The organism is Pseudomonas sp. Sample_22 (assembly GCF_004307635.1).
Lineage (GTDB): Bacteria > Pseudomonadota > Gammaproteobacteria > Pseudomonadales > Pseudomonadaceae > Aquipseudomonas.
In genome coordinates this window covers 115,344-318,137 of sequence record NZ_RCNY01000086.1, presented here as the reverse complement: position 1 = coordinate 318,137, position 202,794 = coordinate 115,344, and the positions used below count along the sequence as shown (strand labels likewise).

The following is a 202,794-nucleotide window of genomic DNA, read 5'->3' as shown; positions in this document are numbered from 1 at the left end:
GCGTCCCGGGCTGCATTCCCACGCAGAGCGTAGGAACGATCATGTGCGGTCAGGCAATCCAAGGGGATTTGCGGATGACTTCGACGAAGTTCATCGGCTTGAACCCTGGCTCCTGATCCACCAGCACATCGGTCTTCACGTTGCCGAACGTCGTCTGCGGGCGATGGCGCAAACCGTCGGCAAAGGCGCAGATGATGCACTCCTTGAATCCCTCGCCCCGCGGATGAGCATGCACCACCGCTTCGCGCTGCTCAGTGGAAAACGCCGCGTAGTCCATCCCCAGCACGTCCATCTCGACGCCGGCAGTCACCAGCGCCACGGTCGGCCGCAAGTGCTGCGGTACGCCCGGCGTGGTGTGCAGGGCAATCGACAACCAGACTTGCTCGATATCGTCTTCGCTCAGCCCGTATGGCTTGAGAAACGCCGCCGCCGCGTTGGCGCCATCGACTTCGAAGCGTTCGTTGTCACTGCGGTAACCTTCCACCAGCCCCAGGTCATGGAACATCGCGCCGACATACAGAAGCTCCGGGTTGTAGGCCAGTTGCTTGCGCTCACCGCTCAGCGCGCCGAACAGAAACACCCGGCGCGAGTGGTGGTAGAGCAGGTCGGATTCGATGTCGCGGATGTATTCGGTGGTTGCTTTGACCAGTGCGCTGTCGGGGATTTTGATCCCGGCGATGGTGGTGCTCATGGACGATTCCTCACAGTGAGCGCCGTGGCGGCGCTGAGGATTCAAGTCTGTCCGCGGCCCCTCAAGCGAACAATCGAAGCGTGGCTGCGATCCTTGCCAATGAGCATGCATATCGCGCCAGCCTCGCTTGTTGGACCCGGATTGGCTAGGGTTGGTCGCGGTAGCCGTGCTTTTGTGGCGAGGGAGCTTGCTCCCGCTGGGCTGCGAAGCAGCCCCCAAATCTGCGACCGAGATTCAGGTGTATCGTATCCGGCGATTTTGCGATTGCTGCGCAGTCGAGCGCGAGCAAGCTCTCTTGCCACAGTAAGCGTGATCCATACAGGCGTTTCGAACCATGAGTAAAACCGTCGCCATCGTGGTGTTCGCCGGCGTTCAGTCGCTGGATGTCACCGGTCCTATGGATGTGTTCTGCGAGGCCAATCGCTTTCTGGCGCCCGAAGATCACTATCGACTGGAAGTGATCGGCGTGGAGCACGGGGTGATGGCGTGTTCGAATGGCCTGGCGCTGAACGCCCATCGGCATTTCAGCAAAGCGTCACAGGCTTACGATTTGCTGCTGGTGGCCGGAGGTCCGCAGTTGCCATTGATGGATTTTGGCGCCGCGTTCAATGCCTGGTTGCGAGATGCCTGCGCGTTGGCGCAACGCTTTGGGTCGATCTGCAACGGTGCGTTCATGCTGGCCCGGGCCGGTTTGCTGGAAGGGCGGACGGTGACGACACATTGGGGCGATGCGGCGGCGCTGGCGGCATTGTGTCCGTCGACCCGGGTCGAAGCCGATCGTTTGTACGTACAGGACGCCGAACTCTACACCTCGGCCGGCGTGACGGCGGGCATCGACCTGTCGCTATATTTACTGGCACGCGATCACGGACCGGAAGTGGCACTGAACGTGGCAAAGCGATTGGTAGTGTTCACCCAGCGCTCCGGGGGGCAATCACAATTCAGTCCGTTCCTGACCCCTCACGCCGAACCGACGTCGGCGGTGGCGATGGTCCAGCATTATGTGCTGGCCAATCTGACGGGCGACCTGACCATCGCCGATCTGGCCAATGCCGCCAACATGAGCGCGCGCAACTTTTCCCGGGTGTTCGCCAAGGAAGCGAAAATCACCCCCGCCGAGTTCGTTGAGCGGGCGAGAGTGGATGCCGCGCGGGTGATGCTCGAGAGCACACGGGCACCGCTCAAGACCGTGGCCTGGCAGTGCGGCTTTCGCGATGCCCAGCACATGCGCAGCGTGTTCAATCGCAGGTTGGGGGTGACACCGCAGCAGTTCAGGCTGAACTTTGCGGCGATGGTGTAAGCAAGGGCCTCTTCGCGGGCAAGCCTCGCTCCTACGGGATTTACATCATTCAGTATCCCGTAGGAGCGAGGCTTGCCCGCGAAGGCGTCCGCTCAATCAATTAACCGCTATTGCTTTGAGCGCGCCGGCAACAGCTTCAAGGTGCTGCGGGTATTGGCCGTCACCTCTTCATCAGTGAGGTGCGCCTGGTAGTAAACCCCTTCGACATACGCATCGGCCTGATCATCGAAATGACTGTCGAACGGCACGCCACTCTGGCCAACCGGATTGATTGTCAGGCTGTGGGTCGGGTCGGCGAAGTCGATCAGGCGGCGGGTCGACGGGCCATAGGTGACCGGCCAGGGTGCCGGGCCGATCTTGGCCGACAGGTTGTTCGGCACTTCATGGCTGCCGGGTGCCGCGAACGGGCCGACGTTGAAGATCCGGTCCAGCGGTTTCTGCTGCCCCAGCGGATGGCCATGGGTCAGCGTGTGCGCCTTGCCCCACTGCCATTGCGCGAAGTCCGCTCCAAGGGTGGCCTTGAGGTGGGCGATGCTCGCTTGCCAGGCAACCTTGACCGTGTCGGCCCGGGTTTCCTTGCCGAGTGTGTTGCGGTTATCCCACCACGGCGAATCCGGATTGGCCGCCAGGCGCGGGAGTGCAGCGTCGATCACTCGGGTCGACAGCAGCGTCTCGAAAAAATCATTGCCCAGCTCATCGTGCATCGCCGCATCGGCAAGGTTGAACAGGAACTGGTTGAACACGGTGGCGCTGGTGGACTCCAGCGGATAATCGCCCTTCCATTGCGCCAGTTGCTCCACCAGTTTCAGTTCGGCAGGATCCGTCACTACCGAGCGCAGCACCGGTAGCAGCGGTGCCAACAGACGCTGGCCGTAGCCGGTGGTGGTGCCCAGTTGCAGTTTCTGGCTGGCATCGAGATCCCACTTGATGGCCTTGTCGCCGAGCTGTTGATTGAGCTGCTGACCACGGTCGGCCAGGTTGTAGTAACCGGGAATCTCCATGCCTGTCGCCGACACTGGCTGGAAGTTGGCGGAGACGATATAGCCCCGTGCCGGGTTTTCTTCCTGCGGGTTGGCGCTGAACGGGTAGAAACCGTCCTTGTCCGCCTCGGCACTGCTGCCGTCGAGAATGAACCACGGCTTTACGCCGGCAGGCCGCTTGGGCAGCTGCGCCGCCGCCCACCAGCCGATATCACCCTTGGCGTTGGCCCAGACGATGTTCAGGCCGGGCGCCTGAACCTTGGCGGCCGCGCTGCGCGCCTTGGCCAGGGTGTCGGCGCGATTGAGCTGATAGAAACCTTCGAGAATCGGGTTCTGGCTTTCCAGGAACCCCCACCACATGGCGATCGGCGTTTTGCCGACGCTGTTGCCCAGCGCATCATTGATGATCGGGCCGTGGGGCGACTGGCGCAATACCAGGGAGACCGGTGCCTGGCCCTTCACCGCGATCTGCTGTTCGCTGCTCACCAGATCAACCCACTTGCCGCGATACCAGACCTGATTGGGGTTGTCCGGGTTGACCTTCTCGGCGATCAAGTCCAGGTCGTCGTTCTGGAACATGGTGATGCTCCAGCCGAAATCACGGTTCATGCCCAGCGAGGCGAAAGGCATCAGGGCCTGATAGTGGCCGTACAGGTCAAAACCCGGTGCCGAGAGGTGCGCCTCGTACCACACCGACGGCGCGGAGAAACGGATATGCGGATCGCCGGCCAGCAGCGGCTTGCCACTTTTGGTGTGATTGCCGGCGACCACCCAGGCATTGCTGCCCTCGAATTGCGGCAGGCCGTTGTCGGCCAAGGCTTGCTCACTGAGGCGGGCGAGGGCGTTGAGGTCTTTCCAGTCCGCGTTGGCGAGGGTTGGTGCGGCGGCGTTGTGTTGCTTGGCCAGCACGCCTTTGGGCTGCCAGTCGAGGTCGAAAACGTTCAGGTATTGCGAGCCGAGTTGATCGCGTACGTAGGTCAGCAGCGGTTCGGTACGGAACGCTGCGGCAAAACTGTAGGCCATGTAGCCGGCGATGCTGATGGTGTCCTGGGCGGTAAACGGGCGCTTCTGGATACCCAGAACATCGAACTCCACGGGTTTTGCATGGCTGTCCTGATACTGGTTGATACCGTCCAGATAGGCTTGCATGGCGATGAAGGCCGGTGATTGCTGGTCCAGATTGGCCAGGTAGGTTTCGGCACGTTCGCGAATGCGCAGGCTGCGCATCAATTTGTCGGTGTCGAGCAGCTTCGGCCCCAGCACCTCCGCCAGCTCCCCCCGGGCGAGGCGCCGCAGGACTTCCATCTGGAACAGTCGATCCTGGGCGTGGACGTAGCCAAGCGCGCGGTACAGATCGGTTTCGTTTTCGCCGCGGATGTGCGGGATGCCGCGCTCGTCGTAACGTACGGTGACCGAGCCTTGCAGGTGTTGCAGCTCCACCATGCCCTGACGTGTCGGCTGCTTGCTGTAGACGTACCAGCCGCCAGCGGCAGCGATTGCGACGACCAACAAACCGAGTGCGGTCAGGCTACGTTTCATGGTGACTCCTTGTTGTTATGGTGGTAGCAAATCCCTGGTGCCACTGTTTAACACGGCTCACCGTAAACAGGCATCGCCCGTAGGAGGGATTCGCATTGCGGCGTTTGTCGCTACTGAGTCGTAGTGGCAGGCCACGGGCAGTAACACCCTACGGCCAGTGTGTGCGTGGCACTCACTGCACGACCTTCGTTTAACGCTTGCAGGATCGGCTCGATAAAACTGTTGCTCGAGTTGCAAGTCAGGCCTTCGCTGTAAGGGCCGAAGTACGCCAGTTTGCCGGTGCGGTCCCAAATCGCCACGGCAGGGCTGGCGGGGACTTGTTCGGAGCCGGGCAGGATGGTCAGTGTTTTCAGGCTGCTCAGGTTGCTCGGCAGTTGTCCGTGGCTGCCGGTTTTTTGCACCGCATAGAATTCAACGCCTTTTGGTACGTACTGTTCAACCAGTTCGCTGAGGTGTTGTTGATTGCCGACGTTGCACGGGCAGGCCGGGTCCCAGAAATGCACCAGACGGATGGCGCCCGGTCCGGCAAGGGTGTCGGGTAAACGCAGCGGGTCGCCGGAGAACACAGCGGTGTGTTCGCTGAATGCGCGCAGGTAGCGCCCCTGGAACCAGTCGTAAGCCGCCCACAGCACTGCGGCGCAGAGCAGGGTCAGCAGGCTGACAAACAGGGTGGCACGAACGGGCGAGCGCATCGGTTCAATCCTCGAAGGTCGGCTAGCTTGCCATGCTTGCTGCGACAGATGAATATCGCAGGTCCATAAAGTCCGTTTCAGGTAATGGAATCGTTCATGCCCGCCACTTTCGACCCCAACGATCTGCGCGCCAGCCTGCGGCCACTGGCTGAAGGTCAGCCGTTGTCAGCGCAGGCGCAGGCCTATCAGCGATTTTACGGACTGGATTTTTCGTCGCGCGACGTGCGCCGCGGCCTGGGGCGTTTTCAAGTCGACGGCTATGAGGTGGTCAGCCAGGTCTGGTGGCCGCAGCAGGCGAAAGCGACCCTGTTTGTCTTTCATGGTTTTTACGATCACACCGGGCTCTATCGTCATGTGATCGAGTGGGCGCTCGATCAGCAATTTGCGGTGATCGCCTGCGACCTGCCCGGACATGGTCTGTCCAGTGGCGAGCGGGCGAGCATCAAGGATTTCGCCGAGTACCAGGACACCTTGCAAGGGCTGTTTGCCGAAGCGCAATCCCTCGACCTGCCGCAACCGTGGCACCTGTGCGGGCAGAGCACCGGTGGGGCGATCGTGATCGACCATGTGTTGAATGCCGGGGCGAACAGCCCGGCGCAAGGGCAGGTGATTCTATTGGCGCCGCTGGTGCGGCCGCGAGCGTGGGGCTGGTCGCACTTCAGCTATTACTTGCTCCGGCCATTCGTCAAAGCGATTGCGCGGCGCTTCAGTGAGAACTCCAACGATCCGGATTTTCTACCGTTCCTGCAGGCCGATCCCTTGCAACCGCTACGTCTGCCAACCGCCTGGGTCGGGGCGCTGGCGCAGTGGATCAAACGCATCGAAGCGGCGCCGGGCAGCAACCGTCGACCATTGATTGTGCAGGGGCAGGCGGACATGACCGTGGATTGGCAGCACAACCTTGAGGTATTACGGGCAAAGTTCGACCGGCCACAGGTATTGATGTTACCCGAGGCGCGGCATCATCTGGCGAATGAGGCACTGGTGTTGCGCGGGGAGTATTTCGGGTTCTTGAGCAAGCGGATAAAGGGCAGGAATTTGTAGCGATAGTTCGGGCCCCATCGCCAGCAGGCTGGCTCCCACAATGGTCCGGTGTCTACAAATCCAATGTGGGAGCCAGCCTGCTGGCGATGGCGATCTATATGGCGCCGAAGATCACTGGCCGAGGTTTGAAGAACTCTGCCCCACCGCCAACCCGGCCTTGATCGCCGCCAGTGCTGCCTGGTAATACGCCTTGCCTTCTGCCGATTCGGCAAACGTGGCGAACTCTTCCAGCTCTTCATCCGACAGGTCGCGATAGACGTAGAGCAGCGTGTTGTTCAGATCGCTGCCGATCTGCTCCATCAAGCGCTGGCGCTGACCGTTCAACATGCCCTGCGCCTGCCCGGCGCCGAGCAGGCCGGGGATCATCGAGCTCAGGCTGTCGGCGGCGACACCGGCAATCGCCAGGCTGACCTCGGCGCCAGCTTCACGGGCGGGCAGGGCCTGGGCCAGATGGCCGATAATCAGCAGGCGGCTGTCGCTGGCCTGCATTTTCGGCAAACCCTTGGCGTTTTTTGCCAATTGGTCGCGACGGGTGGCGAGTAATTCGGCAGCGACGATTTTCTTGCCCAGCGGTGACTGGAAGAACGCCAAAGCCGGTTTTGGATCGACGAGGTTCTTGCGCAGCTGCGCTTGCGCGCGCTGGTCCACGGCGTTGGGGGAAAACCGCTGATTACTGTTATTGACCAGTGCCTGGAACACCGCCGGTGGCAGGCTGCTTTCGTATCGTTTTTGCGCGGCGGCAAGGGCATCGTTGAAATGCGCGCGTTGTTCCGGCCAGCCGGCGACCTTGTACAACTGGTCGTGGCCGTCTGCCCAGGCGGGCAATACACAGAACATCAGCAGTGAGAAAAGCAAACGGCGCATAGGGACTCCTGTCGGCAGGCGACTATTCTCCGTGTGGCATCAGGACTTGTCGAGAATTCGTATCAACCCGCTGCGCGGCTCTGTCGGATTTTCAGGCGCAGGAATACTATGCGCGCCATGCAAATACCTTCTGATCACCCGCTGCTGTTACGTATCGTCGACGACCTGGCTGCCAACGGCTGGTCTCAGCAGAATATTTTCCTGCCTCTGGATCTGACCCGGGCACTGGCGGCCGAGTGCCGTAAACGTGCTGCCGAGGGTGAACTGGCCCCGGCGGCGGTAGGGCGTGGGCCGTTATCGGAGGTCCGCGAGGGCATTCGCGGCGATCACATTCAGTGGATCGAGCCGGGCCAGGCCGACGCGTGCGACAGTTATCTGGGGTTGATGGACAGTCTGCGCGAGGCAATGAATCGCGGTTTGTTCCTGGGGTTGGAGGATTTCGAAAGTCATTTCGCCATGTACCCGCCTGGGGCGTTTTACCTTCGGCATCTCGACCGGTTTCGCGACGACGATCGGCGCATGGTGTCGGCGGTGGTCTATCTCAATGACGCGTGGCTGCCCGAGCATGGTGGCCAGTTGCGCATGTACCTGGACGAAAGCGCGGAATACGATGTAGTACCGGTCGGGGGATGCCTGGTGGTGTTCCTGTCAGGTGAAGTCCCCCATGAAGTCCTGCCGGCGACCCGGGAGCGCCTGTCGTTGACCGGCTGGTTCCGGCGCCGGGGCAACGAGCCATTCTGATCATGCAGAAGATTTTGGTAAGCCGCTGTCTGCTGGGGCATCGCGTTCGCTACGACGGCGGCGCCAGCGGGCCATTCGATCAGCTTCAGCGTTGGCTCGACGAGGGGCGCGTCGTGCCACTATGCCCGGAAGTTGCCGGAGGATTGCCAACACCACGGGCGGCTGCGGAAATCCCGGGCGGGCAGGGCAGTGACGTACTTGAAGGCCTTGCAGCGGTGATCACTACCGAGGGTGAGGACGTCAGCGCGCAGTTTCTGTCCGGGGCGAAGCAGGCGCTGGAGCTGGTACAAAAACATGGCATCCGCATTGCCGTGCTCAAGGCCAACAGCCCGTCATGCGGCAATCTGCTCACCTATGACGGCACGTTCAGTGGTGTGAAAGTCAGTGGCGAAGGCGTGACGGCGGCGTTGCTCAAGCGTCATGGAGTGTTGGTGTTCAGTGAGCTGGAGTTGCCGCAAGCTGCCCAGGCGCTGGCAAACCAAAACCGATAGTCACCATAAACCCCCTGTGGGAGCGGGCAAGCCCGCCCACATTGGATACCGATCGTCTTCAGGGTTTTGGCGCTGCGCCCGATTCCGCCCCAAACCATTTCTCCACCAGTTTTTCCATTCGGCCATCGGTCTTGATCCGTTGCAACGCACCTTCCAGGCTGGCATGGAACGCCGGATTGCCCTTTTGAAATGGAATCGCCAGGTCAACCACCGGGTTCGCCTTGGGCTTCTCTTCCGTCAGCGACTGCACCAGCAAGATTGATTGCGGCTCTTCTTTCTTGGCGACCAATTGCGCATTGGTCTTGAGATAAGGCTCGCTGAAGTCGAAACGATCCTTCAGCCCCGGGGTCTGTGTAATGTGATTGATGGCAACGTCGTATTTGCCGCTTTCCACGCCATTGAGCAGATCACTGGCATCGGTGACGACAAAATCGGCCCGAACATCCAGTTCCTGGGCGAGCATTTGGCCCAGTTCGACTTCGAAACCCGCGAGTTTGTCGTCTTCCTTGAAGTTGAATGGAGGTGTATTCGCCTCAATGGCGATGCGTAGTTCGCCGCGGTCATTTACGTCGTCAATCAATTCGGCATGAGCCAACGGGCTCAAAAGGGGTAGCAGGCAGATCAGGCCAGGCAGAAAGCGCATGGTCACTCCTTTGAATTTTTTATAGCGACCCTCTGATTCAGGTTCGCTTTGCTATGGTTGTCGAATGCCTTCGACAACGATTGACCATGAAGTTGTCATGGTCACGCGGATTTTACGGAAAAACTGGAGAAGAGAATGAAAACCTTTATGTCACGTGCTGCTTTGGCTGGCTTGCTGATGGGCGTTTCGGTACTGGCCAGTGCTGCCACGCCTGCACCGAAAGGCGCCGAAGTGTCCATCGTGTCTCCCAAGGACGGTGCGACAGTTCCGCAGACTGTTGTGGTCAAGTTCGCAGTCGAGAACATTGCGCTGGCGCCAGCAGGCGACGTCACCAAGAATACCGGTCACCACCACCTGCTGATCGATGTCGATGAGTTGCCGGCGGCGGGTCAGCCGATCCCGAACGATGCCAATCATCTGCACTTCGGCAAGGCACAGACTCAGGCCGAAATAAAACTGACACCGGGCAAGCACACTTTGCAGCTCGAACTGGGCGACAGCGGTCACATGCCGTTCGATCCGCCAATCGTGTCCGAAAAAATCACCGTCAACGTCAAATAAAAAAAGGGAGCCCCGAAGGGCTCCCTTTTTTCGCTCGCGTCGCGATCAGAACAAAACGCGGCTACGGATGGTGCCGTTGACGTGTTGCAGCTTCTCTTGCGCCAGGTCCGAGTACTCGGCGTCGACGTCGATCACCACGTATCCAACCTTCTCGTTGGTCTGCAGGAACTGACCGGAGATGTTGATGCCGTTTTCGGCAAAGACCTTGTTGATCTCGCTCATCACACCCGGGATGTTCTCGTGGATGTGCAACAGACGGTGTTTGCCAGGGTGAGCCGGCAGGGCCACTTCCGGGAAGTTCACCGACGATACCGACGTACCGTTGTCGCTGTACTTGACCAGTTTCTCTGCCACTTCCAGACCGATATTGGCCTGGGCTTCAGCAGTGGAACCACCGATGTGCGGGGTCAGGATCACGTTGTCCAGGCCGCGCAACGGGCTTTCGAACTCTTCGTCGTTGGAGCGTGGCTCCACCGGGAATACGTCGATGGCCGCGCCGATCAGGTGCTTGTCCTTGATGGCCGCCGCCAGATGGTCCAGCTCGACAACGGTGCCGCGAGCTGCGTTGATCAGGATGCCGCCCTTCTTGATGGCGCGGATTTCCTTCTCGCCCATCATCCACTGGGTGGCAGCGGTTTCCGGAACGTGCAGCGAAACGATGTCGGACATCGCCAGCAGTTCGTGCAGGTTGCCGACCTGAGTAGCGTTACCCAAAGGCAGTTTGGTGATGGTGTCGTAGAAGTACACCTGCATGCCCAGGCCTTCGGCCAGGACCGACAATTGCGTACCGATCGAGCCATAGCCGACGATGCCCAGCTTCTTGCCGCGGATCTCGAAAGAGTTGGCCGCGCTCTTGATCCAGCCGCCACGGTGGCAGGAAGCGTTCTTCTCCGGGATGCCGCGCAGCAACAGGATTGCCTCGGCCAGCACCAGCTCGGCTACGGAACGGGTGTTGGAGTACGGGGCGTTGAACACGGCGATGCCGCGCTCGCGAGCCGCGTCCAGGTCGACCTGGTTGGTGCCGATGCAGAAACACCCTACCGCCACGAGCTTCTTCGCGTGATCGAAGATCTCTTCGGTCAGTTGCGTACGGGAGCGAATGCCGATGAAGTGAGCATCAGCGATCTTTTCCTTGAGCTGGGCTTCCGGCAGAGAACCTGTGAGGTACTCGATGCTGGTGTAGCCCGCCGCCTTGAGGACGTCGACAGCCGATTGGTGGACGCCTTCGAGAAGAAGGAACTTGATCTTGCTCTTATCGAGAGAAGTCTTGCTCATCTGCGTAAACCTGTATCCCGGAGAAAAATGGCAGGAGATAGCCAGCAGACGCTGACCCGGACGGCACGACAGCCGTCGCCGCAGAATAGCCGTTGGGCACTATGCTGCGGGGTCGGTATGCTAGCATATGCGCCCCGCTAAACACTCATTCCTGCGACGTGAAGCGTTCTCAGGATGACCATGAATTGTTCGAGAGTTCTGTCGATGACCAATCCTGCCCTGATTGATGAGCTGAAGACCCTGGTTGAGCCTGGCAAGGTGCTGACCGATGCCGACTCCCTGAATGCTTACGGTAAGGATTGGACCAAGCATTTCGCCCCGGCCCCCACCGCCATTGTGTTCCCGAAGACCACCGAGCAGGTCCAGGCCATCGTCCTGTGGGCCAACAAGCATAAGGTCGCCCTGGTGCCGTCCGGTGGTCGTACCGGTTTGTCGGCCGCGGCCGTGGCGGCCAATGGCGAGGTGGTCGTGTCGTTCGACTATATGAACCAGATCCTCGACGTGAACCTCACCGACCGCACTGCCGTTTGTCAGCCGGGCGTGGTCACTAAACAACTGCAGAATGTCGCCGAAGAGAATGGCTTGTACTACCCGGTGGACTTCGCCTCCTCCGGTTCCAGCCAGATTGGCGGCAATATCGGCACCAATGCCGGCGGAATCAAGGTGATTCGCTACGGCATGACCCGTAACTGGGTGGCTGGCATGAAAGTCGTCACCGGCAAGGGCGACGTGCTGGAGCTGAACCGTGACCTGATCAAGAACGCCACCGGCTACGACATGCGTCAGTTGTTCATCGGCGCAGAAGGCACGCTCGGTTTTGTCGTGGAAGCGACCATGCGCCTGGATCGTGCGCCGAAAAACCTCACCGCGATGGTCCTCGGCACCGCCGATTTCGACTCGATCATGCCGGTACTGCACGCCTTCCAGAACAAACTCGACCTGACGGCGTTCGAGTTTTTCTCCGACAAGGCCCTGGCCAAAGTCATGGCTCGCGGTGATGTACCCGCTCCGTTCGAATCCGACTGCCCGTTCTACGCGCTGCTGGAATTCGAAGCGACCACTGAAGAAGTGGCCAACCACGCCCTGGAAACCTTCGAGCACTGCGTCGAGCAGGGCTGGGTGCTGGACGGCGTGATGAGCCAGAGCGAAACCCAGCTGCAGAACCTGTGGAAGCTGCGTGAATACATCTCCGAAACCATTTCCCACTGGACGCCGTACAAGAACGACATTTCGGTCACCGTGTCGAAAGTCCCGGCCTTCCTGAAGGAAATCGATGCCATCGTCGGCGAGCACTACCCGGATTTCGAGATCGTCTGGTTCGGTCACATCGGCGACGGCAACCTGCACTTGAACATCCTCAAGCCGGAAAACCTGAGCAAGGACGAGTTCTTCGCCAAGTGCGCCACCGTCAACAAGTGGGTGTTCGAAACCGTCGAGAAGTACAACGGTTCGATTTCTGCCGAGCACGGTGTGGGCATGACCAAGCGTGATTACTTGACCTACAGCCGTTCGCCGGTTGAGATCGAGTACATGAAAGCGGTCAAAGCGGTGTTCGATCCGAACGGCATCATGAACCCGGGCAAGATTTTCGCTGTTTGATTTTTCGAACTTTAAGAGCCAACGAAGCAGGAGTCGGTAATGAGCTATCAGCACCAGTATGTCGACGGTACGCGCATTCACTTCCCGCTGGGAAAAGTGGTGTGCATCGGCCGTAACTACGCCGAACACGCCAAGGAGCTGGATAATCCGGTACCGACCGAGCCGCTGCTGTTCATCAAGCCGGGCAGTTGCGTGGTGCCGCTGGAAGGTGGTTTCAGCATTCCGACCGAGCGTGGTTCGGTGCATTACGAAGCGGAAATCGCGGTGTTGATCGGCAAGCCCTTGTCGACCAAGCCGAGTGTGGAAGAAGTGCTCGACGCCATCTCCGGGTTTGCCCCGGCGCTGGATCTGACCCTGCGCGACAAGCAGGCCGAGCTGAAATCCAAGGGGCTGCCCTGGGAAATCGCCAAGTCCTTCGATGGCGCGGCGGTGATCGCTCCGTTCGTTTCCGGCAGCACGTTCGCTGATTTGACTGACATCGGCATCCGCCTGACCATCAACGGTGAAGTACGCCAGGACGGCAATAGCAGCGCGATGCTCAACCCGATCGTGCCGATGATCCAGCACATGGCCGGCTGCTTCTCCCTGCAAGCGGGCGATGTGATCCTGACCGGCACGCCGGTGGGCGTTGGTCCGTTGAATGTCGGCGACGAAATCGTTCTGGAACTGCCGGGCGCCAGCAGCTTCACCAGCAGCGTCCGTTAAGTCGGCACCAAGCCCTGTAGGAGCGTGGCTTGCCCGCGATGGCGGTATACCTGACACACCGGGTTATCGTTCATCGCGAGCAAGCTTTGCTCCTACTGGTCGGAAGGCGTTGCTGCCATTTCCCGGTTTTTTCACATTCGGTCTGGATAATTCCCGGAATTTCGGCGTCTGAGCCGATCCCAATTGTGCTATTACCCCTAGCCTGAATTTCTGGAACGCATCCCTGATGGCCACTCCACCGCTCACCACGCTCAAACCTGTCCGTCGCTCACGCTTTGCCTTGCGTTGGTATTCCTGGCTTTTGCTAGTGGCCGCCATTGCATACGGCCTGGCGTTTGCCATGCATTGGGATGATCGCGGGGTGCTCTGGCTCCAGGAACGCTTCGAAAGCGCCGACGAGCGTCAGGAGAGTGTCTGGCTGCCGGACTATCACGCGGTGATCGACGCCAAGCCGCTGCCGGGCATGGAAAAGGATGAAGCTTCGGACATTGCCTACGATCCCCAGACCAAGACCCTGTTTTCAGTCATGGGCAAAAACCCGTTCCTGGTCGAGCTGTCGTTGCAGGGCGATGTGTTGCGCAAGATGCCTCTGGTGGGCTGGAGCAACCCCGAAGGCGTCACTGTGATGGGCAATGGTTTGCTGGCCATCGTCGATGAGCGTGACCACTTGGTGAGCATCGTCAAGGTCGATGCCGACACCCGCGAGCTGAACATCGCCAACTTCCCCAAGTATGACCTGGGCCTCTCGAAAGACCAGAACAAGGCGTTCGAAGCCGTTACCTGGGATCCGCGTAACCAGCAGTTGCTGCTTGGCGAAGAACGGCCACCGGCGCTGTTCACCTGGAAGGGCGATGGCCAGAAGCTGATCGGTGACAAGCAGGCATTGGCCAGTGACGAACTGGATATTCGCAATCTGTCAGCGTTGGCCATCGATCCGCGGACCGGCCACACCTTGGTATTGTCCGCTGACTCGCACCTGTTGCTGGAGCTCGACGAAAAAGGCGAGCAGGTCAGTTTCATGACGCTGCTGCGCGGTTTCAACGGCCTGAAAAACACCATCCCTCGCGCCGAAGGCGTGACCATGGACGAGGCCGGTAACCTGTATTTCGTCAGCGAGCCGAACCTGTTTTACCGTTTTGAAAAACAGCGTTGAAACAATTTTGTAGGAATTTACAGCGTCGGTTGTAGGAGCGGGCAAGTGGCCATTAAGCTTCAATTCAGACAGGCGTGATATTTCATCCGCCTGATCTAATTCCGAGCCTGCCTCCAATGCGTCGATTTGCCCGCCCCAAACCCCTGATTCTCATGCTGTCGGTGATTGCGTTGATCGTGTTGATCGCGGTCGGCCAGTATCTGCGCCTGTTTGAGCGAACCTGGTTCAATCTGCACACGCTCTGGCAGCCGTTAAGTACGCAGTCTATTGCCCTTGACCAGTATCAAGTGGTTTTGGAGGCGCAAGTCATTGAGGGGCTCGATGATGACGTCTCGGCACTGACCTTCGACCCGGTGCGCAAAAGCCTGTTCACCGTCACCAATAAAAACTCGGAACTGATCGAACTGTCCCTGGACGGCAGGATCCTTCGCCGCATTGCCTTGATCGGATTTGGTGATCCGGAAGCCGTTGAGTTCATCAGTGCCGACACCTATGTCATCACCGATGAACGTGAGCAGCGACTGATCAAGATCCGTCTGGAGGACGACACCACCTTCCTCGACTCGGCGGACGCGGAGCAAATGACCCTTGGTGTGCACATGAGCGGCAACAAGGGTTTTGAGGGCTTGGCTTACGATTCGGTGGGCAAGCGTCTGTTTGTCGCCAAGGAGCGCGACCCGATGCTGATCTATGAAGTGCACGGGTTTCCGCATTTCAATCCGGAAAAATCTTACGCGGTGCACGTGATCAACAACCCCAAGCGCGATGCCGGGATGTTCGTGCGTGATCTGTCGAGCCTGCAATACGACGAGCGCAGCGGCCACTTGATGGCGCTGTCTGACGAGTCGCGGTTGATTCTGGAGCTGGATGTCGACGGCCGACCGCTGAGCACCATGTCACTGAGCAAGGGGCGCCAGGGGCTGAAAAAGACCGTGCCGCAAGCGGAAGGGATCGCCATGGATGACGACGGTACGATGTACCTGGTGAGCGAGCCGAATTTGTTCTACGTGTTCAAGAAGCCAGCACAACCCTAATCAACGCCACGCAACACTGTGGGAGCGGGCTTGCCCGCGATGGCGGCCTGTCAGTCAACATCAATGTTGAATGTGACGGCCCTATCGCGGGCAAGCCCGCTCCCACAGGGAATATGCGTTTGCCTTACTCGGCGCGCAGGGTCTTCACGCCTTCGCTGGTCCCCAGCAACAACAGGTCCGCAGGTCGCGCCGCGAACAGGCCATTGGTCACAACGCCGACGATTGCATTGATCTGCGTTTCCAGCTCCACCGGGTTGGTGATCTGCAGGTTGTGCACGTCGAGGATGATATTGCCGTTGTCGGTCAGCACACCTTCGCGGTAGACCGGGTCGCCGCCCAGTTTCACCAGTTGGCGTGCCACGTGGCTGCGAGCCATCGGGATCACTTCCACCGGCAGCGGGAATGCGCCGAGGACCGGCACCAGCTTGCTGGCATCGGCGATGCAAATGAAAGTCTTGGCCACCGCCGCGACGATCTTCTCACGGGTCAGGGCTGCGCCGCCGCCCTTGATCAGGTTCAGATGTTCGTCGCTCTCATCGGCACCGTCGACGTAGAACTCCAGGTCGCTGACAGTGTTCAGTTCGTACACCGGAATCCCGTGGCCCTTCAGGCGCGCGGCGGTGGCTTCGGAACTGGCGACAGCGCCGTCGAATGCACCTTTGTGTTGGGCCAGCGCGTCAATGAAACAGTTGGCGGTGGAGCCGGTGCCGACACCGACGATGCTCTTGTCGTCGAGTTTCGGAAGGATGAAGTCGACGGCGGCCTGAGCCACTGCCTGTTTGAGTTGATCCTGGTTCATGCGGGCTCCGGAGTGCCGAGGAGGGAACGAAAGGCCGGCATTATAGGCTTCGGGGCGGGGAAGGTCATTGTCCGATTGGCAGAGAGCAGGAGCCGGGGTGTCGGATTGCTTTTGTGGCGAGGGCGCTTGCTCCCGCTCGGCTGCGAAGCAGTCGCAAAACCTGGTAAGCGATACATCCGGATGAATGCGGGGGAGCGCTTCGCACTCCAGCGGGAGCAAGCTCCCTCGCCACAATGGTCCAACGGTGCCTTAAACCACCGGTTTAGTGTGGTCGTGCGGACAAAAGCCGGGTTAGACTCCGTGGTCCTGCCCAACTCGCTCAGTGATGCTTTCCGATGCTTGAACAGTACGTCAAAAAGATCCTCACCTCGCGCGTTTACGACGTCGCCGTAGAAACCCCATTGCAGTCTGCCCGCCAGCTTTCCGAGCGGCTGGGCAACGATATCTGGCTCAAGCGCGAAGACTTGCAGCCGGTGTTCTCGTTCAAGATTCGCGGCGCTTATAACAAGCTGACCCAACTGAGCGATGAAGAGCGTGCTCGCGGCGTGGTCACGGCGTCGGCGGGCAATCATGCACAGGGCCTGGCCTTGGCGGCCAAGGTGTTGGGGGTGAAAGCGACCATCGTCATGCCCAAGACCACGCCCGAGATCAAGGTCGAAGGCGTTCGCTCGCGCGGTGGCAAAGTGGTGCTGCATGGGGATTCGTTCCCTGAAGCCCTGGCCTACTCGCTGAAACTGGTCGATGAAAAAGGCTACGTCTACATTCATCCCTACGACGATCCCCACACCATTGCCGGGCAGGGCACGGTGGCCATGGAGATTTTGCGCCAGCACCCGCAGCCATTGGATGCGATTTTCGTCCCGGTCGGCGGTGGCGGCCTGATCGCCGGCATCGCGGCGTACGTGAAGTATCTGCGGCCGGACATCAGGATCATCGGCGTCGAGCCGGACGACTCCAACTGTCTGCAAACGGCGATGGCGGCGGGCGAGCGTGTGGTGCTGCCGACCGTGGGCATCTTCGCCGACGGCGTGGCGGTGGCGCAGATTGGCCAGCACACCTTCGAGATCTGCAAGGATTACGTGGATGAAGTCATCACCGTCAGCACCGACGAAATCTGCGCGGCGATCAAGGATATCTACGACGATACCCGCTCGATCACCGAACCTGCCGGCGCCTTGGGTGTGGCCGGGATCAAGAAGTACGTCGAGCAGCGTGGGGTGACCGGGCAGACTTTCGTGGCCATCGACTCCGGCGCCAACGTCAACTTCGACCGCCTGCGCCATGTGGCCGAGCGCGCGGAATTGGGCGAAGGCCGCGAAGCGATCATCGCGGTGACCATTCCCGAGAAGCCGGGCAGTTTCAAGGCATTCTGCGAGGCCATCGGCAAGCGTCAGATTACCGAATTCAACTACCGCTACAACACCGGTAGCGAAGCGCACATCTTTGTCGGCGTGCAAACGCACCCGGACACCGACCCGCGCAGCGCGCTGATCGCCAGCCTGAGCGAGCAAGGCTTCCCGGTCATCGATCTGACCGACAACGAACTGGCCAAGTTGCACATCCGGCACATGGTCGGTGGCCGCGCGGCGCATGTGGTTGACGAAGTGATCCTGCGCTTCGAATTCCCGGAGCGTCCGGGTGCCTTGTTCAACTTCCTCAACAAACTCGGCGGGCGCTGGAATATCTCGATGTTCCATTACCGCAACCATGGCGCGGCGGATGGCCGTGTGGTCGCGGGCCTGCAAGTGCCTCACGATGAGCGTCACCTGGTGCCGGCGGCGCTGGAAGAAATCGGTTACCCCTACTGGGATGAAAGCGACAACCCGGCCTATCAGCTGTTTCTTGGCTGAACGGCTACGCTGATGGGCACTGCATAAGGACATCGAACCATGGAAACATTAACGGCGCTGAAAATGGCGCACACGGTGGCAACGCTCGTGCTGCTGCTGAGTGCGTTGGGCCTGGGGATCTGGGTCTGGCGTACTCGACGTAATGGCGATGCGACGGCGGGCAGCCGCACTCTGCAAAGGCCGCGAGTGTTTATCTGGCTGCTGATGGGGCTGGCATTGCTGAGCATGCCGTTTACCGGCTGGTGGATGGTGCACCTGGTGGGCTGGCCGCTGGGGCAGACCTGGCTGCTGGTGTCGAGTGTGCTGTACACCGTGGCGGCGCTGGCGTGGTTCTGGCTCTTGGTGCGGTTGAACAGGCTGCGCAAGGCGCCGGGTGGAGTGGGCAGATTCACCTTTGCCCTGGCGTTGTTCAGCTTTGTCTGCTTTATCGCCATTGCCGGATTGATGGGCGCCAAGCCGGTTTAATCAATGAAACTGCGTTGGCCCAATCGCTGGCAAGCCAGCTCCCACAAGGATTTTCAGTGAGCACCAATTGTGTGAACACCCGAAAAACCTGTGGGAGCTGGCTTGCCAGCGATGGCGATATCAGTCGCGCAGCGTAATCACCGGCCAGCCACGCTTCTCGGCTTCAGCGCGCAAATTCGGGTCCGGATCGACAGCGATCGGGTTGGCCACTTGCTCCAGCAGCGCCAAATCATTCATCGAGTCGCTGTAGAAATAGCTGTCCTCCAACGAATGCCCGGTCTCTTCCAGCCAACGATTCAACCGCGTCACCTTGCCTTCGCGAAAGCACGGCACATCGGTGCTGCGCCCGGTGTAGCGACCATCAAGCATTTCGCATTCGGTGGCGATCAGGGTTTCGACGCCAAGACGCTCGGCGATAGGCCCTGTGACGAAGCGGTTGGTGGCGGTGATGATCACCAGCTTGTCGCCGGCGGCGCGGTGTTTTGCAAGCAGCTCGATAGCCTTGGGCAGCATCAGCGGCTCGATGCAGTCGCGCATGTAGTCGCTGTGCCAAAGGGCAAGCACGTCCATTTCCGTGCGGCCGAGAATCTCCAGGCAAAAGTTCAGGTACGCATCGTTGTCCAGCTTGCCGGCCAGGTAATCCTGATAGAACTCGTCGTTTCGAGCCTTGTAGGCGATGGGGTCGAGGAAGCCTCGCTCACACAGGTAATCGCCCCAGGCGTGGTCGCTGTCGCCGCCCAGAAGCGTGTTGTCCAAGTCGAATAAAGCCAGCCGCATTGCAGTTACTCGCTGAAAAGTCTGTAGAAAGGTCACCAGAATACGTACTTTTCACAAGAGTGCACATAAGGTAGGCCGGCGCGTTGCTGCCTTCACAACCTTTGTGGAACAATGCGGCGACATGCGTTTGCGAGGTTGTTGCCGTGATCGACCCCGATGGTTTCCGTCCTAATGTCGGGATCATTCTGACGAATGATGCCGGCCAGGTGCTATGGGCTCGCCGAATCAATCAAGATGCCTGGCAGTTTCCTCAAGGCGGGATCAACCCCCAGGAGACGCCGGAAGACGCCTTGTACCGCGAGCTGAACGAAGAAGTGGGGCTGGAGCGCGAAGATGTTGAAATACTCGCCTGCACCCGGGGCTGGTTGCGCTATCGTTTGCCGCAACGTCTGGTCAGGACGCACAGCCAGCCGCTGTGCATCGGCCAGAAACAGAAGTGGTTTCTCCTGCGCCTGATCTCCAACGAGCAGCGGGTGCGGATGGATTTGACCGGTAAACCGGAGTTCGATGGCTGGCGTTGGGTCAGCTATTGGTATCCGTTGGGCCAGGTGGTGACATTCAAGCGCGAGGTGTACCGACGCGCTCTCAAAGAGCTTGCCCCGCGCCTTTTATCGCGCGACTGACGACGGAGTTCGACCCCGAGCCATGCTCAATACGCTGCGCAAGATCGTCCAGGAAGTTAACTCCGCCAAGGATCTCAAGGCGGCGTTGGGGATTATTGTGTTGCGCGTCAAAGAGGCCATGGGCAGCCAGGTCTGCTCGGTCTACCTGCTTGATCCAGAGACCAACCGTTTCGTGCTGATGGCCACCGAGGGCTTGAACAAGCGCTCGATCGGCAAAGTCAGCATGGCGCCCAATGAAGGTCTGGTCGGCCTGGTCGGCACGCGTGAAGAACCCCTGAACCTCGAAAATGCCGCGGATCACCCGCGCTACCGCTACTTCGCCGAGACCGGTGAAGAGCGCTACGCCTCGTTCCTCGGGGCGCCGATCATTCACCACCGCCGTGTCGTCGGCGTGTTGGTCATCCAGCAAAAAGAACGTCGCCAGTTCGACGAAGGTGAAGAAGCCTTCCTCGTGACCATGAGCGCGCAGCTTGCCGGCGTTATCGCTCACGCCGAGGCGACCGGTTCGATCCGGGGCCTGGGCCGTCAGGGCAAGGGCATCCAGGAAGCCAAGTTCGTCGGCGTCCCGGGTTCGCCGGGGGCGGCGGTCGGTACGGCGGTGGTCATGTTGCCACCGGCCGACCTGGACGTGGTGCCCGACAAGACCATCACCGATATCGAAGCTGAACTCGGGCTGTTCAAGACCGCCATCGAAGGCGTGCGCGCCGACATGCGCGCCTTGTCGGCCAAGCTGGCCACGCAGTTGCGCCCGGAAGAGCGAGCGTTGTTCGACGTCTACCTGATGATGCTCGACGATGCCGCGCTGGGCAGCGAAGTCACCACGGTGATCAAGACCGGTCAGTGGGCCCAGGGCGCCTTGCGTCAGGTGGTCACCGATCACGTCAACCGCTTCGAACTGATGGACGATGCCTACCTGCGTGAGCGCGCATCGGACGTCAAGGACCTTGGTCGCCGCCTGCTCGCCTATTTGCAGGAAGAGCGCCAGCAAACCCTGGTCTACCCCGACAACACCATTCTGGTCAGCGAGGAACTGACGCCGGCAATGCTCGGCGAGGTGCCTGAAGACAAATTGGTGGGTCTGGTATCGGTACTTGGTTCGGGTAACTCCCACGTCGCGATTCTTGCTCGGGCCATGGGCATTCCGACGGTGATGGGCCTGGTCGACCTGCCGTATTCCAAGGTCGACGGCATCGGCATGATCGTCGACGGTCACCGCGGCGAGGTCTACACCAACCCCAGCGACGTGCTGCGCAAGCAGTTCGCCGAAGTGGTGGAGGAAGAGAAACAGCTGGCCCTGGGCCTCGATGCATTGCGTGATTTGCCGTGTGTCACGGTCGATGGTCATCGCATGCCGTTGTGGGTCAACACCGGCCTGTTGGCGGACGTGGCGCGCGCGCAGAAACGCGGTGCCGAAGGCGTTGGTTTGTACCGCACCGAAGTGCCGTTCATGATCAACCAGCGCTTCCCCAGCGAAAAGGAACAACTGGCGATCTATCGCGAGCAACTCGCCGCGTTCCATCCGCAACCGGTGACCATGCGCAGCCTGGACATTGGCGGTGACAAGGCGCTGTCGTACTTCCCGATCAAGGAAGACAACCCGTTCCTCGGCTGGCGCGGAATTCGCGTCACCCTCGATCACCCGGAAATTTTCCTGGTGCAGACCCGCGCCATGCTCAAGGCCAGTGAAGGCTTGAACAACCTGCGCATTCTGCTGCCGATGATCTCCGGTACCCACGAACTCGAAGAAGCCCTGCACCTGATCCACCGGGCCTGGGGTGAAGTGCGCGACGAAGGCACCGACGTGCCGATGCCGCCGGTCGGGGTGATGATCGAAATTCCGGCGGCGGTGTACCAGACCCGGGAATTGGCGCGGCAGGTGGACTTCCTGTCGGTCGGTTCCAACGACCTGACTCAGTACCTGTTGGCCGTGGACCGCAACAACCCGCGGGTCGCCGATCTCTACGACTACTTGCACCCGGCCGTGCTGCAAGCCCTGCAAAACGTGGTGCGTGACGCCCATGCCGAAGGCAAACCGGTGAGTATCTGCGGCGAGATGGCCGGTGATCCTGCGGCGGCGGTGCTGTTGATGGCGATGGGTTTCGACAGCCTGTCGATGAACGCCACCAACCTGCCGAAGGTGAAGTGGATGCTGCGTCAGATCAACCTGAGCAAGGCCAAGGAATTGCTCGCCGAATTGATGACCATCGATAACCCGCAAGTTATCCACAGCTCATTGCAACTGGCGCTGAAGAACCTCGGGTTGGCGCGGATGATCAATCCGGCGGCGGTCAAAGCCCTCTAAAAGGCTGATGGCCTGTGGCGAGGGAGCTTGCTCCCGTTCGGCTGCGAAGCAGTCGTAATCCGGCCGATGCGATTTTTCTGAAAGAACGCATTGGCCGGATCGGGAGCGCTTCGCACTCCAGCGGGAGCAAGCTCCCTCGCTACAATTAATCGCCCGAGCTTCAAATCCTGACCTCTACCTCCCCCAGATGCCCGCCAAACGGTCCGAAACTCCTTTCGACCATATGCCGCGACCCATCCGCCTGCACGATCAGCGCCGTACTCGCCCGTGTTCCATAACTCTGGCTGGCAATAAACACGCTCGACAACAACGTCTCGGTCGCCAATCCGACCCCGGTATCCGGCAATTCGTTAAACGGCGCGGTCTGAGCATCGTTCAATAGCGCCAGCAGTGCCTCCGGTTGTGGCTCGTCCAGCACTTGACTCAGCGCTGCCTTGGCCCGAAGCAATTTCGGCCACGGTGTATCCAGCCCGGCATTCGACAGACCATAAACCCCAGGCGGCAGCATCACGGCTTCCGTTGCCCGGGCATTGAAGTGCCACAGTTCATTTTTGTTGCCGACCAGCAGGTTGAACCCGCCATATTCCGGCGAACGTGCGACAACGTCGGTCAAATAGTCATCAATCGAAACGTCGCCGCTGAGAAATCCCGCCACCAGCTCACCCCGGGATTTGCGCCCCGGTGGCCGATGCGGATCACGAATATTGGTCAGCGCCGCAAAGCGGCCGTTGGCGCCAACACCGAGCCACGTGCCGCCAGCCTCCAGGTCGCGGCCGGCGTAGACATGAGGCGCTTCAGGCCATTGCGCCAGCGGCAGGCTGGGACGGGCGTAGAATTCGTCGCGGTTGGCCGCCACGATCAGCGGCTGGGCATGGTCCGGCCGCCAGGCAAAAACAATCAGGCACATAAGGTGATCCTTGTGTGTTTTTTGCCCACTCTACGCAGTCAACGTGCGGGTATCCATCGCCATCCAGTGGAGCCCGATGCCATGCATCCGTTACCATGCCGCTCCGGTTTTGGGGTTGGGTGGGGAAGCGACATGGAATTTCTGCTCTATCTGGCGCTTGGCGCCTGTGCCGGGGTGTTGGCCGGATTGTTCGGCGTGGGCGGCGGCATCATCATTGTCCCGGTGCTGGTGTTCAGTTTTACCTTGCAGGGATTCGACGCATCGATTCTGACCCACCTCGCCGTGGGGACTTCGCTGGCGACGATCATCTTCACCTCGGTGAATGCGGTGCGTGAGCATCACCGCCGCGGGGCCGTGCGCTGGCCAATTTTCGTCTGGATGACCGTCGGCATCCTGATCGGCGCCGGTTTCGGCGCGCTGACCGCCGAAGCGATCTCCGGACCCAACCTGCAAAAAATCATCGGTGTTTTTGCCCTGGTGATTGCCGCGCAACTGGCGCTGGACGTCAAACCCAAGGCCAGCCGAACGGTGCCGGGTAAACTCGGTCTGACCGTGGCCGGTAGCGTGATCGGTTGGGCCTCGGCGATTTTCGGCATTGGCGGCGGCTCATTGACCGTGCCGTTTTTGACCTGGCGCAGCGTGCCGATGCAGCAAGCCGTTGCCACGTCGTCGGCCTGTGGCCTGCCAATCGCTTTGGCAAGTGCATTAAGTTTCATGATTCTGGGCTGGCACGATCCGCTGTTACCGGCTCATAGTCTGGGTTTTATTTATTTACCGGCGCTGCTGGGTATTGCCCTGACCAGCATGGTCTTCGCCCGTCTCGGCGCGCGACTGGCCCACAGGCTGTCGCCGAAGTTGCTGAAAAGACTGTTTGCCGCTTTGCTGTTCTGCGTTGGTTTGAGTTTCCTGCTCTGACGCCCGGCACAATCCTGGCTTAATCCTGAGGTGGCAGCGTCGCCCGGGAATTGATTTGAACTCATGAGGAGTCGCAATGCTGCCTTACCCGCAGATCGACCCGGTGGCCCTGGCCATCGGTCCGCTGAAAATTCATTGGTACGGTCTGATGTACCTGATCGGCATCGGTGGCGCCTGGTGGCTGGCGTCGCGCCGGTTGAACCGCTTCGACCCGACCTGGACCAAGGAAAAACTCTCCGACATGGTGTTCTGGATGTCGATGGGGGTGATTGTCGGCGGGCGCCTGGGTTATGTGCTGTTCTACGATCTGGGCGCCTATCTGGCCAACCCGACGCTGATCTTCGAAGTGTGGAAGGGCGGCATGTCGTTCCACGGTGGTTTCATCGGCGTGATGCTGGCGGCGTTGTGGTTCGGTAAAAAGAACAACAAGTCGTTCTTCCAGTTGATGGACTTCGTTGCGCCGATGGTGCCGATTGGCCTGGGTGCCGGACGCATCGGCAACTTCATCAACGCCGAGTTGTGGGGCAAGGCGACCGACGTTCCGTGGGCCATGGTCTTCCCGACCGACCCGGCGCAACTGGCGCGCCACCCGTCGCAGCTGTACCAGTTCGCACTCGAAGGCGTGGCACTGTTCCTGATCCTGTGGCTGTTCTCGCGCAAGCCGCGGCCGACCATGGCGGTATCGGGCATGTTCGCGCTGTTCTACGGGATCTTCCGTTTCATCGTCGAATTCGTCCGCGTGCCGGACGCGCAACTGGGCTATCTGGCATGGAACTGGCTGACCATGGGGCAGGTGCTGTGCGTGCCGATGATCCTCGGCGGGCTGTTCCTGATCTGGCTGGCGTATCACCGCGCCCCGGCGACACCAGCAGCAGCGGTATAAATTCGAATGCCGGGGCTTCGGCCCCGGCTTCAAGGACACAGGTAATTCATGAAGCAATATCTCGAACTGGTCGCCCACGTCATCAAGAACGGCACCAAACAGGCCAACCGTACCGGCGTGAACACCATCAGTTTTCCGGGTGCCATGCTGCGTTATGACTTGCAGGAAGGCTTCCCGGCGATCACCACGCGCAAGATGGCATTCAAGTCCGCCATTGGCGAGATGTGCGGTTTTCTGCGCGGGGTGAACAACGCCGCTGAATTCCGTGCCCTGGGCTGCAAGGTCTGGGATCAGAATGCCAACGAAAACGCCCAGTGGCTGGCCAACCCGTTCCGCCAGGGTGAAGACGATCTTGGTGAAATTTATGGCGTGCAATGGCGTAAATGGCCGGCGTACAAGCAGATCCCGCTCAGCAATCCTGCCGCGATCGAGCAGACCCTGAGCCAGGGTTACCGCCAGATCGCCGAAGGTGAAGAGAATGGCCAGGCCTACGTGGTGCTGTACAAAGCCATCGATCAGGTTCGTCAGTGCATCGACACCATCATCAAGGACCCGGGCAGCCGCCGGATTCTGTTCCACGGCTGGAATTGCGCCCAGCTGGATGAAATGGCGTTGCCGCCGTGCCACCTGCTTTACCAGTTCCACCCGAATGTCGAGACCAAAGAGATTTCTCTGACCCTCTACATCCGCTCCAACGACCTGGGCCTGGGCACACCGTTCAACCTCACCGAAGGTGCCGCGCTGCTGAGCCTGATCGGCCGCCTGACCGGCTATACGCCGCGTTGGTTCACCTATTTCATCGGTGATGCCCACGTCTACGAAAATCACCTGGACATGCTCAACGAACAGCTCAAGCGCGAGCCGTTCCCGATGCCGAAACTGGTGATCAGTGATCGTGTGCCGGAATTTGCCAAGACCGGTGTGTATCAGCCGGAGTGGCTGGAGCTGGTGGAACCGAGCGATTTTTCGCTGGAAGGCTACGAGCACCACGCGCCAATGACCGCGCCGATGGCGGTCTGATTCAGGCACGGCTTGATCGTCGTTGATTGTTCCCACGCTCTGCGTGGGAACGCATCCCGTGACGCTCTGCGTCACAGTGGACGCGGAGCGTCCATGGCGGCATTCCCACGCAGAGCGTGGGAACGATCAGCGGGGCTCAATGGCCGTGACTGCGGCCCACGTGGGAGTGTTCCACTTCCGTCGCCACGACCCCGCCACTGACTTCCAATCGCTGCAAGATCCCGCATTGATCGACCTCCGGCCCTTCGCCACAACGTTGACGCAGGTCGAGCAGTTGCGCCTGCAACGCCAGCAAACCGTCGATCCGTGCCTTCACGTGGTGGATATGCTCGTCGATCAGCGCGTTGACGCTTTCGCACTGGTCCTGCGGACTGTCACGAAAGGCCAGCAGGCTGCGGATCTCTTCGAGGGTCATGTCGAGGGTGCGGCAATTGCGGATGAAGGTCAGGCGTTCGGCGTGGGCCTGAGTGTAGACGCGGTAGTTGCCGTCGCTGCGGGCCGGTTCCGGCAGCAGGTTTTCGCGCTCGTAATAGCGGATCGTTTCCACGGCGCAATCCGTGAGTTTCGCCAACTCTCCGATCTTCATGACGAGGATCTCCAAAAAGGGTGCTTGACCCTATAGTGGCTACAGGGTCTTTACTTGGCAACAGGTACTTTTATGGACACGACCCATGAGCGATTCCCTGCACAGCCACAAACCCGAAGACACTTGCTGCAGCAGCAAGCTTAAGCCCGTGGCCAAACATTTACATGGCGGCCATGGTGAATCTTGTTGCGCACCGAAAGCAAGCGAGCCCACGCTGATTCAGTTGACCGAAGCGCCAAGTGCCGATGCGCGGCTTAGTAGTTTCCGTATTGAGGCCATGGATTGCCCGACCGAGCAATCGCTGATTCAAAATAAGCTGGGAAAACTGACCGGCGTGCAGCAGCTGGAGTTCAATTTGATCAACCGGGTGCTGGGCGTCACCCATAATCTGGCCAGCACTGCGCCGATTGTCGACGCCATCAAAGCCCTCGGCATGCACGCCGAGCCCCTGGAGCAAGGCGCCGAAGCGCCGGCGTCGGTACCCGAGAAAAAGTCCTGGTGGCCGCTGGCATTGTCCGGCGTTGGCGCATTGGTGGCGGAAGTCATCCACTTCACCGCCGCCGCTCCGAACTGGGTGGTGGCGGTCATTGCCCTGATCTCGATCCTCAGCGGCGGCCTGGGCACCTATAAAAAGGGCTGGATCGCCCTGAAGAACTTCAACCTGAACATCAACGCGTTGATGAGCATCGCGGTGACGGGTGCAATCCTTATCGGGCAATGGCCGGAAGCGGCCATGGTGATGTTCCTGTTCACCGTGGCGGAGTTGATCGAAGCCAAATCCCTCGACCGCGCGCGCAATGCCATCAGTGGCTTGATGCAGATGACGCCGGAACAAGCGACGGTGTTGCAGGCTGACGGCACTTGGGTCACGCAGGATGTGAAGGCTATCGAGCTCGGTGCCCGGGTACGGGTGCGTCCCGGTGAGCGCATCGCGCTGGATGGCGAAGTGCTCGCGGGTAACTCGAGCATTGATCAGGCGCCGATTACCGGTGAAAGCCTGCCCGTGGAAAAAACCATTGGCGACAAAGTGTTCGCCGGCACCATCAACCAGGCCGGTTCCCTGGAATACGCCGTGACGGCGGCAGCAAACAACTCGACCCTGGCGCGAATCATCCACGCTGTCGAGCAGGCCCAGGGCGCACGGGCGCCGACCCAGCGCTTCGTCGATACGTTCTCGAAAATCTATACGCCGGCGGTGTTCATCCTGGCGTTGGCGGTCGCAGTCATTCCTCCACTGTTCATGAATGCGCTGTGGTTCGACTGGATCTACCGCGCCCTGGTGTTGTTGGTCGTCGCTTGCCCTTGTGCCCTGGTAATCTCCACACCGGTGACCATCGTCAGCGGTCTCGCTGCCGCGGCCCGCAAAGGCATTCTGGTGAAAGGCGGGGTTTACCTGGAGGGCGGCTACAAGCTCGACTACCTTGCTTTGGACAAGACCGGCACCATCACCCATGGCAAACCGGTACAAACCGATTACCTGTCGCTGGACCCCACCGCCGATGCATCGGCGCCGGCGATTGCCGCGGCGCTGGCCGGTCGTTCGGATCACCCGGTATCGCTGGCGATCGCCAACGCGGCTGTGGATAAACAATTGGCCCCACTTGTTGTGGATAACTTCGAGGCGCTGGGCGGGCGCGGGGTGCGCGGCGAAATTAATGGCCAGCTGTACCATTTGGGCAACCATCGTCTGGTTGAAGACCTCGGCCTGTGTTCTCCTGCGCTGGAAGAGAAACTGTCCGCCCTCGAGAAACAGGGCAAGTCGGTGGTGCTGCTGCTCGATCAGTCCGGCCCATTGGCGCTGTTCGCCGTGGCTGACACGGTGAAGGAATCCAGCCGCGAAGCGATCCGCCAGTTGCATGAGTTGGGCATCAAGACCTTGATGCTCACCGGCGATAACGTGCACACCGCGCAGGCGATCGCAGCGCAAGTCGGTATCGACGAGGCCAGGGGCGATCTGTTGCCCACCGACAAGTTACAGGCGATTGAAGCGCTGTATGCGAAGGGGCATCACGTCGGGATGGTGGGTGATGGCATCAACGATGCGCCGGCCCTGGCCCGTTCCGAAATCGGTTTCGCCATGGCCGCCGCAGGCACCGATACCGCTATCGAGACCGCTGATGTCGCCCTGATGGACGACGATCTGCGCAAAATCCCGGCATTCATTCAGCTGTCGCGCCAGACGTCGAGCATTCTCAAGCAGAATATTGCCCTGGCATTGTTAATCAAGGCGATCTTTCTTGGGGTAACCTTCGCCGGGCTCGCTACCATGTGGATGGCGGTTTTCGCCGACATGGGCGTCAGTTTGCTGGTGGTGTTCAACGGGTTGCGCCTGCTGCGCAAATAAAGGATGAGGACGGGTTGTGCTGAGTGCCGAGCTGAAGGCGTTTTACATGGTGGCCCGACTGGGCAGTATCACCCAGGCCGCGAAAAAGCTCGGTTTGAGTCAGCCCACGGTGACGACGCAGATTCGCAATCTCGAAAGTCAGTATTCGGTCGAGTTGTTCTACCGTGGCGGCCGGCGCCTGAGCGTCAGCGAGGAGGGCGCGCGGTTGTTGCCGATGGTCAAGGCGCTGATGCAGCAGGAAGCCGACATCGAGTTCTTCCTGCGCAATTGCGGTCAGGTGCAGGGCACGCTGCGCATTGCCGCGACGGCGCCGTATTACATCCTCGATCTGGTGAAGACTTTCCGCGAGCGTCTGCCACAGGTGGAGGTGTCGGTGGAAATCGGCAATTCCCAGCAGGTGCTCGAAGCGCTGGAGGACTACCGCGTCGATGTCGCGGCGTCCTCGCAGTTGCTCGACGATGCACGGCTGATTCGCCGGGTGCTCGGCAGCGATCCGCTGGTTCTGGCGGTGCATCGAAATCACCCGCTGGCGGCACATGATCACGTACCGCTCAGTGCACTGGCGGGGCATACATTGTTGATGCGCGAAACGGGTTCGACCACCCGCCGTATGACCGAAGAATTGCTGGCTGGCGCCGGGGTGAGTGTCGGGCCGTTGCTGGAGATTGGCAGTCGCGAGTCGATTCGCGAAGCGGTGCTGCGCAACATCGGCATCAGCCTGATTGCCCGGCAGGAAGTGCCGCACGATCCGCAGCTGCGGGTGCTGACCATAGAGAATGCACCGTTGTTGCCGGAGTATCTGTACTGCCTCAAGGAGCGGAAAAACGCACGGCTGCCGGCGGCGTTCCTGGGGTTGGCGCAGGAAATGGCCCCGGCCTGAGAGCTCGATTGCCTGTGATGATCGTTCCCACGCTCCGCGTGGGAATGCAGCCCGGGACGCTCCGCGTCCCAAAAGCCGAACGCGGAGCGTCCGTTGAGGCATTCCCACGCAGAGCGTGGGAACGATCGGCACAAGTTAGTCCTTGTCCAATAACCCCAAATTCCCGAATACCACTATCGGCAGTTTTTGCCTGGCTGCCATATGACGGACTCATTGCAACCCTAGGATGGCTTTCATCTGCCAGATGAGGTCCGTCCATGAACAATTTGATCGCCACTGCCCTGACCAACCCCGGCGTACCGATGAAGGTGCGCGGCGTACAGAAACGCTTTGGTGCGTTCACCGCGCTGGACAACGTGTCTCTCGACGTGGCGGCAGGCGAGCTGGTGTGCCTGCTCGGTCCTTCGGGTTGCGGCAAAACCACCCTGTTGCGTTGCATTGCCGGTCTGGAAAAGCAGGACAGCGGCGAGTTGTATCTCGGCGAGCGTGACGTTTCCCACCTGGCACCTCAAGCGCGGGACTACGGCATTCTGTTCCAGTCCTACGCACTGTTCCCCAATCTCACCGTTGAAGCGAACATTGCCTACGGCCTGACCGGCAGCGGCCGCGATCAAGTGCGGCAGCGCGTCGGGCAGATGCTGGAGCTGGTCGGCCTGAGCGGCAGCGAGAAAAAATATCCGGGGCAATTGTCCGGCGGCCAGCAGCAACGCGTCGCCCTGGCCCGCGCCCTGGCCCCGGCACCTTCGCTGTTGCTGCTCGACGAACCGATGTCGGCCCTCGACGCCCGGGTCCGTGAGCACCTGTGCACTGAGCTGCGCCAACTGCAACGCAGCCTCGGCATCACCACCCTGATGGTGACCCACAATCAGGACGAGGCCATGCTGATGGCCGACCGTATCGCCGTGATGAACAACGGCAAGGTCGAGCAGTACTCCACGCCGCAGGAAATCTACAACCGCCCGGCCACGCCGTTCGTGGCGGAGTTCGTCGGTCAGGGCAACTGGCTGCCGTTTCAGCGCAGCAGTGACAGCCACGCTCGGGTTGGCGCCATGAACCTGCGTCTGGCCGATGACAGCGCCAAGACTACGTCGGGGCGTTTGTTCTGCCGCCCGGAAGCGATCAACGTCAACCCGCTGGTACACGAGGAAAACCTGTTCCCGGCCAAGGTTCGCGAAATCACCTTCCTTGGCAACCGCTGCCGCATGAGCTTCGAACTCGATCACCTGCCGGGCCACGCTTTGTTGGCTGAGCTGGCACCGGAAGCCATGCCACGTCTTGGCGCGCAGCAGATCATGGTTGCCTTGCCGCCGCGCAGCCTGCAGGTGTTTGCCTGATGAGCGTGAACATCGCGCTGCCGCTGCCCCACAAGCAGGTTCGGCAGATTTCCCGTGCCGAGCTGGGCGACCGCGTCTTCGTGGTTGGCGGCAAGGTCCTCTTGTTGGGGTTGCTCGGCGTTGCGGTGTTGATGCCGTTGCTGGCGATCTTCTGGCGTGGTTTCAGCGCGGAGGCCGGGCAGGGCGGTGGCTGGCTCGCTGCGCAAGAACTGGTGACCAGCGACAACTTCCACTGGTTGCTCGGTAACAGCCTGAAGGTTTCCCTCAGCGTCGCCTCCATCGTCGTACCGCTGGCCTACCTCTTTGCCTACGCGCTGCAACGCACATTGATTCCCGGTAAAGGCCTCTGGCGCGGCATCTCGTTGCTGCCATTGATGGCGCCTTCGATGTTGCCCGGCATCGCCCTGGTTTATCTGTTCGGCAATCAGGGTATGTTGCGCGGCCTGCTCTCGGACAACATCTATGGCTTCTGGGGCATCGTTCTGGGTGAGGTGATCTACACCTTCCCGCACGCATTGATGATCCTGCTGTCGGCCTTGTCCCTGGCGGATGCGCGACTGTTCGATGCGGCTTCCAGCATGGGCGCCAGTCCCGCAAAGGCGTTTCGCAGCATCACCTGGCCGGCGACCCGTCAGGCGGTTTTCGCCGCGTTCTGCCTGGTGTTCACCCTGACCATCACCGACTTCGGTGTGCCCGTGGTGGTCGGTGGCGACTATCAGGTACTGGCGCTGGAAGCCTACAAAGCCGTGGTTGGCCAACAGCAATTCGGTCGCGGTGCGCTGATCGGCATGGTCCTGTTGCTGCCGGCGCTGTTCAGCTTCGCGGTCGATGCCTGGTTGCGTCGGCGTCATGGCGATTCAATGAGCGGTCGCGCCCAAGTATTCAAGCCTTTGCCGTCGACGCTGCGCGACAGCTGCTATCTGGCTGTCGTGCTGCTGATCTGCGCCACATTGCTGCTGGTGTTCGGCATGGCGGTGTTCTCTTCGCTGGTGAAATTCTGGCCTTACAACCTGTCGCTGTCGCTCAACCATTACCAGTTCAATGACACCGCGGGCGGTGGCTGGCTGGCGTACGGCAACAGCGTGAAGATGGCTTTGTGTACCGCGCTGATCGGTAGCGCCCTGATCTTCACCGGCGCCTATCTGATGGAAAAAACCAAAGGCCAGCGCGGCTTGAATATGACACTGCGCATGCTCAGTTTCGTACCGATGGCGGTGCCGGGTCTGGTACTCGGATTGGGTTACGTCTTCTTCTTCAACCTCACCGGCAACCCGCTGCATGTGCTCTACGGGACCATGACCTTGCTGGTGGTTTGCACCATTGCTCACTATTTGACCACTGCGCAAATGACCGCCACCACCGCGCTGCGCCAACTCGATGGCGAGTTCGAAGCCGCCGCGCTGTCGCTCAAGGCACCGCTGTACCGCCACTACTGGCGCGTGACCGTGCCGATTTGTCTGCCGGCGCTGCTGGACATCGTGCGCTACCTGTTCGTCTCGGCCATGACCACCGTCTCGGCGGCGATCTTCCTCTACAGCCCCGACACCATTCTCGCGGCAGTGGCGGTACTGAACATGGACGACGCCGGCAACGTCGGCGGCGCGGCGGCGATGTCGACCCTGATTCTGTTCACTTCGGCGGGCGTTTCCCTGCTGCTGGCCTGGGCTTCGCGCGGTTTGCTGCGCCGCTCACAGGCCTGGCGGCAGACCGCGCCCGGCCATTGAAACCGTACAACCCCTCAACTCAAAAACAGGAAAAGATCATGTTCAAGCCTATGGCCCTGGCCGCTGCTGTCCTCACCGCTTTCAGCCTGAACGCCTTTGCGGCGAAAACCGAGTTGACGGTGTACACCGCCCTCGAAGCCGAACAACTGAAGACTTATAAGCAAGCCTTCGAAAAAGCCAACCCGGACGTCGAGATCAAGTGGGTGCGTGACTCCACCGGGATCATCACCGCCAAGCTGCTGGCAGAAAAAGACCGCCCGCAGGCCGACGCCGTCTGGGGCCTGGCCGCTTCAAGCCTGGCGATCCTCGATCAGCAAGGCATGCTGCAAAGCTACGCGCCGAAAGACCTGGGCAAGATCGGCGCCAACTACCGCGACGCCGCCAACCCGCCAGCCTGGGTCGGCATGGACGTGTGGGCGGCGACCATTTGCTTCAACACCGTCGAAGCCGAGAAGCAGGGCCTGACCAAGCCTGTGAGCTGGCAGGACCTGACCAAGCCTGAGTACAAAGGCAAGATCGTCATGCCAAACCCGGCGTCGTCCGGCACCGGTTTCCTCGACGTCAGCGCGTGGCTGCAAACCTTCGGCGAGAAGCAGGGCTGGGCGTACATGGACGGCCTGCACCAGAACATCGGCCAGTACGTTCACTCCGGTTCCAAGCCTTGCAAACTGGCGGCGGCGGGTGAGTTTCCGATTGGTATTTCCTTCGAATACCCGGCTGTTCAGTTGAAGCGCCAGGGCGCACCGCTGGACATCATCCTGCCGAAAGAAGGCCTGGGCTGGGAGATCGAAGCGACGGCGGTAATCAAAGGCACTGCCCACGAAGAAGCGGCGAAAAAACTCGCTGACTTCTCGGCAAGCCCTGAGGCAATGGAGCTCTACAAGGAGAACTTCGCGGTGCTTGCGCAGCCGGGCATTGCCAAGCCGCAGACCGAATTGCCAGCCGACTACGAACAGCGCTTGATCAAGAACGACTTTGCCTGGGCTTCGAAGAACCGCGACCAGATCCTGAGTGAATGGCGCAAGCGCTATGACGGCAAGTCGGAGAAAGTGGCGGCCAAGTAAGATCTTCATCGGCTGACAGGGCCTCATCGCTGGCAAGCCAGCTCCCACAGTGGTTCCCGGTGTGATCGGGATTTCCAACCACTGAAGATCCCCTGTAGGAGTGAGCTTGCTCGCGATAGCGGTAGAACAGTCAACACACCTGTTGAAGTGAAGCCGCCATCGCGAGCAGGCTCGCTCCTACCATTGGATTGGGTACATCCAAAAGAGATGGGTCGGTTGTCAGGCTGCCATCGCTGGCAAGCCCCACCGTGAACCCTGTGGGAGCTGGCTTGTCGGGTCGCCGCATCGCAGCGATAGCGGTCTACCCTTTACCACAAACTTCACTGATGGGGGAATTTCCGATGGGCCGCAACGAGCAGGTGATTACTGAGGTATTCGGGCTGTACGAACGCTTCGGCACCGACGATTACATCGGCGAGCCGGTGTCGCAGATCGAGCACATGTCCCAGGCCGCCGAGCTGGCGATGGCCGAAGGTTTCGATGATGAAGTGGTGCTCGCCGCGTTCTTCCATGACATCGGGCATATTTGCGGCGAAAGCACCGAGAACATGGACGGCTTCGGTGTGGTCAGCCATGAGCGGCTGGGCGCTGACTATTTGCGTCGGGCGGGCTTCAGTGAGCGCATGGCACGGCTGGTGGAGTATCACGTCCAGGCCAAGCGTTATCTGACATTGAGGGAGCCCGGGTACTACGAGCGTTTGAGCGAAGCCAGTCGCCGGACCCTGGGATATCAGGGTGGGGTGATGACTGAAACCGAAGCCGATGCATTCGAGCAGGACCCGTTGTGCGCCGTGAGCTTGCGCATGCGCCATTGGGATGAAATGGCGAAACAGATGCATGTGCCGGTGATGGACCTGGGCGTGTTGAAGCGCAAGGCGGTCGCGGTTTTGTCCCGCGAGATTTGCTGAGCAATCTGACGACTGATTGAGAAGAACATGCATGGTTCACCTTGTTGGCAGCGCTCAAGCTGAGCCTTTCACAAGGAAGAACATGTATGCGTTATTTGAAAGTGATTGCACAGGATCGAAGTGGAAACGGGGACGCAGATACGCTGCGGTTGCTGTTTTTTGAAGATGAACAATGGCTGCGTGAAGCCTCGGACAATGAAGTTCTGCGGCTGAAAAACTTTGGCTCTCATTACTTCAAGTGCAGATGGTTCAACACCGGTGAGGGTGAGGAACGGCATCTGCGCATGTTTTCGCTGAGCCCGACCGGCAATGCAACGCCGGAATCGGTGCGGCTGCATTTCCATGAAGGCCCCAACATCGTCTACAAGGCTGCTGTTCATGACCTCGACAACGATGGAGCTTTCGAGATTGTGCTGTGCACTGATGTGGACAACGACGGCCGTGCCAATCGTACGGATCGGACTCGGGTCAATGCGTTGGTGCGGGAATACCTGAAGCTGGGTTGGCAGTGATCAATGTTAAAAACGCGTCACTCCAGACACCATAATTGTCCCGGCCGCTAAAGCTGTCGTGCCAACACCTCAACTTGCTCCTGCCGTTCCGCCTGATTCAACTTCGCATGCGCATTGAGTGACGACCATTGCGGATGCGCCCGTGCCTTGTTCAGGGCCTCGGGCAGTTTGCCCTCGCGCCAGGTCTTGTCCTGAGGCGTTGCCACCTGGATGCTGTCCATCGCCGCATGTCCGCGGGCATTGAGTGCTTGCAGCAGTTGTCGTTGCCGCAGGGCCAACAGTCGCAACACGTTGTCATCGACCGTCAGTTCACGCTGGCCCTTGAGCTTGCCCAGCAAGCGGCTGCCATAGCTGCGCGCGGTTTGCAGGGCGCCGCCGGCGATGGCGCCGGCCAGCGCGGCGGCGCCGAGGGTGATGCCGCCGACCAGCAGGTCGACGCCCGCTCCGGCGGCGGCACCTGCGGCGATGCCGCCACCGACCCGCACACCCAATTGCTTGAGGGTTTCGGGGTTGAACAGGTCATCGCCCCAACGACCATCGAGCAGCGGCAAATCGCTGGCAGCGGCGTCCTGCGGGCGGAAGGCATAAAGCTTGAGCAGGGACTCGACGCAGCGTTGCTCGCGCTGGCGCACCGCTTTACGCAGTTCGCCGATGGCTTGCTGTTCCTGTTCGGCATCACTGACCACGCTGCGCCGGCATGCCGCGCAATCGATCAATAATTCGGCAATCAGCCGCGTCGCACTTTGCTCGCGCGCCCGGCGTTGGGCTTGCTGGTCGGCGATCAAGCGTTCCAGTTGCGGCCGCGCGGCTTCCAGCAGCAGGGCGAGGCTTTCATAGAGCCGGCGCTCGCCATCCTCTGGCGGTGCGACGCTGTCGAAGCGCACCAATGCGTGCAATCCCAACCGCGCCAGCGCTTCACGCCACGCCGGTTCGCGATGGTTGGCGCTGCTGACGAAATTCAACACCGGCAGCAACGGTTTGCCGCAACCGGCCAGCACTTCCAGCTCATCGCGATACTTGGCCAGCACCGGTTCCCGGGCATCGATCACATAGAGACCGGCATCGGAGGCCAATAACTGGCGCAAGACCTTGGCCTCCTGTTCGAAACGCTGCCGGGCTTCGCTGCCATCGAGGAAACGGGCCAGGCGGGCCGGACCGTCCAACCGTTCACCAGGTCGCTCGAGACGTTCAAGGTAGTCGAGCAGGGCGATGGCATCTTCCAGGCCGGGTGTGTCGTAGAGATCGAGCAGCGGTTCGCCGTCCACCGACAATCGCGCGCCTTCGACATGCCGTGTGGTGCTGGGACGGTGGGACACTTCACCGAAACCGACATCGCGGGTGAGGGTGCGCAACAGCGAGGTTTTGCCGACGTTGGTGTGGCCGACGACTGCGAGTTTCAGGGGCTGCTTGCGTGCTTCAGTCATGACCCGTCTCCAGCCAGTTCAACGGTGCACAATCGGCGAACGGCAGCTCCAGCTGTTGCAGCGCCGTATGCCAGTCGCCAAGGCGTTCGGCATCCAGCGCTTCTCCGTGCGGCGCTTGCAGCAACCAGACGCGGGTGGCGCTGGCGTTGCGAGCCAGTTCGGCGATCAGCGCCAGGCTGCCGCGATCCGGCGAACGCCGTGGATCGCAGGCGATGGCCAGGCGCGCCGGAGGGAAGCGACTGAGTTGTTCGAGCAGTTTGTGCCGGGATTCGCGGCTGTCGAGAATCCCTGCGTTGCTCACGTTGTTCGGCAGTTGCGGCGGCCAGGGACGCTCGTTGTCCAGTTCGATGGCGACCAACAGCGCACCGTCGCTTTGCTGTTCACTGACGCCGCTCTCGACCCGATGCAGTTGCTCAGGCGCCGCATCGCTGATGCCCAGACGTTCGCTGGTGGGCATCAGTCGCTCGCGCAGCTGCGCGTAGCCGGGCAGGTTCAAATCCAGGCGCAACATCGCTTGACCGGTTTTCCAGCGCCACAGGCAAAACAGCGCCAGCAACATTCGCGGTATCACGCCGTACACCAGCAATACGCCTACCAGCCACGCGGCCCAGGCTTGTCGGGCACTTTCGATGTTGAGTGCGGCGTCGCCACTGGCGCGGATCATTTCCTCGGTGGGCACGCTGAAGCCGAGCAGGGCCGGCAGCGCGCCGAGAGCCTGGGTCACGGCAATAAACGTGTCGGCGCTGAGGATGGTGGTTTCCCAGACGAAACCGTAGCGTCGGGTCGCCATCAACGTCAGCAGGATCACCAGCGCGCTTAGCATCGCCAGCAACCACAAGCCATTGACCAGCACACCAACGGCCCAGCGGTTGAGCTTCTGGCGTTGCAGCAACAACAGCAGGGCTGGTGCCAGCTGCGCGGCTTTGGCATCCCGGGCGAGTTTTTCGCTCAGCCACAGCCACAATCGCCCGAGGCTGGCGCCGTGTTCGCCGGCAAATGCCAGGCCCAAGGCCCAGCTCAGCAGCAGAATCAGATTGAGCCCGAGCAGGCTGCCCAAGGCCCAGAACACATTCACCGGGTGCAGGCCGTCGCCCATCGCGGCGAAGGCCAGGCTTGCGCCGGTGACCACGGCCAGCAGCGCCAGGACGATCAACGCCAGTCGCGCACCTTGCAGCCAGTGCTTGAGCGCAGCACTCAAGCCATCGCGGTCCGCCAGCCACAGGGCGCGGCGTTGAATACGCGACGGCAAATCGCCCCCGGCGCTGCGGGCCAGTCGGTTGGCTTCCAGGTCTTCCAGGGGGCCGGCGTGTTCTTCACGCAGGCGGATGGTTTCTGTCAGCCAGAGGTTATTCAGTTCAGTCACGCGGCATCCCGTCGCTCAAATGAGCTGTGAGCATAACCGTTGTGGCGCTTATCGGCGAAAGCGAGGCTCTGGTATCCTCGCCGACATGACTAAATCACTTCCCCTCAGCCTGATCGCAGCCCTCGGTGAAAACCGTGTGATCGGCGTCGACAACAGCATGCCCTGGCACTTGCCGGGGGACTTCAAATACTTCAAGGCCACGACCCTCGGCAAACCGATCATCATGGGGCGAAAGACCTGGGATTCTCTGGGTCGCCCGTTGCCGGGCCGCTTGAACATCGTGGTCAGCCGTCAGGCGGACCTGGTGCTCGAAGGCGCCGAGGTGTATCCATCGCTGGAGTCCGCGGTGGTTCGCGCCGAGGAATGGGCGAAGGAGCAGGGCGTCGATGAGTTGATGCTGATCGGCGGTGCGCAGTTGTATGCCCAAGGGTTGGCGCAGGCCGATCGGTTGTACCTGACGCGCGTGGCGCTGAGCCCGGAAGGGGATGCGTGGTTTCCGGAGTTTGATGTGAAGGAATGGACACTGGTTTCCAACGTTGAAAACCCGGCAGTAGAGGGTAAGCCAGCGTACAACTTCGAAGTCTGGGAAAAGGTTTGAAAGCATCGCTGGCAAGCCAGCTCCCACAGTGTCCAAGGTGAATCACTTGTTGCGTGAACACCATAGATCCCTGTGGGAGCTGGCTTGCCAGCGATGGGGCCAGATCAGGCGCTGAAAAATTTAAGCGTGCGCCAGCTCCGAATGCTCATCCGCATCCAGCACTCGTTTATCGGTCTGCTGCATCATCTGGCTGGTTATCGCACCGGCCGTCATCGAACCACTGACGTTCAACGCCGTGCGCCCCATATCAATCAGCGGCTCGACCGAAATCAGCAACGCCACCAGTGACACCGGCAAGCCCATCGCCGGCAACACGATCAGCGCGGCGAACGTCGCACCGCCACCCACGCCCGCCACACCGGCCGAACTCAGCGTCACAATCGCCACCAGTGTTGCGATCCACAGCGGATCGAGCGGGTTGATGCCTACGGTCGGCGCCACCATCACCGCCAACATCGCCGGGTACAGACCGGCGCAACCGTTCTGGCCGATGGTCGCGCCGAACGAAGCGGCGAAACTGGCGATCGATTGTGGAATGCCCAGGCGGCTGGTCTGCGCTTCGATACTCAACGGGATTGTGGCGGCGCTGGAACGGCTGGTGAAGGCAAACGTCAGCACCGGCCAGATCTTGCGGAAGAAGCGCAGCGGATTGATCCCGGCAGCCGACACCAGCACGCCGTGAACCACAAACATCAGACCAAGGCCAATGTAGGAAACCACGACAAAACTGCCGAGCTTGATGATGTCCTGCAAGTTGGAACCGGCCACCACTTTGGTCATCAGTGCCAGCACGCCGTAGGGCGTCAGTTTCATCACCAGGCGCACCAGACGCATCACCCAGGCTTGCAGGGTGTCGATGGCGTTGATCACTTTCTGACCTTTTTCGACATCATCCTTGAGCAGTTGCAGCGCTGCGACTCCAAGGAACGCAGCGAAAATCACTACGCTGATGATTGAGGTCGGCTTGGCGCGCGCCAGGTCGGCGAACGGGTTTTGCGGAATGAACGACAGCAACAGCTGCGGCACATTCAGGTCGGCAACCTTGCCCGCGTAGTCGGTCTGAATGGTTTGCAGGCGGGCCATTTCCTGGGTGCCGGCCACCAGACCTTCGGCGGTCAGACCGAACAGGTTGGTCAGGCCGATACCGATCAGTGCCGCGATGGCGGTGGTGAACAGCAGCGTGCCGATGGTCATGAAGCTGATCTTGCCCAGCGATGAAGCGTTGTGCAGACGAGCCACGGCGCTGAGGATCGAGGCGAACACCAACGGGATCACGATCATCTGCAGCAATTGCACGTAACCGTTACCCACCAGATCGAACCAGCCGATCGAGGCTTTCAGCACCGGGTTGCCGGCGCCATAAACGGTATGCAGCGCGACACCGAACACCACACCCAGAACCAGCGCGAGCAGGACTTTTTTTGCCAGGCTCCACGGCGTGTGGCGGGTTTGTGCCAGGCCAAAGAGCAGGGCGAGGAACACCAGCAGGTTGAGAATCAGCGGCAGATTCATTGGAACTCCCATTAGACATGTGCCAACTGCCTTCCGGGGCAGCTGCGAACCGGGAAGCCTAACAGCTTGAATTCTAAAGAATTAATACGAAAAACGTCTTGAAACTGTCGTTTTTGGAATAAGCGTGTGTCGTTCTCGGAGATGCAGCTGACGCGATGGGTACGCTAGCGGTCGCTGGTAGACGAGGACCGTCACACTTATTTGTTAGCGTCGATGTCTTTCATTCAGGGAGTGACGCCAATGAAGTTTGCATCGAAATTTCTGGCAGCCGCACTGTGTGCAGGTCTTGCCGGCCAGGTATTTGCGACGGATCTGAAGCACTGGCCCGCCGATCAGGCCAAGGCACTGGACGCCATGATTGCGGCCAACGCCAACAAGGGTAACTACGCGGTGTTCGACATGGACAACACCAGTTACCGCTACGACCTCGAAGAGTCGTTGCTGCCGTTCATGGAGAACAAGGGCCTGATCACCCGCGACAAACTCGATCCCTCCCTGAAGCTGATGCCGTTCAAGGACACCGCCGACCACCAGGAAAGCCTGTTCAGCTACTACTACCGCCTCTGCGAACTCGACGACATGGTTTGTTATCCATGGGTCGCCCAGGTGTTCTCGGGTTTCACGCTTGAGGAGCTCAAGGGCTACGTCGACGAAATGATGGCGTCCGGCAAACCGGTACCGGCGACTTATTACGAAGGCGATGTGGTCAAGAAGCTCGACGTCAATCCGCCGAAAATTTTCACTGGCCAGCAAGAGCTGTACAACAAGCTGATGGAGAACGGCATCGAGGTCTACGTGATGACCGCCGCCTCCGAAGAATTGGTGCGCATGGTCGCGGCCGATCCGAAATATGGCTACAACGTCAAACCGCAAAACGTGATCGGTGTGTCGCTGCTGCTCAAGGATCCCAAGACCGGCGAACTGACCACTGCTCGCAAACAGATCACCGCCGGCAAATATGATGAAAAGGCGAATCTTGGTCTCGAACTGACTCCGTACCTGTGGACCCCGGCGACCTGGATGGCGGGTAAGCAGGCGGCAATCCTGACCTATATCGATGAATGGAAAAAACCGGTGCTGGTGGGCGGCGATACACCGACCAGCGATGGTTTCATGCTGTTCCACAGCGTCGATGTGGCCAAGGGCGGGATACATTTGTGGGTCAACCGCAAAGACAAATACATGACCCAGATCCAGGGCATGATGGCCAAAAACGCTGCGGCCCAAGCCAAGGAAGGGTTGCCGGTGACGGCGGACAAGAACTGGGTGATCGTCACCCCGCAAGAGATTCAGTAAGACCGTTTGGCTTACCTGTGATGAGAGAACGTTAGCATCCTGTGGCGAGGGAGCTTGCTCCCGCTGGGGCGCGAAGCGGCCCTAAAAAGGGCTGCTGCGCAGCCCAGCAGGACGGTGCGGCGATCCGACGAGCTCCCTCGCCACGGGTACAGTGTTGATCGTTCCCACGCTCTGCGTGGGAATGCAGCCAGTGACGCTCCGCGTCGGGACGCGGAGCGTCCTTTTAGACAGTCCCACGCGGGAGCGTGGGAACGATCAATTGTGGTCAAAAAAATGCCCCGCACTGTGGCGGGGCATTTTCATGTTCGACGGTTAAGCCTTACAGCCCATCAAGCATTGCCTTGTTGCGCACAGCACCCTTGTCGGCGCTGGTGGCCAGCAGGGCGTAGGCTTTCAGTGCGGTGGTCACCTTGCGTGGACGTTTTTCCACTGGTTTCCAGCCTTTCTTGTCCTGCTCGACCCGGCGCGCAGCCAGTTCTTCGTCGCTGACCAACAGGTTGATCGAGCGGTTTGGAATGTCGATCAGCACCTTGTCGCCATCCTGCACCAGGCCGATGGCGCCGCCGGCAGCCGCTTCAGGCGAAGCGTGGCCGATGGACAGGCCGGACGTACCGCCGGAGAAACGGCCGTCGGTGAGCAGGGCGCAGGCTTTGCCCAGGCCTTTGGATTTCAGGTACGACGTCGGGTAGAGCATTTCCTGCATGCCCGGGCCGCCTTTCGGGCCTTCGTAGCGAATGATGACGATGTCGCCTTCCTTCACTTCGTCGGCGAGGATGCCGCGCACGGCGCTGTCCTGGCTTTCAAAGATCTTGGCGTTGCCTTCGAACACGTGGATCGACTCGTCGACGCCAGCGGTTTTCACCACGCAGCCATCCAGCGCGATGTTGCCGTACAGCACGGCCAGGCCGCCTTCTTTCGAATACGCGTGCTCGACACTGCGGATGCAGCCGTTTTCACGGTCGTCGTCCAGGGTTTCCCAACGGGTCGACTGGCTGAACGCGGTTTGCGTCGGGATGCCCGCCGGACCGGCCTTGAAGAAGTGGTGCACGGCTTCGTCGTTGGTCTGGGTGATGTCCCACTTGGCGATGGCCTCTTCCATGCTGCGGCTGTGCACTGTCGGCAGCTGAGTGTGCAGCAAGCCGCCACGGGCCAGCGAACCGAGGATGCTGAAGATCCCGCCGGCACGGTGCACATCTTCCATGTGGTACTTCTGGATGTTCGGCGCAACCTTGCACAGCTGCGGCACGTGACGGGAAAGGCGGTCGATGTCGCGCAGGTCGAAATCGATCTCGGCCTCCTGCGCCGCGGCCAGCAAGTGCAGGATGGTGTTGGTGGAACCGCCCATGGCGATGTCCAGGGTCATGGCGTTCTCGAACGCCTGGAAGTTGGCGATGTTGCGCGGCAGCACAGACTCGTCGTTCTCGCCGTAATAACGCTTGCACAGCTCGACGATGGTGCGGCCAGCTTGCAGGAACAACTGCTCGCGGTCGCTGTGGGTGGCCAGGGTCGAACCGTTGCCCGGCAATGCCAGGCCCAGGGCTTCGACCAGGCAGTTCATCGAGTTGGCGGTGAACATGCCGGAGCACGAACCGCAGGTCGGGCAGGCGCTGCGCTCGTACTCGGCGACTTTCTCGTCAGAAGCGCTGGAGTCGGCGGCGATCACCATGGCATCGACCAGGTCGAGGCCATGGGAGGCGAGTTTGGTCTTGCCGGCTTCCATCGGGCCGCCGGAAACGAAGATCACCGGAATGTTCAGGCGCAGGGACGCCATCAGCATGCCAGGGGTGATCTTGTCGCAGTTCGAGATGCAAACGATGGCGTCGGCACAGTGGGCGTTCACCATGTACTCGACGGAGTCGGCGATGATCTCGCGGCTCGGCAGCGAATACAGCATGCCGTCGTGGCCCATGGCGATGCCGTCGTCGACTGCGATGGTGTTGAATTCCTTGGCCACGCCGCCAGCGCGTTCGATTTCGCGGGCGACCAGTTGGCCCAGGTCCTTGAGGTGGACGTGACCCGGTACGAACTGGGTGAAGGAGTTGGCAATGGCGATGATCGGCTTCTTGAAGTCGTCATCTTTCATCCCCGTGGCGCGCCACAGAGCGCGGGCACCGGCCATGTTGCGGCCGTGGGTGGATGTTTTCGAGCGGTAATCAGGCATGAAGCACTCCGGGCGGCTAATCAGGTATCAAAAGGGAAGTGAGCTTCTAGTGACGTCTGGAACACTCAGAAATGGCCGTGTGTCCGGAAGTTGCCGATAACTTTGCGGGATCGCCGCGCGCTTCAGCTTGAGCTCATAAACCCGCCGGGGATGACTGGCGATGAATGTCGCGATTCTACACGGCTGGCGGCTGGAGGGAATGCCGGGAAGCGTTGATCCCGTGTTGACCCGGCGTGTGGAATGACGACTGGCAGGTGTCAGCCGACATTGAGCGTCTGTTTATCACGTTGAAAGATCAACGCATTGAGTCCAAGGCCTGCGAGGCTTAATGCCAAAAAGCAAAGGGCCAGGGTGCTGATCAGACCCTCGGGTACCACGCTGATCAATGCGCTGGCCACGCCGCCGCTGAGGAACATCAGCACACCACCGACCGAGGTAGAAGTGCCGGCGTATTGCGGGTGAATGTTCATTGCCATGGAGTTGACGACAGGTCTGGTTATGGTTGTGCCAATCGTACAAATAAGCATGGATAACAGCACTGTGGTGGCAGAGAGACCAAATTGCCGAGTCAGCCACAGCATCAGCAGGCCTGAAGTTGTGATCAGCCCCAGGCCAATATTGATCTGGGTGTTAGCGTGCAGGTATCGATGCAGGACGCTGGCGACCACGCCGCCGAAAACATAAGCGACACCATACAACAGCAACGTCCAGGCAAATTCATAGGGTGAGAGTGCCAGTTGCTCCATGAAAATGTTGGGTGAATTGACGATGAACGAAAAATGGCAGGCGAAGGCCAGGGCCGAAATCAGCCAGTAACCCATGAACCTTGCATCCGAACAGACTCGCCAATAAGCACTGAGAACTCCGCCATGCGCTGGCGTACGTATCGGTGGTGCTTTCTTGAGCAGCCGGCAAGCGCTTAACCAGACAAGCGTTGCCAGTGTAATAAACACCCAAAAGCTGCCCTGCCAGCCAAACTCCAATTGCAGCCAGGTCCCCAGCAGCGGCGATATGGAAATGAAAACACCGCCCGCAGTCACCATCCATATCCGGAGTCGCTCCCGTTCACGGCCTACAAACAAGTCCTGTACCAGCGACTGGGCCAGCGAAAAGGATCCGCAACCGATCGCCTGGATCACCCGGAAACCCAGAAACCACTGGTACTCGCTGGAAACTGCGCACCCAGCCGCTCCAATTGTTGCCAGAGCAATACCGGCCAACAACAGCTTCTTGCGGCCCCACATGTCCGAGAGTGGACCAACCAGCAGGATGGAGAGTGCCAGGCTGACGGCGAACACGCTGACGGACAGGGCCGCGTCAGGTGGTGAAATCCGGAAGTATGCCGAGAGATCTGGAAAGGAGGGGAGGACCACGTCCAATGGGAACACGCTCAACAGCATCATGGTCATCAGCAACAAGATGATCAGCGGTTTTTCACGGGTGTTTGTGGCGAGGTTCATCAATCAGTGCGCTCGTTCCGTGAGGGGTAGACGAGGATTGATTTGATGAAGAAGCAAGTCAATGCAGGGGAACGTGGGCGATTTCTGAATCATCTGTAGGAGCGAACTTGCTCGCGATAAATCCGGGAACGTCGCGGGGTATCAGGCTCCCCGCGTTATCGTTGACGACCATCGCGAGCAGGCTCGCTCCTACAGGGGATTACTCAGCTATTCGGCAGCAACCGGCAGGTAATGCTCTTGATGTAGCGGGTTTCAGCGATGGCTGGGTGAACCGGATGATCCGGGCCCTGGCCGCCGCGTTCGAGCATTTGGATGTTGCGGTCCAGGTGACGGGCGCTGGTCAAGAGAATGTTCTGCAGGTCGTCTTCCGGCAGGTGCATCGAGCAGGATGCGCTGACCAGGATGCCGTCCTTGCTGAGCAGGCGCATGGCTTGCTCGTTCAGGCGGCGGTAGGCGCCTTCGCCGTTTTTCATGTCTTTCTTGCGTTTGATGAACGCCGGCGGGTCGGCAACGATCACGTCGAAGCGTTCCTCGCTGGCTTTCAGCTCTTTGAGCGCTTCAAACACGTCGCCTTCGATGCAGGTCATTTTCTCGGCGAAACCGTTCAATGCGGCGTTGCGCTCGACGCCATCGAGGGCGAAGGCCGAGGCGTCGACGCAGAACACTTCACTGGCACCGAATGCCGCGGCTTGCACGCCCCAACCGCCGATATAGCTGTAGAGGTCAAGCACGCGTTTGCCTTTGGCGTATGGCGCCAGGCGCGCGCGGTTCATGCGGTGGTCGTAGAACCAGCCGGTTTTCTGACCCTGGATGACCGGAGCTTCGAATTTCACGCCATTCTCTTCCAGCGCGACCCACTCCGGCACCAGGCCGAAGACAGTTTCGACGTAGCGGTTGAGGCCTTCGGCGTCACGGGCAGCGGAGTCGTTCTTGAACAGAATGCCGCTTGGCTTGAGCACTTGGGTCAGCGCCGCGATCACGTCGTCTTTGTGGGCTTCCATGGTCGCCGAAGCGATCTGCACCACCAGGATGTCACCGAAACGGTCAACCACCAGGCCCGGCAGCAGATCGGAATCACCGTAGACCAGGCGATAGAATGGCTTGTCGAACAAGCGGTCACGCAGCGACAAGGCCACGTTCAGGCGATGCACCAGCAGCGATTTGTCGAGCGGCAACTTGATGTCGCGCGACAGCAGGCGGGCGCAGATCAGGTTGTTCGGGCTCATGGCAACAATGCCCAACGGCTTGCCGCCGGCGGCTTCGAGGATCGCCTGGTCGCCGGCCTTGAAACCGTGCAAAGGCGTGGCGGCTACATCGATTTCGTTGCTGTAGACCCACAAATGACCGTTGCGCAGACGACGGTCGGCATTGGCTTTGAGGCGCAGGCTAGGCAGGGACATGTCGTCGCTCCGGAAAAAAGAGCGGGAGTATAGCGTGTTGCGCAGGGCCACGGCGCGACGGATGGACATGCGGTGATCCGCCAGTGATTGGATGAAACTTCAGTGATCGGGCCGTCCAAGGTGTCGGATCCAACTTTTAGAAGCTAGAATCGGCGCCTGACCCAGAGTGTGTACTTATGTCCCAAGAGCTGACTCCCGAACAAATCCAGCAGTCCCTGCAAGGCATCAGTGTGCCGGCTCAACCGCAGATCATGGTTGATCTGCAGATGGAGCAGTACATGCCCGACCCGGATCTGGAGGTGATCGCGAAGCTGATCTCCCAGGACCCTGGCCTCTCTGGATCGCTGTTGAAGATCGTCAATTCACCGTATTACGGTCTGAGCAACAAGATTGCCTCGATCCAGCGGGCGGTGAATTTGCTGGGCAGCCGCTCGATCATCAACCTGATCAACGCGCAGTCGATCAAGGGCGAGATGAACGACGATACCATCGTCACCTTGAACCGCTTCTGGGACACCGCCCAGGACGTGGCGATGACCTGCCTGACCCTGGCCAAGCGCATCGGTATCCAGAACGGCGATGAAGCCTACGCCCTGGGCTTGTTCCATGACTGTGGCGTGCCGCTGATGCTCCAGCGTTTCCCCGACTACATGGGCGTTCTGGAGCAGGCCTATGCCAGTGCCGGGGCCGAGTGCCGCGTCGTGGACACCGAGAACCGGGAATTCAACACCAACCATGCCGTGGTGGGTTATTACACGGCCAAGTCCTGGCGCCTGCCGGAACACGTGAGCACGGCCATCGCCAATCATCACAATGCCTTGGCGATCTTCAGCGATGAATCGTCGCGCAACAGTTCGCTGAAGAACCTGCTGGCGATCCTGAAGATGGCCGAGCATATTTGCGCTTCCTATCGCGTGCTGGGCAACCAGACCGAAGATCACGAGTGGGACAGCATCGCGGCGTTGGTGCTCGATTATGTCGGTCTCTCGGACTACGACTTCGAGACCCTCAAGCAGACGATTCGCGACCTCGGCGCGCACCGCTGATTGTCGGGTTTTCTTCCTCCAAGAGAGCACCATGCCTGAACTGCCAGAAGTCGAAACCACCCGCCGTGGCATTGCGCCGCACCTGGAAGGCCAGCGCGTCAGCCGGGTGATCGTGCGTGACCGGCGCCTGCGCTGGCCGATTCCCGAGGACCTCGACGTGCGCTTGTCCGGCCAGCGGATCGTGCTGGTGGAGCGACGCGCCAAGTACCTGCTGATCAACGCCGAGGTCGGAACCTTGATCAGCCACTTGGGCATGTCGGGGAATTTGCGTCTGGTAGAGGTCGGCCTGCCGGCGGCCAAGCATGAGCACGTGGATATCGAACTGGAGTCGGGCCTGGCCCTGCGCTACACCGACCCGCGTCGGTTTGGCGCGATGCTCTGGAGCCTCGACCCGCTCAACCATGAACTGTTGATTCGCCTGGGACCGGAGCCGTTGACTGACCTGTTCGACGGTGAGCGGTTGTTCCAGTTGTCCCGTGGCCGTTCGATGGCGGTCAAGCCGTTCATCATGGACAACGCGGTGGTGGTCGGTGTCGGCAACATCTATGCGACCGAAGCCTTGTTCGCCGCCGGGATCGACCCACGTCGCGAGGCCAAAGGCATTTCCCGGGCGCGTTATCTGAAGCTGGCCATCGAGATCAAGCGCATTCTCGCTGCGGCCATCGAGCGCGGCGGCACTACACTGCGTGATTTTATTGGCGGTGATGGCCAGCCGGGGTATTTCCAGCAGGAATTGTTTGTCTACGGCCGTGGCACCGAGCCTTGCAAAGTCTGTGGCACGCCGTTGCGAGAAGTGAAACTCGGGCAGCGCGCCAGCGTCTTTTGCCCACGCTGCCAGAGCTGAATGCCTTACGGTCTATAGTCAGTGTTCCGACTGTCTAGCCGAAGGACCGAGCCATGAACCTGTTTCGAACCCTTGCCGTCGCGTCGATGCTGAGCTTCGTTGCATCAGCCGGTGCCAGCAGCGGCAGCGGGGATCCGCTCTACACCATCCAGAACCCACCGGCATACGCGATGATTGGCGACCTGTTGATTGCCCGGCCTTTACTGGTCGCCGCCACAGTGATCGGCGCCGGCGTGTTTGTGGTGTCGCTACCATTTACCGCATTGGGCGGCGGAGTGGGCGATGCGGGGCAGGCGTTGGTGGTGGACCCGGCGAAAGCGGCGTTCGTGCGGTGCCTGGGGTGTATCGGGGAAGGGTTTGAGCGGCAGGAGTGAGGCCCTGAAAAGTTTCGCGGGCAAGCCTCGCTCCTACAACGATCACACGACTGTAGGAGCGAGGCTTGCCCGCGAAGGCGTCCTGAAAGACGCCAAATGTCTCAAGCCTTGCCGGTAATCTTGCGGTACTTCTCCATCAACTGCTCTTCAGTCTCCGGATGCGCTTCGTCCAGCGGGATGCAATCCACCGGGCAAACCTGCTGGCACTGTGGTTCGTCGTAGTGGCCGACACACTGGGTGCACAGGTTCGGGTCGATCACGTAGATCTCTTCGCCCTGGGAAATGGCGGCGTTCGGACACTCGGGTTCGCAGACGTCGCAATTGATGCAATCGTCGGTGATGATCAGGGACATGCTAACTCCAGCCGGGGCGGCAAGCCCGGGCGCAATAAATCAATGCGCGTAATTGTGCCGCATTGGCGTGCGCAGTGCACGCAAGCGCGATCAAGTGCAAAAGATCGCAGCCCGCGGCAGCTCCTACTTCTTGAAGCGCTCGGTCAGTGCATCCGCCACAGCCGGGTGGACGAACTTGGTGATATCGCCGCCCAAGGCAGCAATTTCACGGACCAGTGTCGAGGAAATGAACGAATAGCGCTCGGACGGGGTAAGAAACAGGCTTTCCACATCCGGGGCCAACTGGCGGTTCATGTTGGCCAGCTGGAACTCGTATTCGAAGTCCGACACCGCGCGCAAACCACGCAGGAACACATTGGCGTTCTGCTCTTTGGCGAAATGCGCCAACAGGGTCGAGAAGCCGACGACTTCAACGTTCGGCAAATGCTTGGTGACCTCGCGGGCCAGCTCCACGCGTTGTTCCAGGGGAAACAGCGGGTTTTTCTTCGGGCTGGCGGCGACAGCAATGATCACGTGATCGAACAGGCGCGAGGCGCGTTCGACCAGATCGCCATGGCCCTTGGTAATAGGGTCGAAGGTACCTGGGTACAACACTCGGTTCATCGCGTCGTCCTGGCGGGAGTGCGTTGGGGAGTCGGATGGTATCGCAGCCTTCCCGGTCGGCCAAGTCGCCTGTTGGGTAAGAAAGCACTATAGACGATGCGAATAATCGCTTTTTTCACGGATTTTTTAAACGTTCGGCCAGAGAAGTCGCCAGTTGCGCCGTCAGGCCGTAGACCGACAACTGCGGGTTTGCGCCAATGCTGGTAGGGAATAGCGAGCCGTCATGAATCGATAGATTGGCCAATTGATGGTGCCGGCCGAGGCTGTCGGTCACGGCATTTTTCGGATCTTCGCCCATCGCGCAACCCCCCATCACATGCGCGCTGCCCAAACGAGTGCGGTACAACTCCAGGCTTAGACCGTCAATCAGCGTGCGTGCCTCGGCGAGGGTTTTGACGTAGCGCGCGTCGGCGTGCATCGGCATCACCGCCCGGGCGCCGCCGGCGAACTGGATCTCGGCCATCGTGTGGAATGCCCGGCGCAACCCGTCCCAGGTATAAGGCGAGATTTGGTAATCGAGTACTGGCGTGTCGTCGCTGCGTAATTCGACGTTGCCACCCTGGCTGTCCGGGTGAAAACCGTCGCGCAGCAGTGCCAGCATGGCGTGCGTGTGCGGCAGGTTGGTCATGTGCCCGGCGTTTTCTTCGCCAAAGCCCCCGAGTAATGTCGCGGCCAGCGCCGGGTGTAGCGGTGGAACTTCCAGTTTGTAGGCCATGGGGCCGGTAGTGCCGTTCTGCCATTGGAAATGATCGGAATAAATGGACTGCGGCGCGCCATAGAACGGGTTGACGACCTCGTCGAACAACGCAGCGGACATGTTCACCGGATGCAGGAACGTGCGTTTGCCCAAGCGTTCGTGCGGATCAGGTGCTCTGGAACGCATCAACAAGCCTGGTGAGTTGATGCCACCGCCGGCCAGCACGTAATGCCGCGCCGTGACCATGATCTTGCGACCGGTGGGTTCGACGCAGCGCTCGTCCATCGCCACGCAATGCAGGCCGGTGACTTTGTCGCCGCTGATGACGAGTTTTTCGGCGCGGGCCAGGTAAAGCAACTCGCCGCCCTTTTCCAGGGTCGCTGGAATGGTCGTGACCATCATCGATTGCTTGGCGTTGGTCGGGCAGCCCATGCCGCAATAGCCGAGGTTCCAGCAGCCGCGCACGTTGCGCGGGATGACATGCCAGCTGTAGCCGAGTTTTTCGCAGCCTTTGCGGATCACGTCGTTGTTGGCATTGGGCGGGACCATCCACGGCGCGACGCCCAGACGCTGCTCCATTTTTTCGAACCACGGCGCCATGTCGGCCGGGCTGTGACCCTTGACGTTGTGCTCTTTGGCCCAATGCTCCAGGGTCGGTTGCGGAGTGCGAAAACTGGAAGTCCAGTTGATCAGCGTGGTGCCGCCCACCGCCCGGCCCTGAAGGATGGTGATCGCGCCATCCTTGCTCATGCGCCCGATGCCTTCCTGATAGAGACTGGCGTAGGCCTGGTCTTCGAGCAGTTTGAAGTCGCTGCTGGTCTTGAGCGGACCTTCCTCGATCAGCAGCACTTTGTAGCCGGCTGCGCTGAGGATTTCGGCGGTGGTGCCGCCACCGGCACCGCTGCCGATGATCGCCACATCCGCTTCGAGGGTCAGGTCCTGGTTCAGTTGCGAACCGTTATGGGTTTTCCAGCCACGGGCCATGCCTTCGCGGAACGGATCGGGTACGGGCATCTTCGGGTTCTCTTATTGTTCTGGATATTTTGGTGAGGCAGATGACGCCTTCGCTGCAGCAGGAGCGAGGCTTGCCCGCGAAAGGCTCGATACGGTTTTCAAACCGTCGGCGGTCCGGGATAGCCGCAATGCGCCCACGATTCCTGGCGGCCGTACCAGGCCATCATCACCAGTTGCAGCAAAGAGCTGTGTCCCATGCGCAGCAAGTTCAGCGAGCTGTTTTCCCAGCGATCGAGGAAGTGCCGGATATCGTCGGCGCTGGCGTTTTCCCAGCTGCCCCAGATCCCGGTCAACGGACCGCGTGTGACAGCCATGCCCAGCACATCGAACAGTTGCCGGGTCAGCTTGAGCATTTCCGGCGACAGGTGATCGAGGTTGTAGTCCAGACTTTTCAACGTGCCATCGACCGCAGCCGGCATGCGTTCGGCGGTCACCGCACCGTCAAGCATTACCGGAAGCAAGGCCCGCAAAAACAGCAGATCGCCGCTGCGCAACGCCGCGAAACCACTTTGCGGTGCTCCCGAAGAGCAACCCGTGAGGCTGGCACCCAATCCGGCGGTGGCGAGAAAGGCGCTGGCGCCGAGGCTGAACTTGAGCAGGCCGCGCCGTGACAACGCGGGAGTATCGGACAGGCTTGGGTTCATTATTGTTATTACCCGAGGGTGACGATCGTTAGCGAATAAACAGCTTCTGGATCAGTTTCTGAATGGATTTACCGTACGGCGGATAGATCAGTTTCGCCGCGTTGAAGCGCTGTTTGATCAGCACACCCTTGGCCTTGCTGAAGGTGAGGAAGCCTTCGTGCCCGTGGTAGTGACCCATGCCCGAAGCACCGATGCCGCCGAAAGGCATGTCATCCTGAGCCACATGCAGCAGCGTGTCGTTGAGGCACACGCCACCGGAGTGGGTCTCGTGCAGCACGCGTTTTTGCTCGCGCTTGTCGTAACCGAAGTAATACAGCGCCAGCGGGCGAGGGCGTTGGTTGATGTAGGCAAACGCCTGATCGAGATCCCGATACGGGACGATCGGCAGCAGCGGGCCGAAGATTTCGTCCTGCATCACGGTCATGTCATCGCTGACGTTGAGCAACAGGCTATGGCCCATGCGACGGCCCTGGCTTTGCTCGAACAGAGGAATCAGCAACGCACCCTTGCTGGTGGCATCGCTGACGTAGCCATTGAGCCGAGCCAGTTGTCGATCATTGATGATTGCCGTGTAGTCCGGGTTGTCAGTCAGCGTCGGATAAAACCCGCGCACAGCCGAGCGATAGGCTTCAACGAAGCCACCGACACGATCCTCCGGCACCAGCACGTAGTCCGGAGCCACGCAGGTCTGTCCGGCATTGAGGGTCTTGCCGAACGCGATGCGTTCGGCGGCGTCCTTGAGCGGCACATCGTGGGACACAATGGCCGGAGACTTGCCACCCAGTTCCAGTGTCACCGGTGTCAGGTTTTCCGCCGCCGCGCGCATCACGTGCTTACCGATGCTGGTGGCGCCAGTGAACAACAGGTGATCGAAACGCAGGCGGGAAAATGCCACGCCGATATCGGCCTCGCCCAGCACGACGCAGACCAGGTCTTCGGGGAAGATCCGCGCCAACAACTGCTTCATCAGCAAACCGGTGGCCGGGGTGGATTCGCTGAGCTTGAGCATCACCCGGTTACCCGCCGACAGCGCACCCACCATCGGGCCGATCGCCAGGTACAACGGGTAATTCCACGGCACGATCACCCCGACCACGCCCAGCGGCTGATAAACCACTTTGGCCGAGGCTGGTTGAAAGGCAACGCCGACCTTGCGCCGCGACGCACGCATCCAGCCTTTGAGGTGCTGGCTGGCGTAATGGATGCCGTGCAGGCTGGGCATCAATTCAGCGAGCAGGGTCTCATCGGCGCTGCGATGGCTGAAGTCCTGGCTGATCGCGTCAATCAAGGCCTGGCGCTCGCTGTTCAGCAAGTCGCGCAGTGCCTTGAGCCACTGTTGGCGCTGGGCGGCAGGGGGCATCGGGTTGGCGGCATACGCTGCACGTTGTGCTTCGAACAGCGCCTGAAGCTCGTCCAGAGGCTGCTGTAGGTTTTGCAGGTAGGAAATTTCAGCAGTCATGGTCAGCTCCGGATTTATTCTAATGAGGCACTTTTTAGAGTCTATGCTCTAAAAAGTCAAATGCCTTCGTCGCGCAGTGATGTTCCATCCGCTTGCGGATAGGTCGTAAGATGCCCATCAACGCACTCTGAATTAAAGCTCAAGCCATGGCCCCACGGATCAAAACCAGCGAGCGCATCGTGCAGAACAGCCTGGAGCTGTTCAATCAACAGGGCGAGCGCAGCATCAGCACCAACCACATTGCTGCCCACATGGAGATTTCCCCGGGCAACCTGTACTACCACTTCCCGAACAAGCAGGCGATCATCGCCGTGCTGTTCAGCGAGTACGAAACCCTGGTGGACAGCTTTCTGCGCCCGCCACAGGGCCGCGCCGCGACGGTGGAAGACAAGCGCTTCTATCTCAAGGAGTTGCTCTCGGCGATGTGGGGTTACCGGTTTTTGCATCGCGACCTCGAGCATTTGCTCGACAGCGATCCGGAACTGGCCGCCCGTTACCGGCGCTTTTCCCAGCGCTGCGTGATTCAGGGCATGGCGATCTACGAAGGTTTCGTTGCCGCTGGCATCTTGAAGATGGATCGTGTGCAGATCGAGTCCCTGACCCTCAATGCCTGGATCATCCTCACTTCCTGGGTGCGCTTTCTGTGCACCACGCGGGAAAATTCCAGTCATCTGAGCGAGCAGGCGATCAAGCGCGGCGTGTATCAGGTACTGGTACTGGAAGCCGGATTCGTCACGGATGAGGCGCGCGAAGCGGTCAACGCCTTGTTTGAAGAGTTTTACGTGCCGTTGGCTCAGGCGCTGGAAGAGGTTTGAGCCAGCGCGTGCAGCAGGATTGAATTGCGTTTAATCACAGGAGCCCGCTATGCCCATCGCGCAACTGATCAGCCCACAAGCGCTGGACTTGAAAAAGGACCAGCCGGGGTTGGTGATTCTCGATTGTCGCTTTGCCCTTGAAGACCCGGATTACGGGCAGCGCAGCTATGCCGAGGGCCACATCAACGGGTCGAGCTTTGCCGATCTCGAACGTGATCTGAGCGGCAAAGTGGTGAAGGGCGTGACCGGGCGTCATCCGCTGCCTGAACCGGCCGAATTGATCGAGCGTCTGCAAGCCTGGGGCATCAACAATGACAGTGAAGTGATTTTGTACGATGACGGCCCAGGCGCCTTCGCGGCTCGCGCCTGGTGGTTGCTGGCCTGGCTGGGCAAACGTGACGGCGTGTTCATTCTTGATGGCGGGCTAAAGGCCTGGCACGCGGCGGGTTTGCCGCTGAGCCTGGATGCGCCCTCGATCACTCGCGGCACGTTCAGTGGCGCCCCGGATGCTTCGTTGCTGCTCAGTGCCGAACAACTGCAAAAGCGTCTCGCGCAACCAGAACTGACCCTGCTCGATGCCCGCGCACTGCCGCGCTTCAAGGGTGAAATGGAACCGATCGATCCGGTCGCCGGGCACATTCCCGGTGCACAATGTGCGGCGTTTACCGACAACCTCGGCGCAGATGGGCGGTTTCTGCCGGCTGATCAGCTCAAGCAGCGCTTCGCCGCAAAACTTGCCGACCGTTCGCCGAACGATCTGGTGGCGTACTGCGGTTCCGGTGTGACGGCTTGCCATAACCTGTTCGCATTGTGCCTGGCGGGGTATCCGCTGGGTGCGTTGTACGCCGGTTCTTGGAGCGAGTGGATCAATGATCCTGCGCGGGGCATCGCAGTAGGCGAGTGAAGAACAAAGGATCGATACGCTCGCAGCTCCCTTCGTATGCCTACGCCCGGCCTGCGTTGTCCAGCCACTGGGGGATGCGTCGTTCCAGGTAGTAACCCGGTTGCCTGACCGAGCCGTCGACGAACCCGACGTGTCCGCCCTTGGCCTGCAGTTCAAATTGCGTACAGGCCGATAACTCATCGGTTTGCGGCAGGCTGTGGGGGAAGACGAAGGGATCGTCGGCCGCCTGAATGATCAGGGTCGGTGTGCGAATCTCCCCGAGAAAGTAGCGACTCGATGCGCGGCGGTAGTAATCCTCGGCATCCACGAAACCGTTCAGTGGCGCGGTCACCCGGCCATCGAAATCCCAGAACGTGCGCATGTTTTCCAATGAACCGAGCGCGGCCAGTGCCGCCAGGCCGTCTTCCCGGCCGTCATGCTGGAACTGGCGCTGCTTGTTCTTGATGTAGGCCAGCATTTCGCGCATGAAGTGCGCCTGGTAGACCTTGGAAAAACCCTGGCCGATCCGGTCGGCGCACTGGTCCAGTCGGAACGGCACTGACACGGCCACCGCGCCAAGTACGCCGCTGTCACTGCCGGTTTCACCCAGGTGTTTGAGCAGGACATTGCCACCCAGGGAATAACCGACCGCATAGAGCGGCGCGAGTGGCCGCTTGGCCCGCAGATGTTTGATGGTTTCGGCCAGATCTTCGCTGGCGCCGGAATGGTAGCTGCGCGGCAACAGATTGGGTTCGCCCGAGCAGCCGCGCCAGTTCAGCGCGACGCTGGCCCAGCCCCGATCAGCCAAGGCTTTTTGCATGCCGGCCACGTAGGGCGAATTCGATGAACCGGTCAGCCCGTGCAGCACCAGCACCAACGGCGCTTCGGCGCTGTGCGGGCCGTACCAGTCGAGATCGAGAAAATCACCGTCTTCGAGCCACAGGCGTTCGCGGTCGCGGTCGATGTGCACGGTTTTACGCCACAGCGGCCCCCACAAGGTTTGCAGGTGCGGGTTGCCGATGCCGAAGGCGGGGGTGAAGGAGGGCGGTGCGGGGTGCGGTTGCACAGTCATTCTCGGTGGATGTGTTCATGAGTCTGCCGGAAGACGCGGCGGGACAGCGCCGCGACCGCGTCACCCTGGCAGTCTAACTTGCCACAATCTCACCGGGCACGCGACACATCGCATTGGTTGCGCTTTCGCTCGGCTCGGGCAGCGGTTGTTGATCTGCCCTGGGTCCCAGGATGACCGCCTGCCATTGTCCAGAGTGGTAATGCCGGTTGAGTGCGCTCTTGATTGATGTGAGGTTCAGCTTCGAGGCCGCTTGCGCGTCAAAATCCAGGTCCAGCGGCAGATTGTGTGTGCTGATGGCGTACAACTGTCTCAAGATCTGCGCATTGGTTGCGCTGTTCAACGGCGCGCTACCAATCAGTTGCTGTTGGCTGTCTTCAAGTTCCCGTTGGGTCGGCCCGTGGTTGAGAAATTCGCTGAACATTGTCTCGATGTGGGCCAGCACGGCATCGGCCTGCTCGGGTCTGGTCTGTATTTCGATGGAGAGAAGCCCTTGTGCCTGAAGGGCTGAGAGTTCGGCCTCAACGTGATAGGTCAAGCCTCGGCGTTCTCGCAGTTCATTGGTCAGTCGTTTGCTGAAAACCAGCATGGCTGTCTGCAGCGCGACGTAATCCGGATTGCTTCGCAGGACACTTGGCTGGGCCAGGCGCAAGTAAGCCTGAGTCGATGTCCGCTCAACGCGCAGCAGACCTGAAGCGGTCGGGCTGGTCGCGGGTCGAATCGCAGCAATGGCCGGCCCCTTGGGCAAGGCCGCGGCTATCTGCGCACCAATGTGCTGGGCTTCCTCTTCGGTGAGGTCGCCGACCAGTGTGATTTGGGCATTGCCCACGGCATAGGCCTCGCGATGAAAGTCCTCCACCTGGGTGCGAGTGATGGAGGCAAGGCTGGCCCGGGTTCCGAAGAACGACTGAGCATAACCGTGGTCGGGAAACAGCTGGCCGAGGTTCGCGTGGCGGGCTTGAATGGCGTGGGACTGGTCTTCGCGATCCAGAACGTACTGCAATTGTGATTTGACTGCGGCCATGGAGGCCTCCGGCAGCATCGGCTTGCCGAGGATTTGGGCAAACAAATCCAGGGCTGGTGTGCGTCGTGATTCGTCACTCAAGCTACGCAGGGAAAACCACGTCCGATCCTGGCTGATCCCCATATCCATCTTTGCGCCCAAGTTATCGAAGGTCGCCTGTATGGCATTGACGTCCTTGCCCGCCACACCTTCATTCAACAGACTGAAGGTCAACGCTGCCAGGCCCGGTTGATGTGCTGTGTGGGCGCTGCCGGCGGCAAAGCTTACGAGGGTGTCGAACATCGGCAAGCCAGGGGTACGGATGAACAGGATCTTGGTGCCGCTGAAAGTCTTGTAACCCTTGATCGATAGCGTGCGTTGGAACGCAGGCGCTTGTGCTTCGCTGAGCGATTGCAGCACCGGTTTTGGGGGCGCCGTGATTGCAGCGGCATTGGCCTGAACGCTGAGCAGCATGCTTGCCAGTATCAATCCATTGATCAAGCCTTTGAACTTATCCATTGTTCTTCTCCGGCAGGATTTTCGCGGTACTCAGGCGCTCACGCGTCAGATAAGTCTGTGCCACCTGTTGAATATCCAGCGGTGTGACCTTGTTCAGCTCTTGCGTATCCAGATCGGCAAGCCGCCAGTCCAGGCCAATGGTCTGCAAAAGACCCAGGTTGTGGGCTTGTCTCTGCAGGTCGTCCTGCGCATAAACCAGGTTGGCGATCAGCAGGTTTTTCGCGCGTTCCAGTTCTGCCGGTTCCGGTGCCTTGCTTTTGAGTGATTCGATCACCTGCCACACACGGGTGAGGGCTGCGTCAGCATCATTGAGCTTGTCCGCATTGAGCTGCATGCTGATCGTCAGTAACGAGTCGCCGCGATTGAAGGCGTCGTATTCCGAGAGGACCTCGGTGAATATTGACTCGCTCAGTTGCAGTCGCTGTTTGATGCGTGCGCTATTGGAACCGGCCAGTAACATATCGAGCAGGCGCAGGGCATGGGCGGTCCGACGATCCAGAGCCGTGGCCAGGCTTGGCGCGTTGAAACTCATGATCAAGCGCGGGGACGCCACGGGTGCATGCAGGGTCAGCGATCGTTCGCCGGCAGAAGTGAGTTCGACGGGGGCAGGGGCCGCCGGTGTCGTGCCTCGCTCAAGGTGGCCGAAATACTGCCGTGCAAGGGCCTTGATCTGCTCGGGCTGGACATCGCCAACGACCACCAGGGTTGCATTGCCCGGCGAATACCAGGCCTTGTACCACTGCTGCAATTGCGCGGTATTCATTCGTTGCAGGTCATGCATCCAGCCAATCGTCGGGGTGCGATAGCCGCTGGCCGGGTGGGCGATGCTGTTCAGTCTTTCTTGAGCCAGCACGGTGATTTCATCATCGACGTACATCCGCCGCTCTTCCTGAATGACCTTGAGCTCCGGTGTGAAGTCCTGCGGATCCAGCTCGGCCGTACTCATCAGATCGGCGAGAATTTCGAACGCGACGCCGACGCGGCCGGAAGCGAGTGTCTGGTAAAAAACCGTGAAATCAGGGCCTGTATAGGCGTTTTGGCTGGCGCCCAGACTTTCCAGTATCGCCTCGAATTCTCCAGCGCAGGCCTTGCTGCTGCCTTTGTAGACCATGTGTTCGAGGGCATGGGACAGGCCCGACTGGCCGGGCGGCTCGTAGCTTGAACCGGCCTTGATCCACAGCTGAGCGGTGACGATTGGGGAGCGATGGTCCTCGCGCACGACGACCTTGAGGCCGTTATCCAGCACGAAGTCTTGCGTCGCAGGGGGTGTGGCAGCGCTGGCCATGAGCGGCAGCCAGGCGATAAATGGCAGTACAAAAATGCAGCAGGAGATGTTCATCCGTGTTCATCCTCAGTGGTTTGCAGGGTTATGCGCAAACCACTGTGGATGATCCGTAAGGACGTCAGGCGGTAACTATGTAGTGCTCCTCACAATCGCAACGTCAGGCGCCGCGCTGCCACAACGAGTAATACACTCGCCCGGATTTCTGCTCCCGGTGCAGGCGCCAGTTCTGCGGCAGGCCCAGGGTTGACGGCGCTGACTCGCTTTCGGTGTATATCCAGGCATCGTCGGCCAGCCATTGGCGCTCTTCGAGCAGGGCGCAAACGGCGGGCAACAGGTTCTGGTTGAACGGCGGGTCGAGGAACACCAGGTCGTAGGGCGTGGCGGTCTGGGTTTCCAGGTAGCGCAGGGCGTCAGCGGTCTGAACCTGGCCGGTGGTGCAGCGCAATGTGCCCAGATGTTCCTTGAGGCTCGACACCGCGAGGCTGCTGGCGTCCAGCGCCTGACCCATGGCCGCGCCACGGGACAGGGCTTCGAGGAACAGCGCGCCGCTGCCGGTGAACGGGTCCAGCACTTTGGCGCCTGGAACGTAAGGTGCGAGCCAGTTGAACAGGGTTTCACGCACCCGGTCCGGCGTCGGACGCAGACCCGGCGCATCGGGGAAGCTCAGTTTACGGCTGCGCCATTCGCCGCCGATGATGCGCAGCTGGTTCACGCCGTTGTGCACGTTATGGACGGGTTTTTTGGGACGGGAAGTAGCCATTAATGCTCCGGAACCCCGAGCGGTTGCTCGGCAGGTTTATCAGTAGGGGCCGGCAGCGGCTTTTGCGGCACGGTCGGGCCAGCGCTGACGATGACCATTTTGTCCGTGCTCAAGTGTTTGTTCATAGCCGCTTTGACTTGCTCGACGGTCAGGTTCTGCGACTGTTGCATGAAGTCTTCCAGGTGGCTCAGCGGCAAGTCATAGAAGCCAATGGCACCCAGTTGACCGACGATGTCGGCGTTGCTGGCGGTGGACAGCGGGAAGCTGCCGGCCAGTTCACGCTTGGCGTCGTCGAGTTCTTTCTCGGTCGGACCGGTTGCAAGGTAGTCCGCGAGGACGTCCTGCACCAGTTTCAGAGTGCCTTCGCTCATTTCGGCGCGGGTCTGCACGTTGATCATGAACGGGCCACGCGCCTGCATCGGGCTGAAGCCCGAATATATGCCATAGGCCAGGCCGCGCTTCTCGCGCACTTCGCTCATCAGTCGAGTACCGAAACCGCCACCACCGAGGATCTGGTTGCCCATGGACAGTGCGGCGTAGTCCGGATCATCACGATCGATGCCCAGTTGCGCAAGCATCAGGTTGGTCTGTTTGGACGGGAACTCGATGTGGCCGATGCTGGCCTTGGGTTCGGTCGGTTGGGCGATTTTCGGCAGGGCCGGACCTTTGGGCAGGGCGCTGGACACCTGCGCGGCCATGGCCTCGGCTTCGGCGCGGGACAGATCGCCAACCAGTGCGATGACTACGTTGCCCGCGGCATAGGCTTTTTCGTGGAAAGCGCGCAGTTGCGCGAGGGTCACCTCGGGAATGGACTTTGCCGTGCCATCACTGGCGTGCGCATAGGGGTGATCGCCGTACAAGCGGTTCATCAACTCCAGGCTGGCCAGTTTGCCGGGGTTCTGTTTCTGGTATTCGAAGCCGGCGAGCAACTGGTTCTTGATACGGGTAAATGAGTCGGCCGGAAAGGTTGGCTTGCCGACGACTTGCGCAAACAGCTGCAAGGCCGGTTCACGTTTGTCCGTTGCACTGAGGCTGCGCAGCGATGCAACCGCCATGTCTTTGTAAGCGCCATTGCCGAAATCGGCTCCCAGACCCTCGAAACCCTGGGCGATGGCGCTGACGTCTTTGCCGGCCACACCCTCGTTGAGCATGGCGTTGGTCAGCACGGCCAGGCCGGGCGCGCTGCCATCCTGGCTGCTGCCGGCGGCGAAGATCAGGCGCATATCGAACATCGGCAGTTCACGGGCTTCGACGAACAACACTTTGGCACCTTCGGCGGTGTTCCAGGTCTGCACGTCGAGTTTGCGGCGGCTCGGTGCCTTGCCGTTGAGTTCGGTCAGCGATTGCAGCTTCTGGCTGGCCTTGGCCTTGTCCAGGGCTTCGCTGGCATTGGATTCGTCGGTTTTCGAAAAATAGAACGCGGCAGAGCCGATCAGCGCAACGGCGATCAGGCCGAACAGGGCCAGGCGCGGTTTTTTACGCTCACTCATGAGTCGTCTCCTCTGGCAGAACATGGGCGACGCTGAGACGTTCGCGGGTGAAATACAGCTTGGCGGCATTCTGGATATCTTGCGGGGTCACGCTTTCCAGATCGGCGAGCTCGGTATCCATCAGTTTCCAGGACAGCCCGACCGTTTCCAGTTGGCCAATGGCCGTGGCCTGGCTGGTGATCGAGTCGCGCTCGTAAACCAGGCCGGCGATGACCTGTGCCCGCACACGCTCCAGTTCTTCAGTGGTCGGCGCAGTGGTTTTCAGCTGTTCAAGCAGCTTCCACAAACCGGCTTCGGCCTGGGCAATGGTCTTGTTTTTCTGGCTGTTGGGCGTTGCCGACAGCGTGAACAGGCTATCGCCGCGGGTGTAGGCGTCGTAGCTCGACGAGCCGCCGGACACCAATTCTTCGCCGCGCTCCAGTTGGGTCGGGATACGTGCGCTGTAGCCGCCATCGAGCAGCGCGGAAATCAGGCGCAAGGCGTTCACCGAGCGTTTGTCTTCGGCGGTGGCGATACTCGGCACATTGAATGCCAGCATCAGGCTGGGCAATTGGGTCTTCACGTGCAAGGTGATCTGGCGCTCGCCGGGTTCGGCCAGTTCCAGCGGTTTTTTCGCGGCAGGCACGTCACGCTTGGCGATTGGGCCGAAATAGCGTTGGGCCAGGGTTTTGACTTCTTCGGGTGTCACGTCGCCAACCACCACCAGCGTGGCGTTGTTCGGCACGTACCAGGATTCATACCAGTGGCGCAGCTCTTCGACTTTCATGCGCTCCAGGTCTGCCATCCAGCCGATGGTCGGCGTGTGATAGCCGCTGGCCGGGTAGGCCATGGCCTTGAAACGTTCGTAAGCCTTGGACATCGGTTTGTCGTCGGTACGCAGGCGGCGTTCTTCCTTGATGACTTCGATCTCGCGGGCGAACTCGTCCGGTGGCAGGCGCAAGCTGGCCATCCGGTCGGCTTCCAGTTCGAAAGCCACGCCCAGGCGGTCGCGGGCCAGCACCTGGTAGTAGGCGGTGAAATCGTCGCTGGTGAAGGCGTTCTCTTCGGCGCCGAGGTCGCGCAGGATCAACGACGCTTCGCCAGGGCCGACTTTCTCGCTACCCTTGAACATCATGTGTTCCAGGGCATGGGACAGGCCGGTCTGACCCGGTGTCTCGTAGCTGGAGCCGACCTTGTACCAGACTTGGGAAACCACCACCGGCGCACGATGGTCTTCGCGCACGACGACCTTCAAGCCGTTGTCGAGGGTGAACTCGTGGGTGGGTTGCGGGTCGGCAGCCAGGGCCGAGAGGGGCAGACAAACTGTGCTGAGCAGCAGGCCTGCGGCGCGGCGGGCTAGAGCATTCATTCGTGTTTAAACCTGTTGGGCTGCCCGCTAGGTCTTAGCGTCGGCGGGCGAGAGGGTGCTAGGATACTGATCCGTTTTACTGGCGGCCACGCCTATCAGACCTTTGTGTGTGATCAGGTTGTTTGGGTTTGCGGCAGAAAGCTATGGTTTATCAACTAAACTCTGCGTTTTCGCCGATTATTACGCTTCAGTCCTTCGTGAAGTCGTTTTTTGCAAGGTGCCCGATTGCACCTCGACAAAATGTTGCGCGTGAACAAGCTGTAGCAATCGCAGTCTGTTCTGCATCGAATATTTATTTGCCGGGGCGCCCGTTGGCGCGTCGCTACCGTGAGATAGCCGTCCTCCATGTTTGGTTCCAACGACGACAAGAAGACCCCAGCTACGGCTGGCGAAAAGAAAAGCCTGTTCGGATGGCTGCGCAAAAAACCGCAGGAATCCGTCGTCGAACAGCCACAACCACTCCCTGAACCCACACCTGCGCCGGTAATAGAAGAAGCATCAGCGCCGGTCGTCCTGCCAATCGCCGAGCCGGTGCTGCAACCGACCGTCGAACCTGAACCGCAAATCGTTGCCGAACTGCCGCTGACCCCGGCCGCAGAACCCTGGCTGACCTTGCCCGTGGCGGAAGAGCCGGTGGCGTTGGTCGAAGACGAGCTGGCGCCCCATGTAACGCCGCCGATTCCTGCTCCGAGTGCCTTTGCCCCTGAGCCAGTGCCGGTTGTCGCACCGGTCGTTGAAGCGGTCCCGGAACCGGTGGCACCGGTTGTCCAGATGCCTGAGCCCGAACCTGCACCTGCACCTGTCATCGAGCCGGTGGCCGTTGCCCCGGTTGAAGTTCCGGTCGAGCCTGTACGCAGCGAAGAAACCAAAGCCGGTTTTTTTGCCCGACTCAAGCAAGGCTTGTCCAAGACCAGTGCCAGCATCGGCGAAGGCATGGCCAGCCTGTTCCTGGGCAAGAAAGCCATCGATGACGAACTGCTCGATGACCTGGAAACCCGTCTGCTGACCGCCGACGTTGGGGTAGAGGCCACTTCGGTGATCATCCAGCGCCTGACGCAGAAGGTCGCGCGCAAAGAGTTGGCCGATGCCGACGCCCTCTACAAGTCCCTGCAAGCCGAATTGGCGGCGATGCTCAAGCCGGTCGAACAACCGCTGAAAATCGCCTCGCAGAACAAGCCGTTCGTGATCCTGGTGGTGGGCGTCAACGGTGCCGGCAAAACCACGACCATCGGCAAACTGGCGAAGAAACTGCAACTGGAAGGCAAGAAAGTCATGCTCGCCGCCGGTGACACCTTCCGTGCTGCGGCGGTGGAGCAATTGCAGGTCTGGGGTGAGCGCAACAAAATCCCGGTCATTGCCCAGCACACCGGCGCGGATTCGGCTTCGGTCATCTTCGATGCCGTGCAAGCCGCCAAGGCCCGTGGCATCGATGTTCTGATCGCCGACACCGCCGGTCGCCTGCACACCAAAGACAACCTGATGGAAGAGCTGAAAAAGGTCCGCCGGGTGATCGGCAAGCTCGACGCCGACGCGCCACATGAGGTGCTGCTGGTACTCGATGCCGGCACCGGCCAGAACGCTATCAATCAGGCCAAGCAATTCAACCAGACCGTCGAACTGACCGGCCTGGCGCTGACCAAGCTTGATGGTACCGCCAAGGGCGGGGTGATTTTTGCCCTGGCCAAGCAGTTCGGCCTGCCGATCCGCTACATCGGCGTCGGTGAAGGCATCGACGATTTGCGCACTTTTGAAGCTGAACCCTTTGTCCAGGCACTCTTTGCCGAACGGGAGCGTTCATGATTCGTTTCGAACAGGTCGGTAAACGCTACCCGAATGGTCACGTCGGCTTGCATGAGCTGAGCTTTCGAGTCCGTCGTGGCGAGTTTCTGTTTGTCACCGGCCATTCCGGTGCCGGTAAAAGTACGCTGTTGCGGCTGTTGCTGGCGATGGAGCGTCCCACCAGCGGCAAACTGCTGCTCGCCGGTCAGGACCTGAGCACCATCAGCAACGCACAGATCCCATTCCTGCGCCGGCAGATCGGCGTGGTGTTCCAGAACCATCAGTTGCTGTTCGATCGCACGGTGTTCAACAACGTCGCATTGCCGTTGCAGATCCTGGGTTTGTCCAAGGCGGAAATCGCCAAGCGCGTGGACTCGGCGCTGGAACGTGTGGCGCTGTCGGACAAGACCGATTTGTATCCCGGCGACCTGTCCACCGGTCAGCAACAGCGCGTCGGCATCGCCCGCGCCATCGTCCATCGCCCGGCCTTGCTGCTGGCGGACGAACCGACCGGTAACCTCGACCCGCGTCTGGCGGCAGAAATCATGGGGGTGTTCGAAGACATCAACCGCCTGGGCACCAGCGTGCTGATCGCCAGTCACGACCTGGCCCTGATCGCGCGCATGCGCCACCGTATGCTGACGTTGCAACGCGGCCGATTGATTGGCGACGGGGAGGCCGGCGTATGAGTGCGACACGCAGTCCGAAGGTTTCCGAGCGCGTGGCCCCGAAGGCCGCCGATCCGCAGCCGCAGAAGAAAAAGCGCGATGACGATGATGGCCCGGACTTCGCCACACTGTTTCGCGCCTGGATTGAAAGCCATCGTGCCAGCTTGCTGGACAGCTTGCGCCGCCTGGGCAAGCAGCCGATCGGCAGCTTTTTCACCTGCATGGTGATGGCCGTTGCCCTGAGCTTACCCATGGGGCTGTCACTTTTGCTAAGTAACGTCGAGCGTCTGGGCGGTTCCTGGCAGCGTGCGGCGCAGATCTCCCTGTACCTGCAACTCGAAGCCAGCCCGGCTGAAGGTGAATCCCTGCGTGAGCAGATCAAGGCCATGCCCGGTGTGGCGGATGCCGAGTACGTGGGGCGTGATCAGGCTCTGGAAGAGTTCCAGCAGCAGTCCGGCCTGGGCGATGCGCTCAAGGAGTTACCGGAGAACCCGTTGCCCGGCGTGGTCCTGGTGACGCCGAACGAAGTCGACAAGCCTGCACTTGAAGCATTAAGACAAAAACTTTCCGAACTGCCCAGGGTACAACAGGCGCAACTTGATCTAGTCTGGGTCGAGCGTCTGGCAGCCATCCTCAAGCTCGGTGACCGCTTTGTCTTTGGTCTGACCGTGCTTCTGGTTTCTGCATTACTTTTGGTGATAGGCAATACCATTCGTCTTCATATTGAAAACCGCCGCACCGAGATAGAAGTGATTAAACTCGTGGGCGGCACTGACAGCTATGTGCGCAGGCCCTTTCTCTATATGGGTGCGTTGTATGGTTTCGGTGCAGGGCTGCTTTCCTGGGGGCTATTGGCGTTTGGTCTGGACTGGCTGAACGATGCGGTCGTCGGGCTGGCCGGTTTGTATGGCAGCGATTTCGCGCTGGCCGGCGTACCGGTGGCCGATGGTCTGTCTCTCTTGCTTGGCGCGGTGCTGTTGGGTTATATCGGTGCATGGATTGCAGTCGCACGTCATCTCAGGGAGTTGGCGCCGAAGTAGAATCTTTTTTGCGCGTGATTGACCTTGCAGTTTTTAGGGGAACTTGTCTTTTGGTTTCCGGTCAATTTTCGCAGTGCCACTGGCACGAGTATGTAAGTCGGAGGTTTTTTCGTATGACCAATTCTTTGCAGCCTGCATATGCTCTGGTCCCGGGTGCGAACCTGGAGGCCTATGTGCACACCGTCAACAGCATTCCATTGCTGACGCCGGAGCAGGAGCGTGAACTGGCCGAGAGTCTCTATTATGAGCAGGATCTTGAGGCGGCTCGGCAGATGGTGCTCGCCCACCTGCGTTTTGTCGTACATATCGCCCGTAGCTATTCCGGCTACGGCCTGGCTCAGGCTGACCTGATCCAGGAAGGCAACGTCGGCCTGATGAAGGCCGTGAAGCGCTTCAACCCGGAAATGGGCGTGCGCCTGGTGTCCTTTGCCGTTCACTGGATCAAGGCGGAAATCCACGAATTCATCCTGCGCAACTGGCGCATCGTGAAAGTCGCGACCACCAAGGCCCAGCGCAAGCTGTTCTTCAATCTGCGCAGCCAGAAAAAGCGTCTGGCCTGGTTGAACAACGAGGAAGTCCATCGTGTGGCGGAAAGCCTCGGTGTAGAGCCTCGGGAAGTGCGTGAGATGGAAAGTCGCCTGACTGGCCACGACATGGCCTTCGACCCGGCTGCCGAAGCCGACGACGACAGTGCGTTCCAGTCGCCGGCCAATTATCTGGAAGACCACCGGTACGACCCGGCGCGTCAGCTGGAAGACGCCGACTGGAGCGACAACTCCAACCACAACCTGCACGAAGCGCTGGAAGTGTTGGACGACCGCAGCCGTGACATCCTCTACCAGCGCTGGCTGGCGGAAGAAAAAGCCACGCTGCACGACCTGGCGCAGAAGTACAACGTATCGGCCGAGCGTATTCGTCAGCTTGAGAAGAGCGCGATGAACAAGCTCAAGGTGTCGATCGCCGCGTAACCCGGGCACCAGTAATAAAAAACGCCCCGATCATTGATCGGGGCGTTTTTGTGTGTGCCCATTATTGGCTATTGAGCCCAAGGCGCCCGGCGCGAATCGTTGAGGCCAACCAGATAACTCTCACCACCCAACTGACTCATCTGCCGCCGAATCCAGCCTGCGCGCCGCGCCACGTATCCCGTCGGATGACTGGCACTCCACACCCGCGGATTGGGCAGGACCGCCGCCAGCAAGCTCGATTGCTGGCGGCTGAGGCCTTTGGCGCTGACGCCAAAATGGTGCCTGGCCGCAGCCTCGGCACCGAACACGCCGTCATCCCACTCGACACTGTTGAGGTACACCTCGAGAATCCGCTGTTTGGGCCAGAACACTTCGATCAGCCCGGTGAACCAGGCTTCCAGGCCTTTGCGCAGCCAGCTGCGACCGGACCACAGGAACAGGTTTTTCGAGACTTGCTGGCTCAGGGTGCTGGCGCCGCGGATCGAGCCGCCGAGTTCGTTATGGGCCAGTGCCGCCTTGATCGCATTCACGTCAAAGCCCCAGTGTTCGGGGAATTTCTGATCTTCGCCGGCAATCACTGCGACTTTCAGGTCATCGGAAATTTCATCCCACGGCTTCCACGAGCGTTGCAGGTCGATGGGCTCGCCATCGATCCAGGATTCGATCTTGCGCTCGACCATCAGCGCCGTCCCCGGTGGCGGCACCACGCGAAAGATCAGCACCAACAGGACGCTGCCGCCCATGAACCAGAGCACGGCCTTGGTGAAATGACGGAAATAGATACGCAGCATAGAGATGGCTTGGCCGAACCCGTGGAGCGGGCCATTATACAGACCCTGTAGATTGAGTCTGACTGGAGTTCTTCATGCTGCGTGGCTTTCTGATGCTGGCCGCTTTTTTCGGCTTCACCGGTGTCGGCCTTGGGGCGTTTGCGGCCCATGGCCTGAAAAACCGTCTGAGCGCCGAGTACCTGGCGATTTTTCATACCGGCGTCACCTATCAACTGGTGCACACTCTGGCACTGCTGGGTGTCGCGTTGCTGGCCACGCAAATCCCCGGGCGCCTTGTGACGTGGGCTGGTGCATCGTTTGCCATCGGCATCCTGCTGTTTTCCGGCAGCCTGTATGTGCTGACGCTGACCGGAGTCAGCAAGCTTGGCATCATCACGCCATTTGGCGGGCTGGCGTTTCTGGTGGGCTGGTTTTGCCTGGGCCTCGCCGCCTGGCGGTTGAGCTGACCTCTGTAGGAGCGAGGCTTGCCCGCGATGGAGGTGAACGATAACGCGTGCTTGCTGATTACACGCGTTGTTCTGGCATCCATCGCGAGCAGGCTCGCTCCTGCAAGGTGTGTGACTGACGAATGGCTTGGGTCGGCCTGACTGATCGGGCTAGAATGCCAGCCCCTAAAAATGATGGCGGCATCCGGCATGCGCATTCAGTTGAACGGCGAATCCTTTGAACTGCCCGACGGTGAAACCGTTGCGGCCCTGCTGACCCGCCTGGACTTGACCGGACGCCGGGTGGCGGTCGAACTCAATCTGGATATCGTCCCGCGCAGTCAGCATGCAGATACCACCCTGAACGACGGCGACAACGTCGAAGTCGTGCACGCCATCGGCGGCGGCTAGTCGCCTCGGCCGAAAGGCCGCAGCATTCAGCAAGTACCTCACTCCTACAGAGGATTTCCCATGAGCATCGTTCGTAGCGACAAGCCTTTCGTCCTGGCCGGTCGTACTTACCAGTCGCGTTTGCTGGTCGGTACCGGCAAGTACCGTGACATGGAAGAAACCCGCCAGGCCATCGAAGCCTCGGGTGCCGAGATCGTCACCTTCGCCGTGCGTCGCACTAACCTCGGGCAGATCGAGGGCGAACCGAACCTGCTTGAAGTGCTGTCGCCGGATCGCTACACCTTCCTGCCGAACACCGCCGGTTGCTACGACGCGATCGAGGCCGTGCGCACTTGCCGCCTGGCCCGTGAGCTGCTCGATGGTCACAACCTGGTAAAGCTGGAAGTGCTGGCCGACCAGAAAACCCTGTTTCCCAACGTGATCGAAACCCTCAAGGCCGCAGAAACACTGGTCAAGGAAGGTTTCGACGTGATGGTCTACACCAGTGATGACCCGATTATCGCCCGTCAATTGGCGGAAATCGGCTGCATCGCCGTCATGCCGCTGGCCGGTCTGATCGGTTCGGGGCTGGGGATCTGCAACCCGTACAACCTGCAGATCATCCTCGAGGAAGCGAAAATTCCGGTGTTGGTGGATGCCGGTGTCGGTACCGCTTCCGACGCCGCCATCGCCATGGAATTGGGCTGTGACGCGGTGCTGATGAATTCGGCGATCGCCCACGCGGGGCAGCCGGTCATGATGGCCGAAGCCATGAAACACGCGATCGTCGCGGGCCGCCTGGCCTACCTCGCCGGCCGCATGCCGAAAAAACTCTATGCCAGCGCCTCTTCGCCGCTGGATGGTCTGATCAAGTAAGAGCCATTGATGACTGAATCGAACGACACGCCTATCCAGACGGAAGAAGGCGACGAGCGCCAACACCGCCGCATCAAGAGTTTCGTGATGCGCGCCGGGCGCATGACCGAAGGCCAGCAGCGCGGCCTGGACCAGGGCGCAGCGAAATTCGTGTTGCCGCTGGCCGACGCACCGGTGGATTTCGACCAGGTGTTCGGTCGCTCGGCACCACGCTCGCTGGAAATCGGTTTTGGCATGGGCCATTCATTGCTGGAGATGGCAGCAGCCTCGCCGGAACAGGATTTCATTGGCGTCGAGGTTCACCGTCCGGGTGTCGGCGCGCTGCTCAATGGCGTGTTGACCCAGGGTTTGACCAACCTGCGGGTCTACGATTGCGACGCCATCGAAGTGCTCAACCGCTGCATCGCTGACAACAGCCTTGATCGTCTGATGCTGTTCTTCCCGGACCCGTGGCACAAGAGCCGTCACCACAAGCGTCGCATCGTTCAGGCTTCGTTCGCTGAGCTGGTACGCAGCAAGCTGAAGGTGGGCGGCATTCTGCACATGGCCACCGACTGGGAACCGTATGCCGAGTACATGCTGGAAGTGATGAGCGTCGCGCCGGGTTATCGCAATCTCGCCGAAGACGGCAAGTGCGTACCCCGTCCGGCCGAACGCCCGATCACCAAGTTCGAACGCCGTGGCGAACGTCTTGGGCATGGCGTGTGGGATCTGAAGTTCGAAAAGCAGTCCTAAATCGCGCCATAGCTGATCATTCCCACGCTCCGCGTGGGAATGCCTCAACGGACGCTCCGCGTTCGGTTTTAAAAGGGACGAAGAGCGTCCTGGGCTGCGTTCCCACGCAGAGCGTGGGAACGATCAATGGCCAGGGAATCAGCGGCGGTCCGCGACTACGCCGATGAGTACCAGCACCACCAACAACACCGGCGCCAGGCTGTAGTTGTTGAACTGGCTCAAACCCCGAACGATCCATGGCGTGGCGTAGATCAACGCTGCGCCGCTACCCACCATGCACAACAGGGCCATCAGCGGCACGCGCAGGGCGCCGGCGATGCTGCCCAGGCGTTGCTCGACCCAGCCTTTGAAATCCGCACCGAACAGCACCAGCAGGCAACCCACCAGGGCCAGGGCGATTTCCGAGAGGTTGCTGCGGCTCCAGCGAGACACGGTGGCAAGCAGGTCGAGTACCAAATCCATTCGATTTCCTTATGTCAGAAATTTCTGCAGCAAGTCGTTGAGGAAGAGTTGTCCGCGCTCGGTGGCTACCAGACGTGACGGTTCGACCTGCAACAGGCCGCTTTGTTCGGCTGCCCGGCGGCCTTCGGCAAGGCTTTCCAGGGGCATGCCGGTACGTTCTGGATACAGCCGCGATTCGACGCCTTCCGTCAGGCGCAGCGCGTTCATCAGGAACTCGAACGGCATCTCATCGTTGTTCAGGGCTTTCTCGCCGGCCTGGAAGCTTTTCGCCGGATTCAAATAGTCCTTCGGCAAGCGAGTCTTCCATGTGCGGATGATGCGGCCGTCCGGATGGCTGAGTTTGCCGTGGGCACCGGCACCGATGCCGATGAAATCGCCGAAACTCCAGTAATTGAGGTTATGCCGCGCCGGTCGACCTGGCAGGGCATAGGCCGAGACTTCGTATTGCGCGTAACCGTGCTCGGCGAGTAGCGCCTGGCCTGCCTCCTGGATTTCCCACAACGTATCGTCTTCCGGCAGCGTCGGCGGCTGGTTCCAGAATACGGTGTTGGGTTCCAGGGTCAGTTGGTACCACGACAGGTGCGTGGGTTTCAGGGCAATGGCCGTGCGCAGGTCCGCCAGAGCGTCTTCCAGGGACTGATCCGGCAAGCCGTGCATCAAGTCCAGGTTGAAGTTATCGAACCCGGCCTGACGTGCCATGCCAGCGGCGCGTACCGCTTCGTCACCATTGTGAATGCGGCCCAATGCCTGGAGTTTTTCCTGCTGGAAGCTCTGGATGCCGATCGACAGGCGATTGATCCCCAGTTTCCGGTAGGCCACGAACTTGTCCTGTTCGAAGGTGCCGGGGTTGGCTTCCAGGGTGATTTCGATATCGTCGGCAAACGCGATGCGCTGTTCCACGCCTTTGAGCAAACGCCCCAGGGCTTGGGCGCTGAACAGGCTCGGCGTGCCGCCACCGAAGAAAATCGAGCTCAGCTCACGCCCGTGAACGGCATGCAGGTCCTGATCGAGATCGGCCAGCAACGCGTCGACATACTCTTCTTCCGGCAGCACAGGACTGGCAGTGTGGGAGTTGAAGTCGCAATAAGGGCATTTGCGTACACACCACGGAATGTGGATGTACAGCGCCAGGGGCGGCAGCACTGACAGCGCCGCCCGAGGCGTTTGCGCATCGCCGCCGAAGATCAGTGGCGATGCTGTGGATTCACCGGTCATTTCAAGCCCAGGCGCTGGCGCAGCAGATCCATTGCACGGGCGCGGTGGCTGATCCGGTTCTTTTCGGCAGGGCTCAACTCAGCGCTGGAGCACTCGCGTTCCGGCACCCAGAACAGCGGGTCATAGCCAAAACCGTGTTCGCCGCTGGCCTGGGTCAGGATGCGCCCGTGCCACAGGCCTTCGCAGAGGATCGGCAGCGGATCGTCGGCGTGACGCACCAGTGCCAGCACGCAGACAAACTGCGCACCGCGTTCGGTTTCAGGCACGTCCTTCAAGACGTCGAGCAGCTTGGCGTTGTTCGCCGCATCGCCTTTGCCGTCGGCATACCGCGCCGAGTAGATGCCCGGCGCACCGCCGAGGAAGTCCACCGCCAGCCCGGAATCGTCGGCCAGCGCCGGCAGGCCGGAAATGCGCGCGGCATTGCGGGCCTTGAGGATGGCGTTCTCGACGAACGACAGGCCGGTTTCTTCAGGCTCGATGCTGCTGAACTCGCCGATCGAGCGCAGTTGCACCGAGTCGCCGAGCATGGCCTGGAGTTCCTTGAGTTTGCCGGCGTTATGGCTGGCCAATACGAGTTGCGTGAAGTTGATCATTGGCCGGGGAATAGCTCTTGGTTGAAATTGATGGTGTGGATTTTGTCACCGGTCTGCACCTTGATGTCGAAGGTGCGGTTTTCCTGTTGCTCCACCGGGAATTGGGCGATGTAGTAGATCGCGCCCTGTTCAGTGATCTGGCGGAAGTTCAGGTTCACGCTCTGGCTGGTGAGGTCTTTGACCGTACCGCTGACCTGAGCCATTTGTGGCTTGCCGTCCTTGAGCACGGAAATATTGATGACGCCCTGGTTCTTGCTGCGGGTAAGCTCTGCGGCTTTGGCGATGTCGGGCGTCAGATACGTGGAGTTGAAGGTGTTGTAGTGCACCGTCACGTCGCCAAACTTTTCCTGGCGGTCACCCTTGATGGTGTCAGCAGCCATGGCGGTGACGCTCAGGCAGGCAGTAAGTAAAAACAGCGCTAGACGACCCATGATCGTTCTCCTCGAATGTGGTGGATCAGACCGCGACCTTGTGGTCTGCAAGCCCCGGGCTGCTGACGCGGTAAATACCGATCTCACCTAACAGATTAGGCCATAGCTTACTGGCCCACCCGTGCCGATGCTGTTGATCCACGGCAAGCCGATCAATGACCTTGGCTTCACGTTCGCGACACAAGGCTTCAAAGTCGGCGAAGGTGCAGAAGTGGATGTTCGGCGTGTTGTACCAGGTATAAGGCAGGAACTCGGAAACCGGCATACGGCCCTTGCTCGCCAGGTACCAGCGGCAGCGCCAATGGCCGAAATTCGGGAACGTGATGATGCACTGGCGACCGACCCGCAGCATTTCGTCGAGGATCCTGTCCGGATAGTGCACCGCTTGCAGCGCCTGGGTCATGACCACGACGTCGAAGCTGTTGCTGGCGAAGTTGCCCAGGCCCTTGTCCAGGTCCTGCTCGATGACGTTGATGCCTTTGGCCACGCATGCGGCGATGTTGTCCGCATCGTTTTCCAGGCCGTAGCCGGTGACTTGCTTGTTGTCGCGCAGCCAGGTCAGCAGTTCACCGTCGCCGCAACCAAGGTCGAGCACGCGGCTACCGGCGGGGATCCATTCCTGGATGATTTCCAGATCAGCTCTCATGGCTATCTCACAACGTAATGCGGTTCATGTAGTTGCCGAACGCCTGCAAGTAACGCGGGATCGGGATCAGGAAGGCGTCATGACCTTGCGGCGCATCGATTTCCAGATAACAGACGTCCTTGCGTGCAGCCATCAGTGCGTCCACCAGTTCCCGCGAGCGGGCAGGCGAGAAGCGCCAGTCGGTGGTGAACGACATCACGCAGAATTTTGCCGTGGCGTTTTCGAAGGTTTTTGCCAGGTTATCGTCGAAGTTGGCTGCCGGATCAAAGTAATCCAGGGCCTTGGTCATCAACAGATAGGTGTTGGCATCGAAGCGCCCGGAGAACTCTTCGCCCTGATAACGCAGATAGCTTTCAACCTGGAACTCGACACTGTGGAAGTCGTAGTTGAGCTTTTCGCTTTTCAGGCCGCGGCCGAATTTCTCGCCCATGGAATCATCGGACAGATAGGTAATGTGCCCGACCATTCGCGCCAGCATCAGGCCGCGCTTGGGAATCACGCCGTGTTCCTGGAAGGAGCCGCCATGGAACTCCGGGTCTGTGAGAATCGCCTGGCGCGCCACTTCGTTGAAGGCGATGTTCTGCGCCGACAGTTTGGGGGCCGAGGCGATGGCCAGGCAGTGGCGCACGCGATCCGGATAAGTGATGGTCCACTGCAACGCTTGCATGCCACCCAGGCTGCCACCGATGACAGCGGCCCATTGGCCGATGCCCAGCAGATCCGCCAGGCGCGCCTGGCTGTGCACCCAGTCTTCCACGGTGAGCACCGGGAAGTCGGCGCCGAACGGCTTGCCGGTTTCCGGGTTGACGCTGCTCGGGCCGGTAGAACCGTTGCAACCGCCGAGGTTGTTCAGGCTGACCACGAAGAACTTGCTGGTGTCGATCGGCTTGCCGGGGCCGATGCAGCTGTCCCACCAACCGGGTTTGCGGTCGTCGACGCTGTGATAGCCGGCAGCGTGGTGGTGACCGGACAAGGCGTGGCAGATCAGCACGGCGTTGCTCGCTGAAGCATTCAGCGTGCCGTAGGTTTCGTAAATCAGGTCATAGGCTGGAAGCGAACGGCCGCAGGCCAACGCCAGGGGTTCGCTGAAGTGCGCCATTTGCGGCGTCACCAGACCAACAGAATCGGGGGGAAAGGCAGCTGGCATCGACCCTGCTCTCGTTGAAATGAGGCGTAAGTCTAAAGACCGCTGCCCCTAGCAGCAAGCAACTACCCGCGATGATCGTTCCCATGCTCTGCGTGGGAACGCAGCCAGGGACGCTCCGCGTCGCAAAGAGCCGAACGCGGAGCGTCCGCAGAGGCGTTCCCACGCAGAGCGTGGGAACGATCATGAAGGCCGGGCCTGTTTTTCCTGTTACACCGGGGCGCTGCCTTCGCGGGCAAGCCTCGCTCCTACAGAAGTCATATACGTCCTGTAGGAGCGAGGCTTGCCCGCGATGAACGATGACGCGGTCCAGCTGCGAACGAGTCAGATCAGGCCAAACAATTCCTTCGGCATCAGCGCGTAGTAAGCCAGGCGCGGGATCAGCCAGCTTTGCAGCAACTGCAACGCGATGAAGGCGAAGATCGGCGAAATATCGAGGCCGCCCAGGTTCGGGATGATCCGGCGGAACGGCGCAAGTACCGGCTCGGTGATCTGCTGCACCAGTTCCGCCCCCGGGTTATGACTGCCCGGAGCGACCCAGGACAGGATCACACTGATGATCATCGCCCAGAACAGGATCTTCAAGAACAGCGCGAAGATACCGATCAGCGCCCAAGGCGCCAGGAGCAGGGCGTCGACCGAGTAGCCACTGAGCAGCAGGATGACCGCGAACAGCGCCATTTGCACCAGCAGGGCCAGGACCAGCGACGACATGTCCAGACCGAACATGCTCGGGATCACCCGGCGCAGTGGCTTGAGCAGCGGTTGAGTGGCTTTCACGGCGAACTGGCAGAGTGGGTTGTAGAAGTTGGCACGCACCAGTTGCAGGATGAAGCGCAACAGCACGATCAGCAGATACAGGCTGCCCAGGGTTTGAATCACAAAAATGGCAGCGTCATTGAGTCCGAGCATTATTGATTCCTTATTGAGAGCTGATTAGCGGCCAAGTTGCTCAGCCATCTCGGCGGAGCGGTGCGCGGCGGCGCCCAGTGCTTTTTCGACCAGGGCTTCGAAACCGTTGGCCTGGAACGACTTGATAGCGGCTTCCGTGGTGCCCGCAGGCGAGGTCACGCGGCGACGTAATTCCGCGGCGTCGACGTCACTGGATACCGCCATGTGTGCAGCGCCCAGGGCGGTTTGCAAGGTCAACTGCGCGGCGATGTCCGCTGGCAGGCCGAGTTTCACGCCTGCGGCGGTCATGGCTTCGATCAACAGGAAAAAGTACGCCGGGCCGGAGCCAGAAACGGCGGTAACCGCATCCAGTTGCTGCTCTTGGTCCAGCCACAGGGCAATGCCGACTGCGGACAACAGCTCCTGGGCTTGCTGACGCTGCTCGGCTGTCACTTCGGCGGTGGCGAACAAGCCGCTGACACCCTGGCGTAACAGGGCCGGCGTGTTGGGCATGCAACGCACGATGGGCTGGGCACCGAGCCAGTTGTTCATGCTGGCGCAAGTGATGCCGGCGGCAATCGACACCACCAGCTGGTTGGACTTGAGGCTTGGGCGGATGGCCTCGCAAACGGCTTTCATCGCCTGGGGTTTGACCGCCAGTACGACCACATCGGCGCCATCGACGGCCTGGGCGTTGTCGGCGAATACTTCGATGCCATGCTCGGCGCTCACGCGGGCGCGGGTTTCTTCACCCGGATCACTGGCGCGGATCTGCGCCGCATCCAGACCTTTGGCCCGCAGGCCACCGATCAGGCTGGCGGCCATGTTGCCGGCACCGATAAAGGCAATACGCGTCTTGCTCATGTCAGGTCCTTATTCAGAAGTGTCTCAGCCATGTTACGGCTGACTGTAGTCGCGAGCGCCGAACAGTGCCGTACCGATACGGACCCAGGTGGCGCCCTGGGCAATGGCCGATTCAAGATCGTGGCTCATGCCCATGGAAAGTGTGTCGAGCGGCAGGTTGAGGCTGGCTTGCAGGCTTTGCACGGCCGCGAAGGCGGCATCCTGGGCGGCGCGATCGTCGGTCGGCTCAGGGATAGCCATCAGCCCGCGCAACTTCAGGCGCGGCAGGGCGCTGATGGCATTAGCCAGGGCCGGCAGATCGTCGGGGGTGCAGCCGGATTTACTGGCCTCGCCACTGACATTGACCTGGATGCAGATGTTCAGTGGCGGCAAATCGGCAGGGCGTTGTTCGGACAAGCGTTGTGCGATTTTCAAGCGATCCACGGAGTGTACCCAATCGAAATGCTCGGCAATGGCACGAGTCTTGTTCGATTGAATGGGGCCGATGAAGTGCCAGATCAAGGGCAGGTCGGCCAGTTCGAGCTGCTTGCCCAAGGCCTCCTGCAGATAGTTCTCGCCAAAGTCCCGCAGGCCGGCGGCATAGGCTTCGCGCAAGGCTTGTGCGGGTTTGGTTTTGCTCACGGCCAGCAGCTGGACGCTGTTTTCGACGCGATTGGCGGCGAGTGTTGCGGCATGTATGCGCGAACTAACCTGAAGAATGTTGTCTGCTATCGTGGACATCAAGAGGCGCCAGCGGTCTGAAGGTTCGCGGCATTCTACTGGAATTGAGAGACGCTATGGATATCACTGAACTGCTCGCCTTCAGCGCCAAACAGGGCGCATCCGACCTGCACCTGTCAGCGGGCCTGCCGCCGATGATTCGGGTCGATGGCGATGTACGACGGATCAATCTGCCGGCACTGGATCACAAGCAAGTGCAGGCGTTGATCTACGACATCATGAACGATACCCAGCGGGTGGATTTCGAAAAGCACCTGGAAACCGACTTTTCCTTTGAAGTGCCCGGCGTCGCCCGCTTTCGGGTCAACGCGTTCAACCACAGTCGCGGTGCCGGCGCAGTGTTCCGCACGATTCCGTCCCGGGTCCTGAGCATGGACGAGCTGGGCATGGGCGACGTGTTTCGCAAAATGACCGACGCGCCTCGCGGCCTGGTACTGGTGACCGGCCCGACCGGCTCCGGCAAGTCCACCACGCTGGCGGCGATGATCGATTACCTGAACAACCATCGCCACCATCACATCCTTACCATCGAAGACCCGATCGAGTTTGTCCACGAATCGCGCAAATGCCTGATCAATCAACGTGAAGTCCACCGCGATACCCGCAGTTTCGCCACGGCGCTGCGTTCGGCCCTGCGCGAGGACCCGGACGTGATCCTGGTGGGCGAGATGCGCGACCTGGAAACCATTCGCCTGGCGCTGACCGCTGCGGAAACGGGTCACCTGGTGTTCGGCACGCTGCATACCACGTCGGCGGCAAAAACCATCGACCGGATTGTCGATGTGTTTCCGGGTGATGAAAAATCCATGGTGCGCTCAATGCTCTCCGAATCATTGCTGGCGGTGGTGTCGCAGACACTGGTGAAGAAAATCGGCGGTGGGCGCATGGCGGCCCATGAGATCATGCTGGGGACGTCGGCGATCCGTAACCTGATCCGCGAAGACAAGGTGGCGCAGATGTACTCATCGATTCAGTCGGGCGGGTCGCTGGGGATGCAGACGCTGGATATGGGCTTGAAGGATTTGGTGAGCAAGGGGTTGGTCAGTCGCGAGCATGCGCGGGAGAAGGCGCGGTCGCCGGATGGTTTTTGAGAATTGAAATGCAACCGTGGGGAGGGAGCTTGGATGATCGTTCCCACGCTCTGCGTGGGAACGCCTCAACGGACGCTCCGCGTTCGGCTCTTGGGACGCAGAGCGTCCTGGGCTGCATTCCCACGCAGAGCGTGGGAACGATCCTAATGCAACCGTGGCGAGGGAGCTTGCTTCCGCTGGGTTGCGAAGCAGTCCCAAAAAGCGGGAGCGCTGCGCTCTCCAGCGGGAGCAAGCTCCCTCGCCACAAGTGCTCGCCGTCCAATCAGCGTTGAACAACCCGCAACTGATTCTGTTCTTTCGGCAGAACCCGCTTGGCAACCACGTAGTGGCTTTCCCAGTACGGTTTCTTCAAGGTGTCGATGGTCACCGACTTGCCACGGCGCGGCGCGTGGATGAAGCGGTCGTTGCCCAGGTAGATGGCAACGTGATTGACTCGACGGCTCTTGATGTTGAAGAAAATCAGATCGCCCGGCTTGAGGTCCTTGCGATCGACTTTCTCGCCATGACCGCTGGCCATGGCATTGGAAGTACGTGGCAGGTCAAACGTGGCGTCGTTGAACGCGTACTTTACCAGGCCGCTGCAGTCGAAGCCTTTGCTCGGGCTGCTGCCGCCCCAACGGTACGGCGTACCGAGGACGTTGACCGCACGGCTGAGCACGTTGCTGCTTTCCTTGGTTGCCATCGGTGGCACCAGGCTGCTTTTGCTGGTCAGCTCTGGAGCCGTTCTGAGCGCTTTCTTGCTTTTGCTCGAAGGAGCAGAAGCGTGGGATTTTGGGGTGTAACCATTAACGTTTGGAAGACGTTGCTCACGATTGGTGGCGTGGGCGGCCAGTGGCATCAAAAGGCAAATGGTTAGCCATGTCTTGAAAAATGAACGCATTAGGCAAGGCTCGAATAGGTGAACGCGCAACTTTATAACAGCTTTTTTTGCCCTTCCGAGGCCGTTGGTCGATTCAATTCGCGTCCAACGGAACTAAAAAAGCGGCAATTGGACGCAATTGTCCGACAGAAGTCCGGTGTTATAAGGCTTTGACGGGAGCGAAGGTACCATTTGCCGTATGTCGGGTGCCCGTAAAAAAGTCACAAAGAATTCAAGAATATTTATCTATCGTGTGAATCGAGGCCATCCATGAACACCTATCAACCGCCTGTTCCGCATCAAGACACCCACAGCAAAGTGATTGGTTATCTGCTGTGGATTTTCGGTTTCACCGGCGCCCACCGGTTTTATTACGGCAAGCCGGTGACCGGGACGATCTGGTTCTTCACCTTGGGTTTGCTGGGCATTGGCTGGTTGATCGACCTGTTCCTGATCCCGGCCATGGATCGTGAGGCAGACCTGCGTTTTACCGCTGGGCCAATCGAATACAACGTCGCGTGGATTCTGTTGACGTTTCTGGGGGTGTTCGGTGTGCACCGGATGTATCAGGGGAAGTGGATCAGCGGATTGCTGTACCTGCTGACCGGCGGGTTGTTTTTCCTGGGAGTGTTGTATGACTTCTGGACGCTGAATGATCAGGTTTCGGTGCGTAACGCGCAGAAGCGCAGCGCCTTCCAATAAGCCATCGCGGGCAAGCCCGCTCCCACAGGTTCTGAGGAGTTCACAAATTCTGTGAACTCCTCGGACTGTGTGGGAGCGGGCTTGCCAGCGAATGCAGGCGACTAGGTCTCAAGCCTGGTGACTGATTCGCCCGTCCACCAGGGTGTAACGCACAACACCCGGCAGGCTGTGCCCAATGAACGGGCAGTTTTCGCCTTTGGACAGCCATGTCTCACCGGCCACGGTCGAGGCCGCCGGGTCGAACAGCACGATGTCCGCCGGGCCACCTACCGCCAGTTTGCCCGCCGGCAGGCGCAGCGCCTCGGCAGGTCCGGTGCTCAATCGCGCCAACAACGTCGACAGGTCCAGCAAACCGTCTTCCACCAGCGTCATTGCCAATGGCAATAGCAGTTCAACACTGCTGATGCCCGGCTCGGTCGCGCCGAACGGCGCCAGTTTGGCGTCCCGTTCGTGGGGTTGGTGATGGCTGGAAATGGCTGAGATCACTCCGGATTTCACTGCCTCACGCAGACCATCGCGGTCGGCGCGGGTGCGTAGCGGAGGCTGGACGTGATACAGGCTGCTGAAATCGATCAGCGCTTCATCGGTCAGGATCAGTTGATACAACGCGACATCGGCGGTGACCTTCAAGCCCCGGGCCTGGGCCTGGGCGATCAGGGCCACGCCGCGAGCGCTGGTCAACTGGCTGAAGTGCGCGCGCACGCCGCTTTGTTCGACCAGCAACAGGTCGCGGGCCAGGGCCACGGTCTCAGCGGTTTCCGGAATGCCCGGCAGGCCGAGGAAACTGGCCGTCGGGCCTTCATGGGCCAGGCCGCCTTCGGCCAGGTCGTGATCCTGGGAGTTGAAAATCACTGTCAGGTCGAAGGTTGCTGCATATTCCAGCGCCCGGCACAGGGTGCGGGTATTGCGGAAACTCTCCAGACCGTTGCCGAAGGCCACGCAACCGGCATCGCGCAAGGCGACCAGTTCGGCCAGCTGTTCGCCGTCCAGACCTTTGCTCAGGGCGCCGATCGGGAAGACTTTGGTGTTGCCGGCTTCGCGGGCGCGGTCGAGGATCAGTTCGGCCACGGCCGAGGTGTCCAGCACCGGTTTGGTTTTCGGTGGGCAGCACAGGCTGGTGACACCCCCGGCCGCTGCGGCACGGGTTTCGCTGACAATCGAGCCTTTGCGGCTGTAGCCCGGCTCACGCAGGGCGACGTTGAGGTCGACCAGACCCGGGGCGGCCACCAGACCTTTGGCATCGATGGTGTCGACCGCGACAAAACCGGCCGGTGCGGCGCCAAGGGCAACGATCTTGCAGGCTTCAATGTGAATATCGGTAACTTGATCCAGGCCGCTGGCGGGATCGATGATGCGTGCGCCGAGAATGCTGAGCTTCACTGAACGTTCTCCTGCTCGAATTGGCGCTGCGCTGTTTGTCCGCTCATGGCCATGGACAGCACAGCCATACGAATCGCGATGCCGTAGGTCACTTGATTGAGGATCACCGAGTGCGGACCGTCGGCCACCGCCGACTCAATCTCCACACCACGGTTGATCGGCCCCGGGTGCATGACGATGGCATCGGGTTTGGCGCCGGCCAGGCGCGCTGTGGTCAGGCCGAACAGGCGGTAGAACTCGCCTTCGCTCGGCAGCAGGCCTCCGGTCATGCGCTCGCGCTGCAGGCGCAGCATGATCACCACGTCGACATCCTTCAGGCCTTCGGTCATGTCGGTGTAAACCTTCACGCCGTATTGCTCGATACCGATCGGCAGCAGGGTTTTCGGTGCAATCACGCGGATGTCCGGGCAGCCGAGGGTTTTCAGCGCGAGCATGTTCGAGCGCGCGACCCGCGAGTGCAGGATGTCGCCGACGATGGCCACCGAAAGGTTTTCGAAGCCGCCCTTGTGCCGGCGGATGGTCAGCATGTCGAGCATACCCTGGGTCGGGTGCGCGTGACGGCCGTCGCCGCCGTTGATGATCGCCACTTGTGGGCAGACATGTTCGGCGATGAAGTGCGCGGCGCCGGAGTCACCGTGACGCACGACGAACATGTCGGCAGCCATGGCTTCGAGGTTGCGCAGGGTGTCGAGCAGGGTTTCGCCCTTGCTCGCCGACGATGTCGATACGTTGAGGGTGATCACGTCAGCCGACAACCGCTGGGCCGCCAGTTCGAAGGTGGTGCGGGTGCGGGTCGAATTCTCGAAGAACACGTTGCACACGGTCTTGCCGCGCAGTAGCGGGACTTTCTTTACAGCCCGGGCACCGACTTCGAGGAAGGAATCGGCAGTGTCGAGGATCTCCGTCAGCAGCTCGCGGCGCAAGCCGTCGAGCGAGAGGAAGTGGCGCAGCTGGCCCTGATCATTGAGCTGCAGCGGGCGCTTGGTGTCTAGAGGCGTCATCGCGAGGGGGACTCTCAATAGGGCGAATTAAAGGGCGAGGTCTTGCAGTTCGAGCGCAAGCTCCGGGCCGGACAGCTTGACGCGCTCGTGGGCGGCCAGCGACAGCGTCGCGCCGACCACGTTCGGGCGAATCGGCAACTCGCCGGCGTCCAGGTCCAGCAGGCACACCAGCGTCACGCTGGCCGGGCGACCGTAGTCGAACAGTTCGTTCATCGCGGCGCGGATGGTGCGCCCGCTCATCAGAACATCATCGATCAACACCAGGTGCTGGCCTTCGATTTCGAACGGCAGGGCTGAGGGGCGTACTTGCGGGTGCAGGCCGTTCTGGCTGAAATCGTCGCGGTAGAAGGAAACGTCCAGGGTGCCGAGTGGCTCCTCGCTGCCCAGCTCCTTGAGCAGGGCCTGGGCGACCCAGACACCGCCGGTACGAATGCCGATGTAACGCGGTTCGCTGATACCACGGTGTTCCAGGTGGGCCTTCAGGCGCGTGGCCATCTGGCTGATCAGTTCGGCAGGATTGGGCAGGCTCATGGTTGCTCCTTCTTGGACCCGAGCCGGTGCTGCTTGTACGGCAGGCTCGGGTTGTAGCTAAGAGAGGCGGGTTAGCGACTCGTCAGGATTCGAACAGTGCAGTGTTTTCGTCGAGCCAGCCTTGCAGCAGCAAGGCCGCGGCGATGGCGTCGACCGGGTTGTCGCGGTAGCTGCCCTTTTGTCCGCCGCGATCACGTCGTTCACCTTTGGCTTCGAAGGTAGTCAGGCGCTCATCGTGGGTATAGAAGGGCAGGTTGAAGCGGCCGTTGAGGCGGCGGGCGAACTTCTCGGCTCGCAGGCACATCTCGCTTGGTGTGCCGTCCATGTTCAGCGGCAGGCCGACCACCACGGCGTCCGGCTTCCACTCTTTGATGAGCGCTTCAACCTGGTCCCAGTCGGGGATGCCGTTTTGTGCTTTTAAGGTGCACAGCTCGCGGGCCTGGCCGGTAATCACCTGGCCGACCGCGACGCCGATCTGTTTGGTGCCGTAGTCAAAACCGAGAATCAGCCGCAGGGCCATCAGGCGTGCCCCGCCTGGCTGGTCAGCAGGCTGAGGTTGACGCCCAAATGCTTGGCCGCTGCCTCCAGACGCAGTTCGCTGCTGGTGTTGAAGAGGATGTCGGCGTCGAACGGGCAGGTCAGCCAGGCGTTTTGTGCCAGTTCGGCCTCCAATTGCCCGGCTTCCCAGCCGGCATAACCGAGGGCGATCAGGCTTTTTGCCGGGCCGACGCCATCGGCAATGGCAAACAGCACATCCTGGGAGGTCGACAGGGACAGCTCGCCTTCCAGATCAACGGTCGCCTGAAAGGCTTTGCCCGAAGGATGCAGGACAAAGCCGCGATCGGTCTGCACCGGCCCGCCAATGAAGATCGGCACATGCTGGCAGAGGACCGGCGGTTCTATATCGGGACGCAATTGCTCGAGAATATCGGCCAGGTTCAGGTCTTGCGGACGGTTGACCACCAGCCCCATGGCACCATTGGCCGTGTGCTCGACGATGTAGGTCAAGGTGTGCGCAAAGTTCGGGTCGGCCATGTGCGGCATGGCGATCAGGAATTGATGCTTGAGGTAGCTGGGGCTGACGTTTTTCATGAGCGCTAGTGTGGCGTTGGAGGGGCGAACTGACAAGCTGAGGATGCGTAGGAAATGCCGCAAATTCCCGCTGACGACTCACATTTCTGTGGGAGTGAGCTTGCTCGCGATGTTCGTCAACGATAACGCTGGGCCCATGACACCCCGTGGTGCTCTCAGGTTCATCGCGAGCAGACTCGCTCCTACAGGGGGTGGGGCGTACATCAATTGCTGGAGAGCCGATCGCCGCGCGCAAACTTCCAGGTGCGGATGATTTCCAGTCGGTCGACGTCCGAAAGATCCCCGGTAAACGGTGCAAACGGCGCGGCCAGCCGCACAATGCGCTGGGCTGCCTGGTCGAGCAGCGGCTGGCCGGAAGATTCGAGCACCAGTACCTCATACAGCGAACCATCGCGGTTGATCGACACCATCAGCCGCAAATTGCCATAAATCTGCTTGCGCCGGGCTTCGTCGGGATAGTTGAGGTTGCCGATGCGCTCGACCTTCTTGCGCCATTCATCTTTGTACCAGGCGCCCTTGTCGCGCATGGTCGAAGCGGCACTCAGGCGGTGGATGCGCGGGCGTTTGGCGTAAAGCTGTTGCTCGTTGGCCAGTTCGGCTTCGAGGCTGGCGATATCGCTGGACAGCTGTTCGGTGTCGAATGTTGGCGCGGCCACCGCAGGTTTGGTGACGGGCTTGGGTTCTTCGGTTTTGCTGGCGGCTTTCTTCGGCTTCGGCGCGACCGTGGTCACGGCAGCCTTGGGCGGTGCTTCCTGCTGTTCAGGCTTGGCCGCTGGCGGTGGCGTGACTTTCTGCACCTTGTTGTCCTGGAACGGTGCGATTTCAGTGGTCTTCGGGACCGCTTTTTTATCCAGGGTGCCGCTGCCCTGCTGATTCTCCTGAGCAAGAAAATCGGCCTTTTCAGGTTTCTTTTCGCTTTTGAAGGTAGCGAGGGTGATTTCCAGGGTTTTGCTGATCTGCTTGGGTTCGACCACGGCGAACCCGACGCCGAGCAGCAAGGCCAGGTGAATCAATGCCGCCAGGAACAGGGTAAAACCGAGGCGATCGGCCGGGCGCACGCCACGGTGGGCGAGTTCAGCTGGCAGATCGGACGGGAGGGTCATGACAAGGAAACCAACATCGCGTTTTCACAGGCCGCGCATGATAACGCAATGTTGGTTTGGCTAATCAACGTGCCTTGAGCTTCTGATCGATGGCATCCATCAGCATGCCGCCAATGTCGGTCCCGAAGGCATTGTCGATCTCGCGAATGCAGGTCGGGCTGGTGACGTTGATTTCCGTCAGATGCTCACCGATCACGTCGAGGCCGACGAACAGCAGGCCTTTTTCGCGCAGGGTCGGGCCGACTTGCGCAGCAATCCAGCGATCCTTCTCGGTCAGCGGACGCGCTTCGCCGCGGCCACCGGCAGCGAGGTTGCCACGGGTTTCGCCAGCGGCGGGAATGCGCGCCAGGCAGTAATCCACCGGCTCGCCGTCGATCATCAGGATGCGCTTGTCGCCATCGACGATGGCCGGCAGGTAACCCTGGATCATGATCTGTTGCTGGCCGTGCAGGGTCAGGGTCTCGAGGATCACCGACAGGTTCGGGTGGCCCGCAGTGTGGCGGAAGATCGAGGAGCCGCCCATGCCATCCAGCGGCTTGAGGATCACGTCACCGTGATGGTCGGCGAACTCGCGCAGCACGTCCGGGCGACGGCTGACGATGGTCGGCGGCGTGCACTGCGGGAACAGCGTGGCGAACAGTTTCTCGTTGCAGTCGCGCAGGCTCTGCGGCTTGTTGACCACCAGCACGCCGGCGCTTTCGGCCTGCTCCAGCAGATACGTGGAGTAAACAAACTCCATGTCGAATGGCGGATCCTTGCGCATCAGGATCACATCCAGGTCGCTGAGCAGCGCATCGCTTTCAGCGCCCAGCTCGAACCATTTTTCCGGGTTGGCGAACACTTGCAACGGACGCATCCGCGCCCGTGCCTGGCCTTCGGCCTGGTACAGGTCACGCTGTTCCATATAGAACAGTTCCCAGCCACGCTTCTGCGCGGCCAGCAGCATGGCCAGCGAGCTGTCCTTTTTATAGGAGATGCTGGCAATTGGGTCCATGACAATCCCGACGCGAACGCTCATGGGTTTTTCCTCGAAATTTGGGGGCCGGTGCCGATCCCCTGTAGGAGCGAGCCTGCTCGCGATAAACCTGAGAGCGCCTCGGGGTGTCGGCAGCCAGTGTTATCGTTGACGACCATCGCGAGGGCTTGCTCCTACAGAAAACCAGCCAATAAAAGTGGCGTCAGAGTGGCGCTGAGTAGGTTCCCGGTCAAGGAAAAACCACCGCACCGGTCGGCCGATAGATTGGTGCTGGAGACTGTGCTAAAAAGACTGCCTAGTGATGCTGGCCCTTGAGTATCAAGGGTTTCGGGCCGCCGTTAACCGGCAAACGGACAAATTGATTCACAAAGGCGACGGTAGAGCATTTATGGAACAGCACCCCAGCGCCTTGAAGGTCATGGTGATCGACGATTCGAAGACGATTCGCCGCACCGCCGAAACGCTGCTCAAGAACGTGGGTTGTGAGGTCATCACGGCCATCGACGGTTTCGATGCCCTGGCCAAGATCGCCGACAATCATCCCGGCATCATCTTTGTCGACATCATGATGCCGCGTCTGGATGGTTATCAGACCTGCGCTTTAATCAAGAACAACAGTGCATTCAAGTCCACGCCAGTGATTATGCTGTCGTCCAAGGACGGGCTGTTCGACAAGGCCAAGGGCCGCATCGTCGGCTCCGACCAGTTTTTGACCAAGCCTTTCAGCAAGGAAGAACTGCTGAACGCGATCCAGGCCCATGTTCCGGGCTTCGCCGCCGTTTTGCCGCAGTAAGACACCTACAGTGACGCTCGGCCAACGGGCCTTGCGTCGACAAGAATGGGGAAGACCATGGCACGTATTCTGATCGTCGATGATTCGCCGACTGAAATGTACAAATTGACCGGCATGCTGGAAAAGCACGGCCATGAGGTATTAAAAGCCGAGAATGGCGCCGACGGTGTGGCCCTGGCCCGCCAGGAAAAACCCGACGCAGTGCTGATGGACATCGTCATGCCCGGCCTCAACGGTTTTCAGGCTACCCGACAGTTGACCAAGGATCCGGAAACCGGGCACATCCCGGTGATCATCATCACCACCAAGGATCAGGAAACCGACAAGGTCTGGGGCACGCGCCAAGGGGCCAAGGATTACCTGACCAAACCGGTTGATGAGGAAACCCTGCTCAAAACCCTGAACAACGTGCTGGCCGGTTGATCGTCCGGCCATGACCGAGTCGCTGACGGCTTTTGAACTGCTGCTGCAGATCGACCAGCGCTGTCGCTTGCTGGCGGCGGATTTGCCGTCCCAGCCGACCCACCAGAACAGCTGGAGCGGCATCGGTTTTCGCCTCGGTGAATGCTGGTACGTCGCGCCGATGGGCGAGGTCAGTGAAGTATTGCACGAGCCGCGTTTCACTCAGGTGCCGGGGGTCAAGCCTTGGGTCAAGGGCGTTGCCAACCTGCGTGGACGCCTGCTGCCGATCATGGATCTGTGTGCCTTTTTTGGACACGAGCTCTCGGTGGCGCGCCGGCAGCGGCGGGTGCTGGTGGTGGAGCATGAAGACGTGTTCGCCGGGCTGATGGTCGACGAAGTGTTCGGCCTTCAGCACTTCGCCCACGGCAGTCTTGAGGCTGTCGCGGGCGATGCGGTTTCCGGCCCGATGGCGGCGTTTGTCCAAGGCTGCTTTGAGGGCGAGCAGACCTGGCGGGTGTTCAGCCCGTTTGCGCTGGCGCGCTCGCAGGGTTTCATGAACATCGCGGTGTGAACGCGGCCCTTTGTGGGAGCGGGCTTGCCCGCGATGCAGGCAACTCGGTCTCATCTTGAACCGAGGTGATGCCATCGCTGGCAAGCCAGCTCCCACAGGGACGGTGTCGGGTTTGAAGTGAATTGGGCAGTACAGGCGAAGACCGATGACAAAAGCAAAAACAGGCAAGCCAATGGAAGGGTCGCGCAGTCGGTCGCAGATCATCGTGCTGTTCATCGCGCTGATCATCTTCATCATGCTGTTGTTCGCCAACTTCGCGTACCTCAACACCCAGGCCACGTACGACAAGCAGTACATCGGCCATGCCGGCGAGCTGCGCGTGTTATCCCAGCGCATTGCCAAGAACGCCACCGAAGCCGCCGCCGGCAAGGCTGCAGCGTTCAAGTTGCTCAGCGATGCGCGCAACGATTTTGCCCAGCGCTGGAGCTATCTGAAAAAAGGCGACCCGTCCACCGGCCTGCCTCCCGCACCGGCCGCCGTGCGCCCGGAAATGCGCGCCGTGCAACTGGACTGGGAACGCCTGCTGAAAAACACCGACGCCATTCTTTCCAGCGAACAGACCGTGCTATCGCTGCATCAAGTTGCCGCGACCCTGGCTGAAACCGTCCCGCAGTTGCAGGTCGAGTACGAAAAAGTGGTGGAAACCCTCCTGCAACGCGGAGCGCCCGCCGCACAGGTGGCGATGGCTCAACGCCAATCGTTGCTGGCCGAGCGCATCCTGGGCGCCGTCAACACGGTGCTGTCGGGGGATGAAAATTCGCAGCAGGCGGCCGACGCCTTCGGTCGCGATGCCGCACGTTTCGGCCAGGTGCTCAATGGCATGCTCCAAGGCAATCCGGCGCTGAAAGTCAGCCAGGTCGAGGACCGAGATGCGCGTGCGCGGCTGATCGAGATTGCCGAGCTGTTCGAGTTCGTTTCCGGCTCCGTCGATGAAATCCTCGAAACCTCGCCTGAACTGTTCAAGGTTCGCGAATCGGCCACCAACATTTTCAGCCTGTCGCAAACCCTGCTCGATGAAGCCTCGCACCTGGCCAGCGGGTTCGAAAACCTCGCCGGCGGGCGCGATACCGACACCATCGGCGGCTATGTGCTGGGCCTGGCGGCGCTGATGTCGATCATCCTCATCGGCCTGGTGATGGTGCGCGAAACCAATCGCCAACTGCGGGAAACCGCCGAGAAAAACGAACGCAACCAGAACGCGATCATGCGATTGCTCGACGAGATCGAGGACCTGGCCGACGGCGATCTGACCGTGACCGCGTCGGTGACCGAAGACTTCACCGGCACCATCGCCGACTCGATCAACTACTCCGTGGACCAGCTGCGTGATCTGGTGGCAACCATCAACCTGACCGCCGGGCAAGTCGCCGCCGCCGTGCAGGAAACCCAGGCCACCGCCATGCACCTGGCACAGGCTTCCGAGCATCAGGCTCAGCAGATTTCCGAAGCCTCCACCGCGATCAATGACATGGCCCAGTCCATCGATCAGGTGTCGGCCAACGCCGCTGAATCCTCGGCGGTGGCCGAGCGTTCGGTGGAAATCGCCAACAAGGGCAACGAAGTGGTGCACAACACCATCCACGGCATGGACAATATCCGTGAACAGATCCAGGACACCGCCAAGCGGATCAAGCGCCTGGGTGAGTCGTCCCAGGAAATCGGCGATATCGTCAGCCTGATCGACGATATTGCCGACCAGACCAACATCCTCGCCCTCAACGCGGCGATCCAGGCGTCCATGGCCGGCGATGCCGGACGCGGTTTCGCGGTGGTCGCGGACGAGGTGCAACGCCTGGCCGAACGCTCATCGGCGGCCACGCGACAGATTGAAACCCTGGTACGGGCGATTCAGACCGACACCAACGAAGCGGTGATTTCCATGGAACAGACCACCACCGAAGTGGTGCGTGGTGCCCGCCTGGCGCAGGATGCCGGTGTGGCCCTGGAAGAGATCGAAGGGGTGTCGAAAACCCTGGCGGCACTGATCCAGAGCATTTCCAACGCGGCACAACAACAGACGTCGTCTGCCGGTCAGATTTCCCTGACGATGAACGTGATCCAGCAGATCACCACGCAGACCTCGTCCGGTTCTACCGCAACGGCCGAGAGCATCGGCAACCTGGCGAAAATGGCCAGCCAGTTGCGGCGTTCGGTGTCTGGTTTCACCTTGCCCGCCACCAAGGCGCCGGTGGCGGACAAAGCTTGAACCGGACCACGGGTGCAGGCATCTTGAACGAAGTGGGGACTGGAGTGGTTATGGGTGATCGGCACGACTATGTGGCCCTCGAATGGGTCAAAGGCGAAATTGCCGAAACGCTGAAGCAGGCTCATCACGCGATCGAAACCCGGCTTGACGATCCGCAGGCGACGCACGCCCTGAGCGAATGCCTGGCGTATATCCATCAGGTTCACGGCAGCCTGCAGATGGTCGAATTCTACGGCGCGGCACTGCTCGCCGAAGAAATGGAGCAACTGGTCATCGCGTTGCAAGAGGGGCGCGTCAGTCACCGTGACGAAGCATTGCACCTGATGCTGCAGGCCTTGGGGCAACTGCCGATCTACCTTGACCGCGTGCAAGGTGCCCGCCGTGATCTACCCTTGGTCGTACTGCCGTTGATCAACGATTTGCGCAGTGCCCGTGGCGAAAGCCTGTTGTCGGAAACCAGCCTGTTCAGCCCGCAACTGCCGCACCTGCCGCCGTTGAGTGAACAATCCCTGGCGCTGCTGGAACCGGCCGAACTGCCGAACGTGCTGCGCAAGCTGCGGCAGATGTTGCAGATGGCACTGGTCGGTCTGTTGCGCGAGCAGGATGACGACACCCATCTCGGTTTTCTGGCGAAAGTCTTTGCCCGTCTCGAAAGCTTGTGTGCCAACGCGCCTCTGGCCCCGCTGTGGCAGGTCGCTTCGGCATTGGTCGAAGGCATGCGCGCTGGCGCCATCGCCAACAGTCCGGCGTTGCGCAGCCTGTTCAAGGATGCCGACAAAGAGCTCAAGCGCCTGCTGGAGCAGGGCATGCACGGCGTCAATCAGCCTCCGCCACCGGAGTTGCTCAAGAGTTTGCTGTTCTACATTGCCAAGGCCGAACATCCCACCGGGCAGATGCTGACCATGAAAGATCGCTACGGACTGGACGACGCGCTGCCCGACAGCGCAATGGTCGACGAAGAACGCGCACGGCTGGCCGGTCCTGACCGCGACGCCATGCGTTCGGTATTGGCCGCCTTGTGCGAAGAGCTGGTACGGGTCAAGGAGCGCCTTGACCTGTTCGTGCGTAGCGACCGGCAACACACTTCCGATCTGGACAGCCTGCTGGCACCCCTGCGGCAAATCGCTGACACCCTGGCGGTATTGGGCTTTGGTCAGCCACGCAAGGTCATCATTGATCAACTGGCGGTGGTGCTGAGCCTCGTCCAGGGCCAGCGCGCGCCCGACGATGCGATCCTCATGGACGTTGCCGGGGCGTTGCTTTATGTCGAAGCCACGCTGGCCGGCATGGTCGGCACGGTGGAGCCCGAAAGCCAGGAAGACAGCCGCCTGCCGACTACCGACCTGACACAGATCCACCAGATCGTGATCAAGGAAACGCGTATCTGCCTGCAACAGGCCAAGGACATGATCGTCGACTACATCGACGCCGACTGGGACCGCCAGCATTTGCAGGCACTGCCAGCGTTGCTGACCCAAGTGCGCGGTGCGTTGGCGATGATTCCGTTGAACCGCGCGGCGAGCCTGATCGAAACCTGCAACCATTTCATCCGCGAACACTTGCTGCTGGATCCGGGGCAGCCCGGCTGGCAGGAGCTCGACAGCCTGGCCGACGTCATCACCAGTCTTGAATATTATCTGGAACGCTTGAGCGATGACCCTGAAGCACCCGGCGAACAACTGCTCGACGTCGCCGAAAAAAGCCTGGCGTCGCTCGGCTTCTTCCCTGATGAAAAGTCCAGCGAACAGCATGTGCCGGTGCTTGATGATGTGCTGAGCCCCAGCGAAGCGCAGGTCATGCAGCAACGCCAGGAGCTTGATGGGCCAGCCATCGTCCAGACCCTCGCCGATGTGCTGGCCAGTCCGGTGTCCGCCCTGAATCCGCCCGCTGTCACTACCCCCGGCAGCCTGCTGCCGCCTCCGCCCGGCGAAGAGCCGGTGGACGATGAGTTGCGCGAGGTTTTCCTCGAAGAAACCGATGAAGTCCTGCAAGTCCTGCGCGAATACCTGCCGCGCTGGTCGGTCAATCCCGATAACCATTCGGCCTTGATTGAATTGCGCCGCGCCTTCCATACCCTCAAGGGCAGCGGCCGCATGGTTCGCGCATTGGTGCTGGGTGAGCTGGCCTGGGCCGTGGAAAACCTGCTCAACCGCGTACTGGAAAACAGCGTGGAACCAGGCGCCACGGTGCAGCAACTGCTCGGTGATGTGCTCAACCTGTTGCCTGAACTGGTGGCCGAATACACCGCCAATGCTCAGCGTCAGCGCAACGATGTCGACCAGTTGGCTGCCCGCGCCCATGCCTTGGCCAAGGGCGAGGAACCGGCCTGTGAGGAAGACACTCAAGACGTTTCGGCCCTTGATCCGCTGTTGCTGGAGATCTTTCGCAAGGAGGCCGAAAGCCATTTGAGCAGCCTCAATCGCTTTCTCGAACAGGCGGCCGAGCATCTGCCGCTGCAGGCCAGTGACGAGTTGCAGCGAGCCTTGCATACGCTCAAGGGCAGTGCGTCGATGGCGGGTGTGTTGCCGATTGCCGAACTGGCCGCGCCGCTGGACCAACTGTTGCGCGAGTACAAGGCGCATCAGGTGGCACTGGAGCTGGATGAAGTCGAATTGTTGCTGGAAGCCGAAGGCTTGTTCCGGCTTGGCTTGCGCCAGCTCAGGCGCGAGCCGTTGGCCGAAATACCCCGTGCCAAAGCGTTGATCGAGCGGGCCCAGGCCATGCTCGGCGAGCGTTTGCAAAACCTCTTGAACGCGCCGAGCAGCGGGTTGCGGGTCAAGCGCGATCCGCAGTTGATCAACAACTTCCTGGCCCAGGGCATGGACATCCTGCTGGATGCCGAAAGCCTGCTGCAGCGCTGGCAGCAGCACCCCGGCGAGCGCCAGGAACTCAGTGCGCTGCTGGACGAGCTGACCACCCTCGGCGAGGGCGCGCACCTGGCCGATCTGCATCCGGTGGATGAACTATGCGAAGCCTTGCTCGACCTCTACGGTGCCGTGGAAGAAAGCAGCCTGGCCGTCAGCGAGGCGTTTTTCCACGAGGCGCAAAGTGCCCATGAAGCGTTGATCAACATGCTCGACGAATTGGCCGCTGGCCAGGAAGTCAGCCCGCGTCCGGAACGGATTCGTGCCTTGCATGGCTTGCTTGATCAGAGCCTCGACCCATCGGCCATGGGCCTGATCCGCAGTGACGGCAGCCGCACCCTGAGCATTCGCGAGTTGGGTGATGTCACCGCTGAACTTGAAAACACACTCCACCCTGTGGGAGCTGGCTTGCCAGCGATGGACGTCAACGATGACGCGCATTCACTGGATAACCAAGTCGCCTGCGAGATCATCGCTGGCAAGCCAGCTCCCACAGGGGACCGCGCTAACGATATGGAAGACGAGATCGTTTCAATCTTCCTCGAAGAAGCGGTGGACATCCTCGACAGCGCCAACCAGGCCTTGCAGCGCTGGTTGAACGATCCGCAAAGTGCTGCGCCGCTGTCGTCGCTGCAACGCGATTTGCATACGCTCAAGGGCGGCGCACGGATGGCCGAGGTCGAGCCGGTCGGTGATCTGGCCCATGAGCTGGAAAGCCTTTACGAGGGGTTGGTGGACCGTCGCTACAGCTACAGCGACGTCCTGGCGCAGTTGCTGCAACACAGTCATGAGCGCATGGCACAGTTGCTGAAGCAATTGCAGCAGCATCAACTGTTGGGCGATCCGAGTGAGCTGATCGAGGCGATACGCGCGTTCCGCCTGGGTCATGCCGGTAACGCCGACATGGTCGAACCGGCAGCCAGCAATGACTCGGCGCATCACGATGGCGAACTGCTGGACATCTTCCTCGAAGAAGGTTTCGACATCATCGAAAGCTCCGGCGCGGCGCTGTTGCGCTGGCAGGCTGAGCCTTCGAGCCGTCAGGAAGTGGAAACCCTGCTGCGCGACCTGCACACCCTCAAGGGCGGGGCGCGCATGGTCGAAATCGGTCCGATTGGCGACCTGGCCCATGAGCTGGAATTTCTCTACGAAGGCTTGTCGAGCGGTGAACTGAAATCTACGGGGGCGTTGTTCGAGCTGCTGCAACGCAGTCATGACCGGCTGGCACAAATGCTCGACGCCACTCGCGCCGGCGAACCGCTGCCACCGGCGGACCGATTGATCGATGCGATCAAAAACTTCAGCCACCCGGCGGAACCTGAAGCTGCGCCAACGACCGCGTTGCCCGCGGCGGCAAAACCCGAGACGCCGTTGCTGCAAGCGGATGCCGGTGCAGACATGGTCAAGGTCTCGGCGGAGCTGCTCGATGACCTGGTCAACCTGGCTGGCGAAACCTCGATCTTCCGCGGCCGCATCGAACAGCAGGTCAGCGACGCCCAAGTGGCGCTGAACGAAATGGAAACCACCATCGAGCGGATGCGTGACCAGTTGCGCCGCCTCGACACCGAAACCCAGGGCCGGATTCTCAGCCGCCAGCAAGTCGACGCCGAGCGCCTGGGTTACGAAGAGTTCGATCCGCTGGAGATGGACCGTCACTCGCAGTTGCAGCAACTGTCGCGGGCACTGTTCGAATCCGCCTCTGACTTGCTCGACCTCAAGGAAACCCTCGACCGGCGCAATCAGGATGCGGAGAACCTGCTGCAACAGCAGGGGCGCATCAACACCGAGTTGCAGGAAGGCCTGATGCGCACGCGCATGGTGCCGTTCGAACGGATGCTGCCACGCTTGAAGCGCATTGTCCGTCAGGTGGCCGGCGAGCTGGGCAAGGACGTCGAGTTCATCGTCGGCAACGCCGAAGGCGAGATGGATCGCAACGTGCTCGAACGCATGGCGGCGCCCCTCGAGCACATGCTGCGCAATGCCGTGGACCATGGCCTTGAGCCTGCCGAAGTGCGGATCGCGGCGGGGAAACCGGCGCAAGGGCGAATCACCCTCGACTTGTTGCGCGAGGGCGGCGACATCATTTTCGATATCCGCGACGACGGTGCCGGCGTGCCTTTGGACGCTGTGCGGCGCAAGGCGATCAAGCGCGGCTTGCTCGATCAGGACAGCGACATCAGCGACCGTGACGTTCTGCAATTCATCCTGCAACCGGGGTTTTCCACGGCCGAGAAAATCACCCAGATCTCCGGGCGGGGTGTCGGCATGGACGTGGTGCACGAAGAAGTGCGGCAACTGGGCGGCACCATGAGCATCGATTCCGTGCCGGGGCAGGGCGTGCATTTCCGCATTCGCCTGCCGTTCACCGTGTCGGTCAATCGGGCGCTGATGGTGCAATGTCTTGATGATCAGTATGCGATCCCGCTGAACACCATCGACGGCATTGTCCGCGTATTGCCCAACGAGCTTGAAGGGCATTTCCGCCTCGATCCGCCCACCTACGAATACGCCGGGCAACGCTACGAGCTGTGCTATCTGGGCGAGCTGCTGAAAACCAGTGCCCGGCCAAAACTATTGGGCCAGAGCCTGCCGTTGCCGGTGCTGCTGGTGCAATGCAACGAGCGCCGCATTGCCGTGCTGGTCGACGCCATGGCCGGCACCCGCGAGATCGTGGTGAAAAGCCTTGGTCCGCAGTTCGCCGCAGTGCAGGGCGTTTCCGGCGCGACGATTCTGGGGGATGGCCGGGTCGTGCTGATTCTGGACTTGCTGGCGCCGATCCGTGCGATGCAGGCCCATGTGCCGCAGCGCCCGGCGAGCCACGAAGGCGAAGCCGAGCCGCAACGGCCATTGCTGGTGATGGTGGTCGACGATTCCGTCACGGTACGCAAGGTCACCAGCCGCTTGCTCGAACGTCACGGCATGAACGTGCTGACCGCCAAGGACGGAGTCGACGCCATGCTGTTGCTCGAAGAGCACATGCCCGACCTGATGCTGCTGGACATCGAAATGCCGCGCATGGACGGCTTCGAAGTGGCGACCCAGGTCCGCAACGATGAGCGCTTGCAGCACCTGCCGATCATCATGATCACCTCACGCACCGGCCAGAAACACCGCGACCGGGCAATGGCCATCGGCGTCAACGACTATCTTGGCAAGCCGTACCAGGAATCGGTATTGCTTGAAAGCATTGCCCTGTGGAGCAAAACCCATGCTTGAGCGGCTGATCAGCCAGCGCACCAGCAACCTCACCGGCCTGTTGCTACCGCTGGCCGACCGTCACCTGATCTTGCCCAACGTTGCGGTGGCCGAGCTGATCGATTACCAGCCTGCGGCGTTCGACCTGGATACGCCACCTTGGTACCTGGGGCGGGTAACGTGGCGCAATCGGCAGATTCCGCTGCTCAGCTTCGAGTCGGCCTGCGGACAGAAAATCGTCATTGGCGAGCGGGCGCGAATCGTCATTCTCAATGCCCTGGGAGGGCGGCCCGAGCTGAAATTCATTGCCATGCTGGTGCAGGGGATTCCGCGTTCGTACAAGCTCGACAGTCAGCTGAGCTATGTGGATGTGCCGTTGTGTTCGCTGGAGAAAGCGGCGGTGCAGGTGGCTGATCAAGTGGCCAAGGTCCCGGACTTGCTGGCGCTTGAAGAGTTGCTTGTAACTGCCGGGTTGACCTGACCGGGCTCATCGCGAGCAAGCTTTGCTCCTACAGTTTTTTGATTGATTGCGGTTGCATATGACACAAAACCTGTAGGAGCAAAGCTTGCTCGCGATGGCGTCAGTTCAGACAACCAAATCATTACCCTGACCGTAACAATCCACCACGCTGCTTGATTGATCCTCCCCACCCCACGCTCCTAATGTGACCCCCACGAAAGCGAACCCGTGGAGTGGTCATGACTACAACAATATCCCCCGACTCGCGATGGACGCGGCGGCGCAGCGAAAAGCAGCGGCGTCTGGAGTTGGTTAAATCCCTGGCTGATGGGGTGGTGCTGCCCACCGACAAGATCGTCGCGGCGCTTGAGGCATTGATCTTGCCGGGCGATCGCGTGGTACTGGAGGGCAACAACCAGAAGCAGGCGGATTTTCTTTCGCGCTCCCTGGCCAAGGTCGATCCGGGCAAGCTCCACGACCTGCACATGATCATGCCCAGCGTCGGCCGCTCCGAGCATCTGGACCTGTTCGAACGTGGTATCGCCCGCAAGCTCGATTTCTCTTTCGCCGGCACCCAGAGCCTGCGCATCAGCCAGTTGCTCGAAGACGGCCTGCTGGAAATCGGCGCGATCCATACTTACATCGAACTCTATGCGCGACTGGTGGTGGACCTGATTCCCAACGTCGTGCTCTCGGCCGGCTTCATGGCCGACCGTGCCGGCAACATCTATACCGGCCCAAGTACCGAAGACACTCCAGCGCTGATCGAACCGGCGGCCTTCAGCGATGGCATCGTCATCGTCCAGGTCAACCAGTTGGTGGACGACGTCAGCGACTTGCCGCGTGTGGACATTCCTGCGTCGTGGGTCGATTTCGTGGTGGTGGCCGACAAGCCGTTCTACATCGAGCCGCTGTTCACCCGCGACCCACGGCACATCAAGCCTGTGCACGTGTTGATGGCGATGATGGCGATCCGTGGCATCTACGAAAAACACAACGTGCAGTCGCTCAATCACGGCATCGGGTTCAACACGGCCGCTATCGAGCTGATCCTGCCGACCTACGGCGAGTCCCTCGGCCTCAAAGGCAAGATCTGCCGCAACTGGACGCTCAATCCGCACCCGACGCTGATCCCGGCGATTGAAAGCGGCTGGGTTGAAAGTGTGCATTGCTTCGGCACCGAGCTGGGCATGGAAAACTACATCGCCGCCCGGCCCGATGTGTTCTTCACCGGACGCGACGGCTCGCTGCGTTCCAACCGGATGTTCAGCCAATTGGCCGGACAGTACGCCGTGGACCTGTTCATCGGTGCCACGCTGCAGGTCGATGGCGATGGCCATTCTTCCACCGTGACCCGTGGACGGCTGGCCGGTTTCGGCGGCGCACCGAACATGGGTCACGACCCGCGGGGTCGCCGCCACGGTACGCCAGCCTGGCTGGACATGCGCCACGCCGATGCCGCCGAGCCGATGCTCGAACGTGGCAAGAAACTGGTGGTGCAAATGGTCGAGACCTTCCAGGAGGGCGGAAAACCAACCTTCGTCGAAACCCTCGACGCCATTGAAGTGGCGAAGAAAAGCGGCATGCCACTGGCGCCGATCATGATCTACGGCGACGACGTAACCCATCTGTTGACCGAAGAAGGCATCGCCTATTTGTACAAGGCGCGCTCGCTCGAAGAACGTCAGGCCATGATTGCTGCGGTCGCTGGCGTCACTGCCATCGGCCTGCGCCACAACCCGAAAGACACCGCACGCATGCGCCGCGAAGGCTTGATCGCCTTGCCCGAAGACCTCGGCATCCGCCGCACCGACGCCACCCGCGAACTGCTCGCCGCCAAGAGCGTGGCCGATCTGGTCGAGTGGTCCGGCGGCCTTTACAACCCACCCGCCAAGTTCAGGAGCTGGTAATGCACGCACTCAACCTGCAAGCGAAAACCCTGAGCCTGGCCGAGCGGCTGGCGGACCTGGCCGTGGACGCGCTGATCGACGAAGCGGACCTGTCGCCGAAACCGGCGCTGGTCGACCGTCGCGGCAATGGCGCCCATACCGATTTGCACCTCGGGCTTATGCACGCTTCGGCGCTGGCCTTGTGGCCAGCGTTCAAGGAAATGGCTGAAGCCGCTGTCGAGATCGGCGAGATCGGTTTGCCGCTGCGCGAAGCGATCGGTCTGATCGGTCGCCAAGGCGAGCAATCGATGCTCACCACCACCAACGGTGTGAACACTCATCGCGGGGCGATCTGGGCGCTGGGCTTGTTGGTCGCCGCTGCCGCGCTGGAGCCTGAATCCACCGCCGCCGGTTCCATCGCGTTGCGCGCGGCAAGGCTGGCCTTGCTCGATGACCGCTTCGCGCCACGTCCCCTCAGCCACGGCGCGCAAGTCGCGCAACGCTACGGTGCGCGCGGTGCCCGGGAAGAAGCCCAACTGGGATTTCCGGCAGTTATCCAACGGGCGCTGCCGCAACTCAAGCGCAGCCGCGCCAACGGGCATGGCGAACCGAACGCTCGGCTCGATGCGCTGCTGGCGATCATGACCGATCTGGCCGACACCTGCGTGCTGTACCGCGCCGGCGAACAGGGCCTGCGCACCATGCAAATCGGCGCCCAGGCGGTACTCGATGCCGGTGGCAGTGCCAGCCTCGCCGGACGGCGCCGGCTGCACCAGCTGGACCAACAACTTATCGCGTTGAATGCCTCGCCCGGCGGTGCTGCCGACCTGCTCGCAGCCTGCCTGTTGATCGACGGTATCGAGTCGGGCGACAGCCTGCAAAAGGGAGTTTTTTGATGGAAACCTTATCTTTCGAATTCCCCGCCGGACAGCCGCCACGCGGTCGCACGCTGGTGGGCTGTGTCGGTTCCGGCGATCTCGAAGTACTGATCGAACCGGGTCAGTCCGGCAAGTTGACCATCACCGTGCAGACCTCGGTCAACGGCAGTGAACAACGCTGGCAGCATCTGTTTGCACGGATGTTCGAGGGCCAGATGCCAGCCGCCATGGACATTGATATCCACGATTTCGGCGCAACCCCCGGTGTGGTACGCCTGCGTCTGGAACAAGGCTTCGAGGAGATCGGCCATGACTGACAGCGCCTCGTTGCTCAACAAGCACAGCTTCGTCGAACTGGGTGCCCGGCAACGGGCGAAAGCCTTGCTCGATGCCGGTACTTTCCGTGAATTGCTCGACCCGTTCCAGCGCGTCATGTCGCCCTGGCTGGCGCGTCAGGGCGTGGTGCCGCAAGCCGATGACGGCGTAGTCATCGCCAAAGGCAGCCTCGATGGCTTGCCGGTGGTGATCGCCGCCATCGAAGGCGCTTTCCAGGGTGGCAGCCTTGGCGAAGTCGGCGGGGCAAAGATTGCCGGCGCACTGGAACTGGCCGCCGAAGATAACCGCAAAGGCATCCCGACCCGTGCCGTGCTGCTGCTGGAAACCGGTGGCGTGCGGTTGCAGGAAGCCAACCTCGGCCTGGCGGCGATTGCCGATATTCATGCGGCGATAGTCGATCTTCGCCAATACCAACCGGTCGTGGGCGTGGTGGCGGGCAGCGTGGGTTGCTTTGGCGGCATGTCGATCGCTGCCGGGTTGTGCAGCTATTTGCTGGTGACGCAGGAAGCACGACTTGGCTTGAACGGTCCACAGGTGATCGAGCAAGAAGCCGGGCTGGAGGAATACGATTCGCGGGACCGTCCGTTCATCTGGAGCCTGACCGGTGGCGAGCAACGCTTCGCCAGCGGCCTGGTGGATCGTTATGTCGCTGACGATGCGGCGCAGATCCGCCAGCAAATCGGTGATTTGTTCAAATTGGGTCTGCCGACACGGCAACGCAGTCAACAAGCCGATCTGTACCTGCAACGCCTGGCGCGTCTGAATGCCGAGCCGCAAATCGAGCCCTGCGTGGTTCGCGACCTGTATCAAGGAGAGCGTTCATGAGTGCGTATTCCCTCAGAGGCTTGAACTGGTTCGAGGCCTTGAGCGCCGATGCGAAACCCGTCGACGGATTGCCGGCCTCGCTGAAAGTCGCCGATGGTTTTTTCGCCGGGCAACCGGTGCGATTTATCGCCGTGGTGGCCGACCCGGCAAACCGTTTTGTCCGCGCCCGTCATGGCGAGGTCGGATTGCTCGAAGGCTGGGGCCTGGCCAAGGCTGTGGATGAAGTGATTACGGCGGATCAGGACAAAGCGCAGAAACGTGCCTTGATCGCCATCGTCGATGTGCCGAGCCAGGCTTATGGTCGACGCGAAGAAGCGCTGGGCATTCATCAGGCGCTGGCAGCTGCAGCGGACAGTTATGCTCGTGCACGCCTCGCCGGTCATGCCGTGATCGGTTTGCTGGTGGGCAAGGCGATGTCCGGGGCGTTCCTGGCCCACGGGTATCAGGCCAATCGACTGATCGCCCTGCGTGATCCGGGGGTGATGGTGCATGCCATGGGCAAGGCGTCGGCGGCGCGGGTGACCATGCGCAGTGTCGAAGAGCTGGAAGCCCTGGCCGCCAGCGTGCCGCCGATGGCCTATGACATCGACAGCTATGCCAGCCTTGGCCTGCTGTGGGAAACCTTGGCGGTGGAACAGATCGAACAGCCGACGGCGGCGGATCTGGCGCGGGTGACTGAATGCCTGACGCAAGCGATTGACGATGTTGCGCACAAGGGCGCCGACCTCAGCGGTCGTCTCGGCGCGACCAATCGTGCCGCTTCGAGCAAGGTCCGCCAATTGCTGAGTGAGCAGTGGTGAACGCGCCCCTGGCCCACGACCTGCTCTGGGGCATGACCCCGGCGCAGTTGCCTGCGAATGCGCCTGCGTGGGCAGTCGAGTCGCTCAACTCGGGGCAACCGGTGGTGGTGCGCCGCGCGCTGTCGGCAGCGCAGCGGATTGCGGTCGGCGTGCGCGGGCGTTTGCGTGAGCAGCGTTATGCGACGTCGATGGCGATGGCTTCTATTACCCGTCGCGTAGCGCCCGAGGAACTCTGCCGTGTCGATATCGCCCGTGACTTGCCGGCACTTGAAGCCTTGGCGCAATTGCGCCCTGCGCTTGATGCGTGCGGCTGGGTCTGGGGCGTCAGCGGCAGTGCCGGCTTCGAATTGGCCAGCGGCTTTGCAGCGCTGCATCAGGGCAGTGATCTGGATCTGATTTTGCGTACGCCACAACCTCTGGCGCGTGAGCAGGCTCGGGAGTTGCTGGCGTTGCTCGATACGGCGCCATGTGTCGTGGACATGCAATTGCAGACGCCGTCGGGTGGTGTTGCCTTGCGCGAATGGGCCGGCACTTCGAATCGTGTGCTACTGAAAAACACCCGCGAAGCCTGCTTGGTGATTGACCCATGGAACCCGCAGGAGCAAGCAGCATGAGCAGCTTGCTGGTGTTCCCGGGACAAGGCGCGCAACAGCCGGGCATGCTCCAGCGGTTGCCTCGGCAAACCTTGAGCGAGGCGAGCGACATTCTTGGTGAAGATGTTTTGCTGCTGGATTCTGCGCAAGCATTGCAGTCGACAAGGGCCGTGCAGCTTTGCCTGCTGATCGCCGGTGTGGCAGCTTCACGGCAGTTGGCGATGGACCCGGATCATGTCGCGGGGCTTTCCATCGGTGCCTATCCGGCAGCGGTGGTGGCCGGAGCCCTGGCGTTCAGCGATGCGTTGCATCTGGTCAGCCTGCGCGGTGAGCTGATGCAACGGGCGTATCCACAGGGCTATGGCATGACCGCGATCATCGGTCTGGACCTGGCCACCGTGGAAGGTTTGCTGGCGCAGGTGCACAACGTCGACACGCCGGTTTACCTGGCCAACATCAACGCCGATAACCAGGTGGTAATCGCCGGCAGTGACGCTGCGATGAAGGCAGTGGCTGAGCTGGCAAGAAGTCGCGGGGCAGGGCTGGCCAAGCGTCTGGCGGTGAGCGTGCCTTCGCATTGCCCGCTGTTGGACATGCCTGCAAAAACCCTCGCCGAAGCCTTCGCCAAGGTGCAACTGCAAACCCCGAAGATCGGTTACCTGAGCGGCAGTCGCGCGCGGCCGGTGTTCAAGGTTGATGCGCTGCGCGACGACCTCGCTTTCAACATGTGCCGCGTGGTGGATTGGCGCGGCACTGTGCAAAGCGCCTACGAGCGTGGCGTGCGTCTACAGATCGAACTGCCGCCCGGTGCGGTGTTGACCGGGCTGGCGCGCCGGGTATTCGAGCAAGGCACCGTGATTGCATTCGACGGTGCACGGCTCGATACCTTGCAGGCGCTGATGCGAGAGGAGGGAAGCCGCCACCCTTAGATCCGCGAGTCAGGCTTCGAACAACAAAAACAACATCCGACGATGCACTTTGAGGACAACAACAATGATTATTTACGGTGTGGCGCTGCTCGCGATCTGTACGCTGGCAGGAGTGATCATGGGTGACATGCTCGGCGTATTGCTGGGCGTCAAATCCAACGTCGGCGGGGTCGGGATCGCGATGATCCTGCTGATCTGCGCGCGGTTGTGGATGCAAAAACGTGGCGGCATGACCAAGGACTGCGAGATGGGCGTCGGCTTCTGGGGCGCGATGTACATTCCGGTGGTGGTGGCGATGGCCGCGCAACAGAACGTGGTCACGGCATTGCATGGCGGCCCGGTGGCGGTGCTGGCGGCGATCGGTTCGGTGCTGGTCTGCGGTTGCACCATTGCCTTGATCAGCCGGACCCACAAAGGCGAACCGTTGCCCGATGAACCGGCGGATGTAACCTCGGTCGGCGCACCGGCAGGAGGTCGCTGACATGTGGGATCTCATCGAGAAAGGTCTGGAACACAACGGTCTGGTCACTGCCTTCGCCTTCGTCGGCGTGATCATGTGGGTATCGGTGATTCTCTCCAAACGCCTGACTTTCGGGCGCATTCATGGCTCGGCGATTGCCATCGTCATCGGCCTGGTGCTGGCCTGGGTCGGTGGCACCATGACCGGCGGGCAAAAAGGCCTGGCGGACCTGACGCTGTTCTCCGGCATCGGCTTGATGGGCGGCGCCATGCTGCGCGATTTCGCCATCGTTGCCACGGCGTTCGAAGTGCAGGCGACCGAAGCGAAGAAGGCCGGGTTGATCGGGGTGATCGCGCTGCTGCTCGGCACGGTGCTGCCGTTCATTGTCGGTGCGTGCATGGCCTGGGTGTTCGGCTATCGCGATGCGGTGAGCATGACCACCATTGGCGCCGGCGCGGTGACTTACATCGTCGGTCCGGTGACCGGTGCAGCCATCGGCGCGACCTCGGATGTGATGGCGCTGTCGATTGCCACGGGGTTGATCAAGGCGATTCTGGTGATGGTCGGCACGCCGGTGGCGGCGCGCTGGATGGGCCTGGATAACCCGCGTTCGGCGATGGTGTTTGGCGGGTTGGCCGGCACTGTGAGCGGGGTGACGGCGGGGCTGGCGGCGACGGATCGGCGGTTGGTGCCTTATGGGGCGTTGACGGCGACCTTTCACACTGGGCTGGGCTGCCTGTTGGGGCCTTCGCTGTTGTACTTCATTGTTCGCGGGATTGTGGGCTAACTGATCGTTCCCGCGCTCTGCGTGGGAATGCAGCCCGGGACGCTCCGCGTCCCATTCGAAAGCTGGAACGCGGAGCGTCCCTTGAAGCATTCCCACGCAGAGCGTGGGAACGATCATCAAGCTCCCTCGCCACACTCAAGCCTGGCGATTGGCATACATCCGACACTCCGCCAGCAACGCCAGCAGATTCGGATCGCGCTCCTTGGCCTTGAGGAACACCACGCCGATGTGCTGCTGCAAGCGATATTGTTCCTGCAACGGAATCAGCTTCACCCGGTTCTCGTACACCGCGGCAATCCTCCCCGGAAGCAACGCATAACCCACGCCTGAGCTGACCATGCTCAGCAGCGTGAAGATGTCGTTGACCTGCATCGCCACCTTTGGCTCGAACCCCGCCTGCTCGAATACCCGCTTGCCATCCTGATGGGTGGCGAAGCCTTGGGTCAGTGTGATGAAAGTTTCGTCGCGGACCTCGGCCAGGTCGACTTCGGTCCGTTGGGCGAACTTCGAGTCGGCCGGCGTGGCCAGGAAGATGTCGTCAGAGAACAGTGGGATATGTTCCAGGTCCGGGTCGATGATGCTGTCGTCCAGTGATACCAGGATCGCGTCGACTTCCATGTTCTTGAGCTTGTACAACAGGTCGAAATTCGAGCCGAGAATCAGATCGATATTCAGCTCGCTGCGGCGGATCTTAAGGCCCATGATCAGTTGCGGCACGGTCTTCACCGTCAACGAATACAGCGAACCCAACTTGAAGCGCTCGGCAGAAAATCCGGCGGCCTCACGGGTCAGGCGCACGCTCTCGACGACGTCCTGAATCAGCTTTTGCGCGCGCTCTTCCAGCACATAGGCGCTCTCCAGCGGTGTCAGGTTGCGGCCTTCGTGTTTGAACAACGGGCAGCGCAGGGCGCTTTCCAGAGAGTGGATCGCGCGGTGAACGCTGACGTTGCTGGTCTGCAACTCGGCGGCGGCCCGGGCGAGGTTGCCGGTGCGCATGAAGGCCAGGAACACCTCGAGTTTTTTCAGGGTCAACTCTTCATCGATCAGCATGGGGCGGACTCTTTTTGGAATCGCTTGATTGTGCCTAATTACGTTCGGGCACGCAGACCTTTGTGGGAGCTGGCTTGCCAGCGATGAGGCCCTGAAGATCAACGTGAAACTTGAGATCCTATCGCCAGCAAGCCGGCTCCTACAGGGGGGTGTTATGTTCTGAAATATTGCGCTTTCAGACTGCAGGCCTGAGCCTTGTGTGTTGCGGCAATGATTGATGAGGTGGGTAAACGATGTATCACGGGGAAAGATTGAACGCCTGGACGCATTTGGTCGGGGCAGTGGCGGCAACGGTTGGTGTGGTGTGGATGCTGGTGATCGCCAGCATGGACGGCAGCCCATGGAAAATCGTCAGCGTGGCGATCTACGGTTTTACCTTGATGTCGCTCTACAGCGCATCGACCGTGTACCACAGCGTGCGCGGGCGCAAGAAAGCGATCATGCAGAAAGTCGATCACTTCTCGATCTACCTGTTGATCGCCGGCAGCTATACACCGTTCTGTCTGGTGACGCTGCGTGGACCGTGGGGCTGGACGCTGTTCGGGATTGTCTGGGGGTTGGCGCTGATCGGCATCCTGCAAGAGATCAAGCCGCGTTCCGAAGCGCGGATCCTGTCGATCGTGATTTACGCGGTGATGGGCTGGATCGTGCTGGTGGCGGTCAAGCCATTGCTGGCTGCACTGGGTAGCGCAGGGTTTGCCTGGCTGGCGTCGGGCGGCGTGTTGTACACCGTCGGGATTATCTTTTTCGCCCTCGATCACCGATTGCGACATGCCCACGGGATCTGGCATCTGTTCGTGATCGCCGGAAGTCTGCTGCACTTTGTGGCGATTTTGTTCTACGTCCTGTAACGCGCCAAGGGGGCTTGATCAGACTTCAGGGTTGCCCAGGCATCAGGTTGTCCAATTGCTCCCGGGCACGGTGACTGAAGATCTGCAGCAGTTCATCAAGTGTGTGCGGCGGTGGTTCGCTGGCGCGAGTCACGGCATACAGGGTAATCGGCAATGGCGGGGCCAGCGGGCGGAGGGTCGTGGTGCCCGGTGAGGCGCCGAGGGCGGTGAAGGGGTCGATCACCGCCAGACCGGCACCTGATTCCACCATGGCCCGAGCCAGTGAATAGGTCTGCACGGCGATGCGTATCCGCGGCGGTGGATCAACCGCTTCCAGGTAACTATCGAGCCGGGCAGCCAATGGGTCGGCGCTGGACAGGCCGATCAAGGGTGCATCGGCAAGCGCCATCAGCGGCAGCGGCGTTCCTGCCTCCGTCGCCGGCCAGTAACTTGCCGGTGCCAGCGCCACCAACACTCCCGAAGCCAGCGCCTGTGCCTTGAGCCCTGGGTGATCCGGGCGTTGCAGGGTCAGGGCGACATCCACTTCGCGCATCAACAGGTTCTGCACCAGTTCGCGACTGTGGGCGCTGGACAGTTCGCAGGCAATGTCCGGGTAGCGTCTGGTCCACTCGTGAATGGCCGGCGGTAACAATGAAAGGGCCAGCGCCGGCGTGGCGCCGATCCGCAGACTGTGACCAGGCTCGCGGCGCAGGCTCTGGGCCAGACGTCGCACGCCTTGCAGGCTTTCGCTGACCTTGTCGACCTCGCGCTCCAACTCCAATGCTTCCGGCGTCGGCTGCAGTTTGCCGCGTACGCGCAGGAACAGCGCGAAGCCCAGTTGTTGCTCGGCATGCTGCAACACTTTGCTCACCGCCGGCTGCGAAACGTGCAGCAATTGCGCGGCAGCGCTGATCGAGCCGGTTTGTCGAATTGCCTGGAAAATCTCGATGTGGCGCAGGCGCATGGCAAGTCCATAACCTTTGTTTATGGGGTTGCCATCTTTATGCATTGTTCAACGTCTGTCACCTGGCTCTAACCTTGGCATCGTCTTCTCAACGGCTTTAAGGACGGACATGGCTCAGCGTGTGTGCATCATCGGAGGCGGCGTGATCGGCCTGGCAACGGCCTATGCGCTGGTGCGCGACGGCGTCGAGGTGACAGTGATCGAAGCCCGGGATTCGCTGGGCAGTGAAACCAGCTTCGCCAATGGCGGCCAGCTCTCCTATCGCTATGTCGCGCCGCTGGCCGACGCGGGTGTGCCTTTGCAGGCCATCGGCTGGATGTTGCGCGGCGATTCACCGCTGAAGTTGCGCCCGCGCTTCGACCCGGCCCAGTGGCGTTGGATGGCGTCTTTCCTCGGCGCCTGCCGTCGCTCGGTCAACCGTGAGAACGCCGCACACTTGCTGCGCCTGGCGCTGCTCAGCCAGGACACTTTGAAGTCCTGGCGCGAGGACGATGGACTGACGGGATTTCAGTGGCGGCGCAACGGCAAACTGGTGACCTTCCGCCAGAACAGCAGCTTCGAGCATGCGTGCCGAGGTCTGGCCGACCCGCTGCAACAGCAGGTGTTGTCGCCTGCCGAATGTACGCGGCTGGAGCCGGCATTGGCCGATGCCCCCTTCGTCGGCGCGATTTACACCCCGGACGAAGAGGTCGGCGATTGCCATGGTTTCTGCCAGCAACTGGCTGCCCGGTTGCAGGCCTCCGGCCGTTGCGAGTTCCGTCTCGGGCAAACAGTGACCGGCATTCGCCACAACAACGGCAGCGTCAACGCCATCGAACTCGGCGAGCAAGTGCTGCCGGTCGAGCACCTGGTTATCGCCGCCGGCCACCGCAGCCCATTGTTGGCTCTGCCCGGGCTGCAACTGCCGTTGTATCCACTTAAGGGCTACAGCCTGACCGTGCCAATTGGCGTCGGTCATCGGGCGCCGGACGTGAGCATCACTGACTACGACCGCAAGATCGTCTACGCGCGTATCGGCGAGCAATTGCGGGTGGCGGCGATGGTCGACATCGTCGGTTTCGACCCTGCGCTCGACCCCAAGCGACTGGCGCTGATCAAGCGTCAGGCCCGTGAGACCTTTCCCGATGCCGGTGCCTACGACGCGGCTGTCGAATGGGCCGGCATGCGCCCGGCTACACCTAACGGAGTGCCGCTGCTGGGTGCGACCGCGTATCGCAACCTGTGGCTCAACCTTGGCCACGGCGCGCTGGGTTTCACCCTGGCATGCGGCAGCGGGCGCCTGCTCAGTGAACTGATTGGCGAGCGTCGGACTTCCATCGACCTGCAGGGTTTCAACCACCGCGCCGCCTGAATACTGACTTCTGAAGAGGACACTGTTATGAGCATTACCCGACTGCACAGCAACCCGCGCCTGTCCGGCGCCGTGACCTTTGGCGATCTGGTGTTTCTTTCCGGGCAGGTGCCCGGCGACGCCACGGATGCAGCCAGCCAGACCCGCGAGGTGCTGGCGAAAATCGACTCGCTGCTGGCCGAGGCGGGGAGCGGCAAGGACCATCTGCTCAGCGCGACCATTTACCTGAAGAACATCAACGAAGATTTCGCCGCGATGAACGAGGTCTGGTCGGCCTGGCTGTCACCGGGTCAAGCGCCGAGTCGCACCACCGTGCAGGCCGAACTGGCCCGACCGCAGGTGCTGGTGGAAATCACCGTCATCGCGGCACGCGTCCGATAAACCAATACCCACAACGGAGAATAACAATGCAAAAAATCACGTTGCTCACTTGTACGCTTGGCCTGTTGCTCGGCAGTCAGGTTCTGGCCAATGAAATGCCTTTGACCGGCACCCTGAGCAAGGTCGCCAGCGCGAACAGCATCACTCTGGGCTATCGCGATGCTTCGGTGCCTTTCTCTTATGTGGGTGATCATAGCGGCAAGCCGATGGGGTACTCGGTGGATCTGGCAGGCAAGATCGTCGAGCGCATCCAGCAGCAACTGGCCCTGCCGGAGTTGAAGGTGAAGTACAACCTGGTGACCTCGCAAACCCGCATTCCATTGGTGCAGAACGGCACGGTTGATCTGGAGTGCGGTTCCACCGGCGTGACCGCCGAGCGGCAGAAACAAGTGGCGTTCTCCTACGGCTTCATCTACGTCAAAGGCCAGTTGCTGACGGCCAGGGACAGCGGAATCAAGAGCTTCGCCGACCTGCGCGGCAAGAACGTGGTGACGACCGCCGGCACTACCAATGAGCGCTTCTTGAAAAGCTACAACGTCGATCACAAGATCGACATGTTTGTGATCAGCGCCAAGGACCACGGCGAAGCCTTCCAGATGCTGCAATCGGGACGGGCGGCGGCCTTCTACATGGACGACGCGCTGCTCTACGGGGAACGCGCGAAGGCCCATGACCCACACAAGTGGGTGGTCGTCGGGGAAGAGCAGTCACGGGAGATCTACAGCTGCATGGTGCGCAAGGACGATCCGCAGTTCCTGGCGCTGGTCAACGGTGTGTTGGCGGATCTGTACAGTTCAGGCGAGATCAATGGCATCTATAAACGCTGGTTTGAGCAGCCGATCCCGCCGAAGGGGTTGAACCTTGAATTCCCGATGACCAGCGAACTCAAGGCGATCATTGCCAAACCGGTGAGTGATCCGGTGCAATAGCTTAGAAATCACCCCACAGTTGCTGGGCTACTGCCAGCGCAACTACCGGCGCGGTTTCAGTACGCAGCACCCGTGGGCCGAGGCGGGCGGCATGGAAGCCGCCGGCCTTGGCCTGATCGACTTCGGCATCGGACAACCCACCCTCCGGGCCGATCAGGAATGCCAGGCTTGAAGGTTTGGCATGACTCACCAGCGGCTCGGCCACCGGATGCAGTACCAGCTTCAATTCAGCGTCCGTGTGCTTCAACCAATCGGCCAGTAACAGCGGTGGATGAATCACCGGTACCCTTGAACGACCGCATTGCTCGCAAGCGCTGATCGCCACCTGGCGCCAGTGCTGCAAGCGCTTGTCGGCGCGCTCGTCCTTGAGCCGGACTTCGCAGCGATCGCTGAAAATCGGCGTGATTTCGCTGACGCCCAATTCTGTGGCTTTCTGAATCGCCCAGTCCATGCGCTCGCCCCGGGACAAGCCCTGGCCGAGGTGAATCTGCAATGGCGATTCGACCTGGCCGGTGAAGCTCTCATCGATGCTCACCACGACACGCTTCTTGCCAACTTCCGTCAGCGTGCCGCGAAACTCATGGCCCGAGCCGTCGAACAATTGCACCGCATCACCCTCGGCCATGCGCAGCACACGGCTGATGTAATGGGCCTGGGCCTCGGGCAGTTCGTGCTCGCCGATGCTCAGGGGGGCGTCGATAAAGAAGCGGGACAGTCTCATGCGGATTCTCTTTAATTTGATCGTTCCCACGCTCTGCGTGGGAATGCCTCACCGGACGCTCTGCGTCCGCTTTTGGGACGCGGAGCGTCCCGGGCTGCATTCCCACGCAGAGCGTGGGAACGAGCGTTGCCAATCAACCCGGATCACGGAAGCCAGGGTGGAAGTTCTCCGGCACCGCCACACTGACGTTGTCGCGAGTGGCGATGTCGATGCCTTCGCTCGCCACTTCGGCCAGGAAGTCGATCTGATCCGGAGTAATCACGTACGGCGGCAGGAAATACACCACGCTGCCCAACGGCCGCAGCAAAGCCCCGCGCTCCAGCGCATGCTGGAACACTTTCAAGCCCCGGCGTTCCTGCCACGGATAGGCTTCCTTGTTCGCCTTGTCCTTGACCATCTCGATCGCCAGCACCATGCCGGTCTGGCGCACTTCCGAGACGTTCGGGTGATCGGCCAGATGCGCGGTGGAGGAGGCCATGCGCTGGGCCAGGGCCTGGTTGTTCTCGATGACGTTGTCTTCTTCGAAGATATCCAGCGTCGCCAACGCCGCCGCGCAGGCCAGTGGATTACCCGTGTAACTGTGCGAGTGCAGGAAGGCCCGCAGGGTCGGGTAATCGTCGTAAAAGGCGCTGTACACCTCGTCGGTGGTGATGCATGCCGCCAGCGGCAGGTAGCCGCCGGTCAGGGCTTTGGACAGGCAGAGGAAATCGGGGCGGATGCCGGCCTGTTCGCAGGCGAACATGGTTCCGGTGCGGCCGAAGCCCACCGCGATCTCATCATGGATCAGGTGCACGCCATAACGGTCGCAGGCTTCTCGCAGCAGCTTGAGGTACACCGGGTGGTACATGCGCATGCCGCCGGCACCCTGGATCAGCGGCTCGACAATCACGGCTGCGACGCTGTCATGGTTCTCGGCCAGGGTCTGCTCCATCGCGGCGAACATGTTGCGCGAATGTTCCTCCCAGCTCATGCCGTCGGGACGCAGGTAGCAATCCGGGCTCGGCACCTTGATGGTGTCCAGCAGCAAGGCCTTGTAGGTTTCAGTGAACAGTGGCACGTCGCCGACCGACATCGCCGCCATGGTTTCGCCGTGGTAGCTGTTAGTCAGCGTGACAAAGCGTTTCTTGTTCGACTGACCACGGTTGAGCCAGTAGTGAAAGCTCATTTTCAGCGCGACTTCGATACAGGATGACCCGTTATCGGCGTAGAAGCACCGGGTCAGGCCTTGCGGCGTCATCCTTACCAGGCGTTCGGACAGTTCGATCACCGGCTGATGGCTGAAACCGGCGAGGATCACGTGCTCCAGCTGATCCACCTGATCCTTGATCCGCTGGTTGATTCGCGGATTGGCGTGGCCGAACACGTTGACCCACCAGGAACTGACCGCATCGAGGTAGCGCTTGCCTTCGAAATCTTCCAGCCAGACGCCTTCACCGCGCTTGATCGGGATCAGCGGCAGTTGTTCGTGATCTTTCATCTGGGTGCAGGGATGCCACAACACCGCGAGGTCGCGTTGCATCCACTGATTATTCAGGCCCATTTTCTCTCTCCTCGAGGCGGTCCGCGGCAGGCGCGAACAAACAATCGCGCAAGCCTATGCAATGCACGCCACCGGGACAACCCATTGTGTCGATTGAGCTACTTTGCACAGGCCGATAGACGTTGCTGGCGGGCTTCTGAAGCCTGACGTATCCTTCTCGGCTCTTGAGTCGTCTGGCTCGCAAAACCGCTATTTTTCGTGTATTTCCGGAGTTCGCTGAATGTCTGTCGGTTGGCTGCGCGCCTGTGCGCTGGTGATGTTGGGGCTGTTCAGCGTGTCTGCGCTGGCCAAGGATAAAACCGCGATCGTGATCGGCGGCGGGGTCTCGGGCCTTACGGCGGCTTATGAGCTGCAGAACAAAGGCTGGCAGGTCACGCTGCTGGAAGCCAAATCCAGTCTGGGCGGTCGTTCCGGCATGGCCACCAGCGAATGGATCGGCAACGACAAGACTCAGCCGGTCCTGAACAAATACGTGTCGACCTTCAAACTGAGCACCACGCCGGCCCCCGAGTTCGTGCGCACGCCGGGCTACCTGATCGATGGCGAGTATGTCTCCGCCGCCGACCTGACGACCAAGCAACCGGCCACCGCTGAAGCGCTCAAGCGCTACGAGAAAACCCTGGATGACTTGGCGCGTTCGATCGACGACCCGCAAAATCCGGCGGCCAACAGCACGCTGCACGCCCTGGACCAGATCAACGTGTCAAATTGGCTCGATCGCCTGAACCTGCCAGCCACGGCCCGCCAACTGGTGAACCAGCAGATTCGTACCCGTTATGACGAACCTTCGCGTATCTCGCTGCTTTACTTTGCTCAGCAGAGCCGCGTCTACCGTGGTGTTTCCGACCGCGACCTGCGTGCGTCGCGCCTGGTAGGCGGCAGCCCGGTGCTGGCCCAGGCCTTTGTCAAACAGCTGAAAACCATCAAGACCAGCTCCCCGGTCTCGGCGATCATCCAGGACAAGGACGGTGTGACTGTCAAAGTCGGCAGCGTTGGCTATCAGGCGGACTACGTAGTCCTGGCTGTACCGTTGCGCGCCCTGAACAAGATTCAGATGACCCCAGCGCTGGACACCCAGCACCTGGCGGCGATCAAGGGCACCAACTACGGTTGGCGCGACCAGATCATGCTGAAGTTCAAGACCCCGGTTTGGGAATCCAAATCGCGCATGTCCGGCGAAATCTACAGCAACGCCGGTCTGGGCATGTTGTGGATCGAGCCAGCGCTGAAGGGCGGTGCCAACGTGGTAATCAACCTGTCCGGCGACAATGCCCGGGTGATGCAAGCGTTTGGCGACAAGCAGATGGTCGACCAGGTACTGATTCGCCTGCACGCGTTTTATCCACAGGCGCGTGGCTCGTTCACCGGTTATGAAATCCGTCGCTACAGCACCGACCCTTCAATGGGTGGCGCCTACCTGGCCTTCGGCCCGGGCCAGATCAGCAAGTTCTGGCGCTTGTGGGAGCGTCCGATTCAGCGCGTAGCCTTCGCTGGCGAACACACTGACACCTTGTATCCGGGCACGCTGGAAGGCGCATTGCGCACCGGTCAACGTGCGGCCAGCCAGGTCGAAGATCTGGCGGCAGGCAAGTCGTTCGAGCCGGCGAAAGTGGTTCCGGCCGTTGCGGCGGCGGCAGGTGCCGGCGCGGTAGCCGCGAAGAAGGGCAACTTCTTCACGAACCTGTTCGGCGGCTCGGATGACGAGAAAAAACCGGAACCGGTCAAGGCACCAGAGCCCGCGGTAGCTCCAGCGCCGGCACCTGCTCCAGCACCGGTCGCTGCTCCGGCGCCGGTTGAAGCACCCAAGCCTGCGGCGCCGGTGAAAGCTGAACCTGCGAAGAAGGCACCGGCAAAAACTCCAGCCAAGCCAGCAGCCAAGACCGAAGCGAAAAAAGCCCCGGCCAAGGCCCCGGTGAAAAAGGCCGAACCGGCGAAGAAGCCAGCGGCCAAACCTGTGGCGACCACTGAGGCCAAGACTCAGTAATCTTCAGGTGAAAAAAAGCGCGGCCCAGAGGGTCGCGCTTTTTTTTGCCCGGAGAAAATCGCAGCTAGCCATTGAATAAACCTTTTGATACAGGTGTTCTCTGGTTTGTATTCACTTGTTTTAACAATTTGGACTTTAATCTTTTCTTAATTTGGCTGCTCCAGGCTCTTGATCGCATTTCTCGATATTTCATAGCGAAATTTTCGGCTTTAATTCGATAGATAAATCGATAGTCTTGGGCCAGCACTTACAGGATCTAGGCAATGCAGCTACGTAACTCTTCTTCCCGCTACGGCTGGGTCAGCATCTTTATGCACTGGGGCGTGGCGCTGGCGGTCTTCGCGCTGTTCGCGCTCGGGCTGTGGATGGTCGGGCTCGATTACTACAGCACCTGGCGCAAAGACGCGCCGGACCTGCACAAAAGCATCGGCCTGGTGTTGCTGGGTGTGATGGTGTTGCGGGTGCTGTGGCGTTTCATAAGTCCGCCACCGCCAACCTTGTCCAGCTACAGCCGCATGACGCGTCTCGGCGCTAAGTTCGGCCATGGCTTTCTGTATCTCAGTCTGTTCGCTGTGATGATTGCCGGTTACCTGATTTCCACCGCAGACGGTGTCGGTATCCCGGTGTTTGGCTTGTTTGAAGTGCCTGCATTGGTATCCGGACTGCCGGACCAGGCAGATACCGCTGGCGTGATTCATCTCTACCTGGCGTGGGTGCTGGTAATTTTTTCCGGCCTCCATGCGTTGGCAGCATTGAAGCACCACTTTATCGACCGTGATGTGACCCTCAAGCGAATGCTGGGTCGCAAAGCCTGAAGTTCAACCTCGACTCCAAAGGAAAACAAAGCATGTTGAAAAAGACTCTGGCCGCTCTGGCAATTGGTTCGGCCCTGTTGTCCGCCGGTAACGTAATGGCCGCTGACTACGTGGTCGACAAAGAAGGCCAGCACGCCTTCGTCGACTTCAAGATCAGCCACCTGGGCTACAGCTTCATCACCGGTACTTTCAAGGACATCGACGGCAAGTTCAGCTTCGACGCTGCCAAGCCTGAAGCCAGCAAGATCGAGTTCAACGTCAACACCGCCAGCGTGTTCACCAACCACGCTGAGCGTGACAAGCACATCGCCAGCAAAGATTTCCTGAACGGCAGCAAAGCCACGTTTGTTTCGACCAGCGTCAAACCGACCGGCAAAAACGCCGCAGGCAAGGATACTGCTGACGTGGCGGGCGACCTGACCATCCTCGGCGTAACCAAGCCAATCGTGGTCAAGGCCACTTTCCTGGGTGAAGGCAAGGATCCATGGGGCGGCTACCGTGCTGGCTTCGAGGGTACTTTCAGCATCAAGCGTTCCGATTTCGGCAAGCAGAAAGACCTGGGGCCAGGCTCCGATGCAGTTGATATGTACGTGAGCTTTGAAGGCGTCAAAGCGAAGTAATCTTTTCGCCTGACAAAAAAACGCCTCGCAGATCATTGGTCGGCGGGGCGTTTTTTTTGTCCGTGAAAAGGGTAAGAGCCGTCTCGACGGGGTGTGCTTTTTACGTGCTGTCGTACTCGGAATAGGCATTATTCCTACGCTGCGTCCTACAGACCGCATTAATTCCTGCTTAATACGTGGTTCTCAGTCTTTACCTCCATGTCGAGGAGCATTCGCTCTCGTTTTGTCGGGTAAGGAAGCAACTATGCTGAGAAAATCGATTTGTGGGTTGGCGGTCGGTGCCCTCATGTCTTTTATGGGGCAAGCGACGGCCGCTGACTATGTGATCGACAAGGAAGGGCAGCATGCCTTTATTGATTTCAAGGTCAGTCATCTGGGGTACAGCTTCATCACTGGCACTTTCAGGGACCTGGACGGCACATTCAGTTTCGACGCGCAAAACATTGAAGACAGCAAGCTTGAAGTGAATGTGCGTACGGCCAGTCTGTTCAGCAATCATGCCGAGCGTGACAAGCATTTGCTCGACAAGGAATACCTCAATGCCCGTCAGTATCCGGCAGCGAAGTTTGTGTCGACCGCTATCAAGGCAACCGGAAAGAACGCCGAGGGCAAGACAACGGCTGACGTGACAGGCGATCTGACCCTGAGCGGCGTCACCAGGCCGGTCGTGGTCAAAGGTGTGTTTTTAGGCGAGGGCGCTGATCCATGGGGTGGGTACCGGGCAGGCTTCGAGGGTCGCACGACCATCAAGCGTGAAGATTTTGGCCAGACAGGCAAGCTCGCGCCGGGTTCGAGCCTCGTAGATCTGTACATCACCTTTGAAGGGATTCGGAACAAATCGTAAGCAAAAAAAAGAGCCCCGACTCTGGTGAGTCGGGGCTCTTTTTTTAGCTGGACATTGCTTGAGCAACGCTTGCTCTCGCAGTGTCCTCGGCCACAATCATTAACCCGGGTGAGCTTGTTGCTTACCTGTTACGGGTCAACAGCGCCGGCTTTTCACCGCGAGGACGGCTTGGCAGTTGATCCAGCTGCTCAGGTGTCGGGAAGCGGTCAGCCTTTGACTCCTTGTGCATGATCTTCGGCGCAGGACCGCGCGGGTTCTGTACGGCAGGTTCCGAACGCGGCTGGTCATCACGGGCCGGACGGCGGTTGCGCGAGTCTTCGCGACGGGCCTGGCCGTCACGCGGCGCACCGTTGCGTGGACCATTGCGCTTGGCTGGTGGTGTGCCGGTGCTGGCGCCATCGCTGTTGCGTGGACCGTTCTGGCGACCTTGTGGCTTGCCGCCACGGGGTGCGCCCGAGCCAGCAGCCGTGCCTTGTGCCGGAGCCCCCGGACGACGGCCACGACCCTGAGCTGGTTTTTGCTGAGGCACGTAGTCGACGCGGTTACCGAAGTTATCGATATCGTCGTCCAGAAACTCATCCGGAGCCCGGTCGGCTGCCGGGCGTGGCGGCTGGCTTGGCTGACGCTGCTCGCGAGCCGGGGTGCCTTCGCGTGGCTTTTGCTGGCGCGCTGGACGCTCGCCACGTTCACCTGACGCCGGTTTTTCCTTGCCCTTGTCCTTGCCCTTGTCTTTACGACCGCCACCGCCACCACCGCCGTTCGGACCGTCGCCACGCGGGCCACGCGGATTGCGCGGGTTGCGCATGTCCGGACGCTCGCGTGCTTCAGGCTTCTCGGCTTCCACGGCGCTGGCGTCGAAGCCCATCAGGTCGCCGTCGGCGATTTTCTGCTTGGTCATGCGTTCGATGCTTTTCAGCAGTTTTTCTTCGTCCGGGGCGACCAGCGAAATCGCCTCGCCCGAGCGACCGGCACGGCCGGTTCGGCCGATGCGGTGTACGTAGTCTTCATCGACGTTCGGCAGTTCGAAGTTGACCACGTGTGGCAACTGGTCGATATCCAGGCCGCGAGCGGCGATGTCTGTTGCAACCAGGATGCGCACGGTGCCGGCCTTGAAGTCGGCCAAGGCTTTGGTGCGGGCGTTCTGGCTCTTGTTACCGTGGATCGCGACGGCGCTCAGGCCGTGTTTGTCCAGGTACTCGGCCAGACGGTTGGCGCCGTGCTTGGTGCGCGTGAAGACCAGTACCTGTTCCCAGGCTCCGGCGGTGATCAGGTGCGCCAGCAACGAACGCTTGTGGCTGGCCGGCAGACGGAATACGCGCTGCTCGATACGCTCGACCGTGGTGTTCGGCGGCGTGACTTCGATGCGTTCCGGGTTGTGCAGCAGCTTGCCGGCGAGGTCGGTGATGTCCTTGGAGAACGTCGCCGAGAACAACAGGTTCTGGCGTTTGGCTGGCAGACGGGCAAGGACTTTCTTCACGTCATGGACAAAGCCCATGTCGAGCATGCGGTCGGCTTCGTCCAGCACGAGGATTTCCACGTGGGACAGGTCGACGCTGCCTTGGCCGGCCAGGTCGAGCAAACGGCCAGGGCAGGCGACCAGTACGTCGACGCCGCGGGACATGGCCTGAACCTGTGGGTTCATGCCGACGCCGCCGAAGATGCAGGCGCTGACGAATTTCAGGTCACGGGCATAGACCTTGAAACTTTCATGCACTTGCGCCGCGAGTTCGCGGGTCGGGGTCAGGACCAGCACGCGTGGTTGGCGCGGGCCGTGACGCTGGGATTTGTCCGGGTGACCGTTGGGGAACAACCGCTCCAGGATCGGAAGGGCGAAACCGCCGGTTTTACCGGTACCTGTCTGTGCCGCAACCATCAGGTCGCGACCTTGCAACACGGCGGGAATGGCCCGCTGTTGCACCGGAGTAGGCTCGGTATAGCCCGCTGCCTCGATGGCGCGGACTAAAGCCTCGGAGAGACCGAGGGAAGCAAAGGACATGAGTAATCCTGTTCTAAGTTAGGGCTTGGCCCAATGGGAGTCTTGCCTGGCGCGAATAGCGTTTAGAGGAACGCAATCCCGTCCGGTCCTGCTTCGGTCACGAAGGTTCGTCTGGAGCGCTCGCGCGGGCTGAAAAGCTGCGCCGTAGCGGGGTCGAGATACCTTTACGATTCCGAGCGTCCGGGCGTGAGCCTGGCGGGAACGCCGGAGTATAACAGAGCAATCACTGCGCGCCGCTTTCCTGCTGCTCAACGGTTTTTGCGGTGGTGGCCGTGGCCCGTGCGGAATTCAAGGCGCTGGGCGGTGCCGCGCCATACCGGGCGCTCAATTCCGCGTAGGCGGGCTCACGCTTGAAGCGCTTGAGCTCGGCGCCAAAACGCTGCACCAAAAGGTCCATGCCGGCATTGCGTCGCACCGCCAGAAACTGGCTTTGCTGGCTGATAATGGTCGGATTTTCGGTGATCTTGTCGCGGATGTTCAGTTCGTCGAGCAGATGCTGGCCGACGCGGCGGTCGGTGATCAACAGGTCGATCCGCCCGCGAACCAACTTGCCGAAATTCGCTTCATGACTGGGGGCCGGTTCGCGAGTGAACAGCGTCGACTCGCGGAAATCCGGGCTGTACAGGTAACCGGGTGAGGTGCCGATGGTCAGGCCGCGCAGCTCATCGAGGGTGCGGAAGGGGTGAGGTCGCTCGTTGGCGTAGAACATCACGAACTGCACTTGCGACAGCGGTTCGCTGGGATAGAGCAAGGTAGCATCGCGTTCATCGCTGTGGAAAATATCCAGCGCACCATCTGCCTGGCCCGTCTCGAGCATCGACAGGCAGCGCTTCCATGGCAGGAATTGCCATTCCACTTCGATGCCCAGACGCTTGAAGACAATGGCGGTGGTTTCGTAGTCCAGCCCAAGGGCCTCGCCATTTTCTTCGTAGACGTAAGGCGCCCATGGTTCGGTGACAATGCGCAGTTTCTCGCCCCGGGCGGCGAAGCTCAGGCAAGTGAAAAGCACAACGGTGAGCAACTGGGCAATGGCGGGCATGGTCTGAGGTTAGTACGCCTGCCGCCTAATGAGAAGCTCTGGCGTGCATGTTTAACGCCGTGTTGGATAGATTGGGCGCAACGTCACTATTTACTCGGCGAATTGAGCAGATGCTCGTGGATTGCAGCGCGCCGCTGCCCAAGAATCAGCTTGACCAGGCGATTGGTGAACCAATCTTCGAGCAAATGTCGACAAACCGGAGTGCCGAGTCGTTCCTGTTGGTTTTGCAGCGCCTTCTCCCACCAGACCGGCCCGCAGGCCTTGTCGAATTCGTTAGGGTGTTCATAGCAGCCATAGAGGATTTCACGAATGAACTGCCGCAAATGTGCGGGCAGTGCCAGTGTGATGACTTTGTAAATCATCCGCTGCGATCGTGGAGGTCTTGGAAGCTGAGCCGATACGCGGCGGGTATCGTCGAGAGCGGCCTGGCTGGTTGGCTGTGCGGCATGTTTGGCAACCCAGGCCTGAACCTTGGCCCTGAACAATTGCTTGCGGCTCCAGTAGTGATGAATCAGGTCGGGACACTTTTTGATGTCCAGTGTCCGATAGGCCGCCACTGAAAGGCAGAATTCCTCGAGGGTGTATGCGCCTTGTGCGAATGGAAACAGTTCGTCGATCAGCGCGATCGAGCGATCCAGCACCTGAGCATCCTGACGGTGCAAGCCGATGACGCCGGAGTTGAGCAGCATCATCTGGTCGTCCGCCAGGCCTTTCTCCATGAGTCTGGATGACAGAGCGCTGTAGAGGACGTTTTCCTTGTTGTTGCCGTAGTGCGTGTAGTAGTCGTTACATAGCAGGGTGCCGGGTTGCACGCGCTCGAACAACTTGAGCGGCGAGCAGTGGAAGAACGTGTCGGTGTCGATCAGCAGCGCAGTTTCGGCCTCTTCGAGCACCGTACGCAACACCACATGCTTGACGCGGAAGTGATAGCCGTGTGGCTCGCTCCAGCGTTTGCGTGTCTCTGCGTCGAGGTGACGAACGCGCACCGGCAGGTGTTCGTAAGGTTGCGGGTTGTCACTGAAGACCTGGATGTCGAGCGCCACTTCCGGTGTTTCACGCAACCAGCTCAGGGCACTGGAGATACTGAACACGGCTTCCTGGTGGTAAGTCTCGGAACCGAAAACCAGATAGACGAGTTGTGGGCGTGAAGTCGAGGGCGCGGTCATCATTGAACTGCAGGTTTCCGTGGTTCTTTTGAAAGTAGAAGGCCCTCCGTAGAGGGCCTGTGTACGCGCATGGGACCTGTCAGCGAGGCAGCTTCAGGTTGTTCCACACAGCCAGGCTGGCTTCTGCCTGGTTCAGGGTATAGAAATGCAGGCCCGGTGCGCCACCTTGTAACAGGCGCTCACACATTTCGGTAATGACCTGCTCGCCGAAGCGCTGAATGCTTGGCGTGTCGTCACCGTAGGCTTCCAGTTGCTTGCGGATCCAGCGCGGGATTTCCGCCCCGCAGGCATCGGAGAAACGCGCCAGTTTGCTGTAGTTGGTGATCGGCATGATTCCCGGGACGATCGGGATGTTCACGCCCAACGCCCGCACACGCTCGACAAAATAGAAGTAGCTGTCGGCGTTGAAGAAGTATTGGGTGATCGCACTGTTGGCGCCAGCGTTGGCCTTGCGCACGAAGTTAGCGATATCGTCCTCGAAATTGCGCGCTTGCGGATGCATTTCCGGGTAAGCCGCGACTTCGATGTGGAAATGGTCGCCGGTCTCTTCACGAATGAAATCAACCAGGTCGTTGGCGTGACGCATTTCGCCGCTGGCCATACCCATGCCGGAAGGCAGGTCACCGCGCAGGGCAACGATACGCTTGATGCCGGCCGCCTTGTACTGGCTCAGCAGGCCGCGCAGGTCGGCCTTGCTGTCGCCGACGCAAGACAGGTGCGGAGCGGCAGGTACCTTGACTTCGCTTTCCAGCTGCAAAACGGTGTTCAGCGTGCGATCACGGGTCGAACCACCGGCGCCGTAGGTGCAGGAGAAAAAGTCGGGATTGTAAGTGGCCAGCTGGCGAGCAGTGGCGAGCAGCTTTTCATGCCCAGCATCGGTCTTCGTCGGGAAGAATTCGAAGCTGTAGCGACGGTCTTGGGACATGGTCATATCCTTGGAAGCGTATAAGCCTTGCAGGACGCTACGTTCTCTGTAGGAGCGAAGCTTGCTCGCGAAGCAGGCGCCGCGGCGTTTCAGAAACCCCGGGGTGAAGCGTTCGCGAGCAAGCTTCGCTCCTACAGAGCGCGCGTGTTTCCTGCATGAGTCCGCTCCCCTTGAGGAAGCGGACAGCAGGAACCAATCAGTAGCGGTAAGCGTGCGGCTTGAACGGACCTTCAACGGTCACGCCGATGTAGTCGGCCTGGGTCTTGGTCAGTTGAGTCACGACGCCGCCGAAGCCACGGACCATTTCCAGGGCCACTTCTTCGTCGAGTTTCTTCGGCAGTACTTCAACGGTCAGACGCTCGGCTTTCTGGGCTGGCGACAGGTCGGCGTACTTCTGGTCGAACAGGAAAATCTGCGCCAGAACCTGGTTGGCGAACGAACCGTCCATGATGCGGCTTGGGTGACCGGTAGCGTTGCCCAGGTTAACCAGACGGCCTTCAGCCAGCAGGATCAGGTAGTCATCGTTCTGCGGGTCGAAATCGCCGGCGCCGGTACGGTGAATTTTGTGAACCTGTGGCTTCACTTCTTCCCATGCCCAGTTCTTGCGCATGAAAGCGGTGTCGATTTCATTGTCGAAGTGGCCGATGTTGCAGACGACAGCGCGCTTCTTCAGGGCTTTGAGCATGTTCGAATCGCAAACATTGACGTTGCCGGTGGTGGTCACGATCAGGTCGATCTTGCCCAACAGCGCTTTGTCGATGCTGGCTTCGGTGCCGTTGTTGATACCGTCGATGAACGGCGATACCACCTCGAAACCGTCCATGCAGGCTTGCATGGCGCAGATCGGGTCGACTTCGGAGACCTTGACGATCATGCCTTCCTGGCGCAGGGACTGAGCGGAGCCTTTGCCCACGTCACCGTAGCCGATGACCAGCGCTTGCTTGCCGGACAGCAGGTGGTCGGTGCCACGCTTGATCGCATCGTTCAGGCTGTGACGGCAGCCGTACTTGTTGTCGTTCTTGCTCTTGGTGACCGAGTCGTTGACGTTGATGGCCGGGATCTTCAGCTCGCCCTTGGCCAGCATGTCCAGCAGACGGTGCACGCCGGTGGTGGTTTCTTCGGTCACGCCGTGGACGCGATCCAGCACCTGCGGGTATTTCTTGTGCAGCAGTTCGGTCAGGTCGCCGCCGTCGTCGAGGATCATGTTGGCATCCCATGGCGCGCCATCTTTGAGGATGGTTTGCTCCAGGCACCACTCGTACTCTTCTTCAGTTTCACCCTTCCAGGCGAAGACCGGGATGCCGGCAGCGGCGATGGCGGCGGCAGCCTGGTCCTGGGTGGAGAAAATGTTGCAGGACGACCAGCGTACTTCGGCACCCAGGGCAACCAGGGTTTCGATCAGCACGGCAGTCTGGATGGTCATGTGGATGCAGCCGAGGATCTTCGCGCCCTTGAGCGGTTGCTCGGCAGAATACTTGTTGCGCAGACCCATCAGTGCCGGCATTTCCGATTCGGCGATGATGGTTTCACGACGGCCCCAGGCAGCCAGGGACATGTCGGCGACTTTGTAATCGTTAAAATCTGCAGGCGTGATAACAGCGCTCATGAAGAGCCTCCATTCGTAATGTATGCGAATGGGCGCCGTTGTGCGTTTAGTGTCCAGCCATTGAAGGCCAGGCAACGCCCCATCCGAGCCTGACAGGTCGAACCTGCTGCAGCGCCCCTCGGACAGGTGGCGGGAAAACGGTAGCAAGTGAAGATTACCGTTTTGAAACGGGGGCGATTATAGCGGGCTATGCTGATCTTCCAAAGCGTTTCTGTTGGTCAATGTCCGAACGGTAATCGACGCCATAGGCGATGCCTGATAGAGCTCCAGGTCGGGCTCTGCCATGATGATGGGCATCATTCGGCAAGACGCTCGGGAGTGAATATGAATTTCCACACACGCAAATGGGTTAAACCCGAAGACCTCAACCCCAACGGCACGTTGTTCGGGGGCAGTCTTCTGCGCTGGATCGACGAAGAGGCGGCCATTTACGCCATCGTCCAGTTGGGCAACCAGCGCGTGGTCACCAAATATATTTCAGAAATCAACTTCGTCAGTGCCTCGCGCCAGGGCGACATTATCGAGCTGGGCATCACGGCGACCGAATTCGGCCGCACCTCGATCACCCTGACCTGCGAAGTGCGCAACAAGATCACCCGCAAAAGCATTCTGACGGTCGAGAAGATGGTCTTCGTCAACCTGGGTGAGGACGGCTTGCCCGCGCCCCATGGGCGGACCGAGATCAAGTACGTCAAGGATCAGTTCAAGGATGACGCCAGCGTCGAATAACGGCGGGCCAGCAGAACGGAACCTGAACCACGCGGGTCGTAACAACATCGCACCCCTGCGGTTCAGGAGCCCCATGGACACTAAAAAAGACGGCAAGACCCCCGACCTCTCGCCAAAAGAGCAGCATGAGGTCGAAAAAAACCAGCCGCCACGTGCGGCGGTACTTCACGAAATCATCCGCACCCAGGGCGATCAGGAACTCGAACGCAGCGTGGCCGCGCTATGGTGGTCGGCGCTGGCCGCAGGCCTGACCATGGGCCTGTCGCTCATGGCCATGGGCTTGCTCAATTCACGCCTGCCAGATGGCGAAGGGTTCAAGGTGATCGCCAGTTTCGGCTACTGTGCCGGGTTCCTGGCGGTCATTCTCGCCCGTCAGCAACTGTTCACCGAAAACACCCTGACCGCCGTGCTACCGATCATGAGCAAGCCCACGCTGGGCAACTTCGGTCGATTGCTGCGGTTATGGGGGGTGGTGCTGGTGGGCAATCTCTGCGGCACCTTGCTGGTGGCGTACGTCATGCTGGAACTGCCGATCTTCGACAGCAAAACCGATGTGGCCTTCCTCGACATCGGCCGCAAGATCATGGAAAACGACCCCAGCAAGATGTTCGCCAAAGGCATTGTTTCCGGATGGATGATCGCCACCATGGTCTGGATGATTCCGTCCATGGAGAGCGCCAAGATGTGGATCATCATCCTCATCACCTATCTCATGGCCTTGGGAGATTTCACTCACATCGTGGTGGGTTCGCTGGAGGTTTCTTACCTGGTATTTGCCGGCGAATTGCCGTGGAGTGATTTCTGGCTGGTGTTTGCCGGACCGACACTGGCGGGGAACATCGTCGGTGGCAGTTTTATCTTCGCCTTGATCAGCCATGCGCAAATTCGCAGTGAAAGCGGAGCGCCCAAGGAGCCTGCGGATCGAAAACAGACCTCGGATCCGCAGGACGTCAAGAAGTGATCAGCCGGGAACGTTGACTGTGGCGGTATGGCGTCGTTGCAGGTAGATGAAAAACAGCGCGGTCAGCACGGTCAAGCCGCTCACCAGTGCGCCGGTCCAGGGCAGGTCTGCCAGATCGGCTCCGCTGGCGACGACCAGTCCGCCAATCCAGGCACCCGCCGCATTGCCGAGATTGAACGCACTTTGGTTTAGCGTCGAGCCAAGGTTGGGCGCTTCATGGGCTTGATCGATGATCAGCAGTTGCAGGATCGGGCACAGGGCAAAGGCAAAGATTCCCCACAGCACCAGCGTGATCGCTGCCGGGACGACCGAATGGCTGGTCTGGCTGAAGGCGGCCAGTACCAGCACCACAGCCAATGCCATGCCGACCAGCGAAGGCAGCAAGCGACTGTCGGCCAAGCGTCCGCCGAGCATGCTGCCCACAGTCAGACCCACACCGAACAGCAGCAACATGATCGTCACGCCATGGGGGCTGACGCCAGTGATGTCTTGCAGGATCGGCGCGATGTAGGTGAACACGCTGAACAGGCTGGTCGAGGCCAAGACGCTCATGCCCAGGGCCAACAGCACGTTGGGCTTGCCCAGCACCTTGAACTCACTGGCAAGGTTGGCTTTGTCCATTGCGATGTTTTTCGGCAGCCACAACCATTGGGCAAGGGCGGCAATGACACCGATGACCGACACCGCCCAGAACGTCGAGCGCCATCCGGCATATTGTCCGAGTGCGGTGCCTAACGGCACGCCCAGCACGTTGGCCAGGGTCAGGCCGGTGAACATCATGGCAATCGCCTGGGCGCGCTTGTTCGGTGCGACCAGTCCGGCGGCTACAACCGAGCCGATGCCGAAGAACGCTCCGTGGCACAGCGCCGTTACCACCCGAGCGGCCATCAGCGTGGCGTAATTCGGTGCCAGGGCGCACAGCATGTTGCCGAGGATGAACATCAGTGTCATGCCCAGCAGCGTGGCCTTGCGGGGCATGTTGGCGGTGCCGATTGCGAGGATTGGCGCACCGAACACCACGCCCAAGGCATAACCGGTGATCAGCAATCCGGCGTGGGGAATGCTCACGGCAAGGTCGCGGGCGACATCGGGCAGCAGGCCCATGATGACGAATTCGGTGGTGCCGATGCCGAATGCGGCAACAGCGAGGGCAAGCAAAGCGAGTGGCATGCGCAAGGTCTCTGTCGGTAGTCTTGACGCTCTGATCAGGCATACGCATGCCAGGGTCCGTTCTCGATGAGAGCGGCCAGGGCAGATTTTATTGGAATTAGTCTGTGCGCAACTGAGTGCGGCGTGGTCGCCTGCAGTATAAACAGCCACTGACATATCGCGAATCAATTCTCTACCTGCTCTTCGTAGGAACGAGGCTTGCCCGCGAAGAACGATAACGCGGTTTATGATTTGCACCGAGGCGACTGGTTCGCGGGCAAGCCTCGCTCCTACGGGAGCTTTCGGTGAAAACAAGAAGGAGTGGGCCGTGCTTGCAACAGCACTGGTGTTGGTGGCGGCGCTGTTGCACGCGGCGTGGAATACCCTGATCAAATTCAGCGCCGAACGGCTATTGGTCGTGGCCTGCATGGACAGCGTGGCTTTGCTGTTCGTTGTGGTGATGCTGCCGTTCGTGGCGTTGCCGCCGCTGGAGATCTGGCCGTGGATTCTGGCTTCCGCGGCATTCGAGTTGCTCTACCGTTACTTGCTCATCCAGGCGTATCGGGTTGGCGATCTCGGGTTGGTCTATCCGCTGATGCGCGGATTGTCACCCCTGGTGGTGCTGGCACTGACGCTGATATTTGCCGGGGAGGTACTGACCCACCAGCAAATCTTCGGAATCCTGCTGATCCCACTCGGCATGCTGTGCCTGCTCTGGCAGGGCGGAGGTGGTGCGCGTCTGCCGTGGTCGATGCTCCCGGTGGTGGGGTTGATCGGTCTGTGCATTGGTTGCTACACCTTCATTGACGGTCAGGCGCTGCGGCGTTGGTCACACCCCTTGGATTACTTGGTCTGGGTGACGCTGCTCAGCGCCTGGCCGTTTCCTCTGTTGGCCTGGGTAAGCAAGCGACCAGCGTTCAGGTTGTTCTGGCGTGAACAGTGGCGGCTGGGATTGGCCGTCGGGTTTTGTGTGCTGTTCAGCTACGCTCTGGTGCTGTGGGCCATGCAGTTGGGGTCGATTGCCGAGGCGGCGGCGTTGCGCGAGATCAGCGTGATACTGGTGGTGCTGTTCGGCATGCGGTACCTGAAAGAACCTTTTGGCAGGCCGCGCCTCTTAGCCTGTGGGCTGGTGCTGATCGGCATATTGGTCATGAAATTCTGACTGTTCTGAAAACGTGAAAAAGGGACTGCTTTATGACGGTTGCTCTATGGTGCATTTTGATCGCGATTTTCCTGCCTTACGTGTGTACGGCTGTGGCGAAAGTCAGCGGCGGGTACGGTTTGAGACACAATCGTGATCCACGCGGGTTTCTCGATTCTCTGGAAGGCTTGGGCAGGCGGGCGAACGCGGCGCAGTTGAACAGTTTCGAAGTGACGCCGGCATTTGCCGCGGCAGTGATCGTGGCGCACCTGGCCGGCAATGCCGAATTGGTGACGATCAACGTGCTGTCGGTGTTGTTCATCACCAGCCGTCTGCTTTACATCATTTTCTATCTGACGGATCTGGCGATGCTGCGGTCGTTGATGTGGTTTGTCGGGATGGGGTTGATTGTGAGTTTCTTTGTGGTGTCGGCTTAAATAACAAGATCAAAAGATCGCAGGCTGCGCCAGCTCGTGCATCGTCCGGGCGAAGCCTGCGACTCTTTGCTTTTAGAGCTTGTCGGCCACCTGTGGCACTTGCGGCAGCGCCGCACCTTTGGGCCAGAGCATCCAGATTTGTCCCTGTTGCTTCATGTCCCCCGCCAGTTGTCCGGCCGCCTCGCCGGTGCCCCAGAACAGGTCCGCTCGCACTTCACCGGTAATCGCGCCGCCAGTGTCTTGTGCTGCGACCGGTCGAACCAGAGCGGTACCGTCCGGTTTGGTGGTGGATAACCATAACAGGCTGCCTAACGGAATCACTTTGCGATCCACCGCAGCGCTGTAGCCAGCGGTCAACGGAACATTGAGCGAGCCGCGCGGCCCTTCATTGCTGTCCGGGTTTCGGGTGAAGAACACGTAACTGGGGTTACTGCCGAGCAGTTCGGGGATGCGCGACGGATTGGCCTTGGCCCAATCGCTGATCGCGCCCATGGTCACCTCTTCTTTTTTCAGCTCGCCTTGCTCCACCAGCCAGCGGCCGATGGGCCGATACGGATGCCCGTTCTGGTCGGCATAGGCAATGCGTAGCTGGCGGCCGTTGTCGAGCTGGATACGACCGGAACCCTGGATTTGCAGGAATTGAAGGTTCATCGGATCGGTCAGCCAGGCGACTACGGGGGCCTTGACGCCTTTGGTTTCGATGGTCGCTGCATCGTCGTAAGGCTTGAGCACTCGCCCTTCGAGGCGACCACGCAGGCGCTTGCCTTTGAGTTCAGGGTAGAGGCTGTCCAGCGCGACGATGATCATGTCATCGGGTACGCCATATACCGGCACATTGGCAACACTGGTCTGGGTCAGACTGCCGGGATAGACCGGTTCGTAGTAACCGGTGATCAAACCGTTGGGATTGTCATTGGCAGCGCGCAGGCCGTAGACGTCTAGGTTCTGTTTGAGAAAGCCGCGAATTTCATTCGCGGTTTGCGGTACGTTGGCCGCCGCCGCGCAGGTGCTTCCCCAAACCGGATCAGCTTTGAGCCGGGTGCAGGCGCTGCGCCAGGAACCGAAACCGGCCACCAGGTCGCTGTCGGTTACCGCAGGCAGAGCTTCCCATGTGGCACTGGAGTAAGTGGCCAGCGCATGGGTTTTCGGTTGTTGCTTGTCGCCACCGGTGCAACCTGCAAGCAGGGCCACCATCGGCAACGTCCAGGTCAGGCTGTGACGCCATGCCTTGAAACGGCTGTTCATGGAGTGATTCCTTTACCGATTGCCAGAGTGCTCCATGCGCTCATGCAACCCGTATTGATATTAGGGCTATTGGTGTTTGCCGATGACGCGGGGATACTGGCCGCCGTTTCCCGTGACCTGAAGCCACCATGACTTTTAAAAGACTTTCCATTGTATTGCTGGCCTGCCTGACGTTGTCCGCTTGTGGCGGCGTCGACCCCAATTCGCCACTTGGCCAGCGCAAGGCCATTTTCAAGCAAATGCTCAAGACCGGCGAAGACCTGGGTGGCATGTTGCGTGGCCGTATTCCCTTCGATGGGGAAAAATTCGCTGACGGCGCGGTGAAACTCGACGCGCTGTCCCACGAACCGTGGAAACACTTTCCACAGGTGCGAGAGCAAGACCATACCAGCGCCACGAACGATGTCTGGGAGAAACAGGCTCGCTTTCAGGAACTGGCTCGCACCCTTGAAGCCGCCACCGGTGAGTTGGTGATTGCCAGCAAGGTTCAGCCCTACAAGGCCAGTCTTCTGGGGCCGGCGATGCAGAGGGTCGAAGACACCTGTAGTGCGTGCCATAAAGAGTTTCGGGATCATTGAATGCTCAAAAGATCGCAGCGTTGGAGCTGCCGAAGCCTGCGATCTTTTGATCTTGAAAATCTTTATTTATCCAGCTCATCCACGGCTTCCTGCAGTTCCTTGCGGGATTCAGCGAGTTTGTCTTTGCGCTTGTTGATCCTCTCGGGGTCGCCTTTTTTCATGGCCTTGTCGAGGTCGGCCTGACGCTGGCTGACTTCGTGCTTGGCCTCCAGTACCTTGTTTTCCCGTTCCTTTTTCAGCGAAGCGTCGGTGCAGTTGGCGGTGACTTCGCTGAGCGCCTTTTCCAGGCCGGCCTGCTGCTCGGCATTGCCGTGGGATTTTGCCAGCTCGATCTGGTTGATGATGCCTTGCTTCTTGGCTGCGCAACCGGTCAGGCCTGGTGCGTCTTCGGCAGCGATCAATGGAGCGGCCATTACGCTGCACAGGGTCAACAGGGCCAGCGGTGGAAGAAATTTCATAAAAACTCCAGGAGAAAAGGCAGTCTTGTCGATGCGGCGATGGCTTGTTTGAGCCCATCGGTACTATTGGGTTCCCGGATCGGCTGACGTCGGCATTGGCTTGAATCCGTCAATGCCTGCCTCACTCAGGATTTCGCTCAGAGCCAGGACCTGCGGGTCGCGGAAAAATGCCCTTAACTGCGCCGCCCGCCCCGGACCAATGCCGGGTTCGGCCTGCCATTGTTCAATGTCTCGTTGTGCCAGTGCCTGCCATGAATCGCCCAAATGCGCCTGCCCTGTGGGGGGTAGGCCCAAGGCTTTCAGCCAGCGGGCGAAAGGACGTTGCCGCGCAGCGTGAAAACTGTTCAACAGACGAGCAGCGCTGCGCTCGCCGAAACCATCAATGTTAGCAAGCTCTTGTACATCGAGGGTCAACCAATCCAGAAGACTGTTCAGGCGCCCCGTGGCGAGAAGTTTTTCCCAGGTGCCAGGACCGATGTGGGGCAAGCCCAGCCCCTGTTTGCTGCTGAGCCAGGTCAGGCGGGCAAGAAATTGTTGAGTACAGCCTGGTGTTGGCTGCCAGCAACTCAATGAATGGAAATCCTGCGCCCGCGGCACGTTGATTTCCGCCCGTTCGCTGCTGCGTAACACCACGCTGTCGAGCCTGGGGATGGTCAAGCCGGCAAGGCTGATGGCGACTTGATCTCCGGGGCGAATGTCCATTGCCTGCCAACGCTGCACAGAGCTCACGCTGACTCGCTTGATCTGTCGGTCATCGAGCATCACCGGCGAAAGCTCCAGCACGGGCGTGATCCGCCCGGTCCGGCCAATGTTGAAGTTCACCTTGCGTACCTCGGCCAAAGCCTGGGCGAAAGGGTATTTCCAGGCGACGCTCCAATAGGGCGGTTTGGCCTGCCAACGCTCGGCGGAGGGGCGTTTGCCCTGGCGCAAAACGATCCCGTCGCTGGCAAACGGCAGGGGCGAGCGGTACCAGTGCTCGCGCCAGCGTTCGGCGTCGGTGAGCGAGCTGATCGGCTGGCTATAAAGGATGGTTTGCGCAAAGCCCAGGCCGGCGAGCTTGGTGATGCGATCCGCCAGGTTTTCCGGGCCTTCTGGCCATTCCCAGATAAACAGGCCAACTGCGCTCGCCTCTGCGACGCTCACTGATTTGCGGGCCATCAAACCGGCGACCATGGCGCGTGCGTTGAGGCTGCCGTTGCGTGACTGTACGTGATCGGTCAGGTGCCAATAGAGCTCGCCTTGCACCAGCAGATCCACCGACTCGGACAATTGTTGGGGAATCGCAGCGATCTGGCGTGCCGAAGCCGTCCAGTCCTGGCCTTGTGTCCCATCGCCGCGACTGATGGCTTGAGCGAGCAAGCCCTGGCGATAAATCAGGGTTACGGCCACACCGTCAACTTTGGGCTGAGCCCAGACGTCCGTACGACCGCGCAGCCAGTGGTCGACTGCCTGCGCATCGCGCAATTTCTCCAGGCCGGTATGGGCGACGGGATGCACCCGAGTGCCGCGCGCAGTGCGCAGTGGATCTGTGGTGATGCTCACGTTGAAGCACTGGCGCCATACATTCAGTCGCGCGAGTGACTGATCATAGAGTTCGTCGGCGACCAGCGATTGTCCGCCGCGATGATAGCTGTCATCCCAGGTGTCGATCTGCTTTTGCAGTGCGCTGATTTCGTTCGTTGCGCGTTCGGCTGGCCAGTCGGGGCATTGGGACGCATGGACGTTAACGCAGCAGGCCAGCAAGCCGGGAAGAAACAGGCGAAGGTTGAGGAGCATCGAGAGCGTCCTTGCTCATTGGGATGCTTGAAGGCTAGGTCAGTATCGACTGGCACAAAGGGCAGGTGTTTTGCCGGGTATTTCTGTTGGCTTGCCCGCGAAAGCAGCGCAAGCGCAAGGCAATAAAAAGCCCCGCACGGCGAACCGTGCGGGGCTTTTGGTGCAGCCAGGGAAGTCTTACAGGCCGGCAGCGGAACGCAAGTCGTCGGCGCGGTCGGTTTTTTCCCAGGTGAATGTGGTGAAGGTGTCTTCGCCAACAGTCTTGGTGGTCGGGGTGCGACCGAAGTGGCCGTACGCAGCGGTCTCCTGGTACATCGGGTGCAGCAGGTCGAGCATTTTGGTGATGGCGTACGGACGCAGGTCGAACACTTCGCGGACCAGTTTGACGATCTTGTCGTCGCTGATCTTGCCGGTGCCGAAGGTGTTCAGCGAGATCGAAGTCGGTTGGGCGACACCGATCGCGTAGGAAACCTGGATCTCGCAGCGCTCGGCCAGGCCGGCGGCGACGATGTTCTTGGCCACGTAGCGACCGGCGTAGGCCGCCGAGCGGTCAACCTTCGATGGATCCTTGCCGGAGAACGCACCACCGCCGTGACGAGCCATGCCGCCGTAGCTGTCGACGATGATCTTGCGACCGGTCAGACCGCAGTCGCCTACCGGACCGCCAATGATGAACTGGCCGGTCGGGTTGATGTGGAACTGGGTGTCCTTGCTCAGCAATTCGGCAGGCAGCACGTGCTTGACGATCAGCTCCATCACGCCTTCGCGCAAGTCTTTGTACGAGACTTCCGGGTTGTGCTGGGTCGACAGAACAACGGCGTCGATACCCACGACCTTGCCGTTTTCGTAGCGGCAAGTCACTTGCGACTTGGCGTCCGGACGCAGCCATGGCAGCAGGCCGGATTTGCGGGCTTCAGCCTGACGCTGCACCAGTTGGTGCGAGTAGGTGATCGGCGCCGGCATCAATACGTCGGTTTCGTTGCTGGCATAACCGAACATCAGACCCTGGTCGCCGGCGCCCTGATCTTCAGGCTTGGCACGGTCGACACCCTGGTTGATGTCGGGGGACTGCTTGCCGATGATGTTCATCACGCCGCAAGTCGCGCCATCGAAGCCAACGTCGGAGCTGGTGTAGCCAATGTCGGTGATCACATCACGAACGATTTGCTCCAGGTCTACCCACGCGGTGGTGGTGACTTCGCCGGCGATGATGGCCACGCCCGTTTTCACCAGAGTCTCGCAAGCCACGCGGGCGAGTTTGTCTTCAGCAATGATGGCGTCCAGCACCGCATCAGAAATCTGGTCGGCGATTTTGTCCGGATGCCCTTCAGACACGGACTCGGAGGTGAAAAGGGAGTATTCGCTCATCTCGATGTTTTCCTGAGTTTACCGATGGTGAGTGTCGCCAGGCGGCCGTTGAAAGTGTCGGACCTGAATCTGGAAACCATTACGTAAGCCTATGTACAGGCTTTCCCCGGGAACGAGTCCCGCAGCGGTGGCCCAACGGGCCAGATCATCCTGTTCAAACCCCAGCCAGAGATCACCGCAGGCCTCCTTGGCCCAACTCTGGTTGTGGCTACATAACTCGGTCACTAACAGGCTGCCGCCTGGTTGCAGCAGATTGGCCATGTGCTTGAGCGCATCGGCCGGTGCGGCGAAATGGTGCAGCACCATGTTCAATACAACGCAATCAGCCTTGAGGCTGACGCCGTTCAAGGCATCGGCCAGTTGCAGGCTGACGTTGGTCAGCGTTTCGCGCTCACAGACCTGGCGCGCCAGCTCAAGCATCGCCGGGCTGTTATCCACAGCGGTGACCTGAGAGAAGCGCCCCGCCAGTTCCGGTAGAAATGAACCGTCGCCCGGGCCGACTTCGATGGCTGTACTGCCTTCACTGAAACCCAGCTTGTCGAGCAGCGCCACCACGCTATCGCGGTATTGCGGCAGGCCGGCGATCAAGTCTTGCTGGGCGCGAAATTTCTCCGCGACCCGCGAGAAAAAATCCTGGCTGGCCGCGGCACGTTGCCCGTGGACCTGGGCGATCCGTGCCTGCACTTCGACCGGCAAGCTCAAGTCATCCACTTCTTCGAGCAAGGCTGCGTGCAATTTGCCGCCCAGCAAGTCGCTGTGGGGCAGGGCGCGACGGTAGAAGATCGCGTTGCCTTCGCGGCGGGTTGCCACCAGGTCGGCCTGGGCCAATACCTTGAGGTGGTGACTCATGCCCGACTGGCCAATGCCGAAGATTTGCGCCAGTTCCAGCACGCCAAAAGAATCGTTGGCCAATGCACGTAAAACATTCAGCCGCAGAGGATCGCCGCCGGCCTTGCACAGGGCCGCCAGTTCATCGCAATCGTCGTGGCGAATGGAAGGCATGCGTAGATTCATAAGGCCGGCAGTCTAGTCACGCACAGGAAGCACCGCAAGGGCAATATCAAAAAGTTTTGATATTGCACGATAGATGGCACTTCTTAACGTTAGCGTCAGTCAACAAACGAATGGCGGAAAGGTTTCACCCACCGAATCCGTCGATATCGATTGGAAAAACGCCCCCAGATGACTATCTGTCATTGCCCCGAGGCGTCCGGGTGAGGGAAAATGCTCGCCTTTTTTCCGTTTCATTTTTATCACTCTCGTTTCAGAACCCGCAGGAGAACAGCGATGCCTAGCCGTCGTGAGCGTGCCAACGCCATTCGTGCCCTCAGCATGGATGCCGTGCAAAAAGCCAACAGCGGCCATCCCGGTGCCCCGATGGGTATGGCAGATATCGCCGAAGTGCTTTGGCGCGACTACCTCAAGCACAACCCAGGCAACCCATCGTTCGCTGACCGTGACCGCTTCGTGCTGTCCAACGGCCATGGCTCGATGCTGATCTATTCCTTGCTGCACCTGACCGGCTACGACCTGTCGATCGAAGACCTCAAGCAGTTCCGTCAGCTGCACAGCCGCACCCCGGGTCATCCGGAGCTGGGCTACACCCCGGGCGTTGAAACCACTACCGGTCCTCTTGGCCAAGGCCTGGCCAATGCCGTGGGTTTTGCCCTGGCAGAAAAAGTCCTGGCGGCGCAGTTCAACCGTCCTGGCCACAATATCGTCGATCACCACACCTACGTGTTCCTGGGTGATGGCTGCATGATGGAAGGCATTTCCCACGAAGTCGCTTCCCTGGCCGGCACCCTGGGCCTGGGCAAGCTGATCGCTTTCTACGATGACAACGGCATCTCCATCGACGGTGAAGTCGAAGGCTGGTTCACCGATGACACGCCGAAGCGCTTCGAGTCCTACAACTGGCAAGTGATCCGCAACGTCGACGGTCATGATCCGGAAGAAATCAAGATCGCGATCGAGACGGCCCGCAAGAGCGAGCAACCGACCCTGATCTGCTGCAAGACCACCATCGGCTTCGGTTCGCCGAACAAGCAAGGCAAGGAAGACTGCCACGGCGCCCCGTTGGGTGACGCGGAAATCGCCCTGACCCGCGCTGCGCTGAAGTGGAACCACGGTCCGTTCGAAATTCCGGCTGACATTTATGCCGAGTGGGATGCCAAGGAAGCCGGCCTCGCGGTCGAGGCTGACTGGGATCAGCGTTTCGCTGCCTACTCCGCCGCATTCCCGAGCGAAGCCAATGAACTGGTGCGTCGTCTGAGCGGCGAACTGCCGGCCGACTTCTCCGAGAAGGCCGACGCCTACATCGCCGAAGTCGCGGCCAAAGGCGAAACCATCGCCAGCCGCAAGGCCAGCCAGAACGCCCTGAACGCGTTCGGTCCGCTGCTGCCTGAGTTCCTCGGCGGTTCGGCTGACCTGGCCGGTTCCAACCTGACCCTGTGGAAAGGCTGCAAAGGCGTCACCGCCGAAGACGCCAGCGGCAACTACATGTACTACGGCGTGCGTGAATTCGGCATGACCGCGATCATGAACGGCGTTGCCTTGCACGGCGGTCTGGTGCCTTACGGCGCGACCTTCCTGATGTTCATGGAATACGCCCGCAATGCCGTGCGCATGTCGGCCTTGATGAAACAGCGCGTGATCCACGTCTACACCCACGACTCCATCGGTCTGGGCGAAGACGGCCCGACTCACCAGCCAATCGAGCAACTGGCCAGCCTGCGCTGCACGCCGAACCTCGATACCTGGCGTCCGGCCGATGCCGTTGAATCGGCAGTCAGCTGGAAGTACGCACTGGAACGCAAGGACGGTCCTTCGGCCCTGATCTTCTCGCGTCAGAACCTGCAGCACCAAACCCGCAACGCGCTGCAGATCGCCGACATCAGCCGTGGTGGTTATGTGTTGAAGGACTGCGCCGGCGAGCCTGAGCTGATCCTGATCGCCACCGGTTCGGAAGTCGGCCTGGCTGTTCAGGCTTTCGACAAGCTGACCGAGCAAGGTCGCAAGGTGCGTGTGGTGTCCATGCCGTGCACCAGCGTGTTCGATGCCCAGGATGCCGGCTACAAGCAATCGGTCCTGCCGTTGCAGGTCAGCGCCCGTATCGCCATCGAAGCCGCTCATGCGGACTACTGGTACAAGTACGTGGGCCTGGAAGGTCGCGTAATCGGCATGACCACCTACGGCGAGTCGGCGCCTGCGCCTGCCTTGTTCGAAGAGTTCGGCTTCACCCTGGAAAACATCCTGGGTCAGGCTGAAGAGCTGCTGGAAGACTGATCCAGAAGATGTGCGTCTGATCTGACGCCATCGCTGGCAAGCCAGCTCCCACAGGAATTTCCAGTGAACACAGATTTTGTGAGCACCAGAAAAACCTGTGGGAGCGGGCTTGCCCGCGATAGCGATAGTTCAGGCGATGCTTCACTATCGGATTCACCACGGTAATAGAGAACCCCATGCCTCAACCGCGTCCCTACAAAGTTGCACTCAACGGCTACGGCCGGATTGGTCGTTGCGTCTTGCGTGCGTTGTTCGAGCGAGGCGAAAAGGCCGGGTTTGAAATTGTCGCGATCAACGATCTGGCCGACATGGCCAGCATCGAATACCTGACACGCTTCGACTCCACCCACGGGCGTTTTCCCGGTGAGGTGAAGGTCGACGGCGATTGTCTGCATATCAATGGCGACTGCGTGAAGGTCCTGCGCAGTGCCACACCCGAAGGCATCGATTGGGCGTCGTTGGGCGTCGATCTGGTGCTGGAGTGCTCCGGCGCGTACCACACCCGCGAAGACGGCCAGCGTTTTCTCAACGCCGGTGCGCCACGGGTGCTGTTTTCCCAGCCGATGGCCAGCGAGGCCGATGTCGACGCCACCATCGTCTACGGCGTGAACCAGGATTGCCTGAGCGGCGATGAGCTGCTGGTGTCCAACGCGTCCTGCACCACCAATTGCGGAGTGCCGCTGTTGCGCCTGCTGGATCAGGCGCTTGGTCTGGAGTACGTGTCGATCACCACGATCCACTCGGCCATGAACGATCAGCCAGTCATCGATGCCTATCACCACGAAGACCTGCGCCGCACCCGTTCGGCGTTTCAGTCGGTGATCCCGGTGTCCACTGGTCTGGCACGCGGCATCGAACGCCTGCTGCCGGAACTTGCCGGGCGAATTCAGGCCAAAGCCGTACGTGTGCCGACGGTTAACGTGTCTTGCCTCGACATTACGATGCAGACGGTAAGCGACACGGACGCCATCGAGGTCAACCGGATCCTGCGCGAGGCTGCCACCAGCGGCCCGCTCAAAGGCCTTCTGGCTTACACCGAGTTGCCCCACGCCAGTTGTGATTTCAACCATGACCCACATTCGGCGATCGTCGATGCCAGTCAGACCCGTGTTTCCGGCCCCCGGCTGGTGAACATCCTGGCCTGGTTCGACAACGAATGGGGTTTTGCCAACCGAATGCTGGACGTTGCAGAACACTATCTGCAAACAGCCGCTTCGAAAAAAACTGCTCTCTAAAACAGAAACTCCAGGAATGCGACCCATGACCGTGTTGAAGATGTCCGACCTCGATCTGCAAGGTAAGCGCGTACTGATTCGCGAAGACCTCAACGTCCCAGTCAAGGACGGTGTTGTCACCAGCGATGCGCGAATCCTGGCTTCGCTGCCGACCATCAAGCTGGCTCTGGAAAAAGGCGCGGCCGTGATGGTCTGCTCGCACCTTGGCCGTCCGACCGAAGGCGAGTTCTCGGCCGAGAACAGCCTCAAGCCAGTCGCCGACTACCTGAGCAAGGCTTTGGGCCGCGAAGTGCCGCTGGTGGCTGATTACCTGGGTGGCGTCGACGTCAAGGCCGGCGACATCGTGCTGTTTGAAAACGTACGTTTCAACAAGGGCGAGAAAAAGAACGCTGACGAATTGGCCCGGCAATACGCCGCACTGTGCGACGTATTTGTCATGGACGCCTTCGGCACTGCTCACCGCGCCGAGGGTTCGACCCACGGCGTGGCCAAGTTCGCCAAAGTCGCCGCTGCCGGCCCGCTGCTGGCCGCTGAACTGGACGCACTGGGCAAGGCCCTTGGCGCCCCGGCCCAACCGATGGCGGCCATCGTTGCCGGCTCCAAGGTCTCGACCAAACTCGACGTGCTCAACAGCCTGAGCCAGATCTGCGATCAACTGATCGTCGGCGGCGGCATTGCCAACACCTTCCTGGCCGCTGCCGGTCACCCGGTTGGCAAATCGCTGTACGAGCCGGACCTGCTGGACACCGCGCGCGCCATCGCCGCCAAAGTCAGCGTTCCGTTGCCGGTAGACGTGGTGGTTGCCAAGGAATTCGCTGAAAGCGCTGCCGCTACCGTCAAGCTGATCGCTGACGTTGCTGCCGACGACATGATTCTCGACATCGGCCCGCAAACCGCGGCCAACTTCGCCGAACTGCTGAAGTCGTCGAAAACCATCCTGTGGAACGGCCCGGTCGGCGTGTTCGAATTCGACCAGTTCGGTAACGGCACCAAAGTGCTGGCCCAGGCCATCGCCGACAGCGCGGCATTCTCCATTGCAGGCGGCGGCGACACCCTGGCAGCCATCGACAAATATGGCGTTGCCGAGCAAATCTCCTACATTTCTACCGGCGGCGGCGCGTTCCTCGAATTCGTCGAAGGCAAGGTGTTGCCAGCCGTTGAAGTCCTGGAAACCCGGGCCAAGGCCTGAGGCCGCCCCGTTTGGCCAGGCAAGGGAGTGTTTTTATGGTCAGGACGTTAGCGCTGTTGATCGTCGCGGGTTCGCTGGTGGCTTGTGGGAGCACCCCCAAAGCAACTCCGGAGCCTGCGCCGTCACCCCGGAGCGGCTGCTACCAGGCTGACTGGCAGGCAGAAACCAATCCGGTGCTCAACAAGCGTTCCGGGCCTGAAGGCCTGGACAAATACGAGTCACAGACCCCCGCCAAGGAACATGGTTGCCCTTGACGGGTCTGACTCTTTACTCAGGGCCGGTGGCGTGCGCTGCCGGTCGAGGAACACGGATGAAAGGTTTTATCGCCATTACGGCGCTGGCACTGCTGGCCGGGTGCGCCAACATGAACCCGTTCCAGTCGTCCGCCCCGGCGGATAACTGGACCACCTGGACCTGCGACAGCCAGGCCAAAGTGCTCTGGCGTTATACCGACGACAGTCGTACGCAAGTCGATGTCCGCCTGGGCGGCGCCGATCAGGTCTATCGCCTCAAGCAAGAGCCGGGCGCTTCGGGCTCGCTGTACAGCGACAACATGCTGGCGTTTCACATAAAAGGTGAGGAAGGCCTGGTTTACTGGGTCGCCACCAATGATTTGATTGGGCGTGGCTGTAAAGCGCAATGAAAATGCCGCCCGCTGGGCTTTTGTGGCGAGGGAGCTTGCTCCCGCTGGAGCGCGAAGCGTTCCCGATCAGATAGCCGGATTACGACTGCTTCGCAGCCGAGCGCGAGCAAGCTCGCTCGCCACAGGGTCTTTGTAGTTTTTGAGATTTTGGTAACACCGAATTGGCAGGCCGGACCAACCCCCGATCTGCAATAACTTGAATAGCCGCCGCCGCTACGGCAGGCTGGCACGATTAACGACCCAAACCGGGAGAGACACACACAATGGCACTTATCAGCATGCGCCAGATGTTGGACCACGCAGCCGAGTTCGGCTACGGCGTTCCAGCCTTCAACGTCAACAACCTTGAGCAGATGCGCGCCATCATGGAAGCCGCTGACAAGACTGACTCCCCGGTGATCGTCCAGGCCTCGGCCGGTGCTCGCAAATACGCCGGCGCGCCGTTCCTGCGTCACCTGATCCTGGCGGCCATCGAAGAATTCCCGCACATCCCGGTGTGCATGCACCAGGACCACGGCACCAGCCCTGACGTCTGCCAGCGTTCCATTCAGCTGGGCTTCAGCTCGGTCATGATGGACGGTTCCCTGGGCGAAGACGGCAAGACCCCGACCGACTACGACTACAACGTCCGCGTTACCCAGCAAACCGTAGCCATGGCTCACGCCTGCGGCGTATCGGTAGAAGGCGAGCTGGGCTGCCTGGGCTCGCTGGAAACCGGCATGGCGGGTGAAGAAGACGGTATCGGTGCCGAAGGCGTTCTGGACCACAGCCAGATGCTGACCGACCCGGAAGAAGCCGCTGATTTCGTCAAGCGTACCCAGGTCGATGCCCTGGCCATCGCCATCGGCACCAGCCACGGCGCCTACAAGTTCACCAAGCCGCCTACCGGCGACGTATTGGCGATCGACCGCATCAAAGAGATCCACAAGCGCATTCCAAACACTCACCTGGTGATGCACGGTTCGTCTTCGGTTCCGCAAGAGTGGCTGGCGATCATCAACCAGTACGGCGGCGACATCAAAGAAACCTACGGCGTACCGGTTGAAGAGATCGTCGAAGGCATCAAGCACGGCGTACGCAAGGTCAATATCGACACCGACCTGCGTCTGGCATCCACCGGCGCCATGCGTCGCCTGATGGCCACCAACCCGAGCGAGTTCGACCCGCGTAAATTCTTCGGTGCTACCGTGACCGCAATGCGCGACGTGTGCATCGCTCGCTACGAGGCCTTCGGCACCGCGGGCAACGCTTCGAAGATCAAGCCGATCTCTCTGGAAGCGATGTACCAGCGTTACCTCAAAGGTGAGTTGAACGCCAAGGTCAACTAAGCCTTCAGCGTTCGAGTCGCAAGAAAAACCCGCATGAACATGCGGGTTTTTTTATGGCTGCAATCTTTTGCTGTTTATTGGTCGTGATCGATATCCAGCTTGCTGAAAGTCACTTTCCCGCCTTCAGTGGTGTACCCGGTGTTGTCCTGCACATAAACCCCGGCCTTGAAGTACAGCGGTTTGTCGCGCCAGCTGGCGCTGATATTGGTGTCCCATTGGTAACCTGCGCCACTGACGCCCAGCGCGCCGCCGGGGCTCAGGTGGATGAGGTAGTTGAATTCACGATCAAGCTTGATGCCGGTGGCGAGGGTGATGACGCGACTCTCGGCGTCGTCGGGGTGCATTCTGACCTTGATGACGAGGTTGCCGGTTTCGCTGCTGGTCTTGTACTGGTACTCGAGTTTGACCATTGGTCTCTGGCTCTTGTACGCGTGAATCTGCCCGATGACGATTTTGCCGGAGCTCGGCACCTGGTGCACCGTCAGGGTGGCACGCAGCAGGTTGTCGGCATCCGGGTAATACCAATTGCGCAGCGTACCGTTGCTGTAGGTTTCGCGCAGCTCGGTGCGCGGGTAGATGGCGTTTTCGGTTTTGGAGCCGGTCACGGGCGACCAGAAGAACAGAGTGCCGGTGTCGGAGTGGAAGTATTGATCCTTGAAGCCGTCTACCAGTTTGGACGTTTCAACAGTGTACGGCGGGCTGCCGACGGGAACGCTGAGGTTCCAGGTTGCGAGGTCGATCATAAAAATGCTTCCACAGATTTAGCTGCACGGGCGTGCCAGAAGCTCTAGTACGCGCCTCGGAGGGCGATCTTTATAATCGTAGGTGAGATGTTTGTTAATGGTGGACTGACAGATGGATGACGTCAAAATCCTGTCAAAACGCCATCTTTCCCGGTTTTAGCCGCCTTCACGCACGACCGTTAGTCGGCGAATTAACCCTTTAGTTAGATGATGGCGTACTGACAGCTTCTGATTTAGTTGATCCCGGTCTAGAGTGAAGGCACAGTATTTGTCCGGTTTTCACAAAAAACCGGCCTGACGTCCAGAAAATAGAGAAGCAGCATGGAATGCGTGCACCCCCCGCCAGCTGAAGGCAACTCAACACTTTTAATCGTCGACGATTACCCTGAAAACCTGATCAGCATGCGCGCGTTGTTGCAGCGCCAGGACTGGCAGGTCATCACCGCTGCCTCAGGGTTCGAGGCTCTCGGCCTGCTGCTTGAGCATGATGTCGACCTGGTGCTGCTCGATGTGCAGATGCCGGGCATGGACGGGTTCGAAGTCGCGCGCCTGATGCGCGGCAGCAAACGGACACGGTTGACGCCGATCATTTTCCTGACCGCCAACGAACAGTCCCAGGACGCCGTAATCAAGGGTTATGCCAGTGGCGCCGTGGATTACCTGTTCAAACCGTTCGACCCGCAGATTCTCAAGCCCAAGGTCCAGGCGTTGCTGGAGCACCAGCGCAATCGCCGCGCCTTGCAGCGCCTGAGCCACGATCTGGAGGTCGCTCGCGCCTTCAATGCCTCGGTGCTGGACAACGCTGCCGAAGGCATTCTGGTGGTGAACGAGGACGGTCTGATCCGCTTCGCCAACCCGGCAATGTCGCGTCTGCTCAGTGCCACCGTGCAAGAGTTGCAAGGCAAGGAGTTTCTGGATTTCCTGCAAAAGCCACACATTCCTGTATGGGCCGACTCGGACTTGCTGGCCGGCTTCAAACGCGGTGAAACATTGCGCCTGCACGACGCATTGCTGCGGACCGCGCCGGGGCAGCAGGTGCCAGTGGCATTGTCCTGCGCACCCTTGCCTGCCGAGCAGCGTGCGATGGTGGTCACCGTGCTGGACATGTCGGTGGTGCGCCACCTGCACCAGCAACTGGAATACCAGGCGGTGACCGATCCGCTAACGGGATTGCTCAACCGCCGGGGTTTTTACCAGACCGTGGAAAACCTCCTGTTGCGTGGCGAGCGACCCGACAGTGCCTGGGTCCTGATGTACCTCGATCTCGACGGATTCAAACGCGTCAATGACTCCCTCGGCCACGATGCCGGTGATCGGGTGTTGCGCTGGGTATCCGAGCAGTTGAAGGCCTGCTTGCGCTCCTTTGACATTCTGGCGCGCATGGGCGGCGATGAATTCACGGCATTGCTCGATCTGGAGTTTCCCGAACAGGCGGCCAAGATCGCCGAAAAGCTGATTGAGCGCGTGTCGATCTGTCAGCAGATCGACGGTCTGGATATCGCTTTGGGCGTGAGCATCGGCATTGCCACGTTTCCCGATTGCGGTGCCAACCTGGACGGTTTGCTGCGAGCCTCGGACATCGCGATGTACGAGGCCAAGCGTGCCGGTCGTCAGCAGTATCGTTTTTACGATCATGAGATGAATGGCCGGGCGCGTTCGCGCTTGATGCTTGAAGAAAGCGTACGTGACGCTATCGAGAGTCGTGATTTCAACCTGGTCTATCAACCGCAGGTGGCCATCTGCGACGGGCGCATTCGCGGCTTTGAAGCACTCTTGCGCTGGCAGCATCCGAGTGTCGGGGACGTACCGCCGGGACTGTTTCTGCCATTGCTGGAAGAGGCGCGGTTGATCAGCCGCCTGGGCAGCTGGATTTACCAACGCGGCGCCGAACAGCGCAAAGCCTGGGAAACCTTGTTTGCCGAAGATCTGATACTGGGTATCAGTTTGAGCAGAACGCAGTTCGCCATGCCCAACCTGGTGACTGAGTTGCGTCAGGTGTTGGAGCGGCACGGCTTGCAGCCGCGCCAGCTGGAAGTCGAAGTGACGGAAGAAGCCCTGACGCACAATCCGGAGGAAACCCGCAAACAGCTACGCTTGCTGCGTAATCTGGGGGTCAGGGTGGCGCTGGATGATTTCGGTTCTGGCCCTTGTTCGATGGCCCACTTACGTGACCTGGAACTGGACACGCTCAAGCTTGATCGCCATCTGATCGCTCGCCTGCCCGGGTCGGCGCGGGACGCGGTGCTGGTGCGCAACGTGATCGGCTTGTGCAAACAGTACGGCATGCTGGTGATCGCCGAGGGGGTTGAAACCGTTGCCCAGTTCCAATGGCTGCAAGCCAATGGCTGCGAGTATGTGCAGGGCTTTCTGGTGGCGCGTCCGATGATGGCAGAAGACACTGGCCACTTTGCGCAACCGTTCGACTGGAGCGCGTTGCTCATTTGAATTCGCTACACTGGCGACCTGTTCACGATCTGTGTTGCCGCTGCGATGACTGCTTTGAAATACCTCCAGGCGTATCCCGCTTCCTTGCAGGACCAGGTGCGCCAACTGATCGCCGACGGTCGCCTGGGCGAGTACCTGAGCAAACGTTATCCGGACACGCACGGTGTGCAGAGCGACAAGGCGCTGTACACCTACGCACTGGATCTCAAGCAGCAATACCTGCGCAACGCTCCGGCCATCGACAAGGTGTTGTTCGACAACCGGCTGGACCTGACGCATCGTGCCCTCGGACTGCACACTACGATCTCCCGGGTGCAAGGCGGCAAGCTCAAGGCGAAGAAGGAAATCCGCATCGCCTCGCTATTCAAGGAAGCGCCTTCGGAGTTTCTGAAAATGATCGTGGTTCACGAGTTGGCGCATTTCAAAGAGTCCGATCACAACAAGGCGTTCTACAAGTTGTGCGAACACATGCTACCGGGGTATCACCAGGTGGAGTTCGATGTGCGGGTGTACCTGACGTGGCGCGACATGCAATGAAAGATCTACAAAAAGGAGCAAGCGTGACGGACGTTAGCAAGACCAAGAGCAGCTTCTACCGCCGCTTGTACGTGGCGTACCTGATCGACAGCGGCCTGGCCAGCAGTGTTCCGGCGCTGACCGATATCACCGGTATGCCCCGACGCACCGCGCAGGACACCATCGCAGCGCTGGCGGACCTGGATATCGTTTGCGAATTCGAGCAGGAAGAAGGCGCACGCAATCATGCCGGCCGTTACCGGATTCGCGATTGGGGCGCGATTGATCGGGGGTGGATCGAGCGAAATTTGCGGCAGATAAAAAACGTATTGGAGTATCCCTGAGATTTTCGCTGCAGTGCTGACGCTATCGCGGCCAAGCCCGCTCGCACAGGTTCCGAGGCGGACTGCAAATTTGCGATGCACCGGCAATCACTGTGGGAGCTGGCTTGCCAGCGATAGGGCTCTCAGGAGCGACGCATGCCGATATGTGGAATGCCATCCTCGACATACTCCTCTCCTGCCACCACAAATCCGTACCGCCCGTAATACCCCTGCAAATGCGCCTGCGCCGAGAGATACACCGGCATATCCGGCCAGCGTTTTTGCGTCTGTTTCAATGCCTGAGCCATCAGCTCATGGCCGAGCCCGGTGCCGCGAGCCTGGGGCGCAATGATCACGCGTCCGATCACCACGTCGCCGCCCTGTAGTTCAGGATCGAGCAAGCGCAGGTACGCCACCAGTCGATCCCCGTCCCACGCCATCACATGGCAGGTATCACCTTCCAGATCCTGGCCATCGATGTCCTGATAAATGCACTTCTGTTCAACGACGAACACTTCGCTGCGCAACTGCAAAATGGCGTACAGCTGTTCTTTGCCCAGATCGCTATGGTGTTTGCAGACCCAATCGATTGTCATGTTCTGATTCCCTGAAAACGTCTCCCCCGATACTAAGCGTCCAGACGATGGATGTCTTTATGGCGGAGAAATCTGTGACAAAGACCAAAATGCCATCATTCATTTTTCGCGGGGTTGTCTTCTTTGTGTAATCTGGGATCAAGCGATGCGCAGTGGCTTGAATGAGCTACCGTTTTAGTGCCTGTTGGTGCGGGTACCGGGTCTTGGGTTTTGGCTGAAAACACGTCGGGTAGCCGCCCGCTAAGGATTTTCTAGCATGCCGCGATTGCATCGAGCCTTTGCTTTGATCGGATTGCTGTTGCTGACGCAAAGTGCGACAGCAGAGAAGCTGCGGCTGGTGGCTGATGCGTGGCCGCCGTTTACCGACGCAACATTGGTCAACGGCGGGTTGGCCACCGACATTGTCAGCACCGCACTGGCGCGGGCCGGTTATGCCAGTGAATTCGAGCAGGTGCCTTGGGCGCGCGCATTGCTGGGCGTGAGCGAGGGCCGATACGATGTACTGGTCAATGCCTGGTACACCGATGAGCGGACGAAACTGGGCAAGTTTTCCGGTGAGTATCTGGTCAATCGCATCCGTTTTCTCAAGCGCAAAGATGCGCCCATCGAATACAGCAATTTGCAGCAACTGCACAGCTATCCGATAGCCGTGGTGCGAGGTTATGCCTATTCACCAGCGTTCGACGAAGACCAGTCCCTGCAAAAGATCCCGGTGCACAGTTTCGCGATGGCCGTGCGAATGGTTGCCGCCGACAGGGTCAAACTGACCCTGGAAGACGAATACGTCGCGCGGTACTACTTGGCTCGTGAGCCCGTCAAAGTGCGCAACGCCGTGGAGTTTCTGCCCAAGCCACTGAGCGAGAATGGTCTGCACATCCTGGTCAGCCTGAAGAATCCACGCAATGAACAGATCGTCGCAGGCTTCGATCGGGCGATTGCGACGATGAAGGCGGACGGGAGTTACGAGCGATTGCTCAGGCAGCACGGGATGTAGGTGGGGCTGGCGGCCTGATCGCTGGCAAGCCAGCTCCCACAGTGTTTGATGGTTTACACAGATCAGTGCCTGACTCAATTCCCTGTGGGAGCTGGCTTGCCAGCGATCAGGCCCGACTAGCCACCGCAAATCTCAGTCTTCGCTCGTATCCTTGATCAAATGCGCCGCCAGTGTGCGCAACGGCCCCAGTTGCCGGCAGATCAATGCCAGTTGCGTCTGCACCAGCCGTTGGCCTTCATCGATTTCATCGGGCATCTGTTCGAGTTCATTGGCCAGCGCCTCTTCCTCGTCGCTCTGAATCGCAATGGCGGATTTGCTCGCCAGGCCCTGGGCGATTTCGTCGATGCTGGCAGCCAGTTTCACACCGGCGCCTTCGATCAGTTGTTCGCGCACATCCGCCGGTAACTGGGTTTCACGGTGCGCACCCAGACCAGACAGATAACTGAGCAAAGTGTGCGACAACACCAGAAAACGGAAACCCACATCCGCTTCCTTACGAAAATGCCCAGGCTCCATCAACATGTTGGCCAGGGTGGTCGACAGCGCTGCGTCTGCGTTGTGCGCGTTGCGCCGGGCCAGGCGATAAGCCAGGTCGTCGCTTTTGCCGGCGGCGTATTGCTGCATGATCTGGCGCAGGTAAATGCTGTTGCAGGTCAGGGTGTTGGCCAGCACTTTGTTCAGGCGTCGACCCTGCCAGTCCGGCAGGAACAGGAACACCGCCAGCCCGGCGATCAGACTGCCCAGCAAGGTGTCGAACAGTCGTGGCAGGAACAGTCCGTAGCCGTCGCCCACCTGGTTGAAGCAGAACAGAATCATCAAGGTGATCGCCGCTGTCGCCAGGGTGTAGCGGGTGGTGCGGTTGGTAAAGAACACGATCCCGGCGGCGATGGCGAAGCAGGACTGGATCAGCGGGTTCGGGAACAGGTCGAACAGCGCCCAGGCCAGGGTCAGGCCGATGGCGGTACCAATGATCCGTTGGCCGAGCTTGCGGCGGGTGGCGCCGTAGTTAGGCTGGCAAACAAACAGGGTCGTCAGGATGATCCAGTAACCCTGGGACGGATGGATCAAATGCACCATCGCGTAGCCGATGCTCAAGGCCAGGGGCAAGCGCAGGGCATGGCGAAACAGCAGCGACGTCGGCGTCAGTTGGGTGCGCAAACGGGTCCAGACATCCTTGAAGCTGCGCGGTGAGCGGTCGAGCAGGCTGCTGTCCGTGGCGTCCGCCAGCGCGTCGGGGTTACTGGCGTCGCTCAACAAGCGATCGAGGGTGCCAAGGTTCGCCGCCAACGCCCGCAATGAGCGCAGCAACCCGCGCCACGCCGGGTTGCTCTGGATGCGCAAATGTTCGAGAGAGGCGTGCAGGTCGCTCAGCGCTTCGGCGAAACTGGCGTCATAGGTGAACGGCTGACGCATCTGGATCGATTCGGCCAAAGCCCGGCAGGCCTTGCCTTGCTGGCGCAGCAGGCGCTGACAGCGAAACAGCACGTCACTGTGGAAAAACGCATCGGCCAGGGCGTTGTAAGGGTAGTGCGAAGAACTGGCGCGTTCGTGGATGTCCTGGGCGAGGAAGTACAGCTTCAGGTAACGGCTGACTTTCGAGCCCGGCCGACCGTTGCCGACCCGGTGCAGGATGATTTCCTTGGCGGCGTTGAGTGCGGCGACCACGCGACCGTTCTGTTGCGCCAGTTCCAGGCGACGGGCTTCCACGTCCATCTGCCGGATCGGCTCGAACAGCGAGGATTTCAGCTTCAGGTAGAAGCCCAGTTCGCGGAACAACCGTGCCAGGCTCTGCTGTACTGGCTGGTTGGAAAACAACGCCTGCCACAACACCGACAGCACGCCGTACCAGGCCGCACCGGCCACCAACAGCAGTGGCTCGTGCCAGAAATCGGTGACCGCGCCACCGCGCTGATCCACGCCGATCATGGTGTAGACCGACAGGATCAGCGTCGCCGAGGCAATCGCGCCGTAGCGTTCGCCCAGCGCGCCGAGCATGGTCAGGCAGAACGCGGCGAGCGCAAAGGCGATGATGAAGAGGTAGGGGTAGGGGAAGAGCAGTTCGACGGACAGCGCGGCAACGGCGAAACATACCAGCGTCACCGCCAAGGCGTTGAGACGGCCCTGCCAACTGTCATCGGTTTCAGCCAGGGCGCTGGCGATAATCCCGAGGAACAACGGGATCAGCAACCCCATTTCATCCTGATACCAACACAGCGCCATGGTACCGGTCAGGGCGATGAACACCCGCACGCTGTAACTGAATTTATCCAGCGCCCAAAGGCGACGCAGAGACTGACGGAATGAAGTCGATGACATGAAGTGCGAAGGCCTTCCGAGGCAATGACGCTAAATTGAGCCACTAATGACGCCGACGCAATGGCGCCGATCACATTGGGCAGCAAAATTTGTTCCTTTGAGATCCTCCGCCGAGCGCATTCTTTAAAGTCAACAAGGAACCCTGTGGGAGCTGGCTTGCCAGCGATAGCGGACTGACAGTCAATAAAGATGTCGGATGTACTGGCCTCATCGCTGGCAAGCCAGCTCCCACAGGGATGGTGCTTCACATTTGAAAGACGGTCGTCAGGCGTACTGTGCGGCCGCGTAGCCGGAAGCCCACGCCCACTGGAAGTTGAAGCCGCCCAGATGCCCGGTCACGTCCAGCACTTCGCCAATGAAATACAGGCCCGGGCTTTTCAGCGATTCCATGGTCTTGGACGACACTTCGTTAGTATTCACGCCACCGAGCGTCACTTCGGCGGTGCGATAGCCTTCGGTGCCGGCAGGTACGACTTTCCAGCTCGCCAGTTTTTCGGCGATGGCGGCGATTTCTGCGTGGGTGTACTGCTTCATCGGTTTGGAGACGAACCAGTTGTCCGCCAACAGGTTGGCCATCTTCTTGGTGAAGATTTCCCCGAGCAGGGTTTTCAGCTCGCTGTTGGGACGTTCGGCCTGTTGCTGTTGCAACCAGTGCGCTGCGTCATGGTCGGGCATCAGGTTGATCTCGACCGTATCGCCGGATTCCCAGAACGAAGAAATCTGCAAAATCGCCGGACCACTGAGGCCGCGGTGAGTGAACAGAATGTTCTCGCGAAAGCTTTGGTCGTTGCAGCTCACCAGGCAATCCACCGAGGTACCGGACAGTTCGCTGCACAGTTCCTTGAGTTGATCAGTGATGGTGAACGGGACCAGGCCGGCGCGGGTGGGCAGCAGTTCGTGGCCGAATTGCCTGGCCACCTGGTAGCCGAAACCGGTGGCGCCCAGGGTTGGGATCGACAGGCCGCCAGTGGCGATCACCAGCGATTCGCACGTCACCTGACCGAGGGTGGTATCGAGCAAATAGCCCTTCTCGAGTTTCTCGATGCTCTGGATCGACGTGTCCAGGTGCAGGCTGACGCCGACCTGATCGCACTCGTTGAGCAGCATTTCCAGGATGTCGCTGGACTTGTTATCGCAGAACAACTGACCGAGTTTTTTCTCGTGATATGGCACGCCATGCTTGGCGACCATGCCGATGAAGTCCCATTGGGTGTAGCGAGCCAGCGCCGATTTGCAGAAATGCGCGTTATGCGACAGGAAATTGCTCGGCTCGGTGTACATGTTGGTGAAATTGCAGCGGCCACCGCCCGACATCAGGATTTTCTTGCCGGCCTTGTTGGCATGGTCAAGCAACAACACCTTGCGTCCGCGCCCGGCGGCGGTCAGCGCACACATCAACCCTGCGGCGCCAGCGCCAATGATCACGACTTCGGTAGAGCGCAAAACGGTGTCCTCAACTGTTCTCGAGCATTCCCACGCTCTGCGTGGGAATGCCGCCATGGACGCTCTGCGTCCGCCGTCATGTGACGCGCAGCGTCACGGGATGCATTCCCACGCGGAGCGTGGGAATGATCAGGGTCACAGGATACGCACGCGCAGCGAGCGGCCTTTGATCTTGCCGTCGTTCAAGCGCTGCAAGGCCTGCTTGGCGATCCCGCGTTCCACGGCCACGTAAGCCTGGAAGTCAAAAATCGCGATCTTGCCAACCTGCGCGCCCGGGATGCCGGCATCACCGGTCAGTGCGCCGAGAATGTCGCCTGGCCGAACCTTGTCTTTGCGGCCAGCACCGATGCACAGGGTGCTCATCTGCGGCAGCAGTGGGCCGCCGCCCTGATTGGTCAGGTTGTCCACCTGATCCCAGGTCAGCGGCGATTTCTGCAACTGTTCGATCGCCTGCGCACGCTGGGCTTCGGACGGCGCGACCAGGCTGATCGCGATGCCTTTCTCACCGGCACGACCGGTACGGCCGACGCGGTGGATGTGGATTTCCGAATCGCGGGCCAGCTCGACGTTGATCACCATGTCCAGGGAATCGATATCAAGGCCGCGGGCCGCGACATCGGTGGCCACCAGTACCGAGGTGCTGCGGTTGGCGAACATGGCCAGCACCTGATCGCGGTCACGCTGTTCCAGGTCGCCGTGCAGGCCGACCGCGGAAATGCCTTTGGCCGTCAAGTGATCGACGGTTTCCTGGACCTGCTGTTTGGTGAAGCAGAAAGCGACGCAGGACGCCGGGCGGAAGTGGCCGAGGACCTTGGTCACGGCGCTCATGCGCTCTTCCGGAGAGATTTCGTAGAAGCGCTGCTCGATCTGCGTGTCGTCGTGGAACGCCTCGGCTTTCACTTGCTGCGGGTTGCGCATGAACTTCGAGGCCAGTTGCTTGATGCCCACCGGGTACGTGGCGGAGAACAGCAGGGTCTGGCGGCGCTCCGGGGCTTGCATGATGATTTCTTCGATGGAGTCGTAGAAACCCATGTCGAGCATGCGGTCGGCTTCGTCGAGAATCAGCGTGTTCAGGCCGTGCAGGACCAGCGAACCCTTGCGCAGGTGCTGCTGGATGCGCCCCGGCGTGCCGACGATGATGTGCGCGCCGTGTTCCAGCGAAGCGATCTGCGGGCCGAGGGACACGCCGCCGCACAGGGTCAGGACCTTGATGTTGTCTTCGGCACGGGCCAGGCGACGGATTTCCTTGGCGACCTGGTCGGCCAGCTCGCGGGTCGGGCACAGGATCAGTGCCTGGCAGCCGAAGTAGCGCGGATTGATCGGGTTCAGCAGGCCGATACCAAAGGCTGCGGTTTTGCCGCTGCCGGTCTTGGCCTGGGCGATCAGGTCCATTCCCTTGAGGATCACCGGCAAGCTTTGCGCCTGGATCGGCGTCATCTGGGCATAACCGAGGGAGTCGAGGTTAGCCAGCATGGCGGCGGACAGCGGCAAAGTATTAAATTCGGTGGCGATGGTGGTCACGGGACTGGCCTGCAAAACAAAATGTCGCGCAGTGTACCAGTCCGATGGCCTTTAGCCCTAAGGCTCGATGTGTTCTTCCGGACGTTTGACTCGCCGTCCGTCTTCTCTCGATAGTTGGGAGAAGATCGTAGCCGCCAGCATGGCCATGATTCCCACCGTCACGAATGTGAGCTGGAACGCGCCCAGAACCGTGTCCACGCCGTCTTTTCCGATTTGCGCGCTAAACCCGCCGAGCAACGCACCGGCACAGGCCACGCCCAGGCTCAGGGACAATTGCGCGACCACCGATAGCAGGCTGTTGCCGCTGCTGGCGCTGGCGTCGTCGAGGTCGATCAACGTCACGGTGTTCATCGCCGTGAACTGCAAAGAGTTGATCGCGCCAAGGATCGCCAGCGCGCACAGCAGTAGCCAATACGGCGTCTGCTCGCTGACCAGGCCCATGCTCGCCAGCATGATGCCCAGTGCCAGGGTGTTGCCGGTCAGCACGATGCGGTAGCCCAGACGTTCGATCAACGGCCGCGCCACCCACTTGGCGATCATTGCCGCCGCTGCCAGCGGTAGCATGCTCATCCCGGCCTGGGACGGCGAATACCCCAACGCCACTTGCAGCAGCAACGGCACCAGGAACGGCAGCGCGCCACTACCCAGGCGAGCGAACAGGTTGCCGAGGATACCGACGGCGAAGGTCCGGGTCTTGAACAGCGATGGCGCAAACAGTGGATTCTCGATATGCCCGGCGCGCAGCCAATACGCCGCCAGGCACGCCATGCCGGCGAACAACAGCAACATCACCCGCAGGTGCGGCAGGTGCAGTTCGCCCAGGCCTTCCATGGCGATGGTGATCAGGATCATCGCCGCACCGAACAGCAAGAACCCCAGGCTATCGAAGCGCGTACGCTCGGAGCCGCGCAGGTCAGGGATGAATTTCCACACGGCGTAGCAACCAATCAGGCCCACCGGCAGGTTGATCAGGAAGATCCAGTGCCAGGTCAAAAACTGCACCATCCAGCCGCCCATGGTCGGGCCGATCAGCGGGCCGAGCAGGCCGGGAATGGTGATGAAGCCCATGATCCGCACCAGTTCCGAACGCGGGTAAGCGCGCAGCACCACCAGCCGCCCGACCGGCAGCATCAGAGCGCCGCCCAGGCCCTGGATGATCCGGGCGCCGATCAACTGGGTCAGGCTGGTCGACAATGCGCAGAGCAGCGAGCCGAGGCTGAACAGCAGAATCGCGCTGAAGAAGATTTTCCGGGTGCCGAAGCGGTCGGCGATCCAGCCCGAGGCGGGGATGAGCAATGCGACGGTGAGCATGTAGGCAATGATCACGCCTTGCATGCGCAGCGGATCTTCCGCCAGGTCCCGGGCCATGGCTGGCAGGGCGGTGTTGAGGATCGTCCCGTCGAGGGACTGCATGAAAAACGCGATGGCGACGACCCAAGGCACCCAGCGGGCGGTGACAGGATCGAGAGGCGGGCGGTTGGGCATGGGACCTCTGGTTGTCGGTAATGATCGTTCCCACGCTCCGCGTGGGAATGCCTCTTGTGACGCTCTGCGTCACGCTTTGGGACGCGGAGCGTCCCGGGCTGCATTCCCACGCAGAGCGTGGGAACGAGCAGGTTCAGAGGGTCAAGGTCAACCGGCTGACAAGCGCCCCCGGCAACAACGCCGAGGCCGTCGCGCGTTGGCTGTAGGTACTGGCCGACAACAGCAACTCGCGCTCCCGGGTCAGCGCTTCCAGCTGCGAACCGAGCAGGCTGAAAGCGCTGTCATCGAAACGCATGGTGCTGACCGGCGCCTGTATCTCGCCGTTCTCCACCCAGAAGGTCGCGAAGCGGGTCATGCCGGTCAGGCGTGCCGCCGGTTGATCCGAGAAGTTCAGATACCACAGGTTGCTGATGTACAAACCGGTACCGAGCTGCTTGAGGACGTCTGCTTCGGGTAAATCACCGGCCTTCAAATCCAACGCACTCGGCGATTCGCCGCCGCTGGCGCCGTTGGCGGTCAAGCCGTATTCGGCGGCGCTGCGTGAACCGACCAGTTGTGCGCCGGCCTGGCCCTCGACGATCAATTTGAGATCGCTGCGCGGATAACCTTCATCCGAGAACGCCGGGCTCAGCGAACCGCTGACCTTTTCCTCCAGCGAGACCAGCGGGCTGAAGTGTTGATCGCCGCCATAGAGCTTCTGCAATGGGCTGCTTTTGCTGGCAATCGACTGCGCGGAAAAACCGCCCCAGCACAGCATGCCCATGATTTCTTCCAGCGCGGCGGGGGCGAGATAAGCGCGGTACTGACCGGGCGCCAATGTGCGCAGCGGTCGCCCGAGAAACTCAAGTTGTTCGCGAGCCAGCTGAAAACGCTTGGCAAAACCTTCGCTGCTCCAGTGATGCCCGGCATAGCTGGCCTTCACTGCCTGGCCGTTTTCATGGAACAGGCTGAAATCGAAGTTGAAGCTGTTGGCCTGATGCCAGCCGAACGCGCCGACGGAACTGGCGAAGCCACGGCTGATCGGCCCGGCGGCATAGAAGCCGACCAGATCCAGGCCTTCAGCGGCCTGGGTGATTTCGGCGACCACCTGCTCGGTGTCCGGCAACGGTTGTTCCTGTACGTTCTTGCTTTGCCAGCCGTTGTAGTTGAGCAGCAGGTACGGATCCTTGGGCAGCAGCGGCAAGGTTTCACGCAGCTGTTGCAGGCCTTCGGTCAGACGCTGAAGGTCGACTACCGGATCGTCCGCCAGGGTGATTTGCAGGTCGGCGTGACGGCCATCGTTGATCAGCTTCAAACCGATGCTCGCCTGCTGCACTTGCCCGGCCTGCCGCACCTTGGCGTGGTTGAAACGCACAAAGGCCGATGACTCGGCGGCGTAGCTGAGGGTGAACTGTTCCGGTTCGCGCAGGGCTGCGCGCAATCCGGCGACCAGGGCCTTGAATGATTCGACCTGAGATTTCGCAGTGCTCATCAGGCGTCCCCCCCAAATACATCAACGTTGCTGAATACGCAGGCCGGCGAAGCGTGACCGACGCGGATCACCTGATTCGGTTCACCCTTGCCGCAATTCGGCGTGCCGAGGACCTTGACAGTGTTGGCATCGCCGACGGCGCTGAGGCTCTTCCAGAACTGCGCGGAGATCGCCCGGTAATTGGGATTCTTCACCACGCCTTTGAGTTCGCCGTTTTCAATCAATTGGCCCCATTCGCAGCCGAACTGGAATTTGTTGCGCGCATCGTCGATGGACCATGAGCGGTTGGTGCTCATCAGAATGCCGTGCTCGATGCCGCCGATCAGTTGCTCCAGCGGCTGATCGCCCGGTTCGATGTTGAGGTTGGCCATGCGATCGATCGGCGGACGGTTCCAGCCGCAGGCGCGGCTGTTGGCGACGCCGTCCATGCCGGCGCGAAATTGCGACAGCGCGCCGCCCAATGGGCGCAGCAACCGGCCTTCGCGGATCAGGAATTGTTTGCTGGCCGGCGTGCCGTCGTCGTCATGGCCGTAGCTGGCGAGCTGCTCGGGGATGTCCGGGTCGAAGGTCACGTTGAGTAACTTCGAGCCGTACTGCAGGTGACCGAAGTCTTCAGCCTTGACGAAACTGGTGCCGGCGTAATTGCGTTCGTCGCCCAGGATACGGTCCAGTTCCAGCGGGTGGCCGATGGATTCGTGGATCTGCAACATCATCTGGTCGGGCATCAGCAGCAGGTCGCGCGGACCTTGCGGTGTGTTCGGCGCCAGCAGCAACTGCAAGGCTTGATCGGCAACTTTTACCCCGGCGCCAATCAGTCCGCAGCGGCTGATGACATCAAAGCCGCCCTGTTGGCCGAAGTTTTCCCGGCCGAGCGTTCGGGTCTGGCTGTCGTTGCCGTCGTAGGCGGTGACATCAAGACCGGGGTAGACGAAGCGCTGGGCCTGACGCAGTTCGGCGCCGGCACTGTTGAGGTAAATCTGCTCGACATTGGTGATGCCGATGCTCACCTGCCAGTTCACCAGGCGATCGTCCTTGGGCACGGAAGCGGATTCGGCGCTGAGCAATGCGTAGCAGTCACTCAGGGACGGGAAGGGCTGGTCGAGGTTCGGTGAAAAGTAATCGGCTCGGTCGCTGGAAACGCCTTGTTCGCGCAGGTCCAGCAAGGCATGAGGCTTGAGCCGGCGAGCCTGCTGTTCGGCGCGTTCGAGCGCGGCTTGCAGGCCTTGTTGCGATAGGTCATTGGTCGCGGCGTAGGCTTCGACGCCATTGACCCGGGCAGTCAGCATCGCCCCTTCGTCACGGCTCAGGCTCGGTGGCTCGGCGACGTTCTTGCGTACCGACAGGTACTGGCCGGACTCGCGCACGTAACGCAGGGAAAAGAATTCAGCGCCCGTGCGCAACGCAGCAAAACGCTGCATGAGCTGGGGTTGGAAATCGAACATTCGGGAACCTCCTTGGTATGGAGTGACGGCGAAGCGGTGTTGCGAGGGGGAGGAGCGAAACGATTGCGTGGCGCTAGAGTAGGCCTGTGCGGGGGGTGGGATCAAGGAGGGAGCAGATTGATGATCGTTCCCTAGCTCTGCGTGGAAACGCCTCTTGTGACGCTCCGCGTCACGCTTTGGGACGCGGAGCGTCCCGGGCTGCGTTCCCACGCAGAGCGTGGGAACGATCAGGGTGCGGTGGAGCGTCTTAAGCGGTCTGGGTAACTTCACGCATTGGCTTGCCCTTCACCGGTGCGCCACCCGCCACGTAGTAAGTGGCAGTGCTGCGTGGCAACGGCTTGCGGCCACGGATCTTGTCGGCGATTTTCTCGGCCATCATGATCGTCGGCGCGTTGAGGTTGCCGGTGGTGATGATAGGCATGATCGAGGCATCGACCACGCGCAGGCCTTGCAGGCCATGTACACGACCTTCGCCATCGACCACGGCCATCTCGTCGGTGCCCATCTTGCACGAGCAGGACGGGTGGAACGCGGTTTCGGCGTGTTCGCGGATGAACTTGTCCAGTTGCTCGTCGGTTTGCACCTCGATGCCCGGGCTGATTTCGCGACCGCGGAAGGCGTCCAGTGCAGGTTGCTGCATGATTTCACGGGTCAGGCGGATGCCGTCGCGGAATTCCTGCCAGTCCTGCTCGGTGGCCATGTAGTTGAACAGGATGCTCGGGTGCTGGCGCGGGTCCTTGGATTTGGCCTGGATGCGCCCGCGGCTCGGCGAACGCATGGAGCCCATGTGCGCCTGGAAACCGTGCTCTTTCACACCGTTGCTGCCGTTGTAGTTAATCGCCACCGGCAGGAAGTGGTACTGGATGTTCGGCCATTCGAATTCCGGACGGGTACGGATGAAACCGCCGGCTTCGAACTGGTTGCTGGCGCCGATACCGGTGCCGTTGAACAACCACTCGGCACCGATCGCCGGCTGGTTGTACCAGAGCAACGACGGGTACAGCGAGACCGGTTGGGTGCAGGCGTATTGCAGGTACAGCTCAAGGTGGTCCTGCAGGTTTTCACCGACGCCCGGCAGGTCGTGGACCACCGGAATGTCGAGCTTGTTCAGCAACTCGGCCGGGCCGACGCCGGAACGCTGCAGAATCTGCGGCGAAGCGATGGCGCCGGAGCACAGCAGCACTTCCTTGCGTGCTTTGACTTCAACGCGTTCTTCGGCGTCGCCGACCAGGTAACGCACGCCGACCGCACGCTTGCCTTCGAACAGGATCTTGTCGGTCAGGGCGTGGGTAACGATGGTCAGGGTCGAACGCTTTTTGGCCACGTCCAGGTAACCGCGAGCGGTGGAGGCACGACGGCCTTTCGGCGTTACGGTGCGGTCCATCGGACCGAAGCCTTCCTGCTGATAACCGTTCAAGTCTTCGGTGCGCGGGTAACCGGCCTGCACGCCGGCTTCGACCATGGCGTGGAACAGCGGGTTGTTGCCGGCTTTTGGCGTGGTCACGCTGACCGGGCCGTCGCCACCGTGGTAGTCGTTCGGGCCGATGTCGCGGGTTTCCGCTTTACGGAAATAGGGCAGGCAGTCCAGGTACGACCAGTCTTCCAGGCCTGGCAGTTTTGCCCAGCCGTCGTAGTCCATGGCGTTGCCGCGGATGTAGCACATGCCGTTGATCAGCGAGGAACCGCCCAGACCCTTGCCGCGACCGCACTCCATGCGACGTCCGTCCATGTGTGGCTCTGGATCGGTTTCGTACGCCCAGTTGTAACGCCGGCCTTGCAGTGGAAACGCCAGCGCCGCAGGCATTTGCGTGCGGAAGTCGAAACGGTAGTCCGGGCCGCCGGCTTCGAGCAGCAGGACGGTGACGCCTGCGTCTTCGGTCAGACGGGTCGCCAGGGTGTTACCGGCCGAGCCGGCACCGATGATGATGTAGTCGAATTCTTGGGACATTGAATGCACCCTCTTTGATGTTGGTTCAGGTCGCGCGCCGAGTTGCCGATCGTTGTGGCGAGGGAGCTTGCTCCCGCTCGGCTGCGCAGCAGTCGCAAAGTCAGCGACTGTGTTGTGTCTGCATGAACGCGGTGTCTGAAGTTGGGGCCGCTTCGCAGCCCAGCGCGAGCAAGCTCCCTCGCCACAAGGGCCGCAACTTCAGAACTGCGTCAGATCAGAACACCGAGACGTAATCGCCCAGTTCGACCTGTACCGATTTGATGCGGGTGAAGTTGTTCAGCGAGCTGATGCCGTTCTCACGGCCGACACCCGACTGCTTGTAGCCACCGACCGGCATCTTCGCATCGGACTCGCCCCAGGCGTTGATCCAGCAGATACCGGCTTCGAGTTGATGAATCACGCGGTGCGCGCGGTTCAGGTCCTTGGTGACGATACCGGCGGCCAGGCCGAAGTCGGTGTCGTTGGCGCGGCGGATCACTTCTTCTTCGGTTTCGTAGGAGAGGATCGCCATCACCGGGCCGAAGATTTCTTCACGCACGATGGTCATGTCGTCGGTGCAGTCGGTGAACACGGTCGGCGCGACAAACGCACCTTTGGCGAATTCACCGTCAGTCAGACGCTGGCCGCCGCACAGCAGACGGGCACCTTCTTCCTTGCCCTTGGCGATGTAGCCCAGCACGCTTTCCATGTGGGCGAAGCTCACCAGCGGACCGAAGTTGGTGTTTTCGTCTTGCGGGTTACCGATGCGGATGCGCGCAACGCGTTCAACGATTTTGGCTTCGAAAGCCGCTTTGAGGTGCGCCGGTACGAACACGCGAGTGCCGTTGGTGCAGACCTGGCCGGAGCTGTAGAAGTTGGCCATCATCGCGGTGTCGGCGGCGCGATCGAGGTCGGCGTCGTCGCAGATGATCAGCGGCGACTTGCCGCCCAGTTCCATGGTCACGTCCTTGAGCGAAGAGCTCGAAGCGCTGGCCATGACTTTCTTGCCGGTGTCGGTGCCGCCGGTGAACGAGACTTTCTCGATGCGCGGGTGCTCGGTCAGCCAGGTGCCGACTTCACGGCCGCTGCCGGTCAGGACGTTGAACACGCCGTTCGGCACGCCGGCCTCGGTGTAGATCTCGGCCAGTTTCAGGGTGGTCAGCGAAGTGACTTCGCTTGGCTTGAAGATCATCGCGTTACCGGCCGCCAGGGCTGGTGCGGATTTCCACAGGGCGATCTGGATCGGGTAGTTCCACGCGCCGATACCGGCCACCACGCCCAGCGGTTCGCGACGGGTGTACACGAACGACGTGGTGCGCAGCGGAATCTGCTCGCCCTCGATGGCCGGCACCAGGCCTGCGTAGTATTCCAGCACGTCGGCACCGGTAACGATGTCGACGTAACGGGTTTCGGAGTAGGCCTTGCCGGTGTCCAGGGTTTCCAGGGCAGCCAGTTCATCGTTGCGTTCACGCAGGATTTCCACGGCGCGACGCAGGATGCGCGAACGCTCCATGGCGGTCATGGCAGCCCAGATTTTCTGGCCCTTTTCGGCGCTGACGACGGCACGCTCAACGTCGTCGAAGGTAGCACGTTGGACTTTTGCGAGGACTTCACCGTTAGCCGGGTTGATGGCTTCGAAAGTGGCGTCGCTGCTGGCGTCGCTGTACGCACCATCGATGTAGAGTTTTTGCAGTTCGAAACGGGCCATAAAGTCCTCGCAAGTGCATCAGTGATTGGCGCGGTCCGGTGGTTGAGCGTTCTATGTGTGCTCTAACTCACCCGCTTGGCCAGTTGGATATCCATGTATTCGTAAGCGATCTGTTGCGCCTGCTCGGTGTCGAAAGCATCTCCCGACAGCGCGCCGCGCAACCACAAACCGTCAATCAACGCTGCCAGGCCGCGGGCGGCGGTACGCGCATCATCGAGCGGCAACACGCGGCGGAACTGGCAGCACAGGTTGGAATACAGACGGTGATCGTTGATCCGCTGCAACCTGTGCAAAGACGGTTGGTGCATGCTGGTTGCCCAGAAGGCCAACCAGGTTTTCATTGCCGGGCCATTGACCTGGCTGGCGTCGAAGTTGCCTTCGATGATCACCTGCAGATGCGCTCGCGGGCTGTCATCTTTCAGCGCCTGTCGGCGCGCGGTGACGTTCTCGCTCAGGACCGTCATCAGGTACCCCATGGTGGCGGCGATCAGGCCATTCTTGTCCTGAAAATAGTGACTGATGATGCCATTCGAGACACCGGCCAAACGGGCGATCAGCGCAATGCTGGCGTCCCCCATTCCGACCTGATCGACGGCCAGCAAAGTGGCTTCGATCAATTGCTGGCGGCGGATGGGTTGCATACCGACCTTGGGCATCTTGCACATCTCCTTAGGCCTTCCGGCAGACGCAAAACGTCTGTCGGACTGAGGGCCAGTCTATTTTGTTTTGATTGAACGTTCAATCAACAAAGAATAAGATCTGCGACAATTCGTCGCTGCTTACAGATTTTTCCTACGCATAAATGACGAAAAACCGACATCTAAAACGGCTCGAAACCTATACGCCACGGCGCTTTTGGGGTTTCGGGCTTTTTCGGGGTGTCTTTATAACACCCGCTGGTCGGCTGCCAACTAACCGATTGGTCGGGTCACGCGCTGCCTTGTGATCTTCTCCCGCACTGCCCGGAGCATCTGTGCCATGAGTTCTGCCTCACTAATAAAGACCCCACCCGAGAAGGTGACGGTCAACGGTTGGGTGTTCTACACCTCCACCGCGTTGATTCTGTTGTTGACCGCCATTCTGATCATCGCCCCGCAAGAGGCCGGTCGAATGCTCGGTACAGCGCAAGCCTGGCTGTCACGCAGCTTTGGCTGGTATTACATGGTGGTGATCGCCGCCTATCTGATTTTCGTGGTGGGCCTGGCTTTTTCGTCCTACGGCAAACTGAAACTGGGCAGCAAGGACGATACCCCGGATTTCAGCTACGGCGCCTGGGCGGGGATGCTGTTTTCTTCCGGTATCGGCATTTCGCTGTTGTACTTTGGCGCATCCGAGCCTCTGGACCATTACTTCAACCCGCCGGAAGGCGTAGCCGCCAGCAACCTTGCGGCGCGTCAGGCGGTTCAGCTGACGTTCCTGCACTGGGGCCTGCATGGCTGGGCGATCTATGCGCTGGTGGGGCTGGCCGTTGCCTATTTTGCGTACCGTCATAACCAGCCGCTGGCATTGCGTTCGGCGCTGTATCCGCTGGTGGGCGAGCGTTGGGTCAAGGGTGCCGCCGGTCATGCGGTGGACGGCTTTGGCATGTTCGTCACCCTGCTAGGGTTGGTGACGAACCTGGGGATTGGTTCGCTGCAGGTATCGTCGGGCCTGGAAAACCTGTTCGGCATGGAGCACAGCAATACCAATCTGCTGATCGTGATCATTGTGATGAGCACCGTGGCAACGATTGCTGCCGTGTCGGGCGTGGAAAACGGTATTCGTCGCCTGTCCAACCTCAACATCGTTCTGTTCAGCGGCTTGCTGATTTTCGTGCTGCTGTTCGGCCCGACCCTGCATCTGCTCAACGGCTTCGTGCAGAACGTCGGTGACTACCTCAATGGCGTGGTGCTCAAGACATTCGATCTGTATGTGTACGAAGGCGACAGTGCCAAGTCCGACCGTTGGTTGGGCCTGTGGACCTTGTTCTACTGGGCCTGGTGGATTTCCTGGGCGCCATTCGTAGGCATGTTCATCGCGCGTATTTCCCGTGGGCGTACCGTGCGTGAACTGGTGGCCGGCGTGTTGCTGATTCCGCTGGGCTTCACCCTGGCATGGCTGTCGATCTTCGGTAACTCGGCCCTGGACCTGGTGATGAACCATGGGGCGGTAGAGCTTGGGAAAACGGCGCTGGAACAGCCGTCCATGGCGATCTACCAGTTGCTGGAGCACTACCCGGCGTCGAAGGTTGTGATCGGCGTGTCGATTTTCGTCGGTTTCGTGCTGTTCCTGACCCCGGCGGATTCCGGCGCGGTGATGATGGCGAATCTTTCCTGCAAGGGCGGTAACGTCGACGAAGATGCGCCGCACTGGTTGCGGATCTTCTGGTCGGTAGTGATCACTCTGGTGACCATCGGCCTGTTGTTCGCCGGTAACTTCGAAGCCATGCAAACCATGGTGGTGCTGGCCGGTCTGCCGTTCTCGGTGGTGCTGGTGTGCTTCATGTTCGGCCTGCACAAGGCCATGCGCCAGGACGTGCAGATCGAACAGGAGCAAGCGGAGTTGGCCGCGCGCGGTCGCCGTGGCTTCAGCGAGCGCCTGACCCAACTGGACCTGCAGCCGAGCCAGTCGGTGGTCCAGCGTTTCATGGACAAGCATGTGACGCCGGCCTTGCAGGACGCGACCACGCAAATGCGTGCGCAAGGCCTGCAAGTGCAGACGCTGCTGGGCAAGTCCAAGCGTTGCATGGGTGTGCGGGTCGAGATGGAAGAGGGCAATCCGTTTGTCTACGAAGTCAGCCTGGACGGCTATCTGGCAACGCCGACTGAATCGGCCCAGTCTGATGAGGCGCGTCAGCGTTATTACCGCGCCGAGGTGTACCTGCACAACGGCAGCCAGGACTACGACCTGATGGGCTTCACCCAGGAGCAGATCACACGGGACGTACTCGATCAGTTCGAAAGCCATCGGCAGCTGCTTGGCCGGGTCTATAGCTAAGGTGTGAGGCGCTGCGGTGCAATCAATGCACCGCAGACCTGTGTGGCGAGGGAGCTAGCTCCCGCTCGGCAGCGGAGCAGTCGTAAATCCGGTTCACGGGGTCTGTCTGAACTAGCGCAGTCTCTGGTTATGGGGCCGCTTCGCAGCCCCGCGGGAGCAAGCTCCCTCGCCACAGTTGTCAGTACTCCAAGGTCATGATCGTTCCCACGCAGAACGTGCGAACGATCAAAATAGCTAAGGTGTGAGGCACTGCGGTGCAATCAATGCACCGCAGACCTGTGTGGCGAGGGAGCTTGCTCCCGCTCGGCTGCGGAGCAGTCGTACATCCGGTTCACGGGGTCTGTCTGAACTATCGCAGGCTCTGGTTATGGGGCCGCTTCGCAGCCCAGCGGGAGCAAGTTCCCTCGCCACAATTGTCAGTATTGCAGGTCATTTATCTGTACTAACAAAAACGCCGCGATCTCTCGCGGCGTTTTTGTGTCAATTGCCTTACCCCAGGTTCTTGCCGAGCAGTGCGTGGTACAGCTCGCTGTCGCCAAGGATGCCGACCACTTTGTTGTTGTCGTGCAAGACCAGCTTGTTGCCCGTTTGATAGCGGATCTGCAGCGCATCACGCATGCCGATATTCGAATCCACCAGCGTCGGTCGGCGACCCAGGCCTTCGACTGCCTGCCCCGGGATCCAGTTCTGCAAGTCCAGCGCCGAGCCGTTCTGGCGAGCCCCCTTGATGGTGTTGCCTTCAGCCAGGTCCAGCCACGAATCGCCGCCCGGATCGAGACACACCGAACCGTTGATGCGTTTGCAGTTGTCCAGGGTGCGCATCAGGCTGCGACCACACAGCACGTTCAACGGGTTGGTGTGGGCCACGAAGGTCCGCACATAGTCGTCCGCCGGGTTGAGGACGATTTCTTCCGGCTTGCTGTACTGGATGATCCGGCCGTCTTTCATGATCGCAATACGGCTACCGAGCTTCAGGGCTTCGTCGAGGTCGTGGCTCACGAACACGATGGTTTTGCTCAGCTTGCGTTGCAGCTCCAGCAGTTCGTCTTGCAGGCCCTGACGGATCAGCGGGTCGAGTGCCGAGAACGGTTCGTCCATCAGCAGGATATCGGCGTCCATCGCCAGCGCACGGGCCAGGCCCACGCGCTGCTGCATACCGCCTGACAGCTCATCGGGTTTCTTGTTGCGCCACTGGGTCAGGCCCACCAGTTCGAGTTTTTCATCGACCAGTTTCTTGCGTTCCTTCTCCGGACGACCCTGCATTTCCAGGCCGAAACTGATGTTCTCGCGCACCGTCAGCCAAGGCATCAGGGCGAACTTCTGGAACACCATCGCGATGCGCTTGGTGCGCATCATTTTCAGTTCGGCGGCGGAGCAGGAGGCAATGTTGATCTGCTTGCCTTCGTGCTCGACGAACAACTTGCCGCGGCTGACGGTGTTGAGGCCGTTGATGCAACGCAGCAGGCTGGACTTGCCTGAGCCGGACAAGCCCATCAGGACGCAGATTTCACCTTTTTCGATATCCAGGCTGGCCTTTTCGACGCCGACGATCTGCCCGGTCTTTTTCAGGATCTCGCTGCGGGTCAGGCCCTGGTCGAGAAGTTTCAGTGCTTCGCGCGGATCTTTGGTGAAGATCACGTCGACGTCTTCGAAGCGAATAATGCTCATGCGTCACCCCCTACTTTGGCGTCGGGTTGTTTGCAGATACGGTCGAGCATGATCGCCAGCAGTACGATCGCCAGGCCTGCTTCGAAGCCCAGGGCGATATCAGCAGTGTTCAGTGCGTTGACCACCGGTTTGCCGAGTCCGTCGGCGCCCACCAGTGCCGCGATCACTACCATCGAAAGCGACAGCATGATGCACTGGGTGATGCCGGCTGCGATGCTCGGCATGGCGTGGGGCAATTCGATCCGTGTGAGCAGTTGGCGACGCGAGCAGCCAAAGGCCTTGCCGGCGTCCATCAGTTCTTGCGGCACATCGCGGATACCCAGGTAAGTGAGGCGGATGGGCGCGGCAATCGCGAACACCACCGTCGAGATCAGGCCCGGGACCACACCCAGACCGAAGAGGGTCAAGGTAGGAATGAGGTACACGAAGGTCGGTACGGTCTGCATCAGATCGAGTACAGGACGCATCATGGTGTAGAACATCGGTTTATGCGCGGCGACGATGCCCAACGGCACGCCGATCAACACGCAGACCAGGGTGGCGAACAGCACCTGGGCGAGGGTTTCCATGGTTTCCTGCCAGTATCCCAGGTTGAGGATCAGCAGGAAGGAAGCAATGACGAAGGCGGTCAGCCCCCATTTACGCTGGATGAAGTGTGCCAGTAGTGCGATCAGGCCGATCAAGACCAGCGGGTTGAACCAGGTCAGCGCAAACGTCACGCCGTGGATCATCGTTTCCAGTGACACGGCAATTGCGTCGAAGGTGTTGGCGCCGTGTTGCGTCAACCATTCAACGAAGCCTGCAATGTACTGGCCTAAAGGTATTTTCTGATCAATCAGCATGGTAGTGAACGTCCGCATGCAAGGAAATAAACAGCCCGGGCGGGCTAGCCCGCCCGGCGTAAGCGATTACTGATTCAGCTTGGCTTTCACGGCGTCCAGGCCAGGTTTACCGTCAATGGTGGTCACGCCAGCGAGCCAGGTATCGAGCACCTGGGGATTCTTTTTCAGCCAGGCCTTGGCGGCCGCGTCAGGCTTCATTTTGTCGTCCAGGATGTTGCCCATCAGTTCACTTTCCATGTCGACGGTGAACTCGAGGTTTTTCAGCAGCTGACCGACGTTGCTGCATTCTTCGGCGTAGCCTTTGCGGGTGTTGGTCGCCACGGTGGCGGCGCCAAAGTCGGGGCCGAAGAAGTCGTCGCCGCCGGTCAGGTATTGAATCTTGAAACGCTTGTTCATCGGGTGCGGTGCCCAGCCCAGAAACACCACGGCGGTGTCGCGTTTCTGTGCGCGGTCGACTTGCGACAGCATGCCCGCCTCGCTGGACTCGACGACCTTGAAACCGGCGTCTTTCAGGCCGAAGGCGTTCTTGTCGATCATACTCTGGATCAGCCGGTTACCGTCGTTGCCCGGCTCGATGCCGTAGATCTTGCCGTCGAGTTCTTTCTTGAATTTGGCGATGTCGGCGAAATCATGCAGCCCTTTGTCGTACAGGGCCTGGGGAACGGCGAGGGTGTATTTGGCACCCTTGAGGTTGGTGCGTACGGTTTCTACGGTGCCGGCCTCGCGGTAGGCCTTGATGTCGTTTTCCATGGTCGGCATCCAGTTGCCCAGGAACACGTCCATGTTCTTGCCGTCGGCCAGAGACTTGTAGGTCACGGGCACGGAAATCATGGTGGTCTTGGTCTTGTAGCCGAGGGCGTTGAGCACGACGCTGGTGGTCGCGGTCGTTGCTGTGATGTCGGTCCAGCCGACATCCGAGAAGTTTACGGTGCTGCATTGGGCCGGTTCGGCGGCTTGCGCCAGAACCGGCAGACTAAGCATGACGGCCAACAACAACGACGAAGAACCTTTCATGGATGGACTCCTTGGTGTTTTTTTTGGCAGTGTTCCGATTGGACCACCGCACTTATAGGTTGCGGTTGGATGGCGTTTTGGAGACAGCTCTACCACGGCGCCTTGCAATCGAGTCGATACGATCATGTACCAGTGAAAATCTGACGCCTACAGGGTGCGTCGTAACCAGTACAGGGATGGTCGCATCCAGTGTCAGTGACGTCGTTTACAGCTTTTTTCGGGCTCTTTTGTCCGTCTGAGTCGCAAAAAAACGGCGAATTCGCGACGTAAAAGACACGCGGCGTTCGTGGACATGAGTGCGTCGGTGTGAGACGTCGAACGACACGTCAAAAGCCTGATGATGCGGCCATCCTGACGGATTGCAGCTTGAGCGTAGCAGCTCCGTCACCGGGCGCTTTTGCGCCTGGAGTTGGCACATCCAGGAGTCCGGCAGTAATGGCTATCAGTGTTTTCGACCTGTTCAAAATCGGCATCGGCCCTTCCAGTTCGCACACTGTGGGGCCGATGCGCGCGGCGGCGCTGTTCGTCCAGGGTTTGCGCGAGCGGGGACTGCTTGAGCAAGTGCGGCGCGTTGAAGTTCAGCTCTATGGTTCTTTGTCCGCCACTGGCATTGGTCACGGCAGCGACAACGCAGTGATCATGGGTTTGATGGGCGAGTGGCCGGACGCGATCGATCCGTCGCAAATCGGCATCCGCATCGCCACCTTGCGCGAGACCGACACGCTGTTGCTCGACGGACGCCTGTCGGTGCCGTTCATCTGGGCTCGGGACATGCGCCTGATTGACGAAAACCTGCCGTTTCATCCCAACGCCATGACCCTGGTTGTCGAAGGCGATGAAGGCGAGTTGCATCGTGACACCTACTATTCGGTCGGCGGCGGTTTTGTCGTCGACGAGGCACAGGCCTCCAGCGGAGTCGTCGACCTTGATCGCACGGTGTTGCCGTACGACTTTTCCAGCGCCGCCGAGCTGTTGGAACTGTGCAAGAAGCACAACCTGCGCGTGGCGCAATTGATGCTGGCCAACGAAAAGGTCTGGCGCAGCGAAGAGGAGATCCGCAGCGGCCTGATGACGCTGTGGCGCGCCATGCAGGATTGCGTCGAACACGGCCTCAAGCACGAGGGCATTCTGCCCGGTGGCCTGAACGTGCGGCGGCGCGCGGCCAAGTTGCATCGCAGCTTGCAGGAACTGAACAAGCCCAACGTGATCGGCTCCACTCTCAGCGCCATGGAGTGGGTCAACCTGTTCGCCCTCGCGGTCAACGAAGAAAACGCCGCCGGCGGGCGCATGGTCACGGCGCCGACCAATGGCGCGGCGGGAATCATTCCGGCGGTGCTGCACTACTTCATGAAATTCAGCGAAGACGTGACCGACGCCAATGTTGTCGATTACTTCCTCGGCGCGGCAGCGGTCGGGATCCTGTGCAAGAAAAACGCTTCGATCTCCGGTGCCGAGGTGGGTTGCCAGGGTGAAGTGGGTTCGGCTTGCGCCATGGCGGCGGCAGGGCTGGCGGAAATCCTCGGCGCAACACCGGAGCAACTGTGCAACGCGGCGGAAATCGGTCTGGAGCACAATCTTGGGTTGACCTGCGATCCGGTGGGCGGCCTGGTGCAGGTGCCGTGCATCGAGCGCAATGCGATTGCCGCGGTCAAGGCAATCAACGCCGCGCAGATGGCTCTGCGCGGTGATGGTCAGCATTTCATTTCGCTGGACCGGGTGATTCGCACCATGCGCGATACCGGTGCCGATATGCATGACAAATACAAGGAGACCTCGCGGGGTGGGTTGGCGGTGAGCGCCGTGGAGTGCTGAAACCGAGGTGACCCCAATCGCTGGCAAGCCAGCTCCCACAGGTTCTCTGGTGTAGCTGACATCTTGGTCACACCATCATTGCCTGTGGGAATGGCAAGCCAGCTCTCACAGGTTCTCTGGTGTAGCTGACACCTTGGTCACACCATCATGCCTGTGAGGCCTGGCAAGTCAGCTCCCACAGATTCTCTGGTGTAGCTGATGTCTTGGTCACACCATAAATTCCTGTGGGAGCTGGCTTGCCAGCGATAGCGCCAGACCAGTCAAAACTGCGCGCTAAATGAACACTCGATTTAAAAGGCGCCACCTTTTGGCGCGTCGCTAACAGGTAAATCGTGACTGCCCGGTCAGGTATGAAAAACGAAGCTGACCACTCGTCACCTGCGCCTGTGGTGACACTCTTTGCAAAAGCTCCCAGCCCTGTTCCCACAAGTGCTACCGATTTGCTCACACGCAACGGGGCAGAGCACTTGTCTCGCCTGATGGCACTCTTAACCCCTACTCGCCGCGCGTCATATATAGACACATTCCGACGTCGTTTTTAGGAGTTATTGAACGTGCATTCAAATTTAGGCATGGCAATTGCTCTGTCATTACAAAGCCCGTCTCCAGCGTGAGAACGATGGCAATAACAAGAGCCTCCGCCTGAGGCCATCACCCGCTTTGTGTGAGGAGATACTGCGATGACGTCGTTCAACTCCGGGGCCCAACCCCAGAACCGTGCGCCTCAATCCATCGGCTTTCTGCTGCTGGACAATTTCACGCTGATTTCCCTGGCGTCCGCTGTAGAACCATTGCGAATGGCCAACCAGTTGTCGGGCCGGGAGTTGTATCGCTGGACCACCCTCACTGTCGATGGCGGCCAGGTCTGGGCCAGTGACGGTTTGCAAATCACCCCTGACGCCTCCATGCACAAAGCACCGCCACTCGACACCGTGATTGTCTGCGGCGGTATCGGCATTCAACGCACTGTTACCCGCGAACACGTGTCATGGCTGCAAAGCCAGGCGCGTCAGTCCCGTCGCCTCGGCGCGGTATGCACTGGCAGCTGGGCCTTGGCTTGCGCCGGTTTGCTAGATGGTTTCGATTGCAGCGTGCACTGGGAATGCCTGGCGGCGATGCAGGAAGCTTTTCCGCGGGTAGCCATGAGTACTCGCCTGTTCACCCTCGACCGCAACCGTTTCACCAGCTCCGGTGGCACCGCGCCGCTGGACATGATGCTGCACCTGATCAGCCGCGATCACGGCCGTGAGTTGTCTGCCGCAATCTCGGAAATGTTTGTCTACGAACGTATCCGCAACGAACAGGATCACCAGCGTGTGCCGCTCAAGCACATGCTCGGCACCAATCAGCCGAAGTTGCAGGAAATCGTTGCGCTCATGGAAGCCAACCTCGAAGAGCCGATCGACCTTGACGAACTGGCGGTGTATGTCGCCGTCTCGCGTCGTCAGCTGGAAAGACTGTTCCAGAAATACCTGCACTGCTCACCGTCGCGTTACTACCTGAAGCTGCGTCTGATCCGTGCGCGGCAGCTGCTCAAGCAAACGCCGATGTCGATCATCGAGGTGGCGTCGGTGTGTGGCTTCGTTTCCACGCCGCACTTCTCCAAGTGCTACCGCGAATACTTCGGCATACCGCCGCGTGACGAGCGTGTGGGTTCCAACACGACACAGCAAGTGGCGATGATGCCGCTGCCACAAGCGCTGGTACTGTCGCCGCTGTCCGGGCCGTTGTCAGCGCTGAGCCAGGCGCGCAATGAGTCGACGTTTGCCAGCGTAAGGCTCTAAAACTCTCGGGCTACTGTGGCGAGGGAGCTCGCTCCCGCTGGGCTGCGCAGCAGCCCCAAAACCGGCAAATGCGGTCGTTCTGACAATCCGCATTCGCTGTTTTTGCAACCGCTTCGCGGTCGAGCGGGAGCGAGCTCCCTCGCCACAAGGAGAAGCCGCTCAGTGCTGAAAATCAGGCCCTATGGCTCTGCTGATACTGCGCCAACGCCGGCAGCAATTGTTTGTCGATAGCCTGGCGCACGGCCGGCAGGATGGTCGCGCTACTGGTGTACATCTGCTTGACCATGGTACGCAGCACGATTGCCCGTTCATCGTTCAAGCCCCGCACCGCACACTCGCAAGCCTGCTCGGCGGTGGAACCGATCGGTACTTGAAAACCCAGCGACTTGAGCTGGCCCAACAGGTCTTCCTGGTCAATCAAATCGGCGTGCATCATGACGCAAATCCTTCTTCTGGGAACGGTGTCGTGGTTCGATTCTGGTGGGGGTGCCTGGTGTGGGCAAGGGCGATTTGTCGCAATGGCCGCAATGGCTATGAACAGGTCGTTTTCGACTAACTTGCCAGCGAGCTGAGTGGGCACACTGGACTCAGCTCGCTTCACGAAGGTTTGGTCACCCTCGCATGGCAGCTCCTCAACAGTACCCTCTGCCTCGATCCTGTCACGGCTTGATCGGGGCTTTTTTTATCCGGGTTTTTTGTGTGTCTGTGCAGGTGCCATCGCGGGCAAGCCTTGCTCCTGCAGGGTCTTGTGTTGTTCACATTATTATCGAACGACGCAAATCCTGTAGGAGCGAGGCTTGCCCGCGATGAACGATGACGCGGTCTAGCGCTGTAGCACCAAAATGCGCGACAACAACTCATCCCGGTCGACATAGCAGCCCTGGAAATGCCGCGCCCCGGTGGCGGGGTCGAAGGCGTTGCGTGCATGCAGGGTGCGGCGGTTGTCGAAGCACCACAGCTCGCCGGGATTGAGCCGCTGCATCAAGCGGAATCGAGGCTCGCGGGTCATCGCAATGAAGCGCCGGTAAGCGCGATAGAGCCTGGGCATCTGCTCCACCGACGCATCGAACGGACCGCGCAGAAAATTCGCCATGCGGATTTCAGAGACCTGTCCCAGAGCATTCAGGGCGATGATCGGGGCCAGGCACCGGTAATCGCTGTGACGGTCCTTGTTGCGAAACTCCACGGGGATTTCGCAAAGGCTTTTGAATGACTCCGGATCTTCCAGGCGCAACGCATCGGCAATGGCAAAACCGTCGACGAAAATACTCTCGCCGCCTTCAGCATCGTTGATCAGGCAATGCAGGAATTGCAGCCCCGGTTGTAGCTCCCGCGTCGGCAAATCACTGTGCAGCGGCAGGTTGAAGGCGGTGTAGGCGTTGCTGTCGGCGTCGGCCCTGGATTGCACATTGAACAGCACGCCGAAATTGCTTTCGCGGATGAACGAAATGCGCTGGGCGATCAGCTTCAAGGAACCGGGTTCGGTGGGTACGCCACGGACCTGGGTCAAGCCGATATCGCGCACCGCCAGCAGCCATTGCAGCAAGGCGTCGTTGTCGGTCATCAGCGCCTGATATTCGAACACCGGCAACGACAAGTCGCTGTGCCAAAGCCGGGCTTTGGGCTTGTTGGCCAAGCGTTCGGCGCGGGACTCGTCGTCATAGGCATGTGCCCTCAGCCAGCCTGGATCGAAGCGGCTGAAGTGGCCGTCCTGCCACTCGATGCACAGGCAACCTTGAGCGTCGACAGTGGTTTGCGCCGGCATCAGGTTTTCCGGCACGTCGACAATTTCCAGCACCTGCTCACGTGTCACGCTATAGACGCATTGCGAGCAGGGGCAGTTGTCACGCAGCCATGGGTGGTGGAAGGGGCTGATGCGATTGTCGGCCCACTTCACCAGAACCCGATCCGCCAAAGCCTGCACGCCTGTCAGCGCGCTGATCAACGGATAAGTACGGAAGTCGGCAAAAGCGGCGGCGGTGTTCAATGGCGATCTCCTGGTTATTTTTTGGGTGGTAACCCGATCACTCGGCCGATGTATTCAGGGGTTGGCAGGTCGGTTTGCTCGGCGACGATGGCTTGCAGCTTGTCCAGGGTCTGTTCGCTGAAGGGCGTGGAACGAGGCCCGGCAAGGTCGACATGCAGAAGCATTTGTTCGTTGCCCGCCAGCTCTGTGTCATCACCGACCCGATGCAGGCTGTGGTAGAGGTGCAGGCGTTTGCTGTCGTGGGCGATGATCCGGGTATGCACTTCGACATCGGCATCGAGCTTCACCTCGTGCAGGTAATTGAGGTGCAATTCCAGGGTGAACAACGAGTTGCCGCTGGCTTCTCGATGGTTGCTGTCCATGCCGAGGCGATCCATCAGGGCATCGGTGGCGTAGCTGAAAATCAACAGGTAAAAGGCATCGCGCAGATGGCCGTTGTAGTCGACCCAGTCGGGGATGATTCTGGTCTGGTAGGTGGTGAGGGTGGGCATGTTTATCTCCAGGCACGATCGTTCCCACGCTCTGCGTGGGAACGCCTCCTGTGACGCTCTGCGTCACGTCGTTGGGACGCTCTGCGTCCCGGGCTGCATTCCCACGCAGAGCGTGGGAACGATCAACACATCACTCGCTGAAACTCATCCCGTGCTTCTCTTTGGTGGTCTTCACCGCCTCAAGCACCGCCAGCAGACAATCATCACGATAGCGCTCCAGCGCCGAAATGCTGTGCTTGCCCAACTGATCGCTGGTGCCATCGACCACATCGTCGATCAGCTTGTCAGTCAGTTCGGGGGCCGGCAGATAGGTCCATGGCAACTGCAACGCCGGGCCGAACTGCGTCATGAAGTGGCGCATACCGGCATCGCCGCCGGCGAGCGTGTAGGTCAGGAACGTGCCCATGAATGACCAGCGCAGACCCGCGCCAAAACGGATCGCGTCGTCAATCTCGCCGGTGGTTGCCACGCCGTCGTTGACCAGGTGCAGCGCCTCACGCCACAGCGCTTCAAGCAGACGGTCGGCTATGAACCCTGGCACTTCCTTGCGCACGTGCAGCGGGCGCATGCCGAGTGATTCGTAGACCTTCATCGCCGCTTGCACGGCTTCGGGTGCCGTGTTTTTGCCGCCGACGACTTCCACCAATGGCAACAGGTAAACCGGGTTGAACGGGTGACCCACTACGCAGCGTTCCGGGTGGGTCGAGCTCTCGTAAAACTCGCTGGGTAACAAGCCCGAGGTGCTGGAGCCAATCAGGGCATTGGGCTTGGCGGCGGCGCTGATCTTGCTGTGCAGGTCCAGTTTCAGCTCAAGGCGTTCCGGGGCACTTTCCTGGATGAAATCGGCGTCGCGAACACATTCTTCAATGGTCGAGACAAAACGCAGGCGATCCTGCGAGGCACCGGGTGCCAGACCCTGTTTTTCCAGTGCGCCCCAGGCATTGGCGACACGCTTGCGCAATACGGCTTCGGCACCGGGCGCCGGATCCCAGGCCACCACGTCGAGGCCGTGGGCGAGGGCGCGGGATACCCAACCGCTGCCGATGACGCCGCTGCCCAGCGCGGCGAAGGTTTTGATTTCGGTGATAAAGCTCATGGTGATTTCCTGAAAGATTCGATGAACCCCGTAGGAGCAAAGCTTGCTCGCGATAGCGGCATTAAAGTCGCAGACAATGCGTTGGATGTACCGACATCATCGCGAGCAAGCTTTGCTCCTACAGGTTATATGCAGATGGTTAACCGCGCTGGGTCAGGCCCATTTTCTTGCGGCCTTCAGCCGGGGTCAGTACGCGGGCGCCGAGACGGCTGAGGATTTCGCTGGCGCGTTCGACCAATTGGCCGTTGGTCGCCAGTACGCCCTTGTCCAGCCACAGGTTGTCTTCCAGGCCGACACGCACGTTGCCGCCCAGCAACACCGCTTGCGCCGCCATCGGCATTTGCATGCGGCCGATGCCGAAGCCAGCCCAGACGGCGTCTGCAGGCAGGTTGTCGACCATGGCTTTCATGGTGGTGGTGTCCGCCGGGGCGCCCCACGGGATACCCAGGCACAACTGGAACAGCGGATTGTCGAGCAAGCCTTCCTTGATCATTTGCTTGGCGAACCACAGGTGACCGGTGTCGAAGATTTCCAGCTCAGGCTTAACGCCCAGCTCTTGAATGCGTTTGGCGCCAGCGCGCAGCTGGGCCGGGGTGGACACGTAAATGGTGTCGCCATCACCGAAGTTCAGGGTGCCGCAATCGAGGGTGCAGATTTCCGGCAGCAGTTCTTCGACGTGGGCCAAACGGGTCAGCGGGCCGACCAGGTCGGTGTTCGGGCCGAACTCCATCGGGTTCTCGCCGGCGCCGATTTCCAGGTCGCCGCCCATGCCGGCGGTAAGGTTGACGATGATATCGACGTCAGCTTCGCGGATGCGCTCCATGACTTCGCGGTACAGCGCCACATCACGGCTGAATTTGCCGGTTTGCGGGTCGCGAACGTGGCAGTGAACCACGGTGGCGCCGGCCTTGGCCGCTTCCACGGCGGCAGCGGCGATCTGTTTCGGGGTGACCGGCACGTGTGGGCTCTTGGCGGTCGTGTCGCCAGCACCGGTGAGTGCGCAGGTGATGATGACGTCGTGGTTCATGAGGCGGATTCCTTCAGGCGTGGTGGTTCCGCTCGCAGCCCTGTCGGGCTGCGAATCGGTGGTTCGGTTCAGAAAAAGGAGCGGGTTACTTACTGGTCAGCTGCAGGTTTTCAGCTGCTGGTTTGCCGTCGAAAGTGGTCACACCTTCAAGCCAGCGTTTCTTGTCCTGCGGGTGATCCTTGAGCCATTGCTTGGCCGATTCGAAAGCGTCCTTGTGGTCCAGCAGCGGCTGCATCATCCGGCTCTCGTCTTCGGCGGAGAAGGTCAGGTTGCTCAGCAGGCGGCCGATGTTCGGGCACTGCTCGGCGTATTTCGGCGCGGTGACGGTCCATACCGTGGCCTTGCCTTCGTCCGGCCCAAGGGCGTTTTCGCTGCCGGAGAGGTAGGTCATGTCCACGTTGACGTTCATCGGGTGCGGCGCCCAGCCGAAGAACACCACGGCTTCCTTGCGACGCACGGCGCGATCGACGGCGGCAAGCATCCCGGCCTCGCTGGACTCGACCAACTGGAACTTGCCAAGGCCGAACTGGTTCTTGCTGATCATCGCCTTGATCTGGGTATTGGCTCCCGAACCAGGCTCGATGCCGTAAATCTTGCCGCCCAGTTCTTTTTCGAATTTGGCGATGTCGGCGAAGGTTTTCAGGCCTTTGTCGGCGAGGTAGGTCGGAACGGCGAGGGTGGCGCGGGCATCTTTCAGGCTTGGCGCTTCGAGCACCTTGACCTGGTTGGCCTCGACGAACGGCGTAATGGTCTGGGTCATCAGCGGGTTCCAGTAACCCAGGAACAGGTCCAGACGCTGATCGCGGATCCCGGCGAAGATGATTTGCTGGGAGGCGCTGGTTTGTTTGGTGTTATAGCCGAGGCCGTCGAGCAATACCTGGGTCAACGCGCTGGTGGCGATGACGTCGGTCCAGTTCACCACGCCCATGCGCACGTTCTGGCAAGAGGCGGGTTCGGCGGCCATGACGCTGGCGCTCAGCAAAGCGGTACCACTGAGTGCAAGAACACAGCTGCTGATCAGTCGTTTCATTCTCAGGTTCCTCGGCAGTTTCATTATTGTGGATCCGGTCATCTTTGCGTGCCGGTGATGCCAAGTTACGCAGCAACGCACCGATGAAAGCGCACTGCGGCGACCAGCTCTTGCACTGCAGCGACCTGACCTCTTGAATGCCGCTGGCAAGTGGCGTATCAACGTCCTCACGCTACCCGCCCTCTCGCTACTAGCCATCGAGTGCGCTCCATGTCCCAGGATTTCTATTTCTTGTTGATGCCGGGTTTCTCGGCCATTGGATTTATCTCGGCCATCGAGCCGTTGCGGGTCGCCAATCGTTTTCGTGGCGAGTTGTATCGCTGGCATGTGCTGAGTGCCGATGGCGGGGCGGTGTTGGCCAGCAACGGCATGTCGGTCAACGCCGATGCGGCGCTGGAGCCACTGAAAAAAGGCGCGACCTTGTTGGTGGTCGCCGGCTTCGAACCGTTGAAGTTCGCCACTCCGGTGCTGGAGCACTGGCTGCGCCGCCTGGGCAACGAAGGCGTGACCCTCGGCGCCATCGACACCGGCAGCTTCATCCTCGCCGAAGCGGGTCTGCTCGAGGGTCATCGTCTGACGCTGCACTGGGAAGCCATCGACGCCTTTAAGGAATCCTATCCACAGCTGAGCGTTACCCAGGAGCTGTTCGAGATTGATCGTCGGCGCATCACTTCCGCTGGCGGCACCGCCTCTATCGATTTAATGCTCGATTTGATCGCCCAGGCCCATGGCCCGGAACTGGCGATCCAGGTCAGCGAGCAGTTCGTGCTCGGCCGCATCCGCCCGCGCAAAGACCACCAGCGCATGGAAGTCGCGACACGCTATGGCATCAGCAACAAGAAGCTGGTGCACGTGATCGGCGAGATGGAACAGCACAGCGAACCGCCGCTGAGCACGCTGGAATTGGCGGAATCGATCAAGGTGACGCGGCGACAGTTGGAGCGACTGTTTCGGTTGCACCTGAACGATACGCCGAGCAATTTCTATCTGCGGTTACGGTTGGAAAAAGCGCGGCAATTGCTGCGCCAGACGGACATGAGCGTTCTGGAAGTGAGCATTGCCTGTGGGTTTGAGTCGCCATCGTATTTCACCCGCAGCTATCGGGCGAAATATGAGCGATGTCCGCGAGAAGACAGGCGTACCGCAAAAGCATGATTCTGAAAACAACGAAAAACCTGTGGGAGCCAGCCTGCTGGCGATAGCGGTCTGGCAGACACATAAATATCGACGGATGCACCGCCATCGCCAGCGGGCTGGCTCCCACAGTTAATTTGTTCTGTCAGGAATACCGGTTATTTCTTCATCAGCGCCGAACACGCCGCCTTGTAAGCCTCATGCTGATACTTGTTCAGCGTCTCTGGCAGCTGGACACTGAATTTCTTGCACTGCGCCGTGATGGTCTGCGGAGACAGCAGCGTCACCTCGCAATTCTCCAATAACTGGAAAACCCCTTCGATCTTGAACGTGGTCGGCCCACCGGCGAATTCGCCTTTCTTGCCGCGCTTCTTGATCGCGATGCGGTCGATGGAGTTCTCCCGGACAAACGACGCCACCTGCGCGGCGAACAACTTGACGTTGGCCGCCTCGTCATCATCGTCCAGGGCAATTTTCTTGGTATTGAGGGCGACGTGACCCAGGTTCGTACCGTCGAGAGACGCCACGGCAATGATCGCTTCGCTGCCCTTGATTTCGATGCCACAGACTTTCATGTTGAATCCCTTGACTGGCTGATGGCGTGAAGCTTACAGCTCAAGTTGACTGGCGGTGATCCCAAAAGCCGCCGCGATTTTTTCGCGTGTGGCCTTGCGAGGCTTGGCAACGGTTTCCTGCTGAGCGAAAGCCGGTTGGGAAATGCCCATGCGTTTGGCCACTTCATCCTGAGTAAGGTTCAAGTGTTCGCGCCAGGCGCGGATGGGAGTGGCGCCATCGACGATACGACTGACAACATCATGAGGGATCAAGTCGGGTTCGATCTTCTGCGCCACATATTGCGCATAAGGAATGACCACGAAGGCTGGATTGCCTTCGGCGTCATTGATGATTTGGATGTCAGTAGGTGCGTTCATCGCGTTTTTTGACCTCTTGAATACTGACCACTTTGATCGCGCCCTCCCAATCGAACATGACCCGATAGTTACCGACACGCAGTCTATAGGCGAAGTCATGACCGACCAGTGCTTTGACATTGCCTACATCAGGCATGTCTGCCAGCGCCGTGATTGCATCACGGACCTGGCACTGATGAGCGGAATGCAATTTCAGCAGTTGCTTAACGGCCTTTCGAGTCCAGTGAATGCTGTTCATGGAAGAATATAAGTCTTTTATAAGATTTGCGAATCTTTACTTATATTTTGCAGTTGGCCAATTCACAACAATTGTCAGCATGTTGCGTGAAAAGCCCATCGGTTGGGGCTTTCAAGTAATACGTGTAGGTGAGGTCAGAACGTGTTGTGGGAAGAGGGGAAAACGATGCTGAAAGCTGGATGCGGTTCCAACTTTCAGCGGAAGATTAAGGACTATTCCTGCCCAATCGACTCCAAAAACTCCGACCGTTCATCACTCATTCGTGCCACACAATCGTTCTGCGCCATGGTGAACGCCTTGCTGCCGGTTGTCGCCGGGAAGGCTTCGACGGCGCAGTCGGCGTCGCGGGTTTTCAGCCATTGGGCTTGGGCGGCCTTGATTTTGGCGGTGATGTCGGCCAGTTGCGACGGGTTCTTGCCGTAGAGCGACTGCATGCGCTCGTTCAGGCTCTTGAGGTTTTCGCTGAGCAGGTCTTCGGCGGTGGTTTTGCTGAAGGCCGAGCATTCCAGGGTCTGGACGTCGTTTTCGACTTTGTCGCAGGGATTGTCGTCGGACTCCTGCGCTGCGTGTACGCCGGTCGCAATCAATGCCAAAGCCACAAGGATGGATTTCATTCAGGTCGCCGCTCTATTCCAGTGATGCGGCGAATTCTGGCGCAAGCGGACGGCCTTGAACAGGTCGCCAACAGTGCCTGGCGACGACCCTTTGTCGCGGATTGACGCTTTCGGCAATTCCCCTGTCGTTTTTGCACCCGGCTGCCCCCGCACCGAGGCATATGCTGGCCCCAAAGCGCCGGCAGACGATTCGGCGCATGAATCGCTAACAAGGGGACAGCCTGATGAGCCCAGCCGAATTGCACGCCGACAGCATCGTTATCGACGGGCTGATTATTGCCAAGTGGAACCGTGAACTGTTCGAAGACATGCGCAAGGGCGGCCTGACCGCAGCCAACTGCACCGTGTCGGTGTGGGAGGGCTTCCAGGCCACCGTCAACAACATTGCCGCCAGCCAGAAACTGATCCGCGAGAACAGCGACCTGGTGATGCCGGTGCGCACCACGGCAGACATTCGCAAGGCCAAGGAAGTCGGCAAGACCGGCATCCTTTTCGGTTTCCAGAATGCCCACGCCTTTGAAGACCAGATCGGCTATGTCGAGGTGTTCAAGCAGCTCGGGGTTGGCATCGTGCAGATGTGCTACAACACCCAGAACCTGGTGGGCACCGGTTGCTACGAGCGTGACGGCGGCCTGTCGGGCTTCGGTCGTGAAATCGTTGCCGAGATGAACCGTGTCGGCGTGATGTGCGACTTGTCCCACGTTGGCTCCAAGACTTCCGAAGAAGTCATCCTCGAATCGAAAAAACCGGTCTGCTACTCCCATTGCCTGCCGTCGGGGCTCAAGGAGCACCCGCGCAACAAGTCCGATGAAGAACTGAAGTTCATTGCCGACCACGGTGGTTTCGTCGGCGTGACCATGTTCGCGCCGTTCCTCGCCAAGGGCATTGATTCGACCATCGACGACTACGCCGAAGCCATCGAGTACACCATGAACATCGTCGGTGAAGACGCCATCGGCATCGGCACCGATTTCACCCAGGGTCACGGCCAGGACTTCTTCGAATACCTGACCCATGACAAGGGCTATGCCCGCCGCCTGACCAGCTTCGGCAAGATCATCAACCCGCTGGGCATCCGCACCGTCGGCGAGTTCCCGAACCTGACCGAAACCCTGCTCAAGCGCGGCCATTCCGAGCGCGTGGTGCGCAAGATCATGGGCGAAAACTGGGTCAATGTCCTAAAGGACGTCTGGGGCGAATAAGCCACCGCACTTCTGAATCCTTTCCTGCGGCCGTCCGCGCCGCAGGCAACACAACGAATTTTCTGGAGTTAAGTTTCCATGGCCAAGATCGCCCCGCAATTGCCTATCGAAGTCGACAGCGAAACCGGTGTCTGGACCTCCGACGCCCTGCCGATGCTGTACGTGCCACGGCATTTCTTCGTCAACAACCACATGGGCATCGAGGAAGTGCTGGGCGCCGAAGCCTATGCCGAAATCCTCTACAAGGCCGGCTACAAATCCGCCTGGCACTGGTGTGAAAAAGAAGCCGAGTGCCACGGCCTGGAAGGCGTCGCGGTGTTCGAGCACTACATGAAGCGTTTGTCGCAACGTGGTTGGGGCCTGTTCAAGATCCAGGACATCGACCTCGACAAAGGCACCGCCAGCGTCAAGCTTGAACACTCGGCATTCGTCTACGTGTACGGCAAGGTCGGGCGCAAGGTCGACTACATGTTCACTGGCTGGTTTGCCGGTGCGATGGACCAGATCCTCGCCGCCCGCGGCAGCAAGATCCGCACCGTGGCCGAGCAAGTCTACGGTGGCTCCGAAGAGGGCCACGAAGACGGCTTGTTCATCGTCAAGCCGTTGTAAGTCGAGGAACCCGCCATGGCTTTCGAAGCAATGTTCCAGCCGATCCAGATCGGCAAACTGACCATCCGCAACCGCGTGCTCAGCACCGCGCACGCCGAGGTTTACGCGACCGACGGCGGCATGACCACCGACCGGTACGTCAAGTATTACGAAGAGAAGGCCAAGGGCGGGATCGGCCTGGCGATCTGCGGCGGTTCGTCCGTGGTTGCCATCGACAGCCCGCAGGAGTGGTGGAGTTCGGTCAACCTGTCCACCGACCGCATCATTCCGCATTTCCAGAACCTGGCCGACGCCATGCACAAGCACGGCGCCAAGATCATGATCCAGATTACCCACATGGGCCGTCGCTCGCGCTGGGATGGTTTCAACTGGCCGACCCTGATGTCGCCGTCTGGCGTGCGTGAGCCGGTGCACCGTGCCACTTGCAAGACCATCGAGCCGGAAGAGATCTGGCGGGTGATCGGCAACTACGCGCAAGCCGCGCGCCGTGCCAAGGCCGGTGGCCTGGACGGTGTCGAACTGTCGGCCGTGCACCAGCACATGATCGACCAGTTCTGGAGCCCGCGCGTCAACAAGCGTACCGACGAATGGGGCGGCACCTTCGAAGGCCGGATGAAGTTCGGTCTGGAAGTCTTGAAAGCCGTGCGCGCCGAGGTCGGCGACGATTTCTGCGTCGGCATGCGCATCTGCGGTGACGAGTTCCACCCGGACGGTCTGTCCCATGAAGACATGAAGCAGATCGCCAAGTATTACGACGACACCGGCATGCTCGACTTTATCGGCGTCGTGGGTTCGGGTTGTGACACTCACAACACCCTGGCCAACGTGATTCCGAACATGAGTTATCCACCGGAGCCGTTCCTGCACCTGGCGGCCGGTATCAAGGAAGTGGTCAAGGTTCCGGTGCTGCACGCGCAGAACATCAAGGACCCGAACCAGGCCACGCGTATTCTGGAAGGCGGTTACGTCGACATGGTCGGCATGACCCGCGCGCACATCGCCGACCCGCACCTGATCGCCAAGATCAAGATGGGCCAGATCGACCAGATCAAACAATGTGTCGGCGCCAACTATTGCATCGATCGTCAGTACCAAGGCCTGGATGTGTTGTGCATCCAGAACGCGGCGACCTCCCGTGAATACATGGGCCTGCCGCACATCATCGAAAAAACCACCGGCGTGAAACGCAAAGTGGTGGTGGTCGGCGCCGGTCCTGCGGGGATGGAAGCCGCTCGTGTTGCCGCCGAACGTGGCCACGACGTCACCCTGTTCGAGAAGAAAGAATTCATCGGCGGGCAAATCACCACCGCCTCGAAGGCGCCGCAACGGGACCAGATCGCCGGTATTACCCGCTGGTATCAACTGGAACTGGCACGCTTGAAAGTCGACCTGCGCCTGGGGACCGCGGCAGATGCGCCGACCATCATGGACCTGCGTCCGGACGTGGTAGTGCTGGCCGTCGGCGGCCATCCGTTCATCGAGCAGAACGAACACTGGGGCGCGGCTGAAGGCTTGGTGGTCAGCAGCTGGGACATCCTCGACGGCAAGGTGGCGCCAGGCAAGAACGTGCTGGTCTACGACACCATTTGCGAGTTCACCGGCATGTCCACCGCCGACTTCATTGCCGACAAGGGCAGCCAGGTCGAGATTGTCACCGACGACATCAAGCCGGGCGTCGCCATCGGGGGTACGTCGTTCCCGACTTACTACCGCAGCATGTACCCGAAAGAAGTGATCATGACCGGCGACATGATGCTGGAGAAGGTCTACCGCGAAGGCGACAAGCTCGTAGCGGTGCTGGAAAACGAATACACCGGCGCCAAAGAGGAGCGGGTAGTCGATCAGGTGGTCATCGAAAACGGTGTGCGCCCGGACGAGGAAATCTACTACGCGATGAAGGAAGGCTCGCGCAACAAAGGCCAGATCGACGTCGAAGCCTTGTTCGCGATCAAGCCGCAACCTTGCCTGGAGCAGAGCGGCGACGGCTATCTGTTGTTCCGTATCGGCGACTGCGTGGCCCAGCGTAACGTGCATGCGGCGATCTATGACGCATTGCGGCTGTGCAAGGATTTCTAAGAGCTTGTTGATAGATCGTTCCCACGCTCTGCGTGGGAATGCCTCAATGGACGCTCTGCGTCCGCTGTTGGGACGCGGAGCGTCCCGGGCTGCATTCCCACGCAGAGCGTGGGAACGATCATTCGGCCAGACCCCGTGTCTTTGGGAGCAACACCTATGTTGAACACCCTTCTTCCAATCCTGTTGTTCGCTGCCCTGGGCCTCGCGGTTCTCGGCGCGTTGCGGCGGGTAGCCATGTGGCGCCGGGGCCGAGCCTCGAAGGTCGACCTGATCGGCGGTCTGTTCGCCATGCCCAAGCGTTACATGGTCGACTTGCACCATGTCGTCGCGCGGGACAAGTACATCGCCAACACCCACGTCGCCACGGCCGGCGGCGCGGTGGCGTCGATCGTGCTGGCGATTGTGGTGCACGGTTTCGGTCTGCATAACCGCATCCTCGGTTATGCCTTGTTGTTGATGTCGGCGGTGATGTTCGTCGGCGCGATCTTCGTTTACCTGCGTCGGCGCAATCCACCTTCGCGCCTGTCGAAAGGCCCGTGGATGCGCCTGCCGAAAAGCCTGCTGGCGTTCTCGGCCTCGTTCTTCCTGCTGACCCTGCCGGTGGCCGGGATCTTGCCGGAAAACTTCGGTGGCTGGCTGTTGGCGGCAGTCCTCGGTGTCGGCGTGTTGTGGGGCGTGTCGGAGCTATTCTTCGGCATGACTTGGGGCGGGCCGATGAAACACGCCTTCGCCGGCGCCCTGCACCTGGCCTGGCACCGTCGCGCCGAGCGTTTTGGTGGCGGTCGTTCCACCGGTTTGAAGCCGCTGGACCTGAATGACCCGAATGCGCCACTGGGCGTGGAAAAACCCAAGGATTTCACCTGGAACCAGCTACTCGGTTTCGACGCCTGCGTGCAGTGCGGCAAGTGTGAAGCGGCGTGCCCGGCCTTCGCCGCTGGCCAACCGCTGAACCCGAAAAAGCTGATTCAAGACATGGTCGTCGGCCTTGCTGGCGGCACCGATGCCAAGTTCGCCGGCAGCCCGTATCCCGGCAAAGCCATCGGCGAACACGCTGGCAATCCGCATCAACCGATCGTCAATGGTCTGGTGGACGCCGAGACGCTGTGGTCGTGCACCACCTGCCGCGCCTGCGTCGAGGAATGCCCGATGATGATCGAGCACGTCGACGCCATCGTCGACATGCGCCGCCATCTGACCCTGGAAAAGGGCGCGACCCCGAACAAGGGCGCCGAAGTCCTGGAAAACCTGATCGCCACCGACAACCCGGGCGGTTTCGCACCGGGCGGACGGATGAACTGGGCGGCGGATTTGAACCTCAACCTGCTCAGCGAAAAGAAATCCACCGACGTGCTGTTCTGGGTCGGCGATGGCGCCTTCGACATGCGCAACCAGCGCACCTTGCGCGCGTTCGTCAAAGTGCTGAAAGCGGCGAAAATCGACTTCGCCGTACTCGGCCTCGAAGAGCGCGACAGCGGCGACGTGGCGCGACGCCTGGGCGATGAAGCGACCTTCCAGTTGCTGGCCAAGCGCAACATTCAGACCCTGGCCAAGTACAGCTTCAACCGCATCGTCACCTGCGATCCGCACAGCTTCCACGTGCTGAAAAACGAATACGGCGCTTTCGACGGCAACTACCTGGTGCAGCACCACAGCACCTACATGGCAGAAGTCATCGAGGCCGGCGCGCTCAATCTCGGCCAGCACAAAGGCGACAGCGTCACCTATCACGACCCGTGTTACCTGGGGCGCTACAACGGCGAATACGAGGCGCCACGTCAGGTCCTGCGTGCGCTCGGGATTGAAGTCAAAGAGATGCAACGTTCCGGTTTCCGCTCGCGCTGCTGCGGCGGCGGCGGCGGTGCGCCGATCACCGACATTCCGGGCAAGCAGCGGATTCCCGACATGCGCATGGAAGACATCCGCGAGACCGGCGCCGAACTGGTGGCCGTGGGTTGTCCACAGTGCACGGCAATGCTCGAGGGCGTGGTTGAACCGCGGCCACTGATCAAGGACATCGCCGAACTGGTGGCCGATGCGCTGCTTGAAGAGGACGCGGCCAAGCCCGCCGCGCCGGCCAAACGTGAACCCGCGGAGGTGCATTGATGAGCGACATTATCCGCCGCGACCCCCGTGCCGAATGGATCGCCCGTAACCGTCTGCATCCGCTGCACGCCGCCATGCAACCGGCGCAGCACAGCTGGATGGGCCCTAACGGGGTCATCCGCAAGAATCCCCATGGCATCGGCTTTATCGGCCCCAACGGGATCAAGCGCATCGACCGCAGTGGCGCTCAACAGGGCGGGACCGCCAAGCGCACCGCCGCCGTTGAAGTGCAATTGCCGCTGCATCAAGTGACCCAGCCCGCGTTCAACATCTGCGTGGTGCCGGACATGGTCGGTGGCCGTTTGGGCAGCCACGACCGCGATCTGTTGGGTCTGGCCCATCAGCTTGCCGGCAAGGACGGCGCCGTGTTGGCCGTGGTCTTCGGTGAACACAAGGAAAGTACGTTTGCCAACGCAGGTGTCGATCGCCTGCTGGTGCTTGATGGCGAAGCATTCAATGGTTATGCACCGGAGCAGCGGGTCCAGGGCCTGCGAGCTGTGGATAACCAGTTCAATCCGCGCCACTGGCTACTGCCGGACAGCCGCAGCGGTGGCGGCGAATTGGGTCGGCGTTTTGCCGCGGCGCTGGGCGAACGTCCGGCCACGCGTGTCTGGCAGGTCAAGGATGAGCAATGCATCGGCCGCGCCGGCGCCGGTCTGCAAGACTTGGCCCGGCCGTTAGCGCGTTTGATTCTGGCCGCCGTTGAATGCGCCGAACCGGTCAGCGAAACCCGTCACGAAGCGTTGCCGGTTGAGTTATCCACAACCGTCGCCCGCAGTCTCTCGCGCATCGAGGATCTGGGGGCGGTGGCGGTGGACCCGGCGGCGATTCCCATGGCCGAAGCCGAATTCATTTTCTCCGGCGGCAACGGGGTTAAGGATTGGGATTTGTTCCACCAGACCGCCGCGGCGCTCGGTGCCACCGAAGGTGCTTCGCGGGTGGCGGTGGACGATGGCTTCATGGCCCGCGACCGCCAGGTGGGTGCGTCAGGTACCTGGGTCACAGCGCGGGTGTACGTGGCGGTGGGTATTTCCGGGGCGATCCAGCACCTGCAAGGCATCGGTGCCTGCGACAAGGTGGTGGCGATCAACCTTGATCCGGGCTGCGACATGATCAAACGGGCCGACCTGTCGGTGATCGGCGAGAGCGCCGAGATTCTTCGAGCCTTGATCGCGGCGGTAGAGGCTTACCGCAACGACGCCAAGCGCGATGCGGCTTAAGGGAAGGAAAGGGTTATGAGCACGAAAATCATCAGCCTGGTGTCCATCGGCGCCCACCCGACCTCCGGTCGGCCACGCCGTGCGGAGCAGGATGCGCGGGCGGTGGAACTGGGTCTGCAACTGGCTGGGGATAACTTGCAGGTACTGCATGCCGGCGATATTGCCGAGCCGGCGCTGCGCGCCTACCTCGGCATGGGCCTTGAGCAACTGCATGTGCTGGAACAACCGCAAGGCGCCGATGCATTGCCGGTGTTGAGCGCTTATCTGCGTGACGCGGGGGCGCAAGTGGTGCTGACCGGCAGCCAGGCGGAAACCGGCGAGGGTTCCGGCATGTTGCCATTCCTGCTGGCGGAAGGTCTTGGCTGGCCGTTGGTCGTGGGGCTGGCACAGGTCGAGTCCATCGACGGTGATTCGGCGCTGGTGCTGCAAGCCTTGCCGCGCGGTCAGCGTCGTCGCTTGAAGGTACGTCTGCCGTTTTTGGCAACTGTGGATAACGCCGCGCCCAAGCCTCGTCAGAGCGCCTACGGTCCTGCGCGACGCGGGGTGTTGCAGGCCGATGAGGTTGAAGTCGTCGACGATGAATTGTTGTCGGTTGCCACGCTGCAACCGGCCAAGCCGCGACCAAAGCGCTTGAAAGTGATCAAGGCCAAAAGCGGGGCGGACCGGATGAAAGCCGCGACGGCCAAGGCCAGTGGCGGAGGAGGGCAAGTACTCAAAGGCGTGACGGCCCAAGCCGGGGCCGAGGCGATTCTCAAACTGTTGATTGAGGAAGGTGTTGTGCGCTGACGTTGAATCTCACGCTGCATCGCCTGTAAAAACAAGCTTGCCGCTGGCGCGTTGCTGCGCCATGAGCGCCTGCGTTAAAAACGGCTTTCGCAGCGTCGTTACCTGGCAGATCGCACCGTATCCGATGATTGGGATTACGCGTGAAGCCGATCTGATGTATCAGACTTGGCAGATCCGGTGGCGGGCGAGCCTAGCAGAACTGATAGTGTTGCCTTCAAGGACGGTTTGTTAGGGTACCGATCAGTTAGTACCCGCTTGCCGAACCTGGCCTTTCAGCGCCAGGTATTACTTCGCGGGTTATCAGGTCTCATCAAGGACGCTATTGATGCCCATCGCCCGCAACATCCAACCTCTGAAATCCTGCCTGGGAGAAACCCGGTTCGCTCGAACCTTGCTGCTCGCCAGCAATCAGCAGCAAAGCGTGCTGGCCGAACTGGACCGCACCGGACCAAACCCTTTTGCCTATTCCCCCTATGGCCTGCAAAGCGCCCAGAGACGGGCGGGGACGCATCTGGGTTTCAATGGGCAGTTCAAGGAAGGTGCCACGGGTTGGTATCACCTGGGCAATGGCCATCGGGTCTATAGCCCGGTGTTGATGCGGTTTCATAGTCCGGATCGGTTGAGTCCATTCGGGAAGGGTGGGATCAATTCTTATGCCTATTGCATGGGAGATCCGGTCAACGCTACTGACCCGACAGGCCAAGTCCCAGAATGGCTTCAACCAATACTGACAATCGGCTTACATGTTGGAATTATCGCTGCAACCGCGATAACCGCAATCGCTAATCCCCCTGCGGGACTGGCCCTCTGGGCTGCCCGCACCAGTTTAGTTGGATCTCCAGTGGCAATCGCAGGGTCTGTCATGCAACTGGCAGGTTACAAAGAAGAAGGCAGAATCGTCTCTGCGATAGGCACGACCTTTTCCATAGGTGCTGTCACTATCAGAGCGGGCGTTGGAATACAGAAAATTATCAGCGAGAACAATCCTTTGTTGCAGATGCGTAAAGGTCTCGGAAATCTTTTTACCGTTAATAAAAAACCCACCGCCGCCCGCGGTGTAACTTCCAGTAGTCCCCAACCTGGGGAGCCGGGTCTTGAATTAAGTCGATTGTCATCGACCATCGCAGCGGTTCCTGAAACTACGTCTAACCAGTTAATCAGACAAACGGAGGAAATCGTTTCGAGACTCTGAAAAATGATTTGAGAATGCTGGCAGTTGGAAGCAATCGCATATTCAGCGGTTACTCATCGGTCGTGCACCAACAAAACTTAATTTTTTCAGTAGCCGATACGTGTTTACCCACAATCCCTGTTGGCGCTTCTGTGGATAACATGTTCGCGCCTCGCTGCGACCCACGCAGAATAAGGTCTGCAACCCATAGATCAATTAATAACCAGCGCAACTTATGGTGTTTCAACGTTTTTTATCCACCTAAGGCCATACTTGCCCCCAATCTCTGTTGGCGCTTCTGTGGATAAGGTGTTTGCGATCCGCTACGAGCCACGTAGATCATGGCTTTCGAGCGATTGATTAAAGAATGATCAATAGGCGCTATAAACCCTGATTATGGATAAGTCACGGATTTTCTTGGGTTTCTGTGGAAAAAATTTGCAGCGAAACCACACTTGTCCCCAATAGCTGTGGGTGGAGGTGTGGATAACTTGTTTGCGGAAGGCTAGAGGGGGCGGATCGTATAGCTCTGAACGAAATAGATCATATTTCGTACAGAATCCTGTAGGAGCGAGCCTGCTCGCGATTAACCTGAGAACCCCGCGGGGTGTCAGGCTGCCTGCGTCATCGTTGACGCCCATCGCGAGCAGGCTCGCCCCTACAGGGGGGCGGTGGCGTCAGCCTTGGACAGGAACGCCTTTGAGGTATGGCGCAGGCTCGGCGCCCAGGTTGCTCAACAGGCGCTCGCTGTACCAATCCACAAAGTTCACCACACCAAACTCATAGGTCTTGGAGTAAGGCCCTGGCTGGTAAGCGGTGGAGTTGATGCCGCGCTGGTTCTCTTCAGCCAGGCGACGGTCCTGGTCGTTGGTGGCGTCCCAGACCTGGCGCATGCGCTCGACGTCGTAGTCCACGCCTTCGACCGCGTCCTTGTGCACAATCCACTTGGTGGTGACCATGGTTTCCTGGGCACTGATCGGCCACACGGTGAACACGATGATGTGGTCGCCCATGCAGTGGTTCCAGGAGTGCGGCAGGTGCAGGATGCGCATCGAGCCCAGGTCCGGGTTCTTGATGCGGCCCATGAGTTTTTGGCAGCCCTGTTTACCGTCCAGGGTCATCGATACGGTGCCCTTGAGCAGCGGCATGCGCACGATGCGGTTGCGCAGGCCGAAACTGGCGTGGGCGTAAGGGATCTTTTCGGCTTCCCAGGCGGCGGCGGAAGCGGCAACGTGATCCTTGAATGCCTGGTCGGCGCGCGGGTCGGTGACGTCGTCCCATTCCAGCAGGGTTTTCAGCAGTTCCGGGTGCGACGCGTTGCAGTGGTAGCACTCGCGGTTGTTTTCCAGCACCAGTTTCCAGTTGGCCTTTTCCATCAAGGTGGTGGTGATCGCCACCTTGGTGTTTTCCATGTCGTACGGTTCCATGTAATGGCTGAGCGTCGACAGGAAGTCATCGATGGCCGGCGGGTTCTCCGACAGGCTGATGAAAATGTAGCCGCCGGCGGTTTTCACGTTCACCGGTTTGAGGCCGTATTGCTTCATGTCGAAGTCGGCGCCCATTTCGGTGCCGGCGAACAGCAGGCGACCGTCGAGTTCGTAGGTCCACTGGTGGTAGTGGCAGACCAGTTTGGCGACCTTGCCTTTTTCACTGGTGCACAGGCGCGAACCGCGGTGACGGCAGACGTTATGGAACGCATGCACTACACCTTCGGCGCCGCGGATCACGATGATCGGATTCTTGCCAACCTGCAGGGTCAGGTAGTTGCCCTTGGCGGGAATTTCGCAGGTCATGCCGGCGATCAACCACTCTTTCTGAAAGATTTCCTGCATGTCGATATCAAACAGACGCTCGTCCGAGTAAAACGGCTGCGGCAGCGAGAACGTGCGCTCACGCTCTTGCAGCATCTGCGCGGTGGCCTTGCGTGCGGGTTCCAGCGGATCGCCCAGGCTCAGGGTAGTAGTGACGTCCATCGTTTAATCCTCAAGGCCATTCTGTGTGGCCGGCGAAAGTGGCTAATCAGGTGTACTGCTAACGGTTGCTACGCAAGGTGTAAAGAATGTGTCTTGGTATGGGGCGAGTGTGGGGCCGCCGCTGGCCAGAACCTTATCCATGGGCGACATGGTGCAATCTGTTCCCGACGCGCAACCCCCGGTACTTGCGGGCTGGTCGCGATAAGCATGTCAATGTCGCAGATAGGTAAATGGCTGATCTGCGCTATACGCAGAATCGCCAACATGAAGGCCGACAGTCGGCCGTGGAGATCAGCATGTCCAACAACTTCCTGAACCCGGTAACCACCCAGACCTGGGCCAATGGTCGACACATCGTCCGTTGCGTCAAAGTCATCCAGGAAACCTGGGATGTGCGCACCTTCTGTTTCATGGCCGACCAGCCGATCATGTTCTTCTTCAAGCCGGGGCAGTTCGTTACCCTGGAGCTGGAGATCGAAGGCCAACCGATCATGCGTTCGTACACCATTTCCAGCTCGCCGTCGGTGCCGTACAGCTTCTCGGTGACCATCAAGCGCGTGCCGGGCGGCAAGGTCTCGAACTGGTTGCACGACACCCTGCACGAAGGCCAGGAACTGGCGGTGCACGGGCCGGTGGGCTTGTTCAACGCCATCGACTTCCCGAGCCCGAAAGTGCTGTACCTCAGCGGCGGCGTCGGGATCACGCCATGCATGTCCATGGCGCGTTGGTTCTACGACACCAACGCCAACGTCGACATGACCTTTATCCACAGTGCCCGTTCACCGAAAGACATCATCTACCACCGCGAGCTGGAGCACATGGCGTCGCGGATCGACAACTTCAGCCTGCACCTGATCTGCGAGAAGCACGGCCTGGGCGAGCCTTGGGCCGGTTATCGCGGTTACCTGAACCACAAGATGCTGGAATTGATGGTCCCGGACTTCCTCGAACGCGAAGTGTTCTGCTGCGGGCCGACCCCGTACATGAACGCGGTCAAGCGCCTGCTGGAGAACGCCGGCTACGACATGAAGCGTTATCACGAGGAATCCTTCGGCGCCACACCACCGGAAGCCCGTGCCGATGCGGTCGAGCAAGCCGAACAAGCGGCCGATGCGCCCGAAATCGATGCCGCGGACTTGCATCAGGTGGAGTTCATCACTTCAGGCAAGAGCATTCGCGTGGCCCCCGGCGAAACCGTGCACGCCGCTGCAGCGAAAGTCGGGCTGATGATCCCGAAAGCCTGTGGCATGGGCATCTGCGGCACCTGCAAGGTGATGAAGCTCGGTGGCGAGGTGGAGATGGAGCACAACGGCGGGATCACCGAAGAAGACGAAGCCGATGGGTTCATCCTGTCGTGCTGCAGCGTGCCGAAGGGCGACGTGCGTATCGAGTTCTAACAGCCGCGAAATTGATCGTTCCCACGCTCCGCGTGGGAATGCAGCCTGTGACGCTCCGCGTCACGACGGTATCGGGCGTCACCCAGGTGTTGAAGTTGGAACGCGGAGCGTTCCTGGAGGCGTTCCCACGCAGAGCGTGGGAACGATCACGATACAACGCGTTTCCACTGATCGTTCCCACGCTCCGCGTGGGAATGCAGCCCGTGACGCTCCGCGTCACAACGGTGTTCGACGTCGCACAGGTGTTGAAGCTGGAACGCGGAGCGTTCCTGTAGGCGTTCCCACGCAGAGCGTGGGAACGTTCGGTTCATATTAGTGCGACATCACTTCACGGATGTCGCGGGCCAACTCTCGTACACGTTCTTCTTCGGTATCCCACGAACACATGAAGCGTGCGCCGCCGTTACCGATGAAGGTGTAGAAACGCCAGCCCTTGCCTGTCAGCGCGGCGATGGCCGGTTCCGAGAGTTGCAGGAACACGCCGTTGGCCTGTACCGGAAACATCAACTCGACACCGGGAATGTCACTGACCAGTTCGGCGAGCAACTGCGCACAGCGGTTGGCGTGGTTGGCGTATTTGAGCCAGGCGTCGTTTTCCAGGATGCCGACCCACGGCGCCGACAAGAAGCGCATCTTCGACGCCAGTTGCCCGGCCTGTTTGCAGCGATAGTCAAAGTCTTCCGCCAGTTTGTGGTTGAAGAACAGAATCGCCTCGCCCACGGCCATGCCGTTTTTCGTACCGCCAAAGCACAGCACGTCGACACCGGCCTTCCAGGTCAGGTCTGCCGGCGAGCAACCGAGGAATGCGCACGCATTGGAAAAACGCGCGCCGTCCATGTGCAGATTCAGCCCGAGTTCCTTGCAGGTGGCGCTTATCGCGCGGATTTCGTCCGGGGTATAGACGCTGCCCACTTCGGTGGCCTGGGTCAGGGTCACGACGCGGGGTTTCGGGTAATGGATGTCCTGGCGCTTGAGCGCGACTTCGCGGATCGATTCCGGTGTCAGCTTGCCGTTTTCAGTACGGGCGATCAGCAGCTTGGAACCGTTGGAGAAAAATTCCGGCGCGCCGCATTCGTCGGTTTCGACGTGGGCGGTTTCCGAGCAGATCACGCTGTGGTAACTCTGGCACAGCGACGACAGGGCCAACGAGTTGGCGGCGGTGCCGTTGAAGGCGAAAAACACTTCGCAATCGGTTTCAAACAGTTTGCGGAATCCGTCGGAGGCGCGGGCGGTCCATTCGTCGTCACCGTAGGCGCGCTGGTGGCCGTGATTGGCCTGTTCCATGGCCGCCCAGGCTTCAGGGCAAATGCCGGAATAGTTGTCGCTGGCGAATTGTTGGCTCTTATCGGTCATGGCCTGCTTCCGTGATCGGGACGCTTATGGTGAAGCGCCTCGTGGTCAATGATGGTGCGCACTTTACCGAAGATCGTCCGGGGAGTACGTGGGATGTTTCTGTCAGAAAGATACAAGGATGCCGGGCAATTATGCACATGACTATGCCCCTAAAGCAGCGCGACGGTGCACTGGACCTGCTCAAGTGGTTGGCGCTGCTGAGCATGGTGCTCGATCACCTGCGATATGTCGGTTATTCCGTCGATCTGTTGTATGTGCCGGGACGTTTGGCGTTCCCGTGGTTTTGTCTGGTGATGGCAGCGAACCTGGCGCGCAAGCCGGCCCAGGCGAACGCTGGACAGTGGCGCTATCTGGGCTGGTTGCTGCTTTTCAGTGCGCTCAGTGAAGTTCCTTACCGGATGTTTATTGCCAATCCCGACACGCTGAACGTCATGCCCACACTTGTCCTTGGATTGCTGGTGGCCCGTGGCTGGCAGCAACCGGCGCTTCAATTGCGTTTGCTGGCGGTGGCTGCACTGCTGCTGGCGGGTTTTTTTTCGCAGCGTGTGATGTTCGGTTTTTTTGGCGTGTTGTTGCCGTTGGTACTGCTGTGGGTGATCCATCGTCCATGGTATTTCGCGTTGCTTGCGGGGCTTGTCTGTCTGGCCGCCAATCAATGGCAGGTGCTGTATTACTCCGTTCGGCTGGGCAGTCATGTGGCTGTGGCGGCCATCATCACTTGTCTGATTGCGCCATGGCTGGGGCTGTTCCTGTTGCGACATGCCCGTGACGCAAAACCACCGCCGATGCGACGCTGGGCGTATGCGCTGTATCCGGTGCATTTCCTGGTGTTGCTCGCAGTGCGACAGGCCATCGCCTGACCCGACCCCTGTGGCGAGGGAGCTTGCTCCCGCTGGGCTGCGCAGCAGACCCGACGCCTGTGCATGCGGTCTGCCCGTCAGCTCGTGGTTATCGCTTTTGCGACTGCTTCGCAGTCGAGCGGGAGCAAGCTCCCTCGCCACAAAGGCATCCACTGGCTCGGCCATTTCACGCCATGTCGTAAACGCACCTTTGCGTGGCGCCCGTAGGCATTTGACCCTTCGAAGCCAGTCATACCATCGCTATCAAAGGGCACTGCCGAAACGCCAGTGCCTCACCGAGACGAATGGCGCACAGATGCCGCTGGGAGAGACGCGATGTTCAGCAAGCAAGACCAGATCCAGGGTTACGATGATGCACTGCTGGCGGCGATGAATGCCGAGGAGCAACGTCAGGAAGATCACATCGAGCTGATCGCGTCGGAGAACTACACCAGCAAGCGCGTGATGCAAGCGCAAGGCAGCGGCCTGACCAACAAGTACGCCGAAGGCTATCCGGGCAAGCGCTACTACGGTGGCTGCGAGCACGTCGACAAGGTCGAGGCCCTGGCCATCGAACGCGCCAAGCAGCTGTTCGGCGCCGATTACGCCAACGTCCAGCCGCACTCCGGTTCCTCGGCCAACAGCGCCGTGTACCTGGCCTTGTTGAACGCCGGCGACACCATTCTGGGCATGAGCCTGGCCCATGGCGGTCACCTGACCCACGGCGCCAAAGTGTCGTCCTCGGGCAAACTCTACAACGCCGTGCAGTACGGCATCGACACCAAGACCGGCCTGATCGATTACGACGAAGTCGAGCGTCTGGCCGTCGAGTGCAAGCCGAAGATGATCGTGGCCGGCTTCTCTGCCTACTCAAAGACCCTGGACTTCCCGCGCTTCCGCCAGATCGCCGACAAGGTCGGAGCGCTGCTGTTCGTCGACATGGCCCACGTGGCCGGCCTGGTCGCTGCCGGCCTGTACCCGAATCCGCTGCCGTATGCCGATGTGGTCACCACCACCACCCACAAGACCCTGCGCGGTCCACGTGGCGGCCTGATCCTGGCCAAGTCCAACGAAGAAATCGAGAAGAAGCTCAACGCCGCGGTCTTCCCGGGTGCCCAGGGCGGCCCGCTGATGCACGTCATCGCCGGTAAAGCGGTGTGCTTCAAGGAAGCGCTGGAGCCAGGCTTCAAGGCTTACCAGCAACAAGTGATCGACAACGCCCAGGCCATGGCCGGCGTGTTTATCAAACGCGGCTACGATGTAGTGTCCGGCGGCACCGATAACCACTTGTTCCTGGTCAGCCTGATCCGCCAGGGCCTCACCGGCAAAGAGGCGGACGCAGCACTCGGTCGCGCCCACATCACCGTCAACAAGAACGCTGTGCCGAACGACCCGCAGTCGCCGTTCGTGACCTCCGGCCTGCGTATCGGCACCCCGGCCGTGACCACACGCGGCTTCAAGGTGACCCAGTGCGTAACGCTGGCCGGCTGGATCTGCGACATCCTCGACAACCTCGGCGATGCCGATGTCGAGGCCAATGTCGCCCAGCAAGTGTCGGCCCTGTGCGCGGACTTCCCGGTTTATCGCTGAGCGCGGTTTTGGAGTAAATGACTATGCAACGCTATTCGGGCTTCGGCCTCTTCAAACACTCCCTCAGCCACCACGAAAACTGGCAGCGCATGTGGCGCACGCCGACCCCGAAAAAGGTCTACGACGTGGTTATCGTCGGCGGTGGCGGGCACGGTCTGGCGACCGCCTACTACCTGGCCAAGGAACACGGCATCACTAACGTGGCCGTGGTCGAGAAGGGCTGGCTGGGCGGCGGTAACACCGCGCGCAACACCACCATCGTTCGCTCCAACTACCTGTGGGACGAGTCGGCGCACCTGTACGAGCATGCGATGAAACTGTGGGAAGGCCTGTCTCAGGACCTCAACTACAACGTGATGTTCTCCCAGCGCGGCGTATACAACCTTTGCCACACCCTGCAGGACATTCGTGATTCCGAGCGTCGAGTCAGCGCCAACCGCCTCAATGGTGTCGACGGTGAGTTGCTCGATGCCAAGCAAGTGGCCGACGAGATTCCGTATCTCGACTGCTCGAAGAACACCCGCTACCCGGTGATGGGCGCGACCGTCCAGCGTCGCGGCGGTGTCGCCCGTCACGATGCCGTGGCCTGGGGTTTTGCCCGTGCCGCCGACGCGCTGGGTGTGGACCTGATCCAGCAGACCGAAGTGATCGGTTTCCGCAAGGAGAACGGCGTGTGCATCGGTGTTGAAACCAACAAGGGCTTCATCGGCGCCAAACGCGTCGGCGTGGTCACTGCCGGTAACTCCGGACACATGGCCAAGCTCGCCGGTTTCCGTCTGCCGATCGAATCGCACCCGCTGCAGGCGCTGGTGTCCGAGCCGATCAAGCCGATTATCGACAGCGTGATCATGTCCAACGCCGTACACGGTTACATCAGCCAGTCCGACAAGGGCGACCTGGTGATCGGCGCCGGTATCGACGGCTACAACGGCTACGGCCAGCGTGGTTCGTATCCGGTGATCGAGCACACCATCCAGGCCATCGTCGAGATGTTCCCGGTGCTGTCGCGAGTGCGCATGAACCGTCAGTGGGGCGGCATCGTCGACACCACCCCTGACGCTTGCCCGATCATCTCGAAAACGCCGGTACCGAACATGTTCTTCAACTGCGGTTGGGGCACCGGTGGCTTCAAGGCAACACCAGGCTCGGGCAACGTGTTTGCCGCGAGCCTGGCCAAGGGTGAAATGCACCCATTGGCCGCACCTTTCTCCATCGACCGTTTCCACAACGGTGCGTTGATCGATGAACACGGCGCTGCTGCGGTTGCCCACTAACAGGAGAAATCCCCATGTTGCATATCTTCTGTCCTCACTGCGGCGAACTGCGCTCCGAAGAGGAATTCCACGCATCCGGCCAGGCGCACATCCCGCGTCCACTGGATCCGAACAGCTGCACCGACGAGGAGTGGGGCGACTATATGTTCTTCCGCGACAACCCTCGCGGTCTGCACCATGAACTGTGGATTCACGCCGCCGGTTGCCGTCAGTACTTCAACGCCACCCGCGACACCGTGACCTACGAGATTCTCGAAACCTACAAGATCGGCACCAAGCCACAATTCACCGACAAGACCGATAGCCCGAAAGCGGCCAGCACGGCTCTGGGAGAGAAGGTATGAGCCAGATCAATCGCCTGTCCAACGGCGGACGGATCGACCGCAACAAAGTGTTGAGCTTCACCTTCAACGGCCAGAGCTACAAAGGCTTTGAAGGCGATTCGCTGGCCGCTGCACTGCTGGCCAACGGCGTCGACATCATCGGTCGCAGCTTCAAGTATTCCCGTCCGCGCGGCATCTTCGCCGCCGGTGCCGAAGAGCCGAACGCGGTTTTGCAGATCGGCGCCACCGAAGCCACACAGATTCCCAACGTACGCGCCACGCAGCAAGCGCTGTATCAAGGTTTGGTCGCCACCAGCACCAACGGCTGGCCAAGCGTGAACAACGACATGATGGGGATTCTCGGCAAGGTCGGCGGCAAGTTGATGCCACCGGGTTTCTACTACAAAACCTTCATGTACCCGCAATCGTTCTGGATGACTTACGAGAAATACATTCGTAAGGCCGCCGGTCTTGGCCGCTCGCCGACCGAGAACGATCCGGACACCTACGACTACATGAACCAGCACTGTGACGTGCTGATCGTCGGCGCCGGCCCTGCTGGTTTGGCGGCAGCCTTGGCTGCTGCGCGCAGCGGTGCCCGGGTGATCCTGGCGGACGAACAGGAAGAGTTCGGTGGCAGCCTGCTCGACTCCCGCGAAAGCCTCGACGGCAAACCTGCCGTGGAATGGGTCGCCAGCGTTATCGCCGAGCTGAAGAACACCCCGGACGTGCTGCTGTTGCCGCGCGCCACGGTCAACGGTTACCACGATCACAACTTCCTGACCATTCACGAGCGCCTCACCGATCACCTCGGCGACCGCGCACCGATTGGCCAGGTGCGTCAGCGCATCCACCGTGTTCGCGCCAAGCGCGTCGTACTCGCGACCGGCGCTCATGAGCGTCCACTGGTCTACGGCAACAACGACGTGCCGGGCAACATGCTGGCTGGCGCTGTCTCGACTTACGTGCGCCGTTACGGTGTGGCACCGGGCAAGAAACTGGTGCTGTCGACCAACAACGATCACGCCTACCGCGTGGCACTGGACTGGCTCGACGCCAGCCTGCAAGTGGTCGCCATCGCTGACGCCCGCAGCAATCCGCGTGGTGCGTTGGTTGAAGAGGCGCGCGCCAAAGGTATCCGCATCCTCACTGGCAGCGCCGTGATCGAAGCTCGTGGCACCAAGCGTGTGACCGCAGCCCGTGTGGCCGCGATCGATGTGAAGGGACATAAAGTCACCAGCCCTGGCGAATGGCTCGACTGTGACATCGTCGCCAGCTCCGGCGGCTACAGCCCGGTGGTGCACCTGGCATCGCACCTGGGCGGCAAGCCGATCTGGCGTGAAGACATCCTCGGTTTCGTACCGGGCGAAGCTCCGCAAAAACGTGTATGTGTCGGCGGTATCAATGGCGTCTATGGCCTTGGTGATTCCCTGGCCGATGGTTTTGAAGGTGGCGTGCGCGCGGCCAGCGAAGCCGGTTTCGGTCCGGTCGAAGCGACCTTGCCCAAAGCCCTGGCGCGTCTCGAAGAACCGACCCTGGCGCTGTTCCAGGTGCCGCACGAAAAGAACACCGCGCGGGCTCCGAAGCAATTCGTCGACCTGCAAAACGACGTCACCGCCGCCGCTATCGAACTGGCGACCCGCGAAGGCTTCGAATCGGTCGAGCACGTCAAGCGCTATACCGCATTGGGCTTCGGCACCGATCAGGGCAAGCTCGGCAACGTCAATGGCCTGGCCATCGCTGCCCGCTCGCTGAACGTGACCATCCCGCAGATGGGCACCACCATGTTCCGTCCGAACTACACGCCGGTAACGTTCGGCGCCGTGGCCGGCCGTCACTGTGGGCACATCTTCGAGCCGGTGCGTTTCACTGCACTGCATCACTGGCACCTGAAAAACGGTGCCGAGTTCGAAGACGTCGGTCAGTGGAAACGCCCTTGGTACTTCCCGAAATCCGGCGAAGACATGCACGCCGCAGTCAAACGTGAATGCAAAGCCGTGCGCGACAGCGTTGGCCTGCTGGACGCTTCGACCCTGGGCAAAATCGACATTCAAGGCCCGGATGCACGTGAGTTCCTCAACCGCATCTACACCAACGCCTGGACCAAGCTCGACGTGGGCAAGGCTCGCTACGGCCTGATGTGCAAAGAAGACGGCATGGTGTTCGACGATGGCGTGACGGCATGCCTGGCCGACAACCATTTCGTGATGACCACCACCACCGGCGGCGCTGCACGCGTGCTGCAATGGCTGGAAATCTACCAGCAGACCGAATGGCCGGACCTGAAGGTGTACTTCACTTCCGTGACCGATCACTGGGCGACCATGACGTTGTCCGGGCCGAACAGTCGCAAGCTGCTCAGCGAAGTCACTGACATCGATTTGAGCAACGAAGCGTTCCCGTTCATGACCTGGAAAGAAGGTCTGGTCGGTGGCGTGCCGGCGCGGGTGTTCCGGATCTCGTTTACCGGTGAGCTGTCGTACGAAGTCAACGTGCAAGCCGACTATGCGATGGGTGTACTGGAAAAAATCGTCGACGCCGGCAAGAAGTACAACCTGACGCCGTACGGCACCGAAACCATGCACGTGCTGCGGGCCGAGAAGGGCTTCATCATCGTCGGTCAGGACACCGACGGCTCGATGACGCCGGACGACTTGAACATGGGCTGGTGTGTCGGTCGCACCAAACCGTTCTCGTGGATCGGCTGGCGCGGGATGAATCGTGAAGACTGTGTGCGTGATCAGCGCAAACAACTGGTTGGCCTCAAGCCGATCGATCCGAACAAATGGCTGCCGGAAGGTGCGCAACTGGTGTTCAACACCAAGCAGGCGATCCCGATGACCATGGTCGGCCACGTGACCTCCAGCTACGCGCACAACTCCCTGGGCTATTCGTTTGCCATGGGCGTGGTCAAGGGCGGCCTGAACCGTATGGGCGAGCGCGTGTTTGCGCCGCTGGCGGATGGCAGCGTGATCGAGGCGGAAATCGTTTCTTCGGTGTTCTTCGATCCGAAAGGCGAACGCCAGAACGTGTAACACCACAGTCGATCGTTCCCACGCTCTGCGTGGGAATGCATCCCGGGACGCTCCGCGTCCCTGAAAAGAGGCGCTCCGCGTCCAAAGAGCGGACGCAGAGCGTCCATGGCGGCATTCCCACGCAGAGCGTGGGAACGATCAACATGCAAGAATTCAGGAAAGGTGCTTTATGACCGCAGCCAATGTTTACCAACAACGCCCAACCACTGGGGCCAAGGCCGAGTCGTCGCTGCATCACGCCGACCTCGCCAGCCTGGTGGGCAAAGGTCGCAAGAATGCCGGCGTGACCGTGCGTGAGAAAAAACTTCTCGGCCACCTGACTATCCGTGGCGATGGCCACGATGCCGCGTTCGCCGCTGGCGTGCACAAAGCGCTGGGCATCGAATTGCCGGGCGCGCTGACCGTCATCGTCAAGGGCGAAACCAGCCTGCAATGGATGGGGCCGGATGAGTGGCTGCTGATCGTGCCGACCGGCGAAGAGTTCGCCGCCGAGCAAAAACTGCGCGAAGCACTGGGCGACCTGCACATCCAGATCGTCAATGTCAGCGGTGGCCAGCAGATCCTCGAACTGAGCGGTCCGAACGTGCGCCAGGTTTTGATGAAATCCACCAGCTACGACGTGCACCCGAACAACTTCCCGGTGGGCAAGGCTGTCGGCACGGTGTTCGCCAAGTCGCAACTGGTGATCCGCCATACCGGCGAAGACACCTGGGAACTGCTGATCCGTCGCAGCTTCTCGGATTACTGGTGGTTGTGGTTGCAGGATGCTTGCGCCGAGTACGGGCTGAGCGTTCAGGCCTGACGCCATGCTCACGACTGCTTTTGTGGCGAGGGAGCTTGCTCCCGCTCGGCTGCGAAGCAGTCGTGAATCCTGAGCCCGCGTTCCTGCTGAAGGATCGCGGTAGCTGGTTTTGGGGTCGCTGCGCGACCCAGCGGGAGCAAGCTCCCTCGCCACAGGGTTCGCTCTGTTTACTGGTTTTTGTAGCAGGAGTCACCGCACTATGAGCCGCGCCCCAGATACATGGATTTTGACCGCCGACTGCCCCAGCGTGCTCGGCACCGTGGACGCGGTGACTCGCTTTCTGTTCGAGCAGGGCTGTTACGTCACCGAACACCATTCCTTCGATGATCGGCTCTCGGGCCGTTTCTTCATTCGCGTGGAATTCCGTCAGCCGGACGGCTTCGACGAACAGTCGTTCCGCGCCGGTTTGCAGGAGCGCGGTGAATCCTTCGGCATGACCTTTGAACTGACGCCGCCGCATTACCGGCCGAAAGTGGTGATCATGGTTTCCAAGGCCGATCACTGCCTTAACGATTTGCTCTACCGCCAGCGCATTGGCCAATTGTCGATGGACGTTGCCGCCGTGATCTCCAACCACCCGGACCTGAAACCGCTGGCCGACTGGCACCAGATTCCCTACTACCACTTCCCGCTCGACCCGAACGACAAACCGTCGCAAGAGCGTCAGGTGTGGCAGGTAATCGAAGAGTCCGGTGCCGAGTTGGTGATCCTTGCGCGCTACATGCAGGTGCTGTCGCCGGAGCTGTGCCGCAAACTCGACGGCAAGGCGATCAACATTCACCACTCCCTGCTCCCGGGTTTCAAGGGCGCCAAGCCCTATCACCAGGCTTACAACAAAGGCGTGAAACTGGTCGGCGCTACCGCCCATTACATCAACAACGACCTGGACGAAGGCCCGATCATTGCCCAGGGCGTGGAGGTGGTGGATCACAGTCATTACCCCGAAGATCTGATCGCCAAGGGGCGGGATATCGAAGGGCTGACCCTGGCGCGGGCCGTGGGTTATCACATTGAACGGCGGGTGTTTTTGAACGCGAACAGAACGGTCGTTCTTTAGATCGCTATCGCTGGCAAGCCAGCTCCCACAGGGTTTTGTGTCGCTCACAAATCTTGTGGCCGCCCCGGTCCACTGTGGGAGCCGGCTTGCCAGCGATGAGGCCATAACAGACAACACAAGACACACAGGCAACAACCCGAGCAATCAACGCGCCGCCGCTCCATGGCGACGCGACCGCTACATAAAAACAACAGCGAGGTGAAAGCATGTCTGGCAATCGTGGTGTGGTGTATCTCGGCGCTGGCAAGGTCGAAGTACAGAAAATCGACTATCCGAAAATGCAGGACCCGCGCGGCAGGAAGATTGAACATGCCGTCATCCTGCGCGTGGTTTCCACCAATATCTGTGGTTCCGACCAGCACATGGTGCGCGGCCGTACCACCGCACAAACCGGCCTGGTGCTGGGCCATGAGATCACCGGTGAAGTGATCGAGAAGGGCAGCGACGTCGAGAACCTGCAGATCGGCGACCTGGTTTCGGTACCGTTCAACGTGGCTTGCGGGCGCTGCCGTTCCTGCAAGGAAATGCACACCGGCGTGTGCCTGAGCGTCAATCCGGCACGTCCCGGTGGTGCCTACGGTTACGTCGACATGGGCGACTGGACCGGTGGCCAGGCTGAATACGCCATGGTGCCGTACGCCGACTTCAACCTGCTGAAACTGCCGGACCGCGACCGGGCCATGGAAAAAATCCGTGACCTGACCTGCCTCTCCGACATCCTGCCAACCGGTTACCACGGCGCAGTGACTGCTGGCGTTGGCCCGGGCAGCACCGTGTACATCGCTGGCGCAGGCCCGGTCGGCCTGGCCGCTGCCGCTTCGGCGCGCCTGCTGGGCGCGGCGGTGGTGATCGTCGGTGACGTCAACACCATCCGTCTGGCCCACGCCAAGGCCCAGGGTTTTGAAATCGCCGACCTGTCCCTCGACACCCCGCTGCACGAGCAAATCGCTGCGCTGCTGGGCGAACCGGAAGTGGATTGCGCCATCGACGCCGTCGGCTTCGAAGCCCGCGGCCACGGCCACGACGGCGTGAAACACGAAGCCCCGGCCACCGTACTCAACTCGCTGATGGGCGTGGTACGCGTAGCCGGCAAGATCGGTATTCCTGGCCTCTACGTGACTGAAGATCCGGGTGCCGTCGACGCCGCCGCGAAAATGGGCAGCTTGAGCATCCGCTTCGGCCTCGGCTGGGCCAAATCCCACAGCTTCCACACCGGTCAGACCCCGGTGATGAAGTACAACCGCCAACTGATGCAGGCCATCATGTGGGACCGCATCAACATTGCCGAAGTGGTGGGCGTGCAGGTAATCAGCCTGGATCAGGCACCGCAAGGCTATGGCGAGTTCGATGCGGGCGTGCCGAAGAAGTTTGTGATTGATCCGCATAAGATGTTTAGTGCGGCGTAAAATTTTTGAAGTGTGCGGAGGGCGACGTGATGTCGCCCTTTTTTATTTTATTGTTAGCTCAGTTGTCTCTTATTGATGCTCCCTGTTGTTTGGCCGATTCAGATAGTATTTTTTCCAGTTTTTTGTTGAGCTTTTCTTTTTGCTTCGTAAGGGAGTTTATTTCTTTATTTAAGCTTTTCTTTTGTTTTGCGGTTAAAGGGCGAGGGCTGATTTTATCGTTTTTATGTTTGAACCAAAGACCTTGTTCTTGTAAGTTGTTTTTTTGTTTCCATGCGTAGTAGTTTGCTGGCTGATCATACGCTGCCGAAATTTTAAGACCGACGTTTGTGATTCTTTCCCTGTATTGGGAGGCTTTGTCCGGATTTTTAAGTATGTCGAAATCTGACTTTATTCTGTCTGTGATATCGGCATCTGGAGAAGTTGTCCGGTTAGTGGAGGCTATGGGCGCGCTCAAACTGTCCCTTGATGTGCTTAAGCTTTGTGAAGACGTTCCAAGTAGCCTTTGGTCTTCACTTCGACTTGCCGCATTAGTATTTTTCCGGAGAATACTTCTACGAGGCATATGTCCAGTATCATCCCTTTCATTCACTGGATCCCCCAAACAATACCCATACGCATTCAACCCACCCTCCCCAAACGGACTCCAACTTTCCGGGCTGTTAAAACGCATCAACACCGGGTTAAACACCCGATAACCATTGCCCAGCAAATACCACCCCGTCACCGGATCCGGA

184 protein-coding genes, 2 pseudogenes and 1 riboswitch (1 of these 187 cut by a window edge) are annotated in these 202,794 nt (G+C 60.3%); of the genes and pseudogenes, 98 read left to right on the top strand and 88 right to left on the bottom strand.

Features of this window, described 5'->3' with window-relative positions; translation table 11 throughout:
• Positions 1–49: 49 nt before the first annotated feature.
• Positions 50–691: an HD domain-containing protein gene (locus D8U73_RS25485; protein WP_056854045.1), complete on the bottom strand. Its 642-nt coding sequence runs from the start codon at positions 689–691 to the stop codon at positions 50–52.
• Positions 692–1,025: 334 nt separating this feature from the next.
• Here D8U73_RS25485 and D8U73_RS25480 point away from each other — a divergent pair, with 334 nt between their 5' ends.
• Positions 1,026–1,991 (top strand): DJ-1/PfpI family protein, encoded by a 966-nt coding sequence (locus D8U73_RS25480; RefSeq protein WP_056854044.1) that lies wholly within the window; start codon positions 1,026–1,028, stop codon positions 1,989–1,991.
• A gap of 107 nt (positions 1,992–2,098) precedes the next feature.
• Here the strand turns inward: D8U73_RS25480 and D8U73_RS25475 are convergent, their stop codons facing one another.
• Positions 2,099–4,510 (bottom strand): penicillin acylase family protein, encoded by a 2,412-nt coding sequence (locus tag D8U73_RS25475; RefSeq protein ID WP_130906072.1) that lies wholly within the window; start codon positions 4,508–4,510, stop codon positions 2,099–2,101.
• 110 nt (positions 4,511–4,620) lie between these two features.
• Positions 4,621–5,202: a DUF6436 domain-containing protein gene (locus D8U73_RS25470; protein ID WP_056854042.1), complete on the bottom strand. Its 582-nt coding sequence runs from the start codon at positions 5,200–5,202 to the stop codon at positions 4,621–4,623.
• Between the two features lie 96 nt (positions 5,203–5,298).
• Here D8U73_RS25470 and D8U73_RS25465 point away from each other — a divergent pair, with 96 nt between their 5' ends.
• Positions 5,299–6,246 (top strand): alpha/beta hydrolase, encoded by a 948-nt coding sequence (locus tag D8U73_RS25465; RefSeq protein ID WP_130906071.1) that lies wholly within the window; start codon positions 5,299–5,301, stop codon positions 6,244–6,246.
• Positions 6,247–6,357: 111 nt separating this feature from the next.
• Here D8U73_RS25465 and D8U73_RS25460 read toward each other — a convergent pair whose 3' ends face one another.
• The gene (locus D8U73_RS25460; RefSeq protein WP_056854040.1) at positions 6,358–7,110 is read right to left on the bottom strand and encodes a DUF2059 domain-containing protein; all 753 of its coding nucleotides are present in this window, start codon (positions 7,108–7,110) and stop codon (positions 6,358–6,360) included.
• Between the two features lie 108 nt (positions 7,111–7,218).
• On the opposite strand from D8U73_RS25460, the gene D8U73_RS25455 reads away from it, so the two are divergent.
• The gene (locus D8U73_RS25455; protein ID WP_056854039.1) at positions 7,219–7,851 is read left to right on the top strand and encodes a 2OG-Fe(II) oxygenase; all 633 of its coding nucleotides are present in this window, start codon (positions 7,219–7,221) and stop codon (positions 7,849–7,851) included.
• Positions 7,852–7,853: 2 nt separating this feature from the next.
• Positions 7,854–8,342: a DUF523 domain-containing protein gene (locus D8U73_RS25450; RefSeq protein WP_130906070.1), complete on the top strand. Its 489-nt coding sequence runs from the start codon at positions 7,854–7,856 to the stop codon at positions 8,340–8,342.
• 58 nt (positions 8,343–8,400) lie between these two features.
• Here D8U73_RS25450 and D8U73_RS25445 read toward each other — a convergent pair whose 3' ends face one another.
• Positions 8,401–8,985 (bottom strand): transporter substrate-binding domain-containing protein, encoded by a 585-nt coding sequence (locus D8U73_RS25445; RefSeq protein WP_056854037.1) that lies wholly within the window; start codon positions 8,983–8,985, stop codon positions 8,401–8,403.
• Positions 8,986–9,120: 135 nt separating this feature from the next.
• Here D8U73_RS25445 and D8U73_RS25440 point away from each other — a divergent pair, with 135 nt between their 5' ends.
• The gene (locus D8U73_RS25440) at positions 9,121–9,546 is read left to right on the top strand and encodes a DUF4399 domain-containing protein (protein ID WP_056854036.1); all 426 of its coding nucleotides are present in this window, start codon (positions 9,121–9,123) and stop codon (positions 9,544–9,546) included.
• Positions 9,547–9,591: 45 nt separating this feature from the next.
• On the opposite strand, the gene serA is transcribed toward D8U73_RS25440, so the two are convergent.
• Entirely contained in the window at positions 9,592–10,821 is a 1,230-nt protein-coding gene (serA, locus tag D8U73_RS25435) for a phosphoglycerate dehydrogenase (RefSeq protein WP_056854035.1), read from the bottom strand.
• A gap of 204 nt (positions 10,822–11,025) precedes the next feature.
• On the opposite strand from serA, the gene D8U73_RS25430 reads away from it, so the two are divergent.
• The 4 genes from D8U73_RS25430 (at position 11,026) to D8U73_RS25415 (ending at position 15,312) form a co-directional block, all read left to right on the top strand.
• The gene (locus D8U73_RS25430) at positions 11,026–12,420 is read left to right on the top strand and encodes an FAD-binding oxidoreductase (RefSeq protein ID WP_056854034.1); all 1,395 of its coding nucleotides are present in this window, start codon (positions 11,026–11,028) and stop codon (positions 12,418–12,420) included.
• 39 nt (positions 12,421–12,459) lie between these two features.
• Positions 12,460–13,125, top strand: coding sequence for a fumarylacetoacetate hydrolase family protein (locus tag D8U73_RS25425; RefSeq protein ID WP_020797317.1), 666 nt, complete (start codon positions 12,460–12,462; stop codon positions 13,123–13,125).
• 226 nt (positions 13,126–13,351) lie between these two features.
• Positions 13,352–14,278 (top strand): SdiA-regulated domain-containing protein, encoded by a 927-nt coding sequence (locus D8U73_RS25420; RefSeq protein ID WP_130906069.1) that lies wholly within the window; start codon positions 13,352–13,354, stop codon positions 14,276–14,278.
• Positions 14,279–14,394: 116 nt separating this feature from the next.
• Positions 14,395–15,312: an SdiA-regulated domain-containing protein gene (locus tag D8U73_RS25415; RefSeq protein WP_130906068.1), complete on the top strand. Its 918-nt coding sequence runs from the start codon at positions 14,395–14,397 to the stop codon at positions 15,310–15,312.
• 124 nt (positions 15,313–15,436) lie between these two features.
• On the opposite strand, the gene rpiA is transcribed toward D8U73_RS25415, so the two are convergent.
• Positions 15,437–16,111 carry a ribose-5-phosphate isomerase RpiA gene (gene rpiA, locus D8U73_RS25405; RefSeq protein WP_056854031.1) on the bottom strand — a complete coding sequence of 225 codons (675 nt, stop codon included), beginning with the start codon at positions 16,109–16,111 and terminating at the stop codon, positions 15,437–15,439.
• Between the two features lie 335 nt (positions 16,112–16,446).
• Between rpiA and ilvA the strand changes: the two genes are divergently transcribed.
• Complete coding sequence (ilvA, locus tag D8U73_RS25400; RefSeq protein WP_130906067.1) at positions 16,447–17,961, top strand: threonine ammonia-lyase, biosynthetic; 1,515 nt, start codon at positions 16,447–16,449, stop codon at positions 17,959–17,961.
• Positions 17,962–18,000: 39 nt separating this feature from the next.
• Positions 18,001–18,426 carry a DUF2269 family protein gene (locus D8U73_RS25395; protein WP_130906066.1) on the top strand — a complete coding sequence of 142 codons (426 nt, stop codon included), beginning with the start codon at positions 18,001–18,003 and terminating at the stop codon, positions 18,424–18,426.
• A 120-nt stretch (positions 18,427–18,546) separates the two neighbouring features.
• Here D8U73_RS25395 and D8U73_RS25390 read toward each other — a convergent pair whose 3' ends face one another.
• Complete coding sequence (locus D8U73_RS25390; RefSeq protein ID WP_056854028.1) at positions 18,547–19,203, bottom strand: HAD family hydrolase; 657 nt, start codon at positions 19,201–19,203, stop codon at positions 18,547–18,549.
• A 143-nt stretch (positions 19,204–19,346) separates the two neighbouring features.
• Between D8U73_RS25390 and D8U73_RS25385 the strand changes: the two genes are divergently transcribed.
• Positions 19,347–19,826: an RNA pyrophosphohydrolase gene (locus tag D8U73_RS25385; protein WP_028623697.1), complete on the top strand. Its 480-nt coding sequence runs from the start codon at positions 19,347–19,349 to the stop codon at positions 19,824–19,826.
• Between the two features lie 22 nt (positions 19,827–19,848).
• Positions 19,849–22,128, top strand: coding sequence for a phosphoenolpyruvate--protein phosphotransferase (gene ptsP, locus D8U73_RS25380; protein WP_056854027.1), 2,280 nt, complete (start codon positions 19,849–19,851; stop codon positions 22,126–22,128).
• 160 nt (positions 22,129–22,288) lie between these two features.
• Here ptsP and D8U73_RS25375 read toward each other — a convergent pair whose 3' ends face one another.
• On the bottom strand, positions 22,289–23,035 hold the full coding sequence (locus D8U73_RS25375) for an NRDE family protein (RefSeq protein ID WP_130906065.1): 747 nt from the start codon (positions 23,033–23,035) through the stop codon (positions 22,289–22,291).
• Between the two features lie 132 nt (positions 23,036–23,167).
• Between D8U73_RS25375 and D8U73_RS25370 the strand changes: the two genes are divergently transcribed.
• From D8U73_RS25370 to D8U73_RS25360, 3 genes are all read left to right on the top strand, one after another.
• Positions 23,168–23,950, top strand: coding sequence for a sulfite exporter TauE/SafE family protein (locus tag D8U73_RS25370; RefSeq protein ID WP_056854025.1), 783 nt, complete (start codon positions 23,168–23,170; stop codon positions 23,948–23,950).
• 76 nt (positions 23,951–24,026) lie between these two features.
• Positions 24,027–24,833: a prolipoprotein diacylglyceryl transferase gene (lgt, locus tag D8U73_RS25365; RefSeq protein ID WP_056854024.1), complete on the top strand. Its 807-nt coding sequence runs from the start codon at positions 24,027–24,029 to the stop codon at positions 24,831–24,833.
• Positions 24,834–24,881: 48 nt separating this feature from the next.
• Positions 24,882–25,853 carry a thymidylate synthase gene (locus tag D8U73_RS25360; RefSeq protein WP_056854023.1) on the top strand — a complete coding sequence of 324 codons (972 nt, stop codon included), beginning with the start codon at positions 24,882–24,884 and terminating at the stop codon, positions 25,851–25,853.
• A 136-nt stretch (positions 25,854–25,989) separates the two neighbouring features.
• Here the strand turns inward: D8U73_RS25360 and cadR are convergent, their stop codons facing one another.
• Positions 25,990–26,439: a Cd(II)/Pb(II)-responsive transcriptional regulator gene (cadR, locus tag D8U73_RS25355; RefSeq protein WP_056854022.1), complete on the bottom strand. Its 450-nt coding sequence runs from the start codon at positions 26,437–26,439 to the stop codon at positions 25,990–25,992.
• A gap of 85 nt (positions 26,440–26,524) precedes the next feature.
• On the opposite strand from cadR, the gene D8U73_RS25350 reads away from it, so the two are divergent.
• The 7 genes from D8U73_RS25350 to D8U73_RS25315 all read left to right on the top strand — a co-directional run bounded on the left by D8U73_RS25350 (position 26,525) and on the right by D8U73_RS25315 (position 35,205).
• Positions 26,525–28,783 carry a heavy metal translocating P-type ATPase gene (locus D8U73_RS25350; protein ID WP_130906064.1) on the top strand — a complete coding sequence of 753 codons (2,259 nt, stop codon included), beginning with the start codon at positions 26,525–26,527 and terminating at the stop codon, positions 28,781–28,783.
• Between the two features lie 16 nt (positions 28,784–28,799).
• Positions 28,800–29,663, top strand: a complete 864-nt coding sequence (locus tag D8U73_RS25345; RefSeq protein ID WP_056854020.1) for a LysR family transcriptional regulator — start codon at positions 28,800–28,802, stop codon at positions 29,661–29,663.
• Positions 29,664–29,920: 257 nt separating this feature from the next.
• The gene (locus D8U73_RS25335) at positions 29,921–30,997 is read left to right on the top strand and encodes a putative 2-aminoethylphosphonate ABC transporter ATP-binding protein (protein ID WP_130906063.1); all 1,077 of its coding nucleotides are present in this window, start codon (positions 29,921–29,923) and stop codon (positions 30,995–30,997) included.
• On the top strand, positions 30,997–32,721 hold the full coding sequence (locus tag D8U73_RS25330) for a putative 2-aminoethylphosphonate ABC transporter permease subunit (RefSeq protein ID WP_130906062.1): 1,725 nt from the start codon (positions 30,997–30,999) through the stop codon (positions 32,719–32,721). Before D8U73_RS25335 ends, D8U73_RS25330 begins: the two co-directional genes overlap by 1 nt.
• Positions 32,722–32,759: 38 nt before the next feature.
• Entirely contained in the window at positions 32,760–33,785 is a 1,026-nt protein-coding gene (locus D8U73_RS25325; protein WP_056854017.1) for a putative 2-aminoethylphosphonate ABC transporter substrate-binding protein, read from the top strand.
• Positions 33,786–34,126: 341 nt separating this feature from the next.
• Positions 34,127–34,693: a phosphonate degradation HD-domain oxygenase gene (locus tag D8U73_RS25320; protein ID WP_056854016.1), complete on the top strand. Its 567-nt coding sequence runs from the start codon at positions 34,127–34,129 to the stop codon at positions 34,691–34,693.
• 44 nt (positions 34,694–34,737) lie between these two features.
• Positions 34,738–35,205: a hypothetical protein gene (locus D8U73_RS25315; protein WP_236708443.1), complete on the top strand. Its 468-nt coding sequence runs from the start codon at positions 34,738–34,740 to the stop codon at positions 35,203–35,205.
• A 47-nt stretch (positions 35,206–35,252) separates the two neighbouring features.
• Here D8U73_RS25315 and D8U73_RS25310 read toward each other — a convergent pair whose 3' ends face one another.
• Both D8U73_RS25310 and D8U73_RS25305 read right to left on the bottom strand, forming a co-directional pair.
• A complete protein-coding gene (locus D8U73_RS25310; RefSeq protein ID WP_130906061.1) occupies positions 35,253–36,629 on the bottom strand; it encodes a GTPase/DUF3482 domain-containing protein in 1,377 nt (458 codons plus the stop codon).
• Positions 36,622–37,992 carry a DUF2868 domain-containing protein gene (locus D8U73_RS25305; RefSeq protein ID WP_130906060.1) on the bottom strand — a complete coding sequence of 457 codons (1,371 nt, stop codon included), beginning with the start codon at positions 37,990–37,992 and terminating at the stop codon, positions 36,622–36,624. Before D8U73_RS25305 ends, D8U73_RS25310 begins: the two co-directional genes overlap by 8 nt.
• An 85-nt stretch (positions 37,993–38,077) precedes the next feature.
• Here D8U73_RS25305 and D8U73_RS25300 point away from each other — a divergent pair, with 85 nt between their 5' ends.
• Positions 38,078–38,590: a dihydrofolate reductase gene (locus tag D8U73_RS25300; protein ID WP_130906059.1), complete on the top strand. Its 513-nt coding sequence runs from the start codon at positions 38,078–38,080 to the stop codon at positions 38,588–38,590.
• Between the two features lie 120 nt (positions 38,591–38,710).
• Here the strand turns inward: D8U73_RS25300 and D8U73_RS25295 are convergent, their stop codons facing one another.
• Positions 38,711–40,102, bottom strand: coding sequence for an L-cystine transporter (locus D8U73_RS25295; RefSeq protein ID WP_056854011.1), 1,392 nt, complete (start codon positions 40,100–40,102; stop codon positions 38,711–38,713).
• Positions 40,103–40,342: 240 nt separating this feature from the next.
• On the opposite strand from D8U73_RS25295, the gene D8U73_RS25290 reads away from it, so the two are divergent.
• The gene (locus D8U73_RS25290; protein WP_056854010.1) at positions 40,343–41,398 is read left to right on the top strand and encodes a phosphorylcholine phosphatase; all 1,056 of its coding nucleotides are present in this window, start codon (positions 40,343–40,345) and stop codon (positions 41,396–41,398) included.
• 319 nt (positions 41,399–41,717) lie between these two features.
• On the opposite strand, the gene ilvD is transcribed toward D8U73_RS25290, so the two are convergent.
• The 3 genes from ilvD to D8U73_RS25275 all read right to left on the bottom strand — a co-directional run bounded on the left by ilvD (position 41,718) and on the right by D8U73_RS25275 (position 46,419).
• Complete coding sequence (gene ilvD, locus D8U73_RS25285) at positions 41,718–43,559, bottom strand: dihydroxy-acid dehydratase (RefSeq protein ID WP_056854009.1); 1,842 nt, start codon at positions 43,557–43,559, stop codon at positions 41,718–41,720.
• A gap of 257 nt (positions 43,560–43,816) precedes the next feature.
• Positions 43,817–45,019, bottom strand: a complete 1,203-nt coding sequence (locus tag D8U73_RS25280) for an MFS transporter (protein ID WP_130906058.1) — start codon at positions 45,017–45,019, stop codon at positions 43,817–43,819.
• A gap of 203 nt (positions 45,020–45,222) precedes the next feature.
• Positions 45,223–46,419, bottom strand: a complete 1,197-nt coding sequence (locus tag D8U73_RS25275) for a class I SAM-dependent rRNA methyltransferase (RefSeq protein WP_017341306.1) — start codon at positions 46,417–46,419, stop codon at positions 45,223–45,225.
• A gap of 230 nt (positions 46,420–46,649) precedes the next feature.
• Here D8U73_RS25275 and D8U73_RS25270 point away from each other — a divergent pair, with 230 nt between their 5' ends.
• From D8U73_RS25270 to D8U73_RS25260, 3 genes are read left to right on the top strand one after another with little or no spacing between them, the layout of a single operon-like run.
• Positions 46,650–47,465: an HDOD domain-containing protein gene (locus D8U73_RS25270; RefSeq protein ID WP_162250575.1), complete on the top strand. Its 816-nt coding sequence runs from the start codon at positions 46,650–46,652 to the stop codon at positions 47,463–47,465.
• A gap of 31 nt (positions 47,466–47,496) precedes the next feature.
• Positions 47,497–48,309, top strand: coding sequence for a bifunctional DNA-formamidopyrimidine glycosylase/DNA-(apurinic or apyrimidinic site) lyase (gene mutM / locus D8U73_RS25265; RefSeq protein WP_056854006.1), 813 nt, complete (start codon positions 47,497–47,499; stop codon positions 48,307–48,309).
• A 53-nt stretch (positions 48,310–48,362) separates the two neighbouring features.
• Entirely contained in the window at positions 48,363–48,683 is a 321-nt protein-coding gene (locus D8U73_RS25260) for a hypothetical protein (protein WP_056854005.1), read from the top strand.
• 101 nt (positions 48,684–48,784) lie between these two features.
• Here the strand turns inward: D8U73_RS25260 and D8U73_RS25255 are convergent, their stop codons facing one another.
• From D8U73_RS25255 to D8U73_RS25235, 5 genes are all read right to left on the bottom strand, one after another.
• On the bottom strand, positions 48,785–49,036 hold the full coding sequence (locus D8U73_RS25255; RefSeq protein ID WP_003195146.1) for a YfhL family 4Fe-4S dicluster ferredoxin: 252 nt from the start codon (positions 49,034–49,036) through the stop codon (positions 48,785–48,787).
• A gap of 123 nt (positions 49,037–49,159) precedes the next feature.
• Positions 49,160–49,639 carry a pantetheine-phosphate adenylyltransferase gene (coaD, locus tag D8U73_RS25250; RefSeq protein WP_007975368.1) on the bottom strand — a complete coding sequence of 160 codons (480 nt, stop codon included), beginning with the start codon at positions 49,637–49,639 and terminating at the stop codon, positions 49,160–49,162.
• A 115-nt stretch (positions 49,640–49,754) separates the two neighbouring features.
• Positions 49,755–51,350, bottom strand: coding sequence for a GMC family oxidoreductase (locus D8U73_RS25245; protein WP_130906057.1), 1,596 nt, complete (start codon positions 51,348–51,350; stop codon positions 49,755–49,757).
• Between the two features lie 98 nt (positions 51,351–51,448).
• Positions 51,449–51,994: a twin-arginine translocation pathway signal protein gene (locus tag D8U73_RS25240; protein WP_130906056.1), complete on the bottom strand. Its 546-nt coding sequence runs from the start codon at positions 51,992–51,994 to the stop codon at positions 51,449–51,451.
• A gap of 28 nt (positions 51,995–52,022) precedes the next feature.
• The gene (locus D8U73_RS25235; protein ID WP_130906055.1) at positions 52,023–53,453 is read right to left on the bottom strand and encodes a coniferyl aldehyde dehydrogenase; all 1,431 of its coding nucleotides are present in this window, start codon (positions 53,451–53,453) and stop codon (positions 52,023–52,025) included.
• Positions 53,454–53,599: 146 nt separating this feature from the next.
• Here D8U73_RS25235 and D8U73_RS25230 point away from each other — a divergent pair, with 146 nt between their 5' ends.
• Together D8U73_RS25230 and D8U73_RS25225 are read left to right on the top strand one after the other, a co-directional pair.
• The gene (locus D8U73_RS25230; RefSeq protein ID WP_056854001.1) at positions 53,600–54,268 is read left to right on the top strand and encodes a TetR/AcrR family transcriptional regulator; all 669 of its coding nucleotides are present in this window, start codon (positions 53,600–53,602) and stop codon (positions 54,266–54,268) included.
• A 49-nt stretch (positions 54,269–54,317) separates the two neighbouring features.
• Positions 54,318–55,172 carry a sulfurtransferase gene (locus D8U73_RS25225; protein WP_130906054.1) on the top strand — a complete coding sequence of 285 codons (855 nt, stop codon included), beginning with the start codon at positions 54,318–54,320 and terminating at the stop codon, positions 55,170–55,172.
• Between the two features lie 40 nt (positions 55,173–55,212).
• On the opposite strand, the gene D8U73_RS25220 is transcribed toward D8U73_RS25225, so the two are convergent.
• The 6 genes from D8U73_RS25220 to D8U73_RS25195 form a co-directional block, all read right to left on the bottom strand.
• Entirely contained in the window at positions 55,213–56,223 is a 1,011-nt protein-coding gene (locus D8U73_RS25220) for a hydrolase (protein ID WP_130906053.1), read from the bottom strand.
• Positions 56,224–56,296: 73 nt separating this feature from the next.
• Positions 56,297–57,742, bottom strand: a complete 1,446-nt coding sequence (locus tag D8U73_RS25215; RefSeq protein WP_130906052.1) for a pitrilysin family protein — start codon at positions 57,740–57,742, stop codon at positions 56,297–56,299.
• Entirely contained in the window at positions 57,735–59,081 is a 1,347-nt protein-coding gene (locus D8U73_RS25210; protein WP_130906051.1) for a pitrilysin family protein, read from the bottom strand. Before D8U73_RS25210 ends, D8U73_RS25215 begins: the two co-directional genes overlap by 8 nt.
• 103 nt (positions 59,082–59,184) lie before the next feature.
• Positions 59,185–59,787: a 16S rRNA (guanine(966)-N(2))-methyltransferase RsmD gene (gene rsmD, locus D8U73_RS25205; RefSeq protein ID WP_056853996.1), complete on the bottom strand. Its 603-nt coding sequence runs from the start codon at positions 59,785–59,787 to the stop codon at positions 59,185–59,187.
• Positions 59,787–61,277: a pitrilysin family protein gene (locus D8U73_RS25200; RefSeq protein WP_056853995.1), complete on the bottom strand. Its 1,491-nt coding sequence runs from the start codon at positions 61,275–61,277 to the stop codon at positions 59,787–59,789. The genes rsmD and D8U73_RS25200 overlap by 1 nt, the downstream gene beginning before the upstream one ends.
• On the bottom strand, positions 61,270–62,625 hold the full coding sequence (locus D8U73_RS25195; RefSeq protein WP_056853994.1) for a pitrilysin family protein: 1,356 nt from the start codon (positions 62,623–62,625) through the stop codon (positions 61,270–61,272). The genes D8U73_RS25200 and D8U73_RS25195 overlap by 8 nt, the downstream gene beginning before the upstream one ends.
• Before the next feature lie 345 nt (positions 62,626–62,970).
• Here D8U73_RS25195 and ftsY point away from each other — a divergent pair, with 345 nt between their 5' ends.
• The 4 genes from ftsY to rpoH all read left to right on the top strand — a co-directional run bounded on the left by ftsY (position 62,971) and on the right by rpoH (position 67,080).
• Positions 62,971–64,425: a signal recognition particle-docking protein FtsY gene (gene ftsY / locus D8U73_RS25190; RefSeq protein WP_056853993.1), complete on the top strand. Its 1,455-nt coding sequence runs from the start codon at positions 62,971–62,973 to the stop codon at positions 64,423–64,425.
• Positions 64,422–65,093, top strand: a complete 672-nt coding sequence (gene ftsE, locus D8U73_RS25185; RefSeq protein ID WP_003229148.1) for a cell division ATP-binding protein FtsE — start codon at positions 64,422–64,424, stop codon at positions 65,091–65,093. Before ftsY ends, ftsE begins: the two co-directional genes overlap by 4 nt.
• Positions 65,090–66,112 (top strand): permease-like cell division protein FtsX, encoded by a 1,023-nt coding sequence (ftsX, locus tag D8U73_RS25180; protein ID WP_056853992.1) that lies wholly within the window; start codon positions 65,090–65,092, stop codon positions 66,110–66,112. The genes ftsE and ftsX overlap by 4 nt, the downstream gene beginning before the upstream one ends.
• Positions 66,113–66,225: 113 nt before the next feature.
• Positions 66,226–67,080 carry an RNA polymerase sigma factor RpoH gene (rpoH, locus tag D8U73_RS25175; RefSeq protein ID WP_056853991.1) on the top strand — a complete coding sequence of 285 codons (855 nt, stop codon included), beginning with the start codon at positions 66,226–66,228 and terminating at the stop codon, positions 67,078–67,080.
• A 68-nt stretch (positions 67,081–67,148) separates the two neighbouring features.
• Here rpoH and mtgA read toward each other — a convergent pair whose 3' ends face one another.
• Positions 67,149–67,871, bottom strand: a complete 723-nt coding sequence (gene mtgA, locus D8U73_RS25170; protein ID WP_130906050.1) for a monofunctional biosynthetic peptidoglycan transglycosylase — start codon at positions 67,869–67,871, stop codon at positions 67,149–67,151.
• A gap of 74 nt (positions 67,872–67,945) precedes the next feature.
• Between mtgA and D8U73_RS25165 the strand changes: the two genes are divergently transcribed.
• From D8U73_RS25165 to trmB, 4 genes are all read left to right on the top strand, one after another.
• Positions 67,946–68,317: a DUF423 domain-containing protein gene (locus D8U73_RS25165; RefSeq protein WP_056853989.1), complete on the top strand. Its 372-nt coding sequence runs from the start codon at positions 67,946–67,948 to the stop codon at positions 68,315–68,317.
• Between the two features lie 189 nt (positions 68,318–68,506).
• Positions 68,507–68,707 carry a sulfur carrier protein ThiS gene (gene thiS / locus D8U73_RS25160; RefSeq protein ID WP_007953386.1) on the top strand — a complete coding sequence of 67 codons (201 nt, stop codon included), beginning with the start codon at positions 68,507–68,509 and terminating at the stop codon, positions 68,705–68,707.
• Positions 68,708–68,767: 60 nt separating this feature from the next.
• Complete coding sequence (locus D8U73_RS25155; protein ID WP_056853988.1) at positions 68,768–69,562, top strand: thiazole synthase; 795 nt, start codon at positions 68,768–68,770, stop codon at positions 69,560–69,562.
• 9 nt (positions 69,563–69,571) lie between these two features.
• Complete coding sequence (gene trmB / locus D8U73_RS25150) at positions 69,572–70,297, top strand: tRNA (guanosine(46)-N7)-methyltransferase TrmB (RefSeq protein WP_130906049.1); 726 nt, start codon at positions 69,572–69,574, stop codon at positions 70,295–70,297.
• Between the two features lie 138 nt (positions 70,298–70,435).
• Here trmB and D8U73_RS25145 read toward each other — a convergent pair whose 3' ends face one another.
• From D8U73_RS25145 to D8U73_RS25105, 9 genes are all read right to left on the bottom strand, one after another.
• Entirely contained in the window at positions 70,436–70,759 is a 324-nt protein-coding gene (locus D8U73_RS25145; protein WP_056853986.1) for a DUF3392 domain-containing protein, read from the bottom strand.
• A gap of 9 nt (positions 70,760–70,768) precedes the next feature.
• The gene (hemW, locus tag D8U73_RS25140; protein ID WP_130906048.1) at positions 70,769–71,974 is read right to left on the bottom strand and encodes a radical SAM family heme chaperone HemW; all 1,206 of its coding nucleotides are present in this window, start codon (positions 71,972–71,974) and stop codon (positions 70,769–70,771) included.
• Positions 71,971–72,567 carry an RdgB/HAM1 family non-canonical purine NTP pyrophosphatase gene (rdgB, locus tag D8U73_RS25135; RefSeq protein ID WP_130906047.1) on the bottom strand — a complete coding sequence of 199 codons (597 nt, stop codon included), beginning with the start codon at positions 72,565–72,567 and terminating at the stop codon, positions 71,971–71,973. Before rdgB ends, hemW begins: the two co-directional genes overlap by 4 nt.
• The gene (locus tag D8U73_RS25130) at positions 72,564–72,998 is read right to left on the bottom strand and encodes a DUF4426 domain-containing protein (protein ID WP_056853983.1); all 435 of its coding nucleotides are present in this window, start codon (positions 72,996–72,998) and stop codon (positions 72,564–72,566) included. The genes rdgB and D8U73_RS25130 overlap by 4 nt, the downstream gene beginning before the upstream one ends.
• 25 nt (positions 72,999–73,023) lie before the next feature.
• Positions 73,024–73,644: a methionine biosynthesis protein MetW gene (metW, locus tag D8U73_RS25125; protein WP_056853982.1), complete on the bottom strand. Its 621-nt coding sequence runs from the start codon at positions 73,642–73,644 to the stop codon at positions 73,024–73,026.
• A gap of 7 nt (positions 73,645–73,651) precedes the next feature.
• A complete protein-coding gene (locus D8U73_RS25120) occupies positions 73,652–74,791 on the bottom strand; it encodes a homoserine O-acetyltransferase (protein ID WP_056853981.1) in 1,140 nt (379 codons plus the stop codon).
• A 321-nt stretch (positions 74,792–75,112) separates the two neighbouring features.
• The gene (locus D8U73_RS25115) at positions 75,113–75,700 is read right to left on the bottom strand and encodes a YggT family protein (RefSeq protein WP_130906046.1); all 588 of its coding nucleotides are present in this window, start codon (positions 75,698–75,700) and stop codon (positions 75,113–75,115) included.
• Positions 75,701–75,724: 24 nt separating this feature from the next.
• Complete coding sequence (gene proC / locus D8U73_RS25110; RefSeq protein ID WP_130906045.1) at positions 75,725–76,543, bottom strand: pyrroline-5-carboxylate reductase; 819 nt, start codon at positions 76,541–76,543, stop codon at positions 75,725–75,727.
• A 33-nt stretch (positions 76,544–76,576) separates the two neighbouring features.
• Positions 76,577–77,263 carry a YggS family pyridoxal phosphate-dependent enzyme gene (locus tag D8U73_RS25105; RefSeq protein ID WP_130906044.1) on the bottom strand — a complete coding sequence of 229 codons (687 nt, stop codon included), beginning with the start codon at positions 77,261–77,263 and terminating at the stop codon, positions 76,577–76,579.
• A 56-nt stretch (positions 77,264–77,319) separates the two neighbouring features.
• Here D8U73_RS25105 and D8U73_RS25100 point away from each other — a divergent pair, with 56 nt between their 5' ends.
• On the top strand, positions 77,320–78,354 hold the full coding sequence (locus tag D8U73_RS25100) for a type IV pilus twitching motility protein PilT (protein WP_130906043.1): 1,035 nt from the start codon (positions 77,320–77,322) through the stop codon (positions 78,352–78,354).
• A 262-nt stretch (positions 78,355–78,616) separates the two neighbouring features.
• Here D8U73_RS25100 and D8U73_RS25095 read toward each other — a convergent pair whose 3' ends face one another.
• Positions 78,617–79,234, bottom strand: a complete 618-nt coding sequence (locus tag D8U73_RS25095; RefSeq protein ID WP_056853976.1) for a C40 family peptidase — start codon at positions 79,232–79,234, stop codon at positions 78,617–78,619.
• Between the two features lie 249 nt (positions 79,235–79,483).
• Here D8U73_RS25095 and D8U73_RS25090 point away from each other — a divergent pair, with 249 nt between their 5' ends.
• Entirely contained in the window at positions 79,484–79,915 is a 432-nt protein-coding gene (locus D8U73_RS25090; protein ID WP_130906042.1) for a TM2 domain-containing protein, read from the top strand.
• A 108-nt stretch (positions 79,916–80,023) separates the two neighbouring features.
• Here the strand turns inward: D8U73_RS25090 and D8U73_RS25085 are convergent, their stop codons facing one another.
• From D8U73_RS25085 to gshB, 7 genes are all read right to left on the bottom strand, one after another.
• A complete protein-coding gene (locus D8U73_RS25085; protein ID WP_130906041.1) occupies positions 80,024–81,295 on the bottom strand; it encodes a dihydroorotase in 1,272 nt (423 codons plus the stop codon).
• Positions 81,292–82,296 (bottom strand): aspartate carbamoyltransferase catalytic subunit, encoded by a 1,005-nt coding sequence (locus D8U73_RS25080; RefSeq protein ID WP_020797380.1) that lies wholly within the window; start codon positions 82,294–82,296, stop codon positions 81,292–81,294. Before D8U73_RS25080 ends, D8U73_RS25085 begins: the two co-directional genes overlap by 4 nt.
• Positions 82,297–82,323: 27 nt before the next feature.
• The gene (gene pyrR / locus D8U73_RS25075; RefSeq protein WP_056853973.1) at positions 82,324–82,827 is read right to left on the bottom strand and encodes a bifunctional pyr operon transcriptional regulator/uracil phosphoribosyltransferase PyrR; all 504 of its coding nucleotides are present in this window, start codon (positions 82,825–82,827) and stop codon (positions 82,324–82,326) included.
• 82 nt (positions 82,828–82,909) lie between these two features.
• A complete protein-coding gene (gene ruvX, locus D8U73_RS25070) occupies positions 82,910–83,347 on the bottom strand; it encodes a Holliday junction resolvase RuvX (protein ID WP_056853972.1) in 438 nt (145 codons plus the stop codon).
• Positions 83,347–83,919 (bottom strand): YqgE/AlgH family protein, encoded by a 573-nt coding sequence (locus tag D8U73_RS25065; protein WP_130906040.1) that lies wholly within the window; start codon positions 83,917–83,919, stop codon positions 83,347–83,349. The genes ruvX and D8U73_RS25065 overlap by 1 nt, the downstream gene beginning before the upstream one ends.
• A 203-nt stretch (positions 83,920–84,122) precedes the next feature.
• Positions 84,123–85,022, bottom strand: a complete 900-nt coding sequence (locus tag D8U73_RS25060; protein ID WP_130906039.1) for an energy transducer TonB — start codon at positions 85,020–85,022, stop codon at positions 84,123–84,125.
• A 64-nt stretch (positions 85,023–85,086) separates the two neighbouring features.
• Complete coding sequence (gene gshB / locus D8U73_RS25055; RefSeq protein WP_056853969.1) at positions 85,087–86,040, bottom strand: glutathione synthase; 954 nt, start codon at positions 86,038–86,040, stop codon at positions 85,087–85,089.
• A gap of 346 nt (positions 86,041–86,386) precedes the next feature.
• Between gshB and pilG the strand changes: the two genes are divergently transcribed.
• The 15 genes from pilG to madM all read left to right on the top strand — a co-directional run bounded on the left by pilG (position 86,387) and on the right by madM (position 103,986).
• Positions 86,387–86,791, top strand: coding sequence for a twitching motility response regulator PilG (gene pilG, locus D8U73_RS25050; protein WP_056854372.1), 405 nt, complete (start codon positions 86,387–86,389; stop codon positions 86,789–86,791).
• Positions 86,792–86,848: 57 nt separating this feature from the next.
• Entirely contained in the window at positions 86,849–87,214 is a 366-nt protein-coding gene (gene pilH, locus D8U73_RS25045) for a twitching motility response regulator PilH (RefSeq protein WP_056853968.1), read from the top strand.
• Between the two features lie 10 nt (positions 87,215–87,224).
• On the top strand, positions 87,225–87,764 hold the full coding sequence (locus tag D8U73_RS25040) for a chemotaxis protein CheW (protein ID WP_130906038.1): 540 nt from the start codon (positions 87,225–87,227) through the stop codon (positions 87,762–87,764).
• A 172-nt stretch (positions 87,765–87,936) separates the two neighbouring features.
• Positions 87,937–89,970 (top strand): methyl-accepting chemotaxis protein, encoded by a 2,034-nt coding sequence (locus D8U73_RS25035; RefSeq protein WP_236708450.1) that lies wholly within the window; start codon positions 87,937–87,939, stop codon positions 89,968–89,970.
• A gap of 50 nt (positions 89,971–90,020) precedes the next feature.
• Complete coding sequence (locus tag D8U73_RS25030; RefSeq protein ID WP_130906037.1) at positions 90,021–96,050, top strand: Hpt domain-containing protein; 6,030 nt, start codon at positions 90,021–90,023, stop codon at positions 96,048–96,050.
• 4 nt (positions 96,051–96,054) lie between these two features.
• The gene (locus tag D8U73_RS25025) at positions 96,055–96,510 is read left to right on the top strand and encodes a chemotaxis protein CheW (protein ID WP_130906076.1); all 456 of its coding nucleotides are present in this window, start codon (positions 96,055–96,057) and stop codon (positions 96,508–96,510) included.
• A 218-nt stretch (positions 96,511–96,728) separates the two neighbouring features.
• Positions 96,729–98,399, top strand: coding sequence for a malonate decarboxylase subunit alpha (gene mdcA / locus D8U73_RS25020; RefSeq protein WP_130906036.1), 1,671 nt, complete (start codon positions 96,729–96,731; stop codon positions 98,397–98,399).
• Entirely contained in the window at positions 98,399–99,274 is an 876-nt protein-coding gene (locus tag D8U73_RS25015) for a triphosphoribosyl-dephospho-CoA synthase (protein WP_130906035.1), read from the top strand. The genes mdcA and D8U73_RS25015 overlap by 1 nt, the downstream gene beginning before the upstream one ends.
• Positions 99,274–99,573, top strand: a complete 300-nt coding sequence (locus D8U73_RS25010; protein WP_056853961.1) for a malonate decarboxylase subunit delta — start codon at positions 99,274–99,276, stop codon at positions 99,571–99,573. Before D8U73_RS25015 ends, D8U73_RS25010 begins: the two co-directional genes overlap by 1 nt.
• Complete coding sequence (locus tag D8U73_RS25005; RefSeq protein WP_056853960.1) at positions 99,566–100,417, top strand: biotin-independent malonate decarboxylase subunit beta; 852 nt, start codon at positions 99,566–99,568, stop codon at positions 100,415–100,417. The genes D8U73_RS25010 and D8U73_RS25005 overlap by 8 nt, the downstream gene beginning before the upstream one ends.
• The gene (gene mdcE / locus D8U73_RS25000; RefSeq protein WP_130906034.1) at positions 100,414–101,217 is read left to right on the top strand and encodes a biotin-independent malonate decarboxylase subunit gamma; all 804 of its coding nucleotides are present in this window, start codon (positions 100,414–100,416) and stop codon (positions 101,215–101,217) included. Before D8U73_RS25005 ends, mdcE begins: the two co-directional genes overlap by 4 nt.
• A complete protein-coding gene (locus tag D8U73_RS24995; protein ID WP_056853958.1) occupies positions 101,211–101,831 on the top strand; it encodes a malonate decarboxylase holo-ACP synthase in 621 nt (206 codons plus the stop codon). The genes mdcE and D8U73_RS24995 overlap by 7 nt, the downstream gene beginning before the upstream one ends.
• Entirely contained in the window at positions 101,828–102,739 is a 912-nt protein-coding gene (gene mdcH / locus D8U73_RS24990; RefSeq protein ID WP_130906033.1) for a malonate decarboxylase subunit epsilon, read from the top strand. Before D8U73_RS24995 ends, mdcH begins: the two co-directional genes overlap by 4 nt.
• A 64-nt stretch (positions 102,740–102,803) precedes the next feature.
• Positions 102,804–103,220: a malonate transporter subunit MadL gene (gene madL / locus D8U73_RS24985; protein ID WP_130906032.1), complete on the top strand. Its 417-nt coding sequence runs from the start codon at positions 102,804–102,806 to the stop codon at positions 103,218–103,220.
• A gap of 1 nt (position 103,221) precedes the next feature.
• On the top strand, positions 103,222–103,986 hold the full coding sequence (gene madM / locus D8U73_RS24980; protein ID WP_056853955.1) for a malonate transporter subunit MadM: 765 nt from the start codon (positions 103,222–103,224) through the stop codon (positions 103,984–103,986).
• Positions 103,987–104,121: 135 nt separating this feature from the next.
• Here madM and D8U73_RS24975 read toward each other — a convergent pair whose 3' ends face one another.
• The gene (locus D8U73_RS24975; RefSeq protein ID WP_056853954.1) at positions 104,122–105,036 is read right to left on the bottom strand and encodes a LysR substrate-binding domain-containing protein; all 915 of its coding nucleotides are present in this window, start codon (positions 105,034–105,036) and stop codon (positions 104,122–104,124) included.
• 233 nt (positions 105,037–105,269) lie between these two features.
• Here D8U73_RS24975 and D8U73_RS24970 point away from each other — a divergent pair, with 233 nt between their 5' ends.
• Complete coding sequence (locus tag D8U73_RS24970) at positions 105,270–105,887, top strand: hemolysin III family protein (RefSeq protein ID WP_056853953.1); 618 nt, start codon at positions 105,270–105,272, stop codon at positions 105,885–105,887.
• A gap of 25 nt (positions 105,888–105,912) precedes the next feature.
• Here the strand turns inward: D8U73_RS24970 and D8U73_RS24965 are convergent, their stop codons facing one another.
• Positions 105,913–106,830: a LysR family transcriptional regulator gene (locus D8U73_RS24965; protein WP_130906031.1), complete on the bottom strand. Its 918-nt coding sequence runs from the start codon at positions 106,828–106,830 to the stop codon at positions 105,913–105,915.
• A gap of 109 nt (positions 106,831–106,939) precedes the next feature.
• Between D8U73_RS24965 and D8U73_RS24960 the strand changes: the two genes are divergently transcribed.
• From D8U73_RS24960 to D8U73_RS24950, 3 genes are read left to right on the top strand one after another with little or no spacing between them, the layout of a single operon-like run.
• Entirely contained in the window at positions 106,940–108,181 is a 1,242-nt protein-coding gene (locus D8U73_RS24960) for a D-amino acid dehydrogenase (RefSeq protein WP_130906030.1), read from the top strand.
• Positions 108,182–108,208: 27 nt separating this feature from the next.
• Positions 108,209–108,562 carry a RidA family protein gene (locus tag D8U73_RS24955; RefSeq protein ID WP_130906029.1) on the top strand — a complete coding sequence of 118 codons (354 nt, stop codon included), beginning with the start codon at positions 108,209–108,211 and terminating at the stop codon, positions 108,560–108,562.
• Between the two features lie 26 nt (positions 108,563–108,588).
• Positions 108,589–109,491 carry a transporter substrate-binding domain-containing protein gene (locus tag D8U73_RS24950; RefSeq protein WP_130906028.1) on the top strand — a complete coding sequence of 301 codons (903 nt, stop codon included), beginning with the start codon at positions 108,589–108,591 and terminating at the stop codon, positions 109,489–109,491.
• A 1-nt stretch (position 109,492) separates the two neighbouring features.
• Here the strand turns inward: D8U73_RS24950 and D8U73_RS24945 are convergent, their stop codons facing one another.
• Entirely contained in the window at positions 109,493–110,212 is a 720-nt protein-coding gene (locus D8U73_RS24945; RefSeq protein ID WP_056853948.1) for a 16S rRNA (uracil(1498)-N(3))-methyltransferase, read from the bottom strand.
• Positions 110,213–110,345: 133 nt separating this feature from the next.
• Positions 110,346–111,752 carry an adenosylmethionine--8-amino-7-oxononanoate transaminase gene (locus D8U73_RS24940; protein WP_130906027.1) on the bottom strand — a complete coding sequence of 469 codons (1,407 nt, stop codon included), beginning with the start codon at positions 111,750–111,752 and terminating at the stop codon, positions 110,346–110,348.
• A 220-nt stretch (positions 111,753–111,972) separates the two neighbouring features.
• On the opposite strand from D8U73_RS24940, the gene D8U73_RS24935 reads away from it, so the two are divergent.
• The 4 genes from D8U73_RS24935 to D8U73_RS24920 all read left to right on the top strand — a co-directional run bounded on the left by D8U73_RS24935 (position 111,973) and on the right by D8U73_RS24920 (position 116,015).
• Positions 111,973–113,736, top strand: coding sequence for an FAD-dependent oxidoreductase (locus D8U73_RS24935; protein WP_130906026.1), 1,764 nt, complete (start codon positions 111,973–111,975; stop codon positions 113,734–113,736).
• Between the two features lie 263 nt (positions 113,737–113,999).
• A complete protein-coding gene (locus D8U73_RS24930) occupies positions 114,000–114,551 on the top strand; it encodes a cytochrome b (protein WP_056853945.1) in 552 nt (183 codons plus the stop codon).
• 32 nt (positions 114,552–114,583) lie between these two features.
• On the top strand, positions 114,584–115,171 hold the full coding sequence (locus tag D8U73_RS24925) for a YceI family protein (protein ID WP_130906025.1): 588 nt from the start codon (positions 114,584–114,586) through the stop codon (positions 115,169–115,171).
• Positions 115,172–115,415: 244 nt separating this feature from the next.
• Entirely contained in the window at positions 115,416–116,015 is a 600-nt protein-coding gene (locus tag D8U73_RS24920) for a YceI family protein (protein WP_130906075.1), read from the top strand.
• A gap of 121 nt (positions 116,016–116,136) precedes the next feature.
• Here the strand turns inward: D8U73_RS24920 and D8U73_RS24915 are convergent, their stop codons facing one another.
• From D8U73_RS24915 to ahcY, 5 genes are all read right to left on the bottom strand, one after another.
• A complete protein-coding gene (locus tag D8U73_RS24915; RefSeq protein WP_130906024.1) occupies positions 116,137–118,011 on the bottom strand; it encodes a DEAD/DEAH box helicase in 1,875 nt (624 codons plus the stop codon).
• A gap of 223 nt (positions 118,012–118,234) precedes the next feature.
• Positions 118,235–119,050: a transporter substrate-binding domain-containing protein gene (locus D8U73_RS24910; protein WP_056853941.1), complete on the bottom strand. Its 816-nt coding sequence runs from the start codon at positions 119,048–119,050 to the stop codon at positions 118,235–118,237.
• An 86-nt stretch (positions 119,051–119,136) separates the two neighbouring features.
• A complete protein-coding gene (locus tag D8U73_RS24905) occupies positions 119,137–120,219 on the bottom strand; it encodes a hypothetical protein (protein ID WP_130906023.1) in 1,083 nt (360 codons plus the stop codon).
• Between the two features lie 76 nt (positions 120,220–120,295).
• Positions 120,296–121,141: a methylenetetrahydrofolate reductase [NAD(P)H] gene (gene metF, locus D8U73_RS24900; RefSeq protein WP_056853939.1), complete on the bottom strand. Its 846-nt coding sequence runs from the start codon at positions 121,139–121,141 to the stop codon at positions 120,296–120,298.
• A gap of 196 nt (positions 121,142–121,337) precedes the next feature.
• A complete protein-coding gene (ahcY, locus tag D8U73_RS24895; protein WP_130906022.1) occupies positions 121,338–122,747 on the bottom strand; it encodes an adenosylhomocysteinase in 1,410 nt (469 codons plus the stop codon).
• A gap of 23 nt (positions 122,748–122,770) precedes the next feature.
• Positions 122,771–122,873, bottom strand: a riboswitch (S-adenosyl-L-homocysteine riboswitch).
• A gap of 198 nt (positions 122,874–123,071) precedes the next feature.
• On the opposite strand from ahcY, the gene D8U73_RS24890 reads away from it, so the two are divergent.
• The gene (locus D8U73_RS24890; RefSeq protein WP_056853937.1) at positions 123,072–123,476 is read left to right on the top strand and encodes a hotdog domain-containing protein; all 405 of its coding nucleotides are present in this window, start codon (positions 123,072–123,074) and stop codon (positions 123,474–123,476) included.
• A gap of 73 nt (positions 123,477–123,549) precedes the next feature.
• Positions 123,550–124,437 carry a formate/nitrite transporter family protein gene (locus D8U73_RS24885; RefSeq protein WP_056853936.1) on the top strand — a complete coding sequence of 296 codons (888 nt, stop codon included), beginning with the start codon at positions 123,550–123,552 and terminating at the stop codon, positions 124,435–124,437.
• Here D8U73_RS24885 and D8U73_RS24880 read toward each other — a convergent pair whose 3' ends face one another.
• Positions 124,438–125,607 carry an MFS transporter gene (locus tag D8U73_RS24880; RefSeq protein ID WP_056853935.1) on the bottom strand — a complete coding sequence of 390 codons (1,170 nt, stop codon included), beginning with the start codon at positions 125,605–125,607 and terminating at the stop codon, positions 124,438–124,440.
• A gap of 307 nt (positions 125,608–125,914) precedes the next feature.
• Here D8U73_RS24880 and D8U73_RS24875 point away from each other — a divergent pair, with 307 nt between their 5' ends.
• Both D8U73_RS24875 and D8U73_RS24870 read left to right on the top strand, forming a co-directional pair.
• Positions 125,915–126,748 (top strand): EamA family transporter, encoded by an 834-nt coding sequence (locus D8U73_RS24875; RefSeq protein ID WP_056853934.1) that lies wholly within the window; start codon positions 125,915–125,917, stop codon positions 126,746–126,748.
• A 32-nt stretch (positions 126,749–126,780) separates the two neighbouring features.
• Positions 126,781–127,164: an MAPEG family protein gene (locus D8U73_RS24870; RefSeq protein ID WP_056853933.1), complete on the top strand. Its 384-nt coding sequence runs from the start codon at positions 126,781–126,783 to the stop codon at positions 127,162–127,164.
• Positions 127,165–127,236: 72 nt separating this feature from the next.
• Here the strand turns inward: D8U73_RS24870 and D8U73_RS24865 are convergent, their stop codons facing one another.
• Positions 127,237–128,409: an MltA domain-containing protein gene (locus tag D8U73_RS24865; protein WP_056853932.1), complete on the bottom strand. Its 1,173-nt coding sequence runs from the start codon at positions 128,407–128,409 to the stop codon at positions 127,237–127,239.
• A 128-nt stretch (positions 128,410–128,537) separates the two neighbouring features.
• Here D8U73_RS24865 and D8U73_RS24860 point away from each other — a divergent pair, with 128 nt between their 5' ends.
• Positions 128,538–128,987: a cytochrome c gene (locus tag D8U73_RS24860; protein WP_056853931.1), complete on the top strand. Its 450-nt coding sequence runs from the start codon at positions 128,538–128,540 to the stop codon at positions 128,985–128,987.
• 62 nt (positions 128,988–129,049) lie between these two features.
• On the opposite strand, the gene D8U73_RS24855 is transcribed toward D8U73_RS24860, so the two are convergent.
• The 4 genes from D8U73_RS24855 to D8U73_RS24840 all read right to left on the bottom strand — a co-directional run bounded on the left by D8U73_RS24855 (position 129,050) and on the right by D8U73_RS24840 (position 133,603).
• Positions 129,050–129,445: a DUF1090 domain-containing protein gene (locus D8U73_RS24855; RefSeq protein WP_130906021.1), complete on the bottom strand. Its 396-nt coding sequence runs from the start codon at positions 129,443–129,445 to the stop codon at positions 129,050–129,052.
• 63 nt (positions 129,446–129,508) lie between these two features.
• The gene (ligB, locus tag D8U73_RS24850; RefSeq protein ID WP_130906020.1) at positions 129,509–131,221 is read right to left on the bottom strand and encodes an NAD-dependent DNA ligase LigB; all 1,713 of its coding nucleotides are present in this window, start codon (positions 131,219–131,221) and stop codon (positions 129,509–129,511) included.
• A 177-nt stretch (positions 131,222–131,398) separates the two neighbouring features.
• The gene (metK, locus tag D8U73_RS24845; protein WP_130906019.1) at positions 131,399–132,589 is read right to left on the bottom strand and encodes a methionine adenosyltransferase; all 1,191 of its coding nucleotides are present in this window, start codon (positions 132,587–132,589) and stop codon (positions 131,399–131,401) included.
• Positions 132,590–132,607: 18 nt separating this feature from the next.
• The gene (locus tag D8U73_RS24840) at positions 132,608–133,603 is read right to left on the bottom strand and encodes a metalloregulator ArsR/SmtB family transcription factor (RefSeq protein WP_056853927.1); all 996 of its coding nucleotides are present in this window, start codon (positions 133,601–133,603) and stop codon (positions 132,608–132,610) included.
• A gap of 273 nt (positions 133,604–133,876) precedes the next feature.
• On the opposite strand from D8U73_RS24840, the gene tkt reads away from it, so the two are divergent.
• From tkt to fba, 6 genes are all read left to right on the top strand, one after another.
• Complete coding sequence (tkt, locus tag D8U73_RS24835; RefSeq protein ID WP_056853926.1) at positions 133,877–135,874, top strand: transketolase; 1,998 nt, start codon at positions 133,877–133,879, stop codon at positions 135,872–135,874.
• A gap of 176 nt (positions 135,875–136,050) precedes the next feature.
• The gene (gene epd / locus D8U73_RS24830; RefSeq protein WP_130906018.1) at positions 136,051–137,109 is read left to right on the top strand and encodes an erythrose-4-phosphate dehydrogenase; all 1,059 of its coding nucleotides are present in this window, start codon (positions 136,051–136,053) and stop codon (positions 137,107–137,109) included.
• A gap of 25 nt (positions 137,110–137,134) precedes the next feature.
• On the top strand, positions 137,135–138,298 hold the full coding sequence (locus tag D8U73_RS24825) for a phosphoglycerate kinase (RefSeq protein ID WP_056853924.1): 1,164 nt from the start codon (positions 137,135–137,137) through the stop codon (positions 138,296–138,298).
• A gap of 35 nt (positions 138,299–138,333) precedes the next feature.
• Positions 138,334–138,552 (top strand): hypothetical protein, encoded by a 219-nt coding sequence (locus D8U73_RS24820; RefSeq protein WP_130906017.1) that lies wholly within the window; start codon positions 138,334–138,336, stop codon positions 138,550–138,552.
• A gap of 56 nt (positions 138,553–138,608) precedes the next feature.
• Positions 138,609–138,941: an MliC family protein gene (locus tag D8U73_RS24815; RefSeq protein WP_056853922.1), complete on the top strand. Its 333-nt coding sequence runs from the start codon at positions 138,609–138,611 to the stop codon at positions 138,939–138,941.
• Positions 138,942–139,204: 263 nt separating this feature from the next.
• On the top strand, positions 139,205–140,269 hold the full coding sequence (gene fba / locus D8U73_RS24810) for a class II fructose-bisphosphate aldolase (protein WP_008081027.1): 1,065 nt from the start codon (positions 139,205–139,207) through the stop codon (positions 140,267–140,269).
• A gap of 74 nt (positions 140,270–140,343) precedes the next feature.
• Here fba and D8U73_RS24805 read toward each other — a convergent pair whose 3' ends face one another.
• Entirely contained in the window at positions 140,344–141,012 is a 669-nt protein-coding gene (locus D8U73_RS24805; protein WP_056853921.1) for a polysaccharide lyase family 7 protein, read from the bottom strand.
• A gap of 321 nt (positions 141,013–141,333) precedes the next feature.
• Here D8U73_RS24805 and D8U73_RS24800 point away from each other — a divergent pair, with 321 nt between their 5' ends.
• From D8U73_RS24800 to D8U73_RS24790, 3 genes are read left to right on the top strand one after another with little or no spacing between them, the layout of a single operon-like run.
• Positions 141,334–143,457, top strand: coding sequence for an EAL domain-containing protein (locus D8U73_RS24800; RefSeq protein WP_130906016.1), 2,124 nt, complete (start codon positions 141,334–141,336; stop codon positions 143,455–143,457).
• 45 nt (positions 143,458–143,502) lie between these two features.
• Positions 143,503–143,994 (top strand): M48 family metallopeptidase, encoded by a 492-nt coding sequence (locus D8U73_RS24795; RefSeq protein WP_056853919.1) that lies wholly within the window; start codon positions 143,503–143,505, stop codon positions 143,992–143,994.
• Positions 143,991–144,317 (top strand): winged helix-turn-helix domain-containing protein, encoded by a 327-nt coding sequence (locus D8U73_RS24790; protein WP_056853918.1) that lies wholly within the window; start codon positions 143,991–143,993, stop codon positions 144,315–144,317. Before D8U73_RS24795 ends, D8U73_RS24790 begins: the two co-directional genes overlap by 4 nt.
• 122 nt (positions 144,318–144,439) lie before the next feature.
• On the opposite strand, the gene D8U73_RS24785 is transcribed toward D8U73_RS24790, so the two are convergent.
• On the bottom strand, positions 144,440–144,892 hold the full coding sequence (locus tag D8U73_RS24785) for a GNAT family N-acetyltransferase (RefSeq protein WP_130906015.1): 453 nt from the start codon (positions 144,890–144,892) through the stop codon (positions 144,440–144,442).
• A 256-nt stretch (positions 144,893–145,148) separates the two neighbouring features.
• On the opposite strand from D8U73_RS24785, the gene D8U73_RS24780 reads away from it, so the two are divergent.
• Complete coding sequence (locus D8U73_RS24780) at positions 145,149–145,886, top strand: transporter substrate-binding domain-containing protein (RefSeq protein WP_130906014.1); 738 nt, start codon at positions 145,149–145,151, stop codon at positions 145,884–145,886.
• Between the two features lie 132 nt (positions 145,887–146,018).
• On the opposite strand, the gene yccS is transcribed toward D8U73_RS24780, so the two are convergent.
• From yccS to betI, 9 genes are all read right to left on the bottom strand, one after another.
• Entirely contained in the window at positions 146,019–148,202 is a 2,184-nt protein-coding gene (gene yccS / locus D8U73_RS24775; protein ID WP_130906013.1) for a YccS family putative transporter, read from the bottom strand.
• 264 nt (positions 148,203–148,466) lie between these two features.
• Positions 148,467–149,645: an NAD(P)/FAD-dependent oxidoreductase gene (locus D8U73_RS24770; protein ID WP_130906012.1), complete on the bottom strand. Its 1,179-nt coding sequence runs from the start codon at positions 149,643–149,645 to the stop codon at positions 148,467–148,469.
• A gap of 135 nt (positions 149,646–149,780) precedes the next feature.
• Complete coding sequence (gene dbpA / locus D8U73_RS24765) at positions 149,781–151,166, bottom strand: ATP-dependent RNA helicase DbpA (protein ID WP_056853913.1); 1,386 nt, start codon at positions 151,164–151,166, stop codon at positions 149,781–149,783.
• Positions 151,167–151,223: 57 nt separating this feature from the next.
• Positions 151,224–152,651: a multidrug transporter subunit MdtD gene (mdtD, locus tag D8U73_RS24760; protein ID WP_130906011.1), complete on the bottom strand. Its 1,428-nt coding sequence runs from the start codon at positions 152,649–152,651 to the stop codon at positions 151,224–151,226.
• Between the two features lie 133 nt (positions 152,652–152,784).
• Positions 152,785–154,122, bottom strand: coding sequence for a TldD/PmbA family protein (locus D8U73_RS24750; RefSeq protein WP_130906010.1), 1,338 nt, complete (start codon positions 154,120–154,122; stop codon positions 152,785–152,787).
• The gene (locus D8U73_RS24745; protein WP_056853910.1) at positions 154,122–155,564 is read right to left on the bottom strand and encodes a TldD/PmbA family protein; all 1,443 of its coding nucleotides are present in this window, start codon (positions 155,562–155,564) and stop codon (positions 154,122–154,124) included. Before D8U73_RS24745 ends, D8U73_RS24750 begins: the two co-directional genes overlap by 1 nt.
• Before the next feature lie 247 nt (positions 155,565–155,811).
• Complete coding sequence (betA, locus tag D8U73_RS24740) at positions 155,812–157,512, bottom strand: choline dehydrogenase (protein ID WP_056853909.1); 1,701 nt, start codon at positions 157,510–157,512, stop codon at positions 155,812–155,814.
• Between the two features lie 214 nt (positions 157,513–157,726).
• Positions 157,727–159,199 carry a betaine-aldehyde dehydrogenase gene (gene betB / locus D8U73_RS24735; protein WP_056853908.1) on the bottom strand — a complete coding sequence of 491 codons (1,473 nt, stop codon included), beginning with the start codon at positions 159,197–159,199 and terminating at the stop codon, positions 157,727–157,729.
• A gap of 62 nt (positions 159,200–159,261) precedes the next feature.
• Entirely contained in the window at positions 159,262–159,855 is a 594-nt protein-coding gene (gene betI, locus D8U73_RS24730) for a transcriptional regulator BetI (protein WP_130906009.1), read from the bottom strand.
• Positions 159,856–160,234: 379 nt separating this feature from the next.
• Here betI and D8U73_RS24725 point away from each other — a divergent pair, with 379 nt between their 5' ends.
• Positions 160,235–162,175: a BCCT family transporter gene (locus D8U73_RS24725; RefSeq protein WP_177435023.1), complete on the top strand. Its 1,941-nt coding sequence runs from the start codon at positions 160,235–160,237 to the stop codon at positions 162,173–162,175.
• Between the two features lie 489 nt (positions 162,176–162,664).
• Here D8U73_RS24725 and choV read toward each other — a convergent pair whose 3' ends face one another.
• The 3 genes from choV to D8U73_RS24710 all read right to left on the bottom strand — a co-directional run bounded on the left by choV (position 162,665) and on the right by D8U73_RS24710 (position 165,699).
• A complete protein-coding gene (gene choV, locus D8U73_RS24720) occupies positions 162,665–163,843 on the bottom strand; it encodes a choline ABC transporter ATP-binding protein (RefSeq protein ID WP_056853905.1) in 1,179 nt (392 codons plus the stop codon).
• The gene (gene choW, locus D8U73_RS24715; RefSeq protein ID WP_056853904.1) at positions 163,840–164,685 is read right to left on the bottom strand and encodes a choline ABC transporter permease subunit; all 846 of its coding nucleotides are present in this window, start codon (positions 164,683–164,685) and stop codon (positions 163,840–163,842) included. Before choW ends, choV begins: the two co-directional genes overlap by 4 nt.
• Before the next feature lie 66 nt (positions 164,686–164,751).
• Positions 164,752–165,699 (bottom strand): choline ABC transporter substrate-binding protein, encoded by a 948-nt coding sequence (locus D8U73_RS24710; protein ID WP_056853903.1) that lies wholly within the window; start codon positions 165,697–165,699, stop codon positions 164,752–164,754.
• Between the two features lie 435 nt (positions 165,700–166,134).
• Here D8U73_RS24710 and D8U73_RS24705 point away from each other — a divergent pair, with 435 nt between their 5' ends.
• Both D8U73_RS24705 and D8U73_RS24700 read left to right on the top strand, forming a co-directional pair.
• Complete coding sequence (locus D8U73_RS24705; RefSeq protein WP_056853902.1) at positions 166,135–167,511, top strand: L-serine ammonia-lyase; 1,377 nt, start codon at positions 166,135–166,137, stop codon at positions 167,509–167,511.
• Positions 167,512–168,191: 680 nt separating this feature from the next.
• Entirely contained in the window at positions 168,192–169,295 is a 1,104-nt protein-coding gene (locus D8U73_RS24700) for a GlxA family transcriptional regulator (protein WP_047534337.1), read from the top strand.
• Between the two features lie 172 nt (positions 169,296–169,467).
• On the opposite strand, the gene D8U73_RS24690 is transcribed toward D8U73_RS24700, so the two are convergent.
• The 6 genes from D8U73_RS24690 to choX all read right to left on the bottom strand — a co-directional run bounded on the left by D8U73_RS24690 (position 169,468) and on the right by choX (position 174,926).
• A complete protein-coding gene (locus D8U73_RS24690; protein WP_130906008.1) occupies positions 169,468–169,731 on the bottom strand; it encodes a hypothetical protein in 264 nt (87 codons plus the stop codon).
• Positions 169,732–170,118: 387 nt separating this feature from the next.
• Positions 170,119–171,282, bottom strand: coding sequence for a gamma-butyrobetaine dioxygenase (locus D8U73_RS24680; RefSeq protein ID WP_056853900.1), 1,164 nt, complete (start codon positions 171,280–171,282; stop codon positions 170,119–170,121).
• A 14-nt stretch (positions 171,283–171,296) separates the two neighbouring features.
• On the bottom strand, positions 171,297–171,773 hold the full coding sequence (locus tag D8U73_RS24675; RefSeq protein WP_056853899.1) for a thioesterase family protein: 477 nt from the start codon (positions 171,771–171,773) through the stop codon (positions 171,297–171,299).
• A 130-nt stretch (positions 171,774–171,903) separates the two neighbouring features.
• The gene (locus tag D8U73_RS24670) at positions 171,904–172,869 is read right to left on the bottom strand and encodes an L-carnitine dehydrogenase (RefSeq protein ID WP_130906007.1); all 966 of its coding nucleotides are present in this window, start codon (positions 172,867–172,869) and stop codon (positions 171,904–171,906) included.
• A gap of 139 nt (positions 172,870–173,008) precedes the next feature.
• The gene (locus D8U73_RS24665; RefSeq protein ID WP_056853897.1) at positions 173,009–173,896 is read right to left on the bottom strand and encodes a 3-keto-5-aminohexanoate cleavage protein; all 888 of its coding nucleotides are present in this window, start codon (positions 173,894–173,896) and stop codon (positions 173,009–173,011) included.
• Positions 173,897–173,981: 85 nt separating this feature from the next.
• Positions 173,982–174,926: a choline ABC transporter substrate-binding protein gene (gene choX, locus D8U73_RS24660; RefSeq protein ID WP_130906006.1), complete on the bottom strand. Its 945-nt coding sequence runs from the start codon at positions 174,924–174,926 to the stop codon at positions 173,982–173,984.
• A gap of 210 nt (positions 174,927–175,136) precedes the next feature.
• Between choX and D8U73_RS24655 the strand changes: the two genes are divergently transcribed.
• Positions 175,137–176,081: a GlxA family transcriptional regulator gene (locus tag D8U73_RS24655; RefSeq protein ID WP_130906005.1), complete on the top strand. Its 945-nt coding sequence runs from the start codon at positions 175,137–175,139 to the stop codon at positions 176,079–176,081.
• Positions 176,082–176,218: 137 nt separating this feature from the next.
• Here the strand turns inward: D8U73_RS24655 and D8U73_RS24650 are convergent, their stop codons facing one another.
• The 4 genes from D8U73_RS24650 to D8U73_RS24635 all read right to left on the bottom strand — a co-directional run bounded on the left by D8U73_RS24650 (position 176,219) and on the right by D8U73_RS24635 (position 177,844).
• Positions 176,219–176,635 carry a DUF3010 family protein gene (locus D8U73_RS24650; RefSeq protein WP_130906004.1) on the bottom strand — a complete coding sequence of 139 codons (417 nt, stop codon included), beginning with the start codon at positions 176,633–176,635 and terminating at the stop codon, positions 176,219–176,221.
• 33 nt (positions 176,636–176,668) lie between these two features.
• Positions 176,669–176,992, bottom strand: a complete 324-nt coding sequence (locus D8U73_RS24645; protein WP_130906003.1) for a helix-turn-helix transcriptional regulator — start codon at positions 176,990–176,992, stop codon at positions 176,669–176,671.
• A complete protein-coding gene (locus D8U73_RS24640) occupies positions 176,976–177,230 on the bottom strand; it encodes a type II toxin-antitoxin system RelE/ParE family toxin (RefSeq protein ID WP_130906002.1) in 255 nt (84 codons plus the stop codon). Before D8U73_RS24640 ends, D8U73_RS24645 begins: the two co-directional genes overlap by 17 nt.
• 212 nt (positions 177,231–177,442) lie before the next feature.
• A complete protein-coding gene (locus tag D8U73_RS24635) occupies positions 177,443–177,844 on the bottom strand; it encodes a lysozyme inhibitor LprI family protein (protein ID WP_056853893.1) in 402 nt (133 codons plus the stop codon).
• Positions 177,845–178,068: 224 nt separating this feature from the next.
• On the opposite strand from D8U73_RS24635, the gene D8U73_RS24625 reads away from it, so the two are divergent.
• The 7 genes from D8U73_RS24625 to D8U73_RS24595 all read left to right on the top strand — a co-directional run bounded on the left by D8U73_RS24625 (position 178,069) and on the right by D8U73_RS24595 (position 187,032).
• Positions 178,069–179,046: a dipeptidase gene (locus tag D8U73_RS24625; protein WP_056853892.1), complete on the top strand. Its 978-nt coding sequence runs from the start codon at positions 178,069–178,071 to the stop codon at positions 179,044–179,046.
• Between the two features lie 78 nt (positions 179,047–179,124).
• Positions 179,125–179,655: a DUF5943 domain-containing protein gene (locus D8U73_RS24620; RefSeq protein WP_007975505.1), complete on the top strand. Its 531-nt coding sequence runs from the start codon at positions 179,125–179,127 to the stop codon at positions 179,653–179,655.
• 15 nt (positions 179,656–179,670) lie between these two features.
• On the top strand, positions 179,671–181,731 hold the full coding sequence (dgcA, locus tag D8U73_RS24615) for a dimethylglycine demethylation protein DgcA (protein ID WP_056853891.1): 2,061 nt from the start codon (positions 179,671–179,673) through the stop codon (positions 181,729–181,731).
• Positions 181,732–181,887: 156 nt separating this feature from the next.
• On the top strand, positions 181,888–183,834 hold the full coding sequence (gene dgcB, locus D8U73_RS24610) for a dimethylglycine demethylation protein DgcB (RefSeq protein WP_130906001.1): 1,947 nt from the start codon (positions 181,888–181,890) through the stop codon (positions 183,832–183,834).
• Positions 183,834–185,054 (top strand): electron transfer flavoprotein subunit alpha/FixB family protein, encoded by a 1,221-nt coding sequence (locus D8U73_RS24605; protein WP_130906000.1) that lies wholly within the window; start codon positions 183,834–183,836, stop codon positions 185,052–185,054. The genes dgcB and D8U73_RS24605 overlap by 1 nt, the downstream gene beginning before the upstream one ends.
• A gap of 15 nt (positions 185,055–185,069) precedes the next feature.
• Positions 185,070–185,840 carry an electron transfer flavoprotein subunit beta gene (locus D8U73_RS24600; RefSeq protein WP_130905999.1) on the top strand — a complete coding sequence of 257 codons (771 nt, stop codon included), beginning with the start codon at positions 185,070–185,072 and terminating at the stop codon, positions 185,838–185,840.
• A gap of 325 nt (positions 185,841–186,165) precedes the next feature.
• Positions 186,166–187,032 (top strand): RHS repeat-associated core domain-containing protein, encoded by an 867-nt coding sequence (locus D8U73_RS24595; protein WP_130905998.1) that lies wholly within the window; start codon positions 186,166–186,168, stop codon positions 187,030–187,032.
• A gap of 533 nt (positions 187,033–187,565) precedes the next feature.
• Here the strand turns inward: D8U73_RS24595 and D8U73_RS29740 are convergent.
• Together D8U73_RS29740 and gbcA are read right to left on the bottom strand one after the other, a co-directional pair.
• A pseudogene (locus D8U73_RS29740) lies at positions 187,566–187,652 on the bottom strand (outer membrane lipoprotein carrier protein LolA); the annotation flags it as partial.
• A 36-nt stretch (positions 187,653–187,688) separates the two neighbouring features.
• The gene (gbcA, locus tag D8U73_RS24585) at positions 187,689–188,984 is read right to left on the bottom strand and encodes a glycine-betaine demethylase subunit GbcA (protein ID WP_056853886.1); all 1,296 of its coding nucleotides are present in this window, start codon (positions 188,982–188,984) and stop codon (positions 187,689–187,691) included.
• Between the two features lie 296 nt (positions 188,985–189,280).
• Here gbcA and gbcB point away from each other — a divergent pair, with 296 nt between their 5' ends.
• Positions 189,281–190,381, top strand: coding sequence for a glycine-betaine demethylase subunit GbcB (gene gbcB, locus D8U73_RS24575; RefSeq protein ID WP_056854371.1), 1,101 nt, complete (start codon positions 189,281–189,283; stop codon positions 190,379–190,381).
• Between the two features lie 312 nt (positions 190,382–190,693).
• On the opposite strand, the gene D8U73_RS24570 is transcribed toward gbcB, so the two are convergent.
• On the bottom strand, positions 190,694–191,734 hold the full coding sequence (locus D8U73_RS24570; RefSeq protein WP_056853884.1) for a low specificity L-threonine aldolase: 1,041 nt from the start codon (positions 191,732–191,734) through the stop codon (positions 190,694–190,696).
• Between the two features lie 131 nt (positions 191,735–191,865).
• On the opposite strand from D8U73_RS24570, the gene D8U73_RS24565 reads away from it, so the two are divergent.
• The 8 genes from D8U73_RS24565 (at position 191,866) to fdhA (ending at position 202,060) form a co-directional block, all read left to right on the top strand.
• Positions 191,866–192,594, top strand: coding sequence for a TraX family protein (locus D8U73_RS24565; RefSeq protein ID WP_241668548.1), 729 nt, complete (start codon positions 191,866–191,868; stop codon positions 192,592–192,594).
• Positions 192,595–192,909: 315 nt separating this feature from the next.
• Positions 192,910–194,163: a serine hydroxymethyltransferase gene (glyA, locus tag D8U73_RS24560; RefSeq protein ID WP_056853882.1), complete on the top strand. Its 1,254-nt coding sequence runs from the start codon at positions 192,910–192,912 to the stop codon at positions 194,161–194,163.
• A 23-nt stretch (positions 194,164–194,186) separates the two neighbouring features.
• Complete coding sequence (locus D8U73_RS24555) at positions 194,187–195,437, top strand: sarcosine oxidase subunit beta (protein ID WP_007980419.1); 1,251 nt, start codon at positions 194,187–194,189, stop codon at positions 195,435–195,437.
• Between the two features lie 14 nt (positions 195,438–195,451).
• Positions 195,452–195,781: a sarcosine oxidase subunit delta gene (locus D8U73_RS24550; protein WP_047534309.1), complete on the top strand. Its 330-nt coding sequence runs from the start codon at positions 195,452–195,454 to the stop codon at positions 195,779–195,781.
• Complete coding sequence (locus D8U73_RS24545) at positions 195,778–198,795, top strand: sarcosine oxidase subunit alpha (RefSeq protein ID WP_056853881.1); 3,018 nt, start codon at positions 195,778–195,780, stop codon at positions 198,793–198,795. The genes D8U73_RS24550 and D8U73_RS24545 overlap by 4 nt, the downstream gene beginning before the upstream one ends.
• Positions 198,796–198,964: 169 nt before the next feature.
• Positions 198,965–199,597: a sarcosine oxidase subunit gamma family protein gene (gene soxG / locus D8U73_RS24540; protein WP_056853880.1), complete on the top strand. Its 633-nt coding sequence runs from the start codon at positions 198,965–198,967 to the stop codon at positions 199,595–199,597.
• A gap of 199 nt (positions 199,598–199,796) precedes the next feature.
• Complete coding sequence (gene purU, locus D8U73_RS24535) at positions 199,797–200,654, top strand: formyltetrahydrofolate deformylase (RefSeq protein ID WP_056853879.1); 858 nt, start codon at positions 199,797–199,799, stop codon at positions 200,652–200,654.
• Between the two features lie 206 nt (positions 200,655–200,860).
• Complete coding sequence (gene fdhA, locus D8U73_RS24530) at positions 200,861–202,060, top strand: formaldehyde dehydrogenase, glutathione-independent (RefSeq protein ID WP_007981376.1); 1,200 nt, start codon at positions 200,861–200,863, stop codon at positions 202,058–202,060.
• Between the two features lie 556 nt (positions 202,061–202,616).
• On the opposite strand, the pseudogene D8U73_RS29625 reads toward fdhA, so the two are convergent.
• Positions 202,617–202,794 (bottom strand): annotated as a pseudogene (locus D8U73_RS29625) (RHS repeat-associated core domain-containing protein); its annotated part runs 342 nt beyond the window's last position; the annotation flags it as partial.

Excerpts from the sequence above, each read along its gene's own strand:
- D8U73_RS25485 (WP_056854045.1), bottom strand. The coding sequence starts at position 691 with ATGAGCACCACCATCGCCGGGATCAAAATCCCCGACAGCGCACTGGTC.
- D8U73_RS25480 (WP_056854044.1), top strand. The coding sequence starts at position 1,026 with ATGAGTAAAACCGTCGCCATCGTGGTGTTCGCCGGCGTTCAGTCGCTG.
- D8U73_RS25475 (WP_130906072.1), bottom strand. The coding sequence starts at position 4,510 with ATGAAACGTAGCCTGACCGCACTCGGTTTGTTGGTCGTCGCAATCGCT.
- D8U73_RS25470 (WP_056854042.1), bottom strand. The coding sequence starts at position 5,202 with ATGCGCTCGCCCGTTCGTGCCACCCTGTTTGTCAGCCTGCTGACCCTG.
- D8U73_RS25465 (WP_130906071.1), top strand. The coding sequence starts at position 5,299 with ATGCCCGCCACTTTCGACCCCAACGATCTGCGCGCCAGCCTGCGGCCA.
- D8U73_RS25460 (WP_056854040.1), bottom strand. The coding sequence starts at position 7,110 with ATGCGCCGTTTGCTTTTCTCACTGCTGATGTTCTGTGTATTGCCCGCC.
- D8U73_RS25455 (WP_056854039.1), top strand. The coding sequence starts at position 7,219 with ATGCGCGCCATGCAAATACCTTCTGATCACCCGCTGCTGTTACGTATC.
- D8U73_RS25450 (WP_130906070.1), top strand. The coding sequence starts at position 7,854 with ATGCAGAAGATTTTGGTAAGCCGCTGTCTGCTGGGGCATCGCGTTCGC.
- D8U73_RS25445 (WP_056854037.1), bottom strand. The coding sequence starts at position 8,985 with ATGCGCTTTCTGCCTGGCCTGATCTGCCTGCTACCCCTTTTGAGCCCG.
- D8U73_RS25440 (WP_056854036.1), top strand. The coding sequence starts at position 9,121 with ATGAAAACCTTTATGTCACGTGCTGCTTTGGCTGGCTTGCTGATGGGC.
- serA (WP_056854035.1), bottom strand. The coding sequence starts at position 10,821 with ATGAGCAAGACTTCTCTCGATAAGAGCAAGATCAAGTTCCTTCTTCTC.
- D8U73_RS25430 (WP_056854034.1), top strand. The coding sequence starts at position 11,026 with ATGACCAATCCTGCCCTGATTGATGAGCTGAAGACCCTGGTTGAGCCT.
- D8U73_RS25425 (WP_020797317.1), top strand. The coding sequence starts at position 12,460 with ATGAGCTATCAGCACCAGTATGTCGACGGTACGCGCATTCACTTCCCG.
- D8U73_RS25420 (WP_130906069.1), top strand. The coding sequence starts at position 13,352 with ATGGCCACTCCACCGCTCACCACGCTCAAACCTGTCCGTCGCTCACGC.
- D8U73_RS25415 (WP_130906068.1), top strand. The coding sequence starts at position 14,395 with ATGCGTCGATTTGCCCGCCCCAAACCCCTGATTCTCATGCTGTCGGTG.
- rpiA (WP_056854031.1), bottom strand. The coding sequence starts at position 16,111 with ATGAACCAGGATCAACTCAAACAGGCAGTGGCTCAGGCCGCCGTCGAC.
- ilvA (WP_130906067.1), top strand. The coding sequence starts at position 16,447 with ATGCTTGAACAGTACGTCAAAAAGATCCTCACCTCGCGCGTTTACGAC.
- D8U73_RS25395 (WP_130906066.1), top strand. The coding sequence starts at position 18,001 with ATGGAAACATTAACGGCGCTGAAAATGGCGCACACGGTGGCAACGCTC.
- D8U73_RS25390 (WP_056854028.1), bottom strand. The coding sequence starts at position 19,203 with ATGCGGCTGGCTTTATTCGACTTGGACAACACGCTTCTGGGCGGCGAC.
- ptsP (WP_056854027.1), top strand. The coding sequence starts at position 19,849 with ATGCTCAATACGCTGCGCAAGATCGTCCAGGAAGTTAACTCCGCCAAG.
- D8U73_RS25375 (WP_130906065.1), bottom strand. The coding sequence starts at position 23,035 with ATGTGCCTGATTGTTTTTGCCTGGCGGCCGGACCATGCCCAGCCGCTG.
- D8U73_RS25370 (WP_056854025.1), top strand. The coding sequence starts at position 23,168 with ATGGAATTTCTGCTCTATCTGGCGCTTGGCGCCTGTGCCGGGGTGTTG.
- lgt (WP_056854024.1), top strand. The coding sequence starts at position 24,027 with ATGCTGCCTTACCCGCAGATCGACCCGGTGGCCCTGGCCATCGGTCCG.
- D8U73_RS25360 (WP_056854023.1), top strand. The coding sequence starts at position 24,882 with ATGAAGCAATATCTCGAACTGGTCGCCCACGTCATCAAGAACGGCACC.
- cadR (WP_056854022.1), bottom strand. The coding sequence starts at position 26,439 with ATGAAGATCGGAGAGTTGGCGAAACTCACGGATTGCGCCGTGGAAACG.
- D8U73_RS25350 (WP_130906064.1), top strand. The coding sequence starts at position 26,525 with ATGAGCGATTCCCTGCACAGCCACAAACCCGAAGACACTTGCTGCAGC.
- D8U73_RS25335 (WP_130906063.1), top strand. The coding sequence starts at position 29,921 with ATGAACAATTTGATCGCCACTGCCCTGACCAACCCCGGCGTACCGATG.
- D8U73_RS25330 (WP_130906062.1), top strand. The coding sequence starts at position 30,997 with ATGAGCGTGAACATCGCGCTGCCGCTGCCCCACAAGCAGGTTCGGCAG.
- D8U73_RS25325 (WP_056854017.1), top strand. The coding sequence starts at position 32,760 with ATGTTCAAGCCTATGGCCCTGGCCGCTGCTGTCCTCACCGCTTTCAGC.
- D8U73_RS25320 (WP_056854016.1), top strand. The coding sequence starts at position 34,127 with ATGGGCCGCAACGAGCAGGTGATTACTGAGGTATTCGGGCTGTACGAA.
- D8U73_RS25310 (WP_130906061.1), bottom strand. The coding sequence starts at position 36,629 with ATGACTGAAGCACGCAAGCAGCCCCTGAAACTCGCAGTCGTCGGCCAC.
- D8U73_RS25300 (WP_130906059.1), top strand. The coding sequence starts at position 38,078 with ATGACTAAATCACTTCCCCTCAGCCTGATCGCAGCCCTCGGTGAAAAC.
- D8U73_RS25295 (WP_056854011.1), bottom strand. The coding sequence starts at position 40,102 with ATGAATCTGCCGCTGATTCTCAACCTGCTGGTGTTCCTCGCCCTGCTC.
- D8U73_RS25290 (WP_056854010.1), top strand. The coding sequence starts at position 40,343 with ATGAAGTTTGCATCGAAATTTCTGGCAGCCGCACTGTGTGCAGGTCTT.
- ilvD (WP_056854009.1), bottom strand. The coding sequence starts at position 43,559 with ATGCCTGATTACCGCTCGAAAACATCCACCCACGGCCGCAACATGGCC.
- D8U73_RS25280 (WP_130906058.1), bottom strand. The coding sequence starts at position 45,019 with ATGAACCTCGCCACAAACACCCGTGAAAAACCGCTGATCATCTTGTTG.
- D8U73_RS25275 (WP_017341306.1), bottom strand. The coding sequence starts at position 46,419 with ATGTCCCTGCCTAGCCTGCGCCTCAAAGCCAATGCCGACCGTCGTCTG.
- mutM (WP_056854006.1), top strand. The coding sequence starts at position 47,497 with ATGCCTGAACTGCCAGAAGTCGAAACCACCCGCCGTGGCATTGCGCCG.
- D8U73_RS25260 (WP_056854005.1), top strand. The coding sequence starts at position 48,363 with ATGAACCTGTTTCGAACCCTTGCCGTCGCGTCGATGCTGAGCTTCGTT.
- D8U73_RS25255 (WP_003195146.1), bottom strand. The coding sequence starts at position 49,036 with ATGTCCCTGATCATCACCGACGATTGCATCAATTGCGACGTCTGCGAA.
- coaD (WP_007975368.1), bottom strand. The coding sequence starts at position 49,639 with ATGAACCGAGTGTTGTACCCAGGTACCTTCGACCCTATTACCAAGGGC.
- D8U73_RS25245 (WP_130906057.1), bottom strand. The coding sequence starts at position 51,350 with ATGCCCGTACCCGATCCGTTCCGCGAAGGCATGGCCCGTGGCTGGAAA.
- D8U73_RS25240 (WP_130906056.1), bottom strand. The coding sequence starts at position 51,994 with ATGAACCCAAGCCTGTCCGATACTCCCGCGTTGTCACGGCGCGGCCTG.
- D8U73_RS25235 (WP_130906055.1), bottom strand. The coding sequence starts at position 53,453 with ATGACTGCTGAAATTTCCTACCTGCAAAACCTACAGCAGCCTCTGGAC.
- D8U73_RS25230 (WP_056854001.1), top strand. The coding sequence starts at position 53,600 with ATGGCCCCACGGATCAAAACCAGCGAGCGCATCGTGCAGAACAGCCTG.
- D8U73_RS25225 (WP_130906054.1), top strand. The coding sequence starts at position 54,318 with ATGCCCATCGCGCAACTGATCAGCCCACAAGCGCTGGACTTGAAAAAG.
- D8U73_RS25220 (WP_130906053.1), bottom strand. The coding sequence starts at position 56,223 with ATGACTGTGCAACCGCACCCCGCACCGCCCTCCTTCACCCCCGCCTTC.
- D8U73_RS25215 (WP_130906052.1), bottom strand. The coding sequence starts at position 57,742 with ATGGATAAGTTCAAAGGCTTGATCAATGGATTGATACTGGCAAGCATG.
- D8U73_RS25210 (WP_130906051.1), bottom strand. The coding sequence starts at position 59,081 with ATGAACATCTCCTGCTGCATTTTTGTACTGCCATTTATCGCCTGGCTG.
- rsmD (WP_056853996.1), bottom strand. The coding sequence starts at position 59,787 with ATGGCTACTTCCCGTCCCAAAAAACCCGTCCATAACGTGCACAACGGC.
- D8U73_RS25200 (WP_056853995.1), bottom strand. The coding sequence starts at position 61,277 with ATGAGTGAGCGTAAAAAACCGCGCCTGGCCCTGTTCGGCCTGATCGCC.
- D8U73_RS25195 (WP_056853994.1), bottom strand. The coding sequence starts at position 62,625 with ATGAATGCTCTAGCCCGCCGCGCCGCAGGCCTGCTGCTCAGCACAGTT.
- ftsY (WP_056853993.1), top strand. The coding sequence starts at position 62,971 with ATGTTTGGTTCCAACGACGACAAGAAGACCCCAGCTACGGCTGGCGAA.
- ftsE (WP_003229148.1), top strand. The coding sequence starts at position 64,422 with ATGATTCGTTTCGAACAGGTCGGTAAACGCTACCCGAATGGTCACGTC.
- ftsX (WP_056853992.1), top strand. The coding sequence starts at position 65,090 with ATGAGTGCGACACGCAGTCCGAAGGTTTCCGAGCGCGTGGCCCCGAAG.
- rpoH (WP_056853991.1), top strand. The coding sequence starts at position 66,226 with ATGACCAATTCTTTGCAGCCTGCATATGCTCTGGTCCCGGGTGCGAAC.
- mtgA (WP_130906050.1), bottom strand. The coding sequence starts at position 67,871 with ATGCTGCGTATCTATTTCCGTCATTTCACCAAGGCCGTGCTCTGGTTC.
- D8U73_RS25165 (WP_056853989.1), top strand. The coding sequence starts at position 67,946 with ATGCTGCGTGGCTTTCTGATGCTGGCCGCTTTTTTCGGCTTCACCGGT.
- thiS (WP_007953386.1), top strand. The coding sequence starts at position 68,507 with ATGCGCATTCAGTTGAACGGCGAATCCTTTGAACTGCCCGACGGTGAA.
- D8U73_RS25155 (WP_056853988.1), top strand. The coding sequence starts at position 68,768 with ATGAGCATCGTTCGTAGCGACAAGCCTTTCGTCCTGGCCGGTCGTACT.
- trmB (WP_130906049.1), top strand. The coding sequence starts at position 69,572 with ATGACTGAATCGAACGACACGCCTATCCAGACGGAAGAAGGCGACGAG.
- D8U73_RS25145 (WP_056853986.1), bottom strand. The coding sequence starts at position 70,759 with ATGGATTTGGTACTCGACCTGCTTGCCACCGTGTCTCGCTGGAGCCGC.
- hemW (WP_130906048.1), bottom strand. The coding sequence starts at position 71,974 with ATGACCGGTGAATCCACAGCATCGCCACTGATCTTCGGCGGCGATGCG.
- rdgB (WP_130906047.1), bottom strand. The coding sequence starts at position 72,567 with ATGATCAACTTCACGCAACTCGTATTGGCCAGCCATAACGCCGGCAAA.
- D8U73_RS25130 (WP_056853983.1), bottom strand. The coding sequence starts at position 72,998 with ATGGGTCGTCTAGCGCTGTTTTTACTTACTGCCTGCCTGAGCGTCACC.
- metW (WP_056853982.1), bottom strand. The coding sequence starts at position 73,644 with ATGAGAGCTGATCTGGAAATCATCCAGGAATGGATCCCCGCCGGTAGC.
- D8U73_RS25120 (WP_056853981.1), bottom strand. The coding sequence starts at position 74,791 with ATGCCAGCTGCCTTTCCCCCCGATTCTGTTGGTCTGGTGACGCCGCAA.
- D8U73_RS25115 (WP_130906046.1), bottom strand. The coding sequence starts at position 75,700 with ATGCTCGGACTCAATGACGCTGCCATTTTTGTGATTCAAACCCTGGGC.
- proC (WP_130906045.1), bottom strand. The coding sequence starts at position 76,543 with ATGAGCAAGACGCGTATTGCCTTTATCGGTGCCGGCAACATGGCCGCC.
- D8U73_RS25105 (WP_130906044.1), bottom strand. The coding sequence starts at position 77,263 with ATGTCCACGATAGCAGACAACATTCTTCAGGTTAGTTCGCGCATACAT.
- D8U73_RS25100 (WP_130906043.1), top strand. The coding sequence starts at position 77,320 with ATGGATATCACTGAACTGCTCGCCTTCAGCGCCAAACAGGGCGCATCC.
- D8U73_RS25095 (WP_056853976.1), bottom strand. The coding sequence starts at position 79,234 with ATGCGTTCATTTTTCAAGACATGGCTAACCATTTGCCTTTTGATGCCA.
- D8U73_RS25090 (WP_130906042.1), top strand. The coding sequence starts at position 79,484 with ATGAACACCTATCAACCGCCTGTTCCGCATCAAGACACCCACAGCAAA.
- D8U73_RS25080 (WP_020797380.1), bottom strand. The coding sequence starts at position 82,296 with ATGACGCCTCTAGACACCAAGCGCCCGCTGCAGCTCAATGATCAGGGC.
- pyrR (WP_056853973.1), bottom strand. The coding sequence starts at position 82,827 with ATGAGCCTGCCCAATCCTGCCGAACTGATCAGCCAGATGGCCACGCGC.
- ruvX (WP_056853972.1), bottom strand. The coding sequence starts at position 83,347 with ATGGCCCTGCGGCTGATTCTCGGTTTTGACTACGGCACCAAACAGATC.
- D8U73_RS25065 (WP_130906040.1), bottom strand. The coding sequence starts at position 83,919 with ATGAAAAACGTCAGCCCCAGCTACCTCAAGCATCAATTCCTGATCGCC.
- D8U73_RS25060 (WP_130906039.1), bottom strand. The coding sequence starts at position 85,022 with ATGACCCTCCCGTCCGATCTGCCAGCTGAACTCGCCCACCGTGGCGTG.
- gshB (WP_056853969.1), bottom strand. The coding sequence starts at position 86,040 with ATGAGCGTTCGCGTCGGGATTGTCATGGACCCAATTGCCAGCATCTCC.
- pilG (WP_056854372.1), top strand. The coding sequence starts at position 86,387 with ATGGAACAGCACCCCAGCGCCTTGAAGGTCATGGTGATCGACGATTCG.
- pilH (WP_056853968.1), top strand. The coding sequence starts at position 86,849 with ATGGCACGTATTCTGATCGTCGATGATTCGCCGACTGAAATGTACAAA.
- D8U73_RS25040 (WP_130906038.1), top strand. The coding sequence starts at position 87,225 with ATGACCGAGTCGCTGACGGCTTTTGAACTGCTGCTGCAGATCGACCAG.
- D8U73_RS25035 (WP_236708450.1), top strand. The coding sequence starts at position 87,937 with ATGGAAGGGTCGCGCAGTCGGTCGCAGATCATCGTGCTGTTCATCGCG.
- D8U73_RS25030 (WP_130906037.1), top strand. The coding sequence starts at position 90,021 with ATGGGTGATCGGCACGACTATGTGGCCCTCGAATGGGTCAAAGGCGAA.
- mdcA (WP_130906036.1), top strand. The coding sequence starts at position 96,729 with ATGACTACAACAATATCCCCCGACTCGCGATGGACGCGGCGGCGCAGC.
- D8U73_RS25015 (WP_130906035.1), top strand. The coding sequence starts at position 98,399 with ATGCACGCACTCAACCTGCAAGCGAAAACCCTGAGCCTGGCCGAGCGG.
- D8U73_RS25010 (WP_056853961.1), top strand. The coding sequence starts at position 99,274 with ATGGAAACCTTATCTTTCGAATTCCCCGCCGGACAGCCGCCACGCGGT.
- D8U73_RS25005 (WP_056853960.1), top strand. The coding sequence starts at position 99,566 with ATGACTGACAGCGCCTCGTTGCTCAACAAGCACAGCTTCGTCGAACTG.
- mdcE (WP_130906034.1), top strand. The coding sequence starts at position 100,414 with ATGAGTGCGTATTCCCTCAGAGGCTTGAACTGGTTCGAGGCCTTGAGC.
- mdcH (WP_130906033.1), top strand. The coding sequence starts at position 101,828 with ATGAGCAGCTTGCTGGTGTTCCCGGGACAAGGCGCGCAACAGCCGGGC.
- madL (WP_130906032.1), top strand. The coding sequence starts at position 102,804 with ATGATTATTTACGGTGTGGCGCTGCTCGCGATCTGTACGCTGGCAGGA.
- madM (WP_056853955.1), top strand. The coding sequence starts at position 103,222 with ATGTGGGATCTCATCGAGAAAGGTCTGGAACACAACGGTCTGGTCACT.
- D8U73_RS24975 (WP_056853954.1), bottom strand. The coding sequence starts at position 105,036 with ATGCTGATCGATGAAGAGTTGACCCTGAAAAAACTCGAGGTGTTCCTG.
- D8U73_RS24970 (WP_056853953.1), top strand. The coding sequence starts at position 105,270 with ATGTATCACGGGGAAAGATTGAACGCCTGGACGCATTTGGTCGGGGCA.
- D8U73_RS24965 (WP_130906031.1), bottom strand. The coding sequence starts at position 106,830 with ATGCGCCTGCGCCACATCGAGATTTTCCAGGCAATTCGACAAACCGGC.
- D8U73_RS24960 (WP_130906030.1), top strand. The coding sequence starts at position 106,940 with ATGGCTCAGCGTGTGTGCATCATCGGAGGCGGCGTGATCGGCCTGGCA.
- D8U73_RS24955 (WP_130906029.1), top strand. The coding sequence starts at position 108,209 with ATGAGCATTACCCGACTGCACAGCAACCCGCGCCTGTCCGGCGCCGTG.
- D8U73_RS24950 (WP_130906028.1), top strand. The coding sequence starts at position 108,589 with ATGCAAAAAATCACGTTGCTCACTTGTACGCTTGGCCTGTTGCTCGGC.
- D8U73_RS24945 (WP_056853948.1), bottom strand. The coding sequence starts at position 110,212 with ATGAGACTGTCCCGCTTCTTTATCGACGCCCCCCTGAGCATCGGCGAG.
- D8U73_RS24940 (WP_130906027.1), bottom strand. The coding sequence starts at position 111,752 with ATGGGCCTGAATAATCAGTGGATGCAACGCGACCTCGCGGTGTTGTGG.
- D8U73_RS24935 (WP_130906026.1), top strand. The coding sequence starts at position 111,973 with ATGTCTGTCGGTTGGCTGCGCGCCTGTGCGCTGGTGATGTTGGGGCTG.
- D8U73_RS24930 (WP_056853945.1), top strand. The coding sequence starts at position 114,000 with ATGCAGCTACGTAACTCTTCTTCCCGCTACGGCTGGGTCAGCATCTTT.
- D8U73_RS24925 (WP_130906025.1), top strand. The coding sequence starts at position 114,584 with ATGTTGAAAAAGACTCTGGCCGCTCTGGCAATTGGTTCGGCCCTGTTG.
- D8U73_RS24920 (WP_130906075.1), top strand. The coding sequence starts at position 115,416 with ATGCTGAGAAAATCGATTTGTGGGTTGGCGGTCGGTGCCCTCATGTCT.
- D8U73_RS24915 (WP_130906024.1), bottom strand. The coding sequence starts at position 118,011 with ATGTCCTTTGCTTCCCTCGGTCTCTCCGAGGCTTTAGTCCGCGCCATC.
- D8U73_RS24910 (WP_056853941.1), bottom strand. The coding sequence starts at position 119,050 with ATGCCCGCCATTGCCCAGTTGCTCACCGTTGTGCTTTTCACTTGCCTG.
- D8U73_RS24905 (WP_130906023.1), bottom strand. The coding sequence starts at position 120,219 with ATGATGACCGCGCCCTCGACTTCACGCCCACAACTCGTCTATCTGGTT.
- metF (WP_056853939.1), bottom strand. The coding sequence starts at position 121,141 with ATGTCCCAAGACCGTCGCTACAGCTTCGAATTCTTCCCGACGAAGACC.
- ahcY (WP_130906022.1), bottom strand. The coding sequence starts at position 122,747 with ATGAGCGCTGTTATCACGCCTGCAGATTTTAACGATTACAAAGTCGCC.
- D8U73_RS24890 (WP_056853937.1), top strand. The coding sequence starts at position 123,072 with ATGAATTTCCACACACGCAAATGGGTTAAACCCGAAGACCTCAACCCC.
- D8U73_RS24885 (WP_056853936.1), top strand. The coding sequence starts at position 123,550 with ATGGACACTAAAAAAGACGGCAAGACCCCCGACCTCTCGCCAAAAGAG.
- D8U73_RS24880 (WP_056853935.1), bottom strand. The coding sequence starts at position 125,607 with ATGCCACTCGCTTTGCTTGCCCTCGCTGTTGCCGCATTCGGCATCGGC.
- D8U73_RS24870 (WP_056853933.1), top strand. The coding sequence starts at position 126,781 with ATGACGGTTGCTCTATGGTGCATTTTGATCGCGATTTTCCTGCCTTAC.
- D8U73_RS24865 (WP_056853932.1), bottom strand. The coding sequence starts at position 128,409 with ATGAACAGCCGTTTCAAGGCATGGCGTCACAGCCTGACCTGGACGTTG.
- D8U73_RS24860 (WP_056853931.1), top strand. The coding sequence starts at position 128,538 with ATGACTTTTAAAAGACTTTCCATTGTATTGCTGGCCTGCCTGACGTTG.
- D8U73_RS24855 (WP_130906021.1), bottom strand. The coding sequence starts at position 129,445 with ATGAAATTTCTTCCACCGCTGGCCCTGTTGACCCTGTGCAGCGTAATG.
- ligB (WP_130906020.1), bottom strand. The coding sequence starts at position 131,221 with ATGCTCCTCAACCTTCGCCTGTTTCTTCCCGGCTTGCTGGCCTGCTGC.
- metK (WP_130906019.1), bottom strand. The coding sequence starts at position 132,589 with ATGAGCGAATACTCCCTTTTCACCTCCGAGTCCGTGTCTGAAGGGCAT.
- D8U73_RS24840 (WP_056853927.1), bottom strand. The coding sequence starts at position 133,603 with ATGAATCTACGCATGCCTTCCATTCGCCACGACGATTGCGATGAACTG.
- tkt (WP_056853926.1), top strand. The coding sequence starts at position 133,877 with ATGCCTAGCCGTCGTGAGCGTGCCAACGCCATTCGTGCCCTCAGCATG.
- epd (WP_130906018.1), top strand. The coding sequence starts at position 136,051 with ATGCCTCAACCGCGTCCCTACAAAGTTGCACTCAACGGCTACGGCCGG.
- D8U73_RS24825 (WP_056853924.1), top strand. The coding sequence starts at position 137,135 with ATGACCGTGTTGAAGATGTCCGACCTCGATCTGCAAGGTAAGCGCGTA.
- D8U73_RS24820 (WP_130906017.1), top strand. The coding sequence starts at position 138,334 with ATGGTCAGGACGTTAGCGCTGTTGATCGTCGCGGGTTCGCTGGTGGCT.
- D8U73_RS24815 (WP_056853922.1), top strand. The coding sequence starts at position 138,609 with ATGAAAGGTTTTATCGCCATTACGGCGCTGGCACTGCTGGCCGGGTGC.
- fba (WP_008081027.1), top strand. The coding sequence starts at position 139,205 with ATGGCACTTATCAGCATGCGCCAGATGTTGGACCACGCAGCCGAGTTC.
- D8U73_RS24805 (WP_056853921.1), bottom strand. The coding sequence starts at position 141,012 with ATGATCGACCTCGCAACCTGGAACCTCAGCGTTCCCGTCGGCAGCCCG.
- D8U73_RS24800 (WP_130906016.1), top strand. The coding sequence starts at position 141,334 with ATGGAATGCGTGCACCCCCCGCCAGCTGAAGGCAACTCAACACTTTTA.
- D8U73_RS24795 (WP_056853919.1), top strand. The coding sequence starts at position 143,503 with ATGACTGCTTTGAAATACCTCCAGGCGTATCCCGCTTCCTTGCAGGAC.
- D8U73_RS24790 (WP_056853918.1), top strand. The coding sequence starts at position 143,991 with ATGAAAGATCTACAAAAAGGAGCAAGCGTGACGGACGTTAGCAAGACC.
- D8U73_RS24785 (WP_130906015.1), bottom strand. The coding sequence starts at position 144,892 with ATGACAATCGATTGGGTCTGCAAACACCATAGCGATCTGGGCAAAGAA.
- D8U73_RS24780 (WP_130906014.1), top strand. The coding sequence starts at position 145,149 with ATGCCGCGATTGCATCGAGCCTTTGCTTTGATCGGATTGCTGTTGCTG.
- yccS (WP_130906013.1), bottom strand. The coding sequence starts at position 148,202 with ATGTCATCGACTTCATTCCGTCAGTCTCTGCGTCGCCTTTGGGCGCTG.
- mdtD (WP_130906011.1), bottom strand. The coding sequence starts at position 152,651 with ATGCCCAACCGCCCGCCTCTCGATCCTGTCACCGCCCGCTGGGTGCCT.
- D8U73_RS24750 (WP_130906010.1), bottom strand. The coding sequence starts at position 154,122 with ATGAGCACTGCGAAATCTCAGGTCGAATCATTCAAGGCCCTGGTCGCC.
- D8U73_RS24745 (WP_056853910.1), bottom strand. The coding sequence starts at position 155,564 with ATGTTCGATTTCCAACCCCAGCTCATGCAGCGTTTTGCTGCGTTGCGC.
- betA (WP_056853909.1), bottom strand. The coding sequence starts at position 157,512 with ATGTCCCAAGAATTCGACTACATCATCATCGGTGCCGGCTCGGCCGGT.
- betB (WP_056853908.1), bottom strand. The coding sequence starts at position 159,199 with ATGGCCCGTTTCGAACTGCAAAAACTCTACATCGATGGTGCGTACAGC.
- betI (WP_130906009.1), bottom strand. The coding sequence starts at position 159,855 with ATGCCCAAGGTCGGTATGCAACCCATCCGCCGCCAGCAATTGATCGAA.
- choV (WP_056853905.1), bottom strand. The coding sequence starts at position 163,843 with ATGAGCATTATTCGCTTCGAAGACGTCGACGTGATCTTCACCAAAGAT.
- choW (WP_056853904.1), bottom strand. The coding sequence starts at position 164,685 with ATGCTGATTGATCAGAAAATACCTTTAGGCCAGTACATTGCAGGCTTC.
- D8U73_RS24710 (WP_056853903.1), bottom strand. The coding sequence starts at position 165,699 with ATGAAAGGTTCTTCGTCGTTGTTGTTGGCCGTCATGCTTAGTCTGCCG.
- D8U73_RS24705 (WP_056853902.1), top strand. The coding sequence starts at position 166,135 with ATGGCTATCAGTGTTTTCGACCTGTTCAAAATCGGCATCGGCCCTTCC.
- D8U73_RS24700 (WP_047534337.1), top strand. The coding sequence starts at position 168,192 with ATGACGTCGTTCAACTCCGGGGCCCAACCCCAGAACCGTGCGCCTCAA.
- D8U73_RS24690 (WP_130906008.1), bottom strand. The coding sequence starts at position 169,731 with ATGATGCACGCCGATTTGATTGACCAGGAAGACCTGTTGGGCCAGCTC.
- D8U73_RS24675 (WP_056853899.1), bottom strand. The coding sequence starts at position 171,773 with ATGCCCACCCTCACCACCTACCAGACCAGAATCATCCCCGACTGGGTC.
- D8U73_RS24670 (WP_130906007.1), bottom strand. The coding sequence starts at position 172,869 with ATGAGCTTTATCACCGAAATCAAAACCTTCGCCGCGCTGGGCAGCGGC.
- D8U73_RS24665 (WP_056853897.1), bottom strand. The coding sequence starts at position 173,896 with ATGAACCACGACGTCATCATCACCTGCGCACTCACCGGTGCTGGCGAC.
- choX (WP_130906006.1), bottom strand. The coding sequence starts at position 174,926 with ATGAAACGACTGATCAGCAGCTGTGTTCTTGCACTCAGTGGTACCGCT.
- D8U73_RS24655 (WP_130906005.1), top strand. The coding sequence starts at position 175,137 with ATGTCCCAGGATTTCTATTTCTTGTTGATGCCGGGTTTCTCGGCCATT.
- D8U73_RS24650 (WP_130906004.1), bottom strand. The coding sequence starts at position 176,635 with ATGAAAGTCTGTGGCATCGAAATCAAGGGCAGCGAAGCGATCATTGCC.
- D8U73_RS24645 (WP_130906003.1), bottom strand. The coding sequence starts at position 176,992 with ATGAACGCACCTACTGACATCCAAATCATCAATGACGCCGAAGGCAAT.
- D8U73_RS24640 (WP_130906002.1), bottom strand. The coding sequence starts at position 177,230 with ATGAACAGCATTCACTGGACTCGAAAGGCCGTTAAGCAACTGCTGAAA.
- D8U73_RS24635 (WP_056853893.1), bottom strand. The coding sequence starts at position 177,844 with ATGAAATCCATCCTTGTGGCTTTGGCATTGATTGCGACCGGCGTACAC.
- D8U73_RS24625 (WP_056853892.1), top strand. The coding sequence starts at position 178,069 with ATGAGCCCAGCCGAATTGCACGCCGACAGCATCGTTATCGACGGGCTG.
- D8U73_RS24620 (WP_007975505.1), top strand. The coding sequence starts at position 179,125 with ATGGCCAAGATCGCCCCGCAATTGCCTATCGAAGTCGACAGCGAAACC.
- dgcA (WP_056853891.1), top strand. The coding sequence starts at position 179,671 with ATGGCTTTCGAAGCAATGTTCCAGCCGATCCAGATCGGCAAACTGACC.
- dgcB (WP_130906001.1), top strand. The coding sequence starts at position 181,888 with ATGTTGAACACCCTTCTTCCAATCCTGTTGTTCGCTGCCCTGGGCCTC.
- D8U73_RS24605 (WP_130906000.1), top strand. The coding sequence starts at position 183,834 with ATGAGCGACATTATCCGCCGCGACCCCCGTGCCGAATGGATCGCCCGT.
- D8U73_RS24600 (WP_130905999.1), top strand. The coding sequence starts at position 185,070 with ATGAGCACGAAAATCATCAGCCTGGTGTCCATCGGCGCCCACCCGACC.
- D8U73_RS24595 (WP_130905998.1), top strand. The coding sequence starts at position 186,166 with ATGCCCATCGCCCGCAACATCCAACCTCTGAAATCCTGCCTGGGAGAA.
- gbcA (WP_056853886.1), bottom strand. The coding sequence starts at position 188,984 with ATGGACGTCACTACTACCCTGAGCCTGGGCGATCCGCTGGAACCCGCA.
- gbcB (WP_056854371.1), top strand. The coding sequence starts at position 189,281 with ATGTCCAACAACTTCCTGAACCCGGTAACCACCCAGACCTGGGCCAAT.
- D8U73_RS24570 (WP_056853884.1), bottom strand. The coding sequence starts at position 191,734 with ATGACCGATAAGAGCCAACAATTCGCCAGCGACAACTATTCCGGCATT.
- D8U73_RS24565 (WP_241668548.1), top strand. The coding sequence starts at position 191,866 with ATGCACATGACTATGCCCCTAAAGCAGCGCGACGGTGCACTGGACCTG.
- glyA (WP_056853882.1), top strand. The coding sequence starts at position 192,910 with ATGTTCAGCAAGCAAGACCAGATCCAGGGTTACGATGATGCACTGCTG.
- D8U73_RS24555 (WP_007980419.1), top strand. The coding sequence starts at position 194,187 with ATGCAACGCTATTCGGGCTTCGGCCTCTTCAAACACTCCCTCAGCCAC.
- D8U73_RS24550 (WP_047534309.1), top strand. The coding sequence starts at position 195,452 with ATGTTGCATATCTTCTGTCCTCACTGCGGCGAACTGCGCTCCGAAGAG.
- D8U73_RS24545 (WP_056853881.1), top strand. The coding sequence starts at position 195,778 with ATGAGCCAGATCAATCGCCTGTCCAACGGCGGACGGATCGACCGCAAC.
- soxG (WP_056853880.1), top strand. The coding sequence starts at position 198,965 with ATGACCGCAGCCAATGTTTACCAACAACGCCCAACCACTGGGGCCAAG.
- purU (WP_056853879.1), top strand. The coding sequence starts at position 199,797 with ATGAGCCGCGCCCCAGATACATGGATTTTGACCGCCGACTGCCCCAGC.
- fdhA (WP_007981376.1), top strand. The coding sequence starts at position 200,861 with ATGTCTGGCAATCGTGGTGTGGTGTATCTCGGCGCTGGCAAGGTCGAA.